This is a genomic window from Escherichia sp. F1, from assembly GCF_046764225.1.
Lineage (GTDB): Bacteria > Pseudomonadota > Gammaproteobacteria > Enterobacterales > Enterobacteriaceae > Escherichia > Escherichia coli.
The window spans coordinates 1,892,632-2,121,246 of sequence record NZ_CP177202.1; the positions used below are offsets into that span (position 1 = coordinate 1,892,632).

Genomic DNA, 228,615 nt, shown 5'->3' on the forward strand with positions numbered 1-228,615 from the left:
CCGACGAACTGGCTCCTGTCGTCAAACGTGCGCGCGAAAAAGTCGAACACGATTTTAACCAGCAGGTGATCAATCGAGAACTCGCCAGCTTGCTGCAGGCTTTATAGAGGAGAACGTATGCCATTTAAAAAACTCTCCCGACGCACCTTCCTGACGGCAAGCTCGGCGCTTGCCTTCCTCCATACCCCTTTCGCCCGTGCACTTCCCGCCCGACAAAGCGTTAACATTAACGACTACAACCCACACGACTGGATCGCCTCATTTAAACAAGCCTTCAGCGAAGGGCAAACGGTCGTCGTGCCTGCCGGATTGGTTTGTGACAATATCAACACCGGCATCTTCATTCCTCCTGGCAAAACGTTACACATCCTTGGAAGCCTGCGCGGCAACGGCAGAGGGCGATTTGTCTTACAGGACGGCAGCCAGGTGACAGGGGAGGAGGGCGGCAGTATGCATAACATCACCCTGGATGTGCGCGGCTCTGACTGCACCATCAAAGGGCTGGCGATGAGCGGCTTTGGTCCGGTAACGCAGATTTATATCGGCGGCAAAAACAAACGGGTCATGCGCAACCTGACCATCGATAACCTGACCGTTAGCCACGCTAATTACGCCATCTTACGCCAGGGATTTCATAACCAGATTATCGGTGCCAACATCACCAATTGTAAGTTCAGCGACTTACAGGGGGACGCTATTGAATGGAACGTGGCGATTAACGACAGTGATATTTTGATCTTCGACCACATCATCGAGCGCATCAACTGTACTAACGGCAAAATCAACTGGGGCATCGGCATAGGCCTTGCGGGAAGTACCTACGATAACAACTACCCGGAAGACCAGGCAGTGAAAAACTTTGTCGTGGCGAATATTACGGGATCGGATTGTCGGCAGTTGATCCATGTTGAAAATGGTAAACATTTTGTTATTCGTAATATCAAAGCCCGCAATATCACGCCGGATTTCAGTAAGAAAGCAGGTATTGATAACGCGACAGTTGCTATTTACGGTTGTGACAATTTCGCAATTGATAATATTGAAATGATTAATAGCGCCGGGATGTTAATCGGCTATGGGGTAATTAAAGGCAAATATCTCTCGATACCGCAAAATTTCCGAGTGAATAATATTCAACTGGATAACACCCACCTTGCTTACAAATTGCGCGGCATCCAAATCTCCGCCGGGAATGCTGTCTCCTTTGTGGCGCTGACTAACATTGAGATGAAGCGTGCGTCGCTGGAGTTACACAACAAACCGCAACATCTTTTTATGCGTAATATCAAGGTGATGCAGGAATCCTCTGTTGGACCCGCATTGAGCATGAACTTCGACATGCGCAAAGACGTTCGCGGCGTCTTTATGGCGAAAAAAGAAACACTGCTATCTCTTGCAAATGTTCATGCAGTGAATGAAAGAGGGCAAAGCTCCGTCGATATCGACAGGATTAATCACCATATTGTTAATGTGGAAAAGATTAACTTTAGATTGCCGGAACGGAGAGAGTAGATTTGCGACCATTCCTGGAAAAATGGAGCCATACTTAGGAACAATGCTACTGCAATCCACAACGAAGCGGCGTAACATCACAAGTAATTCAGTAATCAATTCAGGGTAATTGATGCTGGCGAAAAAAATCGAACAAGCTATAATTCAGCAACCATTTTACAGGTGGATGAAATAATGACGAATTTAAAAGCAGTTATTCCTGTAGCGGGTCTTGGGATGCATATGTTGCCTGCCACTAAGGCGATTCCCAAAGAGATGCTACCGATCGTCGACAAGCCAATGATTCAGTACATCGTTGACGAGATTGTGGCTGCAGGGATCAAAGAAATCCTCCTGGTAACTCACGCTTCCAAGAACGCGGTCGAAAACCACTTCGACACCTCTTATGAATTAGAATCACTCCTTGAACAGCGCGTGAAGCGTCAACTACTGGCGGAAGTACAGTCCATTTGCCCGCCGGGCGTGACCATTATGAACGTGCGTCAGGGCGAACCTTTAGGTTTGGGCCACTCCATTTTATGTGCACGACCTGCTATTGGTGACAACCCATTTGTCGTGGTGCTGCCAGACGTTGTGATCGACGACGCGAGTGCCGACCCGCTGCGTTACAACCTTGCTGCCATGATTGCGCGCTTCAACGAAACGGGCCGCAGCCAGGTGCTAGCAAAACGTATGCCGGGTGACCTCTCTGAATACTCCGTCATTCAGACCAAAGAACCACTGGATCGTGAAGGTAAAGTCAGCCGCATTGTTGAATTTATCGAAAAACCGGATCAGCCGCAGACGCTGGACTCAGACATCATGGCCGTAGGTCGCTATGTGCTTTCTGCCGATATTTGGCCGGAACTGGAACGTACTCAGCCTGGTGCATGGGGACGTATTCAGCTGACTGATGCCATTGCCGAACTGGCGAAAAAACAGTCCGTTGATGCCATGCTGATGACAGGTGACAGCTACGACTGCGGTAAAAAAATGGGCTATATGCAAGCGTTCGTGAAGTATGGACTACGCAACCTGAAAGAAGGGGCGAAGTTCCGTAAAGGGATTGAGAAGCTGTTAAGCGAATAATGAAAGCTTGATCGGATATGACGGCTGCGAAAAATTGGAACAATTGCAGGTTATTTTGAATATGGGGGATTTCTAAAACACCCCATTAACAATGTGTTGACAATTGATTTTGACCAAGTTGTTAATGTTTTTCTTGCGTTTTCAATTGGTTGATTAGATAATATTATATAGATTTATAATCTATTCTATTCTGGTTGGGTTGGGGAAATTGTTCGATCGGAATATATAGTTTCTGGTGTTCTGATAGCCATAAGTCAGGGGCGGTAGCGTGGATTTTTATTGCGTAAAAACGTCAGTAAACATAGAGGTTTAATGAAAAAAATACTATTAATATCCATGAGTTTGGGAAAAGGCGATTATGGTGGTGGTATAGTATCAAATACAAACTTTTTTGCTTTAAAGGAATTAGAGCATTATGAGTTATTTTCAGTAGGTATTGTAAAAAACACCAACGATGCACCAAACTTTATTAACATGGTTTTGCCTGGCAACGCGAGTAAATTCTCAACTGCAATTAATAATATATTAGGGTTTGCCGGGCAGTTAAATAATAAAACTACGAAAAACATAAAATACATAATTGACGAGTTTGAGCCTGACATTGTATACCTTGATTCAAGTCTTCTGGGGTGTATAGCTTCTTATTGCAAGAAAAAACATAAAACTATTCAAATAATAACGTTCTTTCATAATATTGAGTTTGATTTTGAAATTGCACGTATTATGTCAGGGTTATTGCATTTTTTTCCCTCGTTAATATCCACAACTCTCGCAGAATATGCGGCTGTAAGGTATAGTGACAAGATTATCGCATTACATGAAAAAGATTCTTTTAGACTAGAGGAAAAATATGGAAGGAAGGCTGATTATATCGTACCCGTTTGCATTAAAGATACACAAAGAGAAAAAAGTTTTAAACTCGTCAACGAAAAGAAAAAAGAAGGCAAAAAGTTAAAAGTTGGCTTTATAGGTACAGCTTTTTTTGCAAATGTAGAGTCTGCTAAGATTATATCTCAATACATTGCGCCAAAGGTGGAGGGGATTGCTAATTTTTATATATGTGGCAATGGATTTGAAAAATATAAAGCATTGAATTCAACTAATGTAAATGTTTCAGGCTATATTGATTCTTTGGATGATTTCTATAATGAAATGGATGTGATGATATTTCCTATTTTTAGCGGCGCAGGAATGAAGGTGAAAATAGCAGAGTCATTAATGTATAATAAACCAATTCTAGCTTCTGCATTTGCATTAGTTGGTTACGAAAAAATAATAGATGGAACTAATGTGATTAGCTGTGAGTCTCACGAATCTTTTGTTTATCATATAAGACAATTTAGAAGGGATAATAACACATTATATAATAGGGAGTCTTATTATAAGTATTTCTCTGATAAAGCATGTCTGCATTATTTTAGAAATATATTACGAGAAATTGTTAATAACGAATAGATAGATGGACTAATAACGTCATGAATATAATACAATTATCAAAATTCTACCCTCCGATATTTGGTGGAATAGAGCAAGTTGCACAGGACATAACCGAAGGGATGCAAAATTTGTGCAATGTTGATGTTTTAAGCGTAAATAACAGTTCTAAAACAATATATTGTAAAAATATAATTCGAGCTTCATTACTATTTACACTATTATCTACCCCAGTATCGATTAGCTATATACTAATCTGGAGTAGAATCAGAAATAATTATGATATAATTCATGTTCATTTGCCAAATCCTCTTGCTATTATTGCACTGTTGCTGTTCCCGCCCAAAGCTCCCGTCGTAGTGCATTGGCATAGCGATATAGTAAAACAGAAAATAGCGTTAAAGTTTTTTCAGCCTTTACAGAATTTATTTTTGAATAAAGTAGAAAAAATTATTGTGACATCTGAAATTTATGGGAGTTCTTCTCCTCAATTACAAAGATTTCAAGATAAAATAATTTGTATACCGATCGGTATAAAATCAGAGCGATTACCTAAGAATGAAACGCTATTAAAGCATCTAAAAGAAAAATATAAAAATAAAAAGATAGTTTTCTCTCTTGGGAGGCTGGTTTATTACAAAGGGTTTGAAAATCTAATTAATGCAGCTAACTTTCTTCCTGAAGATACAATAATCCTTATTGGTGGGTGTGGTGAGTTATATGACGAGTTGGCTGATAGCATTTTATCCAATAAACTAGAAGGGAAAGTGGTTTTGCTGGGGGAGATAAAATATGAACAGCTTTCTGCTTATTATCAGGTTTGTGACGTATTTTGTCTTCCTTCCATTCATGAATCAGAAGCTTTTGGCGTAGTTCAGATTGAGGCAATGAGCTATGGAAAACCTGTTGTATCCACAAATATTAAAAATAGTGGGGTCCCATGGGTAAATGAAAATGGTATTTCAGGTGTTGTAGTTGAACCTAATGAGCCTCATGAACTAGCCAAAGCTATCTTGACAATTTTAAATAATCCAGCTGGTTTTTCCTTAGGGGCATTAGAGCGATATCGCAAATTATTCACTAGAGATAAAATGATCTCAAGTTTGATTGGACTTTATCAGAATCTTAAAATAGGAAATGAAAAAGAATGATCTTACCTGTTATTCTGGCCGGTGGTGCAGGTAGTCGCCTTTGGCCACTTTCCCGCTTACTTTACCCCAAACAGTTTTTATGTCTGAAAGGCGAGCTTTCTATGCTGCAAACAACTATCTGCCGCCTGAATGGTTTGGGGTGCGAAAATCCGGTGGTGATTTGTAATGAGCAGCACCGCTTTATTGTTGCGGAACAGTTGTATCAACTGAACAAACTCACCGAGAACATTATTCTTGAACCGGCAGGACGTAATACTGCACCTGCTATTGCGCTGGCGGCGCTGGCAACACAATGGCATAAACCAGATAGTGATCCGTTACTGCTGGTGCTGGCAGCGGATCATGTGATTGCTGATGAAGACGCATTCCGCGCCGCTGTGCGTAATGCTATGCCGTATGCCGAAGCGGGCAAGTTGGTGACTTTTGGCATTGTGCCAAGGCATCCAGAAACAGGTTATGGGTATATTCGTCGTGGCGCAGTGTCTGCGGGCGAGCAGGAGGGAGTAGCCTTTGAAGTGGCACAGTTTATCGAAAAACCGAATCTGGAAACCGCGCAGGTCTATGTGGCAAGCGGCGAATACTACTGGAACAGCGGTATGTTCCTGTTCCGCGCCGGACGCTATCTCGAAGAACTGAAAAAGTATCGTCCGGATATTCTCGACGCCTGTAAAAAAGCGATGGGCGCCGTTGAGCCAGATCTTAATTTTATTCGTGTAGATGAAGAAGCGTTTCTCGCCTGTCCGGAAGAGTCGGTTGATTACGCGGTAATGGAACGAACAGCGGATGCTGTTGTAGTACCGATGGATGCGGGCTGGAGTGATGTGGGCTCTTGGGCTTCGTTATGGGAGAGCTGCACTCACACAGCTGAAGGCAACGTTTGCCGCGGTGACGTTATTAATTATAAATCCGAAAACAGTTATGTGTATGCCGAATCGGGCCTGGTCACCACCGTCGGGGTGAAAGATTTGGTGGTAGTGCAGACCAAAGATGCGGTGTTAATAGCCGATCGCAGCTCGGTTCAAGATGTGAAACATGTGGTTGAGCAGCTCAAAGCCGACGGTCGACACGAGTATCGGATGCATCGCGAAGTATACCGTCCGTGGGGGCAATATGACTCTATCGATGCAGGCGCTCGCTACCAGGTGAAACGCATAACTGTGAAACCGGGCGAGGGCTTGTCGGTACAGATGCATCATCACCGCGCAGAACACTGGGTGGTGGTTGCGGGAACGGCAAAAGTCACTATTAATGGTGACATCAAACTGCTTGGTGAAAATGAGTCCATCTATATTCCACTGGGGGCGACACATTGTTTGGAAAATCCAGGAAAAATACCTTTAGAAATAATTGAGGTTCGCTCAGGTTCTTATCTTGAAGAAGATGATATAGTTAAGTTTTATGATCGTTATGGGCGAGATTAATTTCATTACTGAAGTTGCTAATTGTTTAACAAAATACTTCTGTGTATTTTTTCATATAAGTTTGTAAATATGACTAGATTAAGCTGCTTTAAAGCCTATGATATTCGCGGGAAATTAGGCGAAGAACTGAATGAAGATATCGCCTGGCGCATTGGTCGCGCCTATGGCGAATTTCTTAAACCGAAAACCATTGTTTTAGGCGGTGATGTCCGCCTCACCAGCGAAACCTTAAAACTGGCGCTGGCGAAAGGTTTACAGGATGCGGGCGTCGATGTGCTGGATATCGGCATGTCCGGCACGGAAGAGATCTATTTCGCCACGTTCCATCTCGGCGTGGATGGCGGCATCGAAGTCACTGCCAGTCATAATCCGATGGATTACAACGGCATGAAACTGGTGCGCGAAGGGGCTCGCCCGATCAGCGGTGATACCGGACTGCGCGACGTCCAGCGCCTGGCAGAAGCCAATGACTTCCCTCCTGTCGATAAAACCAAACGCGGTCGCTATCAGCAAATCAATCTGCGTGACGCTTACGTTGATCACCTGTTCGGTTATATCAACGTCAAAAACCTCACGCCGCTCAAGCTGGTGATCAACTCCGGGAATGGCGCAGCGGGTCCGGTGGTGGACGCTATTGAAGCCCGCTTTAAAGCCCTCGGCGCACCTGTGGAATTAATCAAAGTACATAACACGCCCGACGGCAATTTTCCCAACGGTATTCCTAACCCGCTGCTGCCGGAATGTCGCGACGACACCCGCAATGCGGTCATCAAACACGGCGCGGATATGGGCATTGCCTTTGATGGCGATTTTGACCGCTGCTTTCTGTTTGACGAAAAAGGGCAGTTTATCGAGGGCTACTACATTGTCGGTCTGCTGGCAGAAGCATTCCTCGAAAAAAATCCCGGCGCGAAGATCATCCACGATCCGCGCCTCTCCTGGAACACCGTTGATGTGGTGACTGCCGCAGGCGGCACCCCGGTAATGTCGAAAACCGGACACGCCTTTATTAAAGAACGTATGCGCAAGGAAGACGCCATCTACGGTGGCGAAATGAGCGCCCATCACTATTTCCGTGATTTCGCTTACTGCGACAGCGGCATGATCCCGTGGCTACTGGTAGCCGAACTGGTGTGTCTGAAAGGGAAAACACTGGGCGAACTGGTGCGCGACCGGATGGCGGCGTTCCCGGCAAGCGGTGAGATCAACAGCAAACTGGCGCAACCCGCTGAGGCGATTAACCGTGTGGAACAGCATTTTAGCCGTGAGGCGCTGGCGGTGGATCGCACCGATGGCATCAGCATGACCTTTGCCAACTGGCGCTTTAACCTGCGCTCCTCCAACACCGAACCGGTGGTGCGGTTGAATGTAGAATCTCGTGGTGATTTAGGACTTGTTGAAAAGCAGACAACATATATCATTAACTTATTAACAACCCCCCAATGATGAAAAGTGAAAATATTACATTCGTAGTGCAAGGTCCAGTCAGAAATGAAACAAAAGATACTTTAGAAAGTATTAGGCTAAATTTTAAAGAAGCTAAAATAATTTTGTCCACATGGGAGGGGAGTAACGTTAAAGGTCTTTCATTTGACGATATTGTTTTTAGTAACGATCCTGGCCCTTTAAATATAAAAATAGGTACTAAAATAGTTGCTCAGGAAAATACAAATCGTCAAATAATTTCAACATACCAAGGTTTAATTAAGGTTCGAACACCATATGCGGTTAAGTTGAGAACAGATACGCCATTGCGAAATGATAATATTATAAAAAACTATATAAAAGCTCAAGCATATGGGAGAGATTATAATTTTTCATACTTAGAGGAAAGGATTCTTGTATCATCTATAAATACTATAGATCCAAAAAGCTATATTCAATTCCCATACCATATTTCTGATTGGATCTACTTTGGTAAAACAAACGATTTATTAAAAATTTGGGATGGGGAATTAATAGATGATAATGATTATTTTACTGAGCAGGATATAAAAGAAGAGATTAGTTGCAAAAGAGGATTTGAGTTTGGAAGATACACAGCTGAACAGCTTGTTCTATACTCATTTTTAAAAAAAAATAAAATTAGCGAATATAAACATTATTGTGATACAAATAATGACGGGGTTGAAAAGGTATTAAAAGTAATCCTTTCTAATTTCTATTGCGTAAGTCCTAAACAAATGGGACTCTGTTTTGATAAATACTCAGACTTAATAACCCCTAGAATGAATTACAGGAGTCTCCGTAGTTTCTTAGGGTTTTATTTTGTTACAATTAATGAGAGAGTTTGGCGAAATTATTACAGCCAATTCTATAAACTTAACACTACAATATCAGAAAAAATAGAAATATGTGCACGCAGGATATTTATAAAGATCATGAAGAAGAGGAAAAAATGAGTAAAAGCATGTTATATATCTACACACATAACGGTTACAATGATGCATTTTTAAAAAAAGATGTAGGGATGGTACCATCTGTTATGTTAAATGGTGGGAAAGTTGATTCGCTAATTTATTGTAAAGAAAAGAAAGGAAAGGCTGTTTTTAATAATTTACAAATATATTTTACTGGATGTGGATGGTTTATTAGTAACTTCAAGGCGATACTGTTTCTTTGTCGAAATGCAATATTTAATAGACATTTAGATTTATTGATATTTCATCTCAGCCTTAGAAATATCGTGCCTGTGTTAACATATAAACTTTTATTTAAAGGGGAATTAATATGTAAGATGGATTTAAATACTGAAAGTGCCATTGAATATTCTGATAAAAGCCATGAAATAAATGGGATCAAAAAAAAACTAATAAGAATGATTATTTCCCGCACAGATCAATTTTATGTTGAGACTATAAGAAATTATAACATAATAAATGCAGGCATTTTTGATGTGCCGATTTCAGGAAAGTTAAAATTAATGCCCAACGGAGTTGATGCTAAATTAGTTAGGGAGGTTATTAAAACTGAAGGTCCTGATGTATTTAAAGAAAATACAATAACAATAATCTCTCGCCATGCTTGTGAAGCAAAGGCTCCAAACAGAATTTTCGATGTAATTGACGTAATGTCTGAATTGAAACTTAATAACTGGACATTGCAAATATTAGGCTATTTCCCAACAATATTTACGGATGCTCTAAGAATAAGAGCTCTTGAATGTGGAGTGAATATCATATGTGACGGTTATAATTTAGAGCTCTATGATGTGTATAAAAGATTATTTAAAAGTAAGATGTTTATATGTCTTTCGCTGCAAGAGTCATATTGTATATCACTAGTTGAAGCTGCTGTATTTAATAATCATATAATATCTACAAATGTTGGAGTAGCAGAAGATCTTTCATTAAAATACGGTAATATTAAAATTATCGAAAATTATTCGAAAAATTTACTATCCAAAACTATTGAAAAGACAATTAAAAATGACATTAAAATAAAAAAAGCAAGCATTTCTGATAGAATGTTAGACTCATATTCTTGGGATAATATCATAACAGGGGTCATGAGCGAATAATATGGGGATATATTTCATTTTAATGACAGTGGCACTATTGATCTCTATTATCGTATTATTCCACAATGATGTTAAATTTACGAATGTATATATATATACTTATATTTTACTGCTCTCATTACTTGCTGGTTTAAGATTTCATACCGGCTGGGATTGGGAAGCTTATGACTATTTTTTTTATGAGCTGACAAATTCTAATTTATTTGAAATAAGCAAAGCAAATGTTTTTAATTATGAACCAGGGTTCGTTTTACTATCTTATATATCTGTTTTATTGCACATACCACCATTTCTCTTTTTCTCTTTAATAACCGTTACATTAATTATAAAGTCGGCTTATAAGTATTTAGGGAACTTTGTTTACATTTTTTTATTAATATATTTATATTACGGTTATTTTCATAATTTCTCTATTGTACGACAAGGTGTTGCTGCTGCGTTATTCGCTTATTCCATTCGTTATTTGATAGCGAAAAGCTATAAATATTATATATTAATATTTGTCGCTGCATTATTCCATATGTCTGCTATTATGTTATTAATTGTCCCATTTCTTTATAAAATCGCTAATCGTATACCATTTTCCGCCCTATTGCTATTTTCATTGTTAATGGTTTATACCTCTGTAAGTGAGCTCATAGGTATGAAATCATTATTGTCAGGAATAAATGCATTAAATATATATATCAATAATAGTTCTTTAAGCTATAAAGTTGGTTTTTCGTTTAAATATTTGGAGTTATTAATCATTCTAGTTCTATTTTATAATAAGAGATTTTCAGAACTGATTGCTAGCAAATTTAGTAAAAAGCAATATTATGTATTTAGATGTTTGATTGTAATTGAAGTGATGATATATTCGCTTTTCAATGACTTTAGCATTATTTATGAAAGACTAACTGTTTACTTCGAATTTTCTCATGCTATATGTATAGCAATGATTATATCAGCCTTTAAGTATAAAAGAGTTCAGTTGTTTTTACTGTTAATTTTATTGTCTCTTATTTTTGTAAGATATTATCAATTATTCAATTCTCCTGTTCGTGTCGATGGAGAAATGTCACATTACGAACGATTTGAAAACTATTGTTCTGTTTTTAACACAAAAGATTGTCAAAGGTAACAATGAAGCGAATTATTATAGACTTGGATAATACTATCACAATCCATAACGATGAACCATACGGTAAAAAACCAGTAAATCAAGATGTTGTAAATAAAATGAAGATGTATAAAGAGCTGGGTTATACAATCACAATATTTACCGCCCGTAATATGAATACTTTTTCAGGTAACATTGGGAAGATAAATGTTCATACAATGCCTGTTATAATTGACTGGTTAAATCGTAATAATATTCCATATGATGAAATTATTGTGGGTAAACCATGGTGTGGGACAAATGGATTTTATGTTGATGATAAGGCGATTAGGCCTTCAGAGTTTATAAGCTTGTCAGAAATGGAGATTGCTGAACTACTGAATAAGGAGGTAAAAAAATGATTCTAATAAACTCTGCTGCTTACGTTAATGACGACCTAAGAGCTGAATTCGGTTTGCTACCACCGTGCTTTTTACCCCTTGGTAATAGAAGACTATATCATCATCAGATTGAGTCGTTAAGGAAAGCTTTTCCTGAAGAAAAAATATATTTATCTCTACCGGAAGAGTATCACATTGGTAGGTATGATCAACAATACTTTAATGAAAATGATATTACAATACTAAAAACTTCTTATACTTTATCACAAGGACATAGTCTGTATCGGTTGTTAAATGATTTTAACTTAATCGAATGTGATAAACTAATTATTAATTATGGTGATACTTTTTATCATACCTTTGAAGCTACGAGTGATGATTATTTTTATGTATCTAATAACATCGGCTACTATAACCGAGCATCTGTTGTAATTAATGGTGATAAGCTTATTATAAATAAAGATAATCCAGCTGTTGATAATGGTGAGTTGGTTATTTCTGGTTTCTTTTGTTTCAGTAATATTGGGAGGTTATGCGAATGCTTGAAAAAGATGAACTATGATTTTCTGTCGTCTTCTGAATTGTATTACTCGTCGGTTGCAACAAAAGTTTTAAAAAATGATCATTGGTATGATTTTGGTCATTTAAACAGCTTTTTTACATCAAGAACGAGTATCACTACTGAGCGTGAGTTTAATAGTCTTCAAATAAATAATTTTTGTGTGATAAAAAAAAGTAAGAAGAAAGCAAAAATGCTAGGCGAAGCGAATTGGTTTTTGAGTTTGCCGCCTGCATTGAGTATCTTCACTCCGAGGGTTTTTGATGTTAGAGAAGATAATGATTATGCAGAGTATACAATAGAATATCTTTATAATCTTCCTTTGTCTGATATGGCAGTGTTTTGTGAGTTACCTAAGTCATGTTGGGTGAATGTGTTTAACTCGTGTCGAGATTTCTTAAATAGATCAAAAGAATACTCTAATAGTAAAAAAACGCTAGATATGTCTGAACTGGCATCATATGATAAATTGTACTATGATAAGACCCTAAAAAGGTTACATGATTTTGAATTGACAACAAACATACAATTGACTAAAGATGTTATATTTAATGGTAAAAGGTTCCCATCGATAAAAAAAATAGCAGAAATATCATCACGCTTTATTAACCCAACTAAGAGTGATGATGTTATAATTACACATGGCGATTTTTGCTTTAGTAATATATTATACGATTTTAGAAGTCAGAGAATTAAATTAATCGATCCCAGAGGTATTAACTATAACAATGAGTTAAGCATATGGGGAGATATAAGGTATGACTTGGCTAAGTTATGTCACTCGGTAATTGGATGTTATGATCTTATTATCGCTCAGAAATTTTTGCTGGAATACGATTATGTAGATAACAGAATTGAATTTGAACTATATGATGATAACTACAGCGACATAGTGAATTCATTTTTAGGCGTGTTTAATTCTTTTGAAGAATTTGGGTATACTATTGAAGAGATACAATGTATAACCATACATTTATTTTTATCAATGTTGCCGCTTCATTCTGATTCTAAACTTAGACAAGAAGCATTTATAGCAAATGCTTATAGACTGTTCAGTTTGTTAAATTTGGAGTATTTATGACAACGATTGTAATTCCTATGGCAGGACAATCATCACGCTTTTATAAAGCAGGTTATGATGTTCCTAAGTATAAGTTAAAAATTAATAACAAAAGCGTATTTTTTCATTCACTACGAAGTTTTCTAAAATTTAAGGATCATTTTTTTCTAATTATAGGTATTAAAGGCATACTAGATGAAAAGTTTGTTCAATATGAAATGGCCGAATTAGGTATAAATGATTTTGAAATTGTTTTGCTCGAACAGCAAACAAATGGTCAAGCAGAGACGGTTGTGAAAGGAGTAAAAAATTGCAAGAGAGATATTAGTGACATTTTAATTTTTAATATAGATACTTTTCGCAGAGAGATTAATTTGCCTGATAATTTTAGTTTGAAAGAATGCTCTGGGTATTTGGAAACATTTTTAGGGTCAGGTGAAAATTGGAGTAATATTATGCCTGAATCAGATGTCCCTAATCAAGTAAAAATGACTGCGGAAAAACAAAATATATCTGAATATTGTTGCACTGGTTTATATTACTTTGGTGATTATAAGTTGTTGAATATAGCTTATAATAACTGGCTAGAAAATGAAGATACTACTAAAGAGGTGTATATCGCTCCTCTATATAATCATTTGATTACATGTGGGCACAAAATTTTTTATACCGTTATAAACAGATGTGATGTAGTGTTCTGTGGTGTGCCTAATGAATATGAAAAAATAAAGAATGGATTTGACTGGAAATGAGACAGCACAGAAAATTAGTCAGTTATGCTGTGATTATTACTTTTTTGTTTATACCTATACAAGTTATTCTGTCGTTAATTTTTAACTATTATTTAGCTAAAAACGTTGCTCTGGATGTTTTAAATGCTTGGTATATGTTTTTTGCACTCATTTCCCTTTTTTCTTTGTTGGAATTTTCCTATCCCATATTAGCAATTAATTTTTTTAACAGCTATCAGGGAAATTGTAAAGGAGCTCTGTCTTTCTTCATAAAGAAATCATTAGGGGTAGTAATACCCCTTCAGATCATATTTGTTGTAATTTATAGCTTATTTGTTAACCCGCTTTTTATTTATTTTGGTATGGGTTTGGTGGTACGTAGTATATCGAATATTATTAATGCATGTGTATATGCAAAACAAAATATTATTATCGATAAAGTTTATCGATTTCTGTACGCCATAATTATGCCAACTGCTTTCCTTTTCTTGTTTTATCATTCTGATAAAAACATTGATTTGTATGAATTAACTCTTGTATGGTTTTTGAGCTCACTATTCTGCTTAATATATTCTTTGTCATTTTTACTCCTTAAGCATAAGAAGTCAGTCAACAGGAGCGAAAAGCCATTCCATCTACCATTCAAGTATAACCTTAAGCTTTTTTTTACTGTTTTTCCTGCAATTTTCATCTATACATTGTCTATATATTATTTGAAAATATTTGGTTCAGAAAGCAGTTCTAGTTCTACTATTATATATGGTTTCTTTTTGCAAATATTTAATGTTTATAATTTGATAATTATTTTGGTTGCAAGTTATTTGATGCCTACGCTCTCAAAGCGTTTCCATGATGGTGTTGATGTTATCCCTCTCACACTTAAACTATTAGATATCAGTGTGCTTATATCTGTTATTTCTACTTCTTTTGTGGCATTGTTAGGTATTCCTGTTGCGGAGTATATTCTTAAGGGGAAAATAGATGTAATATCCTACTATTATATAGTAGCAATAATTATTATATTCTATATTGAAACATGTCAGGTTATTCTAACCTCAATTGGCACTGCCATTGGTATTTACGATTTTCATAGGCAAAGTATTATATCAGCAGTTATGGTTTTAATTCTGTCATGTTTTTTAATACCTCATTACAATGCTGAGGGTTTGATGTATAGTATCATTATATCTCAATTCTTTACATGCTTTATTTATAACCCTAAACGTGTTATAAATAAAATTGGATTAGATAAAGTTAATTATATAAAAAGATTAATGGTGCACTTTTTGTTTATGTTGACTCTTATTTTTATGGGGTTATATTTTCAAAATGATGATATATTGCCGAGAGTTGTGATTCTTTCTTTTATCACATTGATTGGTGTTTGTTTTCTCTACCCAAATGTGAAAAAAATAATTGTTGATTTCTTGTAGTTTTTTAATTTTATTTGCATTTTAAATGGAAAATCTTGTTCTATCTTAGAAAGGAGTTAACAATGCTGAAGCAACAGATCGGCGTCGTCGGTATGGCAGTGATGGGGCGCAACCTTGCGCTCAACATCGAAAGCCGTGGTTATACCGTCTCTATTTTCAACCGTTCCCGTGAAAAGACGGAAGAAGTAATTGCCGAAAATCCAGGCAAGAAACTGGTTCCTTACTATACGGTGAAAGAGTTTGTTGAATCTCTGGAAACGCCTCGTCGCATCCTGTTAATGGTAAAAGCAGGTGCAGGCACGGATGCTGCTATTGATTCCCTCAAGCCGTACCTCGATAAAGGTGACATCATCATTGATGGTGGTAATACCTTCTTCCAGGACACCATTCGCCGGAACCGTGAGCTTTCTGCCGAAGGCTTTAACTTCATCGGTACCGGTGTTTCCGGTGGTGAAGAGGGCGCGCTGAAAGGTCCTTCCATTATGCCTGGTGGGCAGAAAGAAGCCTATGAACTGGTTGCGCCGATCCTGACCAAAATCGCCGCAGTGGCTGAAGACGGTGAGCCATGCGTTACCTATATTGGTGCCGATGGTGCAGGTCACTATGTGAAGATGGTTCACAACGGTATTGAATACGGTGATATGCAACTGATTGCTGAAGCCTATTCTCTGCTTAAAGGTGGTCTGAACCTCTCCAACGAAGAACTGGCGCAGACCTTTACCGAGTGGAATAACGGTGAACTGAGCAGCTATCTGATTGACATCACTAAAGACATCTTCACTAAAAAAGATGAAGACGGTAACTACCTGGTTGATGTGATTCTGGATGAAGCAGCTAACAAAGGTACCGGTAAATGGACCAGCCAGAGCGCGCTGGATCTCGGTGAACCGCTGTCGCTGATTACCGAGTCTGTGTTTGCACGTTATATCTCTTCTCTGAAAGATCAGCGTGTTGCCGCATCTAAAGTTCTCTCTGGCCCGCAAGCACAGCCGGCAGGCGACAAGGCTGAGTTCATCGAAAAAGTTCGCCGTGCGCTGTATCTGGGCAAAATCGTTTCTTACGCTCAGGGCTTCTCTCAGCTACGCGCCGCGTCTGAAGAGTACAACTGGGATCTGAACTACGGTGAAATCGCGAAGATTTTCCGTGCTGGCTGCATCATCCGTGCGCAGTTCCTGCAGAAAATCACCGATGCATATGCCGAAAATCCGCAGATCGCTAACCTGCTGCTGGCTCCGTACTTCAAGCAAATCGCCGATGACTACCAGCAGGCGCTGCGCGATGTCGTCGCTTACGCGGTACAGAACGGTATCCCCGTTCCGACCTTCGCCGCTGCGGTTGCCTATTATGACAGCTACCGCGCCGCTGTTCTGCCTGCGAACCTGATCCAGGCACAGCGTGACTATTTCGGTGCGCATACTTATAAGCGCATTGATAAAGAAGGTGTGTTCCATACCGAATGGCTGGATTAATCTGATTTAATCAACAATAAAATTGAGGCCCGGCGTATATTATGCCGGGTTTTTTTTACCAATTATCTTATAGACTAAATTTCACTGCTTAATATTAACTTAATAAATATCAGCTATTCTTATAAAGAAATTCTGAATTGTTTTTCGTTGCGTTGACCATCTTACAACGTAGCGTTAAAACTTTTAACTCTTATCAGGATGCTAAAAACATCATGATTCATAGTTAAGTTAATTCTGAGAGCATGAAATGAAAATCACCATTTCCGGTACTGGCTATGTAGGCTTGTCAAACGGGCTTCTAATCGCACAAAATCATGAGGTTGTGGCATTAGATATTTTACCGTCACGCGTTGCTATGCTGAATGATCGGATATCTCCTATTGTTGATAAGGAAATTAAGCAGTTTTTGCAATCAGATAAAATACATTTTAATGCCACATTAGATAAAAATGAAGCCTACCGGTATGCTGATTATGTCATCATCGCCACTCCAACCGACTATGATCCTAAAACTAATTATTTCAATACATCGAGTGTAGAATCAGTAATTAAAGACGTAGTTGAGAAAAATCCTTATGCGGTTATGGTCATCAAATCAACGGTTCCCGTTGGTTTTACCGAAGCGATGCATAAGAAATATCGTACTGAAAATATTATTTTTTCTCCGGAATTTCTCCGTGAGGGTAAAGCCCTTTACGATAATCTCCATCCGTCACGTATTGTCATCGGTGAGCGTTCAGAACGCGCAGAACGTTTTGCTGCGTTGTTACAGGAAGGCGCGATTAAGCAAAATATCCCGACCCTGTTTACTGACTCCACTGAAGCAGAAGCGATTAAACTTTTCGCTAATACCTATCTGGCGATGCGCGTAGCATACTTTAATGAACTGGATAGCTATGCAGAAAGTTTAGGTCTGAATACTCGCCAGATTATCGAAGGCGTTTGTCTCGATCCACGTATCGGCAACCATTACAACAATCCGTCGTTTGGTTATGGTGGTTATTGTCTGCCGAAAGATACCAAGCAGTTACTGGCGAACTACCAGTCTGTGCCGAATAACCTGATTTCGGCAATTGTCGATGCTAACCGCACGCGTAAAGACTTTATTGCCGATGCCATTTTGTCACGCAAACCGCAAGTGGTGGGTATTTATCGTCTGATTATGAAGAGCGGGTCAGATAACTTCCGTGCGTCTTCCATTCAAGGGATTATGAAACGTATCAAGGCGAAAGGCGTTGAAGTGATCATTTACGAACCGGTGATGAAAGAAGACTCGTTCTTCAACTCTCGGCTGGAACGTGATCTCGCCACTTTCAAACAACAAGCCGACGTCATTATCTCCAACCGTATGGCAGAAGAGCTTAAGGATGTGGCAGATAAGGTCTACACCCGCGATCTTTTTGGCAGCGACTAACATTATGTTATCAGGGCGATTTTCGCCCTGATTCTCTTATGTTCCCTTTGTAATAATTCATTATTTTTATCATTTATCCTATAGCATTCATAGCGATTATCGCTAAACTATGGCGACTTAAAATTATTTCGTCCGATAGGGTAATGATGAGAGTAGAAAATAATAATGTTTTTGGGCAAAACCTTGACCCGGAACAGATTGATTTGATTGATTTACTGGTGCAGTTGTGGCGTGGCAAGATGACAATTATCATCTCTGTCATTGTGGCTATTGCCCTGGCTATAGGGTATCTGGTCGTTGCCAAAGAAAAGTGGACTTCCACAGCTATTGTTACTCAACCTGATGTGGGGCAAATCGCTGGTTATACCAACGCGATGAATGTGATCTACGGATCGGCTGTACCGAAAGTCTCCGACATTCAGGCTTCACTTATCGGACGTTACAGCACTGCATTCTCAGCATTAGCGGAAACGCTGGATAACCAGGAAAAATCAGAAAAGCTGACCATTGAGCCTACTGTTAAAAACCAGTCATTACCTTTAGCGGTGTCTTATGTTGGTGAAACACCTGAAGGTGCTCAGAAGCAGCTGGCGAAGTATATCCAGCAAGTTGACGACCAGGTAAACGAAGAAATGGAAAAAGACCTGAAAGACAACATCGCGCTGCGTATGAAAAACTTGCAGGATTCGCTGAAGACCCAGGAAGTGGTTGCGCAGGAGCAGAAAGATCTGCGTATCCGTCAGATTCAGGAAGCGTTGCAGTATGCGAATCAGGCGCAGGTGACAAAACCACAGGTTCAGCAGACTGAAGATGTGACGCAAGATACGTTGTTCCTTTTGGGGAGCGAAGCGCTGGAGTCGATGATTAAGCATGAGGCGACCCGTCCGTTGGTGTTCTCACCAAACTACTATCAGACACGTCAAAACCTGCTGGATATCGAAAGCTTAAAGGTTGATGATCTTGATATTCATGCTTACCGTTATGTGATGAAACCGACGTTACCTATTCGTCGCGATAGTCCGAAAAAGGCTATTACCTTGATTCTGGCGGTGCTGCTGGGTGGCATGGTTGGCGCGGGGATTGTGCTGGGGCGTAATGCTCTACGCAATTACAACGCGAAATAATCTTTGCAGCTTTAAAGAAAACGGGAAGGGTGGTGACACCTTGCCCGTTTTTTTTGCCGGATGCGACAACAACATCGCATCCGCTTACCCCGCAACTCACTGATGCCGTTTACGCAGGTTCTCAATCACCGTTGTTAAATCCAGATCCTGATCCTGCAACAGCACCAGTAGGTGATACATCAAATCAGATGCCTCGTTGGTCAGCTCAAAGCGGTCATTTACCGTCGCGGCCAGTGCGGTTTCCACCCCTTCTTCGCCCACTTTCTGTGCAATGCGTTTGGTGCCGCTGGCATACAGTTTGGCTGTGTAAGAGGTTTCCGGGTCGGCAGATTTGCGTTCGGCGAGCAGTTGTTCCAGTTGATACAGGAACAGCCATTGGTGAGCGGTGTCGCCGAAGCAGCTGCTGGTACCTTTGTGGCAGGTTGGCCCGATTGGATTTGCCAGCACCAGTAACGTGTCGTTGTCGCAGTCCGGCGCAATACTCACCACATTGAGAAAATTGCCCGACGTTTCGCCTTTGGTCCACAGTCGCTGTTTAGTGCGCGAGAAGAAGGTGACTTTGCCGCTTTCGATGGTTTTGTCTAAGGCTTGCGGGTTCATATAGCCCAGCATTAGCACTTCGCCGGATACCGCATGTTGCACAATTACCGGCATCAGTCCGTCGGTTTTTTCCCAGTCCAGTTCGCGACGTTGTAGTTCTGTTAACATATCCTGATCTCCACGCCCTGTGTTGCCAGGTACGCTTTTAATTCACCAATATTGATTATTTGTTTGTGGAATACGGAAGCTGCCAGCGCGCCGTCAACGTCGGCATCATGGAAGGCTTCGAGGAAGTGTTCCATGGTGCCCGCGCCACCGGAGGCAATCAGCGGGACGTGGCAAACTTCACGCACTTTTTTCAGCTGCTCGAGGTCGTAACCGTTACGCACGCCGTCCTGATTCATCATGTTGAGGACGATTTCTCCGGCACCGCGTTTTTGCACTTCCTGTACCCAGTCGAGCGTTTCCCACTGAGTGACGCGGGTGCGGCTTTCATCGCCGGTATATTGATTCACATGATATTTACCGGTTTCAGCGTCGTACCAGGTATCAATACCGACCACAATACACTGCACGCCAAAGCGATCCGCCAGGCGAGTAATTAACGTCGGGTCCGCCAGCGCAGGGGAGTTGATGGAAATTTTATCCGCGCCAAAGGAAAGAATTTTCGCGGCATCTTCCAGAGACTTAATCCCACCCGCCACACAGAACGGAATGTCGATCACTTCCGCCACGCGAGATACCCAGCTTTTATCTACCACACGGCCATCGCTGGAAGCGGTGATATCGTAGAACACCAGTTCGTCAGCACCTTCTTCGGCGTAACGTTTTGCCAGCGGCACGATATCGCCAATGATTTCATGGTTGCGAAACTGTACGCCTTTCACCACCTGACCATCACGAACGTCGAGACATGGAATTATGCGTTTTGCCAGCATGCGATGGCCTCCTTCACGGTGAATTTACCTTCCAGTAATGCACGACCAACTATTACGCCGCGCACGCCAGTGCCACGCAGGGCAGCAACATCATCAATGTCGCCAATACCGCCGGAGGACTGAAACGCCACCTGCGGATATCTGGCGCACACTTCTTCATATAAAGAGACGTTAGAACCTGCCAGCGTGCCGTCGCGTGAAATATCGGTACACAGCACATGTTTCAGGCCGACGGGCAGATAGGTTTCCACCAGTTGTTCCAGCGACACGCCCGAGTTCTCTTGCCAGCCGCTCACTGCCACCTGTTTGTTGCCTTGCTCGTCAATACGGACATCCAGCGCCAGCACTAAGGCATCGGCACCGAAACGTTCAAACCAGCCTTTCACCCTTTCTGGTGATTTCACCGCGGTGGAGCCGACTACGACACGCGCAACGCCTGCTTCCAGTAACGCCGCCACGTCTTCTTCGCTACGCACGCCGCCGCCAACCTGCACCGGAACGTTAACGCCCGCGACCAGGGTTTTAATCAGCGGGATTTGACGTTTAGCCGGATCTTTTGCCCCGGTCAGATCCACAAGGTGCAGCACTTCAGCACCTTGTGTGGCGTAATCCTGTAAGCGTGGCAGCGGGTCGTTACCGTAATCGCGTTGTTTGCCATAATCGCCCTGATGGAGACGCACCACGGTGCCGTCGATTAAATCTAATGCCGGAATAATCATTACATCTCCAGGAAGTTTTTCAGCAACTTAGCGCCAGCGGCACCAGAACGCTCCGGGTGAAACTGCACGCCGTAGAAGTTATCTTTTTGTACCGCCGCGGTGAACGGTTCGCCGTAATTACACTGGGCGATGGTCCATGGATTGACTGGCATTGCGTAACTGTGAACAAAGTAAAAGTACGCGCCGTCTTCAATCCCCTGAAACAGGCGGTTGCCTGCCTGCGGGTAAACGCGGTTCCAGCCCATATGCGGCAGCGGCAGACCAAAGTCGGTCATTTTCGGCACGTCTTCGTCGATGATGCCCAGCAAGTCAACGCCATTGCTCTCTTCGCTGCGTCGTCCCAGCAGTTGCATCCCTAAGCAGATGCCCAGCACCGGTTGGGTACAGGCTTTGATGAGATCAAACAGCTCGCGCTCACGCACCTGATCCATCGCCGCTTGTGCGGTGCCGACGCCAGGCAAAAACAGTTTATCGGCCAGCAACACCACATCAGGATCACGGCTGACTTTGGGTTCATAACCGTGGCGCGCAATGGCAGACTTCACCGAGTTCAGGTTGGCGCAGCCAGTATCAAGGATCACCACGTTCATTACAGCACTCCTTTCGACGAGGGCAGGGTATCGCCTTCCACGCGGATGGCCTGGCGCAGGGTGCGACCAAAGGCTTTGAACAGGCTCTCTACACGGTGATGATCGTTTTTACCTTTGGTTTTCAGGTGTAGCGTCACGCCCATGGTGTAAGAGAGCGAACGGAAGAAGTGCTCGATCATTTCAGTGCTGAGATCGCCCACGCGCTGGTAGGTAAATTCAGCTTTATATTCCAGGTGCGGGCGACCAGAGATATCCAGTGCGCAGCGGGCAAGGCATTCGTCCATCGGCAGCACAAAACCAAAGCGGCAAATACCGCGTTTGTCGCCAAGAGCAATTTTTAATGCTTCGCCCAGCGCCAGGCCGGTATCTTCGACGGTGTGGTGATCGTCGATATAGAGGTCGCCTTTGACGTTGATTTCCATCCGGAAACCGCCGTGGGTGGCGATCTGATCCAGCATGTGATCAAAGAATCCCACGCCGGTGTTAATCTTGCTGCCGCCTTCGCGATCCAGCCACACCTGAACGTCAATCTGCGTCTCTTTGGTGTTGCGCACTACATGGGCGTAACGGTCTCGTTTAGTGAGTTGCTCGCCAATCATCGGCCAGTTCAGGGTTTCGCGGTCGTAGCGTAAACCATTAATACCCATGTTTTCCGCCAGTTGAATATCGGTCGCGCGATCGCCAATCACATAACTGTTGGCACGCTCCATCGCTTGCTCAGCGAGATAACGCTCCACCAGTTTTACTTTCGGCTTACGGCAGTCGCACTCATCTGCGGGCAGGTGCGGGCAAATCAGCACTTCATCAAACTGCACGCCTTGCGAGGTGAAGATCTGCATCATCAGGTTGTGCGGGCCATCAAAATCCGCCTGCGGGAAACTTTGTGTTCCAAGACCATCCTGATTAGTGATCATCACCAGTTTGTAGCCCGCTTTTTGCAGCTTCAGCAGTTCCGGGATCACGCCCGGTTCAAAGGCGAGTTTGTCAAAACGATCCACCTGAAAATCACTCGGCGGTTCGCTAATCAGGGTTCCATCGCGATCGATAAAAAGATACTTCTGACTCATCAAACTTGCTCCGCACGTAAGGCGTCAATGACGCGCTGGCTTTCTTCACGGGTTCCGACGGTAATTCGCAGGCAGCCGCTTAAAGAGGGTTGTTTATTCTGATCACGTAAGATAATGCCCTGATCCCACAAAGATTTAAACACTGCACTGGAGGCTTTAAAGCGCGCCAGAATGTAGTTGGTTTCAGAATCGAAAACCTGCTCCACGCAGGGGATCTCTTTCAGCGCGGCAATCAGGTATTCGCGTTCTGCAATAATTTGCGCCACCCGCTCACGCATGGCGATAATTCCCTGCGGGCTTAACGCCTGGGCCGCAATGTCGGCAACCGGCGTCGAGAGCGGGTAGGGGGCGATCACTTTCATAAGCAGGTTGATGACTTCTTCGTTTGCCAGCGTAAATCCGCAACGAAGCCCCGCCAGAGCAAAAGCTTTCGACAGTGTGCGCAAAATAGCCAGGTGCGGATATTCCGCCAGCCAGCCAGCCAGCGATGCCTGCGGGCAAAACTCGATATAGGCTTCATCGGCAACCACAATGGCTTTTCCGCGGGTTAGCTCCAGCAGAGTGCGAAAATCCTGCGGATTGATCAGTTGCCCGGTCGGGTTGTTGGGGCTGCAAACATAGACCACTTTTACGCCGTCCAGCTTGTCGGAAATGCCCTGCAAGTCCAGTTGCCAGTTGTCCAGCGTCGGCACTGTGCGGCACTCGACGCCAATGGTTTCAGCGCTGACGCTGTACATGCCGTACGTTGGCGGGCAGTAGAGGATGGCGTCTTTACCTGGTTCGCAAAAAGCGCGAATCAGTAGTTCAATACCTTCGTCCGCGCCACGGCTGACCAGCACCTGCTCCGGTTTTACGCCTGCATACTGCGCGTAATTTTCAATCACCGCTTTCGGCTGACATTCCGGGTAGCGGTTGAGCGTTTGCTGAGTAAGCTGAAACTCCACGGCTGTGGGGTATTCGTTGGCGTTCAGCCAGACGTCGCCGTTACCGCCCAGACGACGCGCCGACTGATACGGCGTCAGGTTGCGGACGTTTTCACGCGCTAAATCGGTAATAGTCACGGTGCTCATGCTTGCTCCTTAAGGGCGTTAACACGCAAAGTAACGGCATTTTTATGGGCGGTCAGGCGCTCGGCGGCGGCCAATGTTTCAATGGTCGAAGCCAGCGCGGAGAAACCTTCTTTCGACAGTTCCTGCACGGTCATGCGCTTCTGGAAATCTGCCAGCCCGAGGCTGGAACAGGTGGCGGTGTAACCGTAAGTCGGCAGAACGTGGTTGGTGCCGGAGGCGTAATCACCTGCCGATTCCGGTGACCAGTCACCCAGAAATACCGAACCGGCACTGGTGATGCCATCGACCAGATCGCGGGCGTTGCGGGTCTGGATGATCAGGTGCTCCGGGCCGTACTGGTTAGATATCTCCACGCACTGCGCTAAATCGTTGGTCACAATCAGGCGGCTGGCGCTCAGTGCCTGGCGGGCGGTTTCAGCTCTCGGCAGTTCTGCCAGCTGGCGTTCGACAGCTTCGGCAACGCGACGCGCCATATCAGCAGCGGGCGTCAGTAAAATCACCTGAGAGTCCGGGCCGTGTTCAGCCTGGGAGAGCAAATCAGAAGCCACGAAATCCGGCGTTGCGCCGCTGTCAGCAATCACCAGCACTTCCGACGGGCCTGCGGGCATATCGATCGCCGCACCGTCCAGACGCTGGCTCACCTGACGTTTTGCCTCGGTGACAAAGGCGTTACCTGGCCCGAAGATTTTGTCCACTTTCGGCACGGATTCTGTACCAAACGCCAGCGCGGCAATGGCCTGTGCGCCGCCGACGTTAAACACGTCCTGCACGCCGCACAGCTGCGCCGCGTAAAGGATCTCATCGGCAATCGGCGGTGGTGAGCACAGCACCACTTTTTTACAGCCCGCAATACGCGCCGGAGTTGCCAGCATTAATACCGTTGAGAAGAGCGGGGCGGAGCCGCCAGGAATATACAAACCCACTGAAGCTACCGGGCGCGTGACTTGTTGGCAACGTACGCCGGGCTGAGTTTCAACATCTACCGGCGGCAGTTTTTGCGCAGTATGGAAGGTTTCAATATTCTTTACTGCCACCGCCATCGCCTGTTTTAGCTCGTCGCTCAGGCGTTCGCTGGCGGCGGCGATCTCCTCAGCAGACACCTTCAGCGCGGTAACCGTGGTTTTATCAAACTTCGCGCTGTATTCCCGCAGGGCGTCATCACCGCGTGCTTTCACGTTATCGAGAATATCGTTAACGGTGCGGGTAATGCTTTCAGAAGCGGAGATCGCCGGGCGCATTAACAGCTGGCGTTGTTGCTTTGCAGTACAGCTATTCCAGTCAATGATTGTGTTAAAGCTCATGGCGATCACTCCATCATCTTCTCAATCGGCAGCACCAGGATTGAACTGGCACCCAGCGCTTTCAGTTTTTCCATCGTTTCCCAGAACAGGGTTTCGCTACTGACCATGTGCATCGCTACGCGCTGTTGATCACCTGCCAGCGGCAGAATAGTTGGGCGTTCGGCACCTGGCAGCAGGGCGATGACTTCATCCAGGCGTTCGGTCGGTGCGTGCATCATGATGTATTTTGATTCGCGCGCCTGGATCACACCCTGAATACGGGTCAGCAGTTTGTCGATCAGTTGCTGTTTGGATCCTTCCATTTCGCCATCGCGTTGGATCAGGCAGGCTTTCGAGCGGTAGATAACTTCGACTTCGCGCAGGCCGTTAGCTTCCAGCGTGGCACCGGTGGAAACCAGATCGCAAATCGCATCTGCCAGTCCGGCACGCGGGGCGACTTCGACAGAACCGTTCAGTAAGCAGGATTTAAAAGAGATGCCTTTCTGGTCGAGATAACGCTTGAGCAGGTGAGGATAAGAGGTGGCGATACGTTTACCGTTTAAGGAGAGCGGGCCGTCCCAGGCTTCATCAACCGGCGTTGCCAGCGAAAGGCGGCAGCCGCCGAAATCCAGACGACGCAGGGTAAAGTAGCGCGGATCTTCGCCCTGGGCGCGGCGGTTAAGCAGCTCTTCTTCCAGTACGTTTTCGCCGATAATCCCAAGGTCTACCACGCCATCCATTACCAGACCGGGAATGTCGTCGTCACGCACGCGCAGAATATCAATCGGCATGTTTTCTGCCATCGCGATCAGGCGCTGGGTGTGAAGATTAATTTTAATGCCACAGCGCGCCAGCAATTCGCGTGAGTCATCACTTAAACGGCCGGATTTCTGCATAGCTATGCGTAAACGAGTGTTGTCTGTCATTTTCTTATTCCTCTTTAAACCTGTCTGAACCGTTATCAACCGCGCAATAAAAAAGCCCCCGGAAGATGATCTTCCGGGGGCTTTCTCATGCGTTCATGCACCACTGGAAGATCTGAATGTCTTCCAGCACACATCGCCTGAAAGACTAGTCAGGATGATGGTGATGATGGTGGTGTTTAAATTGAACGCGTGTCATAAAAGTCTCTGTGAATGTTTATTCAACTGATGTCTTTTAACCTAAACCACTTTCACGTTAGAAAGCAAGGGCTTTTTTATATATTTTATGGCGATGGATTTGTTTAATGAATGAGCGGGGAAAGAGGGGGCTAAGAGGACTGACCTCTAAGCTGACGGCACCAAAAATAGCGAAGCCTGTATTTTTCGACTCACTGACAATATCTTGATCTACAAACTAATTAATAAATAGTTAATTAACGCCCATCATTGCACAATGAACTGTACAAAAGAGGAGATTGACATGCGTACAATTAGCTACATCGAAGCGCGTCAGAATTTGTCGGTAACAATGATGAAAGCCGTTGAAGATCATGCGCCGATCCTTATTACTCGTCAGAATGGAGAGGCTTGTGTTCTGATGTCCCTCGAAGAATACAACTCGTTGGAAGAGACGGCTTATCTACTGCGTTCCCCCGCTAACGCCCGGAGATTGATGGACTCAATCGATAGCCTGAAATCAGGCAAAGGAACGGAAAAGGACATTATTGAGTGAAACTAATCTGGTCTGAGGAGTCATGGGATGATTATCTGTACTGGCAGGAAACAGATAAGCGAATTGTTAAAAAGATCAATGAACTTATCAAAGATACCCGCAGAACACCATTTGAAGGTAAGGGGAAGCCAGAACCCCTGAAACATAATTTGTCAGGTTTCTGGTCCCGACGCACTACAGAGGAGCACCGTCTGGTATACGCGGTTACTGATGATTCACTGCTCATTGCAGCATGTCGTTATCATTATTGAACAGATTCATTCATAGAATGAATTGTCAGTTTTGATACGCTAGCGTAGCCTTATAGATCTAAGGTGTATCAGGAGATAACGGATGAAAAAGGTCGCAATTGTCGGGTTAGGGTGGTTAGGCATGCCGCTGGCGATGTCACTTTCAGCGCGAGGCTGGCAAGTCACCGGGAGTAAAACCACACAAGATGGTGTCGAAGCGGCCCGAATGAGTGGCATTGACAGCTATCTGCTTCGCATGGAGCCTGAGTTAGTTTGCGATTCTGACGATCTGGATGCCCTGATGGATGCCGATGCGCTGGTCATTACGCTTCCGGCACGTCGTAGCGGCCCCGGCGATGAGTTCTATTTACAAGCGGTACAAGAGTTAGTGGATAGCGCGCTGGCCCATCGTATTCCCCGAATTATTTTTACCAGCTCAACGTCTGTCTATGGCGACGCGCAAGGCACGGTGAAAGAAACCACCCCGCGTAATCCGGTGACCAACAGTGGACGAGTATTAGAAGAACTCGAAGACTGGCTGCACAATTTACCCGGTACTTCGGTCGATATTCTGCGTCTTGCGGGCCTGGTCGGACCGGGACGTCATCCCGGACGCTTCTTTGCCGGAAAAACCGCGCCTGATGGTGAACATGGTGTTAATTTAGTCCATTTAGAAGATGTTATTGGCGCTATCACTCTGTTGTTACAGGCACCTAAAGGCGGACACATCTATAATATATGTGCGCCAGCTCACCCTGCGCGTAATGTTTTCTATCCGCAGATGGCCCGTTTACTGGGGCTGGAACCTCCGCAGTTCAGAAATAGTCTGGACAGCGGCAAAGGTAAGATTATTGATGGCAGTCGGATTTGTAATGAACTGGGGTTTGAATACCAGTATCCCGATCCGCTGGTAATGCCGCTGGAGTAAACGATCACGCCAGCAGGACGCCGCATGCACTGCAAGGGGGCGTGTATGAAACCACTGCTGGATGTGTTGATGATCCTCGATGCCTTAGAAAAAGAGGGCAGTTTTGCGGCGGCGTCGGCTAAACTCTACAAGACGCCGTCCGCTCTGAGTTATACCGTTCACAAGCTGGAAAGCGACCTTAATATTCAATTGCTTGATCGTAGCGGTCACCGCGCTAAATTCACCCGTACCGGAAAAATGTTATTAGAGAAGGGGCGGGAAGTTCTGCATACCGTGCGAGAACTGGAAAAGCAGGCGATCAAACTGCATGAAGGCTGGGAAAACGAGCTGGTGATTGGCGTGGACGACACGTTTCCTTTTTCTCTGCTTGCGCCACTCATTGAAGCTTTTTATCAACATCATAGCGTGACGCGCCTGAAGTTTATCAATGGCGTACTCGGTGGTTCATGGGATGCCCTGACTCAGGGGCGAGCGGATATTATTGTTGGCGCGATGCATGAGCCACCATCTTCCAGTGAGTTTGGTTTCTCACGGTTGGGCGATCTGGAACAAGTCTTTGCGGTAGCGCCTCATCATCCGTTAGCCCTGGAAGAAGAACCGTTAAACCGTCGTATCATTAAGCGATATCGGGCGATTGTGGTGGGGGACACTGCGCAGGCCGGCGCTTCTACGGCCTCACAACTTCTCGACGAACAAGAAGCCATTACCGTTTTCGATTTTAAAACCAAGCTGGAGCTGCAAATTAGCGGCCTCGGCTGCGGCTATTTACCCCGTTATCTGGCGCAACGTTTTCTCGATAGTGGCGCGTTAATCGAGAAGAAAGTGGTCGCCCAAACTCTCTTTGAACCCGTCTGGATTGGCTGGAATGAACAGACCGCAGGGCTTGCCAGCGGCTGGTGGCGGGATGAAATTTTAGCAAATAGTGCGATCGCCGGTGTTTATGCAAAATCTGATGACGGAAAATCAGCCATTTAAAGAAAAATTATTATGACAAGCCTCTCATTCTCTTGTCATTTCCCCCTCATTTAGGCACAATGCGCCGCTGTCAAAAAATGACTAAAAACCGACGTTTAATTAGCGTCGGTTATTTTTTGCTTCAAACCAATCATTCATACCAAGAGGCCGGGCTTCGTACCGGATAGATATTTACTAAAAATCGACAGTTGTTGTCGCTGAGGAATCCAAAAAAATGGGGCAATTTTTTGCTTACGCGACGGTTATCATCGTAAAGGAGAATGACCATGTCGCATAACGTTACTCCAAACACCTCTCGCGTGGAATTGCGTAAAACGCTTACGTTAGTTCCGGTTGTAATGATGGGTCTAGCCTATATGCAGCCGATGACGCTGTTTGATACTTTTGGTATCGTTTCAGGCCTCACGGATGGTCATGTGCCGACAGCCTATGCGTTCGCATTGATTGCGATCCTGTTTACGGCTCTGAGCTACGGGAAGCTGGTTCGCCGCTATCCTTCTGCTGGCTCTGCATACACTTACGCCCAGAAATCCATTAGCCCGACTGTCGGCTTTATGGTGGGTTGGTCTTCTCTGCTCGACTATCTGTTCGCGCCGATGATCAACATTCTGCTGGCGAAAATCTATTTTGAAGCTCTGGTGCCTTCCATCCCATCGTGGATGTTTGTGGTGGCGCTGGTGGCCTTTATGACCGCCTTTAACCTGCGTAGTCTGAAATCCGTAGCGAACTTCAACACTGTAATCGTCGTGTTGCAGGTAGTGCTGATCGCGGTGATTCTGGGCATGGTTGTTTATGGCGTATTTGAAGGTGAAGGCGCTGGTACGCTGGCGAGCACTCGTCCGTTCTGGTCTGGCGATGCGCATGTTATCCCGATGATTACCGGGGCGACAATCCTGTGTTTCTCCTTTACCGGCTTTGACGGCATCAGCAACCTGTCGGAAGAAACCAAAGATGCAGAGCGCGTGATCCCGCGTGCGATTTTCCTGACCGCGCTGATTGGCGGCATGATCTTCATCTTTGCAACTTACTTCCTGCAGCTGTACTTCCCGGATATCTCTCGCTTTAAAGATCCGGATGCGTCACAGCCTGAAATCATGCTGTACGTTGCGGGTAAAGCGTTCCAGGTTGGCGCGCTGATCTTCTCCACCATTACCGTACTGGCGTCCGGTATGGCGGCGCACGCAGGCGTAGCGCGTCTGATGTACGTAATGGGTCGTGACGGCGTATTCCCGAAAAGCTTCTTCGGTTATGTACACCCGAAATGGCGTACTCCGGCAATGAACATCATCCTGGTTGGCGCGATTGCCTTGCTGGCAATCAACTTCGACCTGGTAATGGCTACGGCGCTGATTAACTTTGGTGCGTTGGTGGCGTTCACCTTCGTTAACCTGTCGGTCATCTCGCAGTTCTGGATCCGTGAGAAGCGTAACAAGACGCTGAAAGATCACTTCCAGTATCTGTTCCTGCCGATGTGTGGTGCGCTGACCGTTGGTGCGCTGTGGGTTAACCTGGAAGAAAGCTCAATGGTTCTGGGTCTGATCTGGGCTGCTATCGGTCTGATTTACCTGGCTTGCGTCACCAAGAGCTTCCGTAATCCGGTTCCGCAGTACGAAGACGTAGCATAATCATCTTTTCTAATAATAAACCGGAGTCGAATGAACATTTGGCTCCGGTTTTTTTATTCTTTTTTATCGAAATCCTCATTAATAACCATTTGTTCTAATTTAGAGAATTTGGTTATTGGTCTGCATTCCACCAGTCATGAATAATTTCCCCATTAACATTCATCTGGTTAATTAATTTATGTTTTCAATGATATTAAGCGGGCTAATTTGTGGTGCTCTGCTGGGATTTGTCATGCAGCGTGGGCGTTTTTGCCTGACTGGTGGTTTTCGCGATATGTATATCGCGAAAAATAATCGCATGTTTTACGCCTTGCTGATTGCAATTTCGGTACAAAGCGTGGGGGTTTTTGCGTTAATTCAGGCGGGCCTACTGACTTACGAAGCCGGGGCGTTCCCGTGGCTTGGTACTGTTATAGGTGGGTATCTTTTCGGGCTGGGAATTGTTCTGGCGGGTGGATGTGCCACCGGGACCTGGTATCGCGCGGGTGAGGGATTGATCGGCAGTTGGATCGCGCTTTTCACTTATATGGTGATGAGTGCGGTGATGCGTTCTCCACATGCCAGTGGTTTAAATCAAACCTTGCAGCACTACAGTACTGAACATAACTCTATTGCTGAGACTTTTAATTTGTCTGTGTGGCCGTTGGTTACCGTTTTGCTGGTGATAACGCTCTGGGTGGTGATGAAAGAGTTGAAGAAGCCAAAACTCAAAGTCGCGACCTTACCGCCGCGCCGAACCGGGATCGCTCATATTCTGTTTGAAAAACGCTGGCATCCCTTTGTCACTGCTGTACTCATCGGTTTGATTGCGCTTTTAGCCTGGCCCCTGAGTGAAGCAACCGGACGCATGTTTGGGTTAGGAATCACTTCCCCAACGGCCAATATTCTGCAATTTCTGGTCGCGGGTGACGTGAAATACATTAACTGGGGCGTTTTCCTGGTGTTAGGGATCTTCGTGGGGTCATTTATTGCCGCCAAAGCGAGCCGTGAGTTCCGCGTTCGCGCAGCTGATGCACAAACAACATTACGTAGCGGGTTAGGTGGTGTACTGATGGGCTTCGGTGCCAGTATTGCAGGTGGTTGCTCTATCGGTAATGGACTGGTTATGACTGCAATGATGACCTGGCAGGGCTGGATTGGCCTTGTATTTATGATTCTCGGAGTCTGGACTGCGTCCTGGCTTGTGTATGTTCGACCGCAGCGTAAGGCGCGACTGGCAACTGCTGCGGCAAATTAAGTAAGGTGTAAAGATGGCGATTAAAAAGCTGGATGTGGTGACGCAGGTCTGTCCGTTTCCACTCATAGAAGCAAAAGCAGCACTGGCAGAAATGGCCAGCGGCGATGAGTTGGTAATTGAGTTTGATTGCACCCAGGCAACTGAAGCAATCCCACAGTGGGCGGCAGAAGAAGGACATGCCATCACCGATTATCAGCAGATTGGCGATGCAGCGTGGAGCATCACCGTTCAAAAAGCCTGATTCAACATTGTCCTCCGCCGTACCAGCGGCGGAGGCTTCAAATTAGACGATCTCTTCCGCGTACTGCCAAAGTGCTTTTAACAGCGCCACTTTCTCTTTGTCATCGGCATATTGTTGTACCAGCATCTGCAATTCATCAGCATAACCCTGCAAAAACTCTGGCGTGAAGACCTGGCGGCGGTGCTCCAGCCAGCGTTGCTGCTCGGCATAATCCAGCGTCCCCGGGAAGTTGCGTGCCCGATAATTGAACAACAGTTTTTCAATTCGTTTATCAACAAAAGTGATATCCAGTGCCGGTAAATTACGCGGCTCGGTTTCCAGCACAATTTTCATTGCTGCGCGATCGGCGTCACTGAAAAAGCCATTATAAAGCTGTGCATCCACGTTATCTGAAGGCGTAAACGGTTCGGCTTCCGCGAATATCGCCACCACTTTTTCACGCACTTGCGGATTTTCACGCAGAATTTTTAGGTTATCGAGGCAATGCTGACGATTAATTCCCAGTCGGTCGGCATCTTCCGGGCGTAGCGTATTCGCCTGGGCCAGCACCGGACATTTATTGATATGCACCAGTTTAACCGGAACGGCGGCGTTATCGCCAAGATCGGCTTTTGCGGTATATAGACGCCCGCGCAATGTGTCGCTATCCAGTTCCAGTAATGGCGAAATATCTCCTGCCAAATCCACCATAATTACGGCATTGCGATTTTCAGGATGCCACGCCAGCGGTGCCACCCAGCTGGTATTGCCGCGCCATGCCCCAAACATTCCGGAAACGTGAACCAGGGGTTTCATCTGCGGAACATCAATCAACGCCATCAGTTTGTGTTTATTACGATGGGTAAAGAGATAATCAAACAGGCGTGGCTGACGCGTTTTTACCAGCTTTGCCATCGCAATAGTGGCGTACACATCAGCCATCGCATCGTGGGCGTTGCTATGTTCAATACCATTCGCTTTGGTTAAATGCTCAAGGCGAAAGCTCGGTAGACCGTCATCATTTTCAGGCCAGTTTATTCCTTCCGGGCGCAGGGCATAGCAGGCACGCATAACATCCAGTAAATCCCAGCGCGAGTTATCATGCTGCCAGCTCCAGGCGTAAGGATCGTAGAAATTACGATAAAAAACGTTGCGTGTGACTTCGTCGTCGAAACGCACATTGTTGTAGCCCAGAATACAGGTCTTCGGTACGGTAAAAAGCGAGTGAATACGGGCGGCAAACGCAGCTTCGTTTTCTCCTTTCGCCCGTGCTTCCTGCGGGGTAATACCGGTAATTAATACGGCTCCTGGCTGGGGTAAATAGTCATCCGCGGGCTTGCAGTAAAAGACTTCGGGTTCGCCGATGACATTGAATTCGCTATCGGTGCGAATGGCTGCGAACTGTGCAGGGCGATCTAACGCGGGGTGCGTGCCAAAGGTTTCGTAATCGTGAAACAAAAAGGTAGATTGTTGCTTACCGTCATTCATCATTAGGTTAAATCCGTTATTTCTGCTGTCTGCCAGAGTATCAAATATCACCGTGCTAATCAGCTTTAGCGCGACAATTTGACAGCGAGTGGCAACAGATCATGTCAGATAAAAATGCGAGGGTAGTCACATTTTCTTGCACTTTATTCCAGCCAGTTCATAAGTATTTCCGTAAAAAGAACAGCTATTTGAAACTCCTGAGGGTTTGCTGTTGAAACGCCGTCTTATTATTGCTGCTTCTTTGTTCGTTTTTAACTTATCGTCTGGTTTTGCGGCGGAAAACATTCCTTTTTCACCTCAGCCTCCAGAGATTCATGCCGGGTCCTGGGTATTGATGGATTACACCACCGGTCAGATTCTCACCGCGGGTAATGAGCATCAACAGCGCAATCCCGCCAGCCTGACAAAGCTGATGACGGGCTATGTCGTGGATCGCGCTATCGATAGTCATCGCATTACGCCAGACGATATTGTCACCGTGGGGCGCGATGCGTGGGCGAAAGATAATCCGGTGTTTGTCGGTTCTTCACTGATGTTTTTGAAAGAGGGCGATCGCGTATCGGTACGTGATTTAAGCCGTGGTTTAATTGTGGATTCCGGAAATGACGCTTGTGTTGCTCTAGCTGACTATATTGCCGGTGGGCAACGGCAGTTTGTTGAAATGATGAACAACTATGCCGAGAAGCTGCATCTCAAGGATACGCATTTTGAAACAGTGCATGGTCTGGATGCACCTGGCCAGCATAGCTCGGCTTATGATTTAGCCGTGCTTTCTCGCGCTATCATCCACGGCGAGCCCGAGTTTTATCATATGTACAGTGAGAAAAGCCTCACCTGGAACGGTATCACCCAGCAAAACCGTAACGGGTTATTGTGGGATAAGACCATGAATGTTGACGGCCTGAAAACGGGTCATACTTCTGGTGCCGGGTTTAATCTTATTGCTTCGGCTGTGGATGGGCAGCGTCGTCTCATTGCAGTGATAATGGGTGCTGACAGCGCAAAAGGTCGTGAGGAAGAGGCAAGAAAATTACTGCGTTGGGGGCAACAAAACTTTACTACGGTGCAAATTTTGCACCGTGGGAAAAAGGTTGGTACGGAACGCATCTGGTATGGCGATAAAGAAAATATCGACCTGGGAACGGAACAAGAGTTCTGGATGGTGCTACCGAAAGCCGAAATTCCACATATCAAAGCCAAATATACCCTTGATGGTAAAGAGCTCACCGCGCCAATTAGCGCCCATCAGCGGGTAGGGGAAATTGAACTTTACGACCGTGATAAACAGGTGGCGCACTGGCCGCTGGTTACCCTGGAATCTGTCGGGGAAGGCAGCATGTTTTCTCGCCTGAGTGATTATTTCCACCATAAGGCCTGACCTTTCTTTTGCAGCAGACTGGCAGGAGTGCGAGTCTGCTCGCATAATCAACACTCATTCCTTGTGGTTTTAATATTGCAACTATACTGTATATAAAAACAGTAATAATGGAGGCGTCATGAACTACGAGATTAAGCAGGAAGATAAACGTACCGTTGCAGGTTTCCATCTCGTTGGCCCGTGGGAACAGACGGTAAAGAAAGGTTTTGAGCAGTTGATGATGTGGGTAGATAGCAAAAATATTGTGCCGAAGGAGTGGGTTGCTGTCTATTACGACAATCCGGATGAAACACCCGCCGAAAAATTACGCTGCGACACCGTCGTGACGGTACCGAATAACTTTACGCTCCCCGAAAACAGTGAGGGCGTCATTCTGACAGAAATTTCAGGTGGTCAATATGCGGTGGCGGTGGCTCGTGTAGTCGGTGATGATTTTGCTAAACCCTGGTATCAGTTCTTTAATAGCCTCTTGCAGGACAGTGCTTATGAAATGTTACCAAAGCCCTGCTTCGAGGTTTACTTGAACAATGGCGCGGAAGATGGGTACTGGGATATCGAAATGTATGTTGCGGTGCAGCCAAAACATCACTAATTCATCTCAGGGCGGTGTGTTGACGCGAAGACCACTCTTTTTTTGAAAGCGAAAAGAGTAAGATGCGCCTTTCAATTTTTTCGCTCCTGCCGGGAAATTACACTGTTCCCGGTTTGTCCGTCGGATAATTCAGAGGCGCGCCTTCTGGCCGACAGATGAGTTATGAGCGCTTTTAATCTTCATTACGGAGTTTCTGCGTGCGTGCCGATAAGTCATTAAGCCCGTTTGAAATCCGGGTATACCGCCATTACCGCATTGTGCATGGTACTCGGGTCGCGCTGGCATTCCTGCTCACTTTTCTCATTATCCGCCTGTTTACTATCCCGGAAAGCACCTGGCCGCTGGTCACCATGGTGGTGATTATGGGGCCAATCTCGTTCTGGGGGAACGTTGTCCCTCGTGCCTTCGAACGTATTGGCGGTACGGTGTTGGGGTCGATTTTAGGTCTTATCGCTCTGCAACTGGAGTTAATCTCGTTACCGCTGATGTTAGTCTGGTGCGCGGCGGCCATGTTCCTTTGCGGTTGGCTGGCGCTGGGCAAGAAACCGTATCAAGGTTTATTGATTGGGGTGACGCTGGCAATTGTTGTGGGTTCCCCGACAGGTGAAATTGATACGGCGTTATGGCGAAGCGGCGATGTGATCCTCGGCTCTTTACTGGCAATGTTGTTTACCGGTATCTGGCCACAACGGGCGTTCATCCACTGGCGCATTCAACTGGCAAAAAGTCTGACCGAGTATAATCGGGTCTATCAATCTGCATTTTCACCGAACTTACTCGAACGCCCGCGTCTGGAAAGCCATCTACAAAAACTCCTGACCGATGCCGTGAAAATGCGTGGGCTGATTGCGCCCGCCAGCAAAGAAACTCGTATTCCAAAATCGATATATGAAGGTATCCAGACCATTAACCGCAATCTGGTTTGTATGCTGGAGTTGCAAATCAATGCATACTGGGCCACGCGCCCCAGCCATTTCGTGTTATTGAACGCGCAAAAACTTCGTGATACCCAGCACATGATGCAGCAAATACTGCTGAGCCTTGTTCATGCGCTGTACGAAGGTAATCCGCAGCCGGTTTTTGCCAATACGGAAAAATTGAACGATGCTGTGGAAGAGCTGCGTCAGTTGCTGAATAACCACCATGACCTGAAGGTTGTGGAAACACCAATCTATGGTTATGTGTGGCTGAACATGGAAACGGCACATCAGCTTGAGTTGCTATCGAATCTGATTTGCCGGGCCTTGCGCAAATAATTCCTGAACTTCAGAATCATCTTGCTGCTGCTTCGATTCAGCAAGGATAAAGGGTATGATAGTGAAAAGGGATAAAAGCATTGTCATCTGCGGCAGCTATGAGTAATGTTGGCCCTAACGAATAGCGGTTGCTTAAACGAATCCGACTCTCACATTATCAGGGGTATAAAAATGGAAACTACCAAGCCTTCATTCCAGGACGTACTGGAATTTGTTCGTCTGTTCCGTCGTAAGAACAAACTGCAACGTGAAATTCAGGACGTTGAGAAAAAGATCCGTGACAACCAGAAGCGCGTCCTGCTGCTGGACAACCTGAGCGATTACATCAAGCCGGGGATGAGCGTTGAAGCAATCCAGGGCATCATCGCCAGCATGAAAGGTGACTATGAAGATCGTGTTGACGATTACATCATCAAAAATGCCGAGCTCTCCAAAGAACGCCGCGATATCTCCAAAAAGCTGAAAGCTATGGGCGAAATGAAAAACGGCGAAGCGAAGTAATTCCTGTTTTATTCAATGAGGGTTGCCCGGCAACCCTCATTGCTCATTGATTCTTTTCTGTGTATCACCGTCATCATTCCCATCTGAGAACCTGTCGAAATTAGCGACAGAATTCTTCTGTATGCAGCAAGGCAAAAAGTTCTGCAACTCCATTGTTATTAACCGCACTGGTTACTAACACGTTGTGCGCTCCAGCTTCCCGTAACCAACATTTCACCAAAGATATTTGTTCCATGCTGGCTAAATCTGCTTTGGTTACTACTCCAATGACCGGGCGATTCATTGACGAGGTAAAGCCTGGCGAAAAAGGGGACCACGGTGCGTCCGCATTAAGCACCAGGGCGATAATGTCCGCTTCGCAGGCGCTGACCAACAGAGCACTGTAGAGGCTGCGGTTTTATCGGTGAGGACTGGCAGCAAGATTTCCAGCCTCTTGACGGTGGGCCTGTGCAATCGTTATCAGATGCGTATAGCGATTATTCAGTGCTGCTATTGATAGCAGCTGAAAGCGAGATATCCGTACCAGAATGGCTCCCTCATTCTGAGGGAACGACGGTAATTGTGATTGCAGAACACAATGCCCGTTTGCTGACTGGTCCGGCTGGTGGGGCTGTGGCATTGATCCATTATCTGAATGAAATCTGTCATGCCAGAGAAACCGCTGTCAATGACGCATTTTGTCGGACGTTAACACGAGGAAGTCTGGCTATTCCGCAATGCCATCTTCTTTCGTAATGGATTGAGAATGCTGGATTTTTAATTGTATTACGCGCAGTATTAATCGCGTAAATGTTTTGCGGTCAGCAACGGTGGGGATCCATTGTTCTGTTCAATGAATACCATCATACAATTGAATCAGGAGTCGGTATGATGATTTTGGTGACGGGGGGCGCACGGAGCGGGAAGAGTCGCCACGCAGAGGCGCTTATTGGGGACTCTTCACAGGTTCTGTATATCGCCACCTCTCAAATCCTTGATGATGAGATGGCTGCACGGATAGAACATCATCGGAAAGGCCGCCCGGCGCACTGGCGCACGGTGGAGCGCTGGCAACATCTTGATGAATTAATTCATGCAGACATTAACCCGCATGAAGCTGTGTTGCTGGAATGCGTTACCACAATGGTGACTAATCTGTTGTTTGATTATGGCGGAGATAAAGACCCTGATGAATGGGATTATCAGGCGATGGAACAGGCGATTAATGCTGAGATTCAGTTGTTGATTGCTGCCTGCCAACGTTGCCCCGCGAAGATTGTATTAGTGACTAACGAAGTGGGAATGGGGATTGTGCCGGAGAGTCGTTTGGCACGACATTTTCGTGATATTGCCGGGCGGGTAAATCAGCAGCTGGCCGCTGCGGCAAATGAAGTGTGGCTGGTGGTTTCGGGTATTGGAGTAAAAATCAAATGAGTAAATTATTTTGGGCGATGCTCTCTTTTATTACGCGTCTGCCTGTGCCGCGTCGCTGGTCCCAGGGACTGGATTTCGAGCATTATTCTCGCGGTATTATTACTTTTCCTTTAATTGGATTATTGCTTGGCGCGATTAGCGGGCTGGTCTTCATGGTGCTGCAGGCATGGTGTGGCGTACCACTGGCGGCACTGTTTAGCGTACTTGTGCTGGCGCTTATGACCGGGGGATTCCACCTGGACGGCCTCGCCGATACTTGTGATGGCGTATTTTCTGCACGTAGCCGCGATCGCATGTTGGAAATCATGCGTGATAGCCGTTTAGGTACCCACGGCGGTCTGGCATTGATTTTTGTTGTACTGGCAAAGATTTTGGTGTTAAGCGAGTTGGCTTTGCGTGGCGAACCGATCATTGCATCGCTGGCGGCAGCATGCGCGGTCAGCCGCGGGACTGCCGCATTATTGATGTATCGTCATCGTTATGCCCGGGAAGAAGGGCTTGGCAATGTGTTCATTGGCAAAATTGATGGGCGACAAACCTGCGTCACACTCGGTTTAGCCGCTATTTTTGCTGCTGTATTATTGCCAGGTATGCATGGTGTGGCTGCTATGGTGGTGACGATGGTGGCGATTTTCATCCTCGGTCAGCTTCTCAAACGTACGCTGGGCGGGCAAACCGGCGATACGCTGGGAGCAGCCATAGAGCTTGGTGAACTGGTCTTCCTGCTGGCACTGTTATAAAGAGACGTGACATGCAAACACTTGCCGATTTACTGAATACGATCCCTGCCATCGATCCTGCCGCTATGTCGCGTGCACAACGGCATATCGACGGGTTACTCAAACCTGTTGGTAGCCTGGGAAGGCTGGAGGCGCTTGCCATACAACTGGCGGGAATGCCGGGGTTGAATGGCATACCGCATGTGGGCAAAAAAGCGGTACTGGTTATGTGTGCCGATCACGGCGTCTGGGAGGAAGGGGTCGCTATTTCCCCAAAAGAAGTGACAGCCATTCAGGCTGAAAATATGACCCGCGGAACAACCGGCGTGTGTGTGCTGGCAGCACAAGCGGGCGCTAACGTCCACGTAATTGATGTTGGTATTGATACTGCTGAGCCTATCCCCGGGCTTATCAACATGCGTGTCGCACGAGGTAGCGGCAATATTGCTTCAGCTCCGGCAATGAGTCGCCGTCAGGCTGAAAAGTTGCTTTTGGACGTCATATGTTATACGCGGGAGCTGGCAAAAAACGGTGTCACGCTGTTTGGTGTAGGTGAACTGGGGATGGCAAACACGACACCGGCAGCGGCAATAGTCAGCACAATCACTGGCCGGGATCCTGAAGAAGTGGTTGGGATTGGCGCAAACCTGCCGACAGATAAACTGGTTAATAAAATTGATGTTGTGCGACGGGCGATTATGTTGAATCAACCAAATCCGCAGGATGGCGTTGATGTCCTTGCAAAAGTGGGTGGATTTGATTTGGTCGGAATGGCTGGCGTGATGTTAGGCGCTGCGTCCTGCGGTTTACCCGTGTTGCTGGATGGATTTCTTTCTTATGCTGCTGCGCTCGCAGCCTCCCAGATGTCTCCTGCAATCAAACCGTATCTCATTCCTTCTCACCTGTCGGCAGAAAAAGGGGCGCGTATAGCGCTGTCGCATTTGGGGCTGGAGCCTTATCTCAATATGGAGATGCGTTTAGGTGAGGGGAGTGGCGCAGCTCTGGCGATGCCCATCATCGAAGCTGCTTGTGCGATATACAACAACATGGGCGAACTTGCTGCCAGTAATATTGTTCTACCGGGGAATACGACTTCTGATTTGAACAGTTAAAAACGAAAAGTCTGATAAAAGCTATACTTAACCGATAGCTTTCGCGACTTAGGAAAGGGACATGATGCGTCGTGTAAATATTTTTTGCTCATTTGCTCTACTTTTTGCCAGCCATAATAGCCTGGCGGTAACTTATCCATTACCTCCAGAGGGTAGCCGTTTAGTGGGACAATCGCTTACTGTAACTATTCCTGATCACAATACCCAGCCGCTGGAGACTTTTGCCGCACAATACGGGCAAGGGTTAAGTAACATGCTGGAAGCGAATCCGGGCGCTGATGTCTTCTTACCGAAGTCAGGCTCGCAACTCACCATTCCGCAGCAACTGATTTTGCCCGCCACTGTTCGTAAAGGGATTGTGGTTAACGTCGCTGAGATGCGTCTTTATTACTACCCACCAGACAGTAATACAGTGGAAGTCTTTCCTATTGGTATCGGCCAGGCAGGGCGAGAAACCCCGCGTAACTGGGTGACTACCGTTGAACGTAAACAAGAAGCACCAACCTGGACGCCAACGCCGAACACCCGGCGCGAATATGCGAAACGAGGGGAGAGTTTGCCCGCATTTGTTCCTGCGGGGCCCGATAATCCCATGGGGCTGTACGCGATTTATATTGGCAGGTTGTATGCCATCCACGGTACCAATGCCAATTTTGGTATTGGGCTCCGGGTAAGTCAGGGCTGTATTCGTCTGCGCAATGACGATATCAAATATCTGTTTGATAATGTTCCTGTAGGTACTCGTGTGCAAATTATTGATCAGCCAGTGAAATACACAACGGAACCGGATGGTTCAAAGTGGCTGGAAGTTCATGAGCCGCTGTCGCGCAATCGTGCTGAATATGAGTCTGACCGAAAAGTGCCATTGCCGGTAACCCCATCTTTGCGGGCGTTTATCAACGGGCAAGAAGTTGATGTGAATCGCGCAAATGCTGCGTTGCAACGTCGATCGGGAATGCCTGTGCAAATTAGTTCTGGTTCAAGACAGATGTTTTAAGAGCGTTGGTAATTAGAAAGCAAAAAGCCTGCTAGAAAGCAGGCTTTTTTGAATTTGGCTCCTCTGACTGGACTCGAACCAGTGACATACGGATTAACAGTCCGCCGTTCTACCGACTGAACTACAGAGGAATCGTGTGAACGGGGCGCATATTAATGGCAGTGCATGGTGATGTCAAAGGGTGAAATGCATTTTTTTGTTTGTTTGCTGTCAATTTCAACAAAGTGGTGAGCTTTCAATCTTATTGAGTAATGAACCATCGTGGTGCATACCCTCCTTTTATAGGGCAGGGAACGCGACAGCTGATAAAAAGAGCCAATGACGAACCTATCATAATCTCTTATTTGACAGTTGCTTAGCTTGTACATCAACGTCAAAATAAAACTGGCAAGCATCTTGCAATCTGGTTGTAAGTAATGGCGGCACTTGGGCCGATTCTTAAAAACCGGAGGCAACATGAACTTCAGACGCCTGAAATACTTCGTAAAAATTGTAGATATTGGTAGCCTGACCCAGGCTGCTGAAGTATTGCATATCGCACAACCAGCGCTCAGTCAGCAGGTTGCCACACTGGAAGGTGAGTTAAATCAACAACTTTTGATTCGCACAAAACGGGGCGTTACGCCAACTGACGCCGGAAAAATTCTCTATACCCATGCGCGGGCCATTTTACGTCAGTGTGAGCAGGCCCAACTGGCGGTGCATAACGTTGGTCAGGCATTATCGGGGCAAGTCTCGATTGGCTTTGCGCCAGGAACCGCTGCGTCATCCATCACCATGCCCTTATTACAGGCGGTTCGCGCTGAATTCCCGGAGGTCGTTATTTATCTTCATGAAAATAGCGGTGCAGTACTTAACGAAAAACTGATAAATCACCAACTCGATATGGCGGTGATTTATGAGCATTCCCCTGTGGCTGGTGTATCCAGCCAGGCTTTACTGAAAGAAGATCTTTTCCTGGTAGGAACTCAAGATTGCCCGGGGCAAAGCGTTGATGTTAATGCTATTGCGCAAATGAACCTCTTTCTCCCCAGTGATTACAGTGCTATTAGACTTCGTGTTGATGAGGCTTTTTCCCTACGGCGACTCACGGCAAAAGTCATTGGTGAAATTGAGTCTATTGCCACGCTTACCGCAGCGATTGCTAGCGGCATGGGCGCTGCAGTATTACCCGAATCGGCCGCGCGTTCGTTATGTGGCGCAGTAAATGGTTGGATGTCACGCATTACCACTCCTTCCATGAGTCTCTCTTTGTCATTAAATTTACCCGCCAGAGCGAACTTATCGCCACAGGCACAGGCAGTGAAAGAGTTGTTAATGTCAGTGATGAGTTCTCCAGTGATGGAAAAAAGGCAGTGGCAATTGGTGAGCTAAGCGTTATATCGGGATGGAATAAGATGCGGGTTTTTATTATTTGTTATGCCGGGCATTAGACTTTAACAATAACGGGATATCTGAACTGCCCGGAGTTTACCGTGAATTTCCAACAACTAAAGATAATCCGCGAGGCTGCACGTCAGGATTACAACCTGACAGAGGTTGCGAATATGCTTTTCACCTCACAGTCCGGCGTCAGCCGTCATATTCGGGAACTGGAGGATGAACTTGGCATCGAAATATTTGTTCGACGAGGTAAGCGACTGCTGGGCATGACTGAACCGGGCAAAGCATTACTGGTCATTGCAGAACGCATTCTTAATGAAGCCAGTAATGTTCGTCGGCTTGCAGACCTGTTTACCAACGATACGTCTGGCGTTCTCACTATTGCAACGACGCATACTCAGGCACGTTATAGCTTGCCTGAGGTCATTAAAGCTTTTCGCGAACTTTTCCCGGAGGTTCGGCTGGAGCTAATCCAGGGTACGCCACAGGAAATTGCGACGTTGTTGCAAAATGGCGAAGCTGATATTGGTATCGCCAGCGAGCGTTTGAGTAATGACCCGCAGCTCGTCGCCTTCCCGTGGTTTCGTTGGCACCATAGTTTGCTTGTTCCACTCGATCATCCCTTGACGCAAATTACACCGTTGACGCTGGAATCAATAGTGAAGTGGCCGTTAATCACTTACCGACAGGGGATTACGGGGCGCTCACGTATTGATGACGCATTTGCCCGCAAAGGTTTGCTGGCAGATATTGTATTAAGTGCGCAGGATTCTGATGTCATTAAAACCTATGTTGCTCTTGGGCTGGGGATTGGATTAGTTGCCGAACAATCCAGCGGCGAACAAGAGGAAGAGAATTTAATCCGTCTGGATACGCGGCATCTTTTCGATGCCAATACTGTATGGTTGGGACTGAAGCGAGGGCAACTTCAACGTAACTATGTCTGGCGCTTTCTGGAACTTTGTAATGCAGGACTGTCAGTTGAGGATATCAAGCGCCAGGTGATGGAGAACAGTGAAGAGGAAATTGATTATCAGATATAGCAAAAAGCCCGCTATAAAAGCGGGCTTTTCAGAAATTTGGCTCCTCTGACTGGACTCGAACCAGTGACATACGGATTAACAGTCCGCCGTTCTACCGACTGAACTACAGAGGAATCGCTGTTGAGGCACATCTTAACGGCGAAAAATCTTTTGTCAAACCCGATTTTTAAATTTCCCAACTGTTTGCCGTTTCTATCAACAGTTTGTTGCATTTGCAGACAATTTGTTGGCGAAAATCTTTGCAGCTTTGCTGATTCTCCCTCATTATTTGAAATGTGGTTTCACTTTCTGCAATTAAGGTCGGCTTTGAATATCTCCTCTGCTTTACGCCAGGTTGTTCACGGCACTCGCTGGCACGCCAAACGCAAGAGTTACAAAGTGTTGTTCTGGCGCGAGATAACCCCGCTTGCTGTTCCTATCTTCATGGAGAACGCCTGTGTCCTGTTGATGGGGGTCCTGAGCACTTTTCTGGTCAGCTGGCTGGGAAAAGATGCGATGGCCGGCGTGGGATTGGCGGACAGCTTCAATATGGTCATTATGGCATTTTTTGCGGCTATCGATCTTGGTACCACTGTCGTTGTGGCATTTAGTCTCGGTAAGCGGGATCGACGACGAGCGAGGGTGGCGACGCGGCAGTCATTGGTGATCATGACGTTGTTTGCCGTGCTGTTGGCAACGCTTATTCATCATTTTGGCGAACAAATTATTGATTTCGTTGCGGGTGATGCCACGACAGAAGTTAAAGCACTGGCGTTGACTTATCTGGAGCTGACGGTACTCAGTTATCCAGCAGCTGCCATCACTTTGATTGGTAGCGGGGCACTTCGTGGTGCAGGGAATACGAAAATACCGCTACTGATTAACGGTAGCCTGAATATTCTTAATATTATTATTAGCGGCATATTGATTTACGGCCTTTTCTCCTGGCCGGGACTGGGATTTGTCGGGGCTGGGTTGGGGTTAACCATTTCTCGTTATATTGGCGCAGTGGCAATTTTGTGGGTGCTGGCGATTGGTTTTAATCCTGCGCTAAGGATTTCGTTAAAGAGCTATTTTAAACCGCTGAATTTTAGCATTATCTGGGAAGTCATGGGGATTGGTATTCCAGCAAGTGTCGAATCAGTATTATTTACCAGTGGTCGGTTATTAACCCAAATGTTCGTTGCCGGGATGGGGACCAGTGTTATTGCCGGAAATTTTATCGCGTTTTCAATTGCGGCTCTTATCAACTTACCCGGAAGTGCGCTCGGCTCTGCTTCTACGATCATTACAGGCCGAAGGTTGGGAGTAGGGCAGATAGCGCAAGCAGAGATTCAGTTGCGGCATGTGTTCTGGCTGTCCACTCTTGGATTAACGGCCATCGCCTGGCTAACGGCTCCCTTTGCCGGGGTTATGGCATCGTTTTACACCCAGGATCCACAGGTTAAACATGTCGTTGTGATTCTGATTTGGCTAAATGCTTTATTTATGCCTATTTGGTCTGCCTCATGGGTGCTACCCGCTGGATTTAAGGGTGCTCGCGATGCACGTTACGCCATGTGGGTTTCTATGTTGAGCATGTGGGGTTGCCGGGTTGTAGTCGGTTATGTGCTGGGAATCATGCTTGGCTGGGGTGTGGTTGGTGTCTGGATGGGAATGTTTGCCGACTGGGCTGTGCGGGCCGTGCTGTTTTACTGGCGAATGGTTACTGGACGTTGGCTGTGGAAATATCCTCGACCTGAGCCGCAAAAGTGTGAAAAAAAGCCAGTTGTGTCGGAATAAACGACAAAGTGCAGATTATTTCAGCAAACGATTTCAAATTTAAAAAACAGGCTTTGACATTGTGGATGAGCGTCGCTAATATTCGCCTCGTTCTCACGATTCCTCTGTAGTTCAGTCGGTAGAACGGCGGACTGTTAATCCGTATGTCACTGGTTCGAGTCCAGTCAGAGGAGCCAAATTTTAGTTTTGAGACATCTCTATGAGTCTCAAGACAGTTAAAAAATAAAAATTATTTTTACCCGGTTACCTTGTAAAAAGTGACCGGGTTTTTTGATTTCTGTGTTTCGTGCGCTTAATCGAGTCTCACGCTTCAGTGAGCAAATTGCCCCTCCCCAACAGACATCACGATTCGCAAGGTCAAAAACTCTGTTCCATGAAGTACCGTACAAAGACAAAGAGAAAAATGCCTTATGCGGGATGTCGCTATCGCGTCTTTATCGGGAAACTATGCGTAATTGCCACTTTGCCTTCTGTAATCAGAAAAAGAAGAACTGGAATTTTAATAAATAGTATTTCTCTGGGAATGGGGTTTTTTTATAAGCAATATGACGAGTTGAATATTATATTTTTTATAAGGATTATATGAGATTAAAGAAATCTGCCATAAAGACAGATTTCTTTAAAATATAATTAGAGATTTGCGACGTTATGATAAACTTTTTGAACATCGTCGTCATCTTCAAGGGCATCAACAAGCCCTTCAAAGATTTCTAAATCTTCTGGGGAAAGCTCAACTTCAGATTGAGCAATCATTTCTAATTCTGTTGTTGAGAACTCAGTGATTCCAGCTGCTTTTAGAGCCGCGATTCCTTTATGAAGGTCAGTAGGTTCAGTATAAATAACAATATTACCTTCTTCTTCAGTTACATCACGAACATCAACTTCAGCTTCAAGTAAAATTTCAAAAATATGGTCAGGGTCTGTTCCTTTAAATACAATCACACCCGTATTGTCAAACATATAGCTGACAGAACCTGCCGCTCCGATATTGCCGCCTTTTTTATTGAAAATTGTGCGAACGTTAGCAATCGTACGGTTAACATTGGAAGTCAAGGTCTCAGCGATAATCATTGAGCCATTAGGACCAAAGCCTTCATAACGTCCCTGCACGAACGTTTCATCTCCGCCGCCTTTGGCTTTATCAATTGCTTTATCAATAACGTGCTTTGGAACTTGTGCCTGCTTTGCTCGTTCAATAACGAATTTTAAAGATGTGTTTAATTCTGGATCGGGTTCACCTTGTTTGGCAGCGGCATAGATTTCTACACCGAATTTTGCATAAATTTTAGACGTCGCACCGTCTTTAGCCGTTTTTTTAGCAACAATATTGGCCCATTTACGTCCCACTGGAATGATCTCCTCGAAAATTTATTTACATTACTGGTAAATCGTTAACATGTGTTAATTCGGCATATTATATCATAACAGGAAAAATCTCGTCTATTAGAAATAAAAATATTCTAAAGCCATAATATTATATTTAATCTCATAAAAACTAATGTCGTTGGCGGATTTTTTTATAATTGTGTTTTGAAAGCATACTTGCTTTTAATATGTGGAAATCATTAAGGCTAGAATAAAACTCGTATCCGCCCCAGGAAGCAAACAGCCTGCTTTATTGCAGGCTATTTGCTGGATGACTTACTAAATCCTTCACATCTATTCCTGATAAAAAGGAACGGAACTTATTACCGGAACGGCGGCTCATTAAATGTTCGTAATTTACGTGAATGCAGTCGGTCGCCTTCTGCGCGCAGCAAATCGATCGCCCGAATGCCAATTTGCAGGTGTTCGGAAATAGCGCCTTCATAAAAACGGTTAGCCTGACCGGGAAGTTTAATCTCACCATGCAACGGTTTATCTGAAACACACAGTAGTGTCCCGTATGGCACGCGAAAACGATATCCTTGCGCGGCAATGGTTGCACTTTCCATATCAATTGCTACGGCCCGGCTTAAGTTAAAACGAAGTGCAGAAGCCGAGTAACGTAATTCCCAGTTCCTGTCATCTGTGGTTACCACAGTGCCTGTACGCAGCCGCTGTTTGACTTCCTCACCGGGCCTGCCGCTGACTAACTTGGTAGCGTCATAAAGCGCACGTTGCACTTCAGCAATGCTCGGAATAGGAATATCGGGCGGCAGTACCGCATCAAGAACGTGGTCATCGCGTAAATAAGCGTGTGCAAGGACATAATCGCCAATGGCCTGGCTTTCACGTAATCCGCCACAGTGACCAATCATCAACCAGACATCCGGGCGTAGTACTGCCAGATGATCGCAGATGGTTTTAGCATTTGACGGTCCCACGCCAATATTCACCAGAGTAATACCCTGACCATCGGCGGTAATTAAATGCCATGCTGGCATCTGGTGTTTTTTCCATGCAAGGTCGGAAATGGCTTCTTCTGGCGCTTCGGTTTCGGCGGTGATCCAGTTCCCGCCAGCACAAGAAAGGGCAATGTAGGGACTATCAGGGTCGAGGATCTGGCTGCATCCCCAACGAACGAATTCATCCACATAACGTGTGTAGTTGGTAAACAAGACGAACGGCTGAAAATGTTCAACTGGCGTACCGGTATAATGGCGCAACCGCGCGAGGGAAAAATCGACGCGGCGCGCATCAAAATGCGATAGCGGGGAGAATTCAGTTGGATGATAAATGCCGTCTGCAGTTTCATCGCCAATTTGCGCCAGTTCTGTTGTCGGGAAATAGCGAGTTAACCCAGCGCTCATTGAGCGATCAAGTGTCAATTCAGAGCCATCGATGACATAAGGATAAGGGATTTCATGCTGCGAGGGTTGCACCGAGATATGCGCACCATAATCCTGATACAGCAACGTAAGTTGTTCATTGAGATACGAACGAAAGAGAGTAGGGCGAGTAATCGTGGTGGTGTAGCTGCCTGCGTGGGTAAAACGACCAAATGCGCGCGTTTTGGGGGGATTGGTTGTGCTACCGTCCCAGGTTACGGTCAGTGATGGATAGACAAAAAGACCTTGTTTGCGGGCGTTTTCATCAGGTAATTCGCCACTTGTAATATATTTGCCAATGGCGTTGCGTAAAGCGACTACAGATTGCTCATACAGCGCGTCAAGTTTATCCAGTGCCTGAGCTGGGGTCAGACCGGAGCCCTTATTATTCATGTGTGTCTCCTGTTCCATACAATTACCGCACATCCGATAGTATGTCACAGGAATGTGAAACAAAAGTGTAAGGCGAAGATCGGATGATCTTCGCCAGGCTATTAAGCGCGTTGATTGTCTTTCATCAACAAAGCAGTCATTGCGGAAATCAGGCATCCAGCCAGCAAATAAATGGCGACGCTATGCCAGTCCCCGGCAAAGTAAGTGATGAGTGCAGCGGCAATAAAAGGTGTAAATCCACCGCCAACTACACTGGCAACCTGATAACCGACTCCAGCGCCACTATAGCGATAACTGGCACCAAACATTTCGGTAAACATCGGTTGTTGCACGCACACCACCATGTCATGCGCAATGTTTGCCAGCATTATGGAGAAGAAAACTATCCAGAAAATAGATTGTGCTTCAAGCGCCATAAAGAAAGGAAATGCGCTCAACGTTCCGATCAACGCGCCTGTGATATAAACCCTGCGGCGACCAAAACGATCGGCAAGCCAGGCAAAACAGGGAATTGTCAGGCAGCTTAATCCACCGACCAGCAAACCAATATTGAGGAAAAGTTCGCGCGGTAACCCCATATTCTGGGTTGAATAATTAAGTGCGAAGGCGGTAACGATGTACATCGTCAGCAACTCGCACAGTCGTAGCGCAATAATCTTCAGGAAAGCACCAGGATGCCGTAATAGTGCTTCGATAACCGGGATGCGTTTTTTCGCGGCCGCTTGATTATGTTGCTGTTGTTCAAATTCCGCGGACTCCTCCATGCCATTACGCACCCACAATGCTCCCAGTACCAGTACGATGCTAAACAGGAAAGGAATGCGCCAGCCCCAGCTTAAAAACTGTTCGTCAGTCGTCATCATACTGATTAATGAAACCAGTCCAGTTGATAGCAGTAAACCTACACCGTAGCCAACTTGTACACCGCTACTGTAAAAGGCTTTTTTATTTTTCGGCGCACTTTCAACGGAAAGTAACGCCGCGCCTCCCCATTCGCCGCCGACGGCAAATCCCTGTATGGCACGCAGCGTCACCAGTAAAATGGGGGCCCACCACCCAATGGTCGAGAAGGAAGGAAGAATACCAATCAAGGCTGTCGCGATACCCATCATCCAGACGGTCAGCATTAACATGCGCTTACGTCCCAGTCGGTCGCCAAAGTGACCGAAAATGACACCGCCGAGCGGACGGAACAGGAATCCGACACCAAAGGTGGCAAATGCGGCGAGCGTTCCCATCGCCGGGCTTACTTGCGGGAAAAACTCGCGATTAAACACCAGTGCGGCGGTAATGCCATAGAGTAAAAAATCATACCAGTCGACGACGGCACCAGCGAAACTGCCTAACGCAGCTCGTCGGGCGCGACTTAACGAAAGCGTCCCTTCATCGGGACGAGTGGAGATGAGCGTGGAGTCCATAATGATCCTGTTTGTACTGTCTTTTTATAATTAGTATGGAAAAGGTAACTCACATTGCCGTCGATCTATAAACGAACCTTATGAGACTACCTCGACAGAGCGCATCTGCAAATGATTTTATGGCTGATTAGCGGCAACATGAAAAATTCGATGGAAGATGAAAGCGCAGGAGTTGCTGGTGTTGTTTAAGGATTAAGCAGAGGACCCACAGGTTCGAGATATGAAACATAAAAGTCCGCATATGCACAAATTTGCACCCTGATGATTCTGATAGACTACATTGCATTATAACCAGTAGGGAGGCGAGGTTAGTTATGTTTTTAGCATCATTGTTGAGACGTATTGCATTTAGTTACTACGATTATAAAGCTAATAATTTCAATATTGGAAAAACAGACTTTGTTGTCATACATATTCCCGATCAGATTGGCGATGCTATGGCCATCTTTCCAGTTATTCGGGCGATTGAAATGCATAAAATAAAGCATCTTTTAATTGTTACTTCGACTATTAATTTAGAAGTCTTTAATGCGCTCAAACTTGAACAGACTAAATTAACATTAGTCACAATGACTATGCAGGATCACGCAACATTAAAAGAAATAAAAGATTTAGCAAAGAATATAACACAGCAATACGGTACGCCGGATCTTTGTATAGAGGCGATGCGTAAAAAGAACCTGAAAACGATGTTATTTATCAGTCAGTTGAAAGCAAAAACGAATTTTCAGGTTGTCGGTTTAACCATGAAGTGCTATTCCCCTTTGTGTAAGAACGCGTCCCGGATGGATCAGAATCTCAGGGCTCCCGTACCCATGACATGGGCGTTTATGATGCGTGAAGCGGGTTTTCCGGCAGTCAGGCCAATATATGAATTGCCATTAAGCGAGGATGCACTCGATGAGGTGCGCGAGGAAATGCGATCGTTAGGAGCTTACATTGCGCTCAATTTAGAAGGTAGTGCACAGGAACGTACATTTTCATTATCGATAGCAGAAAATCTAATAGCAAAAATTAAAAATGAAACAGATATGCCAATAGTGATCGTTCATGGACCAAAAGGGGAAGATAAAGCCAGGGTATTAGTGGATTGTTATAATAATGTCTTCCGTTTATCCTTATCACCCTCGATTAAACGTTCGGCAGCAATCATAAAAGATGCTTATATCGCAATAACTCCTGACACCTCAATATTACATATGGCAAGTGCCTATAATACCCCCGTTGTTGCAATTTATGCTGATTACAAAACGCAATGGCCGATGTTTCGGAGTCAGTCGTCGTTGGGCAAAAAATTGACAATATAAGTCTGGATGAATTCGCAAAGGCATTAAAAAGTGTTTTGGCGAGAATATGAGGCAGTATTTATGCATATTAATGCCGATCTGTTATGAACGGTGGTGTCATCAATACTCTGTGGCTGGTCAATCATTACAGAAAGCCAGCCTTTGGATCAAAGCTGTACTCACCGGATACAACCATAGTCACACCGAACGCGAATCTGGCGGTATCGCATTTTTATTTATTCATTTTCTGTGAGAGAAGGGCAAGTTCTGTAGAGAGAATGTAAAAAAGAGCGCCCCGAATGGAGCACTCTTTAAGGAATTATAGCGGAAAATCAGAGGTTTTTATAACATGTCGCATGAGCAAACCCAAGCTTTTCATATACACTTTGCTCACCTGTTGCCAGAGAAATTACGTATTGTTCGCTTGAGTTTGCGGGACTAGATGACCAATACATATTTGATTGAAAACCAGCTTCAGTCGTGTAATGCCCCATATCTCCCCATTCACTGTACAGTGACCCGATGCCTCGGGAACGACTATGGTTTAAATGGTCTCCAAGGGGAAGTGTGTAGCCATTGCTACTGCAAAAATTTTCAGCAAGGCTGTATATCATGAAAGCATCGCCGGCGTTCACCCACCAACTCTTCACTCGGATTTCGTATATATAGCTAGGGCCGCCTGTTTTTGGCGTCGCCGTAATCCTCTCCCATTTGCTGCCGACATTTTTAAATGTCACTTTACCGGTAGCATCAACATCGACCCAGGAGCCAGAGCTTGAAAACTCATAATCAGCCGCCGTTTTTCCTGGAGCAAAGTTGTCATTATTCAACTGATAATACGCCCCGGTGAATCCCTGCGAAGGGAATGTAGTTGTTGGTAGGTTAGCACCATTGACCAACACTGTACCGCTCATTATTTTGTCTTCTGCGCGAGTGAATTGTATTGTGGTACTCAGACCCGCTTGATGAACACCATTCAATACAGGAATCAGCGTTGCGATACCCTCTCCGCCTCCTGTAACAGTGGCTTTGTAATCACCGTTGATATTTTGACTGTAATCAATTGCGCTAATTTTCACATAGGGCACGTTAGTACCTGATTGCACAAATTCCATCCCTTCAGAAACTTTGATCGGATTGCCTGATATATCGTACAAAACAAGATGTAGCTCAGCACTATCGGTATAGTCCCCTTTCAGTGATGACCGATTGTTCTTAAGGACGGACTGCGAGGCGTCAGCCGGGCCTGCCACCAGCGTTATATCTACTGTTTGCATTCCACCAGCGGTCGTGACTGCGCTTACCGTGACGCTACCTGTCATCGCTCCTTTCACGCTTGTTGTCGCGATTCCGTTTTGATCGGTCACCGCTGTTAATGACGTTAATGTGGCAGAGCCGCTTTTTAAGGCGAAGTACACAGTGAGACCTTCGATCAGGTTACCACTGCCATCCTCAACCGTTGCCTTTAAGGTACTTAAATCACTGTTGGTGGCGGCGATAGTCGATGGATCAGCGATAAAGCTAGCAACATGTGCGGTGCTTGAGTTGCCAGTGACTTTCACGGTTGTCTGTGTCTGTATTGTTACGCCGTTATGGAACGATGCAGTCACCGTATATGTACCGACTTTATTGCTGGTCAGAACGACTGGTGCCTGACCTGAAGAGTTGGTTCTCACTTTTCCGCCACTTAACGTTGCACCTTCTGGCGTTACGCTAAAGTTGATGACCTGACCTTCCACTGGAGTGCCATTTGCAGAAGTTAGCGTTGCCGTCAGAGTTGCACCTGTTGGGGAATTGACACCGATAAGCGGGCTGGACGCCGTGAGTGTCAGTTTTTCATCAATAGCCTCCAGTTGTTTCTCAATTGAGGCTCCATTCGCCAGGGATGCTTTCACCATATACGAACCGTTTCTTTCGGGCGTCATGGTGACCTCGGCTATACCCTGCGTATTAGTAGACACCGTATTCTGGCTGATGATCATTTGCGAGGATGGCTCTGCACTGAATGTCACGGGTTGATGCGCAACCGGGTTGCCAAACTGGTCGTTAACGTGAGCTTTAACTGCTACGTCTTGTGCGACCATTACCTGACCTTCAGGTATCTCCAGACTGGTAAACGTCGCAGAATTAACATCTGCACTGGCATTCAGTAATCGCGAGATGACTTCAGTAGGTTTATCTGCCAGAGAGGCTGAAACTGTTTTCAGTCCGACCTCGGTGCTTGTCACAAGAATTTCAGCGAATCCCTGACTATCCGTTTCAACGCTGGTGCTGCTTAGCGTGACGGAGGTTCCGCGGAAATTAACTTTTATGCCTTCTACCGGGTTGCCGTTAGCGTCAGTGACGCTTGCCGTCATGGTTGCGCCCTCGGTCGTGCTGACGACGAATGAGTATACAGAGGTTAAGGAGGTCAGTTTTGCGGTACCAGCATCGGCAATCAAAGTCACCTGTTTCGTATCACTGACACCATAATTGATCACGCTAACTGTCACGGGATAAGTGCCGGATTTTGTACCGCTCAGTGTAACTTCAGCCTTGCCGTTGATATCAGTAATGGCGGAACCGCCTTGTCCGAGAGTAAAGCTTGCGCTTACATCTGCCGGTAGCGTGAATGTCACCGCCTCATTGGCTAACGGGTTGCCGTTTCCATCAGTCACTGTTGCCTGAAGTGTGGTCATCCCAACGTTATTGGCGATAAAGTTGTCCTCGGTAACGTTAAGATTAACCTGTGCAGTGAGCGTATCCGCAGTAAAGTTCACCACTAGTTGTCCGCTCTTACTGCCAGCCATCGATGCTGTAACAGTATGAGCGCCTGCTTTTGTACCTTTCAGCGTGACTTTCGCTTTGCCTTCAGTATCCGTAATCGCTTTACCGCCATCGCTCAGCGTGAAGTTCGCCCTCACATCTTCCGGCAGAGTAAATGTTACCTCAGTGTTGGCTATCGCATTGCCCTCTGTATCAGCGACTGTTGCTGTGAGTGTCGTGAGATCGTTATTGTCGGCAATCACCGGATCCTTAGAGGCTGCCAGCGAGATTTCAGCATTCGCGACGTTCGGCACATAGGTCACTGTTTGTTGCATCGAATCACCATTGTCGAGGGTTGCCGTCACTTGATAAACCCCGGCTTTTGTAGCGGTAAAGCTTGCGTAAAAATTGCCGTAGTAGTTGGTAGTATATATACCGTTATTACTGGGGGTCACGCCTTCACTTGGTGAAACGCTGAGGGTCACCTGATGCTGGGGGACACCGTTGCCGTAATTATCCTTCACCTCAATATACAGACTGGTTGTCTCGCCTGCGGAGACTGTATCAAAAAGTGCATGTAGCAAAGTGAGATGTGCCGTAGACGCATCAGCATTGACATTAATTGATGTGCTAAGCGTGGAGCTACCATTTTCCAGACTGGCCTCAACGGTATCCGGTCTCGCTCCTGATTCTATCGAGGAGCGGGTATTGGTATAAGTGACGGTAGCCTTACCCTGTTCGTTCGTTACGGCTTGGCCGCCATTCGTCATTTCGGCAGAGTTTGTTCTGCTGGTGAAGTTCACAGTCACACCTTTCACCGGAAAGCCATTATTATCAACGACTGTGGCGGTAATGACGCTGCCGGTGCTGTTCTGCGGGGTACCGGCGATTATGCTGTCTGGGACAGGCGTCAACTCGATAATTTTTGCTGCCGCTGTGTCGCCAATAAAATGCACAGTTTTGTTGTCGCTGGCACCAGTATTAGCCAGTGATGCAGTAACAGTCTGCTCACCAAAGGCAACGCCTGCGAGAGTGGCCTGCGCGATGCCAGACTCATTGGTATTACTCACTCCCGGGGTCAGGGTGAGTCCTGAAGAGGCTGAGCTGAAGGTTACCGGAAGATTATTCACCTCATTGTCGAACTGATCTTTAACCGTTGCAGTTAGCGTTGCGTTATCGACGCCATTACCTGTGATCTCATCTTTTGACATCTGCAGCACAACCTGAGCCGAGGTTTTGTCCGCCACAAACGTTACTGGCTGCGAATCACTGGTATTGTTATTACCCAGCGTTGCGGTAACCGTATGCGTGCCCGCTTTTTTGCCTTTGAGGGTGACATGCGCTTCGCCATTGGCCTGAGTGATGGCAATACCGTTACTTTCGAGGGTAAAGTTTGCCGCAACGTCCTGTGGCATGGTGAAGTTCACCGTTATTCCCGCCACCGGATGATTCGACGGATCTTTCACCGTTGCCGTAAGCTGCACGCTGTCACTGTTATTCGTCACCACCTGTTGAGCAGGGATATTCAGCGTGACCTGCGCGTTGCTGGCATCGGGCGCAATATTGACTGTCTTCGTATCGTTGTTGCCGTTAGGCAGTGTGGCTTCGGCTGTATGAACACCCAAAACCGTGCCCTTAAGGGTAACTTCAGCAACACCACTGTCGTTAGTATTGCTCGTGCTCTGACTAAGTTGAGTATCAGCCGGGTCGGTACTGAAGGTGACCGGTAGATCTTTTACTACGTTATCAAAAGGATCTTTCACTGTTGCTGTCAGCGTCGTCTCATCCACGCCATTCCCAATGATTTCCGCTTTCGATGTTTGGAGGACGACAATCGCGTTGTCCTTATCCGCCACGAATGTGACTGGCTGCGCATCGCTGGCATTATTGTTACCCAGCGTTGCGGTAACCGTATGCGTGCCCGCTTTTTTACCTTTGAGGGTCACATGCGCTTCGCCATTGGCCTGAGTGATGGCAATACCGTTATTTTCAAGGGTAAAGTTTGCCGCCACGTCCTGTGGCATGGTGAAGTTCACCGTTATTCCCGCCACCGGATGATTCGACGGATCTTTCACCGTCGCCGTCAGCTGCACGCTGTCACTGTTATTCGTCACCACCTGTTGAGCAGGGATATTCAGCGTGACTAGCGCGTTGCTGGCATCGGGCGCAATATTGACTGTCTTCGTATCTCTGTTGCCGTTAAGCAGTATGGCTTCGGCTGTATGAACACCCAAAACCGTGCCCTTAAGGGTAACTTCAGCAATACCGTTCTCATTAGTATTACGCGCGTTCAGACTTAGTTGCGTGTCTGCGGGAGAGGTGCGGAAGACTACTGACAGATTTTTAACCACGTTATCAAAAGGATCTTTCACTGTTGCTGTCAGAGTCGTCTCATCCACGCCATTCCCAATGATTTCCGCTTTCGATGTTTGTAGAACGACAACCGCTCTGTCTTTATCCGCCACAAACGTCATTGGCTGTGCATCGCTGACATTGCTGTTAGCCAGACGAGCCGTGATCATATGCGTGCCCGCTAACGTGCCGGTCAGGGAGGCGATTGCAACCCCGTTACTATCCGTCATGCCTTTTCCGCCGTTGCTAATCGAGAACCGACTTGCGACGTCGTTTGGCACAGTGAAGGTGATTTCTTTATCTTTTAGTGGGTTGCCATTTTTATCCTGCAAGGTTGCAGTCATATGTTGCGGAGCTGTGTTGGTGACGGTGATATCACCTGAAGGCACACTGAGGGTCAGGGCAGCAGTACTTTGATCACCGATAAAATTCACCTGTTGATTGGCCTGGGAACCAGAGCTCACAGAGGCCGTAACCCTATAATCACCGTTTTTTAAACTGGTCAGCGTAGCTGTGGCGATCCCGTCGTGGCTATTCACTTCGGTTTGGCTCAGTTTCGCCTCTGCTGAATTAACATTGAAGGTGACCTTGACGTCATTGAGCAGGTTGCCTTTTGCATCCCGAACTGTCGCGGTCATTGTGGCGCTGTCATTGCCGTCAGCGACCACTTCATTTTTCGACTTCTGCAGATCAACCTGCGCGGTACTCGAGTCGCCGACAAAACTGACGATTAACGTTTGTTTCACGCCATTTTCAAGGGTGACTTCAACCGTGTTGTCTTCCTGCTTACTACTTTTCAGATCAAAATTCGCCAGACCATTAACATCCGTTTTTGCGGTGTTTTGATTGTTAAAGGAAGTTGCCGATCCGCTTAATACCGCAAACGTGACGGTATGATCATTGATTGGGTTGCTTCCCTCATCAGCGACATTGACCGAGACGGTGTTTGCTGCATTCTCATTGGCGAGCACACCATTATTGCTGGCAGATAATGTCGCAATTTTCGCTGACTGCGGGTTGGCGTCGATGATAAATCCAGCGGTATGCAAATCTTCATTCCAGTTTTGCATTAACAGCTTCGCAGTAAGCCCACTGCCTTTGGTATAGGCGGTATAGGTTGCTTTATAGACGCCATCTGCGGTTTCTTTCCAGTCTGTAGTGACACCAGGTTTCACGTTGTCGATGCTGACTGCGGTATTCAGTTGCTGTTTTTGTTCCTTAACAGGTTTGTCATTTTCATCTCTCAGTTCTACCGTCACCTCGATAGGATTGCCGGAGAGATAACGGTCCTTATCAATCTTAATTGACGAGTGAGTCCGGGATGACGAAACAGAAATGATATTCACCACGGCGGGGGCTTTAGCCGCATCCACACCGTTCAGCTGTGGCATAAGCGTCAGCGTGCCAGACATCGCTCCTGTGGTCAGGATCTGGGTATAGCTTCCGTCACCATTATCTTTCCAGTCAGAAAGGGTGATGTCCTGAACACCTTCGTGACGCGTCGAGAGCACCAGCCCGATAACAGGATTACCTGCTGCATCATGAGCAATAAAAGTCAGTGTGGCGGTTGAATGGGAATCCGCGCTCAACGTCTGGGTACTTAACGATACCGAGGAATCTTTCTGGCTTAGCGTAGGTGCCTGAACGACTACCATGCTCTGTTCACGATTCGAAAAATTGCCTTTGACATCTTCAGCGGTGACTTCAATCGGCCAGGTGTTATCGGTTTCTGGCGTACTGGTGAACCGGTACGGCGGCAGGGTAACCAGAATATCTTTACCCGATGTGACCACTTTACCACCGACAGCTTCCAGAGCGGTGGCTTCGACGTTATAGCCTTTCAGGGCATATTTGGTTTGTAGCGACGAAACCAATGATTTCACTTCTCCTGACTTCCCTGTCACGGGGTCTGTCAGGGTCAGGCGAACCAGTTCTTTTTTGCGATATTCCAGAACGATGTTGTTGTTGCGATCCACCAGATCATAACGGCTGCCTGCAAGGCTACGCCGTGCAGCGACTTCGTTCGGGTCAAGCTGTTTCTGCATTGCGCTGCCAGGTTGCCAGGTAAAATCGACGGCAAAACGGGTGTCATTTTCACCCTGTTTACCCTGGCGTTGCTCCGCGCTGAAGGTCATCAGCGGGAAGGGGGTATAGTTAAGTCCAGCGGTTATGGCATGAGGATTACTTTGCCGATCGTCTTTATCGAACAGGGCCACTTCATCGCCATAATACTGTTCATAGACCAGTTTACCGCCAAGGTGCGGCCAGGCGGGTAGCCAGCCTTCTGCGCGTACATCCCAGCCATTGGCCGGGCGTGCTTCATAATCGTTGTCCAGTTCAGGTGCGCTGCGCCAGTTGGTCAGTCGCAAATAGCCGTTACTACTTAATTTTAGATAGTCGCGCCAGTACTCCGCGCCAATGCCGGCGCGGGAGTGGTAACGGCTAAGGTCGTGGTCGAAAAAGAAGTTGATGCCCGACATCCATGTGGGCGTGAAATGACGCCAACCCAAGCCGTTGTTAATCTGCGTACGTTCGTCAGTACGGTGGAGGGTATGCTGGCTGAAAAAGAGATTATCAGGCGTTTCATACCACGGATGGAGAAAATCGAACTGGGAATTCTTCAGGCTAAAATCTTCATCCACGCCCAGCGTGATTCTTGCGGTACCGAAGCGGCTTAACCAGTCTGTCATTGCGCCTGAAGCCTGAGAAGAGGCCCATCCACGCGCCATATTTGCCGCTTGCTCGCTGTTCATATCTTCGGCGAGCAGAGACCCGATTTGCTGTGAAGTACTGGCTATCTGTTGCTCGAGGTTGTCACTGCTATTACCCGGCGGCGGGGTTAATTTTTTTTCACTAACTTGTGCCGGGACATCCAGTTCATCCCCCTGGCGGACATTATCAAAACTTCGAGCAAACGTACGAAACTGGTTGAGTTTGCGTAACTCAGCCAACGAAATACCGAAACGTTCGGCAACGCTTTGGGCCGATTCCAGCGCTCCAAGGGTGTAGGGCACCGTATTGGCATTTGCAATGGCGATTTGTGTAGGAACTGGTTGTTGGGTTGCGGCGTTTACCACACCTTGTGCTGCCACAGTCATAGGGAACACAAGTTGAGTTACCAGGCAGATACCCGCAGTTAAGCGGCGTAGTTTAATACCCATCCCGCATAAGATTTGTCGGTCATTTATTTCTTCTCCACTTCTCTTCTTCGTAGCCATGCTTACCTTCCCTGAACGAGCTAACATAAATGCGCCCTTTCTAGCACAGCGAAAAAAAGTAAATCCTGATAGCAATATGATTGAAAATTAATAACTTTTCGTTAGGTAGTTTTGGGTGTGAGTTGCAAGAGGGGAGACTACTGAATTACTCAAGTTTTATAATCGAGGGGAAAATGGTGATGGCGTCCATAGCAAAACGCCCTCAACCATTAAGGTCGAGGGCGCTTAAGATGTCAAAAACCCGCTATCCGTTAAAAAGCAATGCTCAACTAAGGTCAGTGACATTGCGCTAAAAAAGCGAATTTTTAGAATTTGGCTCCTCTGACTGGACTCGAACCAGTGACATACGGATTAACAGTCCGCCGTTCTACCGACTGAACTACAGAGGAATCGTGTGAACGGGGCGCATATTACTTAGCGGTACCTTGTCTGTCAACACTAAATTTCATAAGTCATTTCAATTGGTTAATTAATCTGCAAAGTTGTTAATTAATGAACATTCGTCGCCGAAAACGAGTCTGTATCATTAGCGTGATGCAGTCTCTGCAAAGGATCTTGTTGATAAAATTGGCAGAAACGTTGCCACAATGAAGGGAAACGAGGAGCAAAAAGTTCTGGGGCGCTAAAGAAATATTCAGAAAGTACGGCAAAACACTCAGCAGGATCACTGGCAGCATAAGCATCGATGCTCGCCGCATTCTCGCCAACTAATTCGATTTCTTCCTGAATATTGTTCATTGCAGCATGAAGATCGTGTTCCCAGCCAGCAACCTCACGCAACGGAATAAAGGGAACTCCGCTGGCGCGATCGCCGTTACGGGTGTCCAGCTTATGAGCGACTTCATGAATAATCAGGTTAAAACCAGAAGCATCAAAAGAATCTTGTATATCCAACCAGTTCAAAACGATAGGCCCTTGCTGCCAGCTCTGACCTGACTGAACAATACGTTGGTTATGCACCAAACCGATATCGTCTTCCCATTCATCATCGACCACAAATGGCGCAGGATAAATTAAGACTTCATGAAAACCATCCAGCCATTCCAGTCCTAACTCCAGAACGGGAAGGCAAAATAGAAGTGCTATCCGGCAGCTTCTTAATGAATCCAGTTCAAAGCCCTGTAAAGGAACAAGCCGCTTTTGCTGTAAAAAACGTTCGGCAAGAGTGACTAATTTGCTTTGTTCCTGTTCCGTCAGACACGTTAAAAGGGGGATCGATAGTGCTTCCTGCCAGGGAAGGGCAGTTTGATGTGCTGATTCTTGTACTTTCCAGGGCCACTTAATCATCGTTTTGCTCGCAAACTCGTCACTTGAACAAAATTGCACGGACAGGGACTGTTAAAATGCCAAATTTCCTGGCATCATGGCAACCATCTGAACGGAGAGATGCCGGAGCGGCTGAACGGACCGGTCTCGAAAACCGGAGTAGGGGCAACTCTACCGGGGGTTCAAATCCCCCTCTCTCCGCCACTTTATCAATGACTTATCTCCCGACTTCCCGCCTTGCTTTTCCTAAACAGAACAATCGTAGAATATTCTTGAAGGGTTAGATCGTCACTGTTTTCTGTTCGATACTGTGACATTCAGCACTTGATTCGCTATGGATCTGACAGGAAGGTTTCGAGCGAAAATCTGCAGTTATTCAGTCGTTTTCTTATCGGTCACCATTATTCTTTTAGACATTGATCCTACGAAGCTGCCGCAAAGTTGGTGGTGGGAACTGAAGTTGCGTAGAGAAGGGGTCAATAATTGAGCCAAAAAAGGAACGCGGCCGTCAGATTAAAGCCGCGGGACAAAGTCCATAATTTCCAAGAGTTGTTGAATTTCCCAGCTTTTTTGAAAGCCTTTGTATCATACTAACAAGTAAAAAAGGTTTAAATACCAAAATTAACCTGTATTTTTGATAAGTCTTACCATTGTACGATTTACACAGTTTCTGCTCCTCCTTGTTGATAGTGGAAAGGGTGCATTGTGCACTTGCGTAAACATTTATGACGCGTTGATGTCCATGGTTCACATTTCCTTGTCAGGGGATCGACTTATTTGCGGCGAGGCATCATTCGTAACAGAGTATTATCTTTCTGAATGTAGTGATGAAAGAGTGCTGCGCCAGCGTGAGCTGCGATTAAAAAGTAACCTATATTTGCCCAGGTTTCGTGAATATTTTTTATCAGTGCTTTAATTTCGCTGTTTGGGGTAACAAAGGGAGACACATTGAAACCAAGGAAACTCCACGATTTTCCACTGTAAGCCATCAAAGCAATCCCCAGCAGAGGAAGTGCAAGGAAGGTTATATAAAGCATGATGTGCATTAGCGAAGCCGCTTTCATTTGCCAGGCAGGTGGCGGTGGCACAATAGAAGGATCACTATAACGGTGTTTTATAATCAGGCGTGAAAACATTAACACCCAAACGAATATACCCGCATTGTAATGTGTTTCTCGCATCAGCAGATAAGTACTACTACCTTTAGGAAACCAGCCACGGAGTTCCATCGCGGCATAGGTTATTGCAACAAAAAGCAGCGTTATCCAATGTAAATAAATTTGAGTTTTTGAGAATCGGTTCATTTTTGTAGCTCCTGTAATTTTCAAAGTCAAGCTATCCCACGAACCTTAAAAATTCCTTATACAGATGTGGTTTTAAGAATTTGTTATTTAAAAAATTGATAGTGCACATTGTAACCAGCCAATATAAGCAATGGCGTGAGCACAGGTATCTTTCTCTGTTGGCCGTATTGTGTATGGAATCCGTTATTGGTTAACTCAATGCGGGTTAGCTTATTAATATACAGACACGTCATAGTGATGAGCGTGTCTGTAGCTAGCTTGCGTTCAGTGGCGTTTGTGGATGGACCAGTGGCAGTTATGATGACTTACTAAAGCGGCATCGAGGCGTTATCATGAGAATACTCAATGAGACATCATTTCCTCGACTACTTCTTCGCTACTCAACTGATAGGGATAATACGTTGGCCAGTTTTCCATTTCATTTAATAAAGATTGCTGTGAATCATTACCCATAAAAATGTGAAAATGAGATGATTTTCGTGGTGCAATTATATGATCGCTAAATTGAATATATTTAGGGGCTTTGCTTTCAGGATCTTTACATTCGAATAAGTAACGAACGCCTTTCTTGCCTGATTTATAGGTGAGTATTTTGTATCCATCGTAATCATATTTACAGGATGTTGTTTCATTATTTCTATGGAATTCAACAATGCCGTCCTCAATGCCAATCATCTCGATATCTGTCACATAACCTTTGCGATAATAATCTTTAATTTCAGCAAATGTTTTGGTTTTATCTGCATCCGCTTTCTTCTGAAAGACGGGGTCAAGTTTGCCACTTTGCAGTAAAGGATAAACGGATTGCCAGACTCCATCCCAGTCACTGAGCGTTCGGTTTTGTACATTGGCATCATCAAAAACACCATTAGCAGCTTTTTGTTCGACCTCTGTTAAGGGTTTGCCGTGTGAGTGATGACCATGCGAAAAGGCAGGAGCGCTAACAATAAAGACACCTAAAGCAACAGCCAGTTTATGAAGACGAATCGCCAAAACAGTTTCCTCCAGAGTTAATGTATATGATGTGTAATGTTATATTGTAACATATAACAAAATGCAACAACTCTTAGGAGACAAGAGAATAGTTCTCTCAGGTGTGCTTAGCTATCTTATTGAAATAACATAAATTATGTTGGTAATTTGAGGTTGATGACAAACGAAACATAACCTAATGCGATCTGTGTATGCCGGATAGGGCGCTCGCGCCGCATCCGGCAGGGATAACGCGTACGTTGTCGGCAATATGAAGTTATAGAGATAATTTGTTGTGAACCTGCTTGCGTAACCGGTTGAAAAAGGAAAGCAACTTCTTATACCGTAAGACTAAAAGCAGTACCGCCAGCCCAGCGTAGATGAGTGGCTGCGGTGAAATAATCTTCACTGACCACAGATAATGTATTGGGGCCAGGATCGCGACAAGATAGACGAAATTATGCAACTGTTGCCAGTACTTGCCGAGTTTTCGCTGCATCGCCTGGGTTGAAGTAAACGCTAAAGCAAGCAAAATAACCCAGCTGATAATTCCTAACGTTAAATAAGGCCGGGTTATTAACTCCTTGCCTAGTAACGCCAGATTATTCACGCCCAGCTCCAGCAATGCGTAACTGGTTAAATGCAGTGTCGCCCAGGCAAAGCACCATAAGCCTAACAGGCGGCGAGTGCGTATCAATAACGGCTGTTTTGCGTAGCGTGCCAGAGGTGTGATTAACAAGGTCGCCAGCAAAAATTTCAGTGCAGTGCGACCAGTAAAATGCTGAATATCTTTCACCGGATCGGCACCCAATCCACCGTGATTAATCGCCCAGACCAGCCAGAGAAACGGCAACAATCCGGCAAGATGCAGGCAAACTTTCAGCCATGTCACCTGTTTTGCTGTCAGACGCATTCAGAAATTCTCCCGCAAATCCAGGCCACGATACAGCGATGCCACCTGCTCGGCGTAACCATTAAACAGTAGCGTTGGCTGGCGCTGTACATCGAGGATGCCGCCTGAACCAATAAATCGTTCGGTAGCCTGTGACCAGCGCGGGTGATCAACATGCGGATTAACGTTGGCGTAAAAACCGTATTCGTCAGGCGCTGCCAGATTCCAGGTGGTTGGCGGACGCTCGCGGGTCAGCTTAATACTGACTATCGATTTAATCCCTTTAAAGCCATATTTCCACGGCACAATCAGTCGCACCGGCGCGCCATTTTGTGGCGGTAACGCCTTGCCATAAACACCTACGGTCATCAGTGTGAGCGGATGCATTGCTTCGTCGAGACGCAATCCTTCGACATAAGGATATTTCAGCCCGCCGCCGATAAAGCGGTCCTGCTGGCCTGGCATTTGTTCCGGTGCATAAATTGTTTCGAAAGCGACATACTTCGCATTGCTGGTGGGTTCGGCAAGCGACAGCAATTTGTGCAGCGGAAAACCAATCCACGGCACCACCATCGACCATGCTTCTACGCAGCGCATACGATAAATACGCTCTTCCAGCGGGAAGCGACGGGTTAAATCATCGTGATCGAGGGTCAATGGTTTTGCCACTTCGCCGCTGATTTTCAGTGTCCATGGATCGGTTTTCAGGCTACCAGCATTAGCGGCGGGATCGGCTTTATCCAGCCCGAATTCATAGAAGTTGTTATAACCGGAGACTTTATCTGCTGGCGTCAGTGGCAGGTTATTTTGCCAGGCGGCAGGCTTGCTGAACTCCAGCGGTTTTCCGGCGGGGGCGGGTGGACGATCATTCCCTTTAAACCAGCTAAGCAGATCGGCATGCGCAGCGTGAGGCAAAGAAAGTGCAGCCGCGCTGATGCCCAGTGCTTTTAACACCTGCCGACGCTTCATAAAGAATACCGACTCGGCCGTAACATCTGATTCTTTTAAAAATTGATTCTTTTTCATAAGCCATCACACTTTTTTGTCGTTAGCCAGCAAGAGCCGTTTACTGTTAATCTGTCAGGGAGTGTCCTCCCTAACAGTAGCAGAGATCTGCTTTTACATATTTATGCATTAACTGCCACGATAGGTTGAATACCCATATTGGCTAAGTAATAAAGGCACATGATAATGCTCGTTCACTTTATTAATATGAAATTCAACGGGGATCTCAGGGAAGAAACTTTCAAGATTTTGTTTCTTGAAATAGTTCCCGGTTTTAAATACGACACGGTAATCGCCCGTAGTCGCAGTTTGCTCGGGCCACAGTGCCTTAATTCGTCCATCCTTATCTGTTTTGGCGGTATTAAGTTGTAACCAGCCGTTGTCCGCTTTCTTTTCAAGAGTGACTGTCACGTCGGCAGCGGGTTTTCCTGTTTGCTGGTTCAAAATGTGCACGCTAAGAATGTTTTGTTGTGCAGCATAGACCAAAGAAGGTAATGAAAATGCAGCCGTTACTACGGAGAGAACTAAATAACGCTTTAACATGTTTATATCCTTGTCATGTGAATGAGTTTTGAGGATAGCGAAAAAGCGTCCAGGGTAACCTTACAGCAGCATTACAATTTTGTAATGAACCAGGCTGTTTCTATAACATATGATTTATGGCATATTATTTTCATGAAGATTTTACTTATTGAAGATAATCAAAGGACCCAGGAGTGGGTAACGCAGGGGCTTTCAGAAGCGGGTTATGTCATTGATGCCGTTTCTGATGGCAGAGATGGGCTTTATCTTGCGCTGAAGGATGATTATGCATTGATCATTCTGGATATTATGCTTCCGGGTATGGATGGCTGGCAGATCTTACAAACGTTAAGAACAGCAAAGCAAACCCCTGTTATTTGCCTTACTGCAAGGGATTCTGTCGATGACAGAGTCAGAGGGCTGGACAGTGGAGCAAATGATTATCTGGTAAAACCTTTTTCATTTTCTGAGTTGCTGGCAAGGGTTCGGGCACAATTAAGGCAACATCATGCTTTGAATTCAACATTAGAAATCAGTGGCTTAAGAATGGACTCTGTTAGTCAAAGTGTGAGCAGGGACAATATCAGTATTACACTGACGCGCAAGGAGTTTCAGTTACTTTGGCTACTGGCCTCCAGAGCTGGCGAAATTATACCCAGAACGGTTATTGCGAGTGAAATTTGGGGAATCAACTTTGATAGTGATACCAATACGGTGGACGTCGCCATTCGCAGGCTCCGCGCAAAAGTTGATGATCCTTTTCCTGAAAAGCTAATCGCCACAATCCGGGGGATGGGCTATTCATTCGTAGCGGTAAAAAAATAATGAAAAGATTATCTATAACCGTCCGTTTAACCTTGCTTTTTATATTGGTGCTGTCTGTTGCTGGCGCTGGAATTGTATGGACTCTCTATAATGGCCTGGCAAGTGAGTTGAAATGGCGCGATGATACAACACTCATTAACCGGACAGCGCAGATCAAGCAGTTGTTAATTGATGGGGTAAATCCAGATACGTTACCTGTGTACTTTAACCGGATGATGGATGTTAGTCAGGATATCTTGATCATTCATGGTGATGGCATCAATAAAATTGTTAACCGGACGAATGTCAGTGATGACATGTTAAATAACATACCTGCTACTGAGACAATCAGCGCAGCTGGCATTTACAGAAGCATTATTAATGATACAGAGATAGATGCTTTACGAATTAATATTGATGAAGTTTCGCCATCATTAACGGTTACTGTGGCTAAATTGGCTTCAGCCAGACATAACATGCTTGAACAATATAAAATTAATAGCATTATAATTTGCATTGTCGCCATTATACTTTGCTCAGTATTAAGTCCGTTGTTAATCAGAACGGGGTTACGAGAGATCAAAAAGTTGAGTGGTGTAACGGAAGCGCTGAATTATAACGATAACCGGGAGCCTGTTGAGGTTAGCGCATTACCGAGAGAACTAAAACCTCTTGGGCAGGCGTTGAATAAAATGCACCAAGCCTTAGTCAAAGATTTTGAACGCCTAAGTCAATTTGCTGACGATCTCGCTCATGAACTTAGAACGCCAATTAATGCATTACTGGGTCAGAATCAGGTTACGCTCAGTCAAACCAGAAGTATCTCTGAATATCAAAAAACAATTGCCGGAAACATTGAAGAGCTGGAAAATATTTCGCGGTTAACAGAGAATATACTGTTTCTTGCCAGGGCAGATAAAAACAATGTTTTGGTGAAACTGGACTCGCTTTCTCTCAATAAGGAAGTCGAAAATTTGTTGGACTATCTTGAATACCTTTCAGACGAGAAAGAGATTTGCTTTAAGGTCGAGTGCAATCAGCAAATCTTTGCGGATAAAATTTTACTACAACGAATGTTATCGAATCTTATTGTTAACGCTATTCGATATTCGCCAGAAAAATCGCGTATTCAGATAACCAGTTTTCTTGATACCAACGGTTCTCTTAATATTGATATCGCCAGTCCTGGAACGAAAATTCATGAGCCTGAAAAACTCTTCCGTAGATTTTGGCGGGGAGATAATTCGCGTCATTCCGTAGGTCAGGGACTTGGTCTTTCTTTAGTCAAAGCGATTGCCGAATTGCATGGGGGAAGTGCTACGTATCACTATCTCAATAAGCATAACGTGTTCCGAATTACGTTACCGCAAAGAAATTAATATCGGGCTTCAGTACGCCATAAATTAACCATGAAAAAACGCAGCCACGTCGTGAGTATTAACGTGGCTGCGATTGATTATGCGCTTACATTACAATGTAACAGGGATTAACTCGAGTAAGCGGCCAGCATTTCCTGCGCCGCCAGTTTACCCAACGCATTCGCTGCGAAAGGACTGTCGCCGGTGAGAAGTTTACGGTCCTTATGTACTCGCCCGGTGATGTCGTCATTAATAATGTTCATGCCCATTTTCTTCAGCTCTTCGCCGAAGTACCAGGTGAGATGACCCGGCATATAGCCTATCTCTGGCGTTTGTTTGTCTGCGGCGTCTGGGAATGCGCAAATGGAATAACCATTCAGTGGGTTATCGCCGTGGCGAAGCGCCAGAAATGCCGCCGGGCCGTGGCAAAGGGAGATAACAAAACGGTCATTTTTGATTGCCCACTGTAAAGCGGCAGCCACGTCCTGGCTTTCTGGTAAACCAATAAGTGCGCCATGACCACCAGGAACAAAGATTGCTGCATATTCGCTGTCAGCGTTGAGGCTGGCGACAACATCCGCGAGTTTCTTCGGATTGCGGAACAACGATTTATGCTGCTCAAAGAATGGCATTACTTTTTCATCTTTGTGTGGCATAGCCCAGTATTCAAACTTGGTCATCAGACCGGAAATGGTCGCCACTTCGAATTCGAAACCTGCAGCATGGAGATGATACAACGGCAGCAACGTTTCAATCGGATGGTTACCGGTCGAGAACAGTTTCCCGTTATCGGTCGGCAAATAACGTTCGTCCGCGGCGATCACCAGAATTTTATGTTTACCGCGATACGGTTTTGGATAGTCCACGCCATCAAGATCAGAGACAGGACTGGTATATTGGCTAAGCGAATATTCTGAAGGGAAGAATGCATTATCTTCAGCAATATCGACCTGCGGATTTTTACTTGTTTGAACAGTCATAGTGTATTCCTTATTGTTGCTTAGTTAGGGTAGTCACTATATTTGCGACTGAGCTGGTCGTTATTTTTACCCAGGCTGGAAAATTGAGTCAATATATCGAAAGCGGTAGTCGGCGGGCGTAAGTATGTAATGATGATGCTGCACTGGTGTTGAATATTATTCACGCCAAATTTTCCTTATTGAGCAACGCCGTCGCAAGTGACCTCAATGATTTTAGACCATTATCAGAGGTACAGGGCGGCAGGGAGAGATTTAGTACTGTGGAATATCGTGGTGCTGATGAATATTTATATCCCGGATTGGCAGAGAAAAAGCTTTTTTCATGCACTATTTTTGCAAATATTTCTATATGGGAATACGGGTTAATTCATCAGAATGTGCATTTGGGGTGTTGGCTGGAAGAGTCGCTGGTAGATGTTATTGTGGCAGGAGGGGCGGGGTAATGTGCTGTATCGATATGCTTTGGCAATTGCGCGTGCCGCAGATGGAGATGAAATGCCAATAAAAAAGCCTGAGTTCGATGAGGGACGAACTCAGGCTAGTGTTAAGTTTTACAGTAACACGCCGCGGCGCGTTGGCTGATTAGAACTGGTAGACGATACCAACTGCAAACTGGTCATCAGTTGCGGCATCGGTAATCGCTGCATCGTCTTTATCCAGCAGGTTAAATTTGTATGCTGTGTATACGTTCATGTTCTTATTGAAGTAGTACCAGGTACCAACTTCGATATAATTTACGCGGTCAGCATCAACACCTTTATGTCCATCACGAGCATAAAGATCTTTGCCTTTGGAATATACGTAGCCTAAAGACGGACGTAAACCGAAGTCGAACTGATACTGTACAACAGCTTCAAAGTTTTGGGTTTTATTTGCAAAATGATCATTAGCCAAAACGGTCATGTTGCGGGTTTCACCGTACATCATTGCTGCATAGATATTATTTGCATCATACTTGGCTGCTAATGACCACACTTCAGCGTTATCACCGTAGCCGTCACCAGCTTGTTCATTAGTACGATCAGATTTGCTATATGCACCTACAAAACCAAAACCTTCGATGTTGTAGTCTACAGACAACGCATAGCCATCACCGTTTTGTTTAGTAACGCCACGATTGCTGTTCTTACCTTGATATTGCACAGCAAAATTCAGACCATCAACCAGACCAAAGAAATCAGAGTTACGGTAGGTTGCAACACCGTTGGTACGACCGTTCATGAAGTTGTCAGCTGACGCCCAGGAATCACCACCCCATTCAACTAACATATCGGTATAAGCTGCGGCATCATAAGCAACACCGTAGTTACGACCATAGTCGAAAGATCCTAACTCGTTATATTTCAAACCTGCGAAGGTTAAACGGGTTTTTTCCTGATTAGAGCCTTCGGGCTTGCTGGCGTCGAGGTTGTATTCAAACTGACCAAAACCAGTCAGTTCGCTGGTGATTTGGGTTTCACCTTTAACACCGAAACGAGCATAGGAGGTATCTTCGTTTTCGCTGTTATTATCATCAGTATTTGACCAGATGCGTTCGCCAACCATCTTGCCGTAGAAATCAACTTTATTGCCATCTTTATTATAAATTTCAGCCGCATTTGCTGCGCCAGCAACTAATAACGCCGGGACCAGCATTGCCAGAACTTTTCTTTTCATTATGTATTCCCTTGTGATTATAATCTTCATGAATATATCAATAAGTGCCGTTATCCAAAAAAAAGCACATTTGGATACTATTCTATGAAGTTCATTTTATTTTAAAGATTACATGTAACAAATGTATTTAAAAGATTTCAAAATGTTTCTAATCTATTTAATATAATTCAAATTTATGAATTCTAAATATAAATATTCATGAAAATTATAAATGTATATCAATATGTTATGAGTTGAGCGGAAACATAGGGGGTATCAATGATTGTTGCGCCAAACGGCTGGTGTGATCATGCGCACATTAATGAAGGCATAAAAAAAGCCGGCATCATGCCGGCCCAAAAAATATAAACAATACGATAAAAGGCTAATAACGGAGGCATCATGACACAGAATAATAAAAAGGTATAATTGTAATCAGTGCTAATATATTGATTGAATGAATTAATAAAGCCGATATCAAAGATAAATAAAATCGCTCAAAACGATTTTTCCTGTATTCACTGCCGTTGCGCAAAAATTATCTATTTGTTCAAAAAATGATTGAGTCTTGACTGGCTCATCCAATGTGGAAAAATGTGACTTTTATCACATAATAGTACTAAGTCTGAATTTTCCGGGTTATCTCAAAATGGAATACGGTTCGACAAAGATGGAAGAGAGACTCTCTCGCAGCCCTGGCGGCAAATTGGCTTTGTGGGCTTTCTATACATGGTGTGGCTATTTCGTCTGGGCAATGGCGCGTTACATCTGGGTGATGAGCCGGATCCCCGATGCCCCCGTGTCGGGATTTGAAAGCGATTTAGGCTCTACCGCGGGAAAGTGGTTAGGGGCACTGGTCGGATTTTTATTTATGGCTCTGGTCGGGGCATTGTTAGGCAGCATTGCCTGGTACACCCGACCTCGTCCCGCACGTAGCAGACGCTATGAATAAAAACTGCTAAGGTTGCGACTCTTTGGCAACGGAGCGCGTATGGACTTACAACACTGGCAGGCACAGTTCGAAAACTGGTTGAAAAACCATCATCAGCACCAGGACGCGGCCCATGACGTATGTCATTTTCGCCGCGTCTGGGCTACGGCACAGAAGCTGGCGGCAGATGACGATGTCGATATGCTGGTGATTTTAACCGCCTGTTATTTTCACGATATTGTGAGCCTGGCGAAAAATCATCCGCAACGGCAGCGTTCTTCAATCCTGGCGGCAGAAGAGACGCGTCGCCTGCTCCGTGAAGAGTTCGTGCAATTTCCGGCGGAGAAAATCGAGGCCGTTTGTCATGCCATTGCCGCTCACAGTTTCAGCGCGCAAATCGCCCCCTTAACAACGGAAGCTAAAATCGTCCAGGATGCGGATCGGCTGGAAGCCCTGGGGGCGATTGGCCTGGCGCGCGTGTTTGCCGTTTCAGGGGCATTGGGCGTGGCGCTGTTTGATGGTGAAGATCCGTTCGCACAGCATCGCCCGCTTGATGATAAACGCTACGCGCTGGATCATTTCCAGACTAAGTTGCTGAAGCTACCGCAAACCATGCAAACCGCAAGAGGCAAGCAGCTGGCGCAGCACAACGCGCAATTTTTAGTCGAGTTTATGGCGAAGCTCAGTGCCGAACTGGCGGGGGAGAATGAAGGTGTCGATCACAAGGTGATAGATGCGTTTTCACCCGCGGGCTGAGCGCGTGGCCCTAAATGGCTGTAATTATGTTAACCTGTCGGCCATCTCAGATGGCCGGTTAAATCTATGCAGGAAAATATATCAGTAACCGATTCATACAGCACCGGGAATGCCGCACAGGCAATGCTGGAGAAACTGCTGCAAATTTATGATGTTAAAACGCTGGTGGCGCAGCTTAATGGTGTGGGTGAGAATCACTGGAGCGCAGCAATTTTAAAACGTGCGCTGGCGAATGACTCGGCATGGCACCGTTTAAGTGAGAAAGAGTTCGCCCATCTGCAAACGTTGTTACCCAAACCACCGGCACATCATCCGCATTATGCGTTTCGCTTTATCGATCTATTCGCCGGAATTGGCGGCATTCGTCGCGGTTTTGAATCGATTGGCGGACAGTGCGTCTTTACCAGCGAATGGAACAAACATGCGGTTCGCACTTATAAAGCCAACCATTATTGCGATCCGGCGACGCATCATTTTAATGAAGATATCCGCGACATCACCCTCAGCCATAAAGAAGGCGTGAGTGATGAGGCGGCGGCGGAACATATTCGTCAACACATTCCTGAACACGATGTATTACTGGCGGGTTTTCCTTGTCAGCCATTTTCGCTGGCTGGCGTATCGAAAAAGAACTCGCTCGGGCGGGCGCACGGTTTTGCCTGCGATACCCAGGGCACGCTGTTCTTTGATGTGGTGCGCATTATCGACGCGCGTCGTCCGGCGATGTTTGTGCTCGAAAACGTCAAAAACCTGAAAAGTCACGACCAGGGTAAAACGTTCCGCATCATCATGCAGACGCTGGACGAACTGGGCTATGACGTGGCTGATGCAGAAGATAACGGGCCGGACGATCCGAAAATCATCGATGGTAAACATTTCCTGCCGCAGCACCGTGAACGCATCGTGCTGGTGGGGTTTCGTCGCGATCTGAATCTGAAAGCCGATTTTACCCTGCGTGATATCAGCGAATGTTTCCCTGCGCAGCGAGTGACGCTGGCGCAGCTGCTGGACCCGATGGTCGAGGCGAAATATATCCTGACGCCGGTACTGTGGAAGTACCTCTATCGATATGCGAAAAAACATCAGGCGCGCGGTAACGGCTTCGGTTATGGAATGGTTTATCCGAACAATCCGCAAAGCGTCACGCGTACGCTGTCTGCGCGTTATTACAAAGATGGCGCGGAAATTTTAATCGATCGCGGTTGGGATATGGCCACGGGTGAAAAAGACTTTGACGATCCGCTGAATCAGCAACATCGTCCACGTCGGTTAACGCCTCGTGAATGTGCGCGCTTAATGGGTTTTGAAGCGCCGGGAGAAGCGAAATTCCGCATTCCGGTTTCGGACACTCAGGCCTATCGCCAGTTCGGTAACTCGGTGGTCGTACCGGTCTTTGCCGCGGTGGCAAAACTGCTTGAGCCAAAAATCAAACAGGCGGTGGCGTTGCGTCAGCAAGAGGCACAACATGGCCGACGTTCACGATAAGGCCACCCGCAGCAAAAATATGCGCGCGATTGCCACGCGTGATACGGTGATTGAGAAGCGCCTCGCCAGTCTGTTAACCGGGCTGGGCCTGGCGTTTCGCGTTCAGGACGCCAGTCTGCCCGGACGCCCGGATTTTGTCGTTGATGAATATCGCTGCGTGATATTTACCCACGGTTGTTTCTGGCACCATCATCACTGCTATCTGTTTAAAGTGCCTGAGACACGAACCGAGTTCTGGCTGGAGAAGATAGGTAAAAATGTTGAGCGCGATCGCCGCGATATCAGTCGCTTGCAGGAACTCGGCTGGCGCGTATTGATTGTCTGGGAGTGCGCGTTACGTGGGCGCGAGAAGCTGAAGGATGAAGCGCTTACCGAGCGTCTGGAAGAGTGGATCTGCGGCGAAGGTGCCAGCGCGCAGATCGACACGCAGGGGATTCATTTACTCGCTTGATGCGTCCTGAATAACGGGCGCAACTACGGGTTTTGCCGGGAAGAGATATTTTCCCAACGTGACCAGTACCACCGCGAAGACAATTACGCCGAGCGCCAGCCATTCAATCTTCGACAGCGTCTCTCCGCCCAGTCCCGTACCCAGCAAGACCGCGACCACCGGGTTAACGTAGGCGTAGCTGGTGGCGAGAGCCGGACTGACGTTGCGGATTAAATACATATAAGCGTTAATGGCGATAATCGAACCAAACAGCGCCAGATAGCCGACCGCAAGGAAGCCTGAAAGGGAAGGGAGCGCCGTCAGTTTTTCACCCGCAATCATCGACGCAATCATTAACACCACGCCTGCTGCCAGCATCTCAATCGCACCCGCCATCATCCCTACAGGTAAGGTAATGCGCGAGCCATAAACCGAGCCAAACGCCCAGCTAATCGAGCCGATTAAAATCAGAATCGCGCCCCACGGATTGCCGCTTAAATTTCCACCGCTATTGAGCATGATGATTCCGGCAAGCCCAATGGCGATACCCACCCATTCCAGTTTGCGCGTTTTAATGCCAAACAGGCGGCTGAAGCACAGGGTAAAGAGGGGCACGGTTGCAACCACTACGGCGGCGATGCCGGAAGGAACATTTTGATGTTCGGCAACCGTCACCATGCCATTACCGACAGCCAGCAATAACAGGCCAATCAGCGCGGCATTGAGCAGCGGACGTAGCGGGGGAAGTTTGTGTCCGCGCAGTAGCAAAAATGCCAGCAATAAAATACCGGCTGCCAGGAATCGCACGCCCGCCATCATTAACGGCGGCCAGCTTTCCACGCCAATCCGAATGACAAAATAGGTTGAGCCCCAAATGATATACAACGCAAACAACGCGCCAAAAAGCGGTAACAACTGGCGGAAACGCATAATCCCTCACGGTGGAAATAAAAAGGTGGTTCATAGTAAACGTGAAAATCATTCTGCTGGCGAGAGATATAATTGCACTTGATTGTTAAAAAAATGTTGACCTGTGAAGCAAGTATCAGAGCTACCGTTTTTGCTTCATACTTACACCCTTCAACAATAAAAATGAGAGGGAATGCTTTTGGCCGGGAGTAGTTTACTGACGTTGCTCGATGATATCGCCACACTGCTGGACGATATTTCCGTGATGGGCAAACTGGCGGCGAAGAAAACCGCCGGTGTATTAGGGGATGACTTATCGCTCAATGCGCAACAAGTTTCAGGCGTGCGGGCCAACCGGGAACTTCCCGTGGTCTGGGGCGTGGCGAAAGGATCGCTGATCAATAAAGTGATTCTGGTGCCGCTGGCGCTGATCATCAGTGCGTTTATCCCGTGGGCGATTACGCCACTGTTGATGATTGGCGGCGCGTTTCTCTGCTTTGAAGGGGTAGAGAAAGTGCTGCATATGCTGGAGGCGCGTAAACATAAAGAAGATCCGGCGCAGAGTCAGCAGCGTCTGGAGAAGCTGGCGGCGCAGGATCCGCTGAAGTTTGAAAAAGACAAAATAAAAGGGGCGATTCGTACCGATTTTATATTGTCTGCGGAAATCGTCGCCATCACGCTGGGGATTGTGGCAGAAGCGCCGTTGCTTAATCAGGTGCTGGTGCTTTCAGGCATCGCGCTGGTAGTGACCGTGGGCGTCTACGGTCTGGTAGGGGTTATCGTTAAGATTGATGACCTGGGGTATTGGCTGGCGGAAAAATCCAGCGCGCTGATGCAGGCATTAGGTAAAGGGTTATTGATCATTGCGCCCTGGTTGATGAAAGCGTTATCGATTGTCGGCACGCTGGCGATGTTCCTCGTCGGCGGCGGGATTGTGGTACATGGTATTGCGCCGCTGCATCACGCCATTGAACATTTCGCCGGGCAGCAAAGTGCAGTGGTGGCGATGATATTACCGACTGTTTTAAATCTGATTCTTGGATTTATCATCGGCGGCATCGTGGTGCTGGGAGTGAAAGCAGTAGCGAAAATGCGCGGTCAGGCACATTAATACTCGCACTGGCTATTATGCAAAATTCGCCATCTTCAACTAAGGTGAACAAGTTTCACTCGAAAAAAGGAGGCGAGTATGAGCTTTATGGTTAGTGAGGAAGTTACGGTTAAAGAGGGCGGCCCGCGGATGATTGTCACCGGATACTCCAGCGGTATGGTTGAGTGTCGTTGGTATGACGGTTACGGGGTCAAGCGGGAAGCTTTTCATGAAACCGAGCTTGTTCCGGGGGAGGGGAGTCGTTCTGCGGAAGAAGTTTGAAAAGGTATCATTAACACCAGGCCGGATCACATCCGGCCTGGTGTGCCAATGCCTGCAATGAATGATAGTCGCGTCTTATCATGCCACCATTATAAAATTATCGCTGTTTTGCGGTACGTTATCGCCGGGTTATGCCAGAATCATAAAAAAGCAGGTTGGGAGTCGTCAGGGTGCAGCACGAGACAAAAATGGAAAACCAGAGCTGGTTGAAAAAACTCGCACGCCGCCTGGGGCCTGGTCATGTCGTTAATCTCTGCTTTATCGTGGTATTGCTTTTTTCCACCTTGCTGACCTGGCGTGAAGTGGTGGTGCTGGAAGATGCCTATATCTCCAGCCAGCGTAATCATCTGGAAAACGTAGCCAACGCGCTCGATAAGCATTTGCAGTATAACGTCGACAAACTGATCTTTTTGCGTAATGGCATGCGCGAAGCTCTCGTAGCGCCACTGGATTTCACCTCTCTGCGTAATGCCGTAACCGAGTTCGAACAGCATCGCGACGAGCACGCCTGGCAAATCGAACTCAACCGACGACGCACCCTGCCAGTCAATGGCGTGTCGGATGCATTAGTCAGCGAGGGGAATCTCCTGTCTCGCGAAAATGAAAGCCTCGACAATGAAATTACCGCTGCACTGGAAGTTGGTTACTTGCTGCGACTGGCACACAACTCCTCGTCGATGGTTGAACAGGCGATGTATGTCTCGCGTGCCGGATTTTACGTTTCGACGCAGCCGACCTTGTTTACGCGCAATGTACCAACGCGTTATTACGGCTATGTCACCCAACCCTGGTTTATCGGCCATTCGCAACGAGAAAATCGTCACCGCGCGGTACGCTGGTTCACTTCGCAACCGGAACACGCCAGCAATACTGAACCGCAGGTTACCGTCAGTGTTCCGGTAGACAGTAATAACTACTGGTATGGCGTGCTGGGGATGAGTATTCCCGTGCGTACCATGCAGCAATTTTTAAGAAACGCCATCGATAAAAACCTCGATGGTGAGTATCAGCTCTATGACAGTAAGCTGAGATTTTTGACCTCTTCCAATCCTGACCATCCAACAGGGAATATTTTTGATCCTCGTGAACTGGCCTTGCTGGCGCAGGCAATGGAACATGACACGCGGGGCGGCATTCGTATGAACAGTCGTTATGTTAGCTGGGAACGTCTGGACCATTTCGACGGTGTGCTGGTGCGCGTCCATACGCTAAGCGAAGGCGTGCGTGGTGATTTCGGCAGTATCAGCATTGCATTAACCCTGCTGTGGGCGCTCTTTACCACCATGTTACTCATCTCCTGGTATGTGATTCGCCGGATGGTCAGCAACATGTATGTTTTGCAAAGCTCGTTGCAGTGGCAGGCGTGGCACGACACCTTAACGCGTTTATATAACCGTGGCGCACTGTTCGAAAAAGCCCGTCCGCTCGCTAAATTGTGTCAGACGCACCAACATCCTTTTTCTGTCATTCAGGTCGACCTTGACCATTTTAAAGCGATTAATGACCGCTTTGGTCATCAGTCGGGCGACCGTGTTCTTTCTCATGCTGCCGGATTAATTAGCAGTTCCTTGCGTGCGCAGGACGTTGCCGGGCGGGTCGGTGGTGAGGAGTTTTGTGTGATTCTGCCAGGCGCGAGCCTGACGCAGGCTGCGGAGGTTGCAGAACGTATTCGCCTGAAGCTAAATGAAAAAGAGATGTTGATCGCCAAGAGTACGACGATACGCATCAGTGCCTCGCTGGGGGTAAGCAGCAGCGAGGAAACCGGTGATTATGATTTTGAACAACTCCAGTCACTGGCCGACCGTCGACTTTATCTCGCTAAACAGGCCGGGCGCAATCGGGTATTCGCGAGCGATAACGCTTAACGGGCGGAGAAAAAATGGTCCAGCCCTTCACGCCAGCCTTCCGGTCCTTCACGCTGCGTTCGCCAGACGCGGGCCGGATCCTCATCATGCAGATGCACCCCTTCACGGTTTAACCCTTTCACAATCACCGCGTAATCCATTACCTCCAGTAAGGGCGCATCGTTTGGCCCATCGCCCAGGCCAAGTGTGGTTGGGCGTTTGCCTGACAATTGTTGATAGGTCGCGATAATCCAGTTGGCAGCCTGATCTTTTCCGGCAGAGGCATCCAGGACGTGCCAGAAGCGCGCACCCTGCATAAACTGCAAGCCCAGCTCGTGCAGACGAGTGGTAAATTGTGCCATACGCTCGTCACTGTCGCGCCAGATTAGCGTTACCGACGCCTCATGCAGCTGCGTCAGCGCCGCCTGGCTACGGCTTAATCCTGTCCATTCGGCGATGGTTGCATCGTCGACATCATCAAAAGTTGTGAATTTAAAATGTTCTTTCTCGCGTAGCGTATTTAAAACCTGGCTGATTTCGCCATGGCTAATACCTGAGATGATGCGTGGAAAACCGTCTATATCCTGCCATTGCTCAGCAAGCTGGATCACTGCGCCATTTTCGGCAATCAGCGGTAAACCTTGTAGCCCCAACGTTTTTTGCAAGTACAGCATTTCCGCTGATGTCTTACTGCTACAGAGAATGACGGGAACATTTGCTTCGCGTAAACGGTTGAGCCAGGGGGCTGCCGGTTGCCAGTCATAACTATGACTGTCCAGCAGGGTGCCATCAAGATCGCTAAAAACCAGTAGTGGTTGTTGAATTGAAAGCATGGTTGCGCAGTACTCCCCTTACCAGGATGATTCTTAAAACAGCACAAATTATCAAAGATGATTTTTTCGGGAGCGATCCCGTTGACGCCAGAGCCACCAAGGGGTGACGCGCGTCACATTTCTATTCATAAGTAGCGTTAATCATTCATATCACGAATATTTTCTTGTCAGCGAAAAAAATTGCGGATAAGGTGATGAACACATCAGATTTCCTGGTGTAACGAATTTTTTAAGTGCTTCTTGCTTAAGCAAGTTTCATCCCGACCCCCTCAGGGTCGGGATTTTTTTATTGTGCATTCAACGATTCACTTCAGAGACGCTGAAGTCATGAATATCCAGTTCGAAGGCATCCGCCAATTCACGCCATGTATGATATTCACGTCCATCGACGCTAACGTGTTCAGAATCGTTCTGGCTGCGATGAACTTCGCTTTCGCTAATTTCATTGATCGCCGCCAGCAGGGCATCGACATCGACGCTGACCTCACGTTTTGCGGTATCGCTGTACTCTTTTGCGGTTTTCATCATCTTTCCTCGCAACCGTTACTCTGTTGTTGCCGCCAGTCGTTAAGTCCGCCTGGCATCTCTTAAGTATAGACAGTCGAGAAAATCAGCACTCGCGCGCGCCTGGCGCTGCCAGAAAAACGAAATTGTTCTACACTGGCACAAAGCCACAGGAGGAAAACGATGAAGGTGAATGATCGGGTAACAGTCAAAACGGATGGCGGTCCGCGTCGTCCTGGCGTGGTACTGGCAGTTGAGGAGTTTAGTGAAGGCACAATGTACCTGGTTTCGCTGGAAGACTACCCGCTCGGCATCTGGTTCTTTAATGAAGCAGGGCATCAGGACGGTATCTTTGTGGAGAAAGCAGAGTAATCTAATTCAGCCTGACTGGTGGGAAACCACCAGTCAGAATGTGTTAGCGCATGTTGACAAAAATACCATTAGTCACATTATCCGTCAGTCGGACGACATGGTAGATAACCTGTTTATTATGCGTTTTGATCTTACGTTTAATATTACCTTTATGCGATGAAACGGTCTTGGCTTTGATATTCATTTGGTCGGAGATTTGAATGGTTCCCTGACCTGCCATCCACATTCGCAACATACTCGATTCGGTTCGGCTCAATGATAACGTCGGCATATTTAAAAACGAGGTTATCGTTGTCTCTTTTTTCAGAATATCGCCAAGGATATCGTCGAGAGATTCCGGTTTAATCGATTTAGAACTGATCAATAAATTTTTTCTGACCAATAGATATTCATCAAAATGAACATTGGCAATTGCCATAAAAACGATAAATAACGTATTGGGATGTTGATTAATGATGAGCTTGATACGCTGACTGTTAGAAGCATCGTGGATGAAACAGTCCTCATTAATAAACACCACTGAAGGGCGCTGTGAATCACAAGCTATGGCAAGGTCATCAACGGTTTCAATGTCGTTGATTTCTCTTTTTTTAACCCCTCTACTCAACAGATACCCGGTTAAACCTAGTCGGGTGTAACTACATAAATCCATAATAATCGTTGACATGGCATACCCTCACTCAATGCGTAACGATAATTCCCCTTACCTGAATATTTCATCATGACTAAACGGAACAACATGGGTCACCTAATGCGCCACTCTCGCGATTTTTCAGGCGGACTTACTATCCCGTAAAGTGTTGTATAATTTGCCTGGAATTGTCTTAAAGTAAAGTAAATGTTGCGATATGTGAGTGAGCTTAAAACAAATATTTCGCCGCAGGAGTATCCTGGAAGATGTTCGTAGGTATTATTTTTCGGATAATCCTTAGGATAACATGATAAACGTTACGGAATTATATTAATGGCAATTCACTAATAATATCAGCCAGCAAATTAAACATCTCACTGAATAAATGTTCGCAAAAAGGCGCAATTAACGGCATTAATGCCGCCATTAAAGAGATACCGACAGTCAGAGTTAATGGAAATCCAATAACAAAAATGGATAATTGCGGGGCCATACGATTCAGTAAACCTAATGCCAGATTCAGGGTCAGCAGCAGAGTAATGAGCGGTAACGCCAGCATCAGCCCGTTAAGGAAAATCAAACTCCCTGCTTTGGTGAGTGCCAGAAACGCATTGCTGTTCAACGGTTCGCCACCAATTGGCAGGGTGTGAAAGGTATCGACCAGCAGTGAAATCAACCATAAATGACCGTTAAATGTCAGGAACAGCAGTAACGCCAGCATATCCATGATACGCGCTAAAACGGGCATATTGAGATGGCTGGCCGGATCGACAAACGTCGCAAATGACAGCCCCATTTGCAGACCGATAATTTCACCAGCGGTTCGCACAGCGGCAAAGGCAAATTGCATGGTAAAACCAAGCGCAATGCCGATCAGGATCTGCTGCACGGCCAGCCACAGAGCAAAGAACGAAAAAACAGGAACATCGTTGGCAGGTAATGATGGGGCAATAGCGAACGTGATCATCATTGCCAGACCCAGTTTTACCCGTTTCGGCACGCTGCGTTCGCTCAGAATTGGTGCGGTAGAAATGAGCGCCAGCACGCGCAGTAACGGCCAGAAGTACAGGCTTAACCAGGAAAGCCATTGATCGCTTGTCACCTGCATCATTGTACGGCCTACCCGATGATATACGGCAGGTTAGTGAACAAGGTGCGGACGTAATCCAGCAACAGATTGAGCATCCACGGTCCGGCAATAATAATGGCGATAAATACGGCGATGATTTTCGGAATAAACGACAGCGTCATTTCGTTAATCTGGGTGGCGGCCTGCAAAATACTGATGATAAGGCCCGTGACCAGCGCCACCAGCAACAGCGGGGCAGCCAGTGCCAGCGCGACTTTCATCGCTTCAGTCCCCATCATCATGACCGATTCAGGTGTCATTTTGCCTCTCTAGCTGTAAAAGCTCTGCGCCAGCGAACCGACCAGCAATTGCCAGCCATCCACCAGTACAAACAGCATCAGTTTAAAGGGCAGAGCAATGGTGGCGGGGGGAACCATCATCATCCCCAATGCCATCAACACGCTGGCAATCACCAGGTCAATAATCAAAAACGGAATGAAGATCGTGAAGCCTATCTGAAATGCGGTTTTCAACTCGCTGGTCACGTAGGCCGGGAGCAAAATGCGCATCGGCACGGCTTCAGGTCCCTGCAACGGGCCGGTATTCGCCAGTCTGGCAAACAACCCTAAATCTGCCTCACGGGTCTGACGCAGCATAAACTCACGCAGCGGCTGCGCCCCTTTTTCCAGCGCCTCCTGCATTGATATTTTCTCTTCGCTAAATGGCTGGTACGCATCGACATAAATTTTGTCGATCACCGGCGACATAATAAAAAAGGTCAAAAACAGTGCCAGCCCCAGCAATACCTGGTTAGGTGGCGCGGAGGGCGTTCCCAGCGCGTTACGCAATAAACCAAAAACAATGATGATGCGGGTGAAACTGGTCATCATCAGTAAAATTGCCGGAATAAACGTCAACGAGGTGATGAACACCAGCGTCTGCACCGGGAGCGACCAGCTTTGTCCACCGCCAGGCAGCGGCTGGCTGGTGATACCCGGCAGTTGCGCGAAGGCGAGGGGCGTAACCAGACAGAGAAGGACAGGTGCGACAGACAACAAACGACGCATCAGGATCTCCCGCTACGCTTAAGCAAGTTTTTCATGACCGACTGAAAATCGGTCTGCGGTATCTCTTCCGTTGGTGCTGAAGGGGGAAGTTTATGCAGCAGATTGATTTGCCCAGCGGTAACGCCGAGCACCAGCCGTGCATCTTCCACATCGACCACCACGACCCGTTCACGCGCGCCCAGCGAAGCACTGGCGCTAATTTTCAGACCGTTAACGCCAGTGCGTTTCGGGGCAAATCCCAGCCGTTTTACCAGCCAGGCAGCAGCGAGGATCAGGGCAATAATGGCGATGAGTGCGCCGCTCACCTGCAGCAGTGGCGCAGCAGAAACCGGCGCGGAAGATTGCACAGTAGCGTGGTTATTCATCACTAACGGCTCAGGCGGCGCATCCGCTCAGACGGAGTAATGATATCGGTGATCCGCACGCCATATTTATCAGCGACTACGACAACTTCGCCCTGAGCAATTAAATAACCGTTGATCAGAATATCCAGCGGTTCGCCCGCCAGACCGTCCAGCGCCACGACTGATCCTTGCGTCAGACGCAATAACTCTTTGATGGTCATTCGTGTGCGGCCCAGCTCGACGGTCAGCTTGACCGGAATATCCATAATCAGGTCGATATCCTGCAACGTTCCGCTGACATCACCACCGCCAAATTGCTGGAACACCGCGTCGGCAGCGCTTTTGCTGCTGGTTGATTTTTGTTCGCTCAACGCTTCAGCCCACAGATCGTCCATTGCGCCGTTGTTGTCATCGGCCGGATTATTCATGTCACTCATTTGGGCTGTTCCTCGTTCAGAGAATTTAAAATCGGGTTAATCAAATGTTCTATCCGTAACGCATACTGACCGTTGAGGGTGCCGTACTGACTGGTCAGCACCGGGACGCCGTCAACATGGGCGATGATGCGGTCGGGTTTTTCTATCGGCAGGACGTCACCGGGTTTCAGTTTTAAAATCTGCGACAGGCGTAGCGAGATATCGGCAAAGTTGGCGACCAGCTCCAGCTGTGAATGCTGCACCTGGCGCACCAGGTTATCGCGCCAGTTCTGATCTTCATTACGCGAGTTTTCCAGCGGCGGGTTAACCAACAATTCCCGTAGCGGCTCGATCATGCTGAATGGCAGGCAGATATTAAATTCGCCGGTCAGGTTGCCAATCTCCACATGGAACGGCGTGTTAACCACGATGTCGTTCGGCGAGGTGGTGATATTGGTAAATTTCACCTGCATTTCCGAACGCACGTACTCAACTTCCAGCGGATTAATCGCCTTCCAGGCGTCGCTATAGCCTTCAAGCGCCAGCTTTAACATGCGGTTGATGACGCGCTGTTCGGTATGGGTAAACTCGCGACCTTCCACTTTGGTCGGGAAGCGTCCATCGCCGCCAAACAGGTTATCCACGGCGATAAACACCAGACTCGGTGAGAACACCACCAGCCCAGTGCCGCGCAGCGGTTTCAGATGGATAAGGTTCAGGTTGGTCGGCACCGGCAGGTTGCGGGCAAATTCATGGTACGGCTGAATGCGGATGGCCCCGACGGTAATGTCCGGGCTACGGCGCAGCAGGTTGAACAGCCCCATACGAAAATGGCGGGCAAAGCGCTCATTAATGATTTCCAGCGCCTGCAAACGTTCGCGCACAACCCGTCGTTGGGTATTCGGATCGTACGGACGAATGTCACTTTCGCCGCTAACACTGGCTGTCGGTTCGTCTTTGACTTCGCTGTCACCATTCAACAGCGCATCAATTTCAGCTTGAGAAAGAATACTATCGCCCATGTCGTTATCGCAGAATAAAAGCGGTATACAGCACGTCGGTGACATCCTGTTTCGGTTGCCCGGCAACAAGCGGGGTGGAAAGTGTGGTTTTAATCTCGGCAATCAGTTTTTTCTTGCCTTCTTCTGTCGCCAGTACGGCAGCATCCTGACGCGAAAACAGTAACAGCAAACGGCTACGGACTTCCGGCAAATACTCACTCAGCCGCGAGCGGGTAGCTTCATCTTTCAGTCGCAGGGTTATGCCGATATAAAGCACGCGATCCGCATCGCCCAAATTGACCGTAAAGGTATCCAGCGCATAGAAGACCGGGGAGGGCACGACGCGTTGCTGCGCTTTGTCTTCAGCGGCAACCTGATGCGAATGCCAGTAGCTGTAACCTGCGCTGGCACAGGCCGCGAGGGTAATGAATACCAGAATCGGGATCCAAAGCGATCGCTTGCTTTTCTTGCTTATCGCGTAATCAGTCATGTGTTGCGGTCTTCCTGTGTCGCTACTGCTTATCGGCTAATTATCCTGCGTCTTGAGCGCAACAAAGCGGGGAAAAGACGCGGATTACGGTGCTACCTCTGACGTTAGGCGAAAATATCAACGCCGCTGTTGCCTGTTACACGCCCTTGTAAAGAGACGGGAACCGGAAGCGTATCGTCGTCTTCCCCCGCCAGAGGTTCATGGTTTGCTGTGCGTTGGCTTTGCTGTTGCTGGGAAGCGGCCTGCTGCTGACCACTAAAGCTTTCGCCACTGATGTTGCTTTGCCCTAACTGAATGCCACTTTCGGCCAGCTGCGTACGCAGTACCGGCAGCGCTGCTTCCAGGGCGGCGCGCACGTGCTGATGCGGTGAAACCATCTGGATTTGTGCCTGGTTATCATCCACTTTGAGGGAGATTTGCACTTCACCTAAATCCTGCGGGTGCAGACGCAACTCTGCACTTTGTTGCCCCTGGCGGGTGAACAGCGAAATATGCTGGCTTAATGATTGTTGCCATTCGTGAGAACCCAGCGGTGCACTCAAAACAGGCGCGGCGACGGTGGGCAGTGGCTGTGTCTGGTGTGGAGTGATTAGCGGGCTGGCGGCAGCGGTCACCGACGAAGGCGTGCTGATGACTTCCGCTTTACTCTGGGCTTCTGCTACCAGCGGTGTTAATGGCTGAGCTGGTGTGCCGGGGGCATCATCAGGCTGTGCTGTTGTGAGTTGCGCAGAAGTCAGTTTTGTGAAGAGCGTTGGTTTCTCTGCCGGTAACACGGTTGACGGCGCATCAGTCACTTTGGGCGTATTGTCAAAACCCGGCAACATCGCAAAAAGGGCACTCAGGCTGGCGGTGACGTCTTCATTCAGATCATCCGCTTTTTCGTCTTTTGCCGTATTGTTGTCAGCCGCCGCAGCCAACGTTATCGTCTGAGCGGTGGTTAACGGTGTTGATGTGGATTGTTCGTCGTTGATGACAGGCAGTGTTTCATCCACAGGGATCAGTAAATCCGCTTGTTGCGCGTCGGAAACAATATCGCTGACCAGCGGCTCGCCTTTTGCCGTGGGCTTATCTGTTGCCACCAGCAACTGGGGAGTCGCTTTGTCGGTTGTTGCCTCGCCTGTTAATGCTTCGCTCAACAACGCGAGAAAATCTTGTGCAGCATCGCTGGCTTTGCCGCCAGGCAATGTGGTGGTGTCAACGTCGGCGGTAATCAAAGGCGCTAAGCGAATCATTCAGGTTTCCTCATGGCGGCGCGCTGGGCGAACTCATCCATCTTTTTCTGATCGAGGCGGTTTTCTGCAAGCAGTGCCGCCGTGGATTGCCGTTCCTGCAGTGTCTGCCAGGCCTGCAAACGTTGTTTCTTTTCTCGCCAGCTGTTCAGGGCAATGTCAACTTTCTGCGTCCACTGATTAAGTTGCTGGCGATGCTGAGTAATGGCTTTTTCCAGCGTCTGGATAAACTGCTGATAGTTGATCCAGCGGTTGCTGGTCATCCCGGCACTCATATCGCTGTTGAGGTTATTGCGATATTCATTCTGATAATCGATCAGCATTTTGAGCTGTTCTTCCGCCTGCTGACATCCGCGACGCATTTCACCCAGCAGGCGCGCGGCATCCTCTACCTCTTTTTCTGCCAGATCTTTCAGGGTCGCCAGCGCGCCATGTTCTGCCATCTGCCGTTATCTCCTGGGTTATGACACTGTCGGGAAAATACGCTCCAGCCCCTGGAGAGACGCTTCCCAGTCCGCGCGTTCAAAAATGCCTTGTTGCAAATAGCCCTCCAGCTGCGGCCACAGGGCGATGGCTTTGTCGAGCATCGGATCGCTGCCTTTGGCATACGCGCCGACGCTAACCAGATCGCGGTTACGCTGAAAACTCGACAACAGCTGTTTGAAGGTGCGCACTCGCGCGTAATGTTGCTCACTGATCAACGCCGTCATTGCGCGGCTGATCGACGCTTCAATATCGATAGCCGGATAGTGCCCGGCTTCCGCCAGTCGGCGAGACAGCACAATGTGACCGTCGAGGATGGCCCGCGCGGAGTCGGCAATGGGGTCCTGCTGGTCATCGCCCTCGGTGAGCACGGTATAAAACGCGGTAATCGATCCGCCGCCGCTAATGCCATTTCCGGCACGCTCGACCAGTGCCGGTAATTTGGCAAACACCGACGGTGGATAGCCTTTAGTGGCAGGTGGTTCGCCAATCGCCAGCGCAATCTCACGCTGGGCCATCGCGTAGCGGGTGAGGGAGTCCATAATCAGCAATACATGCTGACCACGATCGCGAAAATCTTCGGCAATGCGCGTGGCATAGGCGGCACCCTGCATTCGCAGGAGCGGAGAAACATCCGCCGGAGCGGCAATCACCACGGAGCGTGCACGCCCTTCGGCACCGAGGATATTCTCAATAAAATCTTTTACTTCGCGTCCGCGTTCACCAATTAAACCCACGACAATGACATCGGCGCGGGTGTAACGGGCCATCATCCCCAGCAGCACACTTTTACCAACGCCGGACCCGGCAAACAGCCCCATACGCTGCCCGCGCCCGACGGTAAGCAGGGCATTGATTGGGCGCACGCCGGTGTCCAGCACATGTTCAATCGGTGTACGTTGCAACGGGTTAAATGGCGGGGTGATCAGCGCACCGGTTTCCGTCGTATCGGGGGAGGGGAGGCCATCGAGCGGTTTACCGCTGCCATCCAGAACGCGACCTAATAACGCCGGACCGAGCGGCAACTGCTTGCCGCTTTGCAGTCCTTCAGTCGAAATGTTTTTGGCATAAACACGCGCGCCGGGCAGGACACCTTCCACTTCCTCCAGCGGCATTAAAAACAGCCGTTGACCGTTAAAGCCAACGACTTCGCTTTCTACTTCGTGCGTTTCGCTGCCGTTCTGGCGCTCAATGACACAGGTTGCGCCGAGCGGCAATTGTAATCCGGTGGCTTCCAGCACCAGCCCGGTAGCGCGAGTTAATCGCCCGTAGCGACGTACCGCAGGCAACTGCGCCATTTTAGCTTCGAAGTTATCCAGCGTGGTTAGCCAGCGAGTCAGGCGCGTAGTCATTACACCACTCCTGGCGCTGCCAGACGGCAGAGTTCTTGCCAGCGAGTGGCGACACTGGCGTCGAGATCGCCTTCATCGGCGGAGACTTTACAGCCGCCAGGATGGAGTGTGGGATCGCCCCGCAAGCGCCAGCCATGCAAACTTAAGGTTGCGCCGAGCATATCATCCACACGTTGCAGATCATCCGGGTGCACGCGCAGCTGTGGTTTACCGCTGAATAACGGTTCTTGCTGCAACAACTGTTGGATCTGTTTGATCAGTGCCGAGTTATCCACTGTTGGCGTCTGACCGATCACCTGACGTGCCGCCTCCAGCGCCATCTGCATCAGGCGCGACGCTATCACACTATCAAGTGCATCAAGGGTAGTTTGAAATTCGCTGACCAGTTGCTGCATCCGGGCATGAATTGGCGCTTGTTGAGACTTCGCCTCTGCCAGACCTTGTTCCAGCCCCTGGGCCAGTCCTTCCTGATAGCCCTGTTCGTGACCTTGCTGGCGACCTTCGGCAATCCCCGCCTGATAACCCTGCTCGTGGGCCTGCATTTGCAGTTGCGCCAGTTGCTGCTCAAGGCTGGGTTCGGCCTCTTCAATGACGGTTTCTTCCGGCTCGACTATTGGCACAAACTCTGCCGGTGGTGGCGCAAGATCGTCCGGCATCCAGGTTTTCCACGGCAGATTATCAGACATAGGTATCCTCGCCGCTGCCAATCACCATCTCGCCGGTTTCGGCAAGACGGCGCACAATCAGCAGAATCGCTTTCTGTTCGTTTTCCACCTGCGACAGACGCACCGGACCACGGTTGGCGAGATCGTCGCGCAGAATATCGGCGGCACGTTGCGACATATTGCGCAGGAATTTCTCGCGCAGTGGCTGCTCGGCCCCTTTCAGCGCGATCAGCAACGATTCGGAATCCACTTCCTGCAACAGACGCTGAATGCTGCGATCGTCGACATCCACCAGATTCTCGAACAGGAACATCTCGTCGATAATTTTTTGCGCCAGTTCGCCGTCGAATTCACGCACGGCGGTAATAACGGCTTCTTCCTGCTGAGTTTTCATCAGGTTGATAATTTCGGCTGCCGTTCTCACGCCGCCCATTTTGCTGCGCTTGAGATTCTGACCGTCGAGCAAGCCATTCAGTACTTCGGTCAGTTCCGCCAGCGCGGCTGGCTGCACGCCGCCAAAAGTGGCGATACGCAACATCACATCGTGGCGCAGACGTTCATCGAACAACGCCAGAATATCGGCGGCCTGCGCACGCTTCAGATGCACCAGAATGGTGGCGATAATTTGAGGATGCTCATCGCGAATCAGATCGGCGGCGCTCTGCGGCTCCATAAAGTTGAGCGTTTCAATACCGCTGGCGGTATCGCGGGTTTCGAGAATATCTTCCAGCAGGCTGGCGGCACGTTCTTCACCCAGAGCTTTGACCAATACCGAACGCAGATAATCGTTGGCGTTGATATTCAGTGCGGCAAACTGTTCAGCTTCTTGCTCAAACTCCGCCAGCACATCGGTTAGCTGCTTGTTGGAGATCTGCGTGACGTTCGCCATTGCAGCGCTCAGAGTTTGCACTTCGCGCTGGGAAAGGTGTTTGAACACCTCTGCCGCCCGGTCTTCGCCAATGGTCATCAGCAGGATGACGCTTTTATCGGTGCCTGTCAGGTTACTCATGATCGTTATTTATCCACTGGCGAATGACCAGCGCCACCACGCGCGGATCGTTATCAGACATTTCACGGATACGCTGGCTCATGACTTCTGCCCCCAGTCGTTGGTTAGCGCGCCGTTGTTGGAGTTGTTCGTCTTTGCTCAGGCGGACTTCCACCGCATCTTCCACTTCCTCACGGGCCTGCGCCTGTTGCTGCACAGCTTTCATCGCCTCAGCGTGACGTGTTAGCTGCGGGCGTACCGCTTTCCGCCACAGCAGCCACGCCACCAGCAGTACCAGCAACCAGCGACCGGCAGCCAGTAACTGATCGATAAACGCTTGCTGTTGCCAGAACGGCAGTTCTCCGCCGCTTTCGTCACTGCTATTGAACGGCGAGTTAACGACATTGAGCGAGTCACCGCGTTTTTCAGAAAAGCCCATCGCCTCGCGGGTCAGATCTTCAATTTGCTTCATCTGTTCGTTGCTGAGAGGCAACGGTTTGCCATCTGGCAAGGTTTTGTAATTCACCACGACCGCGACGGACAGACGTTGCACATCGCCCACGTTCATTTTGGTATGACGAATGGTGCGATCGACTTCGTAGTTACTGGTTTCATTCCGCTGTGTGCTACGCGGCCCACTATTGCTGGTGGTGCTCGCCTGCTGCTGGCGGTTATTTTGATTTGCCGGAGGCGTGCTGATTGGCGCGTTATTCGCTGGAGCCGGTTGATTCGACAACGCTCCCGGTACGCCGCCCGGATAACCGGAACCGCTTTGCTCGCTCTCATTAAGCTGGCGTGAACGAAGCGCCGCATGAGATTCATCACCGTTAGGGCGATACTGTTCTTCCGTTTGTTCTTTACTGGCGAAGTCCAGTTGCGCCGTGACCTGGGCGTGAATATTACCGTTACCAACAATAGGCGACAGGATTGCTTCAATACGCCGCTGAATACGGCCTTCGACATCGCTGGCATATTTCAACTGAGCGTCATTAAGATCGCGCCCGCTGGTGTTGGATTGGGTTAACAGATGTCCGCCCTGATCCACCAACGTGACGTTCCCCGGAGGCAGACCAGCAACGGCGCTGGAAACCAGATGCACAATGGCGCTAATTTGCCCTTCATCGAGTGCGCGGCCGGGTAACAGATTTACCGTCACCGATGCAGAAGGGGATTTTTGTTCACGGACGAATAAAGAGGGTTTCGGCATTGCCAGATGTACGCGCGCCCCTTTTACCGGGCCGATAGTTTCGATGGTACGAGAAAGCTCGCCTTCCAGCGCCCGCTGATAATTCACCTGTTCGCTGAACTGGCTGATACCAAACTTTTCCTGATCAAGCAGTTCGAAACCGACCGCGCCGCCTTTGGGCAAACCTTGTTGCGCCAGGCGCAGACGCAGCTCGTGAACTTTATCTGCCGGAACTTCAATAGCGCCGCTGGCTTCGCTGAAGCGGTAAGGAATATTCATTTGCGTCAGTTGGCTGACAATTGCGCCACCATCCTGATCGGAAAGATTGCTGAATAATGTACGGTAGTCGGGGGCTTTCGCCCACAGGATCAGTGCGACCATGACCGCCACTGCCGCGGAACCGGCAATAATCAATGGAATTTTCGGATTCGCACGCAGGCGATTAAGCCACTCAAGAGATTTTGTCTGGGCTGCAGTCGCATTCATCGCGCACCTCGTGGCTGATTATGGACGGCGTTATTGGCAAAGTGGAACAAGACTCACTCCCGGGTCAGCAAACTCGAAAAATTGACGCTCCCATTATTTGTGCTTTCGTTTTTTTCTATCCGCCAATAAACCCGTTTTTTTGCTGCTATTTAGCGCCTTTGTCTTATTGACTTACTGGTAGGCTTTGCTAACAGAAATTATCCGGGAGATGAAAATGTCAGCGATACAGGGGATTGAAGGGGTTATTAGCCAGTTACAGACCACGGCGATGAGTGCGCGTGCGCAGGAATCACTGCCGCAACCGACCATTAGTTTTGCCGGGCAGCTGCACGCCGCGCTCGATCGCATAAGCGATACACAAACAGCCGCCCGCACGCAGGCAGAAAAATTCACTCTCGGTGAACCCGGCGTGGCGTTAAACGATGTGATGACCGATATGCAAAAAGCCTCAGTTTCTATGCAAATGGGGATTCAGGTGCGTAATAAGCTGGTGGCGGCGTATCAGGAAGTGATGAGCATGCAGGTGTAGGTTTTGTAACCTGTTGACTATGCTTGTTTAATTACATCCGATCCCACAGCGTGGGGCATGGATGGGGCAAACTCACTCAATTTCTGGTTTAAAATGGATACCTGATCCTGAAAGTTTTCTGCCATCCACGATCCGTAAACGCGATAACCCCCCTGAACATCAGAGTGTCTCCTTTAACACGCATCACCAGGTTGGTTGTTGTTACGACCACAGACGCAACAGTAACGTTTGGATAATTTAATCTTTGTTGATGTTTTTATTCATATTCCGGGCGATGGATATGAGCGATTTTTGATAGTGGTAATTTTATTGTGTTTTAGAATGCTCCCTGGGCAATATAATTTATTAAACAGGAGTGTAAATGTTTCCATTAAATGATCTGTCGTTAAAAGCTCAGTCGGTTCAATTAAATAAAATCACATCTAATACTGAGTCTACGATAAAACAACAAGAGTTAGTATCTGATGATGCAATCATAAATGAATTATCAAGTGAGTTAGTCAGTTGTCTTGGAAATGGTAAGTTTACACCAATTAGTGAAGGCAGCAAATTATTTAATATGCTGTCAGAATTTAAGTTATTGCACTCAGAATATTTCGAATGGGGTGATTATAGTCTCTGGTTTCAAGGTTTCTCGATTTATGATAAGACAGGTTTTATCATGATAGAAAAAAGTCAGGGAGCTGGTAATCCACCCATTCGGCATACATTAGAGTTTATATCGACTAATATTGCAGAGTTTCTAGACAAGTTAACGAAAATTACAGATGCCAGACTTTGCAAAGGTTTCAGTGACTGGGCTAATTCAGTCAAAGAAGGCGCATCGAATGACTTCAAAGAAAATGTGGATATAGCATTGGTGAGATTGTTTAAATGTGTTGAACTCCACAATAGTAAACTTGACTTAACAGATCTTCACTTGGGGTCTTTGCCACCTCTTCCATCCTGGATTGAGGTGCTTTATCTTCGTCATAATGGCCTTTCCACAATACAGATTCCCAAATTCTGCAAAGAATTAGAGCTCGATTTCAATAATTATATGGTATTTCCAAAAGTATCCGATGGAATTACCCAGGTCTCCGTAGATAATAATCTGATATCGCGTGTTGACTCATCTCCGTCAAAGGCTATGACAATTTCTATTTATCGCAATAAAATATGGTAAATACCAGCAATGCCTGAGACTACTAAGCTGTTTAATTGTGGCGATAATAAGATAAAAGAAATTCAATACTTCCCAAATCATCTGGAGAAAGCACGTATGGAGTGTGATATTGAGGTTGTCTCTGCGATATATAGCAATAAAGAATTACTTTTTAAAGAATGTAATTCTTTTGAAGAGACATTTTTATATCATGGACTTTGACAGGGATTTGCTATGAAAGATCGCAGCGAAAATATATTGTTACGAATTCCGCTGATTATGATAAATATTCTGACATAGTCAAAAGGGTCGTAATAGATGGTAAGAATTAAATAGTTAGGCGTAATTGTGTCACCGGAATAGAGGTTTCTTGTGGCGCATGTGGAAGGGGCGTCTAAGGACAAGGCGTTTCCGGCTGGAGATAAATAAAGGCGCAGCGCGTCGAATGCAAGAATGTGCTGCGTCTGGCTCATGGCAATTCATTATTTTCGCATAGCGTCAATGATAAAAATCGACTGTGTGGATCAAATCGATAATCAGCAAACGGTTCGCAATCAACGAAACCATGCTTCAAATAAAGTTGATGGCAGGTCGTAAATCCAGCCTGTGTACCCGTTTCTAAGCTCAGGCGATGAAGACATCTGTCCTGGGCGACCTGCAAAATGTGGCGTAAAATCAGACTGGCGACACCTCGACGTAAATAATTTGGCGCGGTACGCATTGATTTCAGTTCGCCATGTTTATCATCCAGCAACTTCAGCGCACCAATTCCTGCGAGTTGTTCGCCTTCCCATACTGACCAGAATGTTACTTTCGGGTTACGTAATTTTTGCACATCTAAAGCATGACTGCTTTCGGGGGGAGACTGCTGCAGCATGCCGGAAATATGGTAAGCCACTAATGCTTGCACTGCTGGATGGGTGAGATCATCTATTTTAATCGTGAACATAACGATTCCGCATTGGTGTTATTTTTGCAATATGCCAACAGGTACTGAAATCTTTGTCTAATAGAGATTTCTTATGACGCAGTATTGTTGATCAATAATCTCCAGGCTTATCAGATAGGTTGAATTAACTCCGCTCCCTGGTTTTTAACATTACCCACCGCGCACGATACCGGGTGCCAGGTGAACTGGTTTGCTGGCACACAGCCACTGGTAGCGATTTCAGAGGCTTCTTTACCGCCAATCTCTTGCCGCATCCATTTCCGCGCAGCTTCTGGCGACAGTACCAGCGGGCGGCGGTCATGAATATCTACCAGACCTTGGTCTGCTGCTGCAGTGACGATCAAAAATCCTTCGGCTTCGTCACCACGCTCGAACGGTGTGCTGCCTATCGCGGCCAGAAAAACAGGTTGTCCATCAGCACGATAGATAAAATAAGGCTGCTTTTTGTCGCCTTCTTTTTTCCACTCAAACCAGCCATCGGCAAAACAGATTGCCCGACCGTGTTGCCAGAGCGGTTTAAACATGCGACTGGTTGCGGCAGTTTCTACGCGGGCGTTAATCAGCGGCGGTTTATCCCACCATCCGGGAGCATATCCCCAGAAAACCGGATCCAGATGAAGGTGTTCATCACGTTCACTGAGCAGAAGAACTTTGGTTCCCGGCGCGACGTTGTATCTGCCAATGGGTTCGGGATCGTAGGGAATATCGCGTTCAATATCTTCCGCGAGAAGCGCAAGGTAATCTTCACGCGTTTGGGATTGGGCAAAGCGTCCACACATAGCAACCTCCTGAGATCATACTGAAAAGAATAGGAGAGGGGGCGGGTAAAATCTATGTGTCAGAGGCAACGATGTTCCCGCTGTGGGCCACAGCGGGAATGAGGGATTACTTCTGAATTAAATAACGAATGGTCGGCCCGTCTTGCTGAATATCCAGCACCGTATAGCCGTGATTACGCGCATCCAGTGGAATATTATTGATCGACTGCGGACAGTCGCTCACCACTTCCAGGATCTCACCTTTTTTTAATTGCGGCATCGCCTCAAGGGTTGCGACTGCCGGATAAGGGCAGGGTTCACCCACCATATCAAGGCGGTAATCAGGAACGATATTTTTCATGCGATCTCCTTAGCAGTCTGCGGTGCCGCACGGCGGAAGAAGCGTTTTTCCCAGCCGATAATCAACATCAGCGCAGCAAACAGCAGCAAATATGTCACTAGCAGGCCACCCATCGGACCAAAGGTTTTTAGCAGGTTGATTTTGTCCCAGTCGGTGGCCAGCGCCGGAGCGAAATCATCCCAGTAGTACGCCAGAATCGTCGAGCCGATCACGTTGCCCAGACCGACCCACCAGTAGTGCACCTGGCCTTCTACCGCGCGGTACATCCAGCCGGTTTCGCAGCCGCCTGCCAGCACGATGCCAAAACCAAACAGTAAACCACCAATTACCGCGTTTGGTCCCGCCCACATGATTTTGGGTTCAACGCCTAACTGTACGTAACTGAAGATCCCGATGGCACTCACCGCCATACCGATAATGATTGCTTTCGCCATATGGGTACGTCCGGTGATCCACATATCGCGGAACGCCGAAGTAAAGCAGATTTGCGCACGTTCAATCAGTAAACCAAAGCCGACGCCAAACAGCATTGCCAGCCCCAGTTTTGGTTGGTTCATCGCCGTGAGCAGCGCCCAGCCCAGCATGCCGAAAAAGACCAGCATCCCGAGACGAAAACGACGCCGCGCCTGATCCGGTTTTTGCGTCAGCGGTGAGGCGGCAGAAACTTTCTGCATTTTCACGGGAATACGGAAGATGGGCAGCAGGGTAAAGCGCGCGCCAAACCATGAACCAATGGCAGTGGCGATGGCAAAGAACCAGGCATGCAGCGAGAACTGAGGAATGCCGGTAAAGAACGCCGCCAGGTTACAGCCCATTGCCAGACGCGCGCCAAAACCGGCGATAATGCCGCCAATAATGGCCTGCATAATGCGGATACGGCTGCGCGGCATGCGTAGTTTGACATTGTTGGCCCACAGCGCTGCGGCAAAGCAGCCGCCAAACATACCGAGGATCATCATCCCGTCGATGCGGGTTAATGGCGATCCTTCCAGATGGATAATTTTAAAGTAACCCCACTCTTCAGCATGGACGCCGAACAGCTGCAGGAGCTGGCCGCCCCAACGGGTAAATTCACCCGTGACAGCCCAAAAGGTGCCAGTGATGCCAAAATAGTAAGTGGAGAGAATACCCGCCGCGATGACCGCAGGGATGGGCGCCCAGAATTTAATCAACCAGGCGTGTTTGAATTGCTGCCATGACATGAATGTAGCCTCTGAACTCAGAAGGTTTGAAACAAGAGTCGCGAATCATACACCATGCAAATTTATTTTCGGGGTAATAATTCACAAAAATAATAATTAGATCAAATTTCTCTCTGAACCTGGAAAGGCTGGCGACATCAGGGCTTTAATGCCACAATCCTCTTTTCTTCTCATGCAGGATGAATGATGAAAAAACTCGCAATTGCAGGCGCGCTCATGTTGCTGGCGGGCTGTGCCGAAGTCGAAAACTATAACAATGTCGTGAAAACCCCCGCGCCGGACTGGCTGGCGGGCTACTGGCAGACCAAAGGGCCGCAACGTGCGCTGGTCAGTCCGGAAGCGATAGGCAGCCTGATTGTCACTAAAGAGGGCGATACTCTGGATTGCCGTCAGTGGCAGCGGGTGATTGCCGTGCCGGGTAAGTTGACATTGATGTCTGATGATCTCACTAACGTTACCGTGAAACGTGAGCTGTACGAGGTTGAGCGTGACGGTAACACCATTGAGTACGATGGTATGACGATGGAGCGTGTGGATCGCCCGACGGCAGAGTGTGCCGCTGCGCTGGATAAAGCGCCGTTACCGACGTCACTGCCGTAATGAAATCTCCCCGGCTTGCCGCCGGGGATGAATTTAAATCACCTCTTCGATAACCCACACGCTGACGCTGCCGCCGTTGCAAAAGAAGGTTGCTTCGCCGTTTTCGTCGGTCACTACGCTCTCTTGCCGGTTCCCCAGAAAATCACGCCAGGTTTTATTGCCGTAATTCTCTCCCAGATGAATGGTTTTTTCGCCATCATCCCCGTTCGACATGACCACCACGCAGCCGGGATATTCGTCAGTGCCACTGCGGCTAAAGGCAATGCAGTTCGGATGGTCGAAAAATAACGTTTGTACACCGTGGGCGAAACGCTGACGGGCGAGAATTAACTCATCAAGTTGTTCGATTATTGGCATATCTATCGGATAGGTTTGCCCGTCACCGCCAACATCTTCGTAATGCGCGCCATAGAGGTCAGGATAGAATACCGAAGGAACGCCATTTTCCCGCAACAAAATTAGAGCATACGCCAGCGGTTTAAACCACGGTTCGACCGGTGCTTCGAGGGCTTGCAACGGTTGGGTGTCGTGGTTGGCAACGAGTGTTACGGCGTGGAAAGGATCGGCTTCCACTAATGTACCCGTGAAAATCTGCGTCATGTCGTAGTCGCGTCCCATGCGCGATGCTTCATGGAATTTCATCTGCAGCGGTGCATCGAACAGCATGGTTTTGCCTTCCACCTGATCAATATACGTTTGCAGTTTATCGACTTCATGCGACCAGTATTCAGCCACAATAAATAGTGGCTTTGGTGCAACTTCTTGTACGTGTTCGATCCACTCTTTATAAAACCACGCCGGAATATGTTTGACCGCATCAAGACGAAAACCGTCGCATTGCGTTTGTTCCATTACCCAGCGCGCCCAGTATTTAATCTCTTCCGTCACGGCATGATTGCGAAAATCGATATTCTCGCCCATCAGGTAATCGAAATTACCGAGTTCATCATCAACCTGATCGTTCCAGCCTTCGCCGGTGTAGTCGTTAACAATTTTAAAAATGCCATCTTCATCAGGGTTTTCGATATGGTCGATACCGCTAAAACATTTGAAATCCCAGATAAACTGCGAGTATTGCCCGGCACGCGCGGGGAAGGTGTAACGCGTCCAGCCTTCGCACTCAATGATTTCTTCGTCAATTTGCGTACGGTCATCAGCATTTACACGTTGCACGCGAATAGCTTCTTTTTCATCCGCCCCCATTTTGTGGTTGACTACCACGTCCAGCAGCACCGCAATGTCATTGCGTTTCAGGGCGTCAATGGCGGCCAGCAGTTGTGCTTTATCGCCATATTTAGTAGGGATGCTGCCTTTCTGATCAAACTCGCCTAAATCAAATAAATCATAGGAGTCGTAGCCGACCGAGTACCCGCCCGATGCGCCTTTATAGGCGGGCGGCAACCAGACCATATTGATACCAATATCATTAAAACCGTCGGCGCGCTCGGCCAGTTCAGGCCAGAGCTTACCGCCTTCCGGGTAATACCAGTGAAAACATTGTAACAGCGTGGGATTACGCATTCTTCGACTCCATTCAAGGGGAACATTAGAAGCGTAGCCGTAATCGGATTATTCGCGAGCCATCGGCTCGTTAAGATTCAAAAGAGGTTATCCTGCGGAGCCAGCACAAAGCCGCCCTGATCGCCATAGGCACTTAACACCGATTTTTGCATCGATGACTGACCGACCAGTTTCGCCAGTTCATCCATCCGAATCTGTAATAACTGCTTCACCTTGCTTTCGTTATCGAGAATCAGGCGCAGCATCGGACGGAGTTGCTCCTGCATCGTGGTGGACGGCTCAACCTCTTCAGTCAGGTGTGCAATCTCCTGCACCGCATTCACATACGCCATTTCGCTGGCGATGAGTTCGTCCCACTGTTCTTCCGTTGCCAGGCGTAACATGAGCTGGCTTTTTTCGACGAGTTGTTGCCAGGCGAAATACAAATGCGGTGCGTGGTTCATCAGACTGGGTCCTGAATCAAAGAAGGGGAGAGTAACGACTCTTTCCAGGCATCGGCAATATTGCGCATTAATGCTTCCACTTCTTCGACTGCGGAGACATCGTTGCGTAAATTGGCTTGCAGCAAACGCCTGACCATATAGCTATAAAGAGCAATCAAGTTTTGGGTTAATTCGTCATTGCTCTCTTCATCAAGACTCACCCGCAGTCCGTTCTCAATAATGTTGATCGCTTTTGACAAAGAGACGCCTTTGCCTTGCTGATTGTTGTCCTGCATAAACAGGCGCGCTCTAACCAGTGCGCTCAGCACTCCATCAAATAGCATGGTGACCAGCTGCTGCTGGCTGGCGCTCATTACGGCGCTTTCGACGCCAATTTGTGCATAGGCCTGGGTGCCTTTTGCCGCGTACATGACCTGTCTCCCGATGAATAATGATTACTTGGAATTACTGTTGTTTTCGAACTGCTGCGTTAAGTAGCTGCTGGTGCTGTTTAACGAGGTCATTAAAACGTCCAGTTGGGTAAATTGTTCTTTGTAGCGAGCGACCTGCGCATCAATGCGATCGCTGGCGGCGTTGTAGTCTTTAGTTAATTTATTCAGGGTCTTACTAACGCCATCGGTAGCGGCTTTAATAATGCCCGTTGTCGAAAGCCAACTGGTCAGGTTGCTGCCGATGGTGGTTGTGATGCCGGTTTTTTTACCATCGCCAACAATCAATGCACCTACGCCGCTGGCATCTTTTTTCAGTGCAGCGGTGAGTTTGTCGGCATCCAGTTCCAGTTTGCCATCGCTGGGATCGGTCGTGATACCAATCTGCGCCAGCGTTTTATAGTTGGAAGAACTGACGGTATTACTCAGCATCGATTTCAACTGCGTCTGAATCGTCCGCAACGTGGAGTCGCCGAGCAGTGCGCCATTGCTAGAACTCTGGCTATCAGCTCCCGCATCTACGGCGGTGTATTTGGTCAGGCTGCTGAAGGTATCTATTAGCGAGTTATAGGCATTCACCCAGTCTTTAATCGCCGTTTGCGCTTTGGAGGTGTCCTGAGTGATGGTTAGCGTCTGGTTGCCCGTGGTGACATCATTCAGGTTCAGGGTGATGTTTTCCAGCGCGTCGCTGATGGTGTTGCTGCTGTTCTCAATGGCGACGTTGTTGACCGTCAGCTGCGCATTCTGGGCGGCGACCGAGACCTCCATGCCGTTGCTGCTGGCACTGGCGTCATAGCCCATAAAACTTTGTAGCGCATCATCACCGCTAACCGAGAGCGTCATCGCATTGTCAAGGCCTGTGTCATTTGATGTAACTGACAGACGATATTCACCGTTACCCACGTTAATGATGCTCGCGCTAACACCTGCTTTTGCATTGTTGATGGCATCACGGATCCCGCTTAACGACGAGTTAGCCGCGCTGATATCAATGGTAATCGGATCTTTGTCGCCGCCTTGTTGAATGGTGAGTTTACTGTCGCTGGTGGCGATCGCCGTTTTCGTATCGTCTCTGGTGGTGCGCGTGGTCAGGGTTTGCGCCTGCGCCAGATGGGTGACGCTGATGGTGTATTTCCCGGCGATGGCGTTACCCGCGGTGGTGGCACTGAACGCGGTGGTGCTGCTGGTAGTGCTGGTGGCGGAAAAAAGATCGGCTTTAGACAATGCAGTATTGGCGGTCTGGAAAGTCGTCAGCGCGCTTTTCAGCGTACCGTAGGCGCTAAGTTTAGCGGTAAACGACGATTGCTGATTTGAAATAGGGGTTAGCGTCGCTTTTTGCGCGGCGGTGAGGCTATCAAGGATTGAACTTAAATCCAGGCCTGACCCGACTCCCAGCGATGAAATACTTGCCATGCGATTTCCTTTTATCTTTCGACACGTAAAACGAATACCGGGGTTATCGGCCTGAATTGCGCAAAGTTTACGTTTAATTGTTTTTTTTAATAGCGGGAATAAGGGGCAGAGAAAAGAGTATTTCGGCGACTAACAAAAAATGGCTGTTTGTGAAAAAAATTCTAAAGGTTGTTTTACGACAGACGATAACAGGGTTGACGGCGATTGAGCCGACGGGTGGAAACCCAATACGTAATCAACGACTTGCAATATAGGATAACGAATCATGGCACAAGTCATTAATACCAACAGCCTCTCGCTGATCACTCAAAATAATATCAACAAGAACCAGTCTGCGCTGTCGAGTTCTATCGAGCGTCTGTCTTCTGGCTTGCGTATTAACAGCGCGAAGGATGACGCAGCGGGTCAGGCGATTGCTAACCGTTTTACTTCTAATATTAAAGGCCTGACTCAGGCTGCACGTAACGCCAACGACGGTATTTCTGTTGCACAGACCACTGAAGGCGCGCTGTCCGAAATCAACAACAACTTACAGCGTGTGCGTGAACTGACGGTACAGGCCACTACCGGTACTAACTCTGAGTCTGATCTGTCTTCTATCCAGGACGAAATTAAATCCCGTCTGGATGAAATTGACCGCGTATCTGGTCAAACCCAGTTCAACGGCGTGAACGTGCTGGCAAAAAATGGCTCCATGAAAATCCAGGTTGGCGCAAATGATAACCAGACTATCACTATCGATCTGAAGCAGATTGATGCTAAAACTCTTGGCCTTGATGGTTTTAGCGTTAAAAATAACGATACAGTTACCACTAGTGCTCCAGTAACTGCTTTTGGTGCCACCACCACAAACAATATTAAACTTACTGGAATTACCCTTTCTACGGAAGCAGCCACTGATACTGGCGGAACTAACCCAGCTTCAATTGAGGGTGTTTATACTGATAATGGTAATGATTACTATGCGAAAATCGCCGGTGGTGATAACGATGGGAAGTATTACGCAGTAACAGTTGCTAATGATGGTACAGTGACAATGGCGACTGGAGCAACGGCAAATGCAACTGTAACTGATGCAAATACTACTAAAGCTACAACTATCACTTCAGGCGGTACACCTGTTCAGATTGATAATACTGCAGGTTCCGCAACTGCCAACCTTGGTGCTGTTAGCTTAGTAAAACTGCAGGATTCCAAGGGTAATGATACCGATACATATGCGCTTAAAGATACAAATGGCAATCTTTACGCTGCGGATGTGAATGAAACTACTGGTGCTGTTTCTGTTAAAACTATTACCTATACTGACTCTTCCGGTGCCGCCAGTTCTCCAACCGCGGTCAAACTGGGCGGAGATGATGGCAAAACAGAAGTGGTCGATATTGATGGTAAAACATACGACTCTGCCGATTTAAATGGCGGTAATCTGCAAACAGGTTTGACTGCTGGTGGTGAGGCTCTGACTGCTGTTGCAAATGGTAAAACCACGGATCCGCTGAAAGCACTGGACGATGCTATCGCATCTGTAGACAAATTCCGTTCTTCCCTGGGTGCGGTGCAGAACCGTCTGGATTCCGCAGTCACCAACCTGAACAACACCACTACCAACCTGTCTGAAGCGCAGTCCCGTATTCAGGACGCTGACTATGCTACCGAAGTATCCAACATGTCGAAAGCGCAGATTATCCAGCAGGCCGGTAACTCCGTGCTGGCAAAAGCTAACCAGGTACCGCAGCAGGTTCTGTCTCTGCTGCAGGGTTAATCGTCGTAACCTGATTAACTGAGACTGACGGCAACGCCAAATTGCCTGATGCGCTGCGCTTATCAGGCCTACAAGATGAATTGCAATTTATTGAATTTGCACATTTTTGTAGGCCGGATAAGGCGTTTACGCCGCATCCGGCAACATGAATGGTAATTTGTCAGCAACGTGCTTCCCCGCCACCGGCGGGGTTTTTTCTGTCCGCAATTTACCGGTAACCCCCAAATAACCCCTCATTTCACCCACTAATCGTCCGATTAAAAACCCTGCAGAAACGGATAATCATGCCGATAACTCATATAACGCAGGGCTGTTTATCGTGAATTCACTCTATACCGCTGAAGGTGTAATGGATAAACACTCGCTGTGGCAGCGTTATGTCCCGCTGGTGCGTCACGAAGCATTGCGCCTGCAGGTTCGACTGCCCGCGAGCGTGGAACTTGACGATCTGCTACAGGCGGGCGGCATTGGGTTACTTAATGCCGTCGAACGCTATGACGCCCTACAAGGAACGGCATTTACAACTTACGCAGTGCAGCGTATCCGTGGCGCTATGCTGGATGAACTTCGCAGCCGTGACTGGGTGCCGCGCAGCGTGCGACGCAACGCGCGTGAAGTGGCACAGGCAATAGGGCAACTGGAGCAGGAACTTGGCCGCAACGCCACGGAAACTGAGGTAGCGGAACGTTTAGGGATCGATATTGCCGACTATCGCCAAATGTTGCTCGACACCAATAACAGCCAGCTCTTCTCCTACGATGAGTGGCGCGAAGAGCACGGCGATAGCATTGAACTGGTTACTGATGATCATCAGCGAGAAAACCCGCTACAACAACTGCTGGACAGTAATCTGCGCCAGCGGGTGATGGAAGCTATCGAAACGTTGCCGGAGCGCGAAAAACTGGTATTAACCCTCTATTACCAGGAAGAGCTGAATCTCAAAGAGATTGGCGCGGTGCTGGAGGTCGGGGAATCGCGGGTCAGTCAGTTACACAGCCAGGCTATTAAACGGTTACGCACTAAACTGGGTAAGTTATAACGTCAGTAAATGCCGCACTTTAATTTTGACTACCAGGAGTTCTTAATGATGGTGCAGCACCTGAAAAGACGGCCATTAAGCCGCTATCTTAAAGACTTTAAACACAGCCAGACCCATTGCGCGCATTGCCGTAAATTACTCGATCGCATTACCCTCGTTCGCGACGGCAAAATAGTGAATAAAATCGAGATTTCCCGCCTGGACATGCTGCTTGATGAAAATGGCTGGCAAGTGGAACAAAAATCATGGGCGGCATTGTGCCGATTTTGCGGTGATTTACATTGCAAAACGCAGAGTGATTTTTTCGATATTATCGGTTTTAAGCAATTTCTTTTTGAGCAAACTGAAATGAGCCCAGGTACGGTGCGTGAATATGTCGTTCGTCTGCGCCGTTTGGGTAATCATCTACACGAGCAAAATATTTCCCTCGATCAGCTGCAGGACGGTTTCCTTGATGAAATCCTCGCCCCGTGGCTGCCCACCACCAGCACCAACAATTACCGCATCGCGTTACGGAAGTATCAACACTATCAGCGTCAAACGTGTACCGGACTTGTGCAGAAATCCTCCAGCCTGCCTGCTTCTGATATATATTAAATAAGAATAAGATGTAGCGGAGTTGTTTTTGTGTTTACAAACAATGGCTCTACACTGCAAACAGACATAACAACATTCGGGGTGAATATGAAATTAGCACATCTGGGACGTCAGGCATTGATGGGTGTGATGGCCGTGGCGCTGGTTGCGGGCATGAGCGTTAAAAGTTTTGCAGATGAAGGTCTGCTTAATAAAGTCAAAGAGCGCGGCACGCTGCTGGTAGGGCTGGAAGGAACTTATCCGCCGTTCAGTTTTCAGGGGGATGACGGCAAATTAACCGGTTTTGAAGTGGAATTTGCCCAACAGCTGGCAAAACATCTTGGCGTTGAGGCGTCACTAAAACCGACCAAATGGGACGGTATGCTGGCGTCGCTGGACTCTAAACGCATTGATGTGGTGATTAATCAGGTCACCATTTCTGACGAGCGCAAGAAAAAATACGATTTCTCTACCCCGTACACCATTTCCGGTATTCAGGCGCTGGTGAAAAAAGGTAACGAAGGCACCATTAAAACGGCTGATGATCTGAAAGGCAAAAAAGTGGGTGTCGGTCTGGGCACCAACTATGAAGAGTGGCTGCGTCAGAATGTTCAGGGCGTCGATGTGCGTACCTATGATGATGACCCGACCAAATATCAGGATCTGCGCGTAGGCCGTATCGATGCGATCCTCGTTGACCGTCTGGCGGCGCTGGATCTGGTGAAGAAAACCAACGATACGCTGGCAGTAACCGGTGAAGCATTCTCCCGTCAGGAGTCTGGCGTGGCGTTGCGTAAAGGAAATGAAGACCTGCTGAAAGCAGTGAATGATGCAATTGCGGAAATGCAAAAAGACGGCACTCTGCAAGCGCTTTCCGAAAAATGGTTTGGTGCTGATGTGACCAAATAATCAGCATAATGACAAAAAAGGGCGCTTTCACTAGCGCCTTTTTTATTTACGCGTTTTCAGCGTGCATAATAAGAAAATCACAACAACACACATCGGAGGCTGTTATGCCACTGCATAATTTAACCCGTTTTCCACGGCTGGAGTTTATCGGCGCGCCAACGCCGCTCGAATATCTGCCGCGCTTTTCTGATTATCTTGGACGGGAAATTTTCATCAAACGGGATGACGTCACTCCCATGGCAATGGGCGGCAATAAATTACGTAAGCTGGAATTTCTCGCGGCAGATGCTCTGCGTGAAGGTGCCGATACGCTGATTACTGCTGGGGCGATCCAGTCTAACCATGTGCGCCAGACTGCCGCAGTCGCTGCGAAACTCGGTCTGCACTGCGTGGCGCTGCTGGAAAATCCTATTGGCACAACCGCAGAAAACTATTTAACCAACGGCAATCGCTTGTTGCTGGATCTGTTCAATACCCAGATTGAAATGTGCGACGCACTGACCGATCCCAATGCCCAACTGGAAGAGCTGGCGACGCGAGTCGAAGCACAAGGCTTTCGCCCCTATGTCATTCCGGTTGGCGGTTCTAATGCTTTGGGCGCATTGGGTTATGTGGAGAGTGCGCTGGAAATTGCGCAACAGTGTGAAGGGGCAGTTAATATTTCGTCGGTGGTGGTCGCGTCGGGCAGTGCCGGAACTCACGCCGGACTGGCTGTTGGGCTGGAACACTTGATGCCTGAAAGCGAACTGATTGGCGTGACCGTGTCGCGTTCCGTTGCCGATCAATTGCCGAAAGTGGTTAACCTCCAACAGGCGATTGCGAAAGAACTGGAGCTGACCGCATCAGCGGAAATTTTACTCTGGGATGACTATTTTGCACCTGGCTACGGCGTGCCGAACGACGAAGGCATGGAAGCAGTGAAATTGCTGGCGCGGCTGGAAGGCATTCTGCTTGATCCTGTGTACACCGGAAAAGCGATGGCGGGGCTGATTGACGGTATCAGTCAGAAACGCTTCAAAGATGAAGGGCCGATTCTGTTTATTCATACCGGCGGCGCGCCTGCGCTGTTCGCCTATCATCCCCACGTTTAGCTCCGGAAACGCTCATGCAAGAAAGTATACAACTGGTTATTGATTCCTTGCCGTTCCTGCTGAAAGGGGCTGGGTATACGCTGCAACTCAGTATCGGCGGCATGTTTTTTGGCTTACTGCTCGGGTTTATTCTCGCGCTGATGCGCCTTTCGCCAATCTGGCCCGTGCGCTGGCTGGCGCGTTTTTATATCTCTATTTTTCGTGGTACGCCGCTCATCGCCCAACTGTTTATGATCTATTACGGCTTGCCGCAGTTTGGCATCGAACTAGATCCCATTCCGTCAGCAATGATTGGTCTGTCGCTAAACACTGCCGCCTATGCTGCCGAAACGCTGCGCGCCGCCATTTCTTCTATTGATAAAGGTCAGTGGGAAGCTGCTGCCAGTATTGGTATGACGCCGTGGCAGACCATGCGTCGCGCGATTTTGCCACAGGCGGCGCGGGTGGCGTTGCCGCCGCTGTCGAACAGCTTTATCAGCCTGGTAAAAGATACGTCGCTGGCCGCGACAATCCAGGTGCCGGAGCTGTTCCGTCAGGCGCAGTTGATTACCTCGCGTACGCTGGAGGTGTTCACCATGTACCTGGCGGCTTCGCTCATCTACTGGATCATGGCGACAGTATTATCGACGTTGCAGAACCATTTTGAGAATCAACTTAATCGCCAGGAGAGAGAACCAAAATGAGTGCCATTGAAGTCAAGAACCTGGTGAAAAAATTCCACGGTCAGACGGTGCTGCACGGTATCGACCTTGAGGTGAAGCCTGGCGAAGTAGTGGCAATTATCGGTCCAAGTGGTTCCGGCAAAACCACGTTGCTACGCAGCATAAATCTGCTGGAACAACCGGAAGCGGGAACCATCACCGTTGGCGATATCACCATTGATACTGCACGTTCATTAAGTCAGCAAAAATCGCTGATTCGCCAGTTGCGTCAGCACGTCGGGTTTGTCTTCCAGAACTTTAATTTGTTTCCGCATCGTACGGTGCTGGAAAACATTATTGAAGGGCCGGTGATCGTCAAAGGTGAACCGAAAGAAGAGGCCACGGCGCGCGCTCGCGAGCTGTTGGCGAAAGTTGGGCTGGCAGGTAAAGAAACCAGCTATCCACGTCGTTTGTCTGGCGGTCAACAGCAGCGTGTCGCGATTGCGCGAGCGCTGGCAATGCGTCCTGAAGTGATTTTGTTTGACGAGCCAACGTCGGCGCTGGATCCAGAGCTGGTGGGCGAAGTCCTGAACACCATCCGCCAGCTGGCGCAGGAAAAGCGCACCATGGTGATTGTGACGCACGAAATGAGCTTTGCCCGGGATGTTGCGGACCGGGCGATCTTTATGGACCAGGGGCGGATAGTCGAGCAGGGGGCCGCAAAAGCGTTATTTGCCGATCCTCAGCAGCCTCGCACCCGCCAGTTCCTCGAGAAGTTTCTGCTGCAATAATAAGAAAAAATCAGCCCCGACGATTCACCAGTCGGGGCGGTGCGCCACTTCAAACGTGATAAAACTGCTTAACAAATCAGCATAACTCATTAATAACATAAGAGAATGCGATGGCTTGCAAAAGTAATTCATTGCCTGAATAATATAAATTATATATAAATCTTATTTATGTGATAGTTTGAATTATCATTATAAATGATACTCACTCTCAGGGGCGTTGCGGTTTACTATGCAGGATACGGATTTTTTCAGCTGGCGTCGCACGATGCTGTTGCGTTTTCAGAGGATGGAGGCCGCAGAAGAGGTCTACCATGAAATAGAGCTTCAGGCTCAGCAGCTGGAGTACGATTACTATTCGTTATGTGTTCGCCACCCGGTACCATTCACGCGACCTAAAGTGGCTTTCTACACCAATTACCCTGAGGCGTGGGTTAGTTATTATCAGGCAAAAAACTTTCTCGCAATTGATCCCGTGCTGAACCCTGAAAACTTTAGTCAGGGCCATTTAATGTGGAATGATGACTTATTCAGCGAAGCACAGCCATTATGGGAAGCCGCGCGCGCGCATGGTTTACGCCGCGGTGTCACTCAGTATTTAATGCTGCCAAATCGGGCGCTGGGCTTTTTGTCCTTTTCCCGTTGCAGCACGCGCGAAATACCCATTCTTAGTGATGAACTGCAATTAAAAATGCAGTTACTGGTGCGCGAAAGTCTGATGGCTCTGATGCGTTTAAATGATGAAATAGTGATGACGCCAGAGATGAATTTCAGCAAGCGCGAAAAAGAAATTCTGAAATGGACGGCGGAAGGGAAGACATCAGCAGAGATAGCGATGATTTTGTCAATCTCTGAGAATACGGTCAATTTCCATCAGAAAAACATGCAGAAAAAAATCAATGCACCGAATAAGACCCAGGTGGCCTGTTACGCAGCCGCTACTGGCTTAATTTGATCGCTTTTCTTTCTGCGTGCCAGATGCAAAAACCGGCTGAAAGGCACGCTCTCAGCCGGTTTTATATTACTGACGGTAGGCTTGTTTAATTTGCTTAACCGTTTTGGAAAATACTGCAGCCTGGGTTTCGTCTTCGATCAGCGCAAGCTGTTTTTCCATCTTTAACATCACGCGGCCCGCGTCAGCTTGTCCCATCGCCTGCAGCATCAGCGTCAGCATCGCTTTCAGGCAGGAGACTTCATTTGCCAGTTCTTGATTATTCTCGGCAGTAGAAAAATCAGGCGTACTCATTTATTTTCCTCGTCATGTTGCAATGAAAATTTGCGGTGAAAAATGTTAAGGCGGCGGAGTATACCATAAGCTTTGCTAAAAATAGCAGTGGTTGTTTTTTGAGCGTGATATCGGCAGTACTATAAAATACGTTAATATAATGACCAATAAATATTTTTATCATGAATGTTTTTTGCCCGTATTGTTCGGGTTAATTAATGTTACATATTCAGCGGGCTGATTTTCATTTTTGCTGAATAAAGTCAATTTTTGTCACATTTCATCGTAGGGCTTACTGTGAAACGATCCCGGAAGCCGTTGGTGACGGGCGTGACCATAACTGTGGACAATCGAATTTACAAAAACGAGAGAAAAATCGAATACCCACCATTTTTAACGTTTCAAAGTTGCAATAAAAACCGCTAATATACGAATGACTAACTATCAGTAGCGTTATCCCTATTTCTGGAGATATTCCTTTGATCAACGTTCTACTTGTTGATGACCACGAACTGGTGCGCGCAGGGATACGACGCATTCTGGAAGATATAAAGGGTATAAAAGTCGTCGGTGAGGCATCGTGCGGTGAAGACGCCGTTAAGTGGTGCCGGGCAAATGCCGTTGACGTGGTGCTAATGGACATGAGTATGCCGGGCATTGGCGGCCTTGAGGCGACGCGTAAAATCGCGCGTTCCACAGCTGATGTCAAAATCATCATGCTTACGGTCCATACAGAAAACCCTTTACCAGCGAAAGTCATGCAGGCCGGTGCTGCGGGCTACCTCAGCAAAGGCGCGGCTCCGCAGGAAGTCGTGAGTGCGATCCGTTCTGTCTATTCAGGGCAGCGTTACATTGCTTCTGACATCGCTCAACAAATGGCGTTAAGCCAGATCGAACCAGAAAAAACAGAAAGCCCATTTGCCAGTTTGTCTGAACGTGAATTGCAGATTATGCTGATGATCACCAAGGGCCAGAAGGTCAATGAGATCTCAGAACAGCTCAATCTCAGTCCGAAAACGGTGAACAGCTACCGCTATCGTATGTTCAGTAAACTAAACATTCATGGCGATGTTGAGCTGACTCACCTGGCAATTCGCCATGGTCTGTGTAATGCGGAGACATTATCAAGTCAGTGAGTGATCAGTTTGACGCAAAAGCGTTTTTAAAAACCGTAACCAGCCAGCCAGGCGTTTATCGCATGTACGATGCTGGTGGTACGGTTATCTATGTCGGCAAAGCGAAAGACCTGAAAAAACGGCTTTCCAGCTATTTCCGTAGCAACCTCGCTTCGCGCAAAACCGAAGCGCTGGTCGCCCAGATCCAGCAAATTGATGTAACGGTTACTCATACAGAAACCGAAGCGCTGTTGCTGGAACACAACTACATCAAACTCTATCAGCCGCGTTACAACGTTTTGCTACGCGATGATAAATCTTATCCCTTTATCTTCCTGAGTGGCGATACCCACCCGCGTCTGGCGATGCATCGTGGTGCGAAGCATGCCAAAGGTGAATATTTCGGCCCGTTCCCGAATGGCTATGCCGTACGTGAAACACTGGCGCTACTGCAAAAGATATTCCCCATTCGCCAGTGCGAAAATAGTGTTTATCGCAATCGCTCGCGTCCGTGTCTGCAATATCAGATAGGGCGCTGTCTGGGACCGTGCGTTGAAGGACTGGTGAGTGAAGAAGAGTACGCTCAGCAGGTCGAGTATGTGCGCCTGTTTTTGTCTGGCAAGGATGATCAGGTGCTTACGCAACTCATTAGCCGTATGGAAACTGCCAGCCAGAATCTGGAGTTTGAAGAAGCGGCACGTATTCGCGACCAAATTCAGGCGGTGCGACGCGTCACCGAAAAACAGTTTGTGTCCAATACCGGCGACGACCTCGACGTTATTGGTGTGGCGTTCGATGCGGGCATGGCTTGTGTCCACGTATTGTTCATTCGTCAGGGTAAAGTGCTCGGCAGCCGCAGCTATTTCCCGAAAGTGCCTGGCGGTACGGAACTGAGCGAGGTGGTGGAAACCTTCGTAGGTCAGTTCTATTTACAAGGCAGCCAGATGCGCACCTTACCGGGTGAGATCCTGCTCGATTTTAATCTTAGCGATAAAACGCTGCTCGCCGATTCCCTTTCAGAACTGGCGGGACGCAAGATTAATGTTCAAACCAAACCTCGCGGCGATAGGGCGCGTTATCTGAAACTCGCGCGTACCAATGCGGCGACGGCCTTAACCAGCAAACTTTCGCAGCAATCTACCGTTCACCAGCGGCTGACAGCACTTGCCAGCGTGTTGAAATTACCGGAAGTGAAGCGGATGGAGTGCTTTGACATCAGCCATACCATGGGTGAACAAACCGTCGCTTCCTGTGTGGTGTTTGATGCTAACGGCCCGCTGCGTGCGGAGTATCGGCGCTATAACATTACTGGCATTACGCCGGGCGATGATTATGCGGCGATGAATCAGGTGCTGCGTCGGCGTTATGGTAAAGCCATCGACGACAGTAAGATCCCGGATGTGATCCTTATTGACGGCGGCAAAGGCCAGCTTGCGCAGGCGAAAAATGTCTTCGCCGAACTGGATGTCTCATGGGATAAAAATCATCCGCTGCTACTTGGCGTTGCCAAAGGTGCAGATAGGAAGGCAGGGTTGGAAACGCTGTTCTTTGAGCCGGAAGGTGAGGGATTCAGTTTGCCGCCAGATTCTCCCGCGCTGCATGTTATCCAGCATATTCGCGATGAATCACACGATCACGCGATTGGCGGGCACCGTAAAAAACGGGCGAAGGTCAAAAATACCAGTTCCCTGGAAACCATTGAAGGCGTCGGGCCAAAACGTCGGCAAATGTTGTTGAAATATATGGGCGGTTTGCAAGGTTTACGTAACGCCAGCGTCGAGGAAATTGCAAAAGTGCCGGGTATTTCGCAAGGTCTGGCAGAAAAGATCTTCTGGTCGTTGAAACATTGATGTCTCTGTAGCAACATAGGGGTAATCTTACTGACAACAGATAGTTACCCGTCATTATGCAATTTAATATCCCTACGTTGCTTACACTGTTCCGTGTCATCCTTATCCCATTCTTTGTATTGGTCTTTTATTTGCCTGTCACCTGGTCGCCGTTTGCCGCCGCGCTCATTTTCTGCGTCGCGGCGGTGACTGACTGGTTCGATGGTTTTCTGGCACGCCGCTGGAACCAGAGTACCCGGTTTGGTGCTTTCCTTGACCCAGTAGCAGATAAAGTTCTCGTGGCTATCGCCATGGTGCTGGTAACCGAGCATTACCACAGCTGGTGGGTGACCTTACCGGCAGCAACGATGATCGCCCGTGAAATTATTATTTCTGCGCTACGCGAATGGATGGCGGAGTTGGGTAAACGCAGTAGCGTGGCTGTCTCCTGGATTGGGAAAGTGAAAACCACTGCCCAGATGGTAGCGCTGGCCTGGCTGCTGTGGCGTCCGAACATTTGGGTTGAGTACGCCGGTATTGCACTTTTCTTTGTGGCTGCGGTACTGACTCTGTGGTCAATGTTGCAATATTTGAGCGCTGCGCGTGCAGATTTGCTTGATCAGTGATCGTTTCGGCGTAATTTTCAGCAAACGATCAAAAGTGGTGAAAAATATCGTTGACTCATCGCGCCAGGTAAGTAGAATGCAACGCATCGAACGGCGGCACTGATTGCCAGACGATAATAAAATCAAGTGATTAACTGATTGCTTGATGAATGCGGGAATAGCTCAGTTGGTAGAGCACGACCTTGCCAAGGTCGGGGTCGCGAGTTCGAGTCTCGTTTCCCGCTCCAGTTTAAAAGACATCGGCGTCAAGCGGATGTCTGGCTGAAAGGCCTGAAGAATTTGGCGCGTTAACAAAGCGGTTATGTAGCGGATTGCAAATCCGTCTAGTCCGGTTCGACTCCGGAACGCGCCTCCACTTTCTTCCCGAGCCCGGATGGTGGAATCGGTAGACACAAGGGATTTAAAATCCCTCGGCGTTCGCGCTGTGCGGGTTCAAGTCCCGCTCCGGGTACCATGGGAAAGATAAGAATAAAATCAAAGCAATAAGCAGTGTCGTGAAACCACCTTCGGGTGGTTTTTTTGTGCCTGCAACTTGTCGTTACACCCTCCTTAATTTTTAATCACCGGCAAAGCCACTCAAAAAGTATCTCTGATACGGACCGGCATGTAAGATAGGTGCTGGCGAGTTGAGATCCACAAGGAAAAGCGTATGAAAACGGGACCGTTAAACGAAAGTGAGTTGGAATGGCTGGACGATATTCTGACCAAATACAACACTGACCACGCCATCCTTGATGTGGCGGAGCTGGACGGTTTATTGACGGCGGTGTTGAGTTCTCCGCAAGAGATTGAACCGGCACAGTGGCTGGTTGCCGTGTGGGGTGGGGCTGACTATGTGCCGCGCTGGGCATCAGAGAAAGAGATGACGCGCTTTATGAACCTGGCTTTTCAGCATATGGCTGATACCGCAGAGCGTCTGAACGAATTCCCGGAGCAGTTTGAGCCGTTATTCGGCTTGCGAGAAGTCGATGGCAGCGAGCTGACGATTGTTGAGGAGTGGTGCTTTGGCTATATGCGGGGCGTGGCACTTTCTGACTGGTCAACGTTGCCCGATTCGTTAAAACCAGCGCTGGAGGCGATTGCGCTGCACGGTACTGAGGAAAACTTCGAGCGGTTAGAGAAGATGTCGCCAGAAGCGTTTGAAGAGAGCGTAGATGCCATTCGACTGGCGGCGCTTGATCTACATGCGTACTGGATGGCGCATCCGCAGGAAAAAGCTGTTCAGCAACCGATCAAAGCAGAAGAGAAACCGGGTCGTAACGATCCTTGTCCGTGCGGCAGTGGTAAGAAATTTAAGCAGTGCTGCCTGCATTAAGAGGTCAAATTGGGTGTCAGCGTTAATTCTGGCACCCAATAAGATCTAATCATCCCACTTCTGGTAACAACCCTGCCGCAATCAAAAATTGCACGCCAATCACAGCAATACCACAGAGAAACACCACCACCAGCGCCGGACGACCACCTTTCACCCGGTAACCCGCCTGAGGTTTGTGCTTTCTGCTTTGCCAGGTCAACAGCGAAGGGATAATCAATGCCAGTACCGCCAGCGCCACACCGGCGTAACCCAGCGCCATCACAAATCCTCGTGGATAAAACAGTGCAAACGCCAACGGCGGCAGAAAGGTAATTGCACCAGTTTGCAATCGTCCACCAACGGTATTTGAACGCTGAAACAAATCTGCCAGATAATCAAATAAACCTAACGCAACGCCGAGAAATGACGTGGCGAGGGCTAAATCAGCAAATAAATGCACCGCCAGCTCAACATGCGGAGAGGCCACCATTTCGCGTAACGCCTGTAACAGCCCGTTTAATCCAGCATGATTAGCCAGCAATCCCATAAAGGTTGTTGAATCAATGCTGCCAAGCGTTGCCACCTGCCAGAAAATATATGCCACCAGGGGGATCGCACTACCGGTTATAAACACCCAGCGTAGCTTACGAACGTTGCCATCCATATAGCTGACAATACTCGGTACGCTACCGTGAAAACCAAACGACGTAAAAATCACCGGGATTGCAGACAGAGCCAGCCCCTGTTGCAACGGCAGGGTTAAAAGATTCACTTTGTGAATATGCGGTAGCAGCAATACCAGCATCACCACCAGAAAAATAATCTTGGCGCTGAACAGAAAACGGTTAAACAAATCGACCAGCGATGTCCCGACACAAACCACGCCACCGGCAACAAAAGTGAACAACAGCACGCCAGCGGTTGCCGACATTGAAATACCTGTCCAGTCGCTGATGCTGGAGGCCAACAATTCACCGGCACCGCTGATGTATGCCGCAGTTAGAGCATACATTAAGAACATCATACTGAAGCCCGTCAGCCACTGACCGTAGCGTCCCAGATAGCGTTTTGCCAGCGTGCCCAGGCCGGTATCTGCCGGGACATGCTGGTACACCTCCAGCAGTAATAGCGCCGTGTAGCACATCAACGCCCAAAGCCCAATCAACAAGATTAACGTGACGCTAAAACCAACACCTGCAGCAGCCAGCGGCATTGCCAGCATGCCTGCGCCAATTGTGGTTCCCGCCACGATAAAAACACTTCCCAGAGTTCTGTTTTTCACGCTTTCTTCTGTCCTGACGATCTTTATGAGTGATATCTGCGGCGCAGGTTAAGGCATAACGGCTGCTTCGTCAAACCGGCGTTACATATGGTGTAAATATAAATGTACAATAAAATGCGTTCAGTCCTGCGCTGGCGCAAAGTCTTGGTAAGCGGCAATCGCTACGCTAGCCTTTTTTTGAGGAGGAACGATGGACTCTATTCACGGTCATGAAGTGTTAAATATGATGATTGAATCAGGTGAGCAATATACGCATGCCAGTCTGGAAGCTGCGATTAAAGCGCGTTTTGGTGAACAGGCACGTTTTCACACTTGCTCGGCAGACGGGATGACAGCGGGAGAGCTGGTAGCGTTTCTGGCAGCAAAAGGCAAATTTATACCTTCGGAAGACGGTTTTTCGACCGATCAGAGTAAGATTTGCCGTCACTGATTTGAAACGGCGGCAGTAAACCTGCCGCCGGAGAACATTAGTTTTGTGTGTCGAGGGTAGAGAGTTCTTTGTCGATAAAATACAAACCTTCGCCGCTTTTGCCTGCCAGACTTAATTTATCAATAATCGATTTGAACAGTTTCTCTTCTTCATGCTGCTCAGAAACATACCATTGCAGGAAATTAAATGTTGGGTAGTCCTGATTGGTCATTGCAGCATGAGCCAGTTCGTTAATTTTCTGCGTGATTAATTGTTCGTGTTTATAGGTTTCCTGGAATAATTCATCAAGTGAGGAATATTCAGCAAACGGAGATTCAACGGTATTAATACGCGGTAAGTTGCCGGTATCAGTCAGATAATCAAACAGACGCTGCATATGCGTCATCTCTTCCTGGGCGTGGCGGCGCAGGAACGCGGCAGCACCTTCGAAGGTATGATAGCTGCACCAGGCGCTCATTTGCTGATAAAGCAGTGAAGAGTACAGTTCCAGGTTCATCTGCTCATTAAGTTTTTCAATCATTTCTGGTTTCAGCATGATAGTGCTCCACAAAGGTTATATTTGTTGCTGTGGCGTCACTATAATTTGTTATTTTATTATTTGCAAAAGGTAAAATATAAACTTCATTTATTAAAAATACGAATGGGAATAAAACGCATTACCGCTATTTATTTAATCAGCGAAGATCACCCTCGCTGATTAAAACATTTAGAGAAAGACAGGGAAGGCGGAATGATGGCACTGATATGACAAAGTGAATTCCGTATTCAAACATAAGGAACCCGCAAAGAGGCTACAGTTGCCTACTGGCTGACCAAAGGGGATAGCGTGGGTATAGCCTTCCTGCTGGCATGCGCGATCGGCGATCCCGCGACTGACATAACGATCGGTACGGGCATGCTGCAAAAAAGCCTGATCATAAACCAACCGAACAATACCTGTTGCCGCGTCAACTTCGCCCACATGAGCCTGGCGAGTAACTGTGCACCCCGCCAGCGTTATTAATGAAAGAGTCAGAATCAGAAGTCTCATGGTCCAGCCAGAAGAGTAAAAGAAAGCAGTATTTTACGCGTTACAGCGCTGCGACAATGGCCGGAAAAGACGCCTGGCAGGCGCTATTTCTCGCCATCTGTATGTGTCAGAAAGGGGGGGCTGCTTTTTGATTATCATTTTTATAACATTAAAGGGGTATTTATGTGATTTGCATCACATAAAGATTGATTTTTGTGATGGTTGTCATATTATAAGTGCAAAGACAATAACACCTGCATAACAAATAATCGGAGTGCCGCGATGAAACTGCGCAAAATCCTGAAAAGTATGTTCAATAACTATTGCAAGACGTTCAAAGACGTACCGCCAGGCAATATGTTCCGATAACAAAAAACCTGCTCCGGCAGGTTTTTTTGTGTCCTGATGACGGTGGATGTGACTATCGCTGAAGATGTGAAGCCGCTACTATAACGGCTTTCAAAATGCTATCAGGAGTTTACGATGTCCCAGCCGCTGAATGCCGATCAGGAACTGGTTTCTGATGTGGTTGCTTGCCAGTTGGTTATCAAACAAATTCTCGACGTTCTCGATGTAATCGCGCCCGTTGAAGTTCGTGAAAAAATGTCCAGCCAGCTGAAGAATATCGACTTTACTAACCATCCCGCCGCCGCAGACCCGGTCACCATGCGGGCAATCCAAAAAGCCATCGCGCTGATTGAACTCAAGTTTACCCCACAGGGCGAATCCCATTAAAAAAACCGCTGCTTCAAAAAGATGAGGCAGCGGTTTCTCAAAAACTTCATCGGCGCAATGCATTAGCGCCGATGTATGATCAATGCAGTTGGTGTGACACGACATTCAGAACATGTTGGTCGGTCTGCACAGGGCACATACCCGCAAGTTTCGCACTGCGCACTTCATCAAGAATGGTTTGCAGCAACAGGCCATCATGCTGCTGTTCTTTTTCCAGATCGCGCAGGAAATTGACGGTTGAATCATCATTCAGTTCTTTCGCTTCATCGGCTAACTGCGCCAGCGTGCTTGAACGTTGCTCGTATTCTTCCATCGTTTTTTGGAACAGTTCTTCCAGAGAGTTCATTTTTTCACCGGGAACATCAATGGCTTTAACGATTGGGGTAGCGCCGACACTCTTCATAAAGTTAAACATGCGCATCATTTGGGTCACATTACTCTGTGCCTGGGCGCGAAGGAAAGTGGCGGTGCCGTTCAGACTCTGTTCAGAACACCAGTTACTCAGGTGAAGGTAGAGATTGGATGCGTAAAACTCGCGGTTCATTTGAGAGTTGAGTTTGAGAAGCATTCCAGCGGTTGCCATACCTAATATCCTTATATCCAGAAGTGGAGAGGTGCAAGATAAATCAAAACACCATAATTACTGTTTGCAGAATAATTCCTTTCTGCCGGTCCGAAATGTGATCGTGGAGTCAATTCTGACGATGATCTGAAATAAGAATAACGTCTGAACGGGTATAAGAAAATGCTTAAATCATCAAGTTTATATATTTTTACATTTCATTGATGAAATCAATGTAACCGCAATGAATTTTAATGATAGTGCTTTTTGTATCTTGTTGATATTAATCGATGAATTTGAATTCATGATGAAGTGATGATTTTATAAAACGTTTTTTCATTTTTGCGATATAGCTCTCATTATACGTGTTCTGTTAATTAATGAGCACAGTGATAATTAATGGCGAAATGAATGACGCGCATTTTCCACATCTTTGAGTTGTGGTTATTACACCATTTCAAAAACTCAACGCCAGGTAATGCGGCCTGTTGACTGGTTAAAAAGAAGACATCCCGCATGGGTACCAAAGACAACAAGGATTTCCAGGCTAATCTTATGGATTAATCTGCTGTGCATTCGACAATTTGTCTGACAAATTGGCTTTCCCTTATGTCTTTTCCCGCTAAATTTATGCACGTTCTCACTGTAATTCTGCGATGTGATATTGCTCTCCTATGGAGAATTAATTTCTCGCTAAAACTATGTCAACACAGTCACTTATCTTTTAGTTAAAAGGTAATGCTTTGTTTTCCGATTAATTTAACGAATGTCATTCGTTTTTGCCCTACACAAAACGACACTAAAGCTGGAGAGAACCATGCACAAATTTACTAAAGCCCTGGCAGCCATTGGTCTGGCAGCCGTTATGTCACAATCCGCTATGGCGGAGAACCTGAAGCTCGGTTTCCTGGTGAAGCAACCGGAAGAGCCGTGGTTCCAAACCGAATGGAAGTTTGCCGATAAAGCTGGGAAGGATTTAGGGTTTGAAGTTATTAAGATTGCCGTGCCGGATGGCGAAAAAACATTGAACGCGATCGACAGCCTGGCTGCCAGTGGCGCAAAAGGTTTCGTTATTTGTACTCCGGACCCGAAACTCGGCTCTGCCATCGTGGCGAAAGCGCGTGGCTACGATATGAAAGTCATTGCCGTGGATGACCAGTTTGTTAACGCCAAAGGCAAGCCAATGGATACCGTTCCGCTGGTGATGATGGCAGCGACCAAAATTGGCGAACGTCAGGGCCAGGAACTGTATAAAGAGATGCAGAAACGTGGCTGGGATGTCAAAGAAAGCGCGGTGATGGCGATTACCGCCAACGAACTGGATACGGCTCGTCGCCGTACTACGGGGTCTATGGATGCGCTGAAAGCTGCAGGATTCCCGGAAAAACAAATTTATCAGGTACCTACCAAATCTAACGACATCCCGGGGGCCTTTGACGCTGCCAACTCAATGCTGATTCAACATCCGGAAGTTAAACATTGGCTGATCGTCGGTATGAACGACAGCACCGTACTTGGCGGCGTACGCGCGACGGAAGGTCAGGGCTTTAAAGCGGCCGATATCATCGGTATCGGTATTAACGGTGTGGATGCGGTGAGCGAACTGTCTAAGGCACAGGCAACCGGCTTCTACGGTTCCCTGCTGCCAAGCCCGGACGTACATGGCTATAAATCCAGCGAAATGCTTTACAACTGGGTAGCAAAAGACGTTGAACCGCCAAAATTTACCGAAGTTACCGACGTGGTATTGATCACGCGTGACAACTTTAAAGAAGAACTGGAGAAAAAAGGTTTAGGCGGTAAGTAATTTGCCGGAAAAATTCCCCTCTGCATGATGCAGAGGGGGTGTGAACGACCAGTGATTCACGGAGACGTTATGCAACAGTCTACCCCGTATCTCTCATTTCGCGGCATCGGTAAAACGTTTCCCGGCGTTAAGGCGCTGACGGATATTAGTTTTGATTGCTATGCCGGTCAGGTTCATGCGTTGATGGGTGAAAATGGCGCAGGAAAATCAACTCTCTTAAAAATCCTCAGCGGCAACTATGCGCCAACCACGGGTTCTGTAGTGATTAATGGGCAGGAAATGTCCTTTTCCGACACGACCGCAGCACTTAACGCGGGTGTGGCGATTATTTACCAGGAACTGCATCTCGTGCCGGAAATGACCGTCGCGGAAAACATCTATCTCGGCCAGCTGCCGCATAAAGGCGGCATTGTGAATCGCTCATTGCTGAATTATGAGGCGGGTTTACAACTTAAACATCTTGGTATGGATATTGACCCGGACACGCCGCTGAAATATCTCTCCATTGGTCAGTGGCAGATGGTTGAAATTGCCAAAGCGCTGGCGCGTAACGCCAAAATTATCACCTTTGATGAGCCAACCAGCTCCCTCTCTGCCCGTGAAATCGACAATCTTTTCCGCGTTATTCGTGAACTGCGAAAAGAGGGGCGGGTGATCTTATACGTTTCTCACCGTATGGAAGAAATATTTGCCCTCAGCGATGCCATCACCGTCTTTAAAGATGGGCGTTATGTCAAAACCTTTACTGATATGCAGCAGGTTGACCACGACGCGCTGGTGCAGGCGATGGTCGGGCGCGACATCGGCGATATCTACGGCTGGCAACCGCGTAGTTATGGTGAGGAGCGCCTGCGTCTTGATGCTGTGAAAGCACCAGGCGTGCGTACGCCAATAAGTCTGTCGGTTCGCAGTGGTGAAATTGTTGGGCTGTTTGGTCTGGTCGGGGCAGGGCGTAGCGAATTAATGAAAGGCATGTTTGGCGGGACGCAAATCACCGCCGGTCAGGTTTATATCGACCAACAGCCGATCGATATTCGTAAACCGAGCCACGCCATTGCCGCAGGCATGATGCTCTGCCCGGAAGATCGCAAAGCCGAAGGCATTATTCCCGTGCACTCCGTTCGCGACAATATCAACATCAGTGCCAGACGTAAACATGTGCTCGGCGGTTGTGTAATCAACAACGGTTGGGAAGAAAACAATGCCGATCACCACATTCGTTCGCTCAACATCAAAACGCCGGGCGCGGAGCAACTGATCATGAATCTCTCAGGCGGAAATCAGCAAAAAGCCATTCTGGGCCGCTGGTTATCGGAAGAGATGAAGGTCATTTTGCTGGATGAACCTACGCGCGGCATTGATGTTGGCGCTAAGCACGAAATATATAACGTAATTTATGCGCTGGCGGCGCAGGGTGTGGCGGTGCTGTTTGCCTCCAGCGACTTACCTGAAGTCCTCGGCGTTGCCGACCGGATTGTGGTGATGCGGGAAGGCGAAATCGCCGGTGAATTGTTACACGAGCAGGCAGATGAGCGTCAGGCACTGAGCCTTGCGATGCCTAAAGTCAGCCAGGCAGTTGCCTGAGTAAGGAGAGTATGATGTCTTCTGTTTCTACATCGGGTTCTGGCGCACCTAAGTCGTCATTCAGCTTCGGGCGTATCTGGGATCAGTACGGCATGCTGGTGGTGTTTGCGGTCCTTTTTATCGCCTGTGCCATTTTTGTCCCGAACTTTGCCACCTTCATTAATATGAAAGGGTTGGGCCTGGCAATTTCCATGTCGGGGATGGTGGCTTGTGGCATGTTGTTCTGCCTTGCTTCCGGTGACTTTGACCTTTCTGTCGCCTCCGTAATTGCCTGTGCGGGTGTCACCACGGCGGTGGTTATCAACCTGACTGAAAGCCTGTGGATTGGCGTGGCAGCGGGGTTGTCGCTGGGCGTTCTCTGTGGCCTGGTCAATGGCTTTGTTATCGCCAAACTGAAAATAAATGCTCTGATCACGACACTGGCAACGATGCAGATTGTTCGAGGTCTGGCGTACATCATTTCAGACGGTAAAGCGGTCGGTATCGAAGATGAAAGCTTCTTTGCCCTTGGTTACGCCAACTGGTTCGGTCTGCCTGCGCCAATCTGGCTTACCGTCGCGTGTCTGATTGTCTTTGGTTTGCTGCTGAATAAAACCACCTTTGGGCGTAACACCCTGGCGATTGGCGGGAACGAAGAGGCTGCGCGTCTGGCGGGTGTACCGGTTGTTCGCACCAAAATTATTATCTTTGTTCTCTCTGGTCTGGTATCAGCGATAGCCGGAATTATTCTGGCTTCACGTATGACCAGTGGGCAGCCAATGACGTCGATTGGTTATGAGCTGATTGTTATCTCCGCCTGCGTTTTAGGTGGCGTTTCTCTGAAAGGTGGCATCGGAAAAATCTCATATGTGGTGGCGGGTATCTTAATTTTAGGCACCGTGGAAAACGCCATGAACCTGCTTAATATTTCTCCTTTCGCCCAGTACGTGGTTCGCGGCTTAATCCTGCTGGCAGCGGTGATCTTCGACCGTTACAAGCAAAAAGCGAAACGCACTGTCTGATGCTTTTTTCCACAACAATTTAGCGTTTTTTCCCACCAAAGCCAGCCGCCACAACGGTTGGCTGTTCTTCGTTACAAATGGCGACCCCCGTCACACTGTCTATACTTACATGTCTGTAAAGCGCGTTCTGCGCAACACAATAAGAAAAGAGAAGGAGGAGAACCGGGTGACAGAACCGTTAACCGAAACCCCTGAACTATCCGCGAAATATGCCTGGTTTTTTGATCTCGATGGAACGCTGGCGGAAATCAAACCGCATCCCGATCAGGTCGTCGTGCCTGACAATATTCTGCAAGGACTTCAGCTACTGGCAACCGCAAGTGATGGTGCATTGGCATTGATATCAGGGCGCTCAATGGTGGAGCTTGATGCACTGGCAAAACCTTATCGCTTCCCATTAGCGGGCGTGCATGGGGCGGAGCGCCGTGACATCAATGGTAAAACGCATATCGTTCATCTGCCGGATGCGATTGCGCGTGATATTAGCGTGCAACTGCATACGGTCATCGCCCAGTATCCCGGTGCGGAGCTGGAGACGAAAGGGATGGCTTTTGCTCTGCATTATCGTCAGGCTCCGCAGCATGAAGACGCATTAATGACATTAGCGCAACGTATTACTCAGATCTGGCCACAAATGGCGTTACAGCAGGGAAAGTGTGTTGTCGAGATCAAACCGAGAGGTACCAGTAAAGGTGAGGCGATTGCAGCCTTTATGCAGGAAGCTCCCTTTATCGGGCGAACGCCTGTATTTCTGGGCGATGATTTAACCGATGAATCTGGCTTCGCAGTCGTTAACCGGCTGGGCGGAATGTCAGTAAAAATTGGCACAGGCGCAACTCAGGCATCATGGCGACTGGCGGGCGTACCGGATGTCTGGAGCTGGCTTGAAATGATAACCACCGCATTACAACAAAAAAGAGAAAATAACAGGAGTGATGACTATGAGTCGTTTAGTCGTAGTATCTAACCGGATTGCACCACCAGATGAGCACGCCGCCAGTGCCGGTGGCCTTGCCGTTGGCATTCTGGGGGCACTGAAAGCCGCAGGTGGACTGTGGTTTGGCTGGAGTGGCGAAACAGGGAATGAGGATCAGCCGCTAAAAAAGGTGAAAAAGGGTAACATTACGTGGGCCTCTTTTAACCTCAGCGAACAGGACCTTGACGAATACTACAACCAATTCTCCAATGCCGTTCTCTGGCCCGCTTTTCATTATCGGCTCGATCTGGTGCAATTTCAGCGTCCTGCCTGGGACGGCTATCTACGCGTAAATGCGTTGCTGGCAGATAAATTACTGCCGCTGTTGCAAGACGATGACATTATCTGGATCCACGATTATCACCTGTTGCCCTTTGCGCATGAATTACGCAAACGTGGGGTGAATAATCGCATTGGTTTCTTTTTGCATATTCCTTTCCCGACACCGGAAATCTTCAACGCGCTGCCGACATATGACACCTTGCTTGAACAGCTTTGTGATTATGATTTGCTGGGTTTCCAGACAGAAAACGATCGTCTGGCGTTCCTGGATTGCCTTTCTAACCTGACCCGCGTCACGACGCGTAGCGCAAAAAGCCATACGGCGTGGGGCAAAGCGTTTCGAACGGAAGTTTACCCGATCGGCATTGAACCGAAAGAAATAGCGAAACAGGCTGCCGGACCACTGCCGCCAAAACTGGCGCAACTTAAAGCGGAACTGAAAAACGTACAAAATATCTTTTCTGTCGAACGGCTGGATTATTCCAAAGGTTTGCCGGAGCGTTTTCTCGCCTATGAAGCGTTGCTGGAAAAATATCCGCAGCATCATGGTAAAATTCGTTATACCCAGATTGCACCAACGTCGCGTGGTGATGTGCAAGCCTATCAGGATATTCGTCATCAGCTCGAAAATGAAGCTGGACGAATTAATGGTAAATACGGGCAATTAGGCTGGACGCCGCTTTATTATTTGAATCAGCATTTTGACCGTAAATTACTGATGAAAATATTCCGCTACTCTGACGTGGGCTTAGTGACGCCACTGCGTGACGGGATGAACCTGGTAGCAAAAGAGTATGTTGCCGCTCAGGACCCAGCCAACCCGGGCGTTCTTGTTCTTTCGCAATTTGCGGGAGCGGCAAACGAGTTAACGTCGGCGTTAATTGTTAACCCCTATGATCGTGACGAAGTTGCAGCTGCGCTGGATCGTGCATTGACTATGTCGCTGGCGGAACGTATTTCCCGTCATGCAGAAATGCTGGACGTTATCGTGAAAAACGATATTAACCACTGGCAGGAGTGCTTCATTAGCGACCTAAAGCAGATAGTTCCGCGAAGCGCGGAAAGCCAGCAGCGCGATAAAGTTGCTACCTTTCCTAAGCTTGCGTAAGTGCGGTTAATCTCCCGTAAGTGGAACTAACAGCACATCGACCTCACTTGAGGCAATCACTCTTTTCGCCGAGCAGGATGCTCGCGAAAAGAAACTGTGATTGTGATTACCGCAAATAACCAAATCGAAATGATATTTGCGACAAACCTCCAGAATATGTTCGCTTAATTCACCGTAGGCAATAAACGTCTCGTCAACGGGATACCCCGCATCCTGAATTAACTTATCAAGAAAGCTTTGTGTTTCTTCCTGCATCACGCTGCGTAAATCTTCAAGCATCGGCGCGGCTAATTGATTGTACATTTCCGGGTCGGAAGCGAGAGTAATTAAACTGATGTGTCCCTTTACTGGCCTGGCGATAGAAACCGCTTTTGCCAGCAGTTGCTGACTTTCCGGTGTAACCGCAACGGCGACAAGAATATTGCTATAGCTCATAACCTGTTCCTTATTCTGTGAACTTCAGGTGACATTAAAGCTTTACTCCTAATGGAGAATCGACGCAATCCCAACTCAGTCAAACAGGTAAATATTAGTCTGATTATTAGTAAATACAATTAATCAATCACTCTTGGTGATCATATGATTTCAACTGTAATTATAAGAAAACAATATACTGATTCCCCATATTAAACAAGTGGTTAATATATGTAAAACATTTTATTAACATTAAGTTGATTGTTGCCTTTCTTTGTATTTAATTAGTTTGTTGTGCGGTAAGTGTCTGTTAAAAAATAGCTTATCTGGTATTGCATTAAAGCAATTATTTATAGCAGATGATTATTTACGGTGAGTTATTTTAACTGTGCGCAACATCCCATTTCGATTATTCCTGTTTCATTTTTGCTTGCTAGCGTCGCGAAAAAACTTTTTAACAGATTGAAATACACCCAAAACAAAAGTATGACTTATACATTTATGTTAAGTAATTGAGCGTTTTGTGTGATCTGTATCACACATTATTGAAAATCGCAGCCCCCCTCCGTTGTATGTGCGTGTAGTGACGAGTAAAGTTGCGTCGATTTAGGAAAAATCTTAGATAAGTGTAAAGAACCCCTTCTATTTGTAAGGACTTATTAAATCCCAAAAAGGGGCTCTGCCTATTGCAGCTTATCGCAACTATTCTAATGCTAATTATTTTTTACCGGGGCTTCCCGGCGACATCACGGGGTGCGGTGAGACCGCATAAAAATAAAGTTGGTTATTCTGGGTGGGAATAATGCATACCTCCGAGTTGCTGAAACACATTTATGACATCAACTTGTCATATTTACTACTTGCACAGCGTCTGATTGTTCAGGACAAAGCGTCCGCTATGTTTCGTCTCGGCATAAATGAAGAAATGGCGACAACGTTAGCGGCACTGACTCTTCCGCAAATGGTTAAGCTGGCAGAAACCAATCAACTGGTTTGTCACTTTCGTTTTGACAGCCACCAGACGATTACTCAGTTGACGCAAGATTCCCGCGTTGACGATCTCCAGCAAATTCATACCGGCATCATGCTCTCAACACGCTTGCTGAATGATGTTAATCAGCCTGAAGAAGCGCTGCGCAAGAAAAGGGCCTGATCATGAGTGAAAAAAGCATTGTTCAGGAAGCGCGGGATATTCAACTGGCAATGGAATTGATCACCCTTGGCGCTCGTTTGCAGATGCTGGAAAGCGAAACACAGTTAAGTCGCGGACGCCTGATAAAACTCTATAAAGAACTGCGCGGAAGCCCACCGCCGAAAGGCATGCTGCCATTCTCAACCGACTGGTTTATGACCTGGGAACAAAACGTTCATGCTTCGATGTTCTGTAACGCATGGCAGTTTTTACTGAAAACCGGCTTGTGTAATGGCGTCGATGCGGTGATCAAAGCCTACCGTTTATACCTTGAACAGTGCCCGCAAGCAGAAGACGGACCGCTGCTGGCATTAACCCGTGCCTGGACATTGGTGCGGTTTGTTGAAAGTGGATTACTGCAACTTTCCAGCTGCAACTGCTGCGGCGGCAATTTTATTACCCACGCTCACCAGCCTGTTGGCAGCTTTGCCTGCAGCTTATGTCAGCCGCCATCCCGGGCAGTAAAAAGACGTAAACTTTCCCAGAATCCTGCCGATATTATCCCACAACTGCTGGATGAACAGAGAGTACAGGCTGTTTAACTGATACGGTGTGGCGCAACATTCCAGCAGCGGTAACGACGTACCGCTGCTTTTTTTTGCCCCAATCGCGCGTTAACGCCTGACGACTGAACATCCTGTCATGGTCAACAGTGGAAGGATGATGTCGTGCTTATCTTATTAGGTTACCTGGTTGTTCTCGGTACAGTTTTCGGCGGTTATTTGATGACCGGTGGAAGCCTTGGAGCACTCTATCAACCCGCTGAACTGGTGATTATTGCCGGTGCAGGGATTGGGTCGTTTATCGTCGGCAATAATGGCAAAGCGATTAAAGGCACGCTGAAGGCGCTGCCGTTGCTGTTTCGTCGCTCCAAATACACCAAAGCAATGTATATGGATCTGCTGGCTCTGCTTTATCGGTTGATGGCGAAATCGCGGCAGATGGGGATGTTTTCGCTGGAACGTGATATTGAAAATCCCCGTGAGAGCGAGATCTTCGCCAGCTACCCACGCATCCTTGCGGATAGCGTCATGCTTGATTTTATCGTCGATTATCTGCGTCTTATTATCAGCGGTCACATGAACACCTTCGAAATCGAAGCCCTGATGGATGAAGAGATTGAGACGCACGAAAGCGAAGCAGAAGTCCCGGCGAACAGTCTGGCGCTGGTCGGGGACTCACTTCCGGCGTTTGGTATTGTCGCGGCTGTGATGGGGGTCGTTCACGCGTTAGGTTCAGCCGATCGTCCTGCCGCCGAGCTGGGGGCGCTTATCGCACATGCGATGGTGGGGACTTTCCTCGGTATTTTATTGGCTTACGGATTTATTTCCCCATTAGCGAGTGTTTTACGTCAGAAAAGCGCCGAAACCAGCAAAATGATGCAGTGCGTCAAAGTCACACTGCTTTCTAATCTGAACGGTTACGCACCGCCTATCGCCGTTGAGTTTGGTCGCAAAACGCTCTATTCCAGCGAACGTCCGTCGTTTATTGAACTGGAAGAGCATGTGCGTGCGGTGAAAAATCCGCAACAACAGACGACAACCGAGGAAGCATGAAGAATCAAGCGCATCCGATTATTGTCGTCAAACGACGCAAAGCCAAAAGCCACGGGGCAGCACATGGATCGTGGAAGATTGCTTATGCCGACTTTATGACCGCGATGATGGCCTTTTTTCTGGTGATGTGGTTAATCTCCATCTCCAGCCCAAAAGAGCTGATTCAGATTGCGGAGTACTTCCGGACTCCACTGGCGACTGCGGTTACGGGCGGCGATCGCATTTCTAATAGTGAAAGCCCAATTCCCGGTGGGGGGGATGATTACACCCAAAGCCAGGGGGAAGTGAATAAGCAGCCGAACATCGAAGAGCTGAAAAAACGCATGGAGCAAAGTCGATTGCGGAAATTGCGTGGCGATCTCGACCAGTTGATAGAGTCCGATCCGAAACTGCGGGCGTTACGTCCCCATCTCAAAATCGATCTGGTCCAGGAAGGTCTACGTATTCAGATCATCGATAGCCAGAATCGCCCGATGTTTAGAACCGGCAGTGCCGATGTCGAACCCTATATGCGCGACATTCTGCGCGCCATCGCGCCCGTACTGAACGGTATTCCCAACCGTATTAGCCTTTCGGGTCATACCGATGATTTCCCTTACGCCAGTGGTGAGAAAGGATATAGCAACTGGGAGCTTTCTGCCGATCGGGCCAATGCATCCCGCCGCGAACTGATGGTTGGCGGGTTGAATGGCGGCAAAGTGTTACGTGTCGTCGGCATGGCGGCAACGATGCGCTTAAGCGATCGCGGTCCTGATGATGCTGTCAACCGTCGCATCAGCCTGCTGGTACTGAACAAACAAGCCGAACAGGCCATTTTGCATGAAAACGCCGAAAGCCAGAATGAGCCAGTAAGCGCCCTGGAAGAACCTGAGGTTGCACCACAGGTCAGTGTTCCCACAATGCCATCAGCCGAACCGAGGTGACAGCGTGAGCATGGATATAAGCGATTTTTATCAGACATTTTTTGATGAAGCGGACGAACTGTTGGCTGACATGGAGCAGCATCTGCTGGTTTTGCAGCCGGAAGCGCCAGATGCCGAACAATTGAATGCCATCTTTCGGGCTGCCCACTCGATCAAAGGAGGGGCAGGAACCTTTGGCTTCAGCGTTTTGCAGGAAACCACGCATCTGATGGAAAACCTGCTCGACGAAGCCAGACGAGGTGAGATGCAACTCAACACCGACATTATCAATCTGTTTTTGGAAACGAAGGACATCATGCAAGAACAGCTCGACGCTTATAAACAGTCGCAAGAGCCGGATGCCGCCAGCTTCGATTATATCTGCCAGGCCTTGCGTCAACTGGCATTAGAAGCGAAAGGCGAAACGCCATCCGCAGTGACCCGATTAAGTGTGGTTGCCAAAAGTGAACCGCAAGATGAGCAGAGCCGCAATCAGTTGCCGCGACGAATTATCCTTTCGCGCCTGAAGGCCGGCGAAGTCGACCTGCTGGAAGAAGAGCTGGGGCATCTGACAACGTTAACTGACGTGGTGAAAGGAACGGATTCTCTCTCGGCAATATTACCGGGCGACATCGCCGAAGATGACATCACAGCGGTACTCTGTTTTGTGATTGAAGCCGATCAGATTACCTTTGAAACAGTAGAAGTCTCGCCAAAAATATCCCCCCCACCAGTGCTTAAACTGGCAGCCGAACAAGCGCCAACCGGTCGCGTGGAGCGGGAAAAAACGACGCGCAGTAGTGAATCCACCAGCATCCGTGTAGCGGTAGAAAAGGTTGATCAATTAATTAACCTCGTCGGCGAGCTGGTCATCACCCAGTCCATGCTTGCCCAGCGTTCCAGCGAACTGGACCCGGTTAATCATGGTGATTTGATTACCAGCATGGGGCAGTTACAACGTAACGCTCGTGATTTGCAGGAATCAGTGATGTCGATTCGCATGATGCCGATGGAATATGTCTTTAGCCGTTATCCCCGGCTGGTGCGTGATCTGGCGGGAAAACTCGGCAAGCAGGTAGAACTGACGCTGGTGGGCAGTTCTACTGAACTCGACAAGAGCCTGATAGAACGCATTATCGACCCGCTGACCCACCTGGTACGCAATAGCCTCGATCACGGTATTGAACTGCCAGAAAAACGGCTCGCCGCAGGTAAAAACAGCGTAGGAAATTTAATTCTTTCTGCCGAACATCAGGGCGGCAACATTTGCATTGAAGTGACCGACGATGGTGCGGGGCTAAACCGTGAGCGAATTCTGGCAAAAGCGGCCTCGCAAGGTCTGACCGTCAGCGAAAACATGAGCGACGACGAAGTCGCGATGCTGATATTTGCCCCTGGCTTCTCCACGGCGGAGCAGGTCACCGACGTCTCCGGGCGCGGCGTCGGCATGGACGTCGTTAAACGTAATATCCAGGAGATGGGCGGTCATGTCGAAATCCAGTCGAAGCAGGGTACTGGCACTACGATCCGCATTTTACTGCCGCTGACGCTGGCCATCCTCGACGGCATGTCCGTACGCGTTGCGGATGAAGTTTTCATTCTGCCGCTGAATGCTGTCATGGAATCACTGCAACCCCGTGAAGCCGATCTGCATCCACTGGCCGGCGGCGAGCGGGTGCTGGAAGTGCGGGGTGAATATCTGCCCATCGTCGAACTGTGGAAAGTGTTCAACGTCGCGGGCGCGAAAACCGAAGCTACTCAGGGAATTGTGGTGATCTTACAAAGTGGCGGTCGCCGCTACGCCTTGCTGGTGGATCAATTAATTGGTCAACACCAGGTTGTGGTTAAAAACCTTGAAAGTAACTATCGCAAAGTCCCCGGCATTTCTGCTGCGACCATTCTTGGCGACGGCAGCGTGGCACTGATTGTTGATGTCTCCGCCTTGCAGGCGATAAACCGCGAACAACGTATGGCGAACACCGCCGCCTGAATGAGTAAAAAGGTAACAATATGACCGGTATGACGAATGTAACAAAGCTGGCCAGCGAGCCGTCAGGCCAGGAATTTCTGGTATTTACCCTTGGTGATGAAGAGTACGGAATTGATATCCTGAAAGTGCAGGAGATCCGTGGCTACGATCAGGTAACACGGATTGCGAACACGCCAGCGTTTATCAAAGGCGTCACGAATCTGCGCGGCGTTATTGTGCCGATTGTCGACTTACGAATTAAGTTCAGCCAGGTGGATGTGGACTATAACGACAACACGGTAGTTATCGTCCTGAATTTCGGACAGCGGGTGGTCGGCATCGTGGTTGACGGCGTTTCAGACGTGCTTTCATTGACGGCGGAGCAAATTCGTCCGGCACCGGAATTTGCCGTGACGCTTTCAACAGAATATCTCACTGGACTGGGCGCACTGGGCGACCGGATGTTGATTCTGGTGAACATCGAAAAACTGCTGAACAGCGAAGAGATGGCGCTGTTAGATAGCGCGGCGTCAGAAGTGGCGTAATTCTCCCGATTTCCTCAATTGCAATGAACCCGATGATCTGCGCATCGGGTTTTTTATTTCAGTTTCGCGGCGGGAGGCATCAGCAATAAAGTTTCCCCCTTCCTTGCCGATAACGAGATCAACTTGTTTTCAGGAAGGTGCCTTATGATTAACCGTATCCGCGTAGTCACGCTGTTGGTAATGGTGCTGGGGGTATTCGCACTGTTACAGCTTATTTCCGGCAGTCTGTTTTTTTCTTCCCTTCACCATAGCCAGAAGAGCTTTGTGGTTTCCAATCAATTACGGGAACAGCAGGGCGAGCTGACGTCAACCTGGGATTTAATGCTGCAAACGCGCATTAACCTGAGTCGTTCAGCGGTACGGATGATGATGGATTCCTCAAATCAACAAAGTAACGCCAAAGTTGAATTACTCGATAGCGCCAGGAAAACATTGGCCCAGGCAGCGACTCATTATAAAAAATTCAAAAGCATGGCACCGTTACCTGAAATGGTCGCTACCAGTCGTAATATTGATGAAAAATATAAAAACTATCACACAGCGTTAACTGAACTGATTGATTATCTTGATTATGGCAATACTGGAGCTTATTTCGCTCAGCCAACCCAGGGAATGCAAAATGCAATGGGCGAAGCGTTTGCTCAGTACGCCCTCAGCAGTGAAAAACTGTATCGCGATATCATCACTGACAACGCAGATGATTACCGATTTGCCCAATGGCAACTGGCGGTTATTGCGCTGGTGGTGGTATTGATTCTGCTGGTGGCGTGGTACGGCATTCGCCGTATGTTGCTTACACCGCTGGCAAAAATTATTGCTCACATTCGCGAAATCGCCAGTGGTAACCTGGCGAATACCCTGACCATTGACGGGCGCAGTGAAATGGGCGACCTGGCGCAGAGCGTTTCACATATGCAACGCTCTTTGACTGACACCGTCACTCATGTGCGTGAAGGTTCAGATGCCATCTATGCCGGTACCCGTGAAATTGCGGCGGGCAACACCGATCTTTCCTCCCGTACTGAACAGCAGGCATCCGCGCTGGAAGAAACTGCCGCCAGCATGGAGCAGCTCACTGCGACAGTGAAGCAAAACGCCGATAACGCCCGCCAGGCCTCGCAACTGGCGCAAAGTGCCTCCGATACCGCCCAGCATGGCGGCAAAGTAGTGGATGGCGTAGTGAAAACGATGCATGAGATCGCCGATAGTTCGAAGAAAATTGCCGACATTATCAGCGTTATCGACGGTATTGCCTTCCAGACTAATATCCTCGCGCTGAATGCCGCGGTTGAAGCCGCGCGAGCGGGTGAACAAGGCCGTGGTTTTGCCGTGGTGGCGGGCGAAGTGCGTAATCTTGCCAGTCGCAGCGCCCAGGCGGCAAAAGAGATCAAAGCCCTCATTGAAGACTCCGTCTCGCGCGTTGATACCGGTTCGGTGCTGGTCGAAAGCGCCGGGGAAACAATGAACAATATCGTCAATGCTGTCACTCGCGTGACTGACATTATGGGCGAGATTGCATCGGCATCGGATGAACAGAGCCGTGGCATCGATCAAGTCGCATTGGCGGTTTCGGAAATGGATCGCGTCACGCAACAGAACGCATCGCTGGTGCAGGAATCAGCTGCCGCCGCAGCTGCGCTGGAAGAACAGGCGAGTCGTTTAACGCAAGCGGTTTCCGCGTTCCGTCTGGCAGCCAGCCCACTCACCAATAAACCGCAAACACCATCCCGTCCTGCCAGTGAGCAACCACCGGCACAGCCACGACTGCGAATTACTGAACAAGATCCAAACTGGGAAACATTTTGACGAGTATTTACTAACGCGGTCATTGCCGCCTGATGGGGAGCGTTGATGTTTAATCGTATTCGAATTTCGACCACGCTGTTTTTAATTTTGATTCTCTGCGGGATCTTGCAGATTGGCAGTAACGGCATGTCTTTTTGGGCATTTCGCGACGATTTGCAACGACTGAATCAGGTCGAGCAGAGCAATCAGCAACGTGCGGCATTAGCGCAAACTCGGGCGGTAATGTTACAGGCCAGTACCGCGCTGAACAAAGCAGGCACTCTGACAGCGCTTAGCTATCCGGCGGATGACATTAAAACGTTGATGACGACGGCGCGCGCCAGTCTGACGCAATCCACCACGCTGTTTAAAAGTTTTATGGCGATGACTGCGGGCAACGAGCACGTCAGGGCGTTGCAAAAAGAGACGGAGAAAAGTTTTGCCCGCTGGCACAACGATCTCGAACATCAGGCGACCTGGCTTGAAAGTAATCAACTTTCGGATTTCCTCACTGCGCCGGTGCAGGAATCACAGAATGCGTTTGACGTTAACTTTGAGGCCTGGCAGCTGGAGATCAACCATGTGCTGGAAGCTGCCAGTACGCAAAGCCAGCGTAACTATCACATTTCGGCGCTGGTGTTTATCAGCATGATTATTGTTGCAGCGCTCTACATCAGCAGTGCGCTGTGGTGGACGCGCAAGATGATTGTTCAACCACTGGCCATCATCGGTAGCCATTTTGACAGCATTGCTGCGGGTAATCTGGCGCGTCCGATTGCAGTGTATGGTCGCAATGAGATCACCGCCATTTTTGCCAGTCTGAAGACCATGCAGCAGGCTTTGCGTGGGACGGTAAGTGATGTGCGTAAGGGAAGCCAGGAGATGCACATTGGTATCGCGGAGATTGTCGCAGGCAATAACGATCTCTCAAGTCGTACCGAACAGCAGGCGGCATCGCTGGCACAAACGGCCGCCAGTATGGAGCAATTAACCGCCACGGTAGGGCAAAACGCCGATAACGCACGACAGGCGTCGGAACTGGCAAAAAATGCCGCGACAACGGCGCAGGCGGGCGGTGTTCAGGTCAGTACCATGACTCACACCATGCAGGAGATCGCCACCAGCTCGCAAAAAATTGGCGACATTATCAGCGTTATCGACGGCATTGCTTTCCAGACCAATATTCTGGCCCTGAATGCGGCAGTGGAAGCGGCTCGCGCCGGAGAGCAGGGGCGTGGTTTTGCGGTAGTGGCAGGTGAAGTGCGCAATCTTGCCAGCCGTAGCGCCCAGGCAGCAAAAGAGATCAAAGGGCTGATCGAAGAGTCAGTCAATCGTGTCCAGCAGGGTTCGAAACTGGTGAATAACGCCGCCGCGACCATGACCGATATTGTCAGTTCGGTGACCCGCGTGAACGACATTATGGGAGAAATTGCTTCGGCGTCGGAAGAACAACGGCGGGGGATTGAGCAGGTTGCACAGGCTGTCAGCCAGATGGATCAGGTGACTCAGCAGAACGCCTCGCTGGTAGAAGAAGCGGCGGCGGCAACGGAACAACTGGCGAACCAGGCTGACCATCTTTCGTCGCGTGTGGCGGTATTTACCCTTGAAGAACATGAAGTAGCACGACATGAGTCGGCGCAGTTACATATTGCGCCAGTGGTATCCTGAAGTGATTGAGAAGGCGCTATGACTTCATCTCTGCCCTGTGGGCAAACGTCTTTATTGTTACAGATGACCGAGCGCCTGGCGCTTTCCGACGCGCATTTTCGGCGGATAAGTCAATTGATCTATCAACGAGCCGGGATCGTCCTGGCTGACCATAAACGCGACATGGTTTACAACCGACTGGTTCGTCGTTTGCGTTCGCTGGGACTGACGGATTTCGGTCATTATCTGAACTTGCTGGAATCTAATCAGCACAGCGGTGAGTGGCAGGCGTTTATCAATTCGCTGACCACGAATCTGACGGCATTTTTCCGTGAGGCGCATCATTTTCCTCTGCTCGCGGATCACGCCCGGCGTCGTTCTGGCGAGTATCGCGTATGGAGCGCGGCGGCTTCGACCGGCGAAGAGCCGTACAGCATTGCGATGACACTGGCTGACACATTGGGCACCGCGCCCGGACGCTGGAAAGTGTTTGCCAGCGACATTGACACCGAAGTGCTGGAAAAAGCCAGAAGCGGTATTTATCGCCATGAAGAGTTGAAAAATCTGACGCCGCAGCAACTGCAGCGGTACTTCATGCGAGGGACGGGACCGCATCAAGGGCTGGTACGCGTGCGTCAGGAACTGGCGAATTATGTTGATTTTGCCCCGCTGAATTTACTGGCGAAACAGTACACCGTGCCGGGGCCGTTTGATGCGATCTTCTGTCGTAACGTCATGATCTACTTCGATCAAACTACCCAGCAGGAGATTTTGCGCCGCTTTGTTCCGCTCCTTAAACCCGACGGATTGCTGTTTGCGGGTCACTCTGAAAACTTTAGCCACCTTGAGCGCCGCTTCACGCTGCGCGGTCAGACGGTGTATGCGCTAAGTAAGGATTAACGATGAGCAAAATCAGGGTGTTATCTGTCGATGATTCGGCACTGATGCGCCAGATCATGACAGAAATCATCAACAGCCATAGCGACATGGAAATGGTGGCGACCGCCCCTGATCCGCTGGTTGCGCGTGATTTGATTAAGAAATTCAATCCCGATGTATTGACGCTGGATGTTGAAATGCCGCGGATGGACGGACTGGATTTTCTCGAAAAATTAATGCGTTTGCGCCCAATGCCCGTTGTGATGGTTTCTTCCCTGACCGGCAAAGGGTCAGAAGTCACGCTGCGCGCATTGGAGCTGGGGGCGATAGATTTTGTCACCAAACCGCAACTGGGTATTCGCGAAGGAATGCTGGCGTATAGCGAAATGATTGCTGAAAAGGTGCGTACGGCAGCAAAAGCGAGCCTTGCGGCACATAAACCATTGTCGGCACCGACAACGCTGAAAGCGGGGCCGCTGTTGAGTTCTGAAAAACTGATTGCGATTGGTGCTTCAACGGGGGGAACTGAGGCAATTCGTCACGTACTGCAATCGTTGCCGCTTTCCAGCCCGGCACTGTTAATTACCCAGCATATGCCGCCCGGTTTCACTCGCTCTTTTGCCGACAGACTTAATAAGCTTTGCCAGATCGGGGTTAAAGAAGCCGAAGACGGAGAACGTGTCTTACCGGGGCATGCCTATATTGCTCCGGGCGATCGGCATATGGAGCTGGCGCGTAGTGGCGCAAATTACCAAATCAAAATTCACGATGGCCCGGCGGTTAACCGTCATCGGCCTTCGGTAGATGTGTTGTTCCATTCTGTCGCCAAACAGGCGGGGCGTAATGCGGTTGGGGTGATCCTGACCGGTATGGGCAACGACGGTGCGGCGGGAATGTTGGCGATGCGTCAGGCGGGGGCATGGACCCTTGCGCAAAACGAAGCAAGTTGCGTGGTGTTCGGCATGCCGCGCGAGGCCATCAATATGGGTGGTGTCTGCGAAGTGGTCGATCTTAGCCAGGTAAGCCAGCAAATGTTGGCAAAAATTAGTGCCGGACAGGCGATACGTATTTAAATCAGGAGTGTGAAATGGCGGATAAAGAACTTAAATTTTTGGTTGTGGATGACTTTTCCACCATGCGACGCATAGTGCGTAACCTGCTGAAAGAGCTGGGATTCAATAATGTTGAGGAAGCGGAAGATGGTGTCGACGCTCTCAATAAGTTGCAGGCAGGCGGTTATGGATTTGTTATCTCCGACTGGAACATGCCCAACATGGATGGCCTGGAATTGCTGAAAACAATTCGTGCGAATGGCGCGATGTCAGCATTGCCAGTGTTAATGGTGACTGCAGAAGCGAAGAAAGAGAACATCATTGCTGCGGCGCAAGCGGGGGCCAGTGGCTATGTTGTGAAGCCATTTACCGCCGCGACGCTGGAGGAAAAACTCAACAAAATCTTTGAGAAACTGGGCATGTGAGGATGCGACTATGATGCAACCATCAATCAAACCTGCTGACGAGCATTCAGCTGGCGATATCATTGCGCGCATCGGCAGCCTGACGCGTATGCTGCGCGACAGTTTGCGGGAGCTGGGGCTGGATCAGGCCATTGCTGAAGCGGCGGAAGCCATCCCCGATGCGCGCGATCGTTTGTACTATGTTGTGCAGATGACCGCCCAGGCTGCGGAGCGGGCGCTGAACAGTGTTGAGGCGTCACAACCGCATCAGGATCAAATGGAGAAATCAGCAAAAGCGTTAACCCAACGTTGGGATGACTGGTTTGCCGATCCGATTGATCTTGCCGACGCCCGTGAACTGGTAACAGACACGCGGCAATTTCTGGCAGATGTACCCGCGCATACCAGCTTTACAAACGCGCAACTGCTGGAAATCATGATGGCGCAGGATTTTCAGGATCTCACCGGACAGGTTATTAAGCGGATGATGGATGTCATTCAGGAGATCGAACGCCAGTTGTTGATGGTGCTGTTGGAAAACATCCCGGAACAGGAGTCGCGTCCAAAACGTGAAAACCAGAGTTTGCTTAATGGACCTCAGGTCGATACCAGCAAAGCCGGTGTGGTAGCCAGTCAGGATCAGGTGGACGATTTGTTGGATAGTCTTGGATTTTGATTTGTATTGCCTGATGTGGCGTGACTACGTCATATCAGGCGGTCGGATAACGCGATGACGCCGCATCCGACAAACGCATACTATGCTTGATGTGTGGCAGCAAAAGCCCTAAATCCCGCCTGTTTTGCCCCTTACTCAAACCATTGAACGCTTTGCGCTCTGGCATCATTTACGCTTAATACTCTTTCCAGGATTGGCGACGTGTCTGACGAGAGCGACGACAAAACAGAAGCCCCCACACCTCACCGACTAGAAAAAGCGCGGGAAGAGGGGCAAATCCCGCGTTCACGTGAATTAACGTCACTGCTGATTTTGTTAGTGGGCGTGTGTGTTATCTGGTTTGGCGGTGTGTCGCTGGCCCGTCGATTGTCGGGCATGCTCTCCGCGGGATTGCATTTTGATCACAGCATCATCAATGACCCGAATCTGATCCTCGGGCAGATTATTCTGCTGATCAGAGAAGCCATGCTGGCGCTGCTGCCACTGATTAGCGGCGTGGTGCTGGTGGCGCTCATTTCTCCGGTCATGCTGGGAGGGCTGGTATTTAGCGGCAAATCCTTGCAGCCGAAGTTTTCCAAACTCAACCCGCTACCGGGGATTAAACGGATGTTCTCGGCACAGACTGGCGCGGAGTTGCTTAAAGCAATTTTGAAAACCATCCTGGTCGGCAGTGTGACGGGGTTTTATCTCTGGCACCACTGGCCGCAAATGATGCGCTTAATGGCAGAGTCTCCGATTACCGCCATGGGTAATGCGATGGATCTGGTAGGGCTATGCGCACTGCTGGTGGTGCTTGGTGTCATTCCAATGGTGGGATTTGACGTCTTTTTTCAAATCTTCAGCCACCTGAAAAAGCTGCGTATGTCGCGGCAGGATATTCGTGATGAGTTCAAACAAAGCGAAGGCGACCCCCATGTTAAAGGGCGGATACGTCAGATGCAGCGAGCGGCTGCACGACGTCGGATGATGGCCGATGTGCCGAAAGCGGATGTCATTGTCAATAACCCGACCCACTATTCGGTAGCGTTGCAGTATGACGAAAACAAAATGAGCGCACCGAAAGTGGTCGCTAAAGGTGCAGGGCTGGTCGCGCTGCGCATTCGTGAAATTGGCGCTGAAAATAACGTCCCGACGCTTGAAGCGCCGCCGCTGGCGCGTGCGCTGTATCGACATGCGGAGATCGGTCAACAAATCCCGGGTCAACTGTACGCCGCGGTGGCGGAAGTGCTGGCCTGGGTCTGGCAACTGAAACGCTGGCGTCTGGCTGGTGGACAGCGCCCTGTACAACCTACTCATCTTCCGGTGCCGGAAGCCCTGGATTTTATTAACGAGAAACCGACCCATGAGTAATCTGGCCGCGATGCTGCGCCTGCCCGCAAACCTGAAATCGACACAATGGCAGATCCTTGCCGGACCGATTTTGATCCTGTTGATCTTGTCGATGATGGTGCTGCCACTGCCCGCATTCATACTCGACCTGTTGTTTACCTTCAATATTGCCTTGTCGATCATGGTGTTGCTGGTGGCGATGTTTACCCAGCGCACGCTTGAGTTTGCTGCGTTTCCGACCATCCTGTTGTTTACCACGCTGTTGCGTCTGGCACTTAACGTGGCTTCAACCCGTATCATTTTGATGGAAGGGCATACCGGCGCGGCGGCGGCTGGAAAGGTGGTCGAAGCGTTCGGTCACTTCCTCGTTGGTGGCAATTTCGCTATCGGTATCGTGGTGTTTGTCATTCTCGTGATCATCAACTTTATGGTTATCACCAAAGGTGCCGGGCGTATCGCAGAAGTGGGTGCGCGCTTTGTTCTCGATGGTATGCCGGGTAAGCAGATGGCGATTGACGCCGACCTTAACGCCGGATTGATTGGTGAAGATGAGGCGAAAAAACGCCGCTCCGAAGTGACTCAGGAAGCCGATTTTTACGGCTCAATGGACGGGGCAAGTAAGTTTGTCCGCGGCGATGCCATCGCCGGGATCCTCATCATGGTCATTAACGTTGTCGGCGGGTTGCTGGTCGGCGTGCTGCAACATGGCATGAGCATGGGACACGCGGCGGAAAGTTATACGCTATTGACCATTGGCGACGGTCTGGTGGCACAAATTCCGGCGTTGGTGATTTCTACCGCCGCGGGGGTCATCGTTACGCGTGTCAGCACCGATCAGGATGTTGGCGAGCAGATGGTGAATCAGCTTTTCAGTAACCCGAGCGTTATGTTGTTAAGCGCCGCCGTGCTCGGTTTACTCGGCCTGGTGCCTGGAATGCCGAACCTGGTATTTTTGCTGTTCACTGCCGGATTGCTGGGGCTGGCCTGGTGGATCCGTGGACGCGAACAAAAAGCGCCTGCCGAACCAAAACCGGTAAAAATGGCAGAGAATAATACCGTTGTCGAAGCGACGTGGAACGATGTACAACTGGAAGATTCTCTGGGAATGGAAGTGGGTTATCGACTGATCCCGATGGTCGATTTCCAGCAGGATGGTGAGTTGTTGGGCCGTATACGCAGTATCCGCAAGAAATTTGCCCAGGAGATGGGGTTTCTGCCGCCGGTGGTGCACATTCGTGACAATATGGATCTGCAACCTGCCCGCTATCGCATTTTGATGAAAGGCGTGGAGATAGGCAGTGGTGATGCTTATCCGGGGCGTTGGTTGGCGATTAACCCTGGTACCGCTGCCGGGACGTTACCTGGTGAGGCGACCGTCGATCCGGCATTTGGCCTGAATGCTATCTGGATTGAAAGTGCGCTTAAAGAACAGGCGCAGATTCAGGGGTACACCGTGGTTGAGGCCAGCACGGTGGTGGCAACGCATCTTAACCACCTCATTAGCCAGCATGCCGCAGAGCTGTTTGGTCGTCAGGAGGCGCAACAGTTGCTGGATCGCGTCGCCCAGGAGATGCCAAAGCTGACGGAAGATCTCGTTCCTGGCGTCGTCACGCTCACCACACTGCATAAAGTGCTGCAAAATCTGCTCGATGAAAAAGTGCCGATTCGCGATATGCGCACTATTCTCGAAACGCTGGCGGAACATGCGCCCATCCAAAGCGATCCACATGAATTAACCGCCGTCGTGCGCGTGGCGTTGGGACGGGCGATTACCCAGCAGTGGTTTCCTGGCAAAGATGAAGTTCATGTTATTGGCCTCGATACACCGCTGGAACGTTTGTTGCTACAGGCGTTGCAGGGCGGGGGCGGACTGGAGCCAGGGCTGGCGGATCGTTTACTGGCGCAAACTCAGGAAGCGCTATCCCGTCAGGAGATGTTGGGTGCGCCGCCAGTTTTATTGGTGAACCACGCGCTGCGACCATTATTGTCTCGCTTCCTGCGCCGCAGCTTGCCGCAGTTAGTGGTGCTGTCGAATCTGGAACTATCTGATAACCGACATATCCGCATGACGGCGACAATTGGCGGTAAATGATGAGAACCTTATTAGCAATATTATTGTTTCCGCTGCTGGTGCAAGCCGCCGGGGAGGGGATGTGGCAGGCGAGTAGTGTGGGCGTTACGCTGAATCACCGTGGTGAGTCGATGTCGTCAGCGCCTCTTTCTACTCGACAACCTGCTGCAGGATTGATGACGCTGGTGGCGTGGCGTTATCAGCTTATCGGCCCGACACCTGCAGGACTGCGGGTTCGCTTGTGTTCACAATCTCGTTGTGTCGAATTAGAAGGGCAGAGTGGAACCACCGTGGCCTTTTCCGGTATACCGGCGATAGAACCGTTGCGATTTATCTGGGAAGTGCCTGGCGGTGGGCGGTTAATTCCGCCGCTAAAGGTACAACGGAATGAAGTGATTGTGAATTATCGTTAATGATAAAAAAGCCGATGTCTGCCATGACATCGGCTTTTGCCGTATAACGCGATTACATACGCTCTACTGTCTCAATACCCAGCGTATCCAGACCCAGTTTCAGCGTCTTCGCCGTCAGTTGTGCCAGTTTCAGACGGCTGTTACGCACTTCTTCGTTTTCTGCGCTGAGGATCGGGCAGTGCTCGTAGAAGCCAGAGAACAGACCAGCCAGATCGTACAGGTAAGCACACATCACATGCGGCGTGCCTTCACGGGCAACCACGGTGAGGGTTTCTTCAAACTGCAGCAGGCGAGCTGCCAGTTGCGCTTCACGATCTTCACGGATGATAACCGGAGCTGCAGCCAGTTGCTCTTCGTCAATTTCTGCTTTACGGAACACGGACAATACACGCGTGTATGCATACTGCATGTATGGCGCGGTATTACCCTCAAACGCCAGCATGTTGTCCCAGTCGAAGATGTAGTCCGTGGTGCGGTTTTTGGAGAGATCCGCATATTTCACCGCACCAATACCAACTGCGTTAGCCAGTTTTTCCAGCTCGTCGGCTGGCATATCCGGGTTCTTTTCTGCCACCAGACGACGTGCACGCTCCAGGGCTTCATCCAGCAGATCCGCCAGTTTCACTGTACCACCCGCGCGGGTTTTGAACGGTTTGCCGTCTTTGCCCAGCATCATGCCGAACATGTGGTGTTCCAGCGGTACGGATTCCGGTACATAGCCTGCTTTACGGACGATAGCCCACGCCTGCATCAGGTGTTGATGCTGACGGGAGTCGATGTAATACAGCACGCGATCGGCATGCAGTGTTTCATAACGATATTTCGCACAGGCGATATCAGTGGTGGTGTAGAGATAGCCACCATCTTTCTTCTGAATGATCACGCCCATCGGTTCGCCTTCCTTGTTTTTGAACTCATCAAGGAATACGACGGTCGCGCCTTCACTTTCTACTGCCAGACCTTTGGCTTTGAGATCTGCCACGATACCCGGCAGCATCGGGTTATAGAGGCTTTCGCCCATCACGTCATCACGGGTCAGCGTCACGTTGAGGCGATCGTAGGTGATCTGGTTCTGCGTCATGGTGATGTCGACAAGTTTGCGCCACATCTCGCGGAAATATTCGTCACCGCTTTGCAGTTTTACCACGTAGTTACGTGCACGCTCGGCAAACTCTTCATCTTCATCGTAATGCTTTTTCGCATCGCGGTAGAAACCTTCAAGGTCAGCCAGCTCCATTTCACCAGCGTTTTCCTGCTGCTGCTTTTCCAGCCATGCAATCAGCATACCGAACTGAGTGCCCCAGTCGCCGACGTGGTTTGCGCGAATCACTTTGTGACCGAGGAACTCCAGAGTACGAACTGCTGCGTCACCAATAATGGTGGAGCGCAGGTGACCAACGTGCATCTCTTTCGCCACGTTTGGCGCAGAGTAGTCAACCACAATGGTCTGTTTTTCTGGCGTAGCAACACCGAGACGATCGGACGCCAGCGCCTGCTGAACATGTTCAGCCAGGAATGCCGGATCAAGGAAAATGTTGATAAAGCCAGGACCCGCGATCTCAACTTTGCTGGCGATACCGTTAAGATCCAGATGAGTCAGCACCTGCTCTGCTAATTGTCGCGGTGCCATACCCAGTTTTTTAGCAACTGCCATCATGCCGTTAGCCTGATAGTCGCCGAACTGAACTTTTGCTGACTGACGAACCTGCGGTTCGCAATCCGCAGGCGCGCCTGCCGCAATCATGGCCTGACGGACTTTTTCTGAGAGAAGAGCCTGAATATTCACCGGAATACCTTACATTGATGAAGCGAGCAAAAATTGCCCGCACCAGTTAAAGAAATTAGGGCGGGAGTATACTGCAAATGGCTGTTTTCGTCAGCAACGTGCGCGTGGCGTATTGCCGTTTTCACTATTGCATCAGAAGCGGCGTGAAATCAGCGGTTGGTTGGCGCAGGGCAACAGGGTAAATTAACGCTTTTACTGAAAGACGAAGAGTGATTATGGCGAACTGGCAATCTATCGACGAGCTGCAGGATATTGCATCGGATTTACCGCGATTTACCCACGCATTAGATGAACTCTCCCGCCGTCTGGGGTTGGATATCACTCCGCTGACTGCCGATCACATTTCTTTGCGTTGCCATCAAAACGCCACCGCTGAGCGCTGGCGTCGCGGGTTTGAACAGTGCGGCGAGCTTTTGTCAGAAAATATGATCAATGGCAGGCCGATTTGTCTGTTTAAATTGCATGAACCGGTACAGGTTGCGCACTGGCAGTTTTCCATTGTGGAGCTACCGTGGCCCGGGGAAAAACGTTACCCGCACGAAGGTTGGGAACATATTGAAATCGTTCTGCCGGGCGATCCAGAAACGCTGAATGCCCGTGCGCTGGCATTGCTTTCTGATGAAGGACTCAGCCTGCCGGGGATCTCAGTTAAAACCAGTTCGCCAAAAGGTGAGCATGAGCGATTACCGAACCCGACGCTGGCGGTCACCGATGGCAAAACGACCATTAAATTTCATCCGTGGTCCATTGAAGAGATCGTTGCCAGCGAGCAGTCGGCGTAATTAAGGAGCAAAAATGGCATTACTGGAAATTTGCTGTTATAGCATGGAATGCGCGCTAACGGCGCAGCAAAACGGCGCAGACAGAGTTGAATTATGCGCAGCCCCAAAAGAGGGGGGCTTAACGCCGTCGTTGGGGATACTGAAATCCGTGCGCCAGCGGGTGACGATCCCTGTGCATCCGATTATCCGCCCACGCGGTGGTGATTTTTGCTACAGCGACGGTGAATTTGCCGCCATTCTTGAGGATGTGCGCACAGTCCGCGAATTAGGTTTTCCTGGACTGGTGACGGGCGTTCTCGATGTTGACGGGAATGTCGATATGCCACGAATGGAAAAAATAATGGCTGCTGCCGGTCCGCTGGCAGTGACTTTTCATCGCGCCTTCGATATGTGCGCTAACCCTTTAAATACACTCAATAATCTTGCGGAATTGGGCGTTGCTCGGGTACTGACATCAGGGCAAAAATCAGACGCACTGCAAGGTTTATCAAAAATTATGGAACTTATTGCCCATGGTGATGCTCCAATCATTATGGCCGGAGCAGGAGTCCGTGCAGAAAACCTGCACCACTTCCTCGATGCCGGAGTGCTGGAAGTCCATAGCTCCGCGGGAGCGTGGCAAGCCTCACCAATGCGTTATCGTAATCAAGGATTGTCCATGTCATCAGATGCACACGCGGACGAGTATTCGCGTTATGTCGTAGACGGGGCGGCGGTTGCTGAAATGAAAGGAATCATTGAACGCCGTCAGGCCAAATGATTTTTACCGTTGCATCATGTCGCCCAATATGATGCTTGCTCGTACCAGGCCCCTGCAATTTCAACAGGGGCCTTTTTTTATCCCCGAGAAGTATAAAAAACGAACGATTTCCGTGATCAGTTGAGCGCGTGATAGTGCACATAGCGTTGTGCTAAAAATTTTTATATATTCATATTAATTATGTAATTTAAATTACTAAAACTGACAAATATGTATTCTAAATAACAACTGGGTTATTCCTTAGCAATTAATGATTACATTGTAATAAATCATATTCTTTATCGATTATTTCAGGCAGTGTTGTGCCGAATTATGCAAGCGGTCAATTCGTTGTATATTTAATTATACAATGATTTCGGTGTTCTGGAATTAATTAGAGGAATCTATGCGAGGGAAAAAACGCATTGGGTTATTGTTTTTGCTGATAACGGTTGTGGTTGGTGGCGGCGGGTTATTGCTGGCGCAAAAAGCCTTACATAAAACGTCGGATACCGCATTTTGCCTTTCCTGCCACTCGATGAGTAAACCTTTTGAGGAATATCAGGGAACTGTCCACTTTTCTAACCAGAAAGGGATACGTGCGGAATGTGCCGATTGCCATATTCCAAAGTCAGGGATGGATTATTTATTTGCTAAATTACAAGCTTCTAAAGATATTTATCATGAATTTGTTAGCGGCAAAATAGACAGTGACGATAAGTTCGAAGCGCATCGTCAGGAAATGGCCGAAACAGTATGGAAAGAATTAAAAGCATCGGATTCTGCAACGTGTCGTAGTTGCCATTCTTTTGATGCCATGGATATTGCCTCGCAAAGTGAATCTGCGCAGAAAATGCATACCAAAGCGCAAAAGGACGGTGAAACCTGTATCGATTGTCATAAAGGCATTGCCCATTTTCCACCAGAAATAAAAATGGATGACAACGCGGCGCATGAGCTGGAAAGTCAGGCCGCTACTTCAGTTACCAATGGCGCACATATTTATCCTTTCAAACCTTCCCGCATAGGCGAACTGGCCACTGTGAATCCTGGTACCGATCTCACCGTCGTTGATGCCAGTGGCAAACAGCCGATCGTTCTGTTGCAGGGTTATCAAATGCAGGGCAGTGAAAGCACGCTCTACCTGGCGGCAGGTCAACGTCTGGCGCTAGCCACATTAAGTGATGAAGGTATCAAGGCGCTGACGGTAAACGGGGAATGGCAGGCTGACGAATACGGCAATCAATGGCGTCAGGCGTCTTTACAGGGTGTGCTTACCGATCCCGCATTAGCGGACCGTAAACCGCTATGGCAATACGCTGAAAAACTTGACGATACCTATTGCGCTGGTTGCCATGCCCCTATTGCCTCCGACCATTACACCGTCAATGCATGGCCGTCCATTGCCAAAGGAATGGGTGCGCGAACCAGCATGAGCGAAAACGAACTGGACATTTTGACGCGGTACTTCCAGTACAACGCCAAAGATATTACCGAGAAACAGTGATCCTCGTTGATCAGGGAGGAAGTTATGACATTAACAAGACGTGAATTTATTAAACACAGCGGTATTGCTGCCGGGGCGCTGGTGGTGACATCGGCTGCACCGCTACCCGCATGGGCAGAAGAGAAGGGTGGCAAAATCCTCACCGCGGGCCGTTGGGGAGCAATGAACGTAGAAGTGAAGGACGGCAAGATTGTTTCTTCGACAGGCGCGCTGGCGAAAACCATACCGAACTCCTTACAGTCTACGGCGGCGGATCAGGTACATACAACGGCGCGTATTCAGCATCCGATGGTGAGAAAAAGCTATCTCGATAATCCACTGCAACCGGCGAAAGGTCGTGGCGAAGATACCTATGTACAGGTGAGCTGGGAACAAGCATTAAAACTGATTCATGAGCATCACGATCGTATTCGTAAAGCTAACGGACCATCGGCCATTTTTGCCGGATCTTACGGCTGGCGCTCTTCTGGCGTGTTGCATAAAGCGCAAACCTTACTGCAACGTTATATGAACCTTGCGGGCGGTTATTCCGGGCATAGCGGCGATTATTCAACCGGGGCGGCACAGGTGATCATGCCGCATGTGGTGGGTTCCGTGGAGGTGTATGAACAGCAGACCTCCTGGCCGCTGATTCTGGAAAACAGCCAGGTTGTGGTGCTGTGGGGGATGAACCCGCTGAATACCTTAAAAATTGCCTGGAGCAGTACCGATGAGCAAGGGCTGGAATACTTCCATCAGCTGAAAAAATCTGGCAAACCAGTGATTGCCATTGATCCTATCCGCTCCGAAACCATCGAGTTCTTTGGCGATAATGCCACCTGGATCGCGCCGAATATGGGCACCGACGTGGCACTGATGTTAGGGATTGCACATACCCTGATGACACAAGGCAAACACGATAAAGTGTTCCTTGAAAAATACACCACCGGGTATTCGCAGTTTGAAGAGTATCTGACAGGTAAGAGCGATAATACGCCGAAGAGCGCGGCCTGGGCGGCGGAAATTACTGGCGTACCGGAAGCGCAGATAGTCAAACTCGCTGAACTGATGGCGGCAAATCGCACAATGCTGATGGCAGGCTGGGGAATTCAGCGCCAGCAATATGGTGAACAGAAACACTGGATGCTGGTGACGCTGGCGGCGATGTTAGGGCAGATTGGTACACCGGGCGGCGGGTTTGGTTTCTCTTATCATTACTCCAACGGTGGCAACCCGACGCGTGTTGGCGGCGTGCTGCCGGAAATGTCTGCGGCGATTGCCGGACAGGCCAGCGAGGCCGCTGATGATGGCGGAATGACGGCGATTCCTGTTGCCCGTATCGTCGATGCGCTGGAAAATCCTGGCGGCAAATATCAGCATAACGGTAAAGAACAAACGTATCCGAATATCAAAATGATCTGGTGGGCGGGTGGCGGTAACTTTACCCATCACCAGGATACTAATCGTCTGATTAAAGCATGGCAGAAACCGGAGATGATCGTCGTTTCTGAATGCTACTGGACCGCAGCTGCTAAACATGCAGATATCGTATTACCGATCACCACATCGTTTGAGCGCAATGACTTGACGATGACCGGTGATTACAGCAACCAGCATATTGTACCGATGAAGCAGGCTGTCGCTGCGCAATTTGAAGCGCGTAACGATTTTGACGTGTTTGCCGATCTTGCTGAATTACTCAAACCTGGCGGAAAAGAGATCTATACCGAAGGTAGAGATGAAATGGCGTGGCTGAAATTTTTCTATGATGCCGCTCAGAAAGGTGCGCGTGCGCAACGCGTGACTATGCCGATGTTTAATGCTTTCTGGCAGCAAAATAAACTGATCGAAATGCGCCGCAGCGAGAAGAACGAACAGTACGTTCGTTATGGTGATTTCCGCGCCGATCCGGTGAAAAATGCGCTGGGTACGCCAAGCGGCAAAATTGAGATTTACTCCAAAACGCTGGAAAAATTTGGCTATAAGGATTGCCCGGCACACCCAACCTGGCTTGCGCCTGATGAGTGGAAAGGTTCCGCCGACGAGAAGCAGTTGCAGCTTCTGACCGCACATCCGGCACACCGTTTACACAGTCAGCTTAACTATGCGGAACTGCGTAAAAAATATGCGGTTGCCGATCGTGAACCGATCACTATTCACACCGAAGATGCTGCTCGCTTTGGTATTGCGAATGGCGATCTGGTGCGTGTCTGGAACAAACGTGGTCAGATTCTGACAGGCGCGGTGGTGACTGACGGGATCAAAAAAGGCGTGGTATGCGTGCATGAAGGTGCATGGCCAGATCTGGAAAATGGCTTGTGTAAAAACGGCAGTGCGAACGTGTTAACGGCGGATATCCCCAGCTCGCAGCTGGCAAATGCCTGTGCCGGTAACTCTGCGCTGGTGTATATCGAAAAATATACGGGCAATGCGCCGAAGTTAACGGCGTTTGATCAGCCAGCTGTTCAGGCATAAGACGTGAAAAGCGCCCGGAAACGGGCGCTAATCTTTACGGCTTGCGCGCAATCAGCACCGCGCGTTTAGGTGCCGGATAACCTTCAACTGTCTTACCCGGATCATGCGGGTCGAGGAAATCGGACAGAGACTCGGTAACCATCCATTCAGTGCGTCGCTGTTCTTCTGTAGTGGTAACGCTCACATCCGCAATGCGGATATCTACAAAACCACACTTCTTCAGCCAGTTTTTCAGCGCCAGCGCGGAAGGGATGAAATAGACATTACGCATTTGCGCGTAACGATCGCCCGGCACCAGCACCGTGTTCTCATCGCCATCAATAACCAGCGTTTCAAGCACCAGTTCACCCTCATTCACCAGTTGATCTTTCAACTGCCAGAGATGCTCCAGCGGTGAACGACGATGATAAAGCACGCCCATCGAAAAGACGGTATCAAAGGCTTTCAGTGCCGGAAGCTGTTCAATACCTAACGGTAACAAATGTGCGCGCTGATCGTTACCCAGTAGTTTACGCACCGCTTCAAACTGGCACAGAAACAGTTGCGTAGGGTCGATTCCCACCGCGAGGTGCGCGCCTGCGCCAATCATGCGCCACATGTGATAACCGCTGCCACAGCCGACATCAAGAATTGTGCGCCCGGTTAAATCAGAAAGATGGGGCAGAACGCGATCCCATTTCCAGTCGGAACGCCATTCGGTATCGATGTTGACGCCATACAGTGAGAACGGCCCTTTGCGCCACGGCATCAGGTTGCGCATCAGCGTTTCAATGCGTTTAATTTGCCCGGCGCTCAGTGGCTCTTCGCTTTCGGCGGTTACGCTATGCAATAAATCCAGACGATACGGTTTAATTTCAGGCAGAAATTCCACCGCGTTGGACCACTGCTTAAACAGCCCGTGCTGCTGCTCGCGCTGCCAGTTAGCAATCTGCGCGGGCAGCGTTTCCAGCCAGTGTGAAAGATGATTTTTGGCAATCAGAGAATAAAAGTTACCAAAGTCGATCATGCAGCGTCCTCTGCTTTTAATGCCACCAGGGAACCAAAGTTAAAGCACTGGAACCACAGCTCGCTATGCTCAAAACCAGCTTGATGCAGGCGTGCTTTATGGGTTTCCACAGAATCGGTTAGCATCACGTTTTCCAGCATGCTGCGCTTCTGGCTGATCTCCAGTTCGCTGTAACCGTTAGCACGTTTAAAGTCGTGGTGCATGTTGAACAGCAATTCACCAACTTTGGCATCTTCGAAACTGAATTTTTCCGAAAGCACCAGCGCACCGCCCGGGTTCAGCCCTTGATAAATTTTATCCAGTAACGCCTGACGCTCGGAAGGTTCCAGGAATTGCAGGGTAAAATTCAGCACCACCATCGATGCATTTTCAATGGCGATATCGCGAATATCACCTTCAATAACGTCTACTGGCGTAGGGGCTTTATAGGCGTCAATATGACGACGGCAGCGTTCAATCATCGCCGGGGAATTGTCGATGGCAATAATTTTGCAATTATCATGATGAATGTTGCGACGCACCGAGAGCGTCGCCGCGCCCAGAGAACAACCCAGATCGTAAACCTGCGTACCAGGTTGAACGAAGCGCTCGGCTAACATACCAATCATGGAAATAATATTGGAATAACCGGGAACGGAACGCTGGATCATATCCGGGAAGACTTCAGCTACCCGTTCATCAAAGGTCCAGTCACCCAGTCTGGCGATAGGGGCAGAAAATAGCGTGTCGCGGTGAGACATAACGTAAAAATCCGGGAAAAAGAAAGTGGCGTATTGTGCGCTAACGCAGGGAGAAAACCAACTCCCAGGGCATATACCAAAGATTCGCCAGCACCATCAGCAACAGCGCACACCAGGTGGCGCTCATGCCAGAACGTCGCCAGCGGAACAGACGGTGATGAAAACCGTAATAATGCATCAGACGACCAGCAAGCAAAACGATGCCGCAAATATGCACCATCCAGGTTTCTGCGCCATTCATTTCCATAAACAGCATCAACACAATCGCGATGGGAATATATTCCACCGCGTTACCATGAATGCGAATAGCGCTTTGCAGTTCGCTAAAACCGCCGTCGCCATAGGCAACGCGGTACTGCATTCGCAGGCGAACGACATCAAAAGAGAACTTCATTAATAACAACGCACTTAAAACGGCATACAGCGCGCTTACCATACAAACTCCCTTTAAAATGGCCGATGGCACCTGTCTATGATAGGTGGCAAATTCAGAAAAGAGAAGATTGCTGTGGAATAGCCGGAACTGCTCCGATCTCTGGAAGCGTTTTACGTAAGTCTTCCCACAGGATATGTACCAGTTCCGGGGCCTGGGCAATATCTGGCGTATGTAAAAAAAGATAAGGCGTAGTGGTCTGATGCCACTGCGCTAATTTTTGTAACCAGACCTGAAATAATTCCCGGTTTTGCGTCATATCATCACTACCGATAAAACGGATCAGCGGATTTGTCGCCGTCAGTACAGCATGTACCGGAACTTTAGGTTTTTTTCGTTGAGCGTCGCGAATAGCTTCACTGTGTGGACGTGCTGCATGAACCGGGCGGCTGTCTAAAATCACCCGATTAACGCCGCGCTGATGTAAACCGCGATTAAGTGTTTGTTCCTCTTCCCCTTTGGCGAAAAACTGTGGATGGCGGACTTCCACACCATAATTAAACTCGCCGGGAAGAGAGTCGAGAAAATGCCAAAGCGCAGGGAGATCCCGTGGGCCAAATGTGGCAGGCAGTTGCAGCCAGTATTGCCCAATGCGCGGCGCTAACGGTGACAAGCGAGTCAAAAATTCAGTTACTAAATCATCGCAATGCCGTAATGCTGCCTGATGCGAAATGGTCGCCGGAAACTTAAAACAGAAGCGAAAATTATCTGTGGTCTGCTCACGCCAGCGCAGGACAACCTCGGATTTCGGCAGGGCGTAAAGCGTGGTGTTGCCCTCCACACAGTTAAAGTGGCGGGCATACTCTTCAAGGCTGGTGATCCCCAACCGCACCCATTTAGGATGCGACCATTGCGGCAGACCGATGTAAATCATAATGCGTTGAGGATCTCTTCCACACTGCGCACACGGGCGATGCGTGGGTAGATATGGTTGATGCTGTTATTGTGCTGCTCGGCGCTGGCGGCGCTGCAGGCGTCTTCGGCAATCACCAGATTAAAACCGAGTTCCCAGGCATTGCGGGCGGTGGATTCAACACCGATATTGGTCGAGATCCCACATAATACTATTGTATCGATACCCCGGCGGCGTAATTGCAACTCCAGATCCGTACCGTAAAACGCACCCCATTGACGTTTGATGATTTCGATATCGCTGTCGGTTGCACCTAATGCAGCAGGATGTTGCCACCAGTTTTCGGGTAACACTTTAGCGGGGGAGGGGACATCAACCGGCTGTTTTAATGCTTCGGCATAATCGGCAGACCAGCCAACGCGCACCAGAAACACGGGCTGACCGCTCGCGCGAAATTTCGCCGCCAGCTTCCCGGCGCGATTAACCACCTCATCGGCAGTATGTGGACCACCGGCAAAAGGTAAGATGCCTTCTTGTAAATCAATCACCACCAGCGCAGTGGTTTTAGCATTAAGTTCAAGCATGCTGACTCCTGAAAAAACAAAATCGTGCCTCACACCTTAATGCGATTAGCCGATGGCGGAACGACAAATTTTGTTAATTTTTATGAGTTCGGGCAACACCTTTATAGCAAACTGGCGTAGAGTCTGATTTCAGGCCCGATATAAAGTGGTAACGAGGCGTTCCAGCGCGGGCCAGGCTCTTACGGTGCGGCAGAATTTCCAGTATAATAGCCGCCTTTTTTCATTCAGTTGTGACATACAGCTAACGCTGCGACTTGGTCACCTGCGCAGCAGGGGGCATCCGCCGGCAGCTAAGTTAAGGGATATCTCATGCGTACAGAATATTGTGGACAGCTCCGTTTGTCCCACGTGGGGCAGCAGGTGACTCTGTGTGGTTGGGTCAACCGTCGTCGTGATCTTGGTAGCCTGATCTTCATCGATATGCGCGACCGCGAAGGTATCGTGCAGGTATTTTTCGATCCGGATCGTGCGGACGCGTTAAAGCTGGCCTCTGAACTGCGTAATGAGTTCTGCATTCAGGTCACGGGCACCGTACGTGCGCGTGACGAAAAAAATATTAACCGCGATATGGCGACCGGCGAAATCGAAGTGCTGGCGTCCTCGCTGACTATCATCAACCGCGCAGATGTTCTGCCGCTTGACTCTAACCACGTCAACACCGAAGAAGCGCGTCTGAAATACCGCTACCTCGACCTGCGTCGCCCGGAAATGGCTCAGCGCCTGAAAACCCGCGCTAAAATCACCAGCCTGGTGCGCCGTTTTATGGATGACCACGGCTTCCTCGACATCGAAACTCCGATGCTGACCAAAGCCACGCCGGAAGGCGCGCGTGACTACCTGGTGCCTTCTCGTGTGCACAAAGGTAAATTCTACGCACTGCCGCAATCCCCGCAGTTGTTCAAACAGCTGCTGATGATGTCCGGCTTTGACCGTTACTATCAGATCGTTAAATGCTTCCGTGACGAAGACCTGCGCGCTGATCGTCAGCCTGAATTTACTCAGATCGATGTGGAAACTTCTTTCATGACCGCCCCGCAAGTGCGTGAAGTGATGGAAGCGCTGGTGCGTCATCTGTGGCTGGAAGTGAAGGGCATTGATCTGGGCGATTTCCCGGTAATGACCTTTGCGGAAGCCGAACGCCGTTACGGCTCCGACAAACCGGACCTGCGTAACCCGATGGAACTGACCGACGTTGCCGATCTGCTGAAATCCGTTGAATTCGCGGTATTTGCGGGGCCGGCGAACGATCCGAAAGGCCGTGTTGCCGCTCTGCGCGTTCCGGGCGGTGCGTCGCTGACCCGTAAGCAGATCGACGAATACGGTAACTTCGTTAAAATCTACGGCGCGAAAGGTCTGGCTTACATCAAAGTTAACGAACGCGCGAAAGGTCTGGAAGGTATCAACAGCCCGGTAGCTAAGTTCCTTAATGCAGAAATCATCGAAGCCATCCTGGATCGTACTGCCGCGCAAGATGGCGATATGATTTTCTTCGGTGCCGACAATAAGAAAATTGTTGCCGACGCGATGGGCGCACTGCGCCTGAAAGTGGGTAAAGACCTTGGTCTGACCGACGAAAGCAAATGGGCACCGCTGTGGGTTATCGACTTCCCGATGTTTGAAGACGACGGTGAAGGCGGCCTGACGGCAATGCACCATCCGTTCACCTCACCGAAAGACATGACTGCTGCAGAACTGAAAGCTGCACCAGAAAATGCGGTGGCGAACGCTTACGATATGGTCATCAATGGTTACGAAGTGGGCGGTGGTTCTGTGCGTATCCATAATGGTGATATGCAGCAGACGGTGTTTGGTATTCTGGGTATCAACGAAGAGGAACAGCGCGAGAAATTCGGCTTCCTGCTCGACGCCCTGAAATACGGTACTCCGCCGCACGCAGGTCTGGCATTCGGTCTTGACCGTCTGACGATGCTGCTGACCGGCACCGACAATATCCGTGACGTTATCGCCTTCCCGAAAACCACGGCGGCAGCGTGTCTGATGACTGAAGCACCGAGCTTTGCTAACCCGGCTGCACTGGCTGAGCTGAGCATTCAGGTTGTGAAGAAGGCAGAGAATAACTGATATGACTCAAATACACGAAATCATTCGCGTTGCATCGAGGCGGCAACTGAGTGAACTCCCATGAGCATAGATAACTATGTGAATGGGATGAGCGAAGGCAGTCAACGAAGAGGCAGCGTGAAGGATAAAGTGTATAAGCGTCCCGTTTCGATCTTAGTGGTCATCTATGCACAAGATACGAAACGGGTGCTGATGTTGCAGCGGCGTGACGATCCCGATTTCTGGCAGTCGGTAACCGGCAGCGTGGAAGAGGGTGAAACCGCGCCGCAAGCTGCCATGCGCGAAGTAAAGGAAGAGGTCACCATCGATGTTGTCGCTGAACAACTGACCTTAATTGACTGTCAGCGCACGGTAGAATTTGAAATTTTTTCACATTTACGTCATCGCTATGCGCCGGGCGTGACGCGTAATACGGAATCCTGGTTCTGTCTTGCGCTCCCGCACGAACGCCAGGTCGTCTTCACTGAACATCTGGCCTACAAGTGGCTTGATGCGCCTGCTGCGGCGGCGCTCACTAAGTCCTGGAGCAACCGGCAGGCGATTGAACAGTTTGTAATTAACGCTGCCTGAACAGGCAGGGCTATCTGGAGATATTTTTATGGCAGGTCATAGTAAATGGGCCAACACCAGACATCGTAAAGCTGCGCAGGATGCTAAGCGCGGTAAAATCTTCACTAAAATCATTCGTGAGCTGGTAACTGCAGCTAAGCTCGGCGGTGGCGATCCGGACGCTAACCCGCGTCTGCGTGCAGCAATTGATAAAGCACTGTCTAACAACATGACTCGTGACACTCTGAACCGCGCAATTGCACGTGGTGTGGGCGGTGATGATGATGCAAACATGGAAACCATCATCTACGAAGGTTACGGTCCTGGCGGCACGGCAATCATGATTGAATGTCTGTCTGACAACCGCAACCGTACCGTTGCTGAAGTGCGCCATGCATTCAGTAAATGTGGCGGTAACCTCGGTACTGATGGTTCCGTAGCTTATCTGTTCAGCAAAAAAGGCGTGATCTCCTTCGAGAAAGGCGATGAAGACACCATCATGGAAGCAGCGCTGGAAGCAGGTGCTGAAGACGTTGTGACCTATGATGACGGCGCGATTGATGTCTACACTGCATGGGAAGAAATGGGCAAAGTACGCGACGCTCTGGAAGCGGCAGGTCTGAAAGCAGACAGCGCGGAAGTTTCCATGATCCCGTCCACCAAAGCTGATATGGATGCAGAAACCGCACCGAAACTGATGCGTCTGATCGATATGCTGGAAGATTGCGACGACGTGCAGGAAGTCTACCATAACGGTGAAATCTCTGATGAGGTTGCAGCGACTCTCTGATGGGGCCTGCTAAACAGCAAAACGGAGACGCGTGATGGCTATTATTCTCGGCATTGACCCGGGTTCGCGCGTGACCGGCTATGGCGTCATCCGCCAGGTAGGCAGGCAACTCTCCTACCTGGGTAGCGGATGCATACGCACCAAAGTGGATGATTTACCGTCTCGTCTGAAGCTCATCTATGCGGGCGTGACGGAAATCATTACCCAGTTCCAGCCTGATTATTTCGCCATTGAACAAGTCTTTATGGCGAAGAACGCTGACTCAGCCCTGAAACTGGGGCAGGCACGCGGCGTGGCGATTGTGGCGGCGGTGAATCAGGAATTGCCGGTATTTGAATATGCGGCACGTCAGGTAAAGCAAACGGTGGTAGGTATTGGTAGTGCTGAAAAAAGCCAGGTGCAGCATATGGTCCGCACCTTGCTGAAACTGCCCGCTAATCCACAGGCGGATGCTGCCGATGCATTAGCTATCGCGATTACCCATTGTCACGTCAGTCAGAATGCGATGCAGATGAGCGAATCGCGGCTGAACCTGGCGAGAGGGCGACTGCGTTAAGTTATACCGCCTCGGTCAGTTCCGGCTGAGGCGTTTCCACTCCCTCCGCATGAATCAACACCAAACGCGGATGATGCCACAAACTGGCTGGCGTGACGGTTTTACGCTCCCACGGAATAGAACCCAGGAACCAGAATTTCCAGAAAGTGAGTTTTGCATTTGGATTGCTGTTTAACAGTTCTCCAAACGTCTCTATTTCACCCACCGGAATACATAGTGCCTCTTTATAAATATCAAAGACAAATTTTGAACAGAACTGGCGCGAAGATTCGTATTTAAAACCGGTGTGGTAAAGTTTTCGTAGCCGGGAGGGAACCTGTTCAACAATTCGTTGTTTTTGTTGTTCTGTTAGCCCGGCGTCTAATCGCTTTATAGCATAGCGTTGATTAGCAGAGCGTTTAATAAAACGGGATAGCGTAGTGATGGTTGAGAGGGGAACACGGCTTTCTGCAACCAGAAAGTCTTCACCGTTATGACCGATAATGAGCCCGACGTGATTACTCCAGCAATTTGATGCAGCTGATATTTGACCAAATAAGGCAGCACCTATACATGTAAAGATGATATCACCAATTTCATATTCAGCAGGATAATTAATATTCACGTTGTCATTCCATTGAAATAGATACGAATATACGTAATAGCATAAAAAATTTATTTTTTCAGGAGGCGCAATGTGTATTTTTATTACGCATTTCTTCACTGAATATGTAATATTTAAATATTTGCTTCCAATATAACCTGTAGAAAAAATTATACTGCGTCATTTTTCAGAACATCGGGACGCCTCGCAAGTTTTCTTCATCCTTCGCTGGATATCTATCCAGCATTTTTTTATCATACAGCATTATCTTTGATTCATTACGCAGGAGCGTCATGTGATAGGCAGACTCAGAGGCATCATCATTGAAAAACAACCCCCGCTGGTGTTAATTGAAGTGGGCGGCGTAGGCTATGAAGTGCATATGCCGATGACCTGTTTTTATGAACTCCCTGAAGCGGGTCAGGAAGCGATCGTTTTCACCCACTTTGTGGTGCGTGAAGACGCGCAACTGCTGTACGGTTTTAACAATAAACAAGAGCGCACGTTGTTCAAAGAGTTGATCAAAACCAACGGCGTCGGCCCGAAGTTGGCGCTGGCGATCCTCTCCGGAATGTCAGCGCAGCAGTTCGTTAATGCCGTTGAGCGTGAAGAAGTGGGGGCACTAGTGAAACTGCCGGGTATTGGCAAAAAAACCGCCGAACGCTTGATTGTTGAAATGAAAGACCGATTTAAAGGTTTGCATGGCGATCTCTTTACGCCAGCCGCCGACCTGGTACTCACATCACCTGCCAGCCCGGCGACCGACGATGCTGAACAGGAAGCGGTTGCCGCGCTGGTGGCGCTGGGCTATAAACCACAAGAAGCAAGCCGCATGGTGAGCAAAATCGCTCGCCCTGACGCCAGCAGTGAAACATTAATTCGCGAAGCCCTACGCGCCGCGTTATGAGGTAAAGGATGATTGAAGCAGACCGTCTGATTTCTGCCGGTACCACTTTGCCGGAAGATGTGGCAGATCGCGCCATTCGCCCTAAATTACTGGAAGAGTATGTTGGTCAGCCGCAGGTTCGTTCACAGATGGAGATTTTCATCAAAGCAGCGAAACTGCGCGGCGATGCCCTCGATCATCTGTTGATTTTTGGTCCTCCGGGGTTGGGTAAAACTACGCTTGCTAACATTGTCGCCAATGAAATGGGCGTTAATTTACGCACGACTTCTGGTCCGGTGCTGGAAAAGGCCGGCGATCTGGCAGCGATGCTCACTAACCTTGAACCGCATGACGTGTTGTTTATTGATGAGATCCACCGTCTATCGCCAGTTGTTGAAGAAGTGCTGTACCCGGCAATGGAAGACTACCAACTGGATATCATGATTGGTGAAGGTCCGGCGGCACGCTCCATTAAAATTGATTTGCCGCCGTTTACACTGATTGGCGCAACCACGCGCGCAGGTTCGCTGACATCACCGTTACGCGATCGTTTTGGTATTGTGCAACGTCTGGAGTTTTATCAGGTGCCGGATCTGCAATATATCGTCAGTCGCAGCGCACGCTTTATGGGGCTTGAGATGAGTGATGACGGCGCGCTGGAAGTTGCTCGTCGCGCTCGCGGTACGCCGCGCATTGCTAACCGTCTGCTGCGTCGAGTGCGTGATTTCGCCGAAGTGAAGCACGATGGCACCATCTCGGCTGATATCGCTGCTCAGGCGCTGGATATGCTGAATGTCGATGCCGAAGGTTTCGATTATATGGACCGCAAATTGTTGCTGGCGGTAATCGATAAGTTCTTTGGTGGGCCGGTAGGTCTGGATAACCTGGCGGCTGCCATTGGCGAAGAACGTGAAACCATTGAGGATGTGCTGGAACCTTATTTGATTCAGCAAGGCTTTTTGCAGCGTACACCGCGCGGGCGTATGGCGACAGTGCGGGCGTGGAACCACTTCGGCATCACGCCGCCAGAAATGCCGTAAGTCGGATCGGTCGCTCGCGGTGCATCCGACACTGGCAGTGTTGCCTGATGCGCCGCTATTCGCGTCTTATCAGGCATATACCAGAGATAGCGAACCATAGGTCGGATAAGGCGCTCGCGCCGCATCCGACAAATGTGTTCAGCGATAGATTAGCTGGCCTGCTTTTTCATCATACTGATAATAAATAACAGTGCCGCACATAGCACCACCGACGGACCCGCCGGCGTATCGTAAAATGCGGAAAAGGTTAAACCGCCAGTTACTGCCACCATTCCCACCAAAACAGCGACACCGGCCATCTGTTCCGGCGTGCGGGCAAAGCGACGCGCTGTAGCTGCAGGAATAATCAGCAGCGAAGTAATAATCAACGCGCCGACAAATTTCATCGCTACACCAATCGTCAATGCCGTCACCAGCATCAACAACAATTTCACGCGCTGTAATTTCACACCATCAACAAACGCCAGATCCGGGCTAATCGTCATCGACAGCAAATTGCGCCATTGCCAGAACAAAATCGCCACCACGATGACCACGCCAATTGCAATAGAGATGAGATCTTCTGGCGTCACTGCCAGCAAATCACCGAACAGGTAAGCCATCAAATCAACACGAATATTAGACATCAGACTAACGACCACCAGGCCCAGCGACAGGGCACTGTGCGCCATAATCCCTAATAACGTGTCGATCGCCAGCTGTGGACGCTTCTCCAGCCATACCAGACCGCCCGCCAGCAGCAGCGTAACGGCAATTACCGCATAGAATGGATTCACGTCCAGCAACAAACCAAACGCGACGCCAAGTAATGAGGCATGAGCCAGCGTATCACCGAAATAAGACATACGACGCCAGACCACAAACGAACCCAGCGGACCCGCGGCACAGGCGAGCATGATCCCGGCTAACCAACCGGGAAATAATAATTCAATCATGAGCGATCATTTCCCCGACGCAAAACAATTCGTCCCTGTAAATCGTGACGATGATTATGATGATGGCGATAGATACCCAGTTGTTCAGCACCACGAGGACCAAACATAGAAATAAACTCCGGATGCAGGGAAACAACTTCCGGTGTACCGGAACAACAAATGTGGTGATTCAGGCAAAGCACTTCATCGGTTTTTGCCATTACCAGATGCAGATCGTGAGAGACCATTAAAACGCCACAATCCAGTTCGCGACGCAACTGGTCAATAAGGTCATATAACGCCACCTGACCATTCACATCCACGCCCTGAGTGGGTTCATCCAGCACTAATAATTGCGGTCGATTTAACAATGCTCGCGCTAACAATACACGCTGTGTTTCGCCACCCGAGAGCTTTTGCATCGGTGCGTTAATCAGATGCCCGGCCTGGACACGTTTCAGTGCAGGCAAAATATCTTCTTTATGTGTGCCAGGGCGTAAGCGTAAAAAACGGTTTACGGTCAGTGGCAACGTGGTGTCGAGATACAGCTTCTGCGGTACATAGCCGATGCGCAGTTTTCCGTTGCGCTTGATAACCCCTTCATCGGGTGTTACCAGCCCGAGCACTACCCGTACCAGTGTCGACTTACCTGCGCCATTTGGCCCAAGTAAAGTCAAAATTTTTCCAGGTTTAAGTTCCAGCGACACATCAGAGAGGACGCGGCGTTGGCCAAAAGAAACCGAGACATTTTCCAGGGAAACCAGACTTGTCATGTTAATTTTAGTCTTGCAGTAGTCATGAAATGTTATAATATCACACTTCTCATATTCATTACGATGATTGGTCGCATTATGTTACATAAAAAAACGCTTCTTTTCGCAGCATTATCCGCCGCTCTCTGGGGCGGTGCAACACAGGCCGCAGATGCTGCCGTTGTCGCTTCGCTTAAACCCGTTGGGTTCATCGCTTCTGCCATTGCTGATGGGGTAACAGAAACGGAGGTTTTACTACCTGACGGCGCTTCAGAACATGATTATTCACTGCGTCCATCAGATGTAAAACGCTTACAGAACGCGGACTTAGTCGTTTGGGTTGGCCCGGAGATGGAAGCGTTCATGCAAAAACCGGTAAGTAAATTACCAGAAGCGAAACAGGTAACGATTGCGCAGCTAGAAGATGTGAAACCGCTGCTGATGAAAAGTATTCACGGCGATGATGATGATCACGACCACGCGGAAAAAAGTGACGAAGATCACCATCACGGCGATTTCAACATGCATCTTTGGCTTTCCCCAGAGATAGCGCGGGCTACAGCGGTTGCAATCCATGGAAAATTAGTGGAACTTATGCCGCAAAGTCGAGCCAAACTTGACGCCAACCTGAAGGATTTTGAGGCACAATTAGCCTCAACCGAAAAGCAGGTTGGTAACGAGCTCGCGCCGCTCAAGGGGAAAGGTTATTTCGTTTTTCACGATGCTTACGGCTATTTCGAAAAACAGTTCGGACTGACACCGCTTGGTCATTTTACCGTTAACCCTGAGATTCAACCTGGCGCGCAGCGTTTACATGAAATAAGAACACAGTTGGTTGAGCAAAAAGCAACCTGCGTTTTTGCTGAGCCACAGTTCAGGCCAGCGGTCGTTGAGAGCGTCGCACGAGGGACATCCGTTCGTATGGGAACGTTGGATCCCCTGGGGACGAATATCAAACTGGGTAAAACAAGCTATTCAGAATTCCTGAGTCAATTAGCCAACCAGTATGCGAGCTGCCTGAAAGGAGATTAATGAGGAAGTGATTACGTGCAACAGATAGCCCGCTCTGTCGCCCTGGCGTTTAATAATTTACCGCGACCACACCGAGTTATGTTGGGGTCGCTCACCGTTCTTACTCTGGCCGTCGCTGTCTGGCGGCCCTATGTTTATCACCGCGATGCCACGCCAATTGTCAAAACCATTGAGCTGGAACAGAACGAAATTCGTTCGCTCTTACCTGAAGCCAGTGAGCCGATTGATCAAGCTGCACAAGAAGATGAAGCCATTCCCCAGGATGAACTGGATGACAAAATCGCCGGTGAAGCGGGCGTGCATGAATATGTTGTTTCCACTGGCGATACGCTAAGCAGCATTCTCAATCAGTATGGTATTGATATGGGTGATATCACCCAACTGGCTGCTGCCGACAAAGAATTGCGTAACCTGAAAATCGGTCAACAACTCTCCTGGACATTAACCGCGGACGGCGAACTGCAGCGCCTCACCTGGGAAGTGTCTCGTCGTGAAACCCGAACCTATGACCGTACTGCCGCTAACGGTTTTAAAATGACCAGCGAAATGCAGCAAGGAGAGTGGGTCAACAATCTGCTGAAAGGTACCGTCGGGGGAAGCTTTGTTGCCAGCGCCAGAAACGCCGGTTTAACCAGCGCCGAAGTGAGCGCAGTGATTAAAGCCATGCAGTGGCAAATGGATTTCCGCAAACTGAAAAAAGGCGATGAATTTGCGGTGTTAATGTCACGAGAAATGCTTGATGGTAAACGTGAGCAAAGCCAACTGCTGGGCGTACGTTTGCGTTCAGAAGGTAAAGATTATTACGCAATCCGCGCTGAAGATGGCAAATTCTACGATCGTAACGGTACTGGTCTGGCGAAAGGATTCTTGCGATTCCCGACGGCGAAACAGTTCCGTATCTCGTCTAACTTTAACCCGCGTCGTACTAATCCGGTGACCGGTCGCGTTGCGCCACACAGAGGTGTTGATTTCGCAATGCCACAAGGTACGCCAGTGCTTTCAGTGGGTGACGGTGAAGTGGTGGTTGCCAAACGCAGTGGCGCAGCAGGTTATTATGTGGCTATTCGTCATGGTCGCAGCTACACCACGCGTTATATGCACTTGCGCAAGATCCTGGTGAAACCGGGACAGAAGGTGAAACGTGGCGACCGTATCGCGCTTTCCGGTAATACCGGACGTTCAACCGGGCCGCATCTGCACTATGAAGTATGGATAAACCAGCAGGCCGTAAACCCGCTGACGGCAAAACTGCCGCGTACCGAAGGGCTGACCGGCTCCGATCGTCGCGAATTCCTGGCACAGGCCAAAGAGATTGTGCCGCAGCTACGGTTTGATTAATTAACATCCATTCGCAGCCGGTACGCAGTCAGTACCGGCTTTTTTATTTGGTGCGGGGCAAGTTGCGCCGCTACACTATCACCAGATTGATTTTTGCCTTATCCGAAACTGGAAAAGCATGGAAACGAAAAAAAATAATAGCGAATACATTCCTGAGTTTGATAAATCCTTTCGCCACCCGCGCTACTGGGGAGCATGGCTGGGCGTAGCAGCGATGGCGGGTATCGCTTTAACGCCGCCAAAGTTCCGTGATCCCATTCTGGCACGGCTGGGACGTTTTGCCGGACGACTGGGAAAAAGCTCACGCCGTCGTGCGTTAATCAATCTGTCGCTCTGCTTTCCAGAACGTAGTGAAGCTGAACGCGAAGCGATTGTTGATGAGATGTTTGCCACTGCGCCGCAAGCGATGGCAATGATGGCTGAGTTGGCAATACGCGGGCCGGAGAAAATTCAGCCGCGCGTTGACTGGCAAGGGCTGGAGATCATCGAAGAGATGCGGCGTAATAACGAGAAAGTGATTTTTCTGGTGCCGCACGGTTGGGCCGTCGATATTCCTGCCATGCTGATGGCCTCGCAAGGGCAGAAAATGGCAGCGATGTTCCATAATCAGGGCAACCCGGTTTTTGATTATGTCTGGAACACGGTGCGTCGTCGTTTTGGCGGTCGTCTGCATGCGAGAAATGATGGTATTAAACCATTCATCCAGTCGGTACGTCAGGGCTACTGGGGATATTATTTACCCGATCAGGATCATGGCCCAGAGCACAGCGAATTTGTTGATTTCTTTGCCACCTATAAAGCGACGTTGCCCGCGATTGGTCGTTTGATGAAAGTGTGTCGTGCGCGCGTTGTACCGCTGTTTCCGATTTATGATGGCAAGACGCATCGCCTGACGATTCAGGTGCGCCCACCGATGGATGATCTGTTAGAGGCGGATGACCATACGATTGCGCGGCGGATGAATGAAGAAGTCGAGATTTTTGTTGGTCCGCGACCAGAACAATACACCTGGATATTAAAATTGCTGAAAACTCGCAAACCGGGCGAAATCCAACCGTACAAGCGCAAAGATCTTTATCCCATCAAATAAAAAAAGCCTCTCGCGAGGAGAGGCTTCCGCCGTGTGATAAGTTCAAGTTTGCTTCAGAAGATTCGAAATCTGTTGAACTATCATTGAACTGTAGGCCGGATGAGGCGTTTTCGCCGCATCCGGCAACGTACTTACTCTACCGTTAAAATACGCGTGGTATTAGTAGAACCCACGGTACTCATCACGTCGCCCTGGGTGACAATCACCAGGTCACCAGACATCAAGTAACCTTTATCGCGCAGCAGATTAACCGCTTCGCTGGCAGCTGCTACGCCGTCATTAGCGCTATCAAAGTGCACCGGCGTAACGCCGCGATAGAGAGCAGTCAGGTTCAGCGTACGTTCATGGCGTGACATGGCGAAAATTGGCAGACCAGAGCTGATACGGGAGGTCATCAGCGCGGTACGACCCGATTCGGTCATGGTGATGATCGCCGTAACGCCTTTCAGGTGGTTAGCCGCGTACATTGCTGACATGGCAATAGCTTCTTCCACATTGTCGAACTGAACGTCCAGACGGTGTTTAGAAACGTTGATGCTCGGGATTTTTTCCGCACCCAGGCAAACGCGCGCCATGGCTGCAACAGTTTCTGAAGGATACTGACCAGCAGCAGTTTCTGCAGAAAGCATCACAGCGTCAGTACCATCCAGAACGGCGTTTGCTACGTCCATGACTTCTGCACGCGTCGGCATCGGGTTAGTAATCATTGACTCCATCATCTGGGTCGCCGTGATTACTGCGCGGTTAAGCTGACGCGCACGACGGATCAACGCTTTCTGAATGCCGACCAGTTCCGGATCGCCAATTTCCACACCAAGGTCGCCGCGTGCAACCATTACCACGTCAGAGGCGAGGATGATGTCATCCATTGCATCCTGGCTGCATACGGCTTCCGCACGTTCAACCTTGGCAACAATTTTCGCATCACATCCTGCATCGCGTGCCAGCCGACGGGCATAGTTCAGATCTTCGCCGCAGCGTGGGAAGGAGACAGCCAGGTAATCTACGCCAATTAACGCCGCAGTCTTAATGTCTGCTTTGTCTTTTTCGGTCAGCGCTTCAGCCGACAAACCGCCGCCAAGTTTGTTGATACCTTTATTGTTGGAGAGGGGACCACCGACGGTCACTTCGGTGAAAACTTTCATGCCCTGAACTTCCAGTACTTTTAACTGAACGCGACCATCGTCCAGCAGCAGGATGTCACCAGGCACAACGTCAGCAGGCAGGCCTTTGTAGTCGATACCGACTTTTTCTTTGTCGCCTTCACCTTTACCCAGGTTGGCGTCGAGCAGGAATTTATCCCCAATATTGAGGAAAACTTTGCCTTCTTTAAAAGTGGATACACGAATTTTGGGCCCCTGGAGGTCACCCAGAATAGCCACATGACGCCCCAGTTTTGCGGCAATTTCACGAACTTTATCCGCGCGCATTTTGTGATCTTCAGGCGAGCCGTGAGAAAAGTTCATACGTACAACGTTGGCACCCGCTGCGATAACTTTTTCAAGATTATTATCGCGATCTGTTGCTGGGCCTAACGTGGTAACGATTTTTGTTCTGCGAAGCCTTCTGGACATGTAATACTCCGTTGACTGAAACAACCAGGTGTTGCTTGAACATGAAATCCGAATGAAATAACGCCGCGATGGCGATAAATTAATCTCATTCGGATGTCGTATAAGATTAGGACAGTGACAGTCGTTTTTAGCGATCGTCACTTAAATTAAGTAACTGCTTATCAAAACGCGATTCCTTCAGCGCTTCCTTGACCCGCTTCAAGTTATCTCTGAATTTTGCACCGCGCCGCAAAGTAAATCCTGTCGCCAGCACATCTATCACGGTCAGCTGTGCAAGTCGAGAAACCATGGGCATATAAATGTCAGTATCTTCCGGTACGTCGAGGGTAATTGCCAGCGTTGCTTCCCGGGCGAGCGGGGTACCCGCAGAGGTGAGGGCAATTACCATAGCGTCGTTTTCGCGTGCCAGCTGCGCCAGCTCGACCAGATTTTTTGTTCTTCCAGTATGAGAAATCAGCACCACCACGTCTCCGTCGCTACAATTCATACAACTCATGCGTTGCAGCACAATATCATCGGAGTACACCACCGGAACATTAAAACGAAAGAACTTATTCATCGCATCGTGGGCAACGGCGGCTGAAGAACCTAATCCGAAAAAGGCGATTTTTTTTGCCTGAGTGAGCAAGTCGACGGCGCGGTTGATGGCAGATTTATCCAGTGAATGACGGACATGATCGAGCGTTGCCATTGCGGACTCAAATATTTTCCCCGTGTATGATTCAACGCTGTCATCTTCATTGACGTTGCGATTAACATAGGGAGTGCCATTCGCCAGACTTTGTGCCAGATGAAGTTTAAAATCAGGAAAACCGCGTGTGTCCATGCTGCGACAGAAACGATTCACCGTCGGTTCGCTAACATTGGCTTCCAGCGCCAGAGCAGCAATACTCGAATGGATCGCGTTATCGGGCGAAGCCAGAATGACCTCGGCAACTTTGCGCTCAGATTTGCTCAAATGTTCCAGCTGAGACTGGATTTTTTCCAGCATATTCATGATGTAAAGAGACTCACGGGTTATGACGATTTCCGCACTGAAAGAAATCGAAATGCAGTTTTGTCAGATATTACGCCTGTGTGCTGTGTTAATGACAAAAGCAGATAAAAAAGTTGTTATTTTTTTTCATAACATGATCAGTGTCAGATTTTTACCCAATGGAAAACGATGATTTTTTTATCAGTTTTGCCGCACTTTGCGCGCTTTTACCGTAATCGCACGGGTGGATAAGCGTTTACAGTTTTCGCAAGCTCGTAAAAGCAGTACAGTGCACCGTAAGAAAATTACAAGTATACCCTGGCTTAAGTACCGGGTTAGTTAACTTAAGGAGAATGACATGGCGGTAACGCAAACAGCCCAGGCCTGTGACCTGGTCATTTTCGGCGCGAAAGGCGACCTTGCGCGTCGTAAATTGCTGCCTTCCCTGTATCAACTGGAAAAAGCCGGTCAGCTCAACCCGGACACCCGGATTATCGGCGTAGGGCGTGCTGACTGGGATAAAGCGGCTTATACCAAAGTTGTCCGCGAGGCGCTCGAAACTTTCATGAAAGAAACCATTGATGAAGGTTTATGGGACACCCTGAGTGCACGTCTGGATTTTTGTAATCTCGATGTCAATGACACTGCTGCATTCAGCCGTCTCGGCGCGATGCTGGATCAAAAAAATCGTATCACCATTAACTACTTTGCCATGCCGCCCAGCACTTTTGGCGCAATTTGCAAAGGGCTTGGCGAGGCAAAACTGAATGCTAAACCGGCACGCGTAGTCATGGAGAAACCGCTGGGGACGTCGCTGGCGACCTCGCAGGAAATCAATGATCAGGTTGGCGAATACTTCGAGGAGTGCCAGGTTTACCGTATCGACCACTATCTTGGTAAAGAAACGGTGCTGAACCTGTTGGCGCTGCGTTTTGCTAACTCTCTGTTTGTGAACAACTGGGACAATCGCACCATCGATCATGTTGAGATTACCGTGGCAGAAGAAGTGGGGATCGAAGGGCGCTGGGGCTATTTTGATAAAGCCGGTCAGATGCGCGACATGATCCAGAACCACCTGCTACAAATTCTTTGCATGATTGCGATGTCTCCGCCGTCTGACCTGAGTGCAGACAGCATCCGCGATGAAAAAGTGAAAGTACTGAAGTCTCTGCGCCGCATTGACCGCTCCAACGTGCGCGAAAAAACCGTACGCGGGCAATATACTGCGGGCTTCGCCCAGGGCAAAAAAGTGCCGGGATATCTGGAAGAAGAGGGCGCGAACAAGAGCAGCAATACAGAAACCTTCGTGGCGATCCGCGTCGACATTGATAACTGGCGCTGGGCCGGTGTGCCATTCTACCTGCGTACTGGTAAACGTCTGCCGACCAAATGTTCTGAAGTCGTGGTCTATTTCAAAACACCTGAACTGAATCTGTTTAAAGAGTCGTGGCAGGATCTGCCGCAGAATAAACTGACTATCCGTCTGCAACCTGATGAAGGCGTGGATATCCAGGTACTAAATAAAGTTCCTGGCCTTGACCATAAACATAACCTGCAAATCACCAAGCTGGATCTGAGCTATTCAGAAACCTTTAATCAGACGCATCTGGCGGATGCCTATGAACGTCTGCTGCTGGAAACCATGCGTGGTATTCAGGCACTGTTCGTACGTCGCGATGAAGTGGAAGAAGCCTGGAAATGGGTAGACTCCATTACTGAGGCGTGGGCGATGGACAATGATGCGCCGAAACCGTATCAGGCCGGAACCTGGGGACCCGTTGCCTCAGTGGCGATGATTACCCGTGATGGTCGTTCCTGGAATGAGTTTGAGTAATATCTGCGCTCATCCTTTATGGTTATTTTACCGGTAACATGATCTTGCACAGATTGTAGAACAATTTTTACACTTTCAGGCCTCGTGCGGATTCACCCACGAGGCTTTTTTTATTACACTGACTGAAACGTTTTTGCCCTATGAGCTCCGGTTACAGGCGTTTCAGTCATAAATCCTCTGAATGAAACGCGTTGTGAATCATCCTGCTCTGACAACTCAATTTCAGGAGCCTTTATGAACCCACAATTGTTACGCGTAACAAATCGAATCATTGAACGTTCGCGCGAGACTCGCTCTGCTTATCTCGCCCGGATAGAACAAGCGAAAACTTCGACCGTTCATCGTTCGCAGTTGGCATGCGGTAACCTGGCACACGGTTTCGCTGCCTGCCAGCCAGAAGACAAAGCCTCTTTGAAAAGCATGTTGCGTAACAATATCGCCATCATCACCTCCTATAACGACATGCTCTCCGCTCACCAGCCTTATGAACACTATCCAGAAATCATTCGTAAAGCCCTGCATGAAGCAAATGCGGTTGGTCAGGTTGCAGGCGGTGTTCCGGCGATGTGTGATGGTGTCACCCAGGGGCAGGATGGAATGGAATTGTCGCTGTTAAGCCGCGAAGTGATTGCGATGTCTGCGGCGGTGGGGTTGTCCCATAACATGTTTGATGGTGCGCTGTTCCTCGGTGTGTGCGACAAGATTGTCCCGGGTCTGACGATGGCAGCCCTGTCGTTTGGGCATTTGCCTGCGGTGTTTGTGCCGTCTGGACCGATGGCAAGCGGTTTGCCAAATAAAGAAAAAGTGCGTATTCGCCAGCTTTATGCCGAAGGTAAAGTGGACCGCATGGCACTACTGGAGTCAGAAGCCGCGTCTTATCATGCGCCGGGAACATGTACTTTCTACGGTACTGCCAACACCAACCAGATGGTGGTGGAGTTTATGGGGATGCAGTTGCCAGGCTCTTCTTTTGTTCATCCGGATTCTCCGCTGCGCGATGCTTTGACCGCAGCAGCTGCGCGTCAGGTTACACGCATGACCGGTAATGGTAATGAATGGATGCCGATCGGTAAGATGATAGATGAGAAAGTGGTGGTGAACGGTATCGTTGCACTGCTGGCGACCGGTGGTTCCACTAACCACACCATGCACCTGGTGGCGATGGCACGCGCGGCCGGTATTCAGATTAACTGGGATGACTTCTCTGACCTTTCTGATGTTGTACCGCTGATGGCACGTCTCTACCCGAACGGTCCGGCCGATATTAATCACTTCCAGGCGGCAGGTGGCGTACCGGTTCTGGTGCGTGAACTGCTCAAAGCAGGCCTGCTGCATGAAGATGTCAATACGGTGGCAGGCTTTGGTCTGTCTCGTTATACCCTTGAACCATGGCTGAATAATGGTGAACTGGACTGGCGGGAAGGGGCGGAAAAATCACTCGACAACAATGTGATCGCTTCCTTCGAACAACCTTTCTCTCATCATGGTGGGACAAAAGTGTTAAGCGGTAACCTGGGCCGTGCGGTTATGAAAACCTCTGCCGTGCCGGTTAAGAACCAGGTGATTGAAGCGCCTGCGGTTGTTTTTGAAAGCCAGCATGACGTTATGCCGGCCTTTGAAGCGGGTTTGCTGGACCGCGATTGTGTCGTTGTTGTCCGTCATCAGGGGCCAAAAGCGAACGGAATGCCAGAATTACATAAACTCATGCCGCCACTTGGTGTATTATTGGACCGGTGTTTCAAAATTGCGTTAGTTACTGATGGACGACTCTCCGGCGCTTCAGGTAAAGTGCCGTCAGCTATCCACGTAACACCAGAAGCCTACGATGGCGGGCTGCTGGCAAAAGTGCGCGACGGGGACATCATTCGTGTGAATGGACAGACAGGCGAACTGACGCTGCTGGTAGACGAAGCGGAACTGGCTGCTCGCGAACCACACATTCCTGACCTGAGCGCGTCACGCGTGGGAACAGGACGTGAATTATTCAGCGCCTTGCGTGAAAAACTGTCCGGTGCCGAACAGGGCGCAACCTGTATCACTTTTTAAGACGACAAATTTGTAATCAGGCGAGAGAAAACTCTGATGAAAAACTGGAAAACAAGTGCAGAATCAATTCTGACCACCGGCCCGGTTGTACCGGTTATCGTGGTAAAAAAACTGGAACACGCGGTGCCGATGGCAAAAGCGTTGGTTGCTGGTGGGGTGCGCGTTCTGGAAGTGACTCTGCGTACCGAGTGTGCAGTTGACGCTATCCGTGCTATCGCCAAAGAAGTGCCTGAAGCGATTGTGGGTGCCGGTACGGTGCTGAATCCACAGCAGCTGGCAGAAGTCACCGAAGCGGGTGCACAGTTCGCAATTAGCCCGGGGCTGACCGAGCCGCTGCTGAAGGCTGCTACCGAAGGGACTATTCCTCTGATTCCGGGGATCAGCACTGTTTCCGAACTGATGCTGGGTATGGACTACGGTTTGAAAGAGTTCAAATTCTTCCCGGCTGAAGCTAACGGCGGTGTGAAAGCCCTGCAGGCGATCGCGGGTCCGTTCTCCCAGGTCCGTTTCTGCCCGACAGGTGGTATTTCTCCGGCTAACTACCGTGACTACCTGGCGCTGAAAAGCGTGCTGTGCATCGGTGGTTCCTGGCTGGTTCCGGCAGATGCGCTGGAAGCGGGCGATTACGACCGCATTACTAAGCTGGCGCGTGAAGCTGTAGAAGGCGCTAAGCTGTAAAAGTCAAAATGCCCGATCCTCGATCGGGCATTTTGGTAGCGTTTTTCGCCGGGGTTAAGCTTGTACTTTTATCTGTGCTGCGGCGTGCTTTGCGCGCTCAATCGCTTCATCAACACTCTCTGCAGTAGCCAGTGCCACCCCCAGACGACGGCTGCCATCAATTTCCGGCTTACCAAATAAACGAATCTGCAAACCTGCGCCTACGGCATTCTGCACATTATCAAACGTGACATTCTGACTGGTCAGTTGTGGCAGGATAACGGCAGAAGCTGCAGAACCATACTGACGGATCCCGCCAACCGGAAGTCCGAGGAAGGCTCGCACATGCAGGGCAAACTCCGAGAGATCCTGAGAAATTAACGTCACCATCCCGGTATCATGTGGGCGAGGGGAGACCTCACTGAAAATCACCTCATCACCACAGACAAACAGCTCGACACCAAACAGCCCATAACCGCCCAGTGCCAGCACCACTTTACGGGCAATCTCCTGCGCACGTTCCAAAGCCAGCTGGCTCATTTGCTGTGGTTGCCAGGATTCACGATAGTCGCCATCTTCCTGGCGATGACCTACCGGTGCACAGAAATGGACGCCATCCACCGCGCTGACGGTTAGCAGGGTAATTTCGAAATCAAACTTAACGACGCCTTCAACAATTACGCGGCCCGCACCGGCGCGACCGCCTTGCTGAGCGTACTCCCATGCATGAGCAAGTTGCTCTGCAGAACGAATAAACGTCTGCCCCTTGCCGGAGGAACTCATCACCGGTTTAACAATGCAGGGATAGCCGATTTCAGCAACCGCCTCGCGGAAAAGGTTTTCGTTATCGGCAAAACGATAAGTGGAAGTGGGCAGCTGCAGCTCTTCTGCCGCCAGGCGACGGATACCCTCGCGATTCATCGTTAATTTCGTTGCGCGCGCGCAGGGGACAACATTCAGTCCTTCCTCTTCAAGTTGGATCAGCATATCGGTGGCAATAGCTTCGATCTCCGGCACGATATAATGTGGTTTTTCCAGTTCAACCACACGGCGTAATGCATCACCATCAAGCATATTAATGACATGGGAGCGATGCGCGACATGCATGGCTGGTGCGTCGGCATAGCGATCAACGGCAATCACTTCTACGCCGAGACGCTGACACTCGATTGCCACTTCTTTACCCAGTTCACCGGAGCCTAATAACATCACGCGAGTTGCTGCCGGACGCAGCGCAGTGCCTAATAACGTCATAACGAATATCCCCTGATTAATTCCGCGCGCAGTATAAACGAAAACGTTTGCGCGTGTCTTTATTGCTGATGTTGATTTCCCAACCGAAAAGAAATATACTGTATAAAATCACAGTTATTATGAGAGGCTGCAAATGGCGGTTGAAGTTAAATACGTAGTCATTCGTGAGGGCGAAGAGAAAATGTCGTTTACCAGCAAAAAGGAAGCCGATGCTTATGACAAAATGCTTGATACGGCGGATCTGCTTGACACCTGGCTGACAAATTCTCCAGTGCAAATGGAAGACGAGCAACGTGAAGCCCTTTCGCTATGGCTGGCAGAACAAAAAGATGTGCTGAGCACCATTCTGAAAACCGGCAAATTACCGTCCCCACAGGTCGTCGGTGCTGAATCCGAAGAGGAAGATGCCTCACACGCGGCCTGAAGCAACTTGCGCTCCTGACAATTTGTACCATGCTTTCTCCTGAATCATTGTGCTATGGAGAAAAACATGAAAAAAAGAGGGGCGTTTTTAGGGCTGTTGTTGGTTTCTGCCTGCGCATCAGTTTTCGCTGCCAATAATGAAACCAGCAAGTCGGTCACTTTCCCAAAGTGTGAAGGTCTGGATGCTGCCGGAATTGCCGCGAGCGTAAAACGTGATTATCAACAAAATCGCGTGGCGCGCTGGGCAGATGATCAAAAAATTGTCGGTCAGGCCGATCCCGTGGCTTGGGTCAGTTTGCAGGACATTCAGGGTAAAGATGATAAATGGTCAGTACCGCTAACCGTGCGTGGTAAAAGTGCCGATATTCATTACCAGGTCAGCGTGGACTGCAAAGCGGGAATGGCGGAATATCAGCGGCGTTAATGGCTTCTGATAATTCGATTGACCGTTGGCGGATGCGGCGCGAGTGCCTTGTCCGCCCCACAACGCACCACAATCGTAGGCCTGAGAAGACGCAACAGCATCGCATCGGGCAATCAGCATCAAACAATGCCACTCAAAACGACAAACTACTTTCACCTAAAATACCCTTATCACCTGATATACAGTAAATACCTTACCTGGCGCGAATTTCTTTGAATAACGGCCTACCGCCCCGCTTATTTGCGCATCTTTTGTCTCGATATACATTTTCTGACATCCTCATCCGCTATGCTACAGGCACTAAAAATGGTTATTGAGGAGCAAATATGGCTAACTGGTTAAATCAACTGCAATCCCTGCTTGGGCAAAGCAGTTCTTCTACCTCCTCGTCTGCGGATCAGGGATTGGGCAAACTGTTAGTGCCAGGCGCATTAGGCGGACTGGCTGGGCTGCTGGTCGCAAATAAATCAGCACGTAAACTTCTTACGAAATATGGCACCAACGCGTTACTGGTTGGCGGCGGAGCGGTAGCGGGTACGGTGCTGTGGAATAAATACAAAGATAAAATTCGCGCGGCGCATCAGGACGAACCGCAGTTTGGCGCGCAAAGTACGCCGCTGGATGAGCGTACGGAACGTTTGATCCTTGCGCTGGTCTTTGCCGCTAAAAGTGATGGTCATATTGATGCCAAAGAACGTGCGGCAATCGATCAGCAATTGCGTGAAGCCGGTGTGGAAGAACAGGGGCGTGTACTCATTGAGCAGGCAATCGAACAACCGCTGGATCCACAACGCCTGGCTACCGGGGTCCGCAATGAAGAAGAGGCGCTGGAAATCTATTTCCTGAGCTGCGCGGCTATTGATATTGACCATTTTATGGAACGCAGTTACCTGAATGCACTGGGTGACGCGCTGAAAATCCCCCAGGACGTTCGTGAAGGCATTGAACGCGATCTCGAACAACAAAAACGCACTTTGGCGGAATAATTCCGCTCTCTGGATAGCCTGAAGTTGACTATTTCGGGCTATCCAGAACCGCACAGCCATTTGAGCAGGCTGATTTTCTCTGTCTGCATAACATTCGATATCCGCGCCATTACCTGTCATCATGTGACTGCTCCCCGCCCTGTCGGGCGAGGCTTCCCACTTCTTAAGCCGCAACCGTCTGTGTGACGGATTTACGCTGGCCTCCATGGGCAGAAACGACGAGTCCCGCCGCTTGTAATTCCAGTATGCCCTTGCGTTTGATGTTGAGCGCCGCGTTGATATCGCGGTCATGTTCAACTCCACACTCTGGACACTGCCAGATGCGCTTATGTAATGGCATCTCCGACATTTTGTGACCGCAGCAGTGGCAGGTCTTCGAACTGGCGAACCATTGATCCAGTTTCACCAGATGCACACCTTTCTCTGTTGCTTTGTATTCCAGTTTTGTGATGAATCCAGACCATCCAGCATCGCCTATCGCACGAGCCAGATGGTGATTTTTCATCATATTTGCCGTTTTCAATGTCTCGACAATTACCGCTTGGTTTTCGTCAACAATTGCGCGAGATAACTTGTGCTGGAAATCGGCACGGGCACTGGCTACCCGTTCGTGAACGGCTGCAAGTTGTATTCTGGCTTTGCGCCTGTTTGCGCTCCCTTTTTTCTTACGGGACAGTGCTTTCTGCTTCCGGCGAAGGTTGCGACTTGCATTGATTAGGTGGCGGGGACTGGCAATTTTATTGCCGTCCGATTTGATGACAAAATGCGCCAGCCCCATATCCAGCCCTGTCACATTTGATATCAGTGCGGGCTTTGCCGGCGCTTCCATCCCGTCGTCACAGAGTAACGACGCGTAGTATTTCCCGGTTGCGCTGCGGCTCAACGTGATACTTTTCAGCATTCCCGTAATTTCACGATGTAAACGCGCTTCAATCGGCAAGATTTTCGGTATTTTTATCGCAGCATCAAGGACTTTTATGCCAACACAATGGTAGCTCGATTGTCTGCCGTGTTTACTTTTAAAGGTAGGTTTACCTGCTTTCAGTTTCGGATTGAAAAAGTTAGAAAAAGCCACGTCGAGGTTAATTACCGCCTGCTGCAACGCAATAGAATCATATTCTTTAAGCCATCCATACCGGCGGGATTTCTTCGCCACTGCAAGCAGTGGTTTGAGGTCTTTACGCGGGTTTAAATTTACGCGGTGCCGCTGGTAAGAATGTTTCTTGATATGCAGAGCTTTGTTGTACGCAAAACGCACTGCACCGAACTGGGCGTTGATAAATTCAGCCTGTTCTGGTGTCGGGTAGATGCGTACTTTTGTTGCTCTTAACATAATCAGCGCTCATTGATATAATGCTTTTATTTTAACACTTTAGGTAAATATATCAATTGAGTAATCATGATGATTTACTGGCGGGATTTCTCCGCAAACGACACAGTGTCAGTAAGCTGGTTGTGCACCTTATTTTTACGACAAAGTATCGACGCAAACTATTCGACAGTCAGATGATCGCTCAGTTGCGTGAGGCTTTTGGCTCCGCTGCGGCAAAGCTTGAATGCGAAATTATTGAGATGGACGGGGAGCCAGACCATGTACACCTGCTGGTTGCCTACCCGCCAAAACTGGCGGTCAGTGTGATGGTCAATAATTTAAAATCGGTATCATCACGTTTGCTACGCCAGCAGAACGCGCATTTACGTATGCAGAGTAAAACGGGGCTTTTGTGGTCGAGATCGTACTTTGTCTGTAGCACCGGAGAGGCAACGATTGAAACGCTCAGAGCCTACGTTCAGAGTCAGTCAACACCTGATTGATCTTTAAAGCCCTGCGGGCTTTTCGCCTTATATCCCCGCCCGCATTGGGCGAGGGTTTACGGCGTTTTTCGCTAAGCAATGACTACCCTGTTTCGCTTGCATCTCCGGTGAGTTTTGCCACCCTTATAAGATGTTTCAACCAGAAAGAACAATAACATGCTACCAAAAGCCGCCCGCATTCCCCACGCCATGACGCTTCATGGCGATACGCGCATCGATAATTACTACTGGCTGCGGGACGATACTCGTTCTCAGCCGGAAGTCCTGGACTACCTGCAGCAAGAAAATAGTTACGGTCATCGGGTGATGGCCTCGCAACAAGCCTTGCAGGATCGCATCTTAAAGGAAATCATCGACCGCATTCCGCAAAGAGAAGTTTCTGCTCCCTACATCAAAAATGGCTACCGCTATCGGCATATTTATGAACCAGGCTGTGAATATGCTATCTACCAGCGTCAATCGGCGTTCAGTGAAGAGTGGGATGAGTGGGAAACATTGCTCGATGCCAACAAGCGCGCGGCTCATAGTGAGTTTTATTCGATGGGCGGAATGGCGATTACGCCCGATAACACCATTATGGCACTGGCAGAAGATTTTCTTTCCCGACGCCAGTACGGCATTCGCTTTCGTAATCTGGAAACAGGTAACTGGTATCCGGAACTGCTGGATAACGTTGAACCCAGCTTTGTCTGGGCAAATGACTCCTGGACTTTCTACTATGTTCGCAAGCATCCGGTGACGCTGCTGCCTTATCAGGTCTGGCGTCACGCCATCGGTACGCCAGCATCGCAAGATACACTGATCTACGAAGAAAAAGACGATACCTATTATGTCAGCCTGCATAAAACGACGTCGAAGCACTATGTAGTCATTCATCTGGCCAGCGCCACCACCAGTGAAGTTCGCCTGCTGGACGCGGAAATGGCCGATGCCGAGCCGTTTGTTTTTCTGCCGCGCCGCAAAGATCACGAATACAGCCTTGATCACTACCAGCATCGGTTTTATCTGCGTTCCAACCGCCACGGCAAAAACTTTGGCTTATACCGTACCCGTATGCGTGATGAGCAACAGTGGGAAGAGTTAATTCCGCCACGCGATAACATTATGCTGGAAGGGTTTACGCTGTTTACCGACTGGCTGGTGGTTGAAGAGCGTCAGCGCGGGTTAACCAGTTTGCGCCAAATCAACCGCAAGACCCGGGAAGTCATTGGCATTGCCTTTGATGATCCGGCCTATGTGACCTGGATTGCCTACAATCCAGAACCTGAAACCGCGCGATTGCGTTATGGTTATTCTTCCATGACCACACCAGACACTTTGTTTGAACTGGATATGGATACCGGTGAGCGTCGTGTATTAAAACAAACAGAAGTGCCCGGTTTTGATGCGGCGAATTACCGCAGTGAACACCTGTGGATAGTCGCCCGTGATGGCGTCGAAGTTCCGGTTTCGCTGGTCTATCATCGCAAACATTTTCGCAAAGGACACAACCCATTGCTGGTGTATGGCTATGGTTCTTACGGCGCAAGTATTGATGCCGATTTCAGTTTTAGCCGCTTGAGTTTATTAGATCGTGGATTTGTCTACGCCATTGTCCATGTTCGCGGCGGCGGTGAGCTGGGGCAACAATGGTACGAAGACGGTAAATTTCTGAAGAAGAAAAATACGTTTAATGATTATCTTGATGCCTGCGATGCATTGTTAAAACTGGGCTATGGCTCTCCTTCGCTTTGTTATGCGATGGGCGGGAGTGCGGGGGGCATGTTGATGGGCGTTGCAATTAATCAACGCCCGGAATTATTCCACGGCGTTATCGCCCAGGTACCGTTTGTTGATGTTGTAACAACGATGCTTGATGAATCAATTCCTCTTACCACTGGTGAGTTTGAAGAGTGGGGGAATCCGCAGGATCCGCAATATTACGAGTATATGAAAAGCTACAGCCCGTATGACAACGTCACCGCACAGGCTTATCCACATTTACTGGTAACGACCGGTTTACACGATTCTCAGGTGCAATATTGGGAACCGGCAAAATGGGTCGCTAAATTGCGCGAGCTGAAAACCGATAACCATCTTTTATTGCTCTGTACCGACATGGACTCAGGCCATGGCGGTAAATCTGGCCGCTTTAAATCGTACGAAGGCGTAGCGATGGAATATGCTTTTCTGGTCGCGCTGGCGCAGGGAACATTACCCGCTACGCCTGCGGATTAGGTATTTTCCAGATAATGTTTCAGTGTTAAACGCAGCTCCGGGCTCATGCTGTCCAGGTTATTAAACAACCAGCGCAGATAGCCCGGATCGCGTTCGGCAACGTCGGAAACCGCTTTGCCACGGTATTTGCCAAAGGTGAAGGTCGTCATCAACGACGGACGTCCGGTGATATCGGCCATCTGTTCTGCCGTCCAGCCGGAGGTGTTCATAATATCGATAAGCAACGCGGCGGTGATATAACAGTCATACAACGCGCGGTGATGATGCAGGCCCGGCGGCGTCTGTACATTGAGCTTCCGTGTTTTATATAACGCCATATTGCTGTACTTGATCCCTGGCCACAAACGACGGGCCAGTTTCATAGTGCAAATCCACTCACCGGGCATCTCAGGCAGTACGCGGCGGTCAAAGCTGGCGTTGTGCGCGACATACCATTCACTACCGTAATAGTGTGGGATCACATCTTCAATCCACGGTTTATCGGCGACCATGGCTTCGGTGATGCGGTGAATCGCCATCGCTTGTGGACTAATAGGACGATCGGGGCGCACCAGGTGGCTCATGGGGTTGACGATTTTTCCGTCAATGACATCAACAGAGGCAATCTCAACGATCCCTCCCTGCAAACCGCAGGTTTCTGTATCGATAATGCGCAACATGGCATGCTCCAGGCCGAAAAAGCCTAGCGTAATGGAATGATATCGCCTTGCCAACCCTGTGATGAACGCTGACCGACTAACAATAATGAACCACGATCGGCGCGAACGATGAGACGACCATGTTCATCCCATAGTGCACTGTTACCACGGGCATTTGCCATCAGCACAGCAATCGAGTACTGATGTGAAAAAAATTGTAAGCGACGGGCCGACGCCAGCAGGTCGGGTTCTCCCAGACATTGCCCTGTCGTAAACAGTGAACAGGTCGGGTCCATATCCATACCTTCCGGTTGTTCATCGACCACCGTGATGGTTCTGGAACGACGGCCCAGACATGCACCATGACTCTGATGGTAGATCCCTGGTGTTTTTCGCCACGGTGCGAACACCGCAATTCCACGAATAAAGCGATCGTTATATTCAACGGGAAGGCCGGCAATGATGGTCATTCGCCAGGTCGTTGCAGCATAACAAAGCGGGTCTAACAGCGAGAGATCGGGTGGGGCAGGAAGGGCACGTCGCGAATAATCACACCCCAGTAAAGAAAGCGATGGAAAAACTAACAGCTGACATTGTTGCCTGGCGGCGGCCCTCACAAACTCCAGATGATGAGCTACCTGTTCGGTCAGTGAGGTTTTACGAGGCTCATATTGCGCTGCTGCAACTTTCCAGAACGACATAATGACTTCCTTTTCAAAATGACTGCAAATTATGGGTGCGGTTTAGAAAATACTCATAATTTAGCAGGCGTTATGTAAGAAAGTGTAACTCTGTATAAGTTTTATTTAAGTTTGGGCTCGTAAGGTAAACGTGACAGATTGACCGAAGCCAAACGGTGGGCGATAAGCCGCTCGCGAAACCAGCTGCGCAAATGTTCAGGCTGTTCACGTTCAACCGCTTCAGCGATCACCGGCATATTGTAGCGTTCTTTAAATGCCACCCCGGCCGCCGCCAAATCGACATTCACTTTATCCATTTCTGTTTGATCCAGTTTAGCCAGATTCTTCAGCATTCTTAATCTCCTCATCATTCGCGGGCAAAAGTTACTAAGAGTGAGCCTGGATGGCAAGCCGGAATTGATGATCCTCGACTCAGACATTAGACAAGGTTATGCTCTGTAAAAAAGTTATTACAAAAAGGAATAGATAATATGACTTCAACTGCACGCTCCCTTCGCTACGCGCTGGCAATCCTGACCACTTCGTTGGTGACACCTTCCGTCTGGGCACATGCGCATTTAACGCATCAGTATCCTGCGGCAAACGCGCAAGTGACAGCTGCCCCGCAGGCAATCACTTTAAACTTCTCGGAAGGCGTTGAAACAGGATTCAGTGGTGCAAAAATCACGGGGCCAAAAAACGAAAATATTAAAACATTACCGGCGAAGCGGAATGAGCAGGACCAAAAGCAACTGATTGTTCCACTGGCCGATTCGCTGAAACCCGGAACCTACACCGTTGACTGGCATGTTGTTTCGGTGGACGGGCATAAAACGAAAGGACACTACACCTTTAGCGTGAAATAAATCATGCTGGCGTTTACCTGGATCGCGCTGCGATTTATCCATTTCACCTCGCTGATGCTGGTCTTTGGCTTCGCAATGTACGGTGCCTGGCTGGCACCCTTAACGATTCGTCGCTTGCTGACGAAGCGTTTTCTGCGTTTACAACAGCACGCTGCCGTCTGGAGTTTGAGCAGTGCCACTGCAATGCTCGCCGTTCAGGGCGGGTTGATGGGAACGGGATGGACAGATGTATTTTCGCCAAATATTTGGCAGGCTGTTTTGCAAACGCAGTTTGGTGGCGTCTGGTTATGGCAAATTGTTCTCGCCCTCGTAACGTTGATCGTTGCCCTTATGCAACCGCGGAATATGCCACGTTTGCTGTTTATGCTCACTACCGCGCAATTTTTTCTGCTGGCGGGAGTCGGGCATGCGACGCTGAATGAAGGGGTAACGGCGAAAATCCATCAGACTAATCACGCGATTCACCTGATCTGTGCGGCGGCGTGGTTTGGGGGATTACTGCCGGTGCTCTGGTGTATGCAACTCATCAAAGGCCGTTGGCGACACCAGGCTATTCAGGCGCTGATGCGTTTTTCCTGGTGCGGGCATTTTGCGGTGATCGGCGTACTGGCAAGCGGCGTGCTTAATGCATTGTTGATTACCGGATTTCCCCCCACGCTTACGACTTACTGGGGCCAACTCTTATTGCTCAAAGCCATCCTGGTGATGATTATGGTGGTCATTGCGCTGGCTAATCGTTATGTTCTTGTACCGCGCATGAGGCAGGATGAAGATCGTGCGGCACCCTGGTTTGTGTGGATGACTAAACTCGAATGGGCGATAGGTGCGGTAGTGCTGGTGATCATCAGCCTGCTTGCGACTCTCGAACCTTTTTGATGGATTACGAAAATGATGAAAAAAAGTATTCTGGCGTTTCTGTTACTCACCAGTTCTGCAGCGGCGCTGGCGGCACCGCAGGTGATTACCGTCAGCCGTTTTGAAGTGGGTAAAGACAAATGGGCGTTTAATCGCGAAGAGGTGATGCTGACTTGCCGACCGGGTAATGCTTTGTATGTCATCAACCCAAGTACCCTCGTGCAGTATCCTTTAAACGATATCGCACAAAAGGAAGTTACCAGTGGGAAGACTAAAGCCCAGCCCATTTCGGTGATTCAGATTGATGACCCTAACAATCCAGATGAAAAAATGAGTCTGGCACCGTTTATAGAGCGAGCTGAAAAACTCTGTTAATTACCTAAAATAGCCTTTTGATTTCCAATAAAAAACCGCCTCAGTTCTTTCACCAGAACAGGCGGTTTTTAACATTTAAGCTGATGACCACCACGCTTTTTATTGACCATTTTGCACGCAAACTGGAAAACCTGGCGTCGTCATCTATTCTTAAAGGGCAAGGCAACTAAGCCTGCATTAATGCCAACTTTTAGCGCACGGCTCTCTCCCAAGAGCCATTTCCCTGGACCGAATACAGGAATCGTGTTCGGTCTCTTTTTATCTGTTAAAAGCCAGAAGCATTCCCTTCGCTGACTTTATAGTCAACCATAACACACACTCTACTGTCTGAGTCCAGCGTTTTTTAACATTTTTGTTAAGATTATGTGATCTTTAGCGCGGGAGGAAAATATTGATGAAACAGCCTGCGCCCGTTTATCAGAGAATTGCGGGTCATCAATGGCGACATATCTGGCTTTCAGGCGATATACACGGTTGTCTTGAGCAGTTGCGCCGCAAATTATGGCATTGTGGTTTTGATCCGTGGCGAGATTTACTTATCTCAGTGGGAGACGTTATCGATCGTGGGTCGCAAAGTTTACGTTGCCTGCAGTTACTGGAACAACATTGGGTTCGTGCGGTAAGAGGCAATCATGAACAGATGGCGATGGATGCGCTGGCATCCCAGCAGATGTCTTTGTGGTTGATGAATGGCGGCGACTGGTTTATTGCGCTGGCAGATAATCAACAGAAACAAGCGAAAACGGCGCTGGAAAAATGTCAGTATTTGCCCTTTATTCTTGAAGTACACAGTCGCACCGGCAAACATGTTATTGCCCATGCCGATTATCCGGATGATGTTTATGAATGGCAAAAGGACGTCGATTTGCATCAGGTCTTGTGGAGCCGCTCACGATTACGTGAAGGCCAAAAAGGGCAGGGAATTACAGGTGCTGATCATTTCTGGTTTGGTCATACACCGTTGCGCCATCGCGTGGATATTGGCAACCTGCATTATATTGATACCGGTGCTGTCTTTGGGGGCGAACTGACCCTTGTGCAATTGCAATAATTAAAAATCACCGTACTCCTGTGCAGGTCGCCAGAAACCATCTATAAAATCCTCAATCGGAAAACAACCGCCATGGCGGATCCGTTGATCGCTCATAGAATAAAGACACTGCTGTTCCGTGTTGTAGACATCCACAACAATATCTTCACAACCGCCATCCAGGTAGCAAACAAAAAGTACCAGCGCGAACATTTCATCCCCGAAGTGTGGTGCCGTACCGTTAAGTTTAGGAGAGATTTTACAACGGGGAAATGACCAGGACAAATAACCCGCCATGCCGACGGGTTCTTTTTGGATCAGGCAAGACGCATAATCCAGGCATCAGATTGTTGATCGTAACGGGTACGGTAAAGGACAGAGTGTTCGCCATTTAGCAGGGCAGGGATACTGGTTTCAGCATCCCAGGCATCCAGTTGCATACATAAATCGGGGTCAGATTTACAAGGAATGGTTAACGTTCGATCACCCGGCGATTCGCCGTGTAATTCGCCGTCGTCGATTTCAAAAGCGCCTATGCGCACACTGGTTTTCATCTTCGTGCTCTCCATTTAGCTGCCGATTGTGGTACGACCAGTCCGATCGCACCATTTTTCAGCCTAGTTGAGGCAGCCGAATGTGCCAGTCAAAAAGTGCGCTTTTTTTGTGCGCTGTCATGCGTTACCGGTAAAAAGTTTCCCGTCTCGCACCAGTTCACGCGGGTAGCTGTTTTTCAGTCGCGAACCAATTCGTTTGGCTAAACCAATCGGCTGATGCTGGAAAGTAACCAACACGTCATCCGCCACTGGCGCGGCTTGCGGGTAAACATCGCGCCCGCGATACCACTCCTCCGCTTCTTGCGGTGTCAGTTCAAAAGCGTTCTCGTTGTCGGGGGAGGCAAGGGCAATAACCGCTTCATGCTGCCAGCGATAACCTTTGTTATGCGTTTCGGCAAGTTTAATCCCCAGGCGAGAAAATCGGACTTTACCGATCAGGGCTTCAATGTCTACCGGGAACAACCACAGTTCTTTGTCACGCTGCCAGGGGCGCAGGTTTTCATCCCAGTTTAAGCCAACACTTGCAGCCGCCTGACGAATTTGTCCAGCTTCGCGATCTTTCACCGGGCTGAACGGGAAATTGCCCACTTTGTATTTTGGGGCGGGTAAGGCGGGAATCGCCTGAGTTTTACGCAGACGAGCAACGAAGAAGCCTTCGCAGTCGTAAATTTGTGGGAAAACATGCAAAAAGCCGTCTTCGGTCAGCGCCTTATTTGCACCAGGGAAGAGATCGCCAAGCGGTAAAAACTCTACTGCGTCGGGGTAAGTCTCTTTCAGCCACCGGCAGACGGCTTCATTTTCTTCCTGGTTTAAGGTACAGGTCGAGTAAACCAGCGTACCGCCAGGGCGTAATGCATGAAAGGCGCTGTCGATCAGTTCCCGTTGGGTAGCTGCGATTTCCTGATTGCTTTCGGGTGACCAGTTTTTTAGCGCATCGGGATCTTTACGCACCACGCCTTCGCCGGAGCAGGGAGCGTCCAGCAAAATGGCATCGAACATTTCTGGCAATGCCGCACCAAACACGCGGCCATCAAAATGTGTGAGCGCAACATTACTGATACCACAGCGGCTGATATTGGCATGTAACACTTTTACCCGACTGGCGGAAAACTCATTGGCAAGGATAGCCCCTTCGTTATTCATCCGCGCGGCAATTTGCGTCGTTTTGGAGCCTGGCGCAGCAGCGACATCCATCACCCGCTGTGGTGCATTACCGTCAGCAAACAAGGCGGCGACGGGCAACATTGAACTGGCTTCCTGAATATAAAACAGGCCACTTAAATGCTCGGCGGTACTACCCAACGGCAATGCATCTTCATCGTCGCGTTCAATCCAGAAACCTTCTTCACACCACGGAATTGGCGTAAGCGTCCAGCCATAAGAAGCGGTTAATTGCAGGAAATCAGCAACAGAGATTTTCAGCGTATTAACGCGAATGCTGCGGCGCAACGGGCGCTGACAGGCGGCAAGAAAATCATCAAATGAGAGCGTCGAAGGCATAGCTTCGCGCATTTGTGTCAGAAAGGCGTCCGGGAAATAAACGGTGTGTTGGGCCACGAGCATGTACCACTGGCAAAAAAACAGGCGCGCAGTTTAGCATAAACGCTCCGGCGCAGGCACGCCGGAGCAGTGGGCATTATTTGGGAAGCGCAGTTCCCCATTCACGCCACTCTTTCGGTTCACTTTCCTGCAACAGGAAGTGCTTGCCTTCCTGGGCTTTCGGTGCCAGCGGCGTACCCGGAGGCGTAGCGAAGGCGATGCCGCCACGGATAAACTGGTTAAAGGTGCCGGTTTTCACGACGCCGCCCGTCAGACCAAAGTCCAGACTGTAACCCGATGCCAACCAGAAGACGGAATTGTTACGCACCAGGTGTTGATAGCGTTTACTGATGCGCATCGCAATCATCACGCGATCTGACAATGTCCCCAGCGTCATTCCGGTAACCGTACCGACTTCCAGACCACGGAATAGCACAGGCGTACCGATGCCTAACGAACCGGCTTCCGGCGCTTCAACAATAATGCTTAAGCCATCCAGGTAACGCGAATCAGTTATGGTGGCCTCTTGTAATTCAAAGTCGCGGCGAGGGTTGCCCCGTCCTGGTTCGACGTTGATATACGGCTGGAGGATAGTATCAAGATGCTCAACGCCAGCTGCCGAAATTTGCGGTGTGACAACTGAGAAGCGCGTACCACCGCGAGCAAAGGTCTGGACATATTCCGGATAGAGCACCGCCTTTGCCTGTACTTCATTGCGCGCGGTAATCAGATCCAGCGTCTGGATTTGCCCGATATCAATACCGAGATAGCGAATTGGCATCCCGACCGCCAGTTTTCCGGCATCGAAAGCGTGAAGCGTAATCTGCCCGCCAACCGCACGGGCTGCTGTTTCGGAAGCATACAGAATACGCTTGTCGCCTTTACGCTGACTGGCGCTGGCACCGCTGAGGTTATCGAAGCTAATAGCCCCCTTTAATGCTCTGGAGAGCGGGGATGCCTGTACAGTCAGACCACTACCATTCAGCTGAACTTTCGCCCCACCTTCTGCCCAGAACACGCTGTTGCTGGTCAGAAGGTTGCGATACTCCGGCTTAATATGCAGATCGATATCAAACGCGTTAGCTCGCGGACGCACGGTAATAACTTCACCAACTTCAAATTTACGGTACAGCACTACCGATCCTGCCTGCACATCCGGCAGCGTCTCTGCACTCAAACTCACGGTTGTGGTGGGTAAATCGCTAAGGCTGTTCTCCAGCGCTTTTTCCAGATTGGCATACAGTGGATAGCTGGCTTTCATCTCGCCTTTATCGCCTGGCAGAATACGTATCCCGCCGTTAATCCATTCTGAGGCGCTGGCACCGAGAAACTCAACGCCATCCAGCCCCACCTTCACGTCGACACGGCTGTTGACGACAAATTTGCTATCGCCTTTTACCAGTTCGCGATGCTGAGGCTCGATGGCGACGGTAAAGGTGACGCCTTTGCTGGTGAGTTTACGATCAATAACCTGGCCTACCTGCACGCCGTGAAGAATGAGCGGCTGACCAGCATCAATACCGTAACTTTCCGGCGCGGTCAGGGTCAGTGTCAGAACATCCGGCTCTTGCAGTAGGGCTTTTTCGCCTGGCACAACAACGAACTCTTTGCGTGGCTCGCCATCGCCGGGCACCAACTCGAAGGTTTTGCCGGTCAGCAGGGCGCTGAGATTGGCATCGCTAAGGGATAATTTCGGATTACGTAATTCGATGCGGGTATTTTCACGAAGCAGGGTGACGACGCTGGGATCAACGGTCATTTCCCCAGTGACTTTATCACCAGGATTTAAATCCAGTTTAGTCAGCTGTCCGACTTCCAGCCCCTGATACATTAACGGCGTCGAGTCGGCGGTTAATCCGGCCCCACTCGGCAGTTCCAGTTTGATTATTACGCCACGCTGGCTATGGGCCAGGTCTTCATACAGACCAAAGGTATCTTCCGCCTCGGCAGGTTTCGACTCTTCAGGTGAATCGAAGGCAATCGCACCGTTAACCAGTGCCGCCAGGCTTTCCAGTTTCACCTTCGCGCCACTGATACTGACGTTGGCATCAACGCCGGAAACGTTCCAGAAACGGCTACCTTTTTTCACCAGATCGGTAAAACGCCGCTCGATCAGGACATCAATCACCACGCCTTGCTTGTTGGGATTGATGGCATAGTCGTAGACTTTTCCGACCGGGATCTTGCGGAAATAGACCAATGAACCGCTGTTCAGCGAACCGAGATCGGGGGCTTGCAGGTGGATCATCAGATCGCCATTGTCCAGCCGATATTTCGGTTGGGTATCGAGTGCGACAAAGTGATCCTGCTCTTTACCTTTACCTGGCATCATGCCGATATAGTTACCACCGACGAGGGCGTCCAGCCCGGAGACACCTGCCAGCGAGGCCTTTGGCGTCACCAGCCAGAACTGTGTCTCTTCGCGCAGCGCATCTTTCATATCGGACTTGATGCTGACCTTGACTTCAATCTTACGAAGATCGTCGCTCAGGCTGATATCCTGCACAGTTCCGACTTCAACGCCCTGATAACGAACAGGCGTACGGCCTGGAACAATACCATCCGCCGACATAAAGTCGATGGTGACGGTATTACCCCGGTCCTGATAACTATCCCAAATCAGCCAACCGGCAATCATTAGCGCGATGAATGGCAGCAGCCAGAAAGGTGAGATACGGCGTTTATTTTTAATCTGCGCTTCAGTCGTCGAAGCGGGCGTTTCCTGACTCATGTGCATCCCAAAGTAAGCGGCTGTCCAGCCATTCCACAGCAAGAATAGTCAAAATTACCGCTGCGCCGAAATAAAACGCAGCCGGTCCCATAGTAAAAGCGAGGATCTGATCGCGATTAATCAGCGACATGGTTAAAGATATGACAAACAGGTCGAGCATCGACCAGCGACCAATCCAGGTCACCATCCGCAGTAACAGAATGCGTGTGCGTAAACCTTGCTGGCATTTAAAATGAATACTCAACAGTAAAGTGAACATGACGATCACTTTAGTAAACGGTACCAGAATACTGGCGATAAACACGATTCCGGCGACCGCAATGTTGCTACTTGCCAGCGACATAATCCCGGAAAGAATTGTATCTTCCTGCCGGCCACCATTCAGATAAATGATAGAAATAGGCAACAGGTTGGCAGGTAACAATAAAACGATTGACGCTAACAGCGCCGCCCAGCATTTTTGCAGACTATGACGGCGACGCAGGCGTAGCGGGATATGGCAACGCGGGCAGCGACCACGCTGATCAGGATAGCCGGTAAAATGGCACCCAAGACAAATACGGAGTTTCTCGTCTCTACGCGTAGCGGGGCGCTGTGGATAAAATCGCTCCCACAGTTCTTCGACATTGAGATGTGACAACGTCACCGTCGTTAAAATCACCAACGCCACAAAAGAGAACAAGCCGACACCCGCCTGGATATGGGCATAATCCTGCACCTTTATAGAAGCAACGCCAATGCCGACCAGGTAGATATCGAGCATTACCCACTCTTTCAGTCGCTCAAGCATCAGCAGTACCGGACGTAGATTCATTCCCAGTCGGTTACCAAACCATAAATAAGCTATGGAGGTCACCAGAATGAGGGGGGCACCAATAACGCAAAAAAAGACCATTGATCCCGTTATCGCATCGCCCTGTTTGGTCATTTGCCAGATGCCTTGCATGACGTTGGCGTCAATACGAATGCCTAACAGCCAGATATGCAACAGCGGTTCGCCCCAGGCAAACGGCATAAGCAACAGCATGGTGAAGGCCATTGCCGCCAGGCGCGTTAGCGACCAGTCGCGCCCGTCACGAATTTTTGCCTGACAGCGCGGACAATAGGCACTTTGATGAGAATTTATCTCGGGCAGGCTAAACAGCATGTCACATTGCGGGCAACGTTGGTAATCACCACGCGGCAGTTCCTCACCGATAGCCCTCACTGTTATCTTTTTTGTCGGCGTAATTTGTGGTGTGTTAAGAGCCATGACGTGCCAAATGTAATAAGAATTAACATTAATCTTAACCCATGATGGGAATGATCTTGAGCATTAACGCATTTAATGCTTATTTTAATAGGTTGGCAGTTCCAGGTAAGACAACCAAGTGATTATATAATGAACAAAACAGAATTTTACGCGGATTTAAATCGCGACTTTAACGCGCTGATGGCAGGAGAAACCAGTTTTCTGGCAACGCTTGCTAACACCAGTGCGTTGTTATATGAGCGTCTCAGTGACGTTAACTGGGCAGGTTTTTATTTGCTTGAGGACGATACACTGGTGCTCGGACCATTTCAGGGCAAAATTGCCTGTGTCCGGATACCCGTCGGGCGCGGCGTGTGCGGTACTGCGGTTGCCCGCAATCAAGTACAGCGTATCGAGGATGTTCATGCGTTTGACGGGCATATTGCCTGTGATGCGGCGAGTAATTCTGAAATTGTTCTGCCGCTGGTGGTGAAAAATCAGATTATTGGTGTTCTCGACATCGACAGTACCGTCTTCGGTCGCTTTACAGACGAGGACGAGCAAGGCTTACGTCAGCTTGTGGCACAGCTTGAAAAGGTGCTTGCAACGACGGATTACAAAAAATTCTTTGCGAGCGTCGCAGGATAATCAACGGATAACGTAGCATTTACTGATAGCGTCATTATAATGACGCCTGTTCATGCCTGCGCTTGTTGGCTACGTCCGTTGTAATCAGGAAATTTCATGGAAAATCAACCTAAGTTGAATAGCAGTAAAGAAGTAATCGCGTTTCTGGCCGAACGTTTTCCCCACTGTTTCAGTGCGGAAGGTGAAGCGCGTCCGCTGAAAATCGGTATTTTTCAGGATTTGGTCGATCGTGTTGCCGGGGAAATGAACCTGAGCAAAACGCAATTACGATCCGCTTTACGTCTCTACACTTCGAGCTGGCGTTATCTTTACGGTGTTAAACCCGGCGCAACGCGTGTCGATCTTGACGGCAACCCATGCGGTGAGCTGGACGAGCAACATGTAGAGCATGCTCGCAAGCAGCTTGAAGAAGCGAAAGCGCGTGTTCAGGCACAGCGTGCTGAACAGCAAGCGAAAAAACGCGAAGCTGCCGCAGCTGCTGGTGAGAAAGAAGACGCACCGCGACGCGAACGCAAGCCACGTCCGACCACGCCACGCCGCAAAGAAGGCGCTGAACGTAAACCTCGTGCGCAAAAGCCGGTAGAGAAAGCGCCAAAAACAGTAAAAGCACCTCGCGAAGAACAGCACACCCCGGTTTCTGACATTTCAGCTCTGACTGTCGGACAAGCCCTGAAGGTGAAAGCGGGTCAAAACGCGATGGATGCCACCGTATTAGAAATCACCAAAGACGGCGTCCGCGTCCAGCTGAATTCGGGTATGTCTTTGATTGTGCGCGCAGAACACCTGGTGTTCTGAAACGGAGGCCGGGCCAGGCATGAACATGTTTTTTAGGCTTACCGCGTTAGCTGGCCTGCTTGCAATAGCAGGCCAGACCTTCGCTGTAGAAGATATCACGCGTGCTGATCAAATTCCGGTATTAAAGGAAGAGACGCAGCATGCGACGGTAAGTGAGCGCGTAACGTCGCGCTTCACCCGTTCTCATTATCGCCAGTTCGACCTCGATCAGGCATTTTCGGCCAAAATCTTTGACCGCTACCTGAATCTGCTCGATTACAGCCACAACGTGCTGCTGGCAAGCGATGTTGAACAGTTCGCGAAAAAGAAAACCGAGTTAGGTGATGAACTGCGTTCAGGAAAACTCGACGTTTTCTACGATCTCTACAATCTGGCGCAAAAGCGCCGTTTTGAGCGTTACCAGTACGCTTTGTCGGTACTGGAAAAGCCGATGGATTTTACCGGCAACGACACTTATAACCTTGACCGCAGCAAAGCGCCATGGCCGAAAAACGAGGCTGAGTTGAACGCGCTGTGGGACAGTAAAGTCAAATTCGACGAGTTAAGCCTGAAGCTGGCAGGAAAAACGGATAAAGAAATTCGTGAAACCCTGACTCGCCGCTACAAATTTGCCATTCGTCGTCTGGCGCAAACCAACAGCGAAGATGTTTTCTCGCTGGCAATGACGGCGTTTGCGCGTGAAATCGACCCGCATACCAACTATCTTTCCCCGCGTAATACCGAACAGTTCAACACTGAAATGAGTTTGTCGCTGGAAGGTATTGGCGCAGTTCTGCAAATGGATGATGACTACACCGTTATCAATTCGATGGTGGCAGGTGGTCCGGCAGCGAAGAGTAAAGCTATCAGCGTTGGTGACAAAATTGTCGGTGTTGGTCAAACAGGCAAGCCGATGGTTGACGTGATTGGCTGGCGTCTTGATGATGTGGTTGCCTTAATTAAAGGGCCGAAGGGCAGTAAAGTTCGTCTGGAAATTTTACCTGCTGGTAAAGGGACCAAGACCCGTACTGTAACGTTGACCCGTGAACGTATTCGCCTCGAAGACCGTGCGGTTAAAATGTCGGTGAAGACCGTCGGTAAAGAGAAAGTCGGCGTTCTGGATATTCCAGGTTTCTATGTGGGTTTGACAGACGATGTCAAAGTGCAGTTGCAGAAACTGGAAAAACAGAATGTCAGCAGTGTCATCATCGACCTGCGTAGCAATGGCGGTGGGGCGTTGACCGAAGCGGTATCGCTCTCCGGTCTGTTCATTCCATCCGGTCCGATTGTTCAGGTCCGTGATAACAACGGTAAAGTTCGTGAAGACAGCGATACTGATGGGCAGGTTTTCTATAAAGGCCCGCTGGTGGTGCTGGTTGACCGCTTCAGTGCTTCGGCTTCAGAAATCTTTGCCGCGGCAATGCAGGATTACGGTCGTGCGCTGGTTGTGGGTGAACCGACGTTTGGTAAAGGCACCGTTCAGCAATACCGTTCATTGAACCGTATTTACGATCAGATGTTACGTCCTGAATGGCCAGCGCTGGGTTCTGTGCAGTACACGATCCAGAAATTCTATCGCGTTAACGGCGGCAGTACGCAACGTAAAGGCGTAACGCCAGACATCATCATGCCGACGGGTAATGAAGAAACGGAAACCGGTGAGAAATTCGAAGATAACGCGCTGCCGTGGGATAGCATCGATGCCGCGACCTATGTGAAATCAGGCGATTTAACGGCCTTTGGACCGGAGCTGCTGAAGGAACATAATGCGCGTATCGCGAAAGATCCTGAGTTCCAGAACATCATGAAGGATATCGCGCGCTTCAACGCCATGAAGGACAAGCGCAATATCGTTTCTCTGAATTACGCTGTGCGTGAGAAAGAGAATAATGAAGATGATGCGACGCGTCTGGCGCGTTTGAACGAACGTTTTAAACGCGAAGGTAAACCGGAGTTGAAGAAACTGGATGATCTACCGAAAGATTACCAGGAGCCGGATCCTTATCTGGATGAGACGGTGAATATCGCACTCGATCTGGCAAAGCTTGAAAAAGCCAGACCCGCGGAACAACCCGCTCCCGTCAAGTAATATCAATCAGGCACAAGAAATTGTGCCTGATTTTTTAACAGCGGCAAGATGCCGTAAATCAGATGCTACAAAATGTAAAGTTGTGTCTTTCTGGTGACTTACGCACTATCCAGACTTGAAAATAGTCGCGTAACCCATACGATGTGGGTATCGCATATTGCGTTTTGTTAAACTGAGGTAAAAAGAAAATTATGATGCGAATCGCGCTCTTCCTGCTAACGAACCTGGCCGTAATGGTCGTTTTCGGGCTGGTACTGAGCCTGACAGGGATACAGTCGAGCAGCGTTCAGGGGCTGATGATCATGGCCTTGCTGTTCGGTTTTGGTGGTTCCTTCGTTTCGCTTCTGATGTCCAAATGGATGGCATTACGATCTGTTGGCGGGGAAGTGATCGAGCAACCGCGTAACGAAAGGGAACGTTGGCTGGTCAATACTGTAGCAACCCAGGCTCGTCAGGCGGGGATCGCTATGCCGCAAGTGGCTATCTACCATGCGCCGGACATCAACGCTTTTGCAACCGGTGCGCGCCGTGATGCCTCTCTGGTTGCTGTCAGCACCGGTTTGCTGCAGAACATGAGCCCGGATGAAGCCGAGGCGGTAATTGCTCACGAAATCAGCCACATCGCCAATGGTGATATGGTCACCATGACGCTGATTCAGGGCGTGGTGAACACCTTCGTTATCTTTATTTCCCGTATTCTGGCGCAGCTTGCCGCGGGTTTTATGGGCGGAAATCGTGATGAAGGTGAAGAGAGCAACGGCAACCCGCTGATCTACTTTGCGGTTGCAACGGTTCTGGAACTGGTGTTTGGTATTCTGGCGAGCATTATCACCATGTGGTTCTCGCGTCATCGTGAATTCCACGCTGATGCCGGTTCGGCAAAACTGGTTGGTCGCGAGAAAATGATTGCCGCGCTGCAGCGCCTGAAAACCAGCTATGAACCGCAAGAAGCAACCAGCATGATGGCTTTCTGTATTAACGGTAAGTCGAAATCGCTCAGTGAGTTGTTCATGACTCACCCGCCGCTGGATAAACGTATTGAAGCTCTGCGTACGGGTGAATACCTGAAGTAATATGAAGTAAATACTAAAAAGCGCGTCCTGATCGACGCGCTTTTTTTATGCCCTGGCTCGTGGCTGAGTGATACGTAAACCACTGACACAGGCAGCAATCACTGCCAGAATAGCCGCAGCCATCAGCGAGACGTGCGTACCATTATCACCAAACTGATTTAGCATCAGCGCCACCAGTGCCGCGCCGCTACTCTGACCCAGTAGACGAGCCGTCCCTAACATGCCACTGGCCCCACCGCTACGTTCGCGCGGAGCGGAGGTTATAATGGTGTGGTTATTGGGTGACTGGAATAAGCCAAATCCAGCGCCACATAAGATCATCGGCCAGATAATATTGATATCCGCAGGTGACGCGGGCAGCAGAACCAGGGAAAAAAGCCCCGCAGCCATGATGAACAACCCTAAAGCACCCAGCAATCCTGCATGTACGCGTTCAATCAAATAGCCTGCCAGCGGAGCCATCACCATTGTTGCTAACGGCCACGGTGTCAGAAGTAAACCTGTTTCGACTTCACTACGCCCGAGCACGGTTTGCAGGTAAAAGGGCAGGGAAACCATTGCCAGCATTTGTGCGCAGAAAGAGCAAACAGATGTGCAAATAGAAAGTGAAAACAGCGGGATACGCAGTAAATCCACCGGTAGCAGCGGTACGGGAAGAGAAAGCTGGCGGCGAATAAAGAAAATACCAACGACAACCATTACCACCAGTTCCGCGCCAATCAACGTCAGCGATTGCCCCTGAGCGAAACCACTCAATGCAGTAATAAGCAGGCCGAAGGTTAACGCGTTCATCACGGCGCTGGGCAGGTCGAAACGGGGTTTACTGGCACGAGAGCCATTGGGTGGCAGAAAACGCATGGCCAGAAGCAGGGCGATAATACCCAACGGTACGTTGATTAAAAATAACCATTTCCAGGATGCGATGGAGAGGATTGCTGCAGCAATTGTCGGCCCGGCAGCAGAAGAGACGGCAACAATAAACGAGTTTACGCCCATCCCTCTACCCAGAAAACGTTGTGGATAGATCAGGCGGATAAGTGCGGTATTAACGCTCATCAACGCTGCACCGCCGAAACCTTGTATGACACGCGCAAGGGTGAGCATTTGCAGCGAATCAGAAAGGGCGCAGAACAGTGAAGACAACAGAAAAACGACCAGACCGCATTTATAAATACGTCGATAGCCAAACATATCGCCCAGAAACGAAAATGAGAGCAGGGAGATGACAATGGCGATTTGATAGGCGTTCACTACCCAGATGGAACTGGCCGGTGTGGCATGAAGGTCCGTGGCGATTGTTGGCAAGGCGACGTTGGCGATTGCGCCGTCAAGGACAGCCATCGAAATACCAATCACAATGGTTAATATCGCACCGTATCGCTGGGGCAACGGCAGGCCGTCGGCCTGAACTTTTGGCATAGGAATTTTATATCTTTGGTGAATAATCAACAGGGGTAAGATTCTAGCACTGATATTCACGGTGGATGTCGCAGAATTGTAACTAACCGGCAAAAGATGGATTGCGACCACCCAGGTGCGAAATTATAATAAAAAACAGTTCTGATTTTTATAAAACACTCGCAATGAGGTGATAAATGGCTAACGCAGATCTGGATAAACAGCCTGATTCTGTATCTTCCGTGCTGAAAGTTTTTGGCATTTTGCAGGCGCTGGGTGAAGAGCGCGAAATAGGGATAACCGAGCTGTCGCAGCGCGTCATGATGTCAAAAAGCACCGTTTATCGCTTTTTACAGACCATGAAAACCCTGGGTTATGTGGCGCAGGAAGGGGAGTCGGAGAAATATTCCCTGACCCTGAAATTGTTTGAACTGGGCGCTCGCGCGTTACAAAACGTCGATTTAATTCGTAGCGCAGATATCCAGATGCGTGAGATCTCCCGCCTGACGAAAGAAACTATCCACCTCGGCGCACTGGACGAAGACAGTATTGTTTACATCCACAAAATTGACTCTATGTATAATTTGCGCATGTATTCACGGATTGGGCGTCGTAATCCACTGTACAGCACCGCGATTGGTAAGGTACTGCTGGCATGGCGCGATCGCGATGAAGTGAAGCAAATTCTTGAGGGCGTGGAGTATAAACGCAGTACCGAGCGGACCATCACCAGTACAGAAGCGTTATTACCCGTTCTGGACCAGGTGCGTGAGCAGGGGTATGGCGAAGATAACGAAGAGCAGGAAGAAGGGCTGCGATGCATTGCGGTTCCGGTATTTGATCGCTTTGGCGTGGTCATTGCCGGTCTTAGCATCTCCTTCCCGACGTTGCGTTTCTCTGAAGAGCGTTTACAGGAATATGTCGCAATGTTGCATACCGCGGCGCGCAAAATTTCTGCCCAAATGGGTTATCACGACTATCCATTCTGATGAGAGTAAGAACCTGTCTGAATATCAAACAGACAGGTTCTTTATTTAGCATGAGAAAAATAAAGTTGAAGGTGGCGTTATATTAAACGCACTTGCGATAAGAATATTTTACTCATGAGTGAGAATCTGGTTATTTATTACCCTTAACCATTATCGACCACAATATTGCTTTTACGTAACAACGGGCAATCTGTTATCCCCAGAAAACCACTTTTAGTGTGCAGGTATTGTACCGTGCTGGTGCCTCTGGCGGTCAGATAGGTACATTGCAAACCTAATCCCGCGGCATTCTCTTTGCTTCCAATCAAAACGCCATATCCGCTGAGTAATAATCCTATCCATACCAGTGCTATCAGCATAACTGTGCGAATGATGAATCGCATTACAACCTCTTCTCTTTTTATGTTCGCTTAATCGTAGCGGCAATATGCGCTGAAGCAAGCGACTCATTCTGAAAAAGCACGAATATCGACATAGTTAGGCGCTGTTTAACTAACGCATGCTAGTTTAATGACATAAGGTAGGTGAAACGGAGATTGGAGTGAAAAAGTTTCGATGGGTCGTTCTGGTTGTCGTGGTGTTGGCTTGCTTGCTGCTTTGGGCGCAGGTATTCAACATGATGTGCGATCAGGATGTACAATTTTTCAGCGGAATTTGTGCCATTAACCAGTTTATCCCGTGGTGATATCATTTTTTCAGCACTAGATTTTCTTCCTCTCCAGCAGTGGTAGAATAGCGCCTCTACTCAGAGGTGGTGAAATGAACGAAGTTGTAAATTCAGGCGTGATGAACATTGCGTCTTTGGTTGTATCGGTGGTGGTTCTTTTTATCGGGCTTATCTTGTGGTTTTTTATCAATCGTGCCAGTTCACGGACTAACGAACAGATTGAACTGCTTGAGGCGTTGCTGGATCAGCAAAAACGTCAAAATGCTCTGTTACGTCGTTTGTGCGAAGCAAACGAACCTGAGAAAGCAGATAAAAAGACCGTTGAGAGTCAAAAATCGGTTGAAGACGAAGATATTATTCGTCTGGTCGCCGAACGATAATCCTTCCTCAATCTTGAGTAACCCCGTCGTTGAAGGGTTACTCAATTCATCCTGATTATACGCACTGTCATGGTGCAACTGCTTCAAATTAAAACTCTGGTCTGACTTCAAATAATTATCATATTATTTATTTGCGTAACGGGATATCAGAAAAAGATATTTAGCCCATTAATTTATTAGGATGTTTACATCGGATTTGTGATTAAGCGTGGTATTATTTATTAGCGAAACGTTTCTCTCTTGATTTTTTTGCGCATTCATCAATTTTTCTTATTTTAAATTTACAATACCTTTGGCGATTGACTTCTCTTTGGAGTGATTGATAGCCGTTAACTGACTGTTTTATGAGAAAAAGTGATATAACTTTTTATTCATTGCATAGCAGAAAATGTGATATTGCACGCACTATGTAATAACTTCTCCCACTGGCCTGGAACAACTGAACTTATTGAACTATGTTAGAAAATACGTCAGTTTAAGTATCTGCCTGAACTGGCAAGGTTAAGCACAATGATATATCGGCGCGTATTCCGTTGCATAAGTGTGCAAAAAAAGTGGAAGACGTATCGAGATTTGTGCGTCTGATCGAGACATGTTTAAAAATGGCTTGCCATAATTAACGTTGTATGTGATAACAGATTTCGGGTTAAACGAGGTACAGTTCTGTTTATGTGTGGCATTTTCAGTAAAGAAGTCCTGAGTAAACACGTTGACGTTGAATACCGCTTCTCTGCCGAGCCTTATATTGGTGCCTCATGCAGTAATGTGTCAGTTTTATCTATGTTATGCCTGCGGGCGAAGAAAACAATCTAAGGAATTTTTCAAATGGCAAAGATTAAAGGTCAGGTTAAGTGGTTCAACGAGTCTAAAGGTTTTGGCTTCATTACTCCGGCTGATGGCAGCAAAGACGTGTTCGTACACTTCTCTGCTATCCAGGGTAATGGTTTCAAAACTCTGGCTGAAGGTCAGAACGTTGAGTTCGAAATTCAGGACGGTCAGAAAGGTCCGGCAGCTGTTAACGTAACAGCTATCTGATCGAATCCACTGATCTGAAGTGTGAATACGCTTCAATCTCGCTATAAAGCCTCGTCGAATGCGAGGCTTTTTACTTTGCTTTATCTTCGCTCCTGGCGTTCGGATATTTGCCCGCCGCGTGATTCGCGTTACACTTGCGGCCTTTAGTATCCTGCCGGAGTTGTCATGTCGTTTTCCTGTCCACTTTGCCATCAGCCTCTTTCGCGTGAAAAAAACAGCTATATCTGTCCCCAGCGACATCAGTTTGATATGGCGAAAGAAGGGTATGTCAATCTGCTGCCCGTTCAGCATAAACGGTCTCGTGATCCGGGCGACAGCGCGGAAATGATGCAAGCACGCCGCGCATTCTTAGATGCCGGACATTATCAGCCACTGCGTGATGCAATTGTCGCCCAACTGCAGGAACGGCTTGATGAAAAGGCCACGGCGGTGCTGGATATTGGCTGTGGTGAAGGGTATTACACACACGCATTTGCCGATGCGTTGCCCGAAATCACCACGTTTGGCCTGGATGTCTCGAAGGTAGCGATAAAAGCGGCGGCGAAACGCTATCCGCAGGTCACTTTTTGTGTTGCTTCCAGCCACCGTTTGCCGTTTTCCGATACCAGTATGGACGCCATAATACGTATTTACGCGCCGTGTAAAGCAGAAGAATTAGCGCGAGTAGTGAAGCCTGGCGGTTGGGTCATTACTGCCACGCCGGGACCGCGACATTTGATGGAGCTGAAGGGGCTGATTTACAATGAAGTACATCTTCATGCACCTCATGCAGAACAACTGGAAGGTTTTACATTACAGCAGAGTGCTGAGTTGTGTTATCCGATGCGTCTTCGCGGTGATGAAGCCGTCGCATTATTGCAGATGACGCCGTTTGCCTGGCGTGCGAAGCCAGAAGTCTGGCAAACACTGGCAGCAAAAGAAGTGTTCGACTGCCAGACGGACTTTAATATTCACCTCTGGCAGCGTTCTTATTAACCGTGGAAGTGCGTCCAGAGGATCTGGACGCCGATGCCGATCAGCACCAGCCCGCCGAGAATTTCCGCTTTTTTCCCAATAATTGAGCCGATAAAGCGACCAACCATCATCCCTAATGTCGACATAATCAAGGTTGCACAACCAATGGCCAATGCGGTCGCGATAATGTTGACCTGCAGGAAAGCAAGACCAACACCCACAGCCATGGCATCCAGGCTGGTGGCAATCGCGGTGGTTACCAGTAGCCAGAAACCGTGTCGACGGCGCGGCTCTTCATCTTCATCATCTGCGCCACGAAAACCCTCAATAATCATTCGCCCGCCGAGGAATATCAGCAGCACAAACGCAATCCAGTGGTTCCATTCAAGGACAAACCGGCTGGCTAACATGCCCATTCCCCAGCCGATCAGCGGCGTCAGGGTTTCGACAGCACCAAAAATAAGGCCGGTTCGCAACGCTTCAGAAAATTTCGGTTTATGGAGGGTGGCACCTTTACCGATTGATGCAGCAAATGCATCCATCGACATACCAAACGCAAGAAGAACAGTAGCAGTGATATTCATGACAACGTCCTGACCGGGGTATCCATAAAACACATCATCGCCCCCAGCAAACATGCATACATGAACAACAAGCCGCGATGGGTTTTCGCGTTCATGCAGGCATAGCGATTGATGTGCATATGGTCTCGCCTGACTGAAAGTGTTCAGTCCGTACGTGCCACGTTTTGCAACGAGTATGTTGACACGTACATTTCCGGAATCTGGAAATCGGCTACTCCCCAAATGAGGGCGCAACCTTAACATATTTTGAGAATATAAAACAACTGTTGGAATATATTATTTCATTGCTTTATTGATAACGATTTTCATTTAGATTTATATATCAATGAAACGTTAAAATAAATAACAAATAAGGGAAGAGGTAATATAGCCTAAGCTATGTCTGATTATTAAAAATACACTAAACATAGCTTTGGCTAAATTCATAACTTATTGAGTTGAAACGAGAAGCTTATAAATTTTTTCCAGATCGTCGATATTTCGAACGCGGATTAACAGCCGACGCTGTTCTAATTGCATCACCAACACGCCATCTTCCGACAAGTTCATCGCTTTGATTCGGCTATATTCAATCCAGACATTGGCGAAGAAAAAACCTTTTTGTTTAAAGATGATCTTCGGAACGCGGATCCAGAATATATAAAAACCCATCAGAGCCAGTGCACTTAATAACCATGTTGTTATTAGCGCGCCATGATTCGTGACGTTGTTATAGATAAGAATGACAATCAATCCGACGAAGATAACGCTATCGATGCGACCACGCCGGAGCAAAGGAATTGCCAGCAGAGTGGGGCCGTTACGGCGGGGCATGATGAACTGATCGTAGATCGCGAAGGCCAGGAGTGCGGCGATGAAAAGAATCAGTACCAGGTCCGTGATTGTCATTAATCCTCCAGATAAAAAAAACGGGGCCAAAAGGCCCCGGTAGTGTACAACAGTCTTACAGTCCCAGCAGGCCGCAAGCGTAACCAGCGATACCGATGACGAAGAAGCCAACGATGATCCACAGCGGGTTAACTTTTTTGCGCAGTAGCCACATACAAGCAAAGGTCAGCAGCAGTGGTACCAGGCCTGGCATTAACTGGTCCAGAATAGTCTGGACAGTGGTAACGTGTTCTTTGCCCGTCTGGTCAGTAATGCGAGAGACAACCAGCGGGATGTTGACATGTGTCCACTTGTTAACCAATGCCCCCATGACAAACAGGCCGAGAATAGACGCCCCTTCCGTCAGTTTTTGCAGGAAGCCACCACCCATATCTTTAACGATATCGATACCTTTGGAGTAACCATACGCTACGCCGTAGTAACGGGTTGCCAGACGCACCAGGTTAAACAAGATGAAGAACAGCAGCGGACCTAACAGGCTGCCGCTCATTGCGATACCGGCACCCAGCGCTGCAAATACCGGTCGTACGGTTCCCCAGAAGATCGGGTCGCCTACACCAGCCAGCGGCCCCATCAAACCGACTTTGATACCGTTGATAGCACCGTCATCGATCTCTGCGCCATTAGCACGCTGTTCTTCCAGCGCCAGGGTTACGCCGAGAATCGGCGCAGCCACGAACGGCTGGGTGTTAAAGAACTCCAGGTGACGGCGAATAGCTTGTTTACGAGCTTCGTTGTTCTCAGGGTAGAGGCGACGAATTGCCGGTACCATAGAGAAGCAGAAACCCAGTGCCTGCATACGTTCGAAGTTCCATGAACCCTGGAAGAGGTTAGAACGCAGGAAGACGCCACGAATATCACTTTGAGTGAGTTTTTTCTCGGTGGTAGTTTGAGTTGTATCAACCATTTCGCTCACCTGTTAGTCCAGTTCGTTATCGAGATCGTTGTTACCAGCTGCCTGAGCAGGCGCACCGGCTACGCGGTTGTATTTCGGGCTAAGTTGGATGTAGAGCACTGCCATAACAGTACCAATCACACCCAGAGCAACCAGGTTAAAGTTGGTGAATGCTGCGGTTACGAAGCCGAGGTAGAAGAACGGCATCAGGTAGCCAGCACGCATCATGTTGATAACCATCGCATAACCAACCACCACGATCATGCCACCGGCGATATTCAGACCATTGGTCACCACTTCCGGAATCGCGTTCAGCATGTTCTGTACTTCGCTGGTACCAACAGACAGCGCAACGATGACGGCCGGAATAGCCACACGCATTGCTTGCAGGAACAGAGAAGAAACGTGGATCCAGGAAATCGCTGTCAGGTTGCCGTTATCAGCAGCCTTATCCGCAGCGTGCTGGAAAGCAACGGTAATAGTACGAACGATGATGGTCAGTACCTGGCCCGCAGCGGCCAGAGGGATTGCCAGTGCGATACCTGCACCAATGCTCTGATGACCTGCGATAACCAGAATAGTAGAAATGATGGAAGCCAGAGCGGCGTCAGGCGCAACTGCAGCACCGATGTTCATCCAGCCCAGCGCGATCATTTCCAGCGTACCACCGATAATAATACCGGTTTTCATATCGCCAAGAACGATACCCACCAGGGTACACGCGATTAGCGGACGGTGAAACTGAAATTCATCGAGGATTGATCCCATACCTGCGATACAGGCTACGATAAATACCAGCACAATTTGAAGAGTGGTAATCTCCATTGTACTTCTCCTGTTTACGTAAGACTTAAGTGTGAAAACTGAGTGATAATCAACACAATACGTTACTTATCGATTTTGCTGATCAGATCCATCATTTTCAGTTTCGGATCGGTGGAAACCTTACGGACTTCCAGCTCAATACCGCGCGCATTCAGTTTCTTGAACGCCTCGATATCTTTTTCATCAACTGAAACCGCGTTATTCACCTGGGTTTTACCCTGACGGAATGCCATACCACCGACGTTAACAGAGGTGATTTTCACGCCGCCTTCAACGAGACGCTCTACATCTGTTGGGTTGGTAAATAACAGCATTACGCGTTCGCCAGCATATTTCGGGTTGTTGTAGACGCGAATCATTTTGGCAACATCAACTACGTGTGCTGTTACGCCCGGAGGTGCAACCTGGGTGAGCAGTGTCTTACGAACGGTATCCGCAGCCACTTCATCACTAACAACAATAATACGGGAGACATTGGTTTCTTTGGTCCAGCGGGTGGCGACCTGACCGTGAATCAGACGGTCGTCGATACGCGCAAGGCCAATAACCATGTAGTCGTTTGGTCCCATTGGTTTTGCCGGAGTTGAAGCCGCTTTTGGTGCTGCGGCAGCGGGTGCTGGCGCAGCTTTTTCAACCGGTTTGGCTTTCAGTGCTTTCACGCCTTCACGGCCTGTTTCTACTGCCAGCGCCACCAGTTCATCAAAGCTTGGGTCATCATCACGGGCCATTAACGTTTCCACGAGCATTGGAATGTTAACGCCTGCAATGACTTCATAATGCTCTTTGTCGACGACAATGCGGCTGGCAGCATTGAACGGGCTGCCTCCCCATGTATCAACGAGAAACAGCACGCCTTTAGTGGTGTCGAGTTTTGCCAACTGAGCGTTGTACTTTTCAATCAGCGTTTCGGCATTTTCACCTGGAACGAAATCGATCCAGCCGACGTTTTCCTGCTCGCCTAACAGCATTTCTGCCGTTTTAAGCAACTGCTCTGCAGCCCAACCATGTGTGCCTATAACAATAGCAATGGTCACTTGCTACCTCCTTTATTATCGTTAACACCTCAACGTGCCAGATGTATTTTTGAATCGTCGTCCACAATCGAATCGATTCAGATAAGGGCTACAACCAAAAACCCCTGCGTTTCGCGATTTATTTTAGATATCGAAAAAATTATTTTATGTGATGAAGATCCGTAATTTAACTTTCGATTAGCAGAAATTTCGAAAGGTAAAATATCCTTGTCACATTCGTTTGCAAAGGAAGGTAAATCTTTGCCAAATCAGAGGCGTCTCTGATATGTTTAACTCCCGTTTAACAACCATGGAGTATAGGGCAGTAGCCCGCAGTATGGATCGTCACCGACGTCATTTCAGCATCAGGCCTTTTAACGCCTGCCTTTCTGGCACTCTATGCCGCACCTTTCGTTTGCATTTTGTCGTTACGCCTGCATTATTTCTGGCGTCGAATAGCTATTCCTTAAGCAGGAGCTTGTCATGGAATTCTTAATGGACCCCTCAATTTGGGCGGGGCTACTCACGCTTGTTGTTCTCGAAATTGTGCTGGGTATCGATAACCTGGTCTTCATCGCCATTCTTGCTGACAAACTGCCGCCAAAACAACGCGATAAAGCGCGTTTGCTGGGATTATCACTGGCGCTGATTATGCGTCTGGGGCTGCTGTCGCTGATTTCATGGATGGTCACGCTGACCAAACCGCTATTTACCGTCATGGATTTCTCCTTCTCCGGACGCGACCTGATTATGTTGTTCGGGGGGATATTCTTGCTGTTCAAAGCAACAACCGAACTGCATGAACGGCTGGAAAACCGCGATCATGATTCCGGCCACGGTAAAGGCTACGCCAGTTTCTGGGTGGTCGTCACACAGATTGTCATCCTTGACGCCGTCTTCTCATTGGATGCGGTAATTACGGCAGTAGGGATGGTTAACCATCTGCCGGTGATGATGGCGGCGGTAGTGATTGCGATGGCGGTTATGCTGCTGGCATCGAAACCGCTGACGCGATTCGTTAACCAGCACCCCACGGTGGTGGTGCTCTGTCTGAGCTTCCTGTTAATGATTGGTCTGAGTCTGGTGGCAGAAGGTTTCGGTTTCCACATTCCGAAAGGTTACCTGTATGCCGCGATTGGCTTCTCGATCATCATCGAAGTGTTTAACCAAATTGCGCGTCGCAACTTTATTCGTCACCAGTCGACTTTGCCGCTGCGAGCGCGTACTGCCGATGCCATCCTGCGTTTGATGGGCGGGAAACGTCAGGCCAATGTTCAGCACGATGCCGATAACCCGATGCCGATGCCGATCCCGGAAGGTGCGTTTGCCGAAGAAGAACGTTACATGATTAACGGCGTATTGACGCTGGCGTCGCGTTCTCTGCGCGGGATCATGACGCCGCGCGGTGAAATAAGCTGGGTTGACGCTAATCTCGGGGTCGATGAAATCCGTGAGCAGCTGCTCTCCTCACCGCACAGTCTGTTCCCGGTATGTCGCGGTGAACTGGATGAAATCATCGGTATCGTACGTGCTAAAGAACTGCTGGTGGCGCTCGAAGAAGGCGTTGATGTGGCGGCGATAGCTTCGGCGTCTCCGGCAATTATCGTTCCGGAAACCCTTGACCCGATCAACCTGCTGGGCGTGCTGCGTCGTGCTCGCGGGAGCTTTGTTATCGTGACCAACGAGTTTGGTGTGGTACAAGGCTTGGTCACGCCGCTGGATGTGCTGGAAGCCATTGCGGGTGAATTCCCGGACGCAGACGAAACGCCGGAAATCATTACCGATGGTGACGGCTGGCTGGTAAAAGGCGGTACAGATTTGCATGCCTTGCAGCAGGCGCTTGATGTTGAGCATCTTGCCGATGACGATGATATCGCGACGGTCGCGGGCCTCGTGATCTCGGCAAATGGTCACATTCCCCGTGTGGGCGATGTGATTGATGTAGGTCCACTGCATATCACCATCATTGAAGCCAATGATTATCGAGTTGATCTGGTTCGCATTGTTAAAGAGCAACCGGCGCACGATGAAGATGAGTAAGCGTTAACGTAACGGCATAACGGGCGTAATATGTCCATTATGCCGGGCGGGCGGCGGTTGGCTGCCCGCCAGCCATTTGGGAAAATCACGTAGCGGCATCGGCTGTGCGTACAAATACCCTTGCAAAATATGCACGCCATGACGGCGCAAATACTTCGCCTGTTCTTGTGTTTCCACACCCTCCGCCACCAGTTCAATATTCAGTCTTTGCCCCAGTGCGATGATGATATCGGTCACCGTCGAGTTAACCGCGTCAGAACCTATAGCTGCGGTAAATGACTTATCAATTTTCAGCACGTCAGGACGTAATGTTTCAAGCCAGGAAAATGAACTGTTGCCGGTGCCGAAGTCATCAATCGCCAGTTTGACGTTTTTACGATGCAGCTCGCGGGCAATCCGATAATCAACATCCAGTAAGGCATCGCGTTCGGTGATTTCGAGGATCAGTTGCTGAATCGGGTGAGCGCTAAACCAGTACTGATTGAGATCTTTTATCAGCACACCACGGCGAAAATGGCTGGGTGCGACGTTAATGCCAACATGAAACTGACTACTCATAGGGAAAACATGCCGCTGACGGATGGTTTCTGCCATCACATAGCGGGTCAGTGGCACAATTAAATGATGTTCTTCCGCGATAGGTATAAACACATCCGGTGAAATCCAGCCCTGACGTGGATTGTTCCAGCGCAGCAAAATCTCTACACCAATACATTGCTGGCTGCGCGCATTAAGCAAAGGCTGGCAGAACAATTCGAACTCATGTTGCGCCAGGCCCAGATTGATTTCGCGGGAAAAACTCATCCGGTAAGCGGTCGCCAGCCAGGCGATATAGCCCACCAGTAAACTTAGCAGCACCGCCAGCGGTAATTGTGTTGGAAGATAGTGCCATGCCAGCGCCGTAGCCCCCGGACCATTAACGTTAATGGTAAAAGGAAAGCATTGCGAAGAAACCTGATAGTTTTCATTGTCTTCAGGTTGCGGAAGGGAATCTACCAGCCCATTACCATAGAGCAAATGCCGTTTGCCCACCGTCAGGCTGGCGCTACTGATTTGCGGCAGTTGTGGCTCAAGGAGCATTGCCGTCAGTAAGTCGATGTTAATCATCTCCATGACCCCAGCATTGCTACTGCCCGCTGAAGGTGTCCATTGAATCAAAACCGGACTGCCTTTAATCAGGGCACGGTCGATCGTCAGGCGTAAAAGTGGTTGCGGTGCAGGAAGTTCAGCCAGAATGTCCACGACGGGCACATTGCGATAACCAAAAATGCTGGAGCAATAAAGTGTGCCGTCTTGCACCAGGCCAATGGATCGCACAGTTTGGAGTTTTGCCGCCTGTTTACGTAATGGCAAATGGGCGACAGAGCAGGGCAGACCAATCAGCGGAAGCAAGACTTCGCTACCTGCCTGTAGGGGAAGCAGTACTTTATCTAATTCCTCTACAGCGTGATTGGCGAATTGTACTACCCGTTGTTGATTTAAGTTACGCTGTGAAATAAATCGCACGCTCAGGGTCGAAGCGAGCGTAACGAGTGCGCAAATCGTACAAACAATCATTCGATTACGGCGATAGGTTTTAATGATCCGTTGTGCTTTTTGCATGCGGGCCACCCTGTAAGCGTATGGCGACAAACGCCTGACGCAACAGTGGAAGTGTAGTGGGGAATATTACAGCAGACGAGAAAGCGGGGATAAATTCGCCCATCCGTTGCAGATGGGCGAGTAAGAAGTATTAGTCACACTGGACTTTGATTGCCAGACCACCGCGTGAGGTTTCGCGGTATTTGGCGTTCATGTCCTTACCGGTTTCGTACATCGTTTCGATGACCTTATCCAGCGAGACGCGCGGTGCACTGGTGCGGCGCAGAGCCATCCGTGCGGCGTTAATCGCCTTCACAGAGGCAATGGCATTACGCTCAATGCACGGCACCTGAACCTGCCCTGCAACCGGGTCGCAGGTTAAACCAAGGTTGTGTTCCATGCCAATTTCCGCCGCCACGCAAACCTGTTCCGGGCTACCGCCCAGCAGTTCTGCAAGACCCGCAGCAGCCATTGAACAGGCAACACCCACTTCGCCCTGGCAACCAACTTCCGCACCGGAAATAGAGGCGTTCATTTTATACAATGCACCAATCGCGCCCGCTGCCATAAAGTAACGGGTATAGATGTCCGGGCTGACCGATTCAATAAAGTGGTCATAGTAAGCCAGCACTGCCGGAACGATACCGCAGGCACCGTTGGTTGGCGCAGTTACCACACGACCACCGGCGGCGTTTTCTTCGTTAACTGCCAGCGCAAACATGTTTACCCAGTCAATGACATTCATCGGATCGTTAGACAGTTTATCGCTGGAAACTAACATCCGGCGCAGGGCCGACGCACGACGCGGCACGCGCAGCGGGCCTGGCAGTACGCCTTCGGTGTTCATCCCGCGATCGATACATGCCTGCATGGTTTGCCAGACATGAGCGAAATACTCGTCGATCTCTTTCTTGCTGTGCAGCGCCAGTTCGTTCTGCATAGCGAGACCAGACAGCGAATAGCCGGTTTCATTACAGTACGCGAGCAGTTCGGTGGCAGATTTGAACGGATACGGCACGCTCACTTCGTTGGCGGCATCCTGACCAAAGTGTTCTTCATCGACGATAAAACCGCCGCCGATGGAATAATAAGTTTTGCTGTAGACGACTTCATCGCCGTTATAGGCGTGGATTTGCATACCGTTTTCATGCAGCGGCAGGTTGCCGTTATGAAAACGCATCCCGTTGTTGCGCGGGAAATCCACTTCATGCCGTCCCTGTGCCAGCAGCAGACGTTCGCGCTCTTCTACGTCGCGAATAAAACCGGGAATACTGTCGATATCCACGGTGGCAGGTTCGTTACCTGCAAGACCCATAATAATGGCGATATCGGTGTGGTGGCCTTTACCCGTCAGCGACAGTGAACCATAAACGTCCACGGCAACGCGAGTAACGCTATCCAGTAAGCCTTTTTCGACCAGATCATCGACGAACTGTTTACCCGCCTTCATAGGCCCTACGGTATGGGAAGATGAGGGACCAATCCCCACCTTAAACATGTCGAATAGACTAATCACGATAATACTCCTGACAAGGTGACTGGACTTCCAGTAACGAACTAATAACAGCGCATAGTGTAAGAGGGAACGCGGCGACTGGCTTAACTATTCACATGAATTAAACTAATCAAAAACCGCGATTTAACTAATATTGCGATGATTGTCTCAAGTAGTGTTTTGTAGATGTAAAGATAAGTATAGTCAGGGTTTCACACCAATTTGCAGCGCCAGCTCACGAATTATGCCTGCGGTCATTCCCCATACAAAATACTGTTCATACCAGGACAGCCATACCCGATGTGAATCGCCACGGCGGTAGATATCTAAAGGGTGATAACGACCCAGATGTAATGCCTGGGCGAGCGGCATTTCAAACACCGCCGAGACTTCATCTTCACTGGCGCGATACGGCAGATCGGGCGGGATAATGCCGACCACCGGGGTTACCTGGTAGCCAGTTACGCTATCGACGGGCGGCAGCACGCCGATAACTTCAACGGCGGAAGGCGGTATAGCGACCTCTTCTTCAGCTTCGCGCAGCGCGGCGGCGATAACTGATGCATCCGTGTCATCGACTGCGCCTCCAGGGAATGCCACTTGTCCAGCGTGTTTACGCAGATGAATTGAACGCTGAGTCAGCAACAACCCCGGTTGCGGTCGACGGACGATGGGGATTAACACGGCAGCCTGACGATGATTTAGGGTTTCCCGGTTAATTTGCGGGCGCAAAAGTTGAAAGCGTGATAAAAAATCATCAAGCGTCAGGCTACGGTATTCCACGTCTTACTTCTCCAGTTGGCGTAATATCTTATTAACTTTATCAAAAGTTTCCTGATATTCCGCTTCTTCCTGGCTATCGGCGACAATTCCACCGCCCGCAGAGCAGTATATTTGTCCGTTAATGGCAGTCAGAGTGCGGATAGTAATGCTGGTATCCATGTTGCCGCAAAAGCTCAAATAGCCAATGCTGCCGCACCAGGCATTGCGTCGCTGCGGTTCCAGTTCGTCGATAATTTCCATAGCCCGTACTTTCGGAGCCCCGGTTATTGAGCCACCAGGAAAAGCTGCGCGCAGCAGATCGCTGGTGTGTAACTGTTCTGGTAGCCGCGCCGTTATGGTGCTGACCAGATGATGCACGGCAGGGAAAGGTTCGACCACGAACAGCTCTGGTACTTTTACCGAACCGGCTACGGCAACGCGACCGATATCATTACGCATTAAATCGACAATCATCAGATTTTCAGCGCGATCTTTGGGGGAGTTCGCCAGTTTCTCTGCTTGTTTGCTATCTTCCTGAGGATCGGGCAGGCGTGGTAGCGTGCCTTTAATCGGGCGGGTCTGGATTTCACTATTATCACAAAGGATAAACCGCTCTGGCGAAAGGCTTAAAATCGCGCCCTGTTCAAGGCGTAAAAAAGCGCTAAACGGCGCGCGGTTGGCCTGATTAAGCTGAAGGAATGCCTGCCATTCATCGCCAGAATAGGCCGCTTGAAAACGCTGGGCGAGATTCACCTGATAGCAATCACCACTGTGCAGATATTCCTGTACCTGGCGAAATTTTTCGCCGTACTGCTCGCGGGTCATATTGGATTGCCAGTCGGAAGTGAGCGTGAAATCTTCCTGCGGCGAGAATTGCTGGCTTTCCAGCCAGGCCCGACGGGCATTGACATCATTATGACTCAGCAAAGAAACTGTTTGACGCTGGTGGTCAACAACCAGCGCCCAGTCGTAGATACCCACTGCCATATCCGGCAGAACGATATCTTGCTGCGCAATTTCTGGCAGTGACTCAAAACGGCGGCCCAGATCGTAGCCAAACAACCCCAGCGCGCCGCCCTGAAATGGCAAATCTTCGTTATGCGTTGGGCGAATGTCTGCGCGATCCAGCACCTGCTGGAGCACCTGTAGCGGGTCATCAGTGGTCGTTGTGCGTTTTTCGCTTTCACTAACAACGGTTTCTTTACCGAAAGTGGTTAAAGTGCAAATCGGCTCGGCGACCACAATATCAAAGCGGCTATAAGGATGATCGGCATAGCCGGAGTGTAAAAGCATCGCCCACGGCAGGTGGCTTAAGCGGGAGAAATAAAATTCAGCGGCGTCCTGACGCCAGGGTAAAGTAATCACAGCGGGAGATAACGTCTTCATCAGTCCTGACTCTACTGGCTATGTGCCGGGTAGCATGAAATAATTAGCGCCAACAATTTAGCAGGAGTTAACAATGTTTGCAGGTTTACCTTCACTCACCCATGAACAGCAGCAAAAAGCCGTCGAGCGGATCCAGGAACTGATGGCACAAGGGATGAGCAGCGGCCAGGCAATCGCGTTGGTGGCAGAAGAGCTGCGTGCCAACCATTCCGGCGAGCGAATCGTGGCGCGTTTTGAGGATGAAGACGAGTAACACACTTATCCGTATCGCTTTCGTTATAGAAGCCGATGGTTATTTGATTGTGAGAAAAAGGACGCTTTTCATATGTGATTAAAAGCGTCCTGACCCATTTATGCTGATATAAATTTAACTCAGACCAGTGCTTTTAGTTCTTCCTGCATATATGTTGAAAAGTATTCAGGATTTTTAATCACAGAGCGTTCACCTGTCTCCATTTTTTTTGCCCATCCAACCATTTTTTCCGTGAACCCAGGGTTCCAGCCTTCCTGGTCAGCTCGCGCCGTAATATCAGCGGCACTCGCGGGTACTCCCAGTTCTTTTAAATATTTAAAGATTCCCTTCGCCGTGCTTTCATTCATCGAACTTGGTGTTGGCGCTGATACATCCATGGCACCAATGAAATCCAGGGCTTTATCTATTACAGCAGGCATATTCTTATCCTTAAAATTAACCATGTTATCGATAAGGCTATATATGACCTTAATTTGCATCTAATATCAAAGGGATTATAACGATATGGCACGAGTTAACCTGTTGACATTCAGGTGTTTTAAAGGTAGCAGCTCATGGTGTGTTATCCAGTAAGAGGGAGAAAATTAATGGTCAGTTCTCACGCTATAACCAAATTGTTCAGCTAAGAAAGAAAACCAGAGTTGCTAATCGAAGGGCGAACACAACGGCATGGTTATGTTTATTTATATAGTTAGTTTTATAGATAAAATTGAAATTATAAAAATAAATAATGAATTAGCAGGAGCATCAACAGTAATATCTTAATCTCTGGTCGATTTATGTAAAACCGACCAGTATTATCGATAAATTATCGTCTGACTTATTTTGCTTCGATAAAGCTTACACCGCAGCCACAATCTTAATTTCAACTTTATACTTCGGGTTCATCAGCCCCGCTTGCACCGTGCAGCGCACCGGCGCATGACCCGCGACAACCCAGGCATCCCACGCTTTATTCATCGCCGCGAAGTCGTTTTTATCAGCCAGGAAAATGGTGGCATCCAGAATGCTCGATTTATTGCTGCCCTGTTTTTCCAGCACGGCGTCAATCTGCGCCAGCGTGTTGGCGGTTTGCTCAAAAGCATCGGCGTCGAGGTTTTCCGGTACACCAGTGTAGTAGAGCGTGTTGTTGTGGATCACCACATCAGACCAGCGGGCTTCAGCATCGATACGAACGATAGTCATCATTTTGTCCTCATTATCCTTCCATTTTCGTGCTGCAAAGACTGCCACAATGTGAGGTCGCCGTCACCACTTCAACTGGCGAAAGCTCCCTCATCCTGACATAATCCCTGTTCAAATCAACAGGGGGTAGTGTGACGGACGATTTTGCACCAGACGGTCAGTTGGCGAAAGCGATACCAGGCTTTAAGCCGCGAGAACCACAGCGACAGATGGCGGTAGCCGTCACCCAGGCGATAGATAAAGGCCAGCCGCTGGTGGTGGAAGCAGGAACCGGTACGGGCAAAACCTACGCTTACCTGGCCCCTGCGCTGCGGGCGAAAAAGAAAGTCATTATCTCGACCGGCTCAAAAGCGTTGCAGGATCAGCTCTACAGCCGCGATTTGCCAACGGTCTCAAAGGCATTGAAATACACGGGCAATGTGGCGCTGCTGAAAGGGCGCTCAAACTACCTCTGCCTCGAACGTCTCGAACAGCAGGCGCTGGCGGGGGGCGATCTGCCGGTACAAATCTTAAGCGATGTGATCCTGCTGCGCTCCTGGTCTAATCAAACAGTCGATGGTGATATCAGCACCTGCGTCAGCGTGGCGGAAGATTCACAGGCGTGGCCGCTGGTCACCAGCACCAACGATAACTGCCTTGGCAGCGACTGCCCGATGTATAAAGATTGCTTTGTGGTCAAAGCACGCAAAAAAGCGATGGACGCCGATGTGGTGGTGGTAAACCATCATCTCTTTCTGGCGGATATGGTGGTGAAAGAGAGTGGATTTGGCGAGTTGATCCCGGAAGCGGACGTGATGATCTTCGACGAAGCCCACCAACTGCCCGACATTGCCAGCCAGTATTTTGGTCAGTCACTCTCCAGTCGACAACTGCTCGACCTGGCAAAAGACATCACCATCGCCTACCGCACCGAATTAAAAGACACCCAGCAGTTACAAAAGTGCGCTGACCGTCTTGCCCAGAGTGCGCAGGATTTTCGCCTGCAACTCGGTGAGCCTGGTTATCGCGGTAACCTGCGCGAACTGTTAGCTAATCCGCAAATTCAGCGGGCGTTTTTACTGCTCGATGACACCCTGGAACTTTGTTATGACGTGGCGAAACTGTCGCTGGGGCGCTCCGCCTTGCTGGATGCGGCATTTGAGCGCGCCACGTTGTATCGCACGCGGCTGAAACGGCTAAAAGAGATCAATCAGCCGGGCTACAGCTACTGGTACGAATGCACTTCGCGCCATTTTACTCTGGCACTCACGCCGCTCAGCGTGGCGGATAAATTCAAAGAGTTAATGGCGCAAAAACCAGGTAGCTGGATCTTTACCTCAGCAACGCTGTCGGTGAACGACGATCTGCATCATTTCACCTCGCGGCTTGGCATCGAACAGGCGGAGTCGTTGCTGTTACCCAGCCCGTTTGATTACAGCCGCCAGGCGTTACTCTGTGTGCCGCGCAACCTGCCGCAAACCAATCAACCGGGCTCCGCACGGCAACTGGCGGCAATGTTGCGACCGATCATCGAAGCTAACAACGGTCGTTGTTTTATGCTTTGTACCTCGCACGCCATGATGCGCGATCTTGCCGAGCAGTTCCGCGCTACCATGACGCTTCCCGTATTATTGCAGGGGGAAACCAGCAAAGGGCAATTGTTGCAGCAATTTGTCAGTGCCGGTAACGCGCTTCTTGTGGCAACCAGCAGCTTCTGGGAAGGGGTGGACGTGCGTGGCGATACGCTGTCATTGGTGATTATCGACAAATTGCCGTTTACCTCACCGGATGATCCACTATTAAAAGCGCGCATGGAAGATTGCCGTTTGCGCGGAGGCGACCCGTTCGATGAAGTACAGCTGCCGGATGCGGTCATTACTCTCAAACAGGGGGTAGGGCGACTGATTCGCGACGCCGACGATCGAGGGGTTTTGGTGATTTGCGACAATCGGCTGGTGATGCGCCCTTACGGCGCGACGTTTCTCGCCAGTCTGCCGCCCGCGCCGCGCACCCGTGACATTGCCCGTGCGGTTCGCTTCCTTGCGATACCATCCTCCAGGTAATTTGTGATGGAGTATGGTATGATGCGCGCCTTTTTATTGATCTAAGCACGAAGACCCCATGCGAATTCTGGCTATCGATACCGCGACAGAGGCCTGCTCTGTCGCCCTGTGGAACGACGGTACTGTCAACGCTCATTTTGAGCTTTGCCCTCGTGAACATACTCAACGAATCTTACCGATGGTGCAGGATATCCTGACCACCAGCGGAACTTCCCTGACTGATATTAACGCTCTGGCTTACGGGCGCGGCCCTGGTAGCTTTACCGGCGTGCGCATTGGTATTGGTATTGCGCAGGGGCTGGCGCTTGGCGCGGATCTGCCGATGATTGGCGTTTCCACGCTCATGACCATGGCGCAAGGGGCGTGGCGCAAAAACGGCGCAACCCGCGTGCTGGCAGCCATTGACGCGCGAATGGGGGAAGTTTACTGGGCCGAATATCAGCGCGATGAAAACGGCGTCTGGCACGGCGAAGAAACAGAAGCCGTACTGAAACCTGAACTCGTTCATGAACGGTTGCAACAGCTTTCCGGCGAATGGGTAACCGTGGGTACGGGCTGGCAAGCCTGGCCGGATCTCGGTAAAGAGAGCGGGTTGGCCCTGCGCGATGGCGATGTGTTACTGCCTGCCGCCGAAGATATGCTGCCGATTGCCTGCCAGATGTTTGCCGAGGGAAAAACCGTCGCGGTAGAACATGCCGAACCGGTTTATTTACGTAACAACGTCGCGTGGAAGAAACTTCCGGGCAAAGAATGAATCTTAAGAGTATGCCCTGAGAAAAAAAGGAGTCGCATCATGGCGGTTCAAAAGAATGTTATCAAAGGCATACTGGCAGGTACGTTTGCGCTAATGCTCAGCGGTTGTGTTACTGTGCCGGACGCCATTAAAGGCAGCAGTCCCACGCCGCAACAAGATTTAGTTCGGGTGATGAGTGCGCCGCAGCTGTACGTTGGTCAGGAGGCACGCTTTGGTGGCAAAGTGGTTGCGGTACAAAACCAGCAAGGGAAAACCCGCCTGGAAATTGCTACCGTACCGCTGGACAGCGGAGCCAGACCAACTTTGGGGGAACCTTCACGCGGGCGCATTTATGCCGATGTGAACGGTTTTCTGGACCCGGTAGATTTCCGTGGACAACTGGTTACGGTAGTTGGGCCAATCACCGGTGCGGTTGACGGCAAAATCGGCAACACGCCCTATAAATTTATGGTGATGCAGGTAACGGGTTACAAACGTTGGCATTTAACCCAGCAGGTGATTATGCCGCCTCAGCCGATTGATCCATGGTTTTATGGTGGTCGTGGCTGGCCCTATGGCTACGGTGGATGGGGTTGGTATAATCCCGGCCCCGCGAGAGTACAAACAGTTGTAACTGAATAATTGCTTGTTTTTAAAGAAAAAGAAACAGCGGCTGGTCCGCTGTTTCTGCATTCTTACGGTAAAGATAAAAATAAATAGTGACGCGCTTCGCAACCTTTTCGTTGGGTAATTATCAAGCTGGTATGATGAGTTAATATTATGTTAACGGCATGTATATCATTTGGGGTTGCGATGACGACGAACACGCATTTTAGAGGTGAAGAATTGAAGAAGGTTTGGCTTAACCGTTATCCCGCGGACGTTCCGACGGAGATCAACCCTGACCGTTATCAATCTCTGGTAGATATGTTTGAGCAGTCGGTCGCGCGCTACGCCGATCAACCCGCGTTTGTGAATATGGGGGAGGTGATGACCTTCCGCAAACTGGAAGAACGCAGTCGCGCGTTTGCCGCTTATTTGCAACAAGGGTTGGGACTGAAGAAAGGCGATCGCGTTGCGTTGATGATGCCTAATTTATTGCAATATCCGGTGGCGCTGTTTGGCATTTTGCGTGCCGGGATGATCGTTGTAAACGTTAACCCGTTGTATACCCCGCGTGAGCTTGAGCATCAGCTTAACGATAGCGGCGCATCGGCGATTGTTATCGTGTCTAACTTTGCCCACACTCTGGAAAAAGTGGTTGATAAAACCGCCGTTCAGCACGTAATTCTGACCCGTATGGGCGATCAGCTATCTACGGCAAAAGGCACGGTAGTCAATTTCGTTGTTAAATACATCAAGCGTCTGGTGCCGAAATACCATCTGCCAGATGCCATTTCATTTCGTAGCGCCCTGCACAACGGCTACCGGATGCAGTACGTCAAACCCGAACTGGTGCCGGAAGATTTAGCTTTCCTGCAATACACCGGCGGTACCACTGGTGTGGCGAAAGGCGCGATGCTGACTCACCGCAATATGCTGGCGAACCTGGAACAGGTTAACGCGACCTATGGTCCGCTGTTGCATCCGGGCAAAGAGCTGGTGGTGACGGCGCTGCCGCTGTATCACATTTTTGCCCTGACCATTAACTGCCTGCTGTTTATCGAACTGGGTGGGCAGAACCTGCTTATCACTAACCCGCGCGATATTCCTGGGTTGGTAAAAGAGTTAGCGAAATATCCGTTTACCGCTATCACTGGCGTTAACACCTTGTTCAATGCGTTGCTGAACAATAAAGAGTTCCAGCAGCTGGATTTCTCCAGTCTGCATCTTTCCGCAGGCGGAGGGATGCCTGTTCAGCAAGTGGTGGCAGAACGTTGGGTGAAACTGACCGGACAGTATCTGCTGGAAGGTTATGGCCTGACCGAGTGTGCGCCGCTGGTCAGCGTTAACCCGTATGATATTGATTATCATAGTGGTAGCATCGGTTTGCCGGTGCCGTCGACGGAAGCCAAACTGGTGGATGACGACGACAACGAAGTACCACCGGGTCAACCGGGTGAGCTTTGTGTCAAAGGACCGCAGGTGATGCTGGGTTACTGGCAGCGTCCGGATGCTACCGATGAGATCATCAAAAATGGCTGGTTACACACTGGCGACATCGCGGTGATGGATGAAGAAGGATTCCTGCGTATTGTCGATCGCAAAAAAGACATGATTCTGGTTTCCGGTTTTAACGTCTATCCCAACGAGATTGAAGATGTCGTCATGCAGCATCCTGGCGTACAGGAAGTCGCGGCTGTTGGCGTACCTTCTGGCTCCAGTGGCGAAGCGGTGAAAATCTTCGTTGTGAAAAAAGATCCATCGCTTACCGAAGAGTCACTGGTGACTTTTTGCCGCCGTCAGCTCACGGGCTACAAAGTACCGAAGCTGGTGGAGTTTCGTGATGAGTTACCGAAATCTAACGTCGGAAAAATTTTGCGACGAGAATTACGTGACGAAGCGCGCGGCAAAGTGGACAATAAAGCCTGAGCGTTAAGTCAGTCGTCAGACGCCGGTTAATCCGGCGTTTTTTTTGACGCCCACTAAAGAGAATACAATTTGAATTACCAAATGATTACCACGGACGATGCGCTGGCTTCTTTGTGTGAAGCCGTCCGTGCCTTTCCGGCGATAGCCCTGGATACTGAATTTGTTCGTACGCGCACCTATTACCCGCAACTGGGTCTAATTCAACTTTTTGATGGTGAGCATCTGGCGCTAATTGATCCTCTCGGGATCTCCGACTGGTCACCGCTGAAAGCGATCCTGCGCGATCCGTCCATCACAAAATTTCTCCATGCGGGCAGTGAAGATCTGGAAGTGTTCCTCAATGTCTTTGGCGAATTACCACAACCCCTGATTGACACGCAAATCCTTGCTGCCTTCTGCGGACGCCCGATGTCATGGGGTTTCGCTTCCATGGTGGAAGAGTATTCCGGCGTTACGCTGGACAAGAGTGAATCGCGCACCGACTGGCTGGCCAGACCGCTGACCGAACGTCAGTGTGAATACGCAGCGGCGGATGTCTGGTATCTGTTACCGATCACCGCCAAGCTTATGGTAGAAACGGAGGCCTCCGGCTGGCTACCTGCGGCGCTGGATGAATGCCGCCTGATGCAAATGCGTCGTCAGGAAGTCGTTGCACCGGAAGATGCCTGGCGTGATATCACCAATGCCTGGCAGTTACGCACACGCCAACTGGCCTGTCTGCAACTGTTAGCCGACTGGCGACTGCGCAAGGCGCGGGAGCGCGATCTGGCGGTGAACTTTGTCGTGCGTGAAGAGCATTTGTGGTCGGTAGCGCGTTATATGCCGGGAAGTTTAGGCGAACTGGACAGCCTGGGCTTATCCGGTAGCGAAATCCGCTTTCACGGTAAAACGCTGCTGGCGCTGGTGGAAAAAGCGCAGACATTGCCGGAAGAGGCCTTACCGCAGCCGATGCTTAACCTGATGGACATGCCGGGTTATCGTAAAGCGTTTAAAGCGATTAAGTCGCTGATTACTGACGTGAGCGAAACGCACAAGATCAGCGCCGAATTGCTGGCATCGCGTCGGCAAATCAACCAACTGCTGAACTGGCACTGGAAACTGAAACCGCAGAACAATTTGCCGGAGCTGATTTCCGGCTGGCGTGGTGAGCTGATGGCGGAAGCATTACACAATTTATTGCAGGAATATCCGCAGTAAAATCTTCCGAAGCCGGACTGGGCGCGCTCAGTCCGGCTTCGGCAAACTACAAATCCAACACCAGGCGTTTACCCTTCGCGCGCGAACAACAGATCAACATACTTTGCTGGCTGGCACGCTCTTCATCGCTAAAATACTGATCCCGATGGTCAGCTTCACCTTCCAGTATTGCCGTTTCGCAGGTTCCGCATACCCCTTCACGACATAAACATTCCACTTTCGCGGCTTTATTATTTTCAATAACCTGCAAAATAGTCATCTCTTCCGGCACCACAAACTCTTTACCGGAACGGGCAAGCACCAGGGTAAATGCATCGCCGGTTTTGTCTTCAATCGCAAATTGCTCAAAGTGCAGCGTATCGGCGGCGATGTCCAGACGCGCAGCTTCACTTCTTACCGCTTCATTTAGCGCCTCGGGGCCACAGGTATAAACATGTGTGCCAGGTTCGATATCCGCCAATAATCGCGCTAATTCCAGTCGTGTTCCGGTTGATGAATGATGCAAATGGACTTTCTCAGCCTGCGGATGCTGGACTAGCTCATCACGAAATGCGCAACTTTCTGGATTTCGTGAGCAGTAATGTAACTGCCAGTCGACGTCGCTGTATTGCATCTCTGCCAGGTGCGACAGGAAAGGGGTGATACCAATGCCGCCCGCGATAAACAGATGCTTTCTGGCGGAGGGAATTAGCGCAAACAGGTTATTAGGCGTTGAAATCGTTAACCGATCGCCCACTTTTACCTGCTGATGTAAAAAGCGTGAACCGCCGCGCGAGTTTTCTTCCAGCCGAACGGCAATCTGATAACTAGAGGTGTCATGCGGAGAGCTCAGGAGTGAATACGCATTGCTGTACTGGTTATCACCATCGCTCATCTGCACAATCACGTGACTTCCTCCGGTGAACGTAGGTAATGGTTTACCATCGGTTGCCACCAGCGTGAAGCGTTTCACCTGTTCGGTAAGCGGTTCAACCTGACTCACCTGTACTTCAAACATTTGATAGTCTGACATTGCTGTACTCCATCAAAAATCAGCCCAGCGGCGGAAAATACCGCCGCCGATGTCATTAGTCCTTAAACACCTGCGCCAGCAGATTATGGAAATGGGCGATACCATGTTCGGAAATGCCACTACCGCTACTGTCGGCCATGATGCGCCCCTGACCACGATAGCCACGCGATTTCAGCCCTTTCTGTACGCTTTCAACCAGACGTAAATCTTCCGGACGGAACACATCGCGATACCACTCAATCAGCGATTTTTGCTCGTCGGTTAACTCTTCATTGGTGAAGTAAATATCGTAGTTTTGCAGGGTAGTTTCAGAATCCACCGGGAATTCATAAATGACCGTCATCATCCCTTTGATCGGCGTGACGTTCAGCATCGTGCACGGCCACAGCCAGAAACCATGGAATGCCGCATCCGTGCCCTCTTCGAATTTGAAAGACTGTTCGGACGGTTTGGCGAAACCGTATTGCAGCGTCCAGTTACCGTGCATGGTGTGCCAGTAACGATCAACCTGAACGGAGTCGGAGAAACCTGGATGCGCCGGACCACAGTGATAGCACTCGAGATAGTTATCGACAATGTTCTTCCAGTTGGCAGGCGTGCGGGTGGTAAAGCGGGCCGCCAGTTTCAGGTCGTGGACTTCCGGGCAGGCTTCCAGCACTTTCGCGCCCAGACCGGGTAACTGATCTTCTACGCTGGTGGCGTTGGGGTCCATGTTGATGAAGACGAATCCGGCATATTCTTCCAGACGCACCGGAACCAGTTGCGCTTTGTCGCTATCGAAATTGGCGACGTTTTCGCAGTTACGTGCATGGGCCAGATTGCCATCGAGTTTGAATGCCCATGCGTGATATGGGCAGGTAATCACATTTTTTGCTTTTCCTTCACCGCTCAACAACTGATGACCACGGTGCGGACACACGTTATAGAACGCGCGCAAAACCTTATCACGACCACGTACCAGCACGATGCTTTCGCCAATGATCTCACGCGTCACATAATCATTGGCATTCGCCAGTTCGCTGCTATGAGCGACGCAAATCCAGCTTTTGGCGAAGACGTTCTCTTTTTCGTGTTCAAAGGCGTTCTGATCGGTATAAAAACGGGCAGGAATGGTCCACGCCTCTTGCGGGTTAGCGCAAAAATTTTCGGGTAGTACAAAGTCAGGGCTCAGATTGCTCATAGGGTTACCTTTATCGTTAGGATGATGGCGCTCAGTTGTCGCCTTTGAATACGGTTCCCGCAGGGAGCACTGGCGTTTTTTCCAGGGCTTCAACCGGTGTCTGCGGGAGATAATGTTCAACTTGATGAGCCGGAATGTCGGCGTAATCCTGTTTCAGCCAGCGAATAAATCCGCCGACTTTCACCAGTAAAATGACGAGGAACGGAAGGGCTGTGAGTACGACGGTGGTTTTCATCGTTTCCAGCGACGCGCCAGTGAAAAGAATTGAAAGCGGGATCAGGGTAATTACCACGCACCAGAAAAGACGCAGCCCACGGTCAGGATCGTCACCTTCCTGGAGATTACGCGTACTGGTTGCCGCCATGGTGTAGGCCACCGCATCCATATGCGAGGCAAGGAAAATAATCATCACGCCCAGGTATGCGGCGAGGAACAATTTACCGGCTGGCAACGACATCAGAACTTGCTGCACAGCTGTCTCGCCGCCCAGTGTCTCCAGCACCTGTGGGACGTTGATTACGCCATTGATAAACTGGTGAATGGCATAGCTTTCCATTACGCCGAAGAAGAACCAGCAACCGACGGTGCTGCCGAGGATCAGTCCCCAGATAACTTCTTTAATCTTACGACCGCGCGAAACGCGGGTGACAAACATTGCTACGCCAGGGGTGTATGAGATCCACCACAGCCAGTAGAAAACGGTCCAGTTGCGGGTAAATGAACCATCGCCAAGCGGATCGGTGAATAAGCTCATTTGCAGGAAGTTTTGCGTGGTCAGGCCGATGGCATTGATGATGCTGTTGGTAATAAATTCGGTTGGACCGACAATCAGCACCAGTAATGGCAGCAGGAACGCGCCCCAGCCAACCATTTTGCTCAGACGTTGCAAACCGTTGTTGATACCAATCCACGAGCTTAGGCAAAAAATGCCGCCGGAAAGCAGGATCACAAATGCCTGCACGGTGAAGTTATCGGGTAAACCGGTCAGCGCGGAAAGCCCACGAGTAAAGGTTGCTGCGGTAACAACAAGGGAAATGGTCAGCGCACCGACAGTGGCGATCAGGAACATCAAATCGACCAGTTTTCCCCACGGGCCTTGCGGGCGAACGCCGGTAATCGCGGCAATAATGCCGGAAAGGCTCAGACCTTTGTTTTTCCGCACATGAAAGTGATAAGCCATGATTAATGAGGCCAGCGTATAAGTTGCCCAGGCGCTGATGCCCCAGTGGAAGAAGGAGTAAGGGACGCTAAATTCGAGTGCCTGTTGTGAACGCGGTGCGATATTTAATCCAGGTGTTTGATAATAATAGGCCCATTCAGCAACCCCCCAATAAAGCGTAGAAGAACCTAAACCGGCACAAATAAACATAAACAGCCAGGAGAGCGTGCTGTATTCCGGTTTTCCTTCGCCAAGACGAATATTGCCGTATTTACTGGTGGCTAAATAAATCACCAGTCCCATTGCCAGCAAAACCAATACCTGTACGGCGGAACCTAACGTACGCGTAACAAAAGTGTATATTGCGTTGGCCGCGTCGGCCGATTGTTGTGGGAAAAGGCTTAATGCAGCTGCGATGAAAAGAATGGCCACCAGGCTGATGCTTATCAACGGCACATCTTTTTTCTTAACATTGCTCATCATGAGTCATCTCCTGGGCATAAAAGCCCGTCTCTGGCTTTTGCCAGTTGTAATTATTTGCAGGGTAATGAGTTGTATGTCGTGGTTAACAAATTGATTATTTGCATGTTACATAAATTAAACAATTAAGAATACGGAAAGCCATAAAACACGAAACGGAAACAATAAAAGGTGAAATGACGCAGGTTATTTACTGCAAAGAACGAATAAAAAAACCGCGTCAGTGACGCGGTTCAAATAAACTGGTTTGACCTTAACGCAAAATAATTTTGCAAATCGCGTCGGCAACCTGTGGCGTGGTGGCATTGCCTTTCATATCAGGTGTTTTCGGCCCGTGAGCAATCACTTCTTCAATCGCGGCCAGAATACCGTTATGCGCTTGCTGGAAACGCTCATCGCCATTGCCGAGAAAATCGAGCATCATTGCACCGGCCCAAATTGTGGCGATAGGGTTAGCAATGTTTTTCCCGTAGATATCCGGCGCGGAACCGTGGACTGGCTCGAAGAGCGACGGGAAAGTGCGTTCCGGATTCAGGTTGGCGGATGGGGCAATGCCAATGGTGCCGGTGCAGGCCGGGCCAAGATCGGAAAGGATATCGCCAAACAAATTGGACGCCACTACCACATCGAAGCGTTCCGGCTGCATCACAAAACGTGCGCAGAGAATGTCAATATGCTGCTTGTCCCAGCGGATCTCCGGGTAATTCTCAGCCATTGCTTCCACTCGCTCATCCCAGTACGGCATGCTGATGGCTAAACCGTTCGATTTAGTGGCAGAAGTTAGCGTCTTACGTGGGCGGCTTTGCGCAAGTTCGAAGGCATAACGCAAAATGCGATCGACACCACGACGCGTAAATACCGATTCCTGAATGACGACTTCATGCTCTGTACCTTCATTCACTCTGCCGCCGAGCGAGGAATATTCGCCTTCGGTGTTTTCCCTGACCACGTAAAAATCGATGTCGCCAGGCTGTTTTCCCGCCAGCGGGCAGGGAACGCCAGGAAAGAGACGAACCGGGCGCAGGTTGACGTACTGGTCGAATTCACGACGAAATTTCAGCAGCGAACCCCACAACGAAATATGGTCCGGAACGGTATCCGGCCAGCCGACGGCACCAAAATAGATGGCGTCGAAACGGCTAAGTTGCTCATGCCAGTCGTCCGGCATCATTTTACCGTGATGGCTGTAATACTCGCAGCTCGCCCACTCCATTTGCTCAAAACTCAAGGCGAAGCCCCAGCGCTCAGCGGCAGCCTGTAACACGCGAATCCCTTCAGGAAGGACTTCTTTGCCAATCCCGTCTCCCGGGATCGCAGCAATACGCATCGTTTTCATCATTGGGTTCTCACTTCCTGACCATCAAAATTGACAACATCACCATCCTATAATTGACTGAAAAGGAATTAATCCCCGTAACTGGTGAAACATAAAACACGAATCATGAATAATTTACCGCTGCTGAACGATTTGCGCGTCTTTATGCTGGTGGCTCGCCGGGCTGGTTTTGCCGCCGTTGCGGAAGAACTGGGCGTTTCACCGGCGTTCGTCAGCAAGCGCATCGCCTTGCTGGAGCAAACGCTAAACGTGGTGTTGTTACACCGCACCACCCGCCGCGTCACCATTACCGAAGAAGGAGAGCGGATTTATGAATGGGCGCAGCGGATTTTGCAGGATGTCGGTCAAATGATGGACGAACTTTCTGACGTGCGTCAGGTGCCGCAGGGGATGCTGCGTATTATCAGCAGCTTTGGTTTTGGACGACAGGTGGTGGCTCCGGCGTTATCAGCGCTGGCGAAGGCGTATCCGCAACTGGAATTACGTTTTGATGTGGAAGACCGGTTGGTCGATTTGGTCAATGAAGGTGTCGATCTCGATATTCGCATTGGCGATGACATCGCCCCTAATTTAATCGCCCGCAAACTGGCGACCAATTACCGCATTCTCTGCGCGTCGCCGGAATTTATTGCGCAACATGGCGCGCCGAAACATTTAACCGATCTTTCTGCATTGCCGTGCCTGGTCATTAAAGAGCGCGATCATCCTTTTGGTGTCTGGCAATTACGCAATAAAGAAGGCCACCATGCGATTAAAGTCACCGGCCCACTGTCGTCTAATCATGGAGAAATTGTCCATCAGTGGTGTCTCGATGGGCAGGGGATTGCTCTGCGCTCCTGGTGGGATGTTAGCGAAAACATTGCCAGTGGTCATTTAGTGCAAGTGCTACCGGAATATTACCAGCCAGCGAACGTCTGGGCCGTTTATGTTTCAAGGTTGGCGACGTCAGCGAAAGTGCGGATAACGGTAGAATTTTTACGCCAGTATTTTGCCGAGCACTACCCGAATTTTTCACTGGAACATGCCTGATTAATGATTCAATTATCGGGTTGATATCAGGTTAAAACCTGATTTTCTCCTTTCTAAGCCGTTACAGATTGGTTAGCATATTCACCTTTAATCGCGCATGATCGAAAGATAATTAAAGAGGTTAATGTGTTCGCTGAATACGGGGTTCTGAATTACTGGACCTATCTGGTTGGGGCCATTTTTATTGTGTTGGTGCCAGGGCCAAATACCCTGTTTGTACTCAAAAATAGCGTCAGTAGCGGTATGAAAGGCGGTTATCTTGCGGCCTGCGGTGTATTTATTGGCGATGCGGTATTGATGTTTCTGGCATGGGCTGGAGTGGCGACATTAATTAAGACCACCCCGATATTATTCAACATTGTACGTTATCTTGGTGCGTTTTATTTGCTCTATCTGGGGAGTAAAATTCTCTACGCGACCCTGAAGGGTAAAAATAACGAGGCCAAATCCGATGAGCCTCAATACGGTGCCATTTTTAAACGCGCGTTAATTTTGAGCCTGACTAATCCGAAAGCCATTTTGTTCTATGTGTCGTTTTTTGTACAGTTTATCGATGTTAATGCCCCACATACGGGAATTTCATTCTTTATTCTGGCGACGACGCTGGAACTGGTGAGTTTCTGCTATTTGAGCTTCCTGATTATTTCTGGTGCTTTTGTCACGCAGTACATACGTACCAAAAAGAAACTGGCCAAAGTGGGCAACTCACTGATTGGTTTGATGTTCGTGGGTTTCGCCGCCCGACTGGCGACGCTGCAATCCTGATGCTTTCAGCCCGCGTTGTCGCGGGCTTCCCATCTGTAATCCTCCCTGATTCTTCTCTGATATGGTGCTAAAAAGTAACCAATAAATGGTATTTAAAATGCAAATTATCAGGCGTACCCTGAAACGGCTGGAATAAACCATTTTCAGCGCATTCACCGAAGGAGGGAAAAGGATGCTGCAAATCCCACAGAATTATATTCATACGCGCTCAACGCCTTTCTGGAATAAACAAACTGCGCCTGCCGGAATATTCGAACGTCATCTTGATAAAGGAACGCGCCCGGGAGTTTACCCACGCCTTTCCGTTATGCATGGGGCGGTCAAATATCTCGGCTACGCTGATGAACACAGTGCAGAGCCTGATCAAGTGATCCTTATCGAAGCGGGGCAGTTTGCGGTGTTCCCTCCAGAAAAGTGGCACAACATTGAAGCCATGACTGACGATACTTATTTCAACATTGACTTCTTCGTTGCCCCTGAAGTCCTGATGGAAGGTGCGCAACAACGGAAAGTCATTCATAACGGGAAATGAATCATGGGCAAAGCAACGTATACTGTGACCGTCACCAATAACAGCAATGGCGTTTCTGTCGATTATGAAACAGAGACGCCGATGACTTTGCTGGTGCCAGAAGTGGCGGCTGAAGTGATAAAAGATCTGGTGAATACCGTGCGTTCTTATGACACGGAAAACGAACATGATGTTTGTGGTTGGTAATTATCACTGATCGTTGATGGCGCAATTTCTGCGCCATCGCAAAAAAATCCTCCGTGATGCTCGTCACAAATCTTGCCCTCCCGATGTTGTGCTATGCTTTTTATCAGCGACTAACCCGCTAATGCAAAACAGATAAGTGAGGAAACAATGGGCATTCTGTCATGGATTATTTTTGGGCTTATTGCCGGTATTCTGGCGAAGTGGATCATGCCAGGTAAAGATGGTGGTGGATTCTTTATGACTATCCTGCTGGGGATAGTCGGTGCCGTAGTCGGCGGATGGATCAGCACGCTGTTTGGCTTTGGTAAAGTCGATGGCTTCAATTTTGGCAGCTTCGTGGTTGCCGTTATTGGCGCGATTGTCGTGCTGTTTATCTACAGAAAGATTAAAAGTTAACGCGTAAATTGCACAAAGGCTGCACACAGGCAGCCTTTGCTATTTTCTAGATGTGACGTTACCACCATCCCAGCTCAGTGCCGAGTACGACAATAATCGCCACACCCATCATAATAATCGTTGTTTTTTTCATCTTTATGCTCCCGGGGCAGCATAGCCGCCAATAAAAAACCATGCTAAAAATACGACCGCTGTAATAAAGATTACAACCGGAAAAATAATACCGATTCGCATGTTATCACCAATCAAAAGAATGTGAATACGCCTCAGGAATGTAGCGCTGGATGCGCGACAAAAGGTGTTTTCTGTTTGTGTTTTTTCTCCTGATACATCGCGATATCGGCAGCATGCAGGGCACTGTCTGCATCGGTCGTTTCAGGATCGACTTCTACTATGCCAAGACTGGCACCGGGATAATACAAATCAACATCACCTAAGTGATATTCTCCGCGTATTTGCTGCTGAATACGTTCTCGCAGAGACGAAATATCCGCATTCTCGTTGTTCAGTGAAACAACCAAAAACTCATCACCGCCGAGACGACCAATAACTTCGCCATTTTGCTGGAGCGTATTAAGGCGCTCGCCAACCTGAATGAGGAACAAATCACCACTATTATGACCAAAACGATCGTTGATTAATTTGAAGTTATCCAGATCGATAAACGCGATCATTATCTTATGGTTAAGATGTCGGGCGAGAGAAAACAGCGTCGTCAGGTTTTCAAAAATCGCCCGCCGATTCGGTAGCCCGGTTAACGAGTCGGTATACGATTGCGCAATCAGCGCAGCATTGGCTTCGCGCAGCTGTTCAACCAGTGCCTCTTTTTGAATATATTGTGCAATCAGTCCGGCGAATAACTGTAAAACCTGTTCCGCGCGTTCACTCCACTGGCGCTTCTCACTACTGGCGGCGCAAAGCGTGCCATAGAATGATCCATCCGGTAAGTGAATTGGCGTGCTCAGAAATGTGGTGATGCCAAGATTGCGTGCCGCAATACAGTCGCCCCAACGGTCAGGGACTTCATCGCTGAAAAAGCAGTTTTCATCAATGGCGCGTTTGCATAACGAGTAATCCCACGAGACGGTAAAATTCTCCGGGATGTGCATTTTCTGGCTGTTACGGGCAAACATAATATGCTGCAGGCGCGCTTCGACATCCACTTTGGTCAGGTAGGTTGATTCCATATCAGTGACCATTTCCAGCATCTCCAGAAGCTGTCGGACCAGACTTTCCAGTGACTGTTCTTTGGCAAGGGATTGCGAGACGCGGGCGATAATCTGATCTGACACGAAACAACTCCAGGATACGGCGGGTAAATGCTGATTATTTAATCTTTGCAGGCATGATAAAACATCATCAACAAAGATGAAACAAGGCGTAATATGATTTGAGTGAATGTAATAAAAATAGTGCTGCAAAACAAAACGATACCGCGATACTCTAAGTCTGGATAAATATGTGAGATCAATAAATGAAAATTATCAGTTTTGTTCTGCCTTGCTTGCTGGTCCTGGCTGGTTGTTCAACCCCTTCTCAGCCAGAAGCACCCAAACCGCCGCAGATTGGTATGGCAAATCCGGCGTCGGTCTATTGCCAGCAGAAGGGCGGGACGCTCATTCCAGTGCAGACAGCGCAAGGGGTCAGCAACAATTGCAAATTACCGGGCGGTGAAACGATTGATGAATGGGCATTGTGGCGACGGGACCATCCGGCTGGTGAAAAATAACCGCCGGATGCTGTACTAAAATCACAAGCTACGTAGCCAGTCGGCCAGCACCAGCGCATGGTTCTGCGTGGTGTTTTTTGCTGAGTAGAGCAGGGTCAGCGGCTGTTTTTTGGCGATGTCCGCCAGCCGCTTTCCTTCTTGCTCATGTTGCGCCAGTTCTGCAAGATATTGCTCGCGAAAGGTTGCAAAATCGACGACTTCGCCGTGAAAGGCTTTGCGCAGTTCCGTTGACGGCGTGATTTCTTTATCCCACTCATCAAGGGCTAAATCGGTTTTTTTGATACCACGCGGCCAGAGGCGGTCGACCAGTACGCGATAACCATCGCTCTGTTCTGCCGGATCATAAACGCGTTTGCACTGAATATTCATCGTGTTTGTTCTCCCTTCCACGCATGATTGGTCACGTCACTATAGCACCGGATATTAGCGAATTTCTTTGTCTCTCCCGGCGCAAAGTCCGAAAATCGCCATCAGTAGTGAAAGTATGGCAACACCCATCA

233 protein-coding genes, 8 tRNA genes, 4 pseudogenes and 1 other annotated feature (2 of these 246 cut by a window edge) are annotated in these 228,615 nt (G+C 49.0%); of the genes and pseudogenes, 142 read left to right on the forward strand and 103 right to left on the reverse strand.

Going from position 1 to position 228,615, the window contains the following annotated elements; translation table 11 throughout:
* The 17 genes from wcaL to wzzB form a co-directional block, all read left to right on the forward strand.
* Positions 1-107, forward strand: the end of a protein-coding gene (wcaL, locus tag ACK8NJ_RS09050; RefSeq protein WP_411962371.1) for a colanic acid biosynthesis glycosyltransferase WcaL. 1,114 nt of this gene lie to the left of the window's left edge; 107 of the gene's 1,221 nt are visible here — the last part of the coding sequence; its start codon lies beyond the left edge, outside the window; the stop codon is at positions 105-107.
* A gap of 10 nt (positions 108-117) precedes the next feature.
* Positions 118-1,512: a colanic acid biosynthesis protein WcaM gene (wcaM, locus tag ACK8NJ_RS09055; RefSeq protein ID WP_411962372.1), complete on the forward strand. Its 1,395-nt coding sequence runs from the start codon at positions 118-120 to the stop codon at positions 1,510-1,512.
* Between the two features lie 174 nt (positions 1,513-1,686).
* A complete protein-coding gene (gene galF / locus ACK8NJ_RS09060; RefSeq protein ID WP_000183060.1) occupies positions 1,687-2,580 on the forward strand; it encodes a UTP--glucose-1-phosphate uridylyltransferase GalF in 894 nt (297 codons plus the stop codon).
* 312 nt (positions 2,581-2,892) lie between these two features.
* A complete protein-coding gene (locus ACK8NJ_RS09065; RefSeq protein ID WP_154735973.1) occupies positions 2,893-4,035 on the forward strand; it encodes a glycosyltransferase in 1,143 nt (380 codons plus the stop codon).
* A 20-nt stretch (positions 4,036-4,055) separates the two neighbouring features.
* Complete coding sequence (locus ACK8NJ_RS09070; protein WP_154735972.1) at positions 4,056-5,165, forward strand: glycosyltransferase; 1,110 nt, start codon at positions 4,056-4,058, stop codon at positions 5,163-5,165.
* Complete coding sequence (gene cpsB, locus ACK8NJ_RS09075) at positions 5,162-6,586, forward strand: mannose-1-phosphate guanyltransferase (RefSeq protein ID WP_230042119.1); 1,425 nt, start codon at positions 5,162-5,164, stop codon at positions 6,584-6,586. The genes ACK8NJ_RS09070 and cpsB overlap by 4 nt, the downstream gene beginning before the upstream one ends.
* A gap of 69 nt (positions 6,587-6,655) precedes the next feature.
* Entirely contained in the window at positions 6,656-8,032 is a 1,377-nt protein-coding gene (cpsG, locus tag ACK8NJ_RS09080; protein WP_154735970.1) for a colanic acid biosynthesis phosphomannomutase CpsG, read from the forward strand.
* Positions 8,029-8,988, forward strand: a complete 960-nt coding sequence (locus tag ACK8NJ_RS09085) for a WavE lipopolysaccharide synthesis family protein (protein WP_411962373.1) — start codon at positions 8,029-8,031, stop codon at positions 8,986-8,988. Before cpsG ends, ACK8NJ_RS09085 begins: the two co-directional genes overlap by 4 nt.
* The gene (locus ACK8NJ_RS09090; RefSeq protein WP_154735968.1) at positions 8,985-10,106 is read left to right on the forward strand and encodes a glycosyltransferase; all 1,122 of its coding nucleotides are present in this window, start codon (positions 8,985-8,987) and stop codon (positions 10,104-10,106) included. The genes ACK8NJ_RS09085 and ACK8NJ_RS09090 overlap by 4 nt, the downstream gene beginning before the upstream one ends.
* A gap of 1 nt (position 10,107) precedes the next feature.
* Complete coding sequence (gene wzy / locus ACK8NJ_RS09095; protein WP_154735967.1) at positions 10,108-11,229, forward strand: O78 family O-antigen polymerase; 1,122 nt, start codon at positions 10,108-10,110, stop codon at positions 11,227-11,229.
* A 2-nt stretch (positions 11,230-11,231) separates the two neighbouring features.
* A complete protein-coding gene (locus ACK8NJ_RS09100) occupies positions 11,232-11,609 on the forward strand; it encodes a capsular biosynthesis protein (RefSeq protein ID WP_154735966.1) in 378 nt (125 codons plus the stop codon).
* On the forward strand, positions 11,606-13,228 hold the full coding sequence (locus tag ACK8NJ_RS09105) for a hypothetical protein (protein ID WP_000600822.1): 1,623 nt from the start codon (positions 11,606-11,608) through the stop codon (positions 13,226-13,228). The genes ACK8NJ_RS09100 and ACK8NJ_RS09105 overlap by 4 nt, the downstream gene beginning before the upstream one ends.
* The gene (locus tag ACK8NJ_RS09110) at positions 13,225-13,959 is read left to right on the forward strand and encodes a capsular biosynthesis protein (protein WP_154735965.1); all 735 of its coding nucleotides are present in this window, start codon (positions 13,225-13,227) and stop codon (positions 13,957-13,959) included. Before ACK8NJ_RS09105 ends, ACK8NJ_RS09110 begins: the two co-directional genes overlap by 4 nt.
* Positions 13,956-15,371: an O78 family O-antigen flippase gene (wzx, locus tag ACK8NJ_RS09115; protein WP_154735964.1), complete on the forward strand. Its 1,416-nt coding sequence runs from the start codon at positions 13,956-13,958 to the stop codon at positions 15,369-15,371. The genes ACK8NJ_RS09110 and wzx overlap by 4 nt, the downstream gene beginning before the upstream one ends.
* A gap of 62 nt (positions 15,372-15,433) precedes the next feature.
* Positions 15,434-16,840: an NADP-dependent phosphogluconate dehydrogenase gene (gene gndA, locus ACK8NJ_RS09120; protein ID WP_230041819.1), complete on the forward strand. Its 1,407-nt coding sequence runs from the start codon at positions 15,434-15,436 to the stop codon at positions 16,838-16,840.
* 247 nt (positions 16,841-17,087) lie between these two features.
* Entirely contained in the window at positions 17,088-18,254 is a 1,167-nt protein-coding gene (gene ugd, locus ACK8NJ_RS09125) for a UDP-glucose 6-dehydrogenase (RefSeq protein WP_411962374.1), read from the forward strand.
* A gap of 146 nt (positions 18,255-18,400) precedes the next feature.
* On the forward strand, positions 18,401-19,378 hold the full coding sequence (wzzB, locus tag ACK8NJ_RS09130; RefSeq protein ID WP_411962519.1) for an LPS O-antigen chain length determinant protein WzzB: 978 nt from the start codon (positions 18,401-18,403) through the stop codon (positions 19,376-19,378).
* A 96-nt stretch (positions 19,379-19,474) separates the two neighbouring features.
* Here wzzB and hisIE read toward each other — a convergent pair whose 3' ends face one another.
* From hisIE to hisL, 9 genes are all read right to left on the reverse strand, one after another.
* Positions 19,475-20,086 carry a bifunctional phosphoribosyl-AMP cyclohydrolase/phosphoribosyl-ATP diphosphatase HisIE gene (gene hisIE, locus ACK8NJ_RS09135; RefSeq protein WP_411962375.1) on the reverse strand — a complete coding sequence of 204 codons (612 nt, stop codon included), beginning with the start codon at positions 20,084-20,086 and terminating at the stop codon, positions 19,475-19,477.
* On the reverse strand, positions 20,080-20,856 hold the full coding sequence (gene hisF, locus ACK8NJ_RS09140; protein WP_062893635.1) for an imidazole glycerol phosphate synthase subunit HisF: 777 nt from the start codon (positions 20,854-20,856) through the stop codon (positions 20,080-20,082). Before hisF ends, hisIE begins: the two co-directional genes overlap by 7 nt.
* Positions 20,838-21,575: a 1-(5-phosphoribosyl)-5-[(5-phosphoribosylamino)methylideneamino]imidazole-4-carboxamide isomerase gene (hisA, locus tag ACK8NJ_RS09145; RefSeq protein WP_411962376.1), complete on the reverse strand. Its 738-nt coding sequence runs from the start codon at positions 21,573-21,575 to the stop codon at positions 20,838-20,840. Before hisA ends, hisF begins: the two co-directional genes overlap by 19 nt.
* Positions 21,575-22,165 carry an imidazole glycerol phosphate synthase subunit HisH gene (gene hisH / locus ACK8NJ_RS09150; protein WP_001103560.1) on the reverse strand — a complete coding sequence of 197 codons (591 nt, stop codon included), beginning with the start codon at positions 22,163-22,165 and terminating at the stop codon, positions 21,575-21,577. Before hisH ends, hisA begins: the two co-directional genes overlap by 1 nt.
* Positions 22,165-23,232: a bifunctional histidinol-phosphatase/imidazoleglycerol-phosphate dehydratase HisB gene (hisB, locus tag ACK8NJ_RS09155; protein WP_061354362.1), complete on the reverse strand. Its 1,068-nt coding sequence runs from the start codon at positions 23,230-23,232 to the stop codon at positions 22,165-22,167. The genes hisH and hisB overlap by 1 nt, the downstream gene beginning before the upstream one ends.
* The gene (gene hisC / locus ACK8NJ_RS09160) at positions 23,232-24,302 is read right to left on the reverse strand and encodes a histidinol-phosphate transaminase (RefSeq protein ID WP_000108937.1); all 1,071 of its coding nucleotides are present in this window, start codon (positions 24,300-24,302) and stop codon (positions 23,232-23,234) included. Before hisC ends, hisB begins: the two co-directional genes overlap by 1 nt.
* Complete coding sequence (gene hisD / locus ACK8NJ_RS09165) at positions 24,299-25,603, reverse strand: histidinol dehydrogenase (RefSeq protein WP_064226601.1); 1,305 nt, start codon at positions 25,601-25,603, stop codon at positions 24,299-24,301. Before hisD ends, hisC begins: the two co-directional genes overlap by 4 nt.
* A 5-nt stretch (positions 25,604-25,608) precedes the next feature.
* Positions 25,609-26,508, reverse strand: a complete 900-nt coding sequence (gene hisG / locus ACK8NJ_RS09170; protein ID WP_000131789.1) for an ATP phosphoribosyltransferase — start codon at positions 26,506-26,508, stop codon at positions 25,609-25,611.
* 46 nt (positions 26,509-26,554) lie between these two features.
* Positions 26,555-26,678 (reverse strand) — a sequence feature (His leader region).
* Positions 26,654-26,704: a his operon leader peptide gene (gene hisL / locus ACK8NJ_RS09175; RefSeq protein WP_001364200.1), complete on the reverse strand. Its 51-nt coding sequence runs from the start codon at positions 26,702-26,704 to the stop codon at positions 26,654-26,656. It overlaps the preceding feature by 25 nt.
* A gap of 282 nt (positions 26,705-26,986) precedes the next feature.
* Here hisL and yefM point away from each other — a divergent pair, with 282 nt between their 5' ends.
* The 8 genes from yefM to tsuB all read left to right on the forward strand — a co-directional run bounded on the left by yefM (position 26,987) and on the right by tsuB (position 32,474).
* Positions 26,987-27,238, forward strand: a complete 252-nt coding sequence (gene yefM / locus ACK8NJ_RS09180) for a YoeB-YefM toxin-antitoxin system antitoxin YefM (RefSeq protein WP_137487675.1) — start codon at positions 26,987-26,989, stop codon at positions 27,236-27,238.
* Positions 27,235-27,489: a type II toxin-antitoxin system mRNA interferase toxin YoeB gene (gene yoeB, locus ACK8NJ_RS09185; RefSeq protein WP_112005156.1), complete on the forward strand. Its 255-nt coding sequence runs from the start codon at positions 27,235-27,237 to the stop codon at positions 27,487-27,489. Before yefM ends, yoeB begins: the two co-directional genes overlap by 4 nt.
* Before the next feature lie 82 nt (positions 27,490-27,571).
* Positions 27,572-28,396 (forward strand): SDR family oxidoreductase, encoded by an 825-nt coding sequence (locus ACK8NJ_RS09190; protein ID WP_000754737.1) that lies wholly within the window; start codon positions 27,572-27,574, stop codon positions 28,394-28,396.
* Positions 28,397-28,441: 45 nt separating this feature from the next.
* A complete protein-coding gene (locus ACK8NJ_RS09195; protein ID WP_000803351.1) occupies positions 28,442-29,371 on the forward strand; it encodes a LysR substrate-binding domain-containing protein in 930 nt (309 codons plus the stop codon).
* A 214-nt stretch (positions 29,372-29,585) separates the two neighbouring features.
* Positions 29,586-29,648: a membrane protein YoeI gene (gene yoeI / locus ACK8NJ_RS09200; protein ID WP_097415165.1), complete on the forward strand. Its 63-nt coding sequence runs from the start codon at positions 29,586-29,588 to the stop codon at positions 29,646-29,648.
* Positions 29,638-30,996 carry a putrescine/proton symporter PlaP gene (gene plaP, locus ACK8NJ_RS09205; protein WP_000019197.1) on the forward strand — a complete coding sequence of 453 codons (1,359 nt, stop codon included), beginning with the start codon at positions 29,638-29,640 and terminating at the stop codon, positions 30,994-30,996. The genes yoeI and plaP overlap by 11 nt, the downstream gene beginning before the upstream one ends.
* A 178-nt stretch (positions 30,997-31,174) precedes the next feature.
* Positions 31,175-32,233, forward strand: a complete 1,059-nt coding sequence (gene tsuA / locus ACK8NJ_RS09210) for a thiosulfate utilization transporter TsuA/YeeE (protein WP_000492321.1) — start codon at positions 31,175-31,177, stop codon at positions 32,231-32,233.
* 13 nt (positions 32,234-32,246) lie between these two features.
* Entirely contained in the window at positions 32,247-32,474 is a 228-nt protein-coding gene (gene tsuB / locus ACK8NJ_RS09215; RefSeq protein WP_000985273.1) for a thiosulfate utilization sulfurtransferase TsuB/YeeD, read from the forward strand.
* Positions 32,475-32,516: 42 nt separating this feature from the next.
* Here the strand turns inward: tsuB and sbcB are convergent, their stop codons facing one another.
* Positions 32,517-33,944, reverse strand: coding sequence for an exodeoxyribonuclease I (gene sbcB / locus ACK8NJ_RS09220; protein ID WP_137487674.1), 1,428 nt, complete (start codon positions 33,942-33,944; stop codon positions 32,517-32,519).
* Positions 33,945-34,152: 208 nt separating this feature from the next.
* Between sbcB and dacD the strand changes: the two genes are divergently transcribed.
* The 4 genes from dacD to ACK8NJ_RS09240 all read left to right on the forward strand — a co-directional run bounded on the left by dacD (position 34,153) and on the right by ACK8NJ_RS09240 (position 37,668).
* On the forward strand, positions 34,153-35,319 hold the full coding sequence (dacD, locus tag ACK8NJ_RS09225) for a serine-type D-Ala-D-Ala carboxypeptidase DacD (RefSeq protein ID WP_096252396.1): 1,167 nt from the start codon (positions 34,153-34,155) through the stop codon (positions 35,317-35,319).
* 118 nt (positions 35,320-35,437) lie between these two features.
* Entirely contained in the window at positions 35,438-35,911 is a 474-nt protein-coding gene (sbmC, locus tag ACK8NJ_RS09230) for a DNA gyrase inhibitor SbmC (protein WP_001105393.1), read from the forward strand.
* Between the two features lie 197 nt (positions 35,912-36,108).
* Complete coding sequence (locus ACK8NJ_RS09235) at positions 36,109-37,167, forward strand: FUSC family protein (protein ID WP_001200891.1); 1,059 nt, start codon at positions 36,109-36,111, stop codon at positions 37,165-37,167.
* A 171-nt stretch (positions 37,168-37,338) separates the two neighbouring features.
* Positions 37,339-37,668, forward strand: coding sequence for a DUF496 family protein (locus ACK8NJ_RS09240; protein WP_000450409.1), 330 nt, complete (start codon positions 37,339-37,341; stop codon positions 37,666-37,668).
* 100 nt (positions 37,669-37,768) lie between these two features.
* On the opposite strand, the pseudogene ACK8NJ_RS09245 reads toward ACK8NJ_RS09240, so the two are convergent.
* Positions 37,769-38,065: pseudogene (locus ACK8NJ_RS09245) on the reverse strand (EutP/PduV family microcompartment system protein); the annotation flags it as partial.
* A 2-nt stretch (positions 38,066-38,067) separates the two neighbouring features.
* On the opposite strand from ACK8NJ_RS09245, the gene ACK8NJ_RS09250 reads away from it, so the two are divergent.
* From ACK8NJ_RS09250 to ldtA, 5 genes are all read left to right on the forward strand, one after another.
* On the forward strand, positions 38,068-38,403 hold the full coding sequence (locus ACK8NJ_RS09250; protein ID WP_064226604.1) for a hypothetical protein: 336 nt from the start codon (positions 38,068-38,070) through the stop codon (positions 38,401-38,403).
* Between the two features lie 132 nt (positions 38,404-38,535).
* On the forward strand, positions 38,536-39,081 hold the full coding sequence (gene cobU, locus ACK8NJ_RS09255) for a bifunctional adenosylcobinamide kinase/adenosylcobinamide-phosphate guanylyltransferase (RefSeq protein WP_000973152.1): 546 nt from the start codon (positions 38,536-38,538) through the stop codon (positions 39,079-39,081).
* Positions 39,078-39,821: an adenosylcobinamide-GDP ribazoletransferase gene (gene cobS / locus ACK8NJ_RS09260; RefSeq protein WP_137487673.1), complete on the forward strand. Its 744-nt coding sequence runs from the start codon at positions 39,078-39,080 to the stop codon at positions 39,819-39,821. Before cobU ends, cobS begins: the two co-directional genes overlap by 4 nt.
* A gap of 11 nt (positions 39,822-39,832) precedes the next feature.
* On the forward strand, positions 39,833-40,912 hold the full coding sequence (gene cobT / locus ACK8NJ_RS09265; RefSeq protein ID WP_411962377.1) for a nicotinate-nucleotide--dimethylbenzimidazole phosphoribosyltransferase: 1,080 nt from the start codon (positions 39,833-39,835) through the stop codon (positions 40,910-40,912).
* A gap of 61 nt (positions 40,913-40,973) precedes the next feature.
* Positions 40,974-41,909: a L,D-transpeptidase gene (ldtA, locus tag ACK8NJ_RS09270; RefSeq protein ID WP_137487672.1), complete on the forward strand. Its 936-nt coding sequence runs from the start codon at positions 40,974-40,976 to the stop codon at positions 41,907-41,909.
* 55 nt (positions 41,910-41,964) lie between these two features.
* Here ldtA and ACK8NJ_RS09275 read toward each other — a convergent pair.
* Positions 41,965-42,040, reverse strand: a tRNA-Asn gene (locus ACK8NJ_RS09275).
* 325 nt (positions 42,041-42,365) lie between these two features.
* Here ACK8NJ_RS09275 and nac point away from each other — a divergent pair.
* Positions 42,366-43,283 carry a nitrogen assimilation transcriptional regulator NAC gene (nac, locus tag ACK8NJ_RS09280; protein ID WP_032171481.1) on the forward strand — a complete coding sequence of 306 codons (918 nt, stop codon included), beginning with the start codon at positions 42,366-42,368 and terminating at the stop codon, positions 43,281-43,283.
* 101 nt (positions 43,284-43,384) lie between these two features.
* Entirely contained in the window at positions 43,385-44,335 is a 951-nt protein-coding gene (cbl, locus tag ACK8NJ_RS09285) for an HTH-type transcriptional regulator Cbl (protein ID WP_001600085.1), read from the forward strand.
* 37 nt (positions 44,336-44,372) lie between these two features.
* Here the strand turns inward: cbl and ACK8NJ_RS09290 are convergent.
* Positions 44,373-44,448 (reverse strand) — tRNA-Asn (locus ACK8NJ_RS09290).
* 160 nt (positions 44,449-44,608) lie between these two features.
* Between ACK8NJ_RS09290 and yeeO the strand changes: the two genes are divergently transcribed.
* Together yeeO and ACK8NJ_RS09300 are read left to right on the forward strand one after the other, a co-directional pair.
* Positions 44,609-46,096 (forward strand): toxic metabolite efflux MATE transporter YeeO, encoded by a 1,488-nt coding sequence (gene yeeO, locus ACK8NJ_RS09295; RefSeq protein ID WP_001323172.1) that lies wholly within the window; start codon positions 44,609-44,611, stop codon positions 46,094-46,096.
* A 100-nt stretch (positions 46,097-46,196) separates the two neighbouring features.
* Positions 46,197-46,272: transfer RNA gene (locus tag ACK8NJ_RS09300), tRNA-Asn, on the forward strand.
* A 454-nt stretch (positions 46,273-46,726) separates the two neighbouring features.
* Here ACK8NJ_RS09300 and ACK8NJ_RS09305 read toward each other — a convergent pair.
* The 3 genes from ACK8NJ_RS09305 to shiA form a co-directional block, all read right to left on the reverse strand.
* Positions 46,727-47,443 (reverse strand): YebC/PmpR family DNA-binding transcriptional regulator, encoded by a 717-nt coding sequence (locus ACK8NJ_RS09305; protein ID WP_000532923.1) that lies wholly within the window; start codon positions 47,441-47,443, stop codon positions 46,727-46,729.
* Between the two features lie 341 nt (positions 47,444-47,784).
* Positions 47,785-49,239 carry an AMP nucleosidase gene (amn, locus tag ACK8NJ_RS09310; protein WP_001060231.1) on the reverse strand — a complete coding sequence of 485 codons (1,455 nt, stop codon included), beginning with the start codon at positions 49,237-49,239 and terminating at the stop codon, positions 47,785-47,787.
* Between the two features lie 101 nt (positions 49,240-49,340).
* Positions 49,341-50,657, reverse strand: a complete 1,317-nt coding sequence (gene shiA, locus ACK8NJ_RS09315; protein WP_001600080.1) for a shikimate transporter — start codon at positions 50,655-50,657, stop codon at positions 49,341-49,343.
* A gap of 314 nt (positions 50,658-50,971) precedes the next feature.
* Here shiA and ACK8NJ_RS09320 point away from each other — a divergent pair.
* A pseudogene (locus ACK8NJ_RS09320) lies at positions 50,972-52,014 on the forward strand (glycosyltransferase family 9 protein).
* 261 nt (positions 52,015-52,275) lie between these two features.
* On the opposite strand, the gene ACK8NJ_RS09325 reads toward ACK8NJ_RS09320, so the two are convergent.
* The 3 genes from ACK8NJ_RS09325 to mtfA all read right to left on the reverse strand — a co-directional run bounded on the left by ACK8NJ_RS09325 (position 52,276) and on the right by mtfA (position 61,545).
* On the reverse strand, positions 52,276-60,258 hold the full coding sequence (locus ACK8NJ_RS09325; protein WP_148935700.1) for an Ig-like domain-containing protein: 7,983 nt from the start codon (positions 60,256-60,258) through the stop codon (positions 52,276-52,278).
* Positions 60,259-60,571: 313 nt separating this feature from the next.
* Positions 60,572-60,647: transfer RNA gene (locus tag ACK8NJ_RS09330), tRNA-Asn, on the reverse strand.
* A 100-nt stretch (positions 60,648-60,747) separates the two neighbouring features.
* A complete protein-coding gene (gene mtfA / locus ACK8NJ_RS09335; RefSeq protein WP_001302302.1) occupies positions 60,748-61,545 on the reverse strand; it encodes a DgsA anti-repressor MtfA in 798 nt (265 codons plus the stop codon).
* A 93-nt stretch (positions 61,546-61,638) separates the two neighbouring features.
* On the opposite strand from mtfA, the gene ACK8NJ_RS09340 reads away from it, so the two are divergent.
* Positions 61,639-61,728, forward strand: a tRNA-Ser gene (locus tag ACK8NJ_RS09340).
* Between the two features lie 569 nt (positions 61,729-62,297).
* On the opposite strand, the gene ACK8NJ_RS09345 is transcribed toward ACK8NJ_RS09340, so the two are convergent.
* The 5 genes from ACK8NJ_RS09345 to hiuH all read right to left on the reverse strand — a co-directional run bounded on the left by ACK8NJ_RS09345 (position 62,298) and on the right by hiuH (position 66,240).
* Positions 62,298-62,828 (reverse strand): cytochrome b, encoded by a 531-nt coding sequence (locus tag ACK8NJ_RS09345; protein WP_001079074.1) that lies wholly within the window; start codon positions 62,826-62,828, stop codon positions 62,298-62,300.
* A 342-nt stretch (positions 62,829-63,170) separates the two neighbouring features.
* Positions 63,171-63,821 (reverse strand): metal-binding protein ZinT, encoded by a 651-nt coding sequence (gene zinT / locus ACK8NJ_RS09350; protein WP_001007767.1) that lies wholly within the window; start codon positions 63,819-63,821, stop codon positions 63,171-63,173.
* Positions 63,822-64,077: 256 nt separating this feature from the next.
* A complete protein-coding gene (gene msrQ / locus ACK8NJ_RS09355; protein ID WP_411962378.1) occupies positions 64,078-64,713 on the reverse strand; it encodes a protein-methionine-sulfoxide reductase heme-binding subunit MsrQ in 636 nt (211 codons plus the stop codon).
* The gene (gene msrP, locus ACK8NJ_RS09360; protein WP_411962379.1) at positions 64,714-65,718 is read right to left on the reverse strand and encodes a protein-methionine-sulfoxide reductase catalytic subunit MsrP; all 1,005 of its coding nucleotides are present in this window, start codon (positions 65,716-65,718) and stop codon (positions 64,714-64,716) included. It abuts the gene before it with no gap.
* Positions 65,719-65,826: 108 nt separating this feature from the next.
* Complete coding sequence (gene hiuH, locus ACK8NJ_RS09365) at positions 65,827-66,240, reverse strand: hydroxyisourate hydrolase (RefSeq protein ID WP_194871080.1); 414 nt, start codon at positions 66,238-66,240, stop codon at positions 65,827-65,829.
* Between the two features lie 132 nt (positions 66,241-66,372).
* On the opposite strand from hiuH, the gene hprR reads away from it, so the two are divergent.
* Together hprR and hprS are read left to right on the forward strand one after the other, a co-directional pair.
* Positions 66,373-67,044, forward strand: a complete 672-nt coding sequence (gene hprR, locus ACK8NJ_RS09370; RefSeq protein ID WP_001339045.1) for a response regulator transcription factor HprR — start codon at positions 66,373-66,375, stop codon at positions 67,042-67,044.
* Positions 67,044-68,402 carry a two-component system sensor histidine kinase HprS gene (gene hprS / locus ACK8NJ_RS09375; RefSeq protein WP_328117145.1) on the forward strand — a complete coding sequence of 453 codons (1,359 nt, stop codon included), beginning with the start codon at positions 67,044-67,046 and terminating at the stop codon, positions 68,400-68,402. Before hprR ends, hprS begins: the two co-directional genes overlap by 1 nt.
* Before the next feature lie 107 nt (positions 68,403-68,509).
* On the opposite strand, the gene hchA is transcribed toward hprS, so the two are convergent.
* A complete protein-coding gene (gene hchA, locus ACK8NJ_RS09380; RefSeq protein WP_328117144.1) occupies positions 68,510-69,361 on the reverse strand; it encodes a glyoxalase III HchA in 852 nt (283 codons plus the stop codon).
* Positions 69,362-69,507: 146 nt separating this feature from the next.
* Between hchA and ACK8NJ_RS09385 the strand changes: the two genes are divergently transcribed.
* Complete coding sequence (locus ACK8NJ_RS09385) at positions 69,508-69,804, forward strand: hypothetical protein (RefSeq protein WP_411962380.1); 297 nt, start codon at positions 69,508-69,510, stop codon at positions 69,802-69,804.
* Between the two features lie 139 nt (positions 69,805-69,943).
* On the opposite strand, the gene ACK8NJ_RS09390 is transcribed toward ACK8NJ_RS09385, so the two are convergent.
* On the reverse strand, positions 69,944-71,017 hold the full coding sequence (locus ACK8NJ_RS09390) for a porin (RefSeq protein WP_000824361.1): 1,074 nt from the start codon (positions 71,015-71,017) through the stop codon (positions 69,944-69,946).
* A gap of 649 nt (positions 71,018-71,666) precedes the next feature.
* Between ACK8NJ_RS09390 and drpB the strand changes: the two genes are divergently transcribed.
* The 4 genes from drpB to vsr all read left to right on the forward strand — a co-directional run bounded on the left by drpB (position 71,667) and on the right by vsr (position 74,619).
* Positions 71,667-71,948 (forward strand): cell division protein DrpB, encoded by a 282-nt coding sequence (gene drpB / locus ACK8NJ_RS09395; protein WP_001297704.1) that lies wholly within the window; start codon positions 71,667-71,669, stop codon positions 71,946-71,948.
* Positions 71,949-71,987: 39 nt separating this feature from the next.
* Entirely contained in the window at positions 71,988-72,683 is a 696-nt protein-coding gene (locus tag ACK8NJ_RS09400; RefSeq protein ID WP_000365574.1) for a phosphohydrolase, read from the forward strand.
* Between the two features lie 66 nt (positions 72,684-72,749).
* A complete protein-coding gene (gene dcm, locus ACK8NJ_RS09405; RefSeq protein ID WP_001157239.1) occupies positions 72,750-74,168 on the forward strand; it encodes a DNA-cytosine methyltransferase in 1,419 nt (472 codons plus the stop codon).
* Positions 74,149-74,619 carry a VSPR family DNA mismatch endonuclease gene (vsr, locus tag ACK8NJ_RS09410; RefSeq protein WP_001559286.1) on the forward strand — a complete coding sequence of 157 codons (471 nt, stop codon included), beginning with the start codon at positions 74,149-74,151 and terminating at the stop codon, positions 74,617-74,619. Before dcm ends, vsr begins: the two co-directional genes overlap by 20 nt.
* On the opposite strand, the gene yedA is transcribed toward vsr, so the two are convergent.
* Complete coding sequence (gene yedA / locus ACK8NJ_RS09415; RefSeq protein WP_001212226.1) at positions 74,608-75,528, reverse strand: drug/metabolite exporter YedA; 921 nt, start codon at positions 75,526-75,528, stop codon at positions 74,608-74,610. The two genes, vsr and yedA, sit on opposite strands and share 12 nt — an antisense overlap.
* Before the next feature lie 172 nt (positions 75,529-75,700).
* Here yedA and ACK8NJ_RS09420 point away from each other — a divergent pair, with 172 nt between their 5' ends.
* From ACK8NJ_RS09420 to dgcQ, 3 genes are all read left to right on the forward strand, one after another.
* Positions 75,701-76,618 carry a DUF808 domain-containing protein gene (locus tag ACK8NJ_RS09420; protein ID WP_000922683.1) on the forward strand — a complete coding sequence of 306 codons (918 nt, stop codon included), beginning with the start codon at positions 75,701-75,703 and terminating at the stop codon, positions 76,616-76,618.
* 78 nt (positions 76,619-76,696) lie between these two features.
* Entirely contained in the window at positions 76,697-76,879 is a 183-nt protein-coding gene (locus ACK8NJ_RS09425) for a YodC family protein (RefSeq protein WP_000009307.1), read from the forward strand.
* A 170-nt stretch (positions 76,880-77,049) separates the two neighbouring features.
* Positions 77,050-78,744, forward strand: coding sequence for a cellulose biosynthesis regulator diguanylate cyclase DgcQ (gene dgcQ, locus ACK8NJ_RS09430; protein WP_411962381.1), 1,695 nt, complete (start codon positions 77,050-77,052; stop codon positions 78,742-78,744).
* Here the strand turns inward: dgcQ and ACK8NJ_RS09435 are convergent.
* Both ACK8NJ_RS09435 and yodD read right to left on the reverse strand, forming a co-directional pair.
* Positions 78,741-79,556: a mannosyl-3-phosphoglycerate phosphatase-related protein gene (locus ACK8NJ_RS09435; protein ID WP_411962382.1), complete on the reverse strand. Its 816-nt coding sequence runs from the start codon at positions 79,554-79,556 to the stop codon at positions 78,741-78,743. The two genes, dgcQ and ACK8NJ_RS09435, sit on opposite strands and share 4 nt — an antisense overlap.
* A 297-nt stretch (positions 79,557-79,853) precedes the next feature.
* The gene (gene yodD / locus ACK8NJ_RS09440; RefSeq protein WP_000844800.1) at positions 79,854-80,081 is read right to left on the reverse strand and encodes a peroxide/acid resistance protein YodD; all 228 of its coding nucleotides are present in this window, start codon (positions 80,079-80,081) and stop codon (positions 79,854-79,856) included.
* Between the two features lie 162 nt (positions 80,082-80,243).
* On the opposite strand from yodD, the gene dsrB reads away from it, so the two are divergent.
* On the forward strand, positions 80,244-80,432 hold the full coding sequence (dsrB, locus tag ACK8NJ_RS09445; RefSeq protein ID WP_000867217.1) for a protein DsrB: 189 nt from the start codon (positions 80,244-80,246) through the stop codon (positions 80,430-80,432).
* A 43-nt stretch (positions 80,433-80,475) separates the two neighbouring features.
* Here the strand turns inward: dsrB and rcsA are convergent, their stop codons facing one another.
* From rcsA to fliF, 14 genes are all read right to left on the reverse strand, one after another.
* Positions 80,476-81,099 (reverse strand): transcriptional regulator RcsA, encoded by a 624-nt coding sequence (gene rcsA, locus ACK8NJ_RS09450; RefSeq protein ID WP_000104001.1) that lies wholly within the window; start codon positions 81,097-81,099, stop codon positions 80,476-80,478.
* A 289-nt stretch (positions 81,100-81,388) separates the two neighbouring features.
* Entirely contained in the window at positions 81,389-82,174 is a 786-nt protein-coding gene (gene fliR, locus ACK8NJ_RS09455; protein ID WP_000983977.1) for a flagellar biosynthetic protein FliR, read from the reverse strand.
* Positions 82,175-82,182: 8 nt separating this feature from the next.
* Positions 82,183-82,452: a flagellar biosynthesis protein FliQ gene (gene fliQ / locus ACK8NJ_RS09460; protein WP_000187358.1), complete on the reverse strand. Its 270-nt coding sequence runs from the start codon at positions 82,450-82,452 to the stop codon at positions 82,183-82,185.
* Between the two features lie 9 nt (positions 82,453-82,461).
* Positions 82,462-83,199, reverse strand: coding sequence for a flagellar type III secretion system pore protein FliP (gene fliP, locus ACK8NJ_RS09465; RefSeq protein WP_001515470.1), 738 nt, complete (start codon positions 83,197-83,199; stop codon positions 82,462-82,464).
* Positions 83,199-83,564, reverse strand: a complete 366-nt coding sequence (gene fliO / locus ACK8NJ_RS09470) for a flagellar biosynthetic protein FliO (RefSeq protein WP_001302429.1) — start codon at positions 83,562-83,564, stop codon at positions 83,199-83,201. Before fliO ends, fliP begins: the two co-directional genes overlap by 1 nt.
* Before the next feature lie 2 nt (positions 83,565-83,566).
* Entirely contained in the window at positions 83,567-83,980 is a 414-nt protein-coding gene (gene fliN, locus ACK8NJ_RS09475) for a flagellar motor switch protein FliN (RefSeq protein WP_001282098.1), read from the reverse strand.
* The gene (gene fliM, locus ACK8NJ_RS09480; protein ID WP_001295641.1) at positions 83,977-84,981 is read right to left on the reverse strand and encodes a flagellar motor switch protein FliM; all 1,005 of its coding nucleotides are present in this window, start codon (positions 84,979-84,981) and stop codon (positions 83,977-83,979) included. The genes fliN and fliM overlap by 4 nt, the downstream gene beginning before the upstream one ends.
* A 4-nt stretch (positions 84,982-84,985) precedes the next feature.
* A complete protein-coding gene (gene fliL / locus ACK8NJ_RS09485) occupies positions 84,986-85,450 on the reverse strand; it encodes a flagellar basal body-associated protein FliL (protein WP_000133118.1) in 465 nt (154 codons plus the stop codon).
* 104 nt (positions 85,451-85,554) lie between these two features.
* Complete coding sequence (locus ACK8NJ_RS09490) at positions 85,555-86,682, reverse strand: flagellar hook-length control protein FliK (protein WP_001559281.1); 1,128 nt, start codon at positions 86,680-86,682, stop codon at positions 85,555-85,557.
* The gene (gene fliJ / locus ACK8NJ_RS09495) at positions 86,679-87,122 is read right to left on the reverse strand and encodes a flagellar export protein FliJ (protein ID WP_000807584.1); all 444 of its coding nucleotides are present in this window, start codon (positions 87,120-87,122) and stop codon (positions 86,679-86,681) included. The genes ACK8NJ_RS09490 and fliJ overlap by 4 nt, the downstream gene beginning before the upstream one ends.
* Positions 87,123-87,140: 18 nt before the next feature.
* Positions 87,141-88,514: a flagellar protein export ATPase FliI gene (gene fliI / locus ACK8NJ_RS09500; protein ID WP_001600059.1), complete on the reverse strand. Its 1,374-nt coding sequence runs from the start codon at positions 88,512-88,514 to the stop codon at positions 87,141-87,143.
* Positions 88,514-89,200: a flagellar assembly protein FliH gene (fliH, locus tag ACK8NJ_RS09505; protein ID WP_411962386.1), complete on the reverse strand. Its 687-nt coding sequence runs from the start codon at positions 89,198-89,200 to the stop codon at positions 88,514-88,516. Before fliH ends, fliI begins: the two co-directional genes overlap by 1 nt.
* The gene (fliG, locus tag ACK8NJ_RS09510; RefSeq protein WP_000067950.1) at positions 89,193-90,188 is read right to left on the reverse strand and encodes a flagellar motor switch protein FliG; all 996 of its coding nucleotides are present in this window, start codon (positions 90,186-90,188) and stop codon (positions 89,193-89,195) included. The genes fliH and fliG overlap by 8 nt, the downstream gene beginning before the upstream one ends.
* Positions 90,181-91,839 carry a flagellar basal-body MS-ring/collar protein FliF gene (gene fliF / locus ACK8NJ_RS09515; RefSeq protein ID WP_411962388.1) on the reverse strand — a complete coding sequence of 553 codons (1,659 nt, stop codon included), beginning with the start codon at positions 91,837-91,839 and terminating at the stop codon, positions 90,181-90,183. Before fliF ends, fliG begins: the two co-directional genes overlap by 8 nt.
* A 214-nt stretch (positions 91,840-92,053) precedes the next feature.
* On the opposite strand from fliF, the gene fliE reads away from it, so the two are divergent.
* Positions 92,054-92,368, forward strand: coding sequence for a flagellar hook-basal body complex protein FliE (gene fliE, locus ACK8NJ_RS09520; RefSeq protein WP_001301376.1), 315 nt, complete (start codon positions 92,054-92,056; stop codon positions 92,366-92,368).
* 17 nt (positions 92,369-92,385) lie between these two features.
* Here the strand turns inward: fliE and ACK8NJ_RS09525 are convergent.
* Positions 92,386-92,535 (reverse strand): annotated as a pseudogene (locus ACK8NJ_RS09525) (integrase); the annotation flags it as partial.
* 194 nt (positions 92,536-92,729) lie between these two features.
* Between ACK8NJ_RS09525 and ACK8NJ_RS09530 the strand changes: the two are divergent.
* Positions 92,730-93,844 (forward strand): annotated as a pseudogene (locus tag ACK8NJ_RS09530) (DUF5503 domain-containing protein).
* Between the two features lie 137 nt (positions 93,845-93,981).
* Here the strand turns inward: ACK8NJ_RS09530 and ACK8NJ_RS09535 are convergent.
* From ACK8NJ_RS09535 to yedE, 4 genes are all read right to left on the reverse strand, one after another.
* Positions 93,982-94,461, reverse strand: a complete 480-nt coding sequence (locus ACK8NJ_RS09535; protein WP_411962389.1) for a GNAT family N-acetyltransferase — start codon at positions 94,459-94,461, stop codon at positions 93,982-93,984.
* 110 nt (positions 94,462-94,571) lie between these two features.
* Positions 94,572-95,240, reverse strand: a complete 669-nt coding sequence (locus ACK8NJ_RS09540; protein ID WP_021559275.1) for an SOS response-associated peptidase — start codon at positions 95,238-95,240, stop codon at positions 94,572-94,574.
* A gap of 106 nt (positions 95,241-95,346) precedes the next feature.
* On the reverse strand, positions 95,347-95,580 hold the full coding sequence (gene yedF / locus ACK8NJ_RS09545) for a sulfurtransferase-like selenium metabolism protein YedF (protein ID WP_000790504.1): 234 nt from the start codon (positions 95,578-95,580) through the stop codon (positions 95,347-95,349).
* A complete protein-coding gene (gene yedE, locus ACK8NJ_RS09550) occupies positions 95,577-96,782 on the reverse strand; it encodes a selenium metabolism membrane protein YedE/FdhT (RefSeq protein ID WP_000118897.1) in 1,206 nt (401 codons plus the stop codon). Before yedE ends, yedF begins: the two co-directional genes overlap by 4 nt.
* Before the next feature lie 186 nt (positions 96,783-96,968).
* Between yedE and yedD the strand changes: the two genes are divergently transcribed.
* A complete protein-coding gene (gene yedD / locus ACK8NJ_RS09555) occupies positions 96,969-97,382 on the forward strand; it encodes a lipoprotein YedD (RefSeq protein ID WP_001389752.1) in 414 nt (137 codons plus the stop codon).
* Positions 97,383-97,415: 33 nt separating this feature from the next.
* Here yedD and amyA read toward each other — a convergent pair whose 3' ends face one another.
* From amyA to fliD, 4 genes are all read right to left on the reverse strand, one after another.
* Complete coding sequence (amyA, locus tag ACK8NJ_RS09560) at positions 97,416-98,903, reverse strand: alpha-amylase (protein ID WP_001245699.1); 1,488 nt, start codon at positions 98,901-98,903, stop codon at positions 97,416-97,418.
* Positions 98,904-98,980: 77 nt separating this feature from the next.
* Positions 98,981-99,346: a flagella biosynthesis regulatory protein FliT gene (fliT, locus tag ACK8NJ_RS09565; protein WP_001015035.1), complete on the reverse strand. Its 366-nt coding sequence runs from the start codon at positions 99,344-99,346 to the stop codon at positions 98,981-98,983.
* Positions 99,346-99,756, reverse strand: a complete 411-nt coding sequence (fliS, locus tag ACK8NJ_RS09570; protein WP_000270668.1) for a flagellar export chaperone FliS — start codon at positions 99,754-99,756, stop codon at positions 99,346-99,348. Before fliS ends, fliT begins: the two co-directional genes overlap by 1 nt.
* 24 nt (positions 99,757-99,780) lie before the next feature.
* Positions 99,781-101,187, reverse strand: a complete 1,407-nt coding sequence (fliD, locus tag ACK8NJ_RS09575; protein WP_000146781.1) for a flagellar filament capping protein FliD — start codon at positions 101,185-101,187, stop codon at positions 99,781-99,783.
* 265 nt (positions 101,188-101,452) lie between these two features.
* Here fliD and fliC point away from each other — a divergent pair, with 265 nt between their 5' ends.
* The 8 genes from fliC (at position 101,453) to sdiA (ending at position 108,948) form a co-directional block, all read left to right on the forward strand.
* Positions 101,453-102,949, forward strand: coding sequence for a FliC/FljB family flagellin (gene fliC / locus ACK8NJ_RS09580; protein ID WP_213851304.1), 1,497 nt, complete (start codon positions 101,453-101,455; stop codon positions 102,947-102,949).
* A 319-nt stretch (positions 102,950-103,268) separates the two neighbouring features.
* Positions 103,269-103,988: an RNA polymerase sigma factor FliA gene (gene fliA / locus ACK8NJ_RS09585; protein WP_001087467.1), complete on the forward strand. Its 720-nt coding sequence runs from the start codon at positions 103,269-103,271 to the stop codon at positions 103,986-103,988.
* A 45-nt stretch (positions 103,989-104,033) separates the two neighbouring features.
* Positions 104,034-104,585, forward strand: a complete 552-nt coding sequence (gene fliZ, locus ACK8NJ_RS09590; RefSeq protein WP_001306737.1) for a flagella biosynthesis regulatory protein FliZ — start codon at positions 104,034-104,036, stop codon at positions 104,583-104,585.
* An 87-nt stretch (positions 104,586-104,672) separates the two neighbouring features.
* Positions 104,673-105,473, forward strand: a complete 801-nt coding sequence (gene tcyJ / locus ACK8NJ_RS09595; RefSeq protein WP_001296168.1) for a cystine ABC transporter substrate-binding protein — start codon at positions 104,673-104,675, stop codon at positions 105,471-105,473.
* A 104-nt stretch (positions 105,474-105,577) separates the two neighbouring features.
* Positions 105,578-106,564 carry a D-cysteine desulfhydrase gene (gene dcyD / locus ACK8NJ_RS09600; protein ID WP_001128215.1) on the forward strand — a complete coding sequence of 329 codons (987 nt, stop codon included), beginning with the start codon at positions 105,578-105,580 and terminating at the stop codon, positions 106,562-106,564.
* A 14-nt stretch (positions 106,565-106,578) separates the two neighbouring features.
* Positions 106,579-107,247 (forward strand): cystine ABC transporter permease, encoded by a 669-nt coding sequence (gene tcyL, locus ACK8NJ_RS09605; RefSeq protein WP_001158220.1) that lies wholly within the window; start codon positions 106,579-106,581, stop codon positions 107,245-107,247.
* On the forward strand, positions 107,244-107,996 hold the full coding sequence (gene tcyN, locus ACK8NJ_RS09610; protein ID WP_001272994.1) for an L-cystine ABC transporter ATP-binding protein TcyN: 753 nt from the start codon (positions 107,244-107,246) through the stop codon (positions 107,994-107,996). Before tcyL ends, tcyN begins: the two co-directional genes overlap by 4 nt.
* A 229-nt stretch (positions 107,997-108,225) precedes the next feature.
* Positions 108,226-108,948 carry a transcriptional regulator SdiA gene (gene sdiA, locus ACK8NJ_RS09615; RefSeq protein ID WP_001154271.1) on the forward strand — a complete coding sequence of 241 codons (723 nt, stop codon included), beginning with the start codon at positions 108,226-108,228 and terminating at the stop codon, positions 108,946-108,948.
* A 66-nt stretch (positions 108,949-109,014) separates the two neighbouring features.
* Here sdiA and yecF read toward each other — a convergent pair whose 3' ends face one another.
* Complete coding sequence (yecF, locus tag ACK8NJ_RS09620) at positions 109,015-109,239, reverse strand: DUF2594 family protein YecF (protein ID WP_000106474.1); 225 nt, start codon at positions 109,237-109,239, stop codon at positions 109,015-109,017.
* Positions 109,226-109,402 carry a protein YecU gene (gene yecU / locus ACK8NJ_RS09625; RefSeq protein WP_000590347.1) on the reverse strand — a complete coding sequence of 59 codons (177 nt, stop codon included), beginning with the start codon at positions 109,400-109,402 and terminating at the stop codon, positions 109,226-109,228. Before yecU ends, yecF begins: the two co-directional genes overlap by 14 nt.
* Before the next feature lie 295 nt (positions 109,403-109,697).
* Here yecU and uvrY point away from each other — a divergent pair, with 295 nt between their 5' ends.
* The 7 genes from uvrY to yecA all read left to right on the forward strand — a co-directional run bounded on the left by uvrY (position 109,698) and on the right by yecA (position 114,103).
* A complete protein-coding gene (gene uvrY / locus ACK8NJ_RS09630) occupies positions 109,698-110,354 on the forward strand; it encodes a UvrY/SirA/GacA family response regulator transcription factor (RefSeq protein ID WP_000611328.1) in 657 nt (218 codons plus the stop codon).
* The gene (uvrC, locus tag ACK8NJ_RS09635) at positions 110,351-112,183 is read left to right on the forward strand and encodes an excinuclease ABC subunit UvrC (RefSeq protein ID WP_001283421.1); all 1,833 of its coding nucleotides are present in this window, start codon (positions 110,351-110,353) and stop codon (positions 112,181-112,183) included. Before uvrY ends, uvrC begins: the two co-directional genes overlap by 4 nt.
* Before the next feature lie 56 nt (positions 112,184-112,239).
* Complete coding sequence (pgsA, locus tag ACK8NJ_RS09640) at positions 112,240-112,788, forward strand: CDP-diacylglycerol--glycerol-3-phosphate 3-phosphatidyltransferase (RefSeq protein WP_001160187.1); 549 nt, start codon at positions 112,240-112,242, stop codon at positions 112,786-112,788.
* A gap of 151 nt (positions 112,789-112,939) precedes the next feature.
* Positions 112,940-113,015, forward strand: a tRNA-Gly gene (locus ACK8NJ_RS09645).
* Between the two features lie 54 nt (positions 113,016-113,069).
* A tRNA-Cys gene (locus tag ACK8NJ_RS09650) sits at positions 113,070-113,143 on the forward strand.
* Positions 113,144-113,155: 12 nt separating this feature from the next.
* Positions 113,156-113,242, forward strand: a tRNA-Leu gene (locus ACK8NJ_RS09655).
* Between the two features lie 195 nt (positions 113,243-113,437).
* Complete coding sequence (yecA, locus tag ACK8NJ_RS09660) at positions 113,438-114,103, forward strand: UPF0149 family protein YecA (protein ID WP_000847881.1); 666 nt, start codon at positions 113,438-113,440, stop codon at positions 114,101-114,103.
* 49 nt (positions 114,104-114,152) lie between these two features.
* On the opposite strand, the gene tyrP is transcribed toward yecA, so the two are convergent.
* Complete coding sequence (tyrP, locus tag ACK8NJ_RS09665; protein WP_097438935.1) at positions 114,153-115,364, reverse strand: tyrosine transporter TyrP; 1,212 nt, start codon at positions 115,362-115,364, stop codon at positions 114,153-114,155.
* Between the two features lie 190 nt (positions 115,365-115,554).
* Here tyrP and ACK8NJ_RS09670 point away from each other — a divergent pair, with 190 nt between their 5' ends.
* Complete coding sequence (locus ACK8NJ_RS09670; protein ID WP_001595857.1) at positions 115,555-115,794, forward strand: YecH family metal-binding protein; 240 nt, start codon at positions 115,555-115,557, stop codon at positions 115,792-115,794.
* Positions 115,795-115,831: 37 nt separating this feature from the next.
* Here the strand turns inward: ACK8NJ_RS09670 and ftnA are convergent, their stop codons facing one another.
* Positions 115,832-116,329 (reverse strand): non-heme ferritin, encoded by a 498-nt coding sequence (ftnA, locus tag ACK8NJ_RS09675; RefSeq protein ID WP_000917208.1) that lies wholly within the window; start codon positions 116,327-116,329, stop codon positions 115,832-115,834.
* Positions 116,330-116,500: 171 nt separating this feature from the next.
* Positions 116,501-116,824, reverse strand: a complete 324-nt coding sequence (locus ACK8NJ_RS09680; RefSeq protein ID WP_001237859.1) for a YecR-like lipofamily protein — start codon at positions 116,822-116,824, stop codon at positions 116,501-116,503.
* Between the two features lie 261 nt (positions 116,825-117,085).
* On the opposite strand from ACK8NJ_RS09680, the gene azuC reads away from it, so the two are divergent.
* Together azuC and yecJ are read left to right on the forward strand one after the other, a co-directional pair.
* On the forward strand, positions 117,086-117,172 hold the full coding sequence (azuC, locus tag ACK8NJ_RS09685) for a stress response protein AzuC (RefSeq protein ID WP_010723106.1): 87 nt from the start codon (positions 117,086-117,088) through the stop codon (positions 117,170-117,172).
* 114 nt (positions 117,173-117,286) lie between these two features.
* The gene (gene yecJ, locus ACK8NJ_RS09690) at positions 117,287-117,538 is read left to right on the forward strand and encodes a DUF2766 family protein YecJ (protein ID WP_000082127.1); all 252 of its coding nucleotides are present in this window, start codon (positions 117,287-117,289) and stop codon (positions 117,536-117,538) included.
* Positions 117,539-117,617: 79 nt separating this feature from the next.
* Here the strand turns inward: yecJ and ACK8NJ_RS09695 are convergent, their stop codons facing one another.
* Positions 117,618-118,121: a non-heme ferritin-like protein gene (locus ACK8NJ_RS09695; RefSeq protein ID WP_411962390.1), complete on the reverse strand. Its 504-nt coding sequence runs from the start codon at positions 118,119-118,121 to the stop codon at positions 117,618-117,620.
* A 796-nt stretch (positions 118,122-118,917) separates the two neighbouring features.
* Between ACK8NJ_RS09695 and araF the strand changes: the two genes are divergently transcribed.
* The 5 genes from araF (at position 118,918) to otsA (ending at position 124,858) form a co-directional block, all read left to right on the forward strand.
* Positions 118,918-119,907: an arabinose ABC transporter substrate-binding protein AraF gene (gene araF / locus ACK8NJ_RS09700; protein WP_001422976.1), complete on the forward strand. Its 990-nt coding sequence runs from the start codon at positions 118,918-118,920 to the stop codon at positions 119,905-119,907.
* Between the two features lie 69 nt (positions 119,908-119,976).
* Positions 119,977-121,491, forward strand: a complete 1,515-nt coding sequence (gene araG, locus ACK8NJ_RS09705) for an arabinose ABC transporter ATP-binding protein AraG (protein WP_411962391.1) — start codon at positions 119,977-119,979, stop codon at positions 121,489-121,491.
* A gap of 14 nt (positions 121,492-121,505) precedes the next feature.
* Complete coding sequence (gene araH, locus ACK8NJ_RS09710) at positions 121,506-122,492, forward strand: arabinose ABC transporter permease AraH (RefSeq protein ID WP_411962521.1); 987 nt, start codon at positions 121,506-121,508, stop codon at positions 122,490-122,492.
* 166 nt (positions 122,493-122,658) lie between these two features.
* Entirely contained in the window at positions 122,659-123,459 is an 801-nt protein-coding gene (gene otsB / locus ACK8NJ_RS09715; RefSeq protein WP_001307855.1) for a trehalose-phosphatase, read from the forward strand.
* A complete protein-coding gene (gene otsA, locus ACK8NJ_RS09720; RefSeq protein ID WP_001295646.1) occupies positions 123,434-124,858 on the forward strand; it encodes an alpha,alpha-trehalose-phosphate synthase in 1,425 nt (474 codons plus the stop codon). The genes otsB and otsA overlap by 26 nt, the downstream gene beginning before the upstream one ends.
* A 6-nt stretch (positions 124,859-124,864) precedes the next feature.
* On the opposite strand, the gene uspC is transcribed toward otsA, so the two are convergent.
* A complete protein-coding gene (gene uspC / locus ACK8NJ_RS09725) occupies positions 124,865-125,293 on the reverse strand; it encodes a universal stress protein UspC (protein WP_000122422.1) in 429 nt (142 codons plus the stop codon).
* 781 nt (positions 125,294-126,074) lie between these two features.
* Between uspC and flhD the strand changes: the two genes are divergently transcribed.
* The 15 genes from flhD (at position 126,075) to flhE (ending at position 141,692) form a co-directional block, all read left to right on the forward strand.
* Positions 126,075-126,425, forward strand: coding sequence for a flagellar transcriptional regulator FlhD (flhD, locus tag ACK8NJ_RS09730; RefSeq protein ID WP_001295647.1), 351 nt, complete (start codon positions 126,075-126,077; stop codon positions 126,423-126,425).
* Positions 126,426-126,427: 2 nt separating this feature from the next.
* Positions 126,428-127,006: a flagellar transcriptional regulator FlhC gene (gene flhC / locus ACK8NJ_RS09735; protein WP_001291591.1), complete on the forward strand. Its 579-nt coding sequence runs from the start codon at positions 126,428-126,430 to the stop codon at positions 127,004-127,006.
* Positions 127,007-127,132: 126 nt separating this feature from the next.
* Entirely contained in the window at positions 127,133-128,020 is an 888-nt protein-coding gene (gene motA / locus ACK8NJ_RS09740; RefSeq protein WP_000906336.1) for a flagellar motor stator protein MotA, read from the forward strand.
* Positions 128,017-128,943, forward strand: coding sequence for a flagellar motor protein MotB (motB, locus tag ACK8NJ_RS09745; protein WP_000795635.1), 927 nt, complete (start codon positions 128,017-128,019; stop codon positions 128,941-128,943). Before motA ends, motB begins: the two co-directional genes overlap by 4 nt.
* A gap of 4 nt (positions 128,944-128,947) precedes the next feature.
* Entirely contained in the window at positions 128,948-130,912 is a 1,965-nt protein-coding gene (cheA, locus tag ACK8NJ_RS09750) for a chemotaxis protein CheA (protein ID WP_001469465.1), read from the forward strand.
* Positions 130,913-130,932: 20 nt separating this feature from the next.
* The gene (gene cheW / locus ACK8NJ_RS09755) at positions 130,933-131,436 is read left to right on the forward strand and encodes a chemotaxis protein CheW (protein ID WP_000147301.1); all 504 of its coding nucleotides are present in this window, start codon (positions 130,933-130,935) and stop codon (positions 131,434-131,436) included.
* Positions 131,437-131,580: 144 nt separating this feature from the next.
* On the forward strand, positions 131,581-133,242 hold the full coding sequence (gene tar / locus ACK8NJ_RS09760) for a methyl-accepting chemotaxis protein II (protein ID WP_024229812.1): 1,662 nt from the start codon (positions 131,581-131,583) through the stop codon (positions 133,240-133,242).
* A 45-nt stretch (positions 133,243-133,287) separates the two neighbouring features.
* The gene (tap, locus tag ACK8NJ_RS09765) at positions 133,288-134,889 is read left to right on the forward strand and encodes a methyl-accepting chemotaxis protein IV (RefSeq protein WP_411962392.1); all 1,602 of its coding nucleotides are present in this window, start codon (positions 133,288-133,290) and stop codon (positions 134,887-134,889) included.
* 18 nt (positions 134,890-134,907) lie between these two features.
* Complete coding sequence (cheR, locus tag ACK8NJ_RS09770; RefSeq protein WP_000204341.1) at positions 134,908-135,768, forward strand: protein-glutamate O-methyltransferase CheR; 861 nt, start codon at positions 134,908-134,910, stop codon at positions 135,766-135,768.
* Positions 135,769-135,770: 2 nt separating this feature from the next.
* Positions 135,771-136,820, forward strand: coding sequence for a protein-glutamate methylesterase/protein glutamine deamidase (cheB, locus tag ACK8NJ_RS09775; protein ID WP_000036383.1), 1,050 nt, complete (start codon positions 135,771-135,773; stop codon positions 136,818-136,820).
* A 14-nt stretch (positions 136,821-136,834) separates the two neighbouring features.
* The gene (cheY, locus tag ACK8NJ_RS09780) at positions 136,835-137,224 is read left to right on the forward strand and encodes a chemotaxis response regulator CheY (protein WP_096251690.1); all 390 of its coding nucleotides are present in this window, start codon (positions 136,835-136,837) and stop codon (positions 137,222-137,224) included.
* A 10-nt stretch (positions 137,225-137,234) separates the two neighbouring features.
* The gene (gene cheZ, locus ACK8NJ_RS09785) at positions 137,235-137,879 is read left to right on the forward strand and encodes a protein phosphatase CheZ (RefSeq protein WP_000983609.1); all 645 of its coding nucleotides are present in this window, start codon (positions 137,235-137,237) and stop codon (positions 137,877-137,879) included.
* 201 nt (positions 137,880-138,080) lie between these two features.
* Positions 138,081-139,229, forward strand: coding sequence for a flagellar biosynthesis protein FlhB (gene flhB, locus ACK8NJ_RS09790; protein WP_001278925.1), 1,149 nt, complete (start codon positions 138,081-138,083; stop codon positions 139,227-139,229).
* On the forward strand, positions 139,222-141,300 hold the full coding sequence (flhA, locus tag ACK8NJ_RS09795) for a flagellar biosynthesis protein FlhA (RefSeq protein WP_000066983.1): 2,079 nt from the start codon (positions 139,222-139,224) through the stop codon (positions 141,298-141,300). Before flhB ends, flhA begins: the two co-directional genes overlap by 8 nt.
* Positions 141,300-141,692 (forward strand): flagellar protein FlhE, encoded by a 393-nt coding sequence (gene flhE / locus ACK8NJ_RS09800; RefSeq protein WP_001259590.1) that lies wholly within the window; start codon positions 141,300-141,302, stop codon positions 141,690-141,692. The genes flhA and flhE overlap by 1 nt, the downstream gene beginning before the upstream one ends.
* 52 nt (positions 141,693-141,744) lie before the next feature.
* On the opposite strand, the gene argS is transcribed toward flhE, so the two are convergent.
* Positions 141,745-143,478, reverse strand: coding sequence for an arginine--tRNA ligase (gene argS / locus ACK8NJ_RS09805; protein ID WP_001025322.1), 1,734 nt, complete (start codon positions 143,476-143,478; stop codon positions 141,745-141,747).
* A 215-nt stretch (positions 143,479-143,693) separates the two neighbouring features.
* Between argS and ACK8NJ_RS09810 the strand changes: the two genes are divergently transcribed.
* From ACK8NJ_RS09810 to torZ, 4 genes are all read left to right on the forward strand, one after another.
* Positions 143,694-144,260 (forward strand): VOC family protein, encoded by a 567-nt coding sequence (locus tag ACK8NJ_RS09810; protein ID WP_001307851.1) that lies wholly within the window; start codon positions 143,694-143,696, stop codon positions 144,258-144,260.
* Positions 144,261-144,273: 13 nt separating this feature from the next.
* Positions 144,274-145,020: a copper homeostasis protein CutC gene (cutC, locus tag ACK8NJ_RS09815; protein ID WP_411962394.1), complete on the forward strand. Its 747-nt coding sequence runs from the start codon at positions 144,274-144,276 to the stop codon at positions 145,018-145,020.
* A 385-nt stretch (positions 145,021-145,405) separates the two neighbouring features.
* Entirely contained in the window at positions 145,406-146,506 is a 1,101-nt protein-coding gene (locus tag ACK8NJ_RS09820) for a NapC/NirT family cytochrome c (RefSeq protein WP_411962395.1), read from the forward strand.
* A 24-nt stretch (positions 146,507-146,530) separates the two neighbouring features.
* Entirely contained in the window at positions 146,531-148,960 is a 2,430-nt protein-coding gene (gene torZ, locus ACK8NJ_RS09825; RefSeq protein WP_001559264.1) for a trimethylamine N-oxide reductase TorZ, read from the forward strand.
* A 34-nt stretch (positions 148,961-148,994) separates the two neighbouring features.
* On the opposite strand, the gene cmoB is transcribed toward torZ, so the two are convergent.
* From cmoB to ACK8NJ_RS09850, 5 genes are read right to left on the reverse strand one after another with little or no spacing between them, the layout of a single operon-like run.
* A complete protein-coding gene (gene cmoB / locus ACK8NJ_RS09830; RefSeq protein WP_000564729.1) occupies positions 148,995-149,966 on the reverse strand; it encodes a tRNA 5-methoxyuridine(34)/uridine 5-oxyacetic acid(34) synthase CmoB in 972 nt (323 codons plus the stop codon).
* A complete protein-coding gene (gene cmoA / locus ACK8NJ_RS09835) occupies positions 149,963-150,706 on the reverse strand; it encodes a carboxy-S-adenosyl-L-methionine synthase CmoA (protein ID WP_000019591.1) in 744 nt (247 codons plus the stop codon). Before cmoA ends, cmoB begins: the two co-directional genes overlap by 4 nt.
* 40 nt (positions 150,707-150,746) lie before the next feature.
* Positions 150,747-151,142 (reverse strand): MAPEG family protein, encoded by a 396-nt coding sequence (locus ACK8NJ_RS09840; RefSeq protein WP_000252980.1) that lies wholly within the window; start codon positions 151,140-151,142, stop codon positions 150,747-150,749.
* A 52-nt stretch (positions 151,143-151,194) separates the two neighbouring features.
* Positions 151,195-152,013 carry a DUF72 domain-containing protein gene (locus ACK8NJ_RS09845; RefSeq protein WP_001559263.1) on the reverse strand — a complete coding sequence of 273 codons (819 nt, stop codon included), beginning with the start codon at positions 152,011-152,013 and terminating at the stop codon, positions 151,195-151,197.
* On the reverse strand, positions 152,010-152,576 hold the full coding sequence (locus ACK8NJ_RS09850; protein WP_000891630.1) for a hydrolase: 567 nt from the start codon (positions 152,574-152,576) through the stop codon (positions 152,010-152,012). The genes ACK8NJ_RS09845 and ACK8NJ_RS09850 overlap by 4 nt, the downstream gene beginning before the upstream one ends.
* A 309-nt stretch (positions 152,577-152,885) precedes the next feature.
* Between ACK8NJ_RS09850 and aspS the strand changes: the two genes are divergently transcribed.
* The 4 genes from aspS to ruvC all read left to right on the forward strand — a co-directional run bounded on the left by aspS (position 152,886) and on the right by ruvC (position 156,553).
* On the forward strand, positions 152,886-154,658 hold the full coding sequence (gene aspS, locus ACK8NJ_RS09855) for an aspartate--tRNA ligase (protein ID WP_001559262.1): 1,773 nt from the start codon (positions 152,886-152,888) through the stop codon (positions 154,656-154,658).
* 117 nt (positions 154,659-154,775) lie between these two features.
* Positions 154,776-155,228 (forward strand): dihydroneopterin triphosphate diphosphatase, encoded by a 453-nt coding sequence (nudB, locus tag ACK8NJ_RS09860; protein ID WP_001308712.1) that lies wholly within the window; start codon positions 154,776-154,778, stop codon positions 155,226-155,228.
* A gap of 28 nt (positions 155,229-155,256) precedes the next feature.
* On the forward strand, positions 155,257-155,997 hold the full coding sequence (locus tag ACK8NJ_RS09865) for a YebC/PmpR family DNA-binding transcriptional regulator (RefSeq protein ID WP_000907234.1): 741 nt from the start codon (positions 155,257-155,259) through the stop codon (positions 155,995-155,997).
* A 34-nt stretch (positions 155,998-156,031) separates the two neighbouring features.
* On the forward strand, positions 156,032-156,553 hold the full coding sequence (gene ruvC / locus ACK8NJ_RS09870) for a crossover junction endodeoxyribonuclease RuvC (RefSeq protein WP_001295503.1): 522 nt from the start codon (positions 156,032-156,034) through the stop codon (positions 156,551-156,553).
* Between the two features lies 1 nt (position 156,554).
* On the opposite strand, the gene ACK8NJ_RS09875 is transcribed toward ruvC, so the two are convergent.
* Complete coding sequence (locus ACK8NJ_RS09875) at positions 156,555-157,157, reverse strand: YebB family permuted papain-like enzyme (RefSeq protein ID WP_001559261.1); 603 nt, start codon at positions 157,155-157,157, stop codon at positions 156,555-156,557.
* Positions 157,158-157,227: 70 nt separating this feature from the next.
* Here ACK8NJ_RS09875 and yobI point away from each other — a divergent pair, with 70 nt between their 5' ends.
* The 3 genes from yobI to ruvB all read left to right on the forward strand — a co-directional run bounded on the left by yobI (position 157,228) and on the right by ruvB (position 159,062).
* Entirely contained in the window at positions 157,228-157,293 is a 66-nt protein-coding gene (gene yobI, locus ACK8NJ_RS09880; protein WP_072146566.1) for a stress response small protein YobI, read from the forward strand.
* 138 nt (positions 157,294-157,431) lie between these two features.
* Positions 157,432-158,043, forward strand: coding sequence for a Holliday junction branch migration protein RuvA (ruvA, locus tag ACK8NJ_RS09885; RefSeq protein WP_000580323.1), 612 nt, complete (start codon positions 157,432-157,434; stop codon positions 158,041-158,043).
* Between the two features lie 8 nt (positions 158,044-158,051).
* A complete protein-coding gene (gene ruvB, locus ACK8NJ_RS09890) occupies positions 158,052-159,062 on the forward strand; it encodes a Holliday junction branch migration DNA helicase RuvB (RefSeq protein ID WP_000568522.1) in 1,011 nt (336 codons plus the stop codon).
* 149 nt (positions 159,063-159,211) lie between these two features.
* Here the strand turns inward: ruvB and znuB are convergent, their stop codons facing one another.
* Both znuB and znuC read right to left on the reverse strand, forming a co-directional pair.
* A complete protein-coding gene (znuB, locus tag ACK8NJ_RS09895; protein ID WP_000571478.1) occupies positions 159,212-159,997 on the reverse strand; it encodes a zinc ABC transporter permease subunit ZnuB in 786 nt (261 codons plus the stop codon).
* Complete coding sequence (znuC, locus tag ACK8NJ_RS09900; RefSeq protein ID WP_000202996.1) at positions 159,994-160,749, reverse strand: zinc ABC transporter ATP-binding protein ZnuC; 756 nt, start codon at positions 160,747-160,749, stop codon at positions 159,994-159,996. Before znuC ends, znuB begins: the two co-directional genes overlap by 4 nt.
* A 78-nt stretch (positions 160,750-160,827) precedes the next feature.
* Here znuC and znuA point away from each other — a divergent pair, with 78 nt between their 5' ends.
* From znuA to lpxM, 3 genes are all read left to right on the forward strand, one after another.
* Positions 160,828-161,760 carry a zinc ABC transporter substrate-binding protein ZnuA gene (gene znuA / locus ACK8NJ_RS09905; RefSeq protein WP_271388126.1) on the forward strand — a complete coding sequence of 311 codons (933 nt, stop codon included), beginning with the start codon at positions 160,828-160,830 and terminating at the stop codon, positions 161,758-161,760.
* Between the two features lie 15 nt (positions 161,761-161,775).
* Positions 161,776-163,098 (forward strand): murein DD-endopeptidase MepM, encoded by a 1,323-nt coding sequence (gene mepM / locus ACK8NJ_RS09910; RefSeq protein WP_001184045.1) that lies wholly within the window; start codon positions 161,776-161,778, stop codon positions 163,096-163,098.
* Between the two features lie 118 nt (positions 163,099-163,216).
* On the forward strand, positions 163,217-164,188 hold the full coding sequence (gene lpxM / locus ACK8NJ_RS09915) for a lauroyl-Kdo(2)-lipid IV(A) myristoyltransferase (protein WP_000448381.1): 972 nt from the start codon (positions 163,217-163,219) through the stop codon (positions 164,186-164,188).
* Positions 164,189-164,319: 131 nt separating this feature from the next.
* Here the strand turns inward: lpxM and pyk are convergent, their stop codons facing one another.
* Both pyk and hexR read right to left on the reverse strand, forming a co-directional pair.
* Positions 164,320-165,762 (reverse strand): pyruvate kinase, encoded by a 1,443-nt coding sequence (gene pyk / locus ACK8NJ_RS09920; RefSeq protein ID WP_000091148.1) that lies wholly within the window; start codon positions 165,760-165,762, stop codon positions 164,320-164,322.
* Between the two features lie 127 nt (positions 165,763-165,889).
* Complete coding sequence (gene hexR / locus ACK8NJ_RS09925; protein WP_001056694.1) at positions 165,890-166,759, reverse strand: DNA-binding transcriptional regulator HexR; 870 nt, start codon at positions 166,757-166,759, stop codon at positions 165,890-165,892.
* Positions 166,760-167,096: 337 nt separating this feature from the next.
* Between hexR and zwf the strand changes: the two genes are divergently transcribed.
* The 3 genes from zwf to kdgA all read left to right on the forward strand — a co-directional run bounded on the left by zwf (position 167,097) and on the right by kdgA (position 171,296).
* Positions 167,097-168,572, forward strand: coding sequence for a glucose-6-phosphate dehydrogenase (gene zwf / locus ACK8NJ_RS09930; protein ID WP_000301727.1), 1,476 nt, complete (start codon positions 167,097-167,099; stop codon positions 168,570-168,572).
* A 234-nt stretch (positions 168,573-168,806) separates the two neighbouring features.
* Positions 168,807-170,618 carry a phosphogluconate dehydratase gene (gene edd, locus ACK8NJ_RS09935; protein WP_411962397.1) on the forward strand — a complete coding sequence of 604 codons (1,812 nt, stop codon included), beginning with the start codon at positions 168,807-168,809 and terminating at the stop codon, positions 170,616-170,618.
* A 36-nt stretch (positions 170,619-170,654) separates the two neighbouring features.
* Positions 170,655-171,296 (forward strand): bifunctional 4-hydroxy-2-oxoglutarate aldolase/2-dehydro-3-deoxy-phosphogluconate aldolase, encoded by a 642-nt coding sequence (gene kdgA / locus ACK8NJ_RS09940; RefSeq protein WP_000800512.1) that lies wholly within the window; start codon positions 170,655-170,657, stop codon positions 171,294-171,296.
* Positions 171,297-171,350: 54 nt separating this feature from the next.
* Here the strand turns inward: kdgA and purT are convergent, their stop codons facing one another.
* Positions 171,351-172,529 (reverse strand): formate-dependent phosphoribosylglycinamide formyltransferase, encoded by a 1,179-nt coding sequence (gene purT / locus ACK8NJ_RS09945; protein ID WP_411962399.1) that lies wholly within the window; start codon positions 172,527-172,529, stop codon positions 171,351-171,353.
* Between the two features lie 133 nt (positions 172,530-172,662).
* On the opposite strand from purT, the gene yebG reads away from it, so the two are divergent.
* From yebG to ACK8NJ_RS09960, 3 genes are all read left to right on the forward strand, one after another.
* Positions 172,663-172,953, forward strand: coding sequence for a DNA damage-inducible protein YebG (gene yebG / locus ACK8NJ_RS09950; RefSeq protein ID WP_000257738.1), 291 nt, complete (start codon positions 172,663-172,665; stop codon positions 172,951-172,953).
* A gap of 66 nt (positions 172,954-173,019) precedes the next feature.
* Entirely contained in the window at positions 173,020-173,376 is a 357-nt protein-coding gene (gene yebF, locus ACK8NJ_RS09955; RefSeq protein ID WP_001295500.1) for a protein YebF, read from the forward strand.
* A gap of 326 nt (positions 173,377-173,702) precedes the next feature.
* Complete coding sequence (locus tag ACK8NJ_RS09960; RefSeq protein WP_000024746.1) at positions 173,703-174,362, forward strand: tellurite resistance TerB family protein; 660 nt, start codon at positions 173,703-173,705, stop codon at positions 174,360-174,362.
* 163 nt (positions 174,363-174,525) lie between these two features.
* On the opposite strand, the gene ACK8NJ_RS09965 is transcribed toward ACK8NJ_RS09960, so the two are convergent.
* Positions 174,526-175,695 (reverse strand): RNA-guided endonuclease InsQ/TnpB family protein, encoded by a 1,170-nt coding sequence (locus ACK8NJ_RS09965; RefSeq protein ID WP_086200743.1) that lies wholly within the window; start codon positions 175,693-175,695, stop codon positions 174,526-174,528.
* A 56-nt stretch (positions 175,696-175,751) separates the two neighbouring features.
* Here ACK8NJ_RS09965 and tnpA point away from each other — a divergent pair, with 56 nt between their 5' ends.
* Positions 175,752-176,177 carry an IS200/IS605-like element ISEc46 family transposase gene (gene tnpA, locus ACK8NJ_RS09970; RefSeq protein WP_000064873.1) on the forward strand — a complete coding sequence of 142 codons (426 nt, stop codon included), beginning with the start codon at positions 175,752-175,754 and terminating at the stop codon, positions 176,175-176,177.
* 156 nt (positions 176,178-176,333) lie between these two features.
* On the forward strand, positions 176,334-178,394 hold the full coding sequence (ptrB, locus tag ACK8NJ_RS09975) for an oligopeptidase B (RefSeq protein ID WP_000936963.1): 2,061 nt from the start codon (positions 176,334-176,336) through the stop codon (positions 178,392-178,394).
* Here ptrB and exoX read toward each other — a convergent pair.
* The 3 genes from exoX to holE all read right to left on the reverse strand — a co-directional run bounded on the left by exoX (position 178,391) and on the right by holE (position 180,065).
* Positions 178,391-179,053 (reverse strand): exodeoxyribonuclease X, encoded by a 663-nt coding sequence (gene exoX / locus ACK8NJ_RS09980; protein WP_000944256.1) that lies wholly within the window; start codon positions 179,051-179,053, stop codon positions 178,391-178,393. The genes ptrB and exoX overlap by 4 nt on opposite strands.
* A 23-nt stretch (positions 179,054-179,076) precedes the next feature.
* The gene (gene yobB / locus ACK8NJ_RS09985) at positions 179,077-179,733 is read right to left on the reverse strand and encodes a carbon-nitrogen hydrolase family protein YobB (RefSeq protein WP_000011651.1); all 657 of its coding nucleotides are present in this window, start codon (positions 179,731-179,733) and stop codon (positions 179,077-179,079) included.
* A 101-nt stretch (positions 179,734-179,834) separates the two neighbouring features.
* Positions 179,835-180,065 (reverse strand): DNA polymerase III subunit theta, encoded by a 231-nt coding sequence (holE, locus tag ACK8NJ_RS09990; protein WP_000916763.1) that lies wholly within the window; start codon positions 180,063-180,065, stop codon positions 179,835-179,837.
* 138 nt (positions 180,066-180,203) lie between these two features.
* Here holE and yobA point away from each other — a divergent pair, with 138 nt between their 5' ends.
* From yobA to pphA, 4 genes are all read left to right on the forward strand, one after another.
* Positions 180,204-180,578 carry a CopC domain-containing protein YobA gene (gene yobA, locus ACK8NJ_RS09995; protein ID WP_000204700.1) on the forward strand — a complete coding sequence of 125 codons (375 nt, stop codon included), beginning with the start codon at positions 180,204-180,206 and terminating at the stop codon, positions 180,576-180,578.
* A gap of 3 nt (positions 180,579-180,581) precedes the next feature.
* Positions 180,582-181,454: a copper homeostasis membrane protein CopD gene (gene copD / locus ACK8NJ_RS10000; protein ID WP_411962401.1), complete on the forward strand. Its 873-nt coding sequence runs from the start codon at positions 180,582-180,584 to the stop codon at positions 181,452-181,454.
* Between the two features lie 12 nt (positions 181,455-181,466).
* On the forward strand, positions 181,467-181,808 hold the full coding sequence (locus ACK8NJ_RS10005) for a YebY family protein (protein ID WP_281987100.1): 342 nt from the start codon (positions 181,467-181,469) through the stop codon (positions 181,806-181,808).
* A gap of 394 nt (positions 181,809-182,202) precedes the next feature.
* The gene (gene pphA / locus ACK8NJ_RS10010; protein ID WP_281987099.1) at positions 182,203-182,859 is read left to right on the forward strand and encodes a protein-serine/threonine phosphatase; all 657 of its coding nucleotides are present in this window, start codon (positions 182,203-182,205) and stop codon (positions 182,857-182,859) included.
* Here pphA and ACK8NJ_RS10015 read toward each other — a convergent pair whose 3' ends face one another.
* The 5 genes from ACK8NJ_RS10015 to yebS form a co-directional block, all read right to left on the reverse strand.
* On the reverse strand, positions 182,860-183,051 hold the full coding sequence (locus tag ACK8NJ_RS10015; protein ID WP_001296140.1) for a YebW family protein: 192 nt from the start codon (positions 183,049-183,051) through the stop codon (positions 182,860-182,862).
* 104 nt (positions 183,052-183,155) lie between these two features.
* Positions 183,156-183,392: a YebV family protein gene (locus tag ACK8NJ_RS10020; RefSeq protein ID WP_001295499.1), complete on the reverse strand. Its 237-nt coding sequence runs from the start codon at positions 183,390-183,392 to the stop codon at positions 183,156-183,158.
* A gap of 117 nt (positions 183,393-183,509) precedes the next feature.
* On the reverse strand, positions 183,510-184,949 hold the full coding sequence (gene rsmF, locus ACK8NJ_RS10025; RefSeq protein ID WP_411962402.1) for a 16S rRNA (cytosine(1407)-C(5))-methyltransferase RsmF: 1,440 nt from the start codon (positions 184,947-184,949) through the stop codon (positions 183,510-183,512).
* Positions 184,950-185,028: 79 nt separating this feature from the next.
* Positions 185,029-187,662 (reverse strand): lipid-binding membrane homeostasis protein YebT, encoded by a 2,634-nt coding sequence (yebT, locus tag ACK8NJ_RS10030; RefSeq protein ID WP_411962403.1) that lies wholly within the window; start codon positions 187,660-187,662, stop codon positions 185,029-185,031.
* Positions 187,631-188,914, reverse strand: coding sequence for a membrane integrity lipid transport subunit YebS (yebS, locus tag ACK8NJ_RS10035; protein ID WP_411962404.1), 1,284 nt, complete (start codon positions 188,912-188,914; stop codon positions 187,631-187,633). Before yebS ends, yebT begins: the two co-directional genes overlap by 32 nt.
* Before the next feature lie 129 nt (positions 188,915-189,043).
* Here yebS and msrC point away from each other — a divergent pair, with 129 nt between their 5' ends.
* The 4 genes from msrC to htpX all read left to right on the forward strand — a co-directional run bounded on the left by msrC (position 189,044) and on the right by htpX (position 193,477).
* Positions 189,044-189,541, forward strand: a complete 498-nt coding sequence (msrC, locus tag ACK8NJ_RS10040; protein WP_024193251.1) for an L-methionine (R)-S-oxide reductase — start codon at positions 189,044-189,046, stop codon at positions 189,539-189,541.
* 96 nt (positions 189,542-189,637) lie between these two features.
* Positions 189,638-190,336 carry an RNA chaperone ProQ gene (proQ, locus tag ACK8NJ_RS10045; protein ID WP_000431370.1) on the forward strand — a complete coding sequence of 233 codons (699 nt, stop codon included), beginning with the start codon at positions 189,638-189,640 and terminating at the stop codon, positions 190,334-190,336.
* A gap of 19 nt (positions 190,337-190,355) precedes the next feature.
* Positions 190,356-192,404: a carboxy terminal-processing peptidase gene (gene prc, locus ACK8NJ_RS10050; RefSeq protein ID WP_001055785.1), complete on the forward strand. Its 2,049-nt coding sequence runs from the start codon at positions 190,356-190,358 to the stop codon at positions 192,402-192,404.
* Positions 192,405-192,595: 191 nt separating this feature from the next.
* Positions 192,596-193,477 (forward strand): protease HtpX, encoded by an 882-nt coding sequence (htpX, locus tag ACK8NJ_RS10055; RefSeq protein ID WP_000984517.1) that lies wholly within the window; start codon positions 192,596-192,598, stop codon positions 193,475-193,477.
* 45 nt (positions 193,478-193,522) lie between these two features.
* On the opposite strand, the gene ACK8NJ_RS10060 is transcribed toward htpX, so the two are convergent.
* Positions 193,523-194,896, reverse strand: coding sequence for an MFS transporter (locus tag ACK8NJ_RS10060; protein ID WP_001308706.1), 1,374 nt, complete (start codon positions 194,894-194,896; stop codon positions 193,523-193,525).
* Positions 194,897-195,072: 176 nt separating this feature from the next.
* Between ACK8NJ_RS10060 and kdgR the strand changes: the two genes are divergently transcribed.
* Positions 195,073-195,864: a DNA-binding transcriptional regulator KdgR gene (kdgR, locus tag ACK8NJ_RS10065; protein WP_001262182.1), complete on the forward strand. Its 792-nt coding sequence runs from the start codon at positions 195,073-195,075 to the stop codon at positions 195,862-195,864.
* 143 nt (positions 195,865-196,007) lie between these two features.
* Here kdgR and ACK8NJ_RS10070 read toward each other — a convergent pair whose 3' ends face one another.
* Positions 196,008-196,247, reverse strand: a complete 240-nt coding sequence (locus tag ACK8NJ_RS10070; protein WP_001211011.1) for a YobH family protein — start codon at positions 196,245-196,247, stop codon at positions 196,008-196,010.
* Positions 196,248-196,405: 158 nt separating this feature from the next.
* Here ACK8NJ_RS10070 and mgrB point away from each other — a divergent pair, with 158 nt between their 5' ends.
* The 5 genes from mgrB (at position 196,406) to rlmA (ending at position 198,921) form a co-directional block, all read left to right on the forward strand.
* The gene (mgrB, locus tag ACK8NJ_RS10075; protein ID WP_000714550.1) at positions 196,406-196,549 is read left to right on the forward strand and encodes a PhoP/PhoQ regulator MgrB; all 144 of its coding nucleotides are present in this window, start codon (positions 196,406-196,408) and stop codon (positions 196,547-196,549) included.
* A gap of 74 nt (positions 196,550-196,623) precedes the next feature.
* Complete coding sequence (locus ACK8NJ_RS10080; protein ID WP_001006855.1) at positions 196,624-196,911, forward strand: YebO family protein; 288 nt, start codon at positions 196,624-196,626, stop codon at positions 196,909-196,911.
* 669 nt (positions 196,912-197,580) lie between these two features.
* Complete coding sequence (locus ACK8NJ_RS10085) at positions 197,581-197,724, forward strand: DUF2627 domain-containing protein (protein WP_001295496.1); 144 nt, start codon at positions 197,581-197,583, stop codon at positions 197,722-197,724.
* 12 nt (positions 197,725-197,736) lie between these two features.
* Complete coding sequence (cspE, locus tag ACK8NJ_RS10090; protein WP_001062678.1) at positions 197,737-197,946, forward strand: transcription antiterminator/RNA stability regulator CspE; 210 nt, start codon at positions 197,737-197,739, stop codon at positions 197,944-197,946.
* A 165-nt stretch (positions 197,947-198,111) separates the two neighbouring features.
* A complete protein-coding gene (gene rlmA / locus ACK8NJ_RS10095; RefSeq protein WP_000010109.1) occupies positions 198,112-198,921 on the forward strand; it encodes a 23S rRNA (guanine(745)-N(1))-methyltransferase in 810 nt (269 codons plus the stop codon).
* On the opposite strand, the gene mntP is transcribed toward rlmA, so the two are convergent.
* From mntP to manX, 6 genes are all read right to left on the reverse strand, one after another.
* A complete protein-coding gene (mntP, locus tag ACK8NJ_RS10100) occupies positions 198,918-199,484 on the reverse strand; it encodes a manganese efflux pump MntP (RefSeq protein WP_001296134.1) in 567 nt (188 codons plus the stop codon). The genes rlmA and mntP overlap by 4 nt on opposite strands.
* Positions 199,481-199,603, reverse strand: a complete 123-nt coding sequence (locus tag ACK8NJ_RS10105; protein WP_000547919.1) for a hypothetical protein — start codon at positions 199,601-199,603, stop codon at positions 199,481-199,483. Before ACK8NJ_RS10105 ends, mntP begins: the two co-directional genes overlap by 4 nt.
* A gap of 310 nt (positions 199,604-199,913) precedes the next feature.
* The gene (locus ACK8NJ_RS10110; protein ID WP_000156255.1) at positions 199,914-200,372 is read right to left on the reverse strand and encodes a DUF986 family protein; all 459 of its coding nucleotides are present in this window, start codon (positions 200,370-200,372) and stop codon (positions 199,914-199,916) included.
* Between the two features lie 55 nt (positions 200,373-200,427).
* Positions 200,428-201,279: a PTS mannose transporter subunit IID gene (gene manZ, locus ACK8NJ_RS10115; RefSeq protein ID WP_000228655.1), complete on the reverse strand. Its 852-nt coding sequence runs from the start codon at positions 201,277-201,279 to the stop codon at positions 200,428-200,430.
* A gap of 12 nt (positions 201,280-201,291) precedes the next feature.
* Positions 201,292-202,092, reverse strand: coding sequence for a PTS mannose transporter subunit IIC (gene manY / locus ACK8NJ_RS10120; RefSeq protein WP_000406926.1), 801 nt, complete (start codon positions 202,090-202,092; stop codon positions 201,292-201,294).
* A gap of 62 nt (positions 202,093-202,154) precedes the next feature.
* On the reverse strand, positions 202,155-203,126 hold the full coding sequence (gene manX / locus ACK8NJ_RS10125; RefSeq protein ID WP_065227077.1) for a PTS mannose transporter subunit IIAB: 972 nt from the start codon (positions 203,124-203,126) through the stop codon (positions 202,155-202,157).
* A gap of 316 nt (positions 203,127-203,442) precedes the next feature.
* On the opposite strand from manX, the gene ACK8NJ_RS10130 reads away from it, so the two are divergent.
* Positions 203,443-203,601 carry a protein YoaL gene (locus ACK8NJ_RS10130; RefSeq protein ID WP_001327808.1) on the forward strand — a complete coding sequence of 53 codons (159 nt, stop codon included), beginning with the start codon at positions 203,443-203,445 and terminating at the stop codon, positions 203,599-203,601.
* Positions 203,589-205,145, forward strand: coding sequence for a CNNM family cation transport protein YoaE (gene yoaE / locus ACK8NJ_RS10135; protein WP_000394983.1), 1,557 nt, complete (start codon positions 203,589-203,591; stop codon positions 205,143-205,145). The genes ACK8NJ_RS10130 and yoaE overlap by 13 nt, the downstream gene beginning before the upstream one ends.
* A gap of 3 nt (positions 205,146-205,148) precedes the next feature.
* On the opposite strand, the gene ACK8NJ_RS10140 is transcribed toward yoaE, so the two are convergent.
* The 4 genes from ACK8NJ_RS10140 to pabB form a co-directional block, all read right to left on the reverse strand.
* Positions 205,149-206,747, reverse strand: a complete 1,599-nt coding sequence (locus ACK8NJ_RS10140; RefSeq protein WP_411962409.1) for an EAL domain-containing protein — start codon at positions 206,745-206,747, stop codon at positions 205,149-205,151.
* 130 nt (positions 206,748-206,877) lie between these two features.
* On the reverse strand, positions 206,878-208,242 hold the full coding sequence (gene sdaA / locus ACK8NJ_RS10145) for an L-serine ammonia-lyase (RefSeq protein WP_024044302.1): 1,365 nt from the start codon (positions 208,240-208,242) through the stop codon (positions 206,878-206,880).
* 183 nt (positions 208,243-208,425) lie between these two features.
* The gene (locus ACK8NJ_RS10150) at positions 208,426-209,004 is read right to left on the reverse strand and encodes a CoA pyrophosphatase (protein ID WP_000456725.1); all 579 of its coding nucleotides are present in this window, start codon (positions 209,002-209,004) and stop codon (positions 208,426-208,428) included.
* Between the two features lie 3 nt (positions 209,005-209,007).
* Complete coding sequence (pabB, locus tag ACK8NJ_RS10155) at positions 209,008-210,369, reverse strand: aminodeoxychorismate synthase component 1 (RefSeq protein WP_001590219.1); 1,362 nt, start codon at positions 210,367-210,369, stop codon at positions 209,008-209,010.
* A 73-nt stretch (positions 210,370-210,442) separates the two neighbouring features.
* Here pabB and ACK8NJ_RS10160 point away from each other — a divergent pair, with 73 nt between their 5' ends.
* Positions 210,443-210,622: a YoaH family protein gene (locus ACK8NJ_RS10160; protein ID WP_000457334.1), complete on the forward strand. Its 180-nt coding sequence runs from the start codon at positions 210,443-210,445 to the stop codon at positions 210,620-210,622.
* A 119-nt stretch (positions 210,623-210,741) separates the two neighbouring features.
* Here ACK8NJ_RS10160 and ACK8NJ_RS10165 read toward each other — a convergent pair whose 3' ends face one another.
* Both ACK8NJ_RS10165 and ACK8NJ_RS10170 read right to left on the reverse strand, forming a co-directional pair.
* The gene (locus ACK8NJ_RS10165; protein ID WP_001111995.1) at positions 210,742-211,041 is read right to left on the reverse strand and encodes a DUF1889 family protein; all 300 of its coding nucleotides are present in this window, start codon (positions 211,039-211,041) and stop codon (positions 210,742-210,744) included.
* 421 nt (positions 211,042-211,462) lie between these two features.
* On the reverse strand, positions 211,463-211,807 hold the full coding sequence (locus ACK8NJ_RS10170; RefSeq protein ID WP_001295493.1) for a RidA family protein: 345 nt from the start codon (positions 211,805-211,807) through the stop codon (positions 211,463-211,465).
* 131 nt (positions 211,808-211,938) lie between these two features.
* Between ACK8NJ_RS10170 and ACK8NJ_RS10175 the strand changes: the two genes are divergently transcribed.
* From ACK8NJ_RS10175 to rnd, 5 genes are all read left to right on the forward strand, one after another.
* On the forward strand, positions 211,939-213,849 hold the full coding sequence (locus ACK8NJ_RS10175; RefSeq protein WP_024042389.1) for an ATP-dependent DNA helicase: 1,911 nt from the start codon (positions 211,939-211,941) through the stop codon (positions 213,847-213,849).
* Between the two features lie 58 nt (positions 213,850-213,907).
* Positions 213,908-214,603 carry a tRNA (adenosine(37)-N6)-threonylcarbamoyltransferase complex dimerization subunit type 1 TsaB gene (tsaB, locus tag ACK8NJ_RS10180; RefSeq protein WP_039020732.1) on the forward strand — a complete coding sequence of 232 codons (696 nt, stop codon included), beginning with the start codon at positions 213,908-213,910 and terminating at the stop codon, positions 214,601-214,603.
* Positions 214,604-214,642: 39 nt separating this feature from the next.
* A complete protein-coding gene (gene yeaY / locus ACK8NJ_RS10185) occupies positions 214,643-215,224 on the forward strand; it encodes a Slp family lipoprotein YeaY (RefSeq protein WP_000290576.1) in 582 nt (193 codons plus the stop codon).
* Between the two features lie 204 nt (positions 215,225-215,428).
* Positions 215,429-217,114, forward strand: a complete 1,686-nt coding sequence (gene fadD / locus ACK8NJ_RS10190) for a long-chain-fatty-acid--CoA ligase FadD (protein ID WP_000758422.1) — start codon at positions 215,429-215,431, stop codon at positions 217,112-217,114.
* Positions 217,115-217,195: 81 nt separating this feature from the next.
* Positions 217,196-218,311: a ribonuclease D gene (rnd, locus tag ACK8NJ_RS10195; protein WP_001306170.1), complete on the forward strand. Its 1,116-nt coding sequence runs from the start codon at positions 217,196-217,198 to the stop codon at positions 218,309-218,311.
* Between the two features lie 46 nt (positions 218,312-218,357).
* Here rnd and yeaX read toward each other — a convergent pair whose 3' ends face one another.
* The 4 genes from yeaX to dmlA form a co-directional block, all read right to left on the reverse strand.
* Positions 218,358-219,323, reverse strand: a complete 966-nt coding sequence (gene yeaX / locus ACK8NJ_RS10200; RefSeq protein WP_001287043.1) for a carnitine monooxygenase reductase subunit YeaX — start codon at positions 219,321-219,323, stop codon at positions 218,358-218,360.
* Positions 219,324-219,378: 55 nt separating this feature from the next.
* Positions 219,379-220,503 carry a carnitine monooxygenase, oxygenase subunit YeaW gene (gene yeaW / locus ACK8NJ_RS10205; protein ID WP_000067822.1) on the reverse strand — a complete coding sequence of 375 codons (1,125 nt, stop codon included), beginning with the start codon at positions 220,501-220,503 and terminating at the stop codon, positions 219,379-219,381.
* A gap of 31 nt (positions 220,504-220,534) precedes the next feature.
* Complete coding sequence (gene yeaV, locus ACK8NJ_RS10210) at positions 220,535-222,145, reverse strand: BCCT family transporter YeaV (RefSeq protein ID WP_000987525.1); 1,611 nt, start codon at positions 222,143-222,145, stop codon at positions 220,535-220,537.
* Positions 222,146-222,395: 250 nt separating this feature from the next.
* Complete coding sequence (gene dmlA / locus ACK8NJ_RS10215) at positions 222,396-223,481, reverse strand: multifunctional D-malate/3-isopropylmalate/tartarate dehydrogenase (protein WP_000978494.1); 1,086 nt, start codon at positions 223,479-223,481, stop codon at positions 222,396-222,398.
* Between the two features lie 102 nt (positions 223,482-223,583).
* Here dmlA and dmlR point away from each other — a divergent pair, with 102 nt between their 5' ends.
* The 5 genes from dmlR to ACK8NJ_RS10240 all read left to right on the forward strand — a co-directional run bounded on the left by dmlR (position 223,584) and on the right by ACK8NJ_RS10240 (position 226,386).
* A complete protein-coding gene (gene dmlR / locus ACK8NJ_RS10220) occupies positions 223,584-224,507 on the forward strand; it encodes a DNA-binding transcriptional regulator DmlR (protein WP_001061578.1) in 924 nt (307 codons plus the stop codon).
* A 126-nt stretch (positions 224,508-224,633) separates the two neighbouring features.
* Positions 224,634-225,272, forward strand: a complete 639-nt coding sequence (gene leuE, locus ACK8NJ_RS10225; protein ID WP_000457202.1) for a leucine efflux protein LeuE — start codon at positions 224,634-224,636, stop codon at positions 225,270-225,272.
* Between the two features lie 172 nt (positions 225,273-225,444).
* Positions 225,445-225,804 carry a DUF1971 domain-containing protein YeaR gene (yeaR, locus tag ACK8NJ_RS10230; RefSeq protein WP_000939317.1) on the forward strand — a complete coding sequence of 120 codons (360 nt, stop codon included), beginning with the start codon at positions 225,445-225,447 and terminating at the stop codon, positions 225,802-225,804.
* Positions 225,805-225,807: 3 nt separating this feature from the next.
* Positions 225,808-225,990: a DUF1869 domain-containing protein gene (locus ACK8NJ_RS10235; protein ID WP_000513737.1), complete on the forward strand. Its 183-nt coding sequence runs from the start codon at positions 225,808-225,810 to the stop codon at positions 225,988-225,990.
* 147 nt (positions 225,991-226,137) lie between these two features.
* The gene (locus ACK8NJ_RS10240; protein WP_000512153.1) at positions 226,138-226,386 is read left to right on the forward strand and encodes a GlsB/YeaQ/YmgE family stress response membrane protein; all 249 of its coding nucleotides are present in this window, start codon (positions 226,138-226,140) and stop codon (positions 226,384-226,386) included.
* Positions 226,387-226,444: 58 nt separating this feature from the next.
* On the opposite strand, the gene yoaJ is transcribed toward ACK8NJ_RS10240, so the two are convergent.
* The 3 genes from yoaJ to dgcP are packed head-to-tail and all read right to left on the reverse strand — an operon-like array spanning position 226,445 to position 227,678.
* Positions 226,445-226,519: a protein YoaJ gene (yoaJ, locus tag ACK8NJ_RS10245; RefSeq protein ID WP_001386836.1), complete on the reverse strand. Its 75-nt coding sequence runs from the start codon at positions 226,517-226,519 to the stop codon at positions 226,445-226,447.
* Between the two features lie 2 nt (positions 226,520-226,521).
* The gene (locus ACK8NJ_RS10250; RefSeq protein ID WP_001219350.1) at positions 226,522-226,620 is read right to left on the reverse strand and encodes a YoaK family small membrane protein; all 99 of its coding nucleotides are present in this window, start codon (positions 226,618-226,620) and stop codon (positions 226,522-226,524) included.
* A gap of 32 nt (positions 226,621-226,652) precedes the next feature.
* A complete protein-coding gene (gene dgcP / locus ACK8NJ_RS10255; RefSeq protein WP_001306169.1) occupies positions 226,653-227,678 on the reverse strand; it encodes a diguanylate cyclase DgcP in 1,026 nt (341 codons plus the stop codon).
* A 182-nt stretch (positions 227,679-227,860) separates the two neighbouring features.
* On the opposite strand from dgcP, the gene yoaF reads away from it, so the two are divergent.
* Positions 227,861-228,115 (forward strand): DUF333 domain-containing lipoprotein YoaF, encoded by a 255-nt coding sequence (yoaF, locus tag ACK8NJ_RS10260; protein WP_000691930.1) that lies wholly within the window; start codon positions 227,861-227,863, stop codon positions 228,113-228,115.
* 21 nt (positions 228,116-228,136) lie between these two features.
* On the opposite strand, the gene ACK8NJ_RS10265 is transcribed toward yoaF, so the two are convergent.
* Positions 228,137-228,484: a DUF488 domain-containing protein gene (locus ACK8NJ_RS10265; RefSeq protein ID WP_001025381.1), complete on the reverse strand. Its 348-nt coding sequence runs from the start codon at positions 228,482-228,484 to the stop codon at positions 228,137-228,139.
* 54 nt (positions 228,485-228,538) lie between these two features.
* Positions 228,539-228,615, reverse strand: partial view of a 2-nitroimidazole transporter gene (nimT, locus tag ACK8NJ_RS10270; protein ID WP_000128492.1) — the 3' end only. The gene runs 1,105 nt beyond the window's last position; the window shows 77 of its 1,182 coding nt (coding positions 1,106-1,182); the start codon falls outside the window, past its right edge; it ends in the stop codon at positions 228,539-228,541.

Excerpts from the sequence above, each read along its gene's own strand:
- manZ (WP_000228655.1), bottom strand. The coding sequence starts at position 201,279 with ATGGTTGATACAACTCAAACTACCACCGAGAAAAAACTCACTCAAAGT.
- ACK8NJ_RS10020 (WP_001295499.1), bottom strand. The coding sequence starts at position 183,392 with ATGAAAACCAGTGTGCGCATAGGCGCTTTTGAAATCGACGACGGCGAA.
- ACK8NJ_RS09420 (WP_000922683.1), top strand. The coding sequence starts at position 75,701 with ATGCTTTTGGCCGGGAGTAGTTTACTGACGTTGCTCGATGATATCGCC.
- pabB (WP_001590219.1), bottom strand. The coding sequence starts at position 210,369 with ATGAAGACGTTATCTCCCGCTGTGATTACTTTACCCTGGCGTCAGGAC.
- yebF (WP_001295500.1), top strand. The coding sequence starts at position 173,020 with ATGAAAAAAAGAGGGGCGTTTTTAGGGCTGTTGTTGGTTTCTGCCTGC.
- yecF (WP_000106474.1), bottom strand. The coding sequence starts at position 109,239 with ATGAGTACGCCTGATTTTTCTACTGCCGAGAATAATCAAGAACTGGCA.
- fliT (WP_001015035.1), bottom strand. The coding sequence starts at position 99,346 with ATGAACCACGCACCGCATTTGTATTTCGCCTGGCAACAACTCGTCGAA.
- cheR (WP_000204341.1), top strand. The coding sequence starts at position 134,908 with ATGACTTCATCTCTGCCCTGTGGGCAAACGTCTTTATTGTTACAGATG.
- ACK8NJ_RS09325 (WP_148935700.1), bottom strand. The coding sequence starts at position 60,258 with ATGGCTACGAAGAAGAGAAGTGGAGAAGAAATAAATGACCGACAAATC.
- flhE (WP_001259590.1), top strand. The coding sequence starts at position 141,300 with ATGAGAACCTTATTAGCAATATTATTGTTTCCGCTGCTGGTGCAAGCC.
- sbmC (WP_001105393.1), top strand. The coding sequence starts at position 35,438 with ATGAACTACGAGATTAAGCAGGAAGATAAACGTACCGTTGCAGGTTTC.
- uspC (WP_000122422.1), bottom strand. The coding sequence starts at position 125,293 with ATGAGCTATAGCAATATTCTTGTCGCCGTTGCGGTTACACCGGAAAGT.
- cutC (WP_411962394.1), top strand. The coding sequence starts at position 144,274 with ATGGCATTACTGGAAATTTGCTGTTATAGCATGGAATGCGCGCTAACG.
- yeaY (WP_000290576.1), top strand. The coding sequence starts at position 214,643 with ATGGCGGTTCAAAAGAATGTTATCAAAGGCATACTGGCAGGTACGTTT.
- exoX (WP_000944256.1), bottom strand. The coding sequence starts at position 179,053 with ATGTTGCGCATTATCGATACAGAAACCTGCGGTTTGCAGGGAGGGATC.
- ACK8NJ_RS09100 (WP_154735966.1), top strand. The coding sequence starts at position 11,232 with ATGAAGCGAATTATTATAGACTTGGATAATACTATCACAATCCATAAC.
- ACK8NJ_RS10080 (WP_001006855.1), top strand. The coding sequence starts at position 196,624 with ATGAACGAAGTTGTAAATTCAGGCGTGATGAACATTGCGTCTTTGGTT.
- kdgA (WP_000800512.1), top strand. The coding sequence starts at position 170,655 with ATGAAAAACTGGAAAACAAGTGCAGAATCAATTCTGACCACCGGCCCG.
- dmlA (WP_000978494.1), bottom strand. The coding sequence starts at position 223,481 with ATGATGAAAACGATGCGTATTGCTGCGATCCCGGGAGACGGGATTGGC.
- flhA (WP_000066983.1), top strand. The coding sequence starts at position 139,222 with ATGAGTAATCTGGCCGCGATGCTGCGCCTGCCCGCAAACCTGAAATCG.
- torZ (WP_001559264.1), top strand. The coding sequence starts at position 146,531 with ATGACATTAACAAGACGTGAATTTATTAAACACAGCGGTATTGCTGCC.
- yeaV (WP_000987525.1), bottom strand. The coding sequence starts at position 222,145 with ATGATGAGCAATGTTAAGAAAAAAGATGTGCCGTTGATAAGCATCAGC.
- ACK8NJ_RS09390 (WP_000824361.1), bottom strand. The coding sequence starts at position 71,017 with ATGAAAAGAAAAGTTCTGGCAATGCTGGTCCCGGCGTTATTAGTTGCT.
- yedF (WP_000790504.1), bottom strand. The coding sequence starts at position 95,580 with ATGAAAAATATCGTTCCTGATTACCGCCTTGATATGGTGGGTGAACCC.
- ACK8NJ_RS09540 (WP_021559275.1), bottom strand. The coding sequence starts at position 95,240 with ATGTGTGGACGCTTTGCCCAATCCCAAACGCGTGAAGATTACCTTGCG.
- fliL (WP_000133118.1), bottom strand. The coding sequence starts at position 85,450 with ATGACTGATTACGCGATAAGCAAGAAAAGCAAGCGATCGCTTTGGATC.
- ACK8NJ_RS09110 (WP_154735965.1), top strand. The coding sequence starts at position 13,225 with ATGACAACGATTGTAATTCCTATGGCAGGACAATCATCACGCTTTTAT.
- hprR (WP_001339045.1), top strand. The coding sequence starts at position 66,373 with ATGAAGATTTTACTTATTGAAGATAATCAAAGGACCCAGGAGTGGGTA.
- ACK8NJ_RS09240 (WP_000450409.1), top strand. The coding sequence starts at position 37,339 with ATGGAAACTACCAAGCCTTCATTCCAGGACGTACTGGAATTTGTTCGT.
- tar (WP_024229812.1), top strand. The coding sequence starts at position 131,581 with ATGATTAACCGTATCCGCGTAGTCACGCTGTTGGTAATGGTGCTGGGG.
- sbcB (WP_137487674.1), bottom strand. The coding sequence starts at position 33,944 with ATGATGAATGACGGTAAGCAACAATCTACCTTTTTGTTTCACGATTAC.
- gndA (WP_230041819.1), top strand. The coding sequence starts at position 15,434 with ATGCTGAAGCAACAGATCGGCGTCGTCGGTATGGCAGTGATGGGGCGC.
- znuA (WP_271388126.1), top strand. The coding sequence starts at position 160,828 with ATGTTACATAAAAAAACGCTTCTTTTCGCAGCATTATCCGCCGCTCTC.
- sdiA (WP_001154271.1), top strand. The coding sequence starts at position 108,226 with ATGCAGGATACGGATTTTTTCAGCTGGCGTCGCACGATGCTGTTGCGT.
- cmoA (WP_000019591.1), bottom strand. The coding sequence starts at position 150,706 with ATGTCTCACCGCGACACGCTATTTTCTGCCCCTATCGCCAGACTGGGT.
- ACK8NJ_RS10070 (WP_001211011.1), bottom strand. The coding sequence starts at position 196,247 with ATGCGATTCATCATTCGCACAGTTATGCTGATAGCACTGGTATGGATA.
- hisF (WP_062893635.1), bottom strand. The coding sequence starts at position 20,856 with ATGCTGGCAAAACGCATAATTCCATGTCTCGACGTTCGTGATGGTCAG.
- ACK8NJ_RS09820 (WP_411962395.1), top strand. The coding sequence starts at position 145,406 with ATGCGAGGGAAAAAACGCATTGGGTTATTGTTTTTGCTGATAACGGTT.
- tcyJ (WP_001296168.1), top strand. The coding sequence starts at position 104,673 with ATGAAATTAGCACATCTGGGACGTCAGGCATTGATGGGTGTGATGGCC.
- ACK8NJ_RS09190 (WP_000754737.1), top strand. The coding sequence starts at position 27,572 with ATGAAAAAGGTCGCAATTGTCGGGTTAGGGTGGTTAGGCATGCCGCTG.
- pgsA (WP_001160187.1), top strand. The coding sequence starts at position 112,240 with ATGCAATTTAATATCCCTACGTTGCTTACACTGTTCCGTGTCATCCTT.
- ACK8NJ_RS09845 (WP_001559263.1), bottom strand. The coding sequence starts at position 152,013 with ATGATTTACATCGGTCTGCCGCAATGGTCGCATCCTAAATGGGTGCGG.
- dsrB (WP_000867217.1), top strand. The coding sequence starts at position 80,244 with ATGAAGGTGAATGATCGGGTAACAGTCAAAACGGATGGCGGTCCGCGT.
- proQ (WP_000431370.1), top strand. The coding sequence starts at position 189,638 with ATGGAAAATCAACCTAAGTTGAATAGCAGTAAAGAAGTAATCGCGTTT.
- ACK8NJ_RS09400 (WP_000365574.1), top strand. The coding sequence starts at position 71,988 with ATGGACTTACAACACTGGCAGGCACAGTTCGAAAACTGGTTGAAAAAC.
- znuC (WP_000202996.1), bottom strand. The coding sequence starts at position 160,749 with ATGACAAGTCTGGTTTCCCTGGAAAATGTCTCGGTTTCTTTTGGCCAA.
- ACK8NJ_RS10015 (WP_001296140.1), bottom strand. The coding sequence starts at position 183,051 with ATGTTCGCGCTGGTACTTTTTGTTTGCTACCTGGATGGCGGTTGTGAA.
- hisA (WP_411962376.1), bottom strand. The coding sequence starts at position 21,575 with ATGATTATTCCGGCATTAGATTTAATCGACGGCACCGTGGTGCGTCTC.
- dcyD (WP_001128215.1), top strand. The coding sequence starts at position 105,578 with ATGCCACTGCATAATTTAACCCGTTTTCCACGGCTGGAGTTTATCGGC.
- ldtA (WP_137487672.1), top strand. The coding sequence starts at position 40,974 with ATGATGCGTCGTGTAAATATTTTTTGCTCATTTGCTCTACTTTTTGCC.
- edd (WP_411962397.1), top strand. The coding sequence starts at position 168,807 with ATGAACCCACAATTGTTACGCGTAACAAATCGAATCATTGAACGTTCG.
- fliF (WP_411962388.1), bottom strand. The coding sequence starts at position 91,839 with ATGAATGCGACTGCAGCCCAGACAAAATCTCTTGAGTGGCTTAATCGC.
- wcaM (WP_411962372.1), top strand. The coding sequence starts at position 118 with ATGCCATTTAAAAAACTCTCCCGACGCACCTTCCTGACGGCAAGCTCG.
- ACK8NJ_RS09810 (WP_001307851.1), top strand. The coding sequence starts at position 143,694 with ATGGCGAACTGGCAATCTATCGACGAGCTGCAGGATATTGCATCGGAT.
- ACK8NJ_RS10105 (WP_000547919.1), bottom strand. The coding sequence starts at position 199,603 with ATGCACATCAATCGCTATGCCTGCATGAACGCGAAAACCCATCGCGGC.
- tsuB (WP_000985273.1), top strand. The coding sequence starts at position 32,247 with ATGGCGATTAAAAAGCTGGATGTGGTGACGCAGGTCTGTCCGTTTCCA.
- fliR (WP_000983977.1), bottom strand. The coding sequence starts at position 82,174 with ATGATGCAGGTGACAAGCGATCAATGGCTTTCCTGGTTAAGCCTGTAC.
- aspS (WP_001559262.1), top strand. The coding sequence starts at position 152,886 with ATGCGTACAGAATATTGTGGACAGCTCCGTTTGTCCCACGTGGGGCAG.
- yoaE (WP_000394983.1), top strand. The coding sequence starts at position 203,589 with ATGGAATTCTTAATGGACCCCTCAATTTGGGCGGGGCTACTCACGCTT.
- yecA (WP_000847881.1), top strand. The coding sequence starts at position 113,438 with ATGAAAACGGGACCGTTAAACGAAAGTGAGTTGGAATGGCTGGACGAT.
- ACK8NJ_RS09425 (WP_000009307.1), top strand. The coding sequence starts at position 76,697 with ATGAGCTTTATGGTTAGTGAGGAAGTTACGGTTAAAGAGGGCGGCCCG.
- lpxM (WP_000448381.1), top strand. The coding sequence starts at position 163,217 with ATGGAAACGAAAAAAAATAATAGCGAATACATTCCTGAGTTTGATAAA.
- ACK8NJ_RS10165 (WP_001111995.1), bottom strand. The coding sequence starts at position 211,041 with ATGCCTGCTGTAATAGATAAAGCCCTGGATTTCATTGGTGCCATGGAT.
- fliH (WP_411962386.1), bottom strand. The coding sequence starts at position 89,200 with ATGTCTGATAATCTGCCGTGGAAAACCTGGATGCCGGACGATCTTGCG.
- yecJ (WP_000082127.1), top strand. The coding sequence starts at position 117,287 with ATGTCCCAGCCGCTGAATGCCGATCAGGAACTGGTTTCTGATGTGGTT.
- ACK8NJ_RS09840 (WP_000252980.1), bottom strand. The coding sequence starts at position 151,142 with ATGGTAAGCGCGCTGTATGCCGTTTTAAGTGCGTTGTTATTAATGAAG.
- purT (WP_411962399.1), bottom strand. The coding sequence starts at position 172,529 with ATGACGTTATTAGGCACTGCGCTGCGTCCGGCAGCAACTCGCGTGATG.
- ruvC (WP_001295503.1), top strand. The coding sequence starts at position 156,032 with ATGGCTATTATTCTCGGCATTGACCCGGGTTCGCGCGTGACCGGCTAT.
- hprS (WP_328117145.1), top strand. The coding sequence starts at position 67,044 with ATGAAAAGATTATCTATAACCGTCCGTTTAACCTTGCTTTTTATATTG.
- yedA (WP_001212226.1), bottom strand. The coding sequence starts at position 75,528 with ATGCGTTTCCGCCAGTTGTTACCGCTTTTTGGCGCGTTGTTTGCGTTG.
- motB (WP_000795635.1), top strand. The coding sequence starts at position 128,017 with ATGAAGAATCAAGCGCATCCGATTATTGTCGTCAAACGACGCAAAGCC.
- fliD (WP_000146781.1), bottom strand. The coding sequence starts at position 101,187 with ATGGCAAGTATTTCATCGCTGGGAGTCGGGTCAGGCCTGGATTTAAGT.
- ACK8NJ_RS09070 (WP_154735972.1), top strand. The coding sequence starts at position 4,056 with ATGAATATAATACAATTATCAAAATTCTACCCTCCGATATTTGGTGGA.
- fliO (WP_001302429.1), bottom strand. The coding sequence starts at position 83,564 with ATGAATAACCACGCTACTGTGCAATCTTCCGCGCCGGTTTCTGCTGCG.
- cobS (WP_137487673.1), top strand. The coding sequence starts at position 39,078 with ATGAGTAAATTATTTTGGGCGATGCTCTCTTTTATTACGCGTCTGCCT.
- yeaW (WP_000067822.1), bottom strand. The coding sequence starts at position 220,503 with ATGAGCAATCTGAGCCCTGACTTTGTACTACCCGAAAATTTTTGCGCT.
- tsuA (WP_000492321.1), top strand. The coding sequence starts at position 31,175 with ATGTTTTCAATGATATTAAGCGGGCTAATTTGTGGTGCTCTGCTGGGA.
- ACK8NJ_RS10265 (WP_001025381.1), bottom strand. The coding sequence starts at position 228,484 with ATGAATATTCAGTGCAAACGCGTTTATGATCCGGCAGAACAGAGCGAT.
- hisC (WP_000108937.1), bottom strand. The coding sequence starts at position 24,302 with ATGAGCACCGTGACTATTACCGATTTAGCGCGTGAAAACGTCCGCAAC.
- yeaR (WP_000939317.1), top strand. The coding sequence starts at position 225,445 with ATGCTGCAAATCCCACAGAATTATATTCATACGCGCTCAACGCCTTTC.
- ruvB (WP_000568522.1), top strand. The coding sequence starts at position 158,052 with ATGATTGAAGCAGACCGTCTGATTTCTGCCGGTACCACTTTGCCGGAA.
- ftnA (WP_000917208.1), bottom strand. The coding sequence starts at position 116,329 with ATGCTGAAACCAGAAATGATTGAAAAACTTAATGAGCAGATGAACCTG.
- tap (WP_411962392.1), top strand. The coding sequence starts at position 133,288 with ATGTTTAATCGTATTCGAATTTCGACCACGCTGTTTTTAATTTTGATT.
- prc (WP_001055785.1), top strand. The coding sequence starts at position 190,356 with ATGAACATGTTTTTTAGGCTTACCGCGTTAGCTGGCCTGCTTGCAATA.
- holE (WP_000916763.1), bottom strand. The coding sequence starts at position 180,065 with ATGCTGAAGAATCTGGCTAAACTGGATCAAACAGAAATGGATAAAGTG.
- plaP (WP_000019197.1), top strand. The coding sequence starts at position 29,638 with ATGTCGCATAACGTTACTCCAAACACCTCTCGCGTGGAATTGCGTAAA.
- ugd (WP_411962374.1), top strand. The coding sequence starts at position 17,088 with ATGAAAATCACCATTTCCGGTACTGGCTATGTAGGCTTGTCAAACGGG.
- rcsA (WP_000104001.1), bottom strand. The coding sequence starts at position 81,099 with ATGTCAACGATTATTATGGATTTATGTAGTTACACCCGACTAGGTTTA.
- hisD (WP_064226601.1), bottom strand. The coding sequence starts at position 25,603 with ATGAGCTTTAACACAATCATTGACTGGAATAGCTGTACTGCAAAGCAA.
- yebG (WP_000257738.1), top strand. The coding sequence starts at position 172,663 with ATGGCGGTTGAAGTTAAATACGTAGTCATTCGTGAGGGCGAAGAGAAA.
- yedE (WP_000118897.1), bottom strand. The coding sequence starts at position 96,782 with ATGTCATGGCAGCAATTCAAACACGCCTGGTTGATTAAATTCTGGGCG.
- ACK8NJ_RS09670 (WP_001595857.1), top strand. The coding sequence starts at position 115,555 with ATGGACTCTATTCACGGTCATGAAGTGTTAAATATGATGATTGAATCA.
- ACK8NJ_RS09965 (WP_086200743.1), bottom strand. The coding sequence starts at position 175,695 with ATGTTAAGAGCAACAAAAGTACGCATCTACCCGACACCAGAACAGGCT.
- ACK8NJ_RS10060 (WP_001308706.1), bottom strand. The coding sequence starts at position 194,896 with ATGCCAAAAGTTCAGGCCGACGGCCTGCCGTTGCCCCAGCGATACGGT.
- fliZ (WP_001306737.1), top strand. The coding sequence starts at position 104,034 with ATGATGGTGCAGCACCTGAAAAGACGGCCATTAAGCCGCTATCTTAAA.
- yeaX (WP_001287043.1), bottom strand. The coding sequence starts at position 219,323 with ATGTCAGACTATCAAATGTTTGAAGTACAGGTGAGTCAGGTTGAACCG.
- msrC (WP_024193251.1), top strand. The coding sequence starts at position 189,044 with ATGAACAAAACAGAATTTTACGCGGATTTAAATCGCGACTTTAACGCG.
- fliN (WP_001282098.1), bottom strand. The coding sequence starts at position 83,980 with ATGAGTGACATGAATAATCCGGCCGATGACAACAACGGCGCAATGGAC.
- ACK8NJ_RS10140 (WP_411962409.1), bottom strand. The coding sequence starts at position 206,747 with ATGCAAAAAGCACAACGGATCATTAAAACCTATCGCCGTAATCGAATG.
- ACK8NJ_RS09695 (WP_411962390.1), bottom strand. The coding sequence starts at position 118,121 with ATGGCAACCGCTGGAATGCTTCTCAAACTCAACTCTCAAATGAACCGC.
- mntP (WP_001296134.1), bottom strand. The coding sequence starts at position 199,484 with ATGAATATCACTGCTACTGTTCTTCTTGCGTTTGGTATGTCGATGGAT.
- fliS (WP_000270668.1), bottom strand. The coding sequence starts at position 99,756 with ATGTACGCGGCAAAAGGCACCCAGGCCTATGCACAAATTGGCGTCGAA.
- cmoB (WP_000564729.1), bottom strand. The coding sequence starts at position 149,966 with ATGATCGACTTTGGTAACTTTTATTCTCTGATTGCCAAAAATCATCTT.
- amn (WP_001060231.1), bottom strand. The coding sequence starts at position 49,239 with ATGAATAATAAGGGCTCCGGTCTGACCCCAGCTCAGGCACTGGATAAA.
- hisH (WP_001103560.1), bottom strand. The coding sequence starts at position 22,165 with ATGAACGTGGTGATCCTTGATACTGGCTGCGCCAACCTGAACTCGGTG.
- araF (WP_001422976.1), top strand. The coding sequence starts at position 118,918 with ATGCACAAATTTACTAAAGCCCTGGCAGCCATTGGTCTGGCAGCCGTT.
- cheZ (WP_000983609.1), top strand. The coding sequence starts at position 137,235 with ATGATGCAACCATCAATCAAACCTGCTGACGAGCATTCAGCTGGCGAT.
- zwf (WP_000301727.1), top strand. The coding sequence starts at position 167,097 with ATGGCGGTAACGCAAACAGCCCAGGCCTGTGACCTGGTCATTTTCGGC.
- cobU (WP_000973152.1), top strand. The coding sequence starts at position 38,536 with ATGATGATTTTGGTGACGGGGGGCGCACGGAGCGGGAAGAGTCGCCAC.
- wzx (WP_154735964.1), top strand. The coding sequence starts at position 13,956 with ATGAGACAGCACAGAAAATTAGTCAGTTATGCTGTGATTATTACTTTT.
- cobT (WP_411962377.1), top strand. The coding sequence starts at position 39,833 with ATGCAAACACTTGCCGATTTACTGAATACGATCCCTGCCATCGATCCT.
- ACK8NJ_RS09490 (WP_001559281.1), bottom strand. The coding sequence starts at position 86,682 with ATGATTCGCTTAGCGCCTTTGATTACCGCCGACGTTGACACCACCACA.
- amyA (WP_001245699.1), bottom strand. The coding sequence starts at position 98,903 with ATGCGTAATCCCACGCTGTTACAATGTTTTCACTGGTATTACCCGGAA.
- ACK8NJ_RS10235 (WP_000513737.1), top strand. The coding sequence starts at position 225,808 with ATGGGCAAAGCAACGTATACTGTGACCGTCACCAATAACAGCAATGGC.
- fliM (WP_001295641.1), bottom strand. The coding sequence starts at position 84,981 with ATGGGCGATAGTATTCTTTCTCAAGCTGAAATTGATGCGCTGTTGAAT.
- drpB (WP_001297704.1), top strand. The coding sequence starts at position 71,667 with ATGGAAGAGAGACTCTCTCGCAGCCCTGGCGGCAAATTGGCTTTGTGG.
- rnd (WP_001306170.1), top strand. The coding sequence starts at position 217,196 with ATGATTACCACGGACGATGCGCTGGCTTCTTTGTGTGAAGCCGTCCGT.
- ACK8NJ_RS09850 (WP_000891630.1), bottom strand. The coding sequence starts at position 152,576 with ATGCTTGAACTTAATGCTAAAACCACTGCGCTGGTGGTGATTGATTTA.
- pyk (WP_000091148.1), bottom strand. The coding sequence starts at position 165,762 with ATGTCCAGAAGGCTTCGCAGAACAAAAATCGTTACCACGTTAGGCCCA.
- hchA (WP_328117144.1), bottom strand. The coding sequence starts at position 69,361 with ATGACTGTTCAAACAAGTAAAAATCCGCAGGTCGATATTGCTGAAGAT.
- ACK8NJ_RS09085 (WP_411962373.1), top strand. The coding sequence starts at position 8,029 with ATGATGAAAAGTGAAAATATTACATTCGTAGTGCAAGGTCCAGTCAGA.
- ACK8NJ_RS09680 (WP_001237859.1), bottom strand. The coding sequence starts at position 116,824 with ATGAGACTTCTGATTCTGACTCTTTCATTAATAACGCTGGCGGGGTGC.
- nac (WP_032171481.1), top strand. The coding sequence starts at position 42,366 with ATGAACTTCAGACGCCTGAAATACTTCGTAAAAATTGTAGATATTGGT.
- fliI (WP_001600059.1), bottom strand. The coding sequence starts at position 88,514 with ATGACTACGCGCCTGACTCGCTGGCTAACCACGCTGGATAACTTCGAA.
- ACK8NJ_RS10085 (WP_001295496.1), top strand. The coding sequence starts at position 197,581 with ATGTGTGGCATTTTCAGTAAAGAAGTCCTGAGTAAACACGTTGACGTT.
- yecU (WP_000590347.1), bottom strand. The coding sequence starts at position 109,402 with ATGATAAAAATATTTATTGGTCATTATATTAACGTATTTTATAGTACT.
- ACK8NJ_RS10170 (WP_001295493.1), bottom strand. The coding sequence starts at position 211,807 with ATGACTATCGTTCGTATCGATGCTGAAGCCCGCTGGTCTGATGTGGTG.
- otsA (WP_001295646.1), top strand. The coding sequence starts at position 123,434 with ATGAGTCGTTTAGTCGTAGTATCTAACCGGATTGCACCACCAGATGAG.
- fliP (WP_001515470.1), bottom strand. The coding sequence starts at position 83,199 with ATGCGTCGTTTGTTGTCTGTCGCACCTGTCCTTCTCTGTCTGGTTACG.
- cpsG (WP_154735970.1), top strand. The coding sequence starts at position 6,656 with ATGACTAGATTAAGCTGCTTTAAAGCCTATGATATTCGCGGGAAATTA.
- tsaB (WP_039020732.1), top strand. The coding sequence starts at position 213,908 with ATGCGAATTCTGGCTATCGATACCGCGACAGAGGCCTGCTCTGTCGCC.
- flhD (WP_001295647.1), top strand. The coding sequence starts at position 126,075 with ATGCATACCTCCGAGTTGCTGAAACACATTTATGACATCAACTTGTCA.
- tcyN (WP_001272994.1), top strand. The coding sequence starts at position 107,244 with ATGAGTGCCATTGAAGTCAAGAACCTGGTGAAAAAATTCCACGGTCAG.
- vsr (WP_001559286.1), top strand. The coding sequence starts at position 74,149 with ATGGCCGACGTTCACGATAAGGCCACCCGCAGCAAAAATATGCGCGCG.
- hisG (WP_000131789.1), bottom strand. The coding sequence starts at position 26,508 with ATGACAGACAACACTCGTTTACGCATAGCTATGCAGAAATCCGGCCGT.
- copD (WP_411962401.1), top strand. The coding sequence starts at position 180,582 with ATGCTGGCGTTTACCTGGATCGCGCTGCGATTTATCCATTTCACCTCG.
- yefM (WP_137487675.1), top strand. The coding sequence starts at position 26,987 with ATGCGTACAATTAGCTACATCGAAGCGCGTCAGAATTTGTCGGTAACA.
- galF (WP_000183060.1), top strand. The coding sequence starts at position 1,687 with ATGACGAATTTAAAAGCAGTTATTCCTGTAGCGGGTCTTGGGATGCAT.
- fliE (WP_001301376.1), top strand. The coding sequence starts at position 92,054 with ATGTCAGCGATACAGGGGATTGAAGGGGTTATTAGCCAGTTACAGACC.
- wzy (WP_154735967.1), top strand. The coding sequence starts at position 10,108 with ATGGGGATATATTTCATTTTAATGACAGTGGCACTATTGATCTCTATT.
- fliG (WP_000067950.1), bottom strand. The coding sequence starts at position 90,188 with ATGAGTAACCTGACAGGCACCGATAAAAGCGTCATCCTGCTGATGACC.
- ACK8NJ_RS09435 (WP_411962382.1), bottom strand. The coding sequence starts at position 79,556 with ATGCTTTCAATTCAACAACCACTACTGGTTTTTAGCGATCTTGATGGC.
- cpsB (WP_230042119.1), top strand. The coding sequence starts at position 5,162 with ATGATCTTACCTGTTATTCTGGCCGGTGGTGCAGGTAGTCGCCTTTGG.
- yodD (WP_000844800.1), bottom strand. The coding sequence starts at position 80,081 with ATGAAAACCGCAAAAGAGTACAGCGATACCGCAAAACGTGAGGTCAGC.
- ACK8NJ_RS10240 (WP_000512153.1), top strand. The coding sequence starts at position 226,138 with ATGGGCATTCTGTCATGGATTATTTTTGGGCTTATTGCCGGTATTCTG.
- fliC (WP_213851304.1), top strand. The coding sequence starts at position 101,453 with ATGGCACAAGTCATTAATACCAACAGCCTCTCGCTGATCACTCAAAAT.
- msrP (WP_411962379.1), bottom strand. The coding sequence starts at position 65,718 with ATGAAAAAGAATCAATTTTTAAAAGAATCAGATGTTACGGCCGAGTCG.
- ACK8NJ_RS09865 (WP_000907234.1), top strand. The coding sequence starts at position 155,257 with ATGGCAGGTCATAGTAAATGGGCCAACACCAGACATCGTAAAGCTGCG.
- yeeO (WP_001323172.1), top strand. The coding sequence starts at position 44,609 with ATGTGGTTTCACTTTCTGCAATTAAGGTCGGCTTTGAATATCTCCTCT.
- shiA (WP_001600080.1), bottom strand. The coding sequence starts at position 50,657 with ATGGACTCCACGCTCATCTCCACTCGTCCCGATGAAGGGACGCTTTCG.
- ACK8NJ_RS09195 (WP_000803351.1), top strand. The coding sequence starts at position 28,442 with ATGAAACCACTGCTGGATGTGTTGATGATCCTCGATGCCTTAGAAAAA.
- ACK8NJ_RS09960 (WP_000024746.1), top strand. The coding sequence starts at position 173,703 with ATGGCTAACTGGTTAAATCAACTGCAATCCCTGCTTGGGCAAAGCAGT.
- cspE (WP_001062678.1), top strand. The coding sequence starts at position 197,737 with ATGGCAAAGATTAAAGGTCAGGTTAAGTGGTTCAACGAGTCTAAAGGT.
- yedD (WP_001389752.1), top strand. The coding sequence starts at position 96,969 with ATGAAAAAACTCGCAATTGCAGGCGCGCTCATGTTGCTGGCGGGCTGT.
- ACK8NJ_RS09090 (WP_154735968.1), top strand. The coding sequence starts at position 8,985 with ATGAGTAAAAGCATGTTATATATCTACACACATAACGGTTACAATGAT.
- flhC (WP_001291591.1), top strand. The coding sequence starts at position 126,428 with ATGAGTGAAAAAAGCATTGTTCAGGAAGCGCGGGATATTCAACTGGCA.
- ACK8NJ_RS10005 (WP_281987100.1), top strand. The coding sequence starts at position 181,467 with ATGATGAAAAAAAGTATTCTGGCGTTTCTGTTACTCACCAGTTCTGCA.
- fliJ (WP_000807584.1), bottom strand. The coding sequence starts at position 87,122 with ATGGCAGAACATGGCGCGCTGGCGACCCTGAAAGATCTGGCAGAAAAA.
- araH (WP_411962521.1), top strand. The coding sequence starts at position 121,506 with ATGTCTTCTGTTTCTACATCGGGTTCTGGCGCACCTAAGTCGTCATTC.
- cheY (WP_096251690.1), top strand. The coding sequence starts at position 136,835 with ATGGCGGATAAAGAACTTAAATTTTTGGTTGTGGATGACTTTTCCACC.
- znuB (WP_000571478.1), bottom strand. The coding sequence starts at position 159,997 with ATGATTGAATTATTATTTCCCGGTTGGTTAGCCGGGATCATGCTCGCC.
- tcyL (WP_001158220.1), top strand. The coding sequence starts at position 106,579 with ATGCAAGAAAGTATACAACTGGTTATTGATTCCTTGCCGTTCCTGCTG.
- ACK8NJ_RS09345 (WP_001079074.1), bottom strand. The coding sequence starts at position 62,828 with ATGAACCGATTCTCAAAAACTCAAATTTATTTACATTGGATAACGCTG.
- yobB (WP_000011651.1), bottom strand. The coding sequence starts at position 179,733 with ATGTCGTTCTGGAAAGTTGCAGCAGCGCAATATGAGCCTCGTAAAACC.
- pphA (WP_281987099.1), top strand. The coding sequence starts at position 182,203 with ATGAAACAGCCTGCGCCCGTTTATCAGAGAATTGCGGGTCATCAATGG.
- hiuH (WP_194871080.1), bottom strand. The coding sequence starts at position 66,240 with ATGTTAAAGCGTTATTTAGTTCTCTCCGTAGTAACGGCTGCATTTTCA.
- dmlR (WP_001061578.1), top strand. The coding sequence starts at position 223,584 with ATGAATAATTTACCGCTGCTGAACGATTTGCGCGTCTTTATGCTGGTG.
- yebS (WP_411962404.1), bottom strand. The coding sequence starts at position 188,914 with ATGGCTCTTAACACACCACAAATTACGCCGACAAAAAAGATAACAGTG.
- hisB (WP_061354362.1), bottom strand. The coding sequence starts at position 23,232 with ATGAGTCAGAAGTATCTTTTTATCGATCGCGATGGAACCCTGATTAGC.
- ACK8NJ_RS09065 (WP_154735973.1), top strand. The coding sequence starts at position 2,893 with ATGAAAAAAATACTATTAATATCCATGAGTTTGGGAAAAGGCGATTAT.
- yebT (WP_411962403.1), bottom strand. The coding sequence starts at position 187,662 with ATGAGTCAGGAAACGCCCGCTTCGACGACTGAAGCGCAGATTAAAAAT.
- hisIE (WP_411962375.1), bottom strand. The coding sequence starts at position 20,086 with ATGTTAACAGAACTACAACGTCGCGAACTGGACTGGGAAAAAACCGAC.
- dcm (WP_001157239.1), top strand. The coding sequence starts at position 72,750 with ATGCAGGAAAATATATCAGTAACCGATTCATACAGCACCGGGAATGCC.
- cheW (WP_000147301.1), top strand. The coding sequence starts at position 130,933 with ATGACCGGTATGACGAATGTAACAAAGCTGGCCAGCGAGCCGTCAGGC.
- cheB (WP_000036383.1), top strand. The coding sequence starts at position 135,771 with ATGAGCAAAATCAGGGTGTTATCTGTCGATGATTCGGCACTGATGCGC.
- mtfA (WP_001302302.1), bottom strand. The coding sequence starts at position 61,545 with ATGATTAAGTGGCCCTGGAAAGTACAAGAATCAGCACATCAAACTGCC.
- yoaF (WP_000691930.1), top strand. The coding sequence starts at position 227,861 with ATGAAAATTATCAGTTTTGTTCTGCCTTGCTTGCTGGTCCTGGCTGGT.
- ACK8NJ_RS10130 (WP_001327808.1), top strand. The coding sequence starts at position 203,443 with ATGGATCGTCACCGACGTCATTTCAGCATCAGGCCTTTTAACGCCTGC.
- ACK8NJ_RS10110 (WP_000156255.1), bottom strand. The coding sequence starts at position 200,372 with ATGACAATCACGGACCTGGTACTGATTCTTTTCATCGCCGCACTCCTG.
- ACK8NJ_RS09535 (WP_411962389.1), bottom strand. The coding sequence starts at position 94,461 with ATGTTCACGATTAAAATAGATGATCTCACCCATCCAGCAGTGCAAGCA.
- manY (WP_000406926.1), bottom strand. The coding sequence starts at position 202,092 with ATGGAGATTACCACTCTTCAAATTGTGCTGGTATTTATCGTAGCCTGT.
- kdgR (WP_001262182.1), top strand. The coding sequence starts at position 195,073 with ATGGCTAACGCAGATCTGGATAAACAGCCTGATTCTGTATCTTCCGTG.
- ACK8NJ_RS10160 (WP_000457334.1), top strand. The coding sequence starts at position 210,443 with ATGTTTGCAGGTTTACCTTCACTCACCCATGAACAGCAGCAAAAAGCC.
- ACK8NJ_RS10250 (WP_001219350.1), bottom strand. The coding sequence starts at position 226,620 with ATGCGAATCGGTATTATTTTTCCGGTTGTAATCTTTATTACAGCGGTC.
- htpX (WP_000984517.1), top strand. The coding sequence starts at position 192,596 with ATGATGCGAATCGCGCTCTTCCTGCTAACGAACCTGGCCGTAATGGTC.
- hexR (WP_001056694.1), bottom strand. The coding sequence starts at position 166,759 with ATGAATATGCTGGAAAAAATCCAGTCTCAGCTGGAACATTTGAGCAAA.
- fliQ (WP_000187358.1), bottom strand. The coding sequence starts at position 82,452 with ATGACACCTGAATCGGTCATGATGATGGGGACTGAAGCGATGAAAGTC.
- ptrB (WP_000936963.1), top strand. The coding sequence starts at position 176,334 with ATGCTACCAAAAGCCGCCCGCATTCCCCACGCCATGACGCTTCATGGC.
- azuC (WP_010723106.1), top strand. The coding sequence starts at position 117,086 with ATGAAACTGCGCAAAATCCTGAAAAGTATGTTCAATAACTATTGCAAG.
- ACK8NJ_RS09105 (WP_000600822.1), top strand. The coding sequence starts at position 11,606 with ATGATTCTAATAAACTCTGCTGCTTACGTTAATGACGACCTAAGAGCT.
- yobA (WP_000204700.1), top strand. The coding sequence starts at position 180,204 with ATGACTTCAACTGCACGCTCCCTTCGCTACGCGCTGGCAATCCTGACC.
- araG (WP_411962391.1), top strand. The coding sequence starts at position 119,977 with ATGCAACAGTCTACCCCGTATCTCTCATTTCGCGGCATCGGTAAAACG.
- rlmA (WP_000010109.1), top strand. The coding sequence starts at position 198,112 with ATGTCGTTTTCCTGTCCACTTTGCCATCAGCCTCTTTCGCGTGAAAAA.
- msrQ (WP_411962378.1), bottom strand. The coding sequence starts at position 64,713 with ATGCGTCTGACAGCAAAACAGGTGACATGGCTGAAAGTTTGCCTGCAT.
- wzzB (WP_411962519.1), top strand. The coding sequence starts at position 18,401 with ATGAGAGTAGAAAATAATAATGTTTTTGGGCAAAACCTTGACCCGGAA.